Annotated in this window: 194 protein-coding genes, 2 pseudogenes and 1 riboswitch (2 of these 197 running past the window's edge); of the genes and pseudogenes, 108 read left to right on the top strand and 88 right to left on the bottom strand. The window is 71.8% G+C overall.

Translation table 11 applies throughout. From position 1 onward, the window contains the following. Nucleotides 1–1,086, top strand: partial view of an ATP-binding protein gene (locus tag AB0L89_RS08945; RefSeq protein ID WP_365136613.1) — the 3' portion only. Its footprint begins 375 nt before the window's first position; only the last 1,086 of its 1,461 coding nucleotides appear in the window; the start codon falls outside the window, past its left edge; the stop codon is at nt 1,084–1,086. A gap of 31 nt (nt 1,087–1,117) precedes the next feature. Here AB0L89_RS08945 and AB0L89_RS08940 read toward each other — a convergent pair whose 3' ends face one another. The 4 genes from AB0L89_RS08940 to AB0L89_RS08925 form a co-directional block, all read right to left on the bottom strand. Further along, complete coding sequence (locus AB0L89_RS08940; protein WP_365136610.1) at nt 1,118–1,594, bottom strand: MarR family transcriptional regulator; 477 nt, start codon at nt 1,592–1,594, stop codon at nt 1,118–1,120. Nucleotides 1,595–1,711: 117 nt separating this feature from the next. After that, nucleotides 1,712–2,467, bottom strand: coding sequence for an AIM24 family protein (locus AB0L89_RS08935; RefSeq protein ID WP_365137207.1), 756 nt, complete (start codon nt 2,465–2,467; stop codon nt 1,712–1,714). Between the two features lie 47 nt (nt 2,468–2,514). Beyond that, nucleotides 2,515–3,165, bottom strand: a complete 651-nt coding sequence (locus AB0L89_RS08930; RefSeq protein ID WP_365136607.1) for an AIM24 family protein — start codon at nt 3,163–3,165, stop codon at nt 2,515–2,517. A gap of 1 nt (nt 3,166) precedes the next feature. Further along, on the bottom strand, nt 3,167–3,805 hold the full coding sequence (locus AB0L89_RS08925) for an AIM24 family protein (RefSeq protein ID WP_365136604.1): 639 nt from the start codon (nt 3,803–3,805) through the stop codon (nt 3,167–3,169). Nucleotides 3,806–3,973: 168 nt separating this feature from the next. On the opposite strand from AB0L89_RS08925, the gene AB0L89_RS08920 reads away from it, so the two are divergent. The 7 genes from AB0L89_RS08920 to AB0L89_RS08890 all read left to right on the top strand — a co-directional run bounded on the left by AB0L89_RS08920 (nt 3,974) and on the right by AB0L89_RS08890 (nt 11,387). Then, nucleotides 3,974–4,318 (top strand): DUF3817 domain-containing protein, encoded by a 345-nt coding sequence (locus AB0L89_RS08920; protein WP_055701458.1) that lies wholly within the window; start codon nt 3,974–3,976, stop codon nt 4,316–4,318. Next, nucleotides 4,315–4,608 (top strand): MTH1187 family thiamine-binding protein, encoded by a 294-nt coding sequence (locus AB0L89_RS08915; RefSeq protein WP_365136601.1) that lies wholly within the window; start codon nt 4,315–4,317, stop codon nt 4,606–4,608. The genes AB0L89_RS08920 and AB0L89_RS08915 overlap by 4 nt, the downstream gene beginning before the upstream one ends. A gap of 148 nt (nt 4,609–4,756) precedes the next feature. Next, nucleotides 4,757–5,467: a hypothetical protein gene (locus tag AB0L89_RS08910; protein WP_365136598.1), complete on the top strand. Its 711-nt coding sequence runs from the start codon at nt 4,757–4,759 to the stop codon at nt 5,465–5,467. After that, a complete protein-coding gene (locus AB0L89_RS08905) occupies nt 5,464–6,147 on the top strand; it encodes a DUF4166 domain-containing protein (RefSeq protein ID WP_365136595.1) in 684 nt (227 codons plus the stop codon). The genes AB0L89_RS08910 and AB0L89_RS08905 overlap by 4 nt, the downstream gene beginning before the upstream one ends. Then, nucleotides 6,144–6,797 (top strand): TetR/AcrR family transcriptional regulator, encoded by a 654-nt coding sequence (locus AB0L89_RS08900; protein ID WP_365136592.1) that lies wholly within the window; start codon nt 6,144–6,146, stop codon nt 6,795–6,797. The genes AB0L89_RS08905 and AB0L89_RS08900 overlap by 4 nt, the downstream gene beginning before the upstream one ends. An 843-nt stretch (nt 6,798–7,640) precedes the next feature. Further along, nucleotides 7,641–9,416 carry a cellulose synthase catalytic subunit gene (locus tag AB0L89_RS08895; RefSeq protein ID WP_365136589.1) on the top strand — a complete coding sequence of 592 codons (1,776 nt, stop codon included), beginning with the start codon at nt 7,641–7,643 and terminating at the stop codon, nt 9,414–9,416. Nucleotides 9,417–9,419: 3 nt separating this feature from the next. Next, nucleotides 9,420–11,387, top strand: a complete 1,968-nt coding sequence (locus AB0L89_RS08890) for a kelch motif-containing protein (protein WP_365136586.1) — start codon at nt 9,420–9,422, stop codon at nt 11,385–11,387. Between the two features lie 12 nt (nt 11,388–11,399). Here AB0L89_RS08890 and AB0L89_RS08885 read toward each other — a convergent pair whose 3' ends face one another. Beyond that, on the bottom strand, nt 11,400–12,422 hold the full coding sequence (locus tag AB0L89_RS08885) for a glycoside hydrolase family 6 protein (RefSeq protein ID WP_365137204.1): 1,023 nt from the start codon (nt 12,420–12,422) through the stop codon (nt 11,400–11,402). A gap of 57 nt (nt 12,423–12,479) precedes the next feature. Next, nucleotides 12,480–13,482: pseudogene (locus tag AB0L89_RS08880) on the bottom strand (DUF5937 family protein). A gap of 82 nt (nt 13,483–13,564) precedes the next feature. On the opposite strand from AB0L89_RS08880, the gene AB0L89_RS08875 reads away from it, so the two are divergent. From AB0L89_RS08875 to AB0L89_RS08855, 5 genes are all read left to right on the top strand, one after another. Beyond that, complete coding sequence (locus AB0L89_RS08875; protein ID WP_365136583.1) at nt 13,565–14,836, top strand: MFS transporter; 1,272 nt, start codon at nt 13,565–13,567, stop codon at nt 14,834–14,836. Nucleotides 14,837–14,846: 10 nt separating this feature from the next. After that, nucleotides 14,847–15,359: a MarR family transcriptional regulator gene (locus AB0L89_RS08870; protein WP_365136581.1), complete on the top strand. Its 513-nt coding sequence runs from the start codon at nt 14,847–14,849 to the stop codon at nt 15,357–15,359. Nucleotides 15,360–15,501: 142 nt separating this feature from the next. Continuing rightward, nucleotides 15,502–15,834, top strand: coding sequence for a DUF3817 domain-containing protein (locus tag AB0L89_RS08865; protein WP_365136578.1), 333 nt, complete (start codon nt 15,502–15,504; stop codon nt 15,832–15,834). A 73-nt stretch (nt 15,835–15,907) separates the two neighbouring features. Further along, nucleotides 15,908–17,608, top strand: a complete 1,701-nt coding sequence (locus tag AB0L89_RS08860; protein WP_365136575.1) for a methylmalonyl-CoA mutase family protein — start codon at nt 15,908–15,910, stop codon at nt 17,606–17,608. A 187-nt stretch (nt 17,609–17,795) separates the two neighbouring features. Further along, the gene (locus AB0L89_RS08855; protein WP_365136572.1) at nt 17,796–18,905 is read left to right on the top strand and encodes an alpha/beta hydrolase; all 1,110 of its coding nucleotides are present in this window, start codon (nt 17,796–17,798) and stop codon (nt 18,903–18,905) included. A gap of 34 nt (nt 18,906–18,939) precedes the next feature. On the opposite strand, the gene AB0L89_RS08850 is transcribed toward AB0L89_RS08855, so the two are convergent. Both AB0L89_RS08850 and AB0L89_RS08845 read right to left on the bottom strand, forming a co-directional pair. Next, the gene (locus AB0L89_RS08850; RefSeq protein ID WP_365136569.1) at nt 18,940–20,340 is read right to left on the bottom strand and encodes a HAMP domain-containing sensor histidine kinase; all 1,401 of its coding nucleotides are present in this window, start codon (nt 20,338–20,340) and stop codon (nt 18,940–18,942) included. Beyond that, nucleotides 20,337–21,077 (bottom strand): response regulator transcription factor, encoded by a 741-nt coding sequence (locus AB0L89_RS08845; RefSeq protein WP_365136566.1) that lies wholly within the window; start codon nt 21,075–21,077, stop codon nt 20,337–20,339. The genes AB0L89_RS08850 and AB0L89_RS08845 overlap by 4 nt, the downstream gene beginning before the upstream one ends. A gap of 64 nt (nt 21,078–21,141) precedes the next feature. On the opposite strand from AB0L89_RS08845, the gene AB0L89_RS08840 reads away from it, so the two are divergent. After that, nucleotides 21,142–22,323, top strand: a complete 1,182-nt coding sequence (locus tag AB0L89_RS08840; RefSeq protein ID WP_365136563.1) for a UDP-N-acetylglucosamine--N-acetylmuramyl-(pentapeptide) pyrophosphoryl-undecaprenol N-acetylglucosamine transferase — start codon at nt 21,142–21,144, stop codon at nt 22,321–22,323. Continuing rightward, nucleotides 22,320–23,318, top strand: coding sequence for an SDR family NAD(P)-dependent oxidoreductase (locus AB0L89_RS08835; RefSeq protein ID WP_365136561.1), 999 nt, complete (start codon nt 22,320–22,322; stop codon nt 23,316–23,318). The genes AB0L89_RS08840 and AB0L89_RS08835 overlap by 4 nt, the downstream gene beginning before the upstream one ends. Before the next feature lie 25 nt (nt 23,319–23,343). Here AB0L89_RS08835 and AB0L89_RS08830 read toward each other — a convergent pair whose 3' ends face one another. Then, complete coding sequence (locus AB0L89_RS08830; protein ID WP_365136558.1) at nt 23,344–23,982, bottom strand: TetR/AcrR family transcriptional regulator; 639 nt, start codon at nt 23,980–23,982, stop codon at nt 23,344–23,346. Nucleotides 23,983–24,312: 330 nt separating this feature from the next. Here AB0L89_RS08830 and AB0L89_RS08825 point away from each other — a divergent pair, with 330 nt between their 5' ends. The 4 genes from AB0L89_RS08825 to AB0L89_RS08810 all read left to right on the top strand — a co-directional run bounded on the left by AB0L89_RS08825 (nt 24,313) and on the right by AB0L89_RS08810 (nt 28,693). After that, the gene (locus tag AB0L89_RS08825) at nt 24,313–25,293 is read left to right on the top strand and encodes a tetratricopeptide repeat protein (protein WP_365136555.1); all 981 of its coding nucleotides are present in this window, start codon (nt 24,313–24,315) and stop codon (nt 25,291–25,293) included. Between the two features lie 694 nt (nt 25,294–25,987). Next, nucleotides 25,988–26,605 carry a DUF6230 family protein gene (locus AB0L89_RS08820; protein WP_365136552.1) on the top strand — a complete coding sequence of 206 codons (618 nt, stop codon included), beginning with the start codon at nt 25,988–25,990 and terminating at the stop codon, nt 26,603–26,605. Nucleotides 26,606–26,766: 161 nt separating this feature from the next. Then, nucleotides 26,767–27,336: a DUF6114 domain-containing protein gene (locus AB0L89_RS08815; RefSeq protein WP_365136549.1), complete on the top strand. Its 570-nt coding sequence runs from the start codon at nt 26,767–26,769 to the stop codon at nt 27,334–27,336. Next, complete coding sequence (locus tag AB0L89_RS08810; protein WP_365136546.1) at nt 27,326–28,693, top strand: hypothetical protein; 1,368 nt, start codon at nt 27,326–27,328, stop codon at nt 28,691–28,693. Before AB0L89_RS08815 ends, AB0L89_RS08810 begins: the two co-directional genes overlap by 11 nt. An 87-nt stretch (nt 28,694–28,780) precedes the next feature. Here AB0L89_RS08810 and pyk read toward each other — a convergent pair whose 3' ends face one another. The 3 genes from pyk to pta all read right to left on the bottom strand — a co-directional run bounded on the left by pyk (nt 28,781) and on the right by pta (nt 33,618). Then, nucleotides 28,781–30,211, bottom strand: a complete 1,431-nt coding sequence (gene pyk / locus AB0L89_RS08805; RefSeq protein WP_365136543.1) for a pyruvate kinase — start codon at nt 30,209–30,211, stop codon at nt 28,781–28,783. A gap of 73 nt (nt 30,212–30,284) precedes the next feature. Further along, nucleotides 30,285–31,502 carry an acetate kinase gene (locus AB0L89_RS08800; protein WP_365136540.1) on the bottom strand — a complete coding sequence of 406 codons (1,218 nt, stop codon included), beginning with the start codon at nt 31,500–31,502 and terminating at the stop codon, nt 30,285–30,287. 25 nt (nt 31,503–31,527) lie between these two features. Further along, nucleotides 31,528–33,618, bottom strand: a complete 2,091-nt coding sequence (gene pta / locus AB0L89_RS08795; protein WP_365136537.1) for a phosphate acetyltransferase — start codon at nt 33,616–33,618, stop codon at nt 31,528–31,530. A gap of 317 nt (nt 33,619–33,935) precedes the next feature. Here pta and AB0L89_RS08790 point away from each other — a divergent pair, with 317 nt between their 5' ends. Next, nucleotides 33,936–34,961, top strand: coding sequence for an ATP-dependent 6-phosphofructokinase (locus tag AB0L89_RS08790; protein ID WP_365136534.1), 1,026 nt, complete (start codon nt 33,936–33,938; stop codon nt 34,959–34,961). 127 nt (nt 34,962–35,088) lie between these two features. Here the strand turns inward: AB0L89_RS08790 and AB0L89_RS08785 are convergent, their stop codons facing one another. The 12 genes and pseudogenes from AB0L89_RS08785 to AB0L89_RS08730 all read right to left on the bottom strand — a co-directional run. After that, on the bottom strand, nt 35,089–35,718 hold the full coding sequence (locus AB0L89_RS08785; RefSeq protein ID WP_365137201.1) for a helix-turn-helix transcriptional regulator: 630 nt from the start codon (nt 35,716–35,718) through the stop codon (nt 35,089–35,091). 505 nt (nt 35,719–36,223) lie between these two features. After that, entirely contained in the window at nt 36,224–36,619 is a 396-nt protein-coding gene (locus AB0L89_RS08780; protein WP_365136531.1) for a hypothetical protein, read from the bottom strand. After that, nucleotides 36,616–41,175: a DUF6531 domain-containing protein gene (locus AB0L89_RS08775; RefSeq protein ID WP_365136528.1), complete on the bottom strand. Its 4,560-nt coding sequence runs from the start codon at nt 41,173–41,175 to the stop codon at nt 36,616–36,618. Before AB0L89_RS08775 ends, AB0L89_RS08780 begins: the two co-directional genes overlap by 4 nt. 105 nt (nt 41,176–41,280) lie before the next feature. Then, nucleotides 41,281–41,937 (bottom strand): hypothetical protein, encoded by a 657-nt coding sequence (locus AB0L89_RS08770; RefSeq protein WP_365136525.1) that lies wholly within the window; start codon nt 41,935–41,937, stop codon nt 41,281–41,283. Nucleotides 41,938–41,962: 25 nt separating this feature from the next. After that, the gene (locus AB0L89_RS08765) at nt 41,963–44,152 is read right to left on the bottom strand and encodes a serine/threonine-protein kinase (protein ID WP_365136522.1); all 2,190 of its coding nucleotides are present in this window, start codon (nt 44,150–44,152) and stop codon (nt 41,963–41,965) included. A 63-nt stretch (nt 44,153–44,215) separates the two neighbouring features. Further along, complete coding sequence (locus AB0L89_RS08760) at nt 44,216–45,250, bottom strand: hypothetical protein (RefSeq protein ID WP_365136519.1); 1,035 nt, start codon at nt 45,248–45,250, stop codon at nt 44,216–44,218. Beyond that, nucleotides 45,238–45,894 carry a hypothetical protein gene (locus AB0L89_RS08755; protein WP_365136517.1) on the bottom strand — a complete coding sequence of 219 codons (657 nt, stop codon included), beginning with the start codon at nt 45,892–45,894 and terminating at the stop codon, nt 45,238–45,240. Before AB0L89_RS08755 ends, AB0L89_RS08760 begins: the two co-directional genes overlap by 13 nt. A gap of 212 nt (nt 45,895–46,106) precedes the next feature. Continuing rightward, nucleotides 46,107–46,934 carry a carbohydrate ABC transporter permease gene (locus tag AB0L89_RS08750; protein WP_365136514.1) on the bottom strand — a complete coding sequence of 276 codons (828 nt, stop codon included), beginning with the start codon at nt 46,932–46,934 and terminating at the stop codon, nt 46,107–46,109. Then, the gene (locus AB0L89_RS08745) at nt 46,935–47,822 is read right to left on the bottom strand and encodes a sugar ABC transporter permease (RefSeq protein ID WP_365137198.1); all 888 of its coding nucleotides are present in this window, start codon (nt 47,820–47,822) and stop codon (nt 46,935–46,937) included. Between the two features lie 170 nt (nt 47,823–47,992). Then, entirely contained in the window at nt 47,993–49,354 is a 1,362-nt protein-coding gene (locus AB0L89_RS08740; RefSeq protein ID WP_365136511.1) for an extracellular solute-binding protein, read from the bottom strand. 241 nt (nt 49,355–49,595) lie between these two features. Further along, entirely contained in the window at nt 49,596–50,279 is a 684-nt protein-coding gene (locus tag AB0L89_RS08735; RefSeq protein ID WP_365136508.1) for a response regulator, read from the bottom strand. A 500-nt stretch (nt 50,280–50,779) separates the two neighbouring features. After that, nucleotides 50,780–52,402 (bottom strand): annotated as a pseudogene (locus AB0L89_RS08730) (sensor histidine kinase); the annotation flags it as partial. Nucleotides 52,403–52,625: 223 nt separating this feature from the next. Here AB0L89_RS08730 and AB0L89_RS08725 point away from each other — a divergent pair. After that, nucleotides 52,626–54,038, top strand: coding sequence for a cation:dicarboxylase symporter family transporter (locus AB0L89_RS08725; protein WP_365136505.1), 1,413 nt, complete (start codon nt 52,626–52,628; stop codon nt 54,036–54,038). On the opposite strand, the gene AB0L89_RS08720 is transcribed toward AB0L89_RS08725, so the two are convergent. Beyond that, nucleotides 54,035–54,700 carry a TetR/AcrR family transcriptional regulator gene (locus tag AB0L89_RS08720; protein WP_365136502.1) on the bottom strand — a complete coding sequence of 222 codons (666 nt, stop codon included), beginning with the start codon at nt 54,698–54,700 and terminating at the stop codon, nt 54,035–54,037. The genes AB0L89_RS08725 and AB0L89_RS08720 overlap by 4 nt on opposite strands. A 166-nt stretch (nt 54,701–54,866) precedes the next feature. Here AB0L89_RS08720 and AB0L89_RS08715 point away from each other — a divergent pair, with 166 nt between their 5' ends. From AB0L89_RS08715 to AB0L89_RS08680, 8 genes are all read left to right on the top strand, one after another. Then, entirely contained in the window at nt 54,867–56,570 is a 1,704-nt protein-coding gene (locus AB0L89_RS08715) for an MFS transporter (protein WP_365136499.1), read from the top strand. Between the two features lie 227 nt (nt 56,571–56,797). Then, the gene (locus tag AB0L89_RS08710) at nt 56,798–57,025 is read left to right on the top strand and encodes a hypothetical protein (RefSeq protein ID WP_365136496.1); all 228 of its coding nucleotides are present in this window, start codon (nt 56,798–56,800) and stop codon (nt 57,023–57,025) included. Nucleotides 57,026–57,176: 151 nt separating this feature from the next. Continuing rightward, a complete protein-coding gene (locus AB0L89_RS08705) occupies nt 57,177–57,317 on the top strand; it encodes a hypothetical protein (RefSeq protein WP_365136493.1) in 141 nt (46 codons plus the stop codon). Between the two features lie 50 nt (nt 57,318–57,367). Continuing rightward, nucleotides 57,368–57,973, top strand: coding sequence for a dihydrofolate reductase family protein (locus tag AB0L89_RS08700; RefSeq protein WP_365136490.1), 606 nt, complete (start codon nt 57,368–57,370; stop codon nt 57,971–57,973). A gap of 72 nt (nt 57,974–58,045) precedes the next feature. Next, nucleotides 58,046–58,684, top strand: a complete 639-nt coding sequence (locus tag AB0L89_RS08695) for a DsbA family protein (protein ID WP_365136487.1) — start codon at nt 58,046–58,048, stop codon at nt 58,682–58,684. A gap of 68 nt (nt 58,685–58,752) precedes the next feature. Further along, a complete protein-coding gene (locus AB0L89_RS08690; protein ID WP_365136484.1) occupies nt 58,753–59,145 on the top strand; it encodes a MerR family transcriptional regulator in 393 nt (130 codons plus the stop codon). After that, nucleotides 59,142–59,492: a thioredoxin domain-containing protein gene (locus AB0L89_RS08685; RefSeq protein WP_365136482.1), complete on the top strand. Its 351-nt coding sequence runs from the start codon at nt 59,142–59,144 to the stop codon at nt 59,490–59,492. Before AB0L89_RS08690 ends, AB0L89_RS08685 begins: the two co-directional genes overlap by 4 nt. Before the next feature lie 167 nt (nt 59,493–59,659). After that, on the top strand, nt 59,660–61,906 hold the full coding sequence (locus AB0L89_RS08680; protein ID WP_365136479.1) for an AAA family ATPase: 2,247 nt from the start codon (nt 59,660–59,662) through the stop codon (nt 61,904–61,906). Here AB0L89_RS08680 and glgB read toward each other — a convergent pair. The 5 genes from glgB to AB0L89_RS08655 all read right to left on the bottom strand — a co-directional run bounded on the left by glgB (nt 61,881) and on the right by AB0L89_RS08655 (nt 71,116). Beyond that, entirely contained in the window at nt 61,881–64,301 is a 2,421-nt protein-coding gene (glgB, locus tag AB0L89_RS08675) for a 1,4-alpha-glucan branching enzyme (protein ID WP_365136476.1), read from the bottom strand. The genes AB0L89_RS08680 and glgB overlap by 26 nt on opposite strands. Before the next feature lie 26 nt (nt 64,302–64,327). Further along, nucleotides 64,328–65,776 carry a maltokinase gene (locus tag AB0L89_RS08670; protein WP_365136473.1) on the bottom strand — a complete coding sequence of 483 codons (1,449 nt, stop codon included), beginning with the start codon at nt 65,774–65,776 and terminating at the stop codon, nt 64,328–64,330. 140 nt (nt 65,777–65,916) lie between these two features. After that, on the bottom strand, nt 65,917–67,635 hold the full coding sequence (treS, locus tag AB0L89_RS08665) for a maltose alpha-D-glucosyltransferase (RefSeq protein ID WP_365136470.1): 1,719 nt from the start codon (nt 67,633–67,635) through the stop codon (nt 65,917–65,919). Then, a complete protein-coding gene (locus tag AB0L89_RS08660; RefSeq protein ID WP_365136467.1) occupies nt 67,632–69,653 on the bottom strand; it encodes an alpha-1,4-glucan--maltose-1-phosphate maltosyltransferase in 2,022 nt (673 codons plus the stop codon). Before AB0L89_RS08660 ends, treS begins: the two co-directional genes overlap by 4 nt. Nucleotides 69,654–69,886: 233 nt before the next feature. Next, complete coding sequence (locus tag AB0L89_RS08655) at nt 69,887–71,116, bottom strand: S8 family peptidase (RefSeq protein WP_365136464.1); 1,230 nt, start codon at nt 71,114–71,116, stop codon at nt 69,887–69,889. 488 nt (nt 71,117–71,604) lie between these two features. On the opposite strand from AB0L89_RS08655, the gene AB0L89_RS08650 reads away from it, so the two are divergent. Together AB0L89_RS08650 and glgP are read left to right on the top strand one after the other, a co-directional pair. After that, entirely contained in the window at nt 71,605–72,369 is a 765-nt protein-coding gene (locus AB0L89_RS08650; RefSeq protein WP_365136461.1) for a hypothetical protein, read from the top strand. A gap of 127 nt (nt 72,370–72,496) precedes the next feature. After that, entirely contained in the window at nt 72,497–75,124 is a 2,628-nt protein-coding gene (gene glgP, locus AB0L89_RS08645; protein ID WP_365136459.1) for an alpha-glucan family phosphorylase, read from the top strand. A gap of 53 nt (nt 75,125–75,177) precedes the next feature. Here the strand turns inward: glgP and AB0L89_RS08640 are convergent, their stop codons facing one another. From AB0L89_RS08640 to AB0L89_RS08620, 5 genes are all read right to left on the bottom strand, one after another. Next, a complete protein-coding gene (locus AB0L89_RS08640) occupies nt 75,178–76,809 on the bottom strand; it encodes a M4 family metallopeptidase (protein ID WP_365136457.1) in 1,632 nt (543 codons plus the stop codon). Nucleotides 76,810–77,139: 330 nt separating this feature from the next. Further along, the gene (locus AB0L89_RS08635; RefSeq protein ID WP_365136455.1) at nt 77,140–79,182 is read right to left on the bottom strand and encodes a M4 family metallopeptidase; all 2,043 of its coding nucleotides are present in this window, start codon (nt 79,180–79,182) and stop codon (nt 77,140–77,142) included. Nucleotides 79,183–79,658: 476 nt separating this feature from the next. After that, nucleotides 79,659–80,405 (bottom strand): hotdog fold domain-containing protein, encoded by a 747-nt coding sequence (locus AB0L89_RS08630; RefSeq protein WP_365136452.1) that lies wholly within the window; start codon nt 80,403–80,405, stop codon nt 79,659–79,661. Between the two features lie 67 nt (nt 80,406–80,472). Next, nucleotides 80,473–82,386 (bottom strand): ABC transporter ATP-binding protein, encoded by a 1,914-nt coding sequence (locus AB0L89_RS08625; RefSeq protein ID WP_365136449.1) that lies wholly within the window; start codon nt 82,384–82,386, stop codon nt 80,473–80,475. Continuing rightward, nucleotides 82,383–84,368, bottom strand: a complete 1,986-nt coding sequence (locus AB0L89_RS08620) for an ABC transporter ATP-binding protein (RefSeq protein ID WP_365136446.1) — start codon at nt 84,366–84,368, stop codon at nt 82,383–82,385. Before AB0L89_RS08620 ends, AB0L89_RS08625 begins: the two co-directional genes overlap by 4 nt. 198 nt (nt 84,369–84,566) lie before the next feature. Here AB0L89_RS08620 and AB0L89_RS08615 point away from each other — a divergent pair, with 198 nt between their 5' ends. The 4 genes from AB0L89_RS08615 to AB0L89_RS08600 are packed head-to-tail and all read left to right on the top strand — an operon-like array spanning nt 84,567 to nt 88,173. Beyond that, a complete protein-coding gene (locus tag AB0L89_RS08615) occupies nt 84,567–85,469 on the top strand; it encodes an ABC transporter ATP-binding protein (protein WP_365136444.1) in 903 nt (300 codons plus the stop codon). Next, nucleotides 85,466–86,245, top strand: coding sequence for an ABC transporter permease (locus tag AB0L89_RS08610; RefSeq protein ID WP_365136441.1), 780 nt, complete (start codon nt 85,466–85,468; stop codon nt 86,243–86,245). Before AB0L89_RS08615 ends, AB0L89_RS08610 begins: the two co-directional genes overlap by 4 nt. 43 nt (nt 86,246–86,288) lie before the next feature. Further along, a complete protein-coding gene (locus tag AB0L89_RS08605) occupies nt 86,289–87,551 on the top strand; it encodes a sensor histidine kinase (RefSeq protein ID WP_365136439.1) in 1,263 nt (420 codons plus the stop codon). Next, nucleotides 87,541–88,173, top strand: a complete 633-nt coding sequence (locus AB0L89_RS08600) for a response regulator transcription factor (protein WP_365136437.1) — start codon at nt 87,541–87,543, stop codon at nt 88,171–88,173. The genes AB0L89_RS08605 and AB0L89_RS08600 overlap by 11 nt, the downstream gene beginning before the upstream one ends. Nucleotides 88,174–88,177: 4 nt before the next feature. Here the strand turns inward: AB0L89_RS08600 and AB0L89_RS08595 are convergent, their stop codons facing one another. The 3 genes from AB0L89_RS08595 to glgX all read right to left on the bottom strand — a co-directional run bounded on the left by AB0L89_RS08595 (nt 88,178) and on the right by glgX (nt 93,072). Continuing rightward, on the bottom strand, nt 88,178–89,548 hold the full coding sequence (locus tag AB0L89_RS08595) for a carbohydrate-binding protein (protein ID WP_365136434.1): 1,371 nt from the start codon (nt 89,546–89,548) through the stop codon (nt 88,178–88,180). A gap of 149 nt (nt 89,549–89,697) precedes the next feature. Then, nucleotides 89,698–90,651, bottom strand: coding sequence for a LysR family transcriptional regulator (locus AB0L89_RS08590; protein WP_365136431.1), 954 nt, complete (start codon nt 90,649–90,651; stop codon nt 89,698–89,700). A gap of 123 nt (nt 90,652–90,774) precedes the next feature. After that, entirely contained in the window at nt 90,775–93,072 is a 2,298-nt protein-coding gene (glgX, locus tag AB0L89_RS08585) for a glycogen debranching protein GlgX (protein ID WP_365136428.1), read from the bottom strand. A gap of 227 nt (nt 93,073–93,299) precedes the next feature. On the opposite strand from glgX, the gene AB0L89_RS08580 reads away from it, so the two are divergent. From AB0L89_RS08580 to AB0L89_RS08550, 7 genes are all read left to right on the top strand, one after another. Further along, complete coding sequence (locus AB0L89_RS08580; RefSeq protein WP_365136425.1) at nt 93,300–94,439, top strand: Ig-like domain-containing protein; 1,140 nt, start codon at nt 93,300–93,302, stop codon at nt 94,437–94,439. 230 nt (nt 94,440–94,669) lie between these two features. Next, nucleotides 94,670–95,911 (top strand): Ig-like domain-containing protein, encoded by a 1,242-nt coding sequence (locus AB0L89_RS08575; RefSeq protein ID WP_365136422.1) that lies wholly within the window; start codon nt 94,670–94,672, stop codon nt 95,909–95,911. Nucleotides 95,912–96,012: 101 nt separating this feature from the next. After that, a complete protein-coding gene (locus AB0L89_RS08570) occupies nt 96,013–96,780 on the top strand; it encodes an enoyl-CoA hydratase-related protein (RefSeq protein WP_365136419.1) in 768 nt (255 codons plus the stop codon). A 286-nt stretch (nt 96,781–97,066) separates the two neighbouring features. After that, on the top strand, nt 97,067–97,570 hold the full coding sequence (locus AB0L89_RS08565) for an ATP-binding protein (RefSeq protein WP_365136416.1): 504 nt from the start codon (nt 97,067–97,069) through the stop codon (nt 97,568–97,570). 403 nt (nt 97,571–97,973) lie between these two features. After that, nucleotides 97,974–98,930 carry a polysaccharide deacetylase family protein gene (locus AB0L89_RS08560; RefSeq protein WP_365136413.1) on the top strand — a complete coding sequence of 319 codons (957 nt, stop codon included), beginning with the start codon at nt 97,974–97,976 and terminating at the stop codon, nt 98,928–98,930. Next, nucleotides 98,930–100,117 (top strand): PQQ-binding-like beta-propeller repeat protein, encoded by a 1,188-nt coding sequence (locus tag AB0L89_RS08555; protein ID WP_365136410.1) that lies wholly within the window; start codon nt 98,930–98,932, stop codon nt 100,115–100,117. The genes AB0L89_RS08560 and AB0L89_RS08555 overlap by 1 nt, the downstream gene beginning before the upstream one ends. Nucleotides 100,118–100,212: 95 nt before the next feature. Next, nucleotides 100,213–100,764 (top strand): glycoside hydrolase family 25 protein, encoded by a 552-nt coding sequence (locus AB0L89_RS08550; protein WP_365136407.1) that lies wholly within the window; start codon nt 100,213–100,215, stop codon nt 100,762–100,764. Nucleotides 100,765–100,776: 12 nt separating this feature from the next. Here AB0L89_RS08550 and AB0L89_RS08545 read toward each other — a convergent pair whose 3' ends face one another. The 3 genes from AB0L89_RS08545 to AB0L89_RS08535 all read right to left on the bottom strand — a co-directional run bounded on the left by AB0L89_RS08545 (nt 100,777) and on the right by AB0L89_RS08535 (nt 102,954). Further along, nucleotides 100,777–101,436, bottom strand: coding sequence for an NAD(P)-binding domain-containing protein (locus AB0L89_RS08545; RefSeq protein ID WP_365136404.1), 660 nt, complete (start codon nt 101,434–101,436; stop codon nt 100,777–100,779). Between the two features lie 79 nt (nt 101,437–101,515). Further along, nucleotides 101,516–101,992, bottom strand: coding sequence for an ABA4-like family protein (locus tag AB0L89_RS08540; protein WP_365136401.1), 477 nt, complete (start codon nt 101,990–101,992; stop codon nt 101,516–101,518). Further along, nucleotides 101,989–102,954, bottom strand: coding sequence for a hypothetical protein (locus tag AB0L89_RS08535; RefSeq protein WP_365136398.1), 966 nt, complete (start codon nt 102,952–102,954; stop codon nt 101,989–101,991). Before AB0L89_RS08535 ends, AB0L89_RS08540 begins: the two co-directional genes overlap by 4 nt. A gap of 163 nt (nt 102,955–103,117) precedes the next feature. On the opposite strand from AB0L89_RS08535, the gene AB0L89_RS08530 reads away from it, so the two are divergent. The 3 genes from AB0L89_RS08530 to bla (AB0L89_RS08520) all read left to right on the top strand — a co-directional run bounded on the left by AB0L89_RS08530 (nt 103,118) and on the right by bla (AB0L89_RS08520) (nt 105,306). Continuing rightward, the gene (locus AB0L89_RS08530; protein WP_365136395.1) at nt 103,118–103,810 is read left to right on the top strand and encodes a MerR family transcriptional regulator; all 693 of its coding nucleotides are present in this window, start codon (nt 103,118–103,120) and stop codon (nt 103,808–103,810) included. A gap of 126 nt (nt 103,811–103,936) precedes the next feature. Then, nucleotides 103,937–104,332, top strand: a complete 396-nt coding sequence (locus AB0L89_RS08525; RefSeq protein ID WP_365136392.1) for a nuclear transport factor 2 family protein — start codon at nt 103,937–103,939, stop codon at nt 104,330–104,332. Next, entirely contained in the window at nt 104,329–105,306 is a 978-nt protein-coding gene (gene bla / locus AB0L89_RS08520; RefSeq protein WP_365136389.1) for a class A beta-lactamase, read from the top strand. Before AB0L89_RS08525 ends, bla (AB0L89_RS08520) begins: the two co-directional genes overlap by 4 nt. A gap of 74 nt (nt 105,307–105,380) precedes the next feature. Here bla (AB0L89_RS08520) and AB0L89_RS08515 read toward each other — a convergent pair whose 3' ends face one another. Further along, the gene (locus tag AB0L89_RS08515; protein ID WP_365136386.1) at nt 105,381–106,073 is read right to left on the bottom strand and encodes an FCD domain-containing protein; all 693 of its coding nucleotides are present in this window, start codon (nt 106,071–106,073) and stop codon (nt 105,381–105,383) included. A gap of 325 nt (nt 106,074–106,398) precedes the next feature. On the opposite strand from AB0L89_RS08515, the gene leuA reads away from it, so the two are divergent. Together leuA and AB0L89_RS08505 are read left to right on the top strand one after the other, a co-directional pair. After that, nucleotides 106,399–108,252, top strand: coding sequence for a 2-isopropylmalate synthase (leuA, locus tag AB0L89_RS08510; protein WP_365136383.1), 1,854 nt, complete (start codon nt 106,399–106,401; stop codon nt 108,250–108,252). Continuing rightward, nucleotides 108,249–109,046 (top strand): ATP-binding cassette domain-containing protein, encoded by a 798-nt coding sequence (locus AB0L89_RS08505; RefSeq protein WP_365136380.1) that lies wholly within the window; start codon nt 108,249–108,251, stop codon nt 109,044–109,046. Before leuA ends, AB0L89_RS08505 begins: the two co-directional genes overlap by 4 nt. Nucleotides 109,047–109,112: 66 nt before the next feature. Here the strand turns inward: AB0L89_RS08505 and AB0L89_RS08500 are convergent, their stop codons facing one another. Next, nucleotides 109,113–109,325, bottom strand: a complete 213-nt coding sequence (locus AB0L89_RS08500; protein ID WP_055697866.1) for an EF-hand domain-containing protein — start codon at nt 109,323–109,325, stop codon at nt 109,113–109,115. 82 nt (nt 109,326–109,407) lie between these two features. On the opposite strand from AB0L89_RS08500, the gene AB0L89_RS08495 reads away from it, so the two are divergent. The 3 genes from AB0L89_RS08495 to AB0L89_RS08485 all read left to right on the top strand — a co-directional run bounded on the left by AB0L89_RS08495 (nt 109,408) and on the right by AB0L89_RS08485 (nt 113,187). After that, entirely contained in the window at nt 109,408–110,088 is a 681-nt protein-coding gene (locus AB0L89_RS08495) for a GNAT family N-acetyltransferase (protein ID WP_365136375.1), read from the top strand. A 143-nt stretch (nt 110,089–110,231) separates the two neighbouring features. Next, the gene (locus AB0L89_RS08490) at nt 110,232–111,464 is read left to right on the top strand and encodes a hypothetical protein (protein WP_365136372.1); all 1,233 of its coding nucleotides are present in this window, start codon (nt 110,232–110,234) and stop codon (nt 111,462–111,464) included. A gap of 163 nt (nt 111,465–111,627) precedes the next feature. Then, the gene (locus AB0L89_RS08485; RefSeq protein WP_365136369.1) at nt 111,628–113,187 is read left to right on the top strand and encodes an alpha/beta hydrolase; all 1,560 of its coding nucleotides are present in this window, start codon (nt 111,628–111,630) and stop codon (nt 113,185–113,187) included. Nucleotides 113,188–113,206: 19 nt separating this feature from the next. On the opposite strand, the gene AB0L89_RS08480 is transcribed toward AB0L89_RS08485, so the two are convergent. The 3 genes from AB0L89_RS08480 to AB0L89_RS08470 are packed head-to-tail and all read right to left on the bottom strand — an operon-like array spanning nt 113,207 to nt 116,095. Further along, complete coding sequence (locus AB0L89_RS08480; protein WP_365136366.1) at nt 113,207–114,529, bottom strand: FAD-dependent monooxygenase; 1,323 nt, start codon at nt 114,527–114,529, stop codon at nt 113,207–113,209. A 41-nt stretch (nt 114,530–114,570) separates the two neighbouring features. Further along, nucleotides 114,571–114,867 (bottom strand): putative quinol monooxygenase, encoded by a 297-nt coding sequence (locus tag AB0L89_RS08475; RefSeq protein ID WP_365136363.1) that lies wholly within the window; start codon nt 114,865–114,867, stop codon nt 114,571–114,573. 22 nt (nt 114,868–114,889) lie between these two features. Next, nucleotides 114,890–116,095, bottom strand: coding sequence for an acyl-CoA dehydrogenase family protein (locus tag AB0L89_RS08470; protein ID WP_365137195.1), 1,206 nt, complete (start codon nt 116,093–116,095; stop codon nt 114,890–114,892). Between the two features lie 155 nt (nt 116,096–116,250). Here AB0L89_RS08470 and AB0L89_RS08465 point away from each other — a divergent pair, with 155 nt between their 5' ends. Next, a complete protein-coding gene (locus AB0L89_RS08465) occupies nt 116,251–117,867 on the top strand; it encodes an FAD-dependent oxidoreductase (RefSeq protein ID WP_365136360.1) in 1,617 nt (538 codons plus the stop codon). A gap of 132 nt (nt 117,868–117,999) precedes the next feature. Continuing rightward, nucleotides 118,000–118,806, top strand: coding sequence for an alpha/beta hydrolase (locus AB0L89_RS08460; RefSeq protein WP_365136357.1), 807 nt, complete (start codon nt 118,000–118,002; stop codon nt 118,804–118,806). A gap of 61 nt (nt 118,807–118,867) precedes the next feature. Here the strand turns inward: AB0L89_RS08460 and AB0L89_RS08455 are convergent, their stop codons facing one another. Together AB0L89_RS08455 and AB0L89_RS08450 are read right to left on the bottom strand one after the other, a co-directional pair. Beyond that, a complete protein-coding gene (locus AB0L89_RS08455; protein ID WP_365136354.1) occupies nt 118,868–120,694 on the bottom strand; it encodes an ABC transporter ATP-binding protein in 1,827 nt (608 codons plus the stop codon). Further along, nucleotides 120,691–122,349, bottom strand: coding sequence for an ABC transporter ATP-binding protein (locus AB0L89_RS08450; RefSeq protein ID WP_365136351.1), 1,659 nt, complete (start codon nt 122,347–122,349; stop codon nt 120,691–120,693). The genes AB0L89_RS08455 and AB0L89_RS08450 overlap by 4 nt, the downstream gene beginning before the upstream one ends. Before the next feature lie 366 nt (nt 122,350–122,715). Between AB0L89_RS08450 and AB0L89_RS08445 the strand changes: the two genes are divergently transcribed. Further along, the gene (locus AB0L89_RS08445) at nt 122,716–124,446 is read left to right on the top strand and encodes a CocE/NonD family hydrolase (protein WP_365136348.1); all 1,731 of its coding nucleotides are present in this window, start codon (nt 122,716–122,718) and stop codon (nt 124,444–124,446) included. Between the two features lie 58 nt (nt 124,447–124,504). After that, nucleotides 124,505–125,884, top strand: a complete 1,380-nt coding sequence (locus AB0L89_RS08440) for a methyltransferase (RefSeq protein ID WP_365136345.1) — start codon at nt 124,505–124,507, stop codon at nt 125,882–125,884. A 67-nt stretch (nt 125,885–125,951) separates the two neighbouring features. Here AB0L89_RS08440 and AB0L89_RS08435 read toward each other — a convergent pair whose 3' ends face one another. Together AB0L89_RS08435 and AB0L89_RS08430 are read right to left on the bottom strand one after the other, a co-directional pair. After that, nucleotides 125,952–126,671: a nucleoside 2-deoxyribosyltransferase domain-containing protein gene (locus AB0L89_RS08435; protein WP_365136342.1), complete on the bottom strand. Its 720-nt coding sequence runs from the start codon at nt 126,669–126,671 to the stop codon at nt 125,952–125,954. Next, on the bottom strand, nt 126,661–127,461 hold the full coding sequence (locus AB0L89_RS08430) for a helix-turn-helix domain-containing protein (protein WP_365136339.1): 801 nt from the start codon (nt 127,459–127,461) through the stop codon (nt 126,661–126,663). The genes AB0L89_RS08435 and AB0L89_RS08430 overlap by 11 nt, the downstream gene beginning before the upstream one ends. Nucleotides 127,462–127,776: 315 nt before the next feature. On the opposite strand from AB0L89_RS08430, the gene AB0L89_RS08425 reads away from it, so the two are divergent. Beyond that, nucleotides 127,777–128,625, top strand: a complete 849-nt coding sequence (locus AB0L89_RS08425) for a helix-turn-helix transcriptional regulator (RefSeq protein WP_365137192.1) — start codon at nt 127,777–127,779, stop codon at nt 128,623–128,625. Between the two features lie 12 nt (nt 128,626–128,637). Here AB0L89_RS08425 and AB0L89_RS08420 read toward each other — a convergent pair whose 3' ends face one another. Further along, nucleotides 128,638–130,341 carry a carbamoyltransferase C-terminal domain-containing protein gene (locus AB0L89_RS08420; protein WP_365136336.1) on the bottom strand — a complete coding sequence of 568 codons (1,704 nt, stop codon included), beginning with the start codon at nt 130,339–130,341 and terminating at the stop codon, nt 128,638–128,640. A 258-nt stretch (nt 130,342–130,599) separates the two neighbouring features. On the opposite strand from AB0L89_RS08420, the gene AB0L89_RS08415 reads away from it, so the two are divergent. Then, nucleotides 130,600–131,481, top strand: coding sequence for a GNAT family N-acetyltransferase (locus AB0L89_RS08415; protein ID WP_365136333.1), 882 nt, complete (start codon nt 130,600–130,602; stop codon nt 131,479–131,481). Here AB0L89_RS08415 and AB0L89_RS08410 read toward each other — a convergent pair. The 10 genes from AB0L89_RS08410 to vioD all read right to left on the bottom strand — a co-directional run bounded on the left by AB0L89_RS08410 (nt 131,456) and on the right by vioD (nt 142,280). Then, nucleotides 131,456–132,526: a glycosyltransferase family A protein gene (locus tag AB0L89_RS08410; protein WP_365136330.1), complete on the bottom strand. Its 1,071-nt coding sequence runs from the start codon at nt 132,524–132,526 to the stop codon at nt 131,456–131,458. The genes AB0L89_RS08415 and AB0L89_RS08410 overlap by 26 nt on opposite strands. Before the next feature lie 47 nt (nt 132,527–132,573). Next, complete coding sequence (locus tag AB0L89_RS08405) at nt 132,574–133,293, bottom strand: class I SAM-dependent methyltransferase (RefSeq protein WP_365136327.1); 720 nt, start codon at nt 133,291–133,293, stop codon at nt 132,574–132,576. 67 nt (nt 133,294–133,360) lie between these two features. Further along, on the bottom strand, nt 133,361–134,602 hold the full coding sequence (locus AB0L89_RS08400) for an ATP-grasp domain-containing protein (protein WP_365136324.1): 1,242 nt from the start codon (nt 134,600–134,602) through the stop codon (nt 133,361–133,363). A 19-nt stretch (nt 134,603–134,621) separates the two neighbouring features. Further along, nucleotides 134,622–135,293, bottom strand: a complete 672-nt coding sequence (locus tag AB0L89_RS08395) for a PIG-L deacetylase family protein (protein ID WP_365136321.1) — start codon at nt 135,291–135,293, stop codon at nt 134,622–134,624. Next, nucleotides 135,290–136,288 carry an NAD-dependent epimerase/dehydratase family protein gene (locus AB0L89_RS08390; protein ID WP_365136318.1) on the bottom strand — a complete coding sequence of 333 codons (999 nt, stop codon included), beginning with the start codon at nt 136,286–136,288 and terminating at the stop codon, nt 135,290–135,292. Before AB0L89_RS08390 ends, AB0L89_RS08395 begins: the two co-directional genes overlap by 4 nt. A 5-nt stretch (nt 136,289–136,293) precedes the next feature. After that, complete coding sequence (locus AB0L89_RS08385; RefSeq protein ID WP_365136315.1) at nt 136,294–137,346, bottom strand: Gfo/Idh/MocA family oxidoreductase; 1,053 nt, start codon at nt 137,344–137,346, stop codon at nt 136,294–136,296. Nucleotides 137,347–137,454: 108 nt separating this feature from the next. Then, nucleotides 137,455–138,174, bottom strand: a complete 720-nt coding sequence (locus AB0L89_RS08380) for a hypothetical protein (protein ID WP_365136312.1) — start codon at nt 138,172–138,174, stop codon at nt 137,455–137,457. Between the two features lie 43 nt (nt 138,175–138,217). Then, the gene (gene vioC / locus AB0L89_RS08375; RefSeq protein ID WP_365136309.1) at nt 138,218–139,246 is read right to left on the bottom strand and encodes an arginine beta-hydroxylase, Fe(II)/alpha-ketoglutarate-dependent; all 1,029 of its coding nucleotides are present in this window, start codon (nt 139,244–139,246) and stop codon (nt 138,218–138,220) included. 56 nt (nt 139,247–139,302) lie between these two features. After that, nucleotides 139,303–141,150: a non-ribosomal peptide synthetase gene (locus tag AB0L89_RS08370; RefSeq protein WP_365136306.1), complete on the bottom strand. Its 1,848-nt coding sequence runs from the start codon at nt 141,148–141,150 to the stop codon at nt 139,303–139,305. Further along, entirely contained in the window at nt 141,147–142,280 is a 1,134-nt protein-coding gene (gene vioD / locus AB0L89_RS08365; RefSeq protein WP_365136303.1) for a capreomycidine synthase, read from the bottom strand. Before vioD ends, AB0L89_RS08370 begins: the two co-directional genes overlap by 4 nt. Nucleotides 142,281–142,473: 193 nt before the next feature. Here vioD and AB0L89_RS08360 point away from each other — a divergent pair, with 193 nt between their 5' ends. Further along, nucleotides 142,474–143,397, top strand: a complete 924-nt coding sequence (locus AB0L89_RS08360; RefSeq protein ID WP_365136300.1) for a macrolide 2'-phosphotransferase — start codon at nt 142,474–142,476, stop codon at nt 143,395–143,397. A 10-nt stretch (nt 143,398–143,407) separates the two neighbouring features. On the opposite strand, the gene AB0L89_RS08355 is transcribed toward AB0L89_RS08360, so the two are convergent. From AB0L89_RS08355 to gcvT, 4 genes are all read right to left on the bottom strand, one after another. Beyond that, entirely contained in the window at nt 143,408–144,778 is a 1,371-nt protein-coding gene (locus AB0L89_RS08355; protein WP_365136297.1) for an L-serine ammonia-lyase, read from the bottom strand. 196 nt (nt 144,779–144,974) lie between these two features. After that, the gene (glyA, locus tag AB0L89_RS08350) at nt 144,975–146,237 is read right to left on the bottom strand and encodes a serine hydroxymethyltransferase (RefSeq protein WP_365136294.1); all 1,263 of its coding nucleotides are present in this window, start codon (nt 146,235–146,237) and stop codon (nt 144,975–144,977) included. A gap of 23 nt (nt 146,238–146,260) precedes the next feature. After that, on the bottom strand, nt 146,261–146,638 hold the full coding sequence (gene gcvH, locus AB0L89_RS08345) for a glycine cleavage system protein GcvH (RefSeq protein WP_365136291.1): 378 nt from the start codon (nt 146,636–146,638) through the stop codon (nt 146,261–146,263). Nucleotides 146,639–146,741: 103 nt separating this feature from the next. After that, nucleotides 146,742–147,866, bottom strand: coding sequence for a glycine cleavage system aminomethyltransferase GcvT (gene gcvT / locus AB0L89_RS08340; protein WP_365136288.1), 1,125 nt, complete (start codon nt 147,864–147,866; stop codon nt 146,742–146,744). A 151-nt stretch (nt 147,867–148,017) separates the two neighbouring features. Further along, nucleotides 148,018–148,126: riboswitch (glycine riboswitch) on the bottom strand. Nucleotides 148,127–148,275: 149 nt separating this feature from the next. On the opposite strand from gcvT, the gene AB0L89_RS08335 reads away from it, so the two are divergent. The 9 genes from AB0L89_RS08335 (at nt 148,276) to AB0L89_RS08295 (ending at nt 159,110) form a co-directional block, all read left to right on the top strand. Continuing rightward, nucleotides 148,276–148,965: an AAA family ATPase gene (locus AB0L89_RS08335; RefSeq protein WP_365137189.1), complete on the top strand. Its 690-nt coding sequence runs from the start codon at nt 148,276–148,278 to the stop codon at nt 148,963–148,965. A 94-nt stretch (nt 148,966–149,059) separates the two neighbouring features. Then, nucleotides 149,060–149,839 carry an enhanced serine sensitivity protein SseB gene (locus AB0L89_RS08330; protein WP_365136285.1) on the top strand — a complete coding sequence of 260 codons (780 nt, stop codon included), beginning with the start codon at nt 149,060–149,062 and terminating at the stop codon, nt 149,837–149,839. A 195-nt stretch (nt 149,840–150,034) separates the two neighbouring features. Beyond that, the gene (locus AB0L89_RS08325; RefSeq protein ID WP_365136282.1) at nt 150,035–150,808 is read left to right on the top strand and encodes an enhanced serine sensitivity protein SseB C-terminal domain-containing protein; all 774 of its coding nucleotides are present in this window, start codon (nt 150,035–150,037) and stop codon (nt 150,806–150,808) included. A 390-nt stretch (nt 150,809–151,198) separates the two neighbouring features. Next, nucleotides 151,199–152,203 (top strand): ABC transporter permease, encoded by a 1,005-nt coding sequence (locus AB0L89_RS08320; RefSeq protein ID WP_365136279.1) that lies wholly within the window; start codon nt 151,199–151,201, stop codon nt 152,201–152,203. 99 nt (nt 152,204–152,302) lie between these two features. Then, entirely contained in the window at nt 152,303–154,057 is a 1,755-nt protein-coding gene (locus AB0L89_RS08315; protein ID WP_365136276.1) for an ABC transporter substrate-binding protein, read from the top strand. A gap of 132 nt (nt 154,058–154,189) precedes the next feature. Further along, the gene (locus AB0L89_RS08310; RefSeq protein WP_365136273.1) at nt 154,190–155,191 is read left to right on the top strand and encodes an ABC transporter permease; all 1,002 of its coding nucleotides are present in this window, start codon (nt 154,190–154,192) and stop codon (nt 155,189–155,191) included. Then, nucleotides 155,188–156,285: an ABC transporter ATP-binding protein gene (locus AB0L89_RS08305; protein ID WP_365136270.1), complete on the top strand. Its 1,098-nt coding sequence runs from the start codon at nt 155,188–155,190 to the stop codon at nt 156,283–156,285. Before AB0L89_RS08310 ends, AB0L89_RS08305 begins: the two co-directional genes overlap by 4 nt. Before the next feature lie 23 nt (nt 156,286–156,308). Beyond that, a complete protein-coding gene (locus AB0L89_RS08300; protein WP_365137186.1) occupies nt 156,309–157,595 on the top strand; it encodes a dipeptide ABC transporter ATP-binding protein in 1,287 nt (428 codons plus the stop codon). Nucleotides 157,596–157,718: 123 nt separating this feature from the next. Beyond that, entirely contained in the window at nt 157,719–159,110 is a 1,392-nt protein-coding gene (locus tag AB0L89_RS08295) for a M1 family metallopeptidase (protein ID WP_365136267.1), read from the top strand. Here the strand turns inward: AB0L89_RS08295 and AB0L89_RS08290 are convergent. After that, a complete protein-coding gene (locus AB0L89_RS08290) occupies nt 159,082–159,306 on the bottom strand; it encodes a hypothetical protein (RefSeq protein WP_365136263.1) in 225 nt (74 codons plus the stop codon). The genes AB0L89_RS08295 and AB0L89_RS08290 overlap by 29 nt on opposite strands. Before the next feature lie 173 nt (nt 159,307–159,479). Here AB0L89_RS08290 and AB0L89_RS08285 point away from each other — a divergent pair, with 173 nt between their 5' ends. The 3 genes from AB0L89_RS08285 to AB0L89_RS08275 all read left to right on the top strand — a co-directional run bounded on the left by AB0L89_RS08285 (nt 159,480) and on the right by AB0L89_RS08275 (nt 162,162). Next, nucleotides 159,480–160,154: a trimeric intracellular cation channel family protein gene (locus AB0L89_RS08285; protein WP_365136260.1), complete on the top strand. Its 675-nt coding sequence runs from the start codon at nt 159,480–159,482 to the stop codon at nt 160,152–160,154. Between the two features lie 67 nt (nt 160,155–160,221). Then, nucleotides 160,222–161,100, top strand: a complete 879-nt coding sequence (locus AB0L89_RS08280; RefSeq protein ID WP_365136257.1) for a thioesterase family protein — start codon at nt 160,222–160,224, stop codon at nt 161,098–161,100. A 69-nt stretch (nt 161,101–161,169) separates the two neighbouring features. Next, the gene (locus tag AB0L89_RS08275) at nt 161,170–162,162 is read left to right on the top strand and encodes a YafY family protein (RefSeq protein WP_365136254.1); all 993 of its coding nucleotides are present in this window, start codon (nt 161,170–161,172) and stop codon (nt 162,160–162,162) included. Here the strand turns inward: AB0L89_RS08275 and AB0L89_RS08270 are convergent. Then, nucleotides 162,119–162,979, bottom strand: a complete 861-nt coding sequence (locus AB0L89_RS08270) for an alpha/beta fold hydrolase (protein WP_365136251.1) — start codon at nt 162,977–162,979, stop codon at nt 162,119–162,121. The two genes, AB0L89_RS08275 and AB0L89_RS08270, sit on opposite strands and share 44 nt — an antisense overlap. 81 nt (nt 162,980–163,060) lie before the next feature. Continuing rightward, nucleotides 163,061–163,687: a TetR family transcriptional regulator gene (locus tag AB0L89_RS08265; protein ID WP_365136248.1), complete on the bottom strand. Its 627-nt coding sequence runs from the start codon at nt 163,685–163,687 to the stop codon at nt 163,061–163,063. 128 nt (nt 163,688–163,815) lie between these two features. Between AB0L89_RS08265 and AB0L89_RS08260 the strand changes: the two genes are divergently transcribed. The 3 genes from AB0L89_RS08260 to AB0L89_RS08250 all read left to right on the top strand — a co-directional run bounded on the left by AB0L89_RS08260 (nt 163,816) and on the right by AB0L89_RS08250 (nt 165,553). Further along, nucleotides 163,816–163,968, top strand: a complete 153-nt coding sequence (locus AB0L89_RS08260; protein WP_167357837.1) for a hypothetical protein — start codon at nt 163,816–163,818, stop codon at nt 163,966–163,968. A 70-nt stretch (nt 163,969–164,038) separates the two neighbouring features. Beyond that, nucleotides 164,039–164,305: a DUF4190 domain-containing protein gene (locus AB0L89_RS08255; RefSeq protein ID WP_365136245.1), complete on the top strand. Its 267-nt coding sequence runs from the start codon at nt 164,039–164,041 to the stop codon at nt 164,303–164,305. A 78-nt stretch (nt 164,306–164,383) separates the two neighbouring features. Beyond that, nucleotides 164,384–165,553, top strand: a complete 1,170-nt coding sequence (locus AB0L89_RS08250) for a cysteine desulfurase family protein (RefSeq protein WP_365136242.1) — start codon at nt 164,384–164,386, stop codon at nt 165,551–165,553. Between the two features lie 26 nt (nt 165,554–165,579). Here the strand turns inward: AB0L89_RS08250 and AB0L89_RS08245 are convergent, their stop codons facing one another. Further along, the gene (locus tag AB0L89_RS08245; RefSeq protein WP_365136239.1) at nt 165,580–166,311 is read right to left on the bottom strand and encodes an N-acetylmuramoyl-L-alanine amidase; all 732 of its coding nucleotides are present in this window, start codon (nt 166,309–166,311) and stop codon (nt 165,580–165,582) included. 67 nt (nt 166,312–166,378) lie between these two features. Here AB0L89_RS08245 and mnmA point away from each other — a divergent pair, with 67 nt between their 5' ends. Then, nucleotides 166,379–167,509, top strand: coding sequence for a tRNA 2-thiouridine(34) synthase MnmA (mnmA, locus tag AB0L89_RS08240; RefSeq protein ID WP_365137183.1), 1,131 nt, complete (start codon nt 166,379–166,381; stop codon nt 167,507–167,509). Between the two features lie 21 nt (nt 167,510–167,530). On the opposite strand, the gene AB0L89_RS08235 is transcribed toward mnmA, so the two are convergent. Further along, entirely contained in the window at nt 167,531–168,466 is a 936-nt protein-coding gene (locus AB0L89_RS08235; protein ID WP_365137180.1) for an NADP-dependent oxidoreductase, read from the bottom strand. 124 nt (nt 168,467–168,590) lie between these two features. Here AB0L89_RS08235 and AB0L89_RS08230 point away from each other — a divergent pair, with 124 nt between their 5' ends. Continuing rightward, nucleotides 168,591–169,571, top strand: coding sequence for a helix-turn-helix domain-containing protein (locus AB0L89_RS08230; RefSeq protein ID WP_365136236.1), 981 nt, complete (start codon nt 168,591–168,593; stop codon nt 169,569–169,571). Here the strand turns inward: AB0L89_RS08230 and AB0L89_RS08225 are convergent. Further along, a complete protein-coding gene (locus AB0L89_RS08225; RefSeq protein WP_365136233.1) occupies nt 169,555–169,887 on the bottom strand; it encodes a DUF427 domain-containing protein in 333 nt (110 codons plus the stop codon). The two genes, AB0L89_RS08230 and AB0L89_RS08225, sit on opposite strands and share 17 nt — an antisense overlap. Nucleotides 169,888–169,937: 50 nt before the next feature. Between AB0L89_RS08225 and AB0L89_RS08220 the strand changes: the two genes are divergently transcribed. The 9 genes from AB0L89_RS08220 to gatB all read left to right on the top strand — a co-directional run bounded on the left by AB0L89_RS08220 (nt 169,938) and on the right by gatB (nt 181,383). Beyond that, nucleotides 169,938–170,483, top strand: coding sequence for a TIGR00730 family Rossman fold protein (locus AB0L89_RS08220; RefSeq protein WP_365136230.1), 546 nt, complete (start codon nt 169,938–169,940; stop codon nt 170,481–170,483). A 7-nt stretch (nt 170,484–170,490) separates the two neighbouring features. Beyond that, nucleotides 170,491–171,189 carry an SDR family oxidoreductase gene (locus tag AB0L89_RS08215; RefSeq protein ID WP_365136227.1) on the top strand — a complete coding sequence of 233 codons (699 nt, stop codon included), beginning with the start codon at nt 170,491–170,493 and terminating at the stop codon, nt 171,187–171,189. After that, nucleotides 171,186–172,196: a methionine synthase gene (locus AB0L89_RS08210; RefSeq protein ID WP_365136224.1), complete on the top strand. Its 1,011-nt coding sequence runs from the start codon at nt 171,186–171,188 to the stop codon at nt 172,194–172,196. The genes AB0L89_RS08215 and AB0L89_RS08210 overlap by 4 nt, the downstream gene beginning before the upstream one ends. 30 nt (nt 172,197–172,226) lie before the next feature. Further along, the gene (gene ligA / locus AB0L89_RS08205; RefSeq protein WP_365136221.1) at nt 172,227–174,410 is read left to right on the top strand and encodes an NAD-dependent DNA ligase LigA; all 2,184 of its coding nucleotides are present in this window, start codon (nt 172,227–172,229) and stop codon (nt 174,408–174,410) included. Between the two features lie 315 nt (nt 174,411–174,725). After that, a complete protein-coding gene (locus tag AB0L89_RS08200; RefSeq protein ID WP_365136218.1) occupies nt 174,726–177,050 on the top strand; it encodes a bifunctional diguanylate cyclase/phosphodiesterase in 2,325 nt (774 codons plus the stop codon). A 764-nt stretch (nt 177,051–177,814) separates the two neighbouring features. Further along, nucleotides 177,815–178,111: an Asp-tRNA(Asn)/Glu-tRNA(Gln) amidotransferase subunit GatC gene (gene gatC / locus AB0L89_RS08195; RefSeq protein WP_010984178.1), complete on the top strand. Its 297-nt coding sequence runs from the start codon at nt 177,815–177,817 to the stop codon at nt 178,109–178,111. After that, nucleotides 178,111–179,616 carry an Asp-tRNA(Asn)/Glu-tRNA(Gln) amidotransferase subunit GatA gene (gatA, locus tag AB0L89_RS08190; RefSeq protein ID WP_365137178.1) on the top strand — a complete coding sequence of 502 codons (1,506 nt, stop codon included), beginning with the start codon at nt 178,111–178,113 and terminating at the stop codon, nt 179,614–179,616. The genes gatC and gatA overlap by 1 nt, the downstream gene beginning before the upstream one ends. Continuing rightward, a complete protein-coding gene (locus tag AB0L89_RS08185; RefSeq protein ID WP_362329100.1) occupies nt 179,613–179,852 on the top strand; it encodes a hypothetical protein in 240 nt (79 codons plus the stop codon). The genes gatA and AB0L89_RS08185 overlap by 4 nt, the downstream gene beginning before the upstream one ends. Before the next feature lie 16 nt (nt 179,853–179,868). After that, on the top strand, nt 179,869–181,383 hold the full coding sequence (gatB, locus tag AB0L89_RS08180) for an Asp-tRNA(Asn)/Glu-tRNA(Gln) amidotransferase subunit GatB (RefSeq protein ID WP_365136214.1): 1,515 nt from the start codon (nt 179,869–179,871) through the stop codon (nt 181,381–181,383). 71 nt (nt 181,384–181,454) lie between these two features. On the opposite strand, the gene AB0L89_RS08175 is transcribed toward gatB, so the two are convergent. Next, nucleotides 181,455–182,681 (bottom strand): SMI1/KNR4 family protein, encoded by a 1,227-nt coding sequence (locus AB0L89_RS08175; protein ID WP_365136211.1) that lies wholly within the window; start codon nt 182,679–182,681, stop codon nt 181,455–181,457. Nucleotides 182,682–182,877: 196 nt separating this feature from the next. Here AB0L89_RS08175 and AB0L89_RS08170 point away from each other — a divergent pair, with 196 nt between their 5' ends. From AB0L89_RS08170 to AB0L89_RS08140, 7 genes are all read left to right on the top strand, one after another. Next, nucleotides 182,878–185,013, top strand: a complete 2,136-nt coding sequence (locus AB0L89_RS08170) for a phosphocholine-specific phospholipase C (protein WP_365136208.1) — start codon at nt 182,878–182,880, stop codon at nt 185,011–185,013. A gap of 228 nt (nt 185,014–185,241) precedes the next feature. Beyond that, nucleotides 185,242–187,506, top strand: coding sequence for an MMPL family transporter (locus AB0L89_RS08165; RefSeq protein WP_365136205.1), 2,265 nt, complete (start codon nt 185,242–185,244; stop codon nt 187,504–187,506). Then, the gene (locus AB0L89_RS08160; protein ID WP_365136202.1) at nt 187,475–188,032 is read left to right on the top strand and encodes a GNAT family protein; all 558 of its coding nucleotides are present in this window, start codon (nt 187,475–187,477) and stop codon (nt 188,030–188,032) included. Before AB0L89_RS08165 ends, AB0L89_RS08160 begins: the two co-directional genes overlap by 32 nt. 36 nt (nt 188,033–188,068) lie before the next feature. Further along, nucleotides 188,069–188,692: a hypothetical protein gene (locus AB0L89_RS08155; protein ID WP_365136199.1), complete on the top strand. Its 624-nt coding sequence runs from the start codon at nt 188,069–188,071 to the stop codon at nt 188,690–188,692. 193 nt (nt 188,693–188,885) lie between these two features. Then, on the top strand, nt 188,886–189,074 hold the full coding sequence (locus AB0L89_RS08150) for a hypothetical protein (protein WP_365136196.1): 189 nt from the start codon (nt 188,886–188,888) through the stop codon (nt 189,072–189,074). Nucleotides 189,075–189,141: 67 nt separating this feature from the next. Next, the gene (locus tag AB0L89_RS08145; protein ID WP_365136193.1) at nt 189,142–192,231 is read left to right on the top strand and encodes an AAA family ATPase; all 3,090 of its coding nucleotides are present in this window, start codon (nt 189,142–189,144) and stop codon (nt 192,229–192,231) included. 80 nt (nt 192,232–192,311) lie between these two features. After that, nucleotides 192,312–192,557 (top strand): DUF6191 domain-containing protein, encoded by a 246-nt coding sequence (locus tag AB0L89_RS08140; protein WP_365137175.1) that lies wholly within the window; start codon nt 192,312–192,314, stop codon nt 192,555–192,557. Nucleotide 192,558: 1 nt separating this feature from the next. Here the strand turns inward: AB0L89_RS08140 and AB0L89_RS08135 are convergent, their stop codons facing one another. Together AB0L89_RS08135 and AB0L89_RS08130 are read right to left on the bottom strand one after the other, a co-directional pair. After that, nucleotides 192,559–193,698: a PQQ-dependent sugar dehydrogenase gene (locus AB0L89_RS08135; RefSeq protein ID WP_365137172.1), complete on the bottom strand. Its 1,140-nt coding sequence runs from the start codon at nt 193,696–193,698 to the stop codon at nt 192,559–192,561. A gap of 147 nt (nt 193,699–193,845) precedes the next feature. Next, nucleotides 193,846–194,871 carry an aldo/keto reductase gene (locus tag AB0L89_RS08130; RefSeq protein WP_365136190.1) on the bottom strand — a complete coding sequence of 342 codons (1,026 nt, stop codon included), beginning with the start codon at nt 194,869–194,871 and terminating at the stop codon, nt 193,846–193,848. A 119-nt stretch (nt 194,872–194,990) separates the two neighbouring features. On the opposite strand from AB0L89_RS08130, the gene AB0L89_RS08125 reads away from it, so the two are divergent. From AB0L89_RS08125 to serA, 6 genes are all read left to right on the top strand, one after another. After that, a complete protein-coding gene (locus AB0L89_RS08125; protein WP_365136187.1) occupies nt 194,991–195,944 on the top strand; it encodes a 2-hydroxyacid dehydrogenase in 954 nt (317 codons plus the stop codon). A gap of 377 nt (nt 195,945–196,321) precedes the next feature. Then, nucleotides 196,322–199,264: an EAL domain-containing protein gene (locus AB0L89_RS08120; protein WP_365136184.1), complete on the top strand. Its 2,943-nt coding sequence runs from the start codon at nt 196,322–196,324 to the stop codon at nt 199,262–199,264. Between the two features lie 234 nt (nt 199,265–199,498). Beyond that, nucleotides 199,499–201,346 (top strand): acetolactate synthase large subunit, encoded by a 1,848-nt coding sequence (locus AB0L89_RS08115; RefSeq protein WP_365136181.1) that lies wholly within the window; start codon nt 199,499–199,501, stop codon nt 201,344–201,346. Between the two features lie 29 nt (nt 201,347–201,375). Beyond that, nucleotides 201,376–201,903, top strand: coding sequence for an acetolactate synthase small subunit (ilvN, locus tag AB0L89_RS08110; RefSeq protein ID WP_055700890.1), 528 nt, complete (start codon nt 201,376–201,378; stop codon nt 201,901–201,903). Between the two features lie 100 nt (nt 201,904–202,003). Continuing rightward, a complete protein-coding gene (gene ilvC / locus AB0L89_RS08105; protein ID WP_365136178.1) occupies nt 202,004–203,002 on the top strand; it encodes a ketol-acid reductoisomerase in 999 nt (332 codons plus the stop codon). 320 nt (nt 203,003–203,322) lie between these two features. Continuing rightward, a complete protein-coding gene (serA, locus tag AB0L89_RS08100; RefSeq protein WP_365136175.1) occupies nt 203,323–204,927 on the top strand; it encodes a phosphoglycerate dehydrogenase in 1,605 nt (534 codons plus the stop codon). Between the two features lie 50 nt (nt 204,928–204,977). On the opposite strand, the gene AB0L89_RS08095 is transcribed toward serA, so the two are convergent. After that, nucleotides 204,978–206,537 (bottom strand): MFS transporter, encoded by a 1,560-nt coding sequence (locus AB0L89_RS08095; protein ID WP_365136172.1) that lies wholly within the window; start codon nt 206,535–206,537, stop codon nt 204,978–204,980. Nucleotides 206,538–206,645: 108 nt separating this feature from the next. Here AB0L89_RS08095 and AB0L89_RS08090 point away from each other — a divergent pair, with 108 nt between their 5' ends. After that, nucleotides 206,646–207,230 carry a TetR/AcrR family transcriptional regulator gene (locus AB0L89_RS08090; protein ID WP_365136170.1) on the top strand — a complete coding sequence of 195 codons (585 nt, stop codon included), beginning with the start codon at nt 206,646–206,648 and terminating at the stop codon, nt 207,228–207,230. A 42-nt stretch (nt 207,231–207,272) separates the two neighbouring features. Here the strand turns inward: AB0L89_RS08090 and AB0L89_RS08085 are convergent, their stop codons facing one another. Next, on the bottom strand, nt 207,273–208,247 hold the full coding sequence (locus AB0L89_RS08085) for an HTH domain-containing protein (RefSeq protein ID WP_365136167.1): 975 nt from the start codon (nt 208,245–208,247) through the stop codon (nt 207,273–207,275). 151 nt (nt 208,248–208,398) lie between these two features. On the opposite strand from AB0L89_RS08085, the gene AB0L89_RS08080 reads away from it, so the two are divergent. After that, the gene (locus tag AB0L89_RS08080; protein ID WP_365136164.1) at nt 208,399–209,637 is read left to right on the top strand and encodes an alpha/beta hydrolase; all 1,239 of its coding nucleotides are present in this window, start codon (nt 208,399–208,401) and stop codon (nt 209,635–209,637) included. Between the two features lie 137 nt (nt 209,638–209,774). Here the strand turns inward: AB0L89_RS08080 and AB0L89_RS08075 are convergent, their stop codons facing one another. After that, nucleotides 209,775–210,125 (bottom strand): hypothetical protein, encoded by a 351-nt coding sequence (locus AB0L89_RS08075; RefSeq protein ID WP_365136161.1) that lies wholly within the window; start codon nt 210,123–210,125, stop codon nt 209,775–209,777. Nucleotides 210,126–210,221: 96 nt separating this feature from the next. Next, entirely contained in the window at nt 210,222–211,427 is a 1,206-nt protein-coding gene (locus AB0L89_RS08070) for a helix-turn-helix domain-containing protein (RefSeq protein ID WP_365136158.1), read from the bottom strand. A gap of 162 nt (nt 211,428–211,589) precedes the next feature. Between AB0L89_RS08070 and AB0L89_RS08065 the strand changes: the two genes are divergently transcribed. Then, on the top strand, nt 211,590–212,516 hold the full coding sequence (locus AB0L89_RS08065; protein WP_365136155.1) for a proline dehydrogenase family protein: 927 nt from the start codon (nt 211,590–211,592) through the stop codon (nt 212,514–212,516). Between the two features lie 53 nt (nt 212,517–212,569). Next, nucleotides 212,570–214,201, top strand: a complete 1,632-nt coding sequence (pruA, locus tag AB0L89_RS08060) for an L-glutamate gamma-semialdehyde dehydrogenase (protein WP_365136153.1) — start codon at nt 212,570–212,572, stop codon at nt 214,199–214,201. Nucleotides 214,202–214,327: 126 nt separating this feature from the next. Here the strand turns inward: pruA and bla (AB0L89_RS08055) are convergent, their stop codons facing one another. Both bla (AB0L89_RS08055) and AB0L89_RS08050 read right to left on the bottom strand, forming a co-directional pair. Beyond that, a complete protein-coding gene (gene bla, locus AB0L89_RS08055; protein WP_365136150.1) occupies nt 214,328–215,227 on the bottom strand; it encodes a class A beta-lactamase in 900 nt (299 codons plus the stop codon). A 29-nt stretch (nt 215,228–215,256) separates the two neighbouring features. Next, nucleotides 215,257–215,631 carry a MerR family transcriptional regulator gene (locus AB0L89_RS08050; protein WP_365136147.1) on the bottom strand — a complete coding sequence of 125 codons (375 nt, stop codon included), beginning with the start codon at nt 215,629–215,631 and terminating at the stop codon, nt 215,257–215,259. A gap of 75 nt (nt 215,632–215,706) precedes the next feature. On the opposite strand from AB0L89_RS08050, the gene AB0L89_RS08045 reads away from it, so the two are divergent. Beyond that, a complete protein-coding gene (locus tag AB0L89_RS08045) occupies nt 215,707–216,825 on the top strand; it encodes an alkene reductase (RefSeq protein WP_365136144.1) in 1,119 nt (372 codons plus the stop codon). Here the strand turns inward: AB0L89_RS08045 and AB0L89_RS08040 are convergent. From AB0L89_RS08040 to AB0L89_RS08025, 4 genes are all read right to left on the bottom strand, one after another. Next, complete coding sequence (locus AB0L89_RS08040; protein WP_365136141.1) at nt 216,804–217,511, bottom strand: nitroreductase family protein; 708 nt, start codon at nt 217,509–217,511, stop codon at nt 216,804–216,806. The two genes, AB0L89_RS08045 and AB0L89_RS08040, sit on opposite strands and share 22 nt — an antisense overlap. Nucleotides 217,512–217,590: 79 nt before the next feature. Next, entirely contained in the window at nt 217,591–218,862 is a 1,272-nt protein-coding gene (locus AB0L89_RS08035; protein WP_365136138.1) for a lysophospholipid acyltransferase family protein, read from the bottom strand. Beyond that, on the bottom strand, nt 218,862–219,722 hold the full coding sequence (locus AB0L89_RS08030) for a phosphatidate cytidylyltransferase (protein ID WP_365136135.1): 861 nt from the start codon (nt 219,720–219,722) through the stop codon (nt 218,862–218,864). Before AB0L89_RS08030 ends, AB0L89_RS08035 begins: the two co-directional genes overlap by 1 nt. Further along, nucleotides 219,719–220,378, bottom strand: coding sequence for a CDP-alcohol phosphatidyltransferase family protein (locus AB0L89_RS08025; RefSeq protein ID WP_365136132.1), 660 nt, complete (start codon nt 220,376–220,378; stop codon nt 219,719–219,721). Before AB0L89_RS08025 ends, AB0L89_RS08030 begins: the two co-directional genes overlap by 4 nt. 76 nt (nt 220,379–220,454) lie before the next feature. Between AB0L89_RS08025 and AB0L89_RS08020 the strand changes: the two genes are divergently transcribed. Continuing rightward, entirely contained in the window at nt 220,455–220,982 is a 528-nt protein-coding gene (locus AB0L89_RS08020; protein WP_365136129.1) for a GNAT family N-acetyltransferase, read from the top strand. A 41-nt stretch (nt 220,983–221,023) separates the two neighbouring features. Here the strand turns inward: AB0L89_RS08020 and AB0L89_RS08015 are convergent, their stop codons facing one another. Beyond that, entirely contained in the window at nt 221,024–222,022 is a 999-nt protein-coding gene (locus AB0L89_RS08015; RefSeq protein WP_365136126.1) for an NADP-dependent oxidoreductase, read from the bottom strand. A gap of 440 nt (nt 222,023–222,462) precedes the next feature. On the opposite strand from AB0L89_RS08015, the gene AB0L89_RS08010 reads away from it, so the two are divergent. Together AB0L89_RS08010 and AB0L89_RS08005 are read left to right on the top strand one after the other, a co-directional pair. After that, nucleotides 222,463–223,335, top strand: a complete 873-nt coding sequence (locus AB0L89_RS08010; protein WP_365137169.1) for a LysR family transcriptional regulator — start codon at nt 222,463–222,465, stop codon at nt 223,333–223,335. Between the two features lie 205 nt (nt 223,336–223,540). Beyond that, on the top strand, nt 223,541–223,669 hold the full coding sequence (locus AB0L89_RS08005; RefSeq protein ID WP_365136123.1) for a hypothetical protein: 129 nt from the start codon (nt 223,541–223,543) through the stop codon (nt 223,667–223,669). On the opposite strand, the gene AB0L89_RS08000 is transcribed toward AB0L89_RS08005, so the two are convergent. Then, entirely contained in the window at nt 223,663–225,264 is a 1,602-nt protein-coding gene (locus tag AB0L89_RS08000) for a metallophosphoesterase family protein (protein ID WP_365136120.1), read from the bottom strand. The genes AB0L89_RS08005 and AB0L89_RS08000 overlap by 7 nt on opposite strands. Nucleotides 225,265–225,415: 151 nt before the next feature. Between AB0L89_RS08000 and AB0L89_RS07995 the strand changes: the two genes are divergently transcribed. From AB0L89_RS07995 to AB0L89_RS07985, 3 genes are all read left to right on the top strand, one after another. After that, complete coding sequence (locus tag AB0L89_RS07995) at nt 225,416–226,456, top strand: 3-isopropylmalate dehydrogenase (RefSeq protein ID WP_365136117.1); 1,041 nt, start codon at nt 225,416–225,418, stop codon at nt 226,454–226,456. Between the two features lie 247 nt (nt 226,457–226,703). Further along, nucleotides 226,704–227,795, top strand: coding sequence for a branched-chain amino acid aminotransferase (locus AB0L89_RS07990; RefSeq protein WP_365137166.1), 1,092 nt, complete (start codon nt 226,704–226,706; stop codon nt 227,793–227,795). Nucleotides 227,796–227,935: 140 nt separating this feature from the next. Further along, nucleotides 227,936–228,280, top strand: coding sequence for a hypothetical protein (locus AB0L89_RS07985; RefSeq protein WP_365136115.1), 345 nt, complete (start codon nt 227,936–227,938; stop codon nt 228,278–228,280). A gap of 7 nt (nt 228,281–228,287) precedes the next feature. Here AB0L89_RS07985 and AB0L89_RS07980 read toward each other — a convergent pair whose 3' ends face one another. Next, a complete protein-coding gene (locus tag AB0L89_RS07980; protein ID WP_365136112.1) occupies nt 228,288–228,458 on the bottom strand; it encodes a hypothetical protein in 171 nt (56 codons plus the stop codon). Nucleotides 228,459–228,509: 51 nt separating this feature from the next. Next, a complete protein-coding gene (locus AB0L89_RS07975) occupies nt 228,510–229,913 on the bottom strand; it encodes a cytosine permease (RefSeq protein ID WP_365136109.1) in 1,404 nt (467 codons plus the stop codon). 165 nt (nt 229,914–230,078) lie between these two features. Here AB0L89_RS07975 and ureA point away from each other — a divergent pair, with 165 nt between their 5' ends. Continuing rightward, nucleotides 230,079–230,686, top strand: the 5' portion of a protein-coding gene (gene ureA / locus AB0L89_RS07970; protein ID WP_365136106.1) for an urease subunit gamma. Its footprint extends 97 nt past the window's final position; only the first 608 of its 705 coding nucleotides appear in the window; the start codon lies at nt 230,079–230,081; its stop codon lies off the right edge, out of view.

Raw genomic sequence — 230,686 nt, 5'->3', positions numbered from 1 at the left:
GAGGGCGGGGACAAGGGCGACGACGAGTCCGAGGCCGGGGACATCTCCGACGACACCGACTACAGCAGCGGCTCGGCCACCGTCGACGGCGAGAGCGCCGACTACCGCTTCGCCGCCGTCGAGGTGGGCACGGAGTCCCGCGGCGACCTCACCGTCTACGCGGGCGGCTCGCTCTCCGCCGAACAGAGCGCGGTCTCCACGGCGCTGACGTCGATGCTGATCGGATTCCCGCTGCTCCTGGTGGTCGTCGGGGGTGTCACCTGGCTGGTCACGCGTCGGGCGCTGCGCCCGGTGGCGGCCATCACCGAGGAGATGGCCGCGATCACTGCGTCGGAGGACCTGGCGCGCCGGGTGCCCGAGCCGGACACGCACGACGAGATCGCCCGGCTCGCGCGCACCACCAACGAGACGCTCACCGCGCTCCAGACCTCGGTGGAGCGTCAGCGCCGCTTCGTGGCGGACGCCTCGCACGAGCTGCGCAGCCCCATCGCCTCGCTGCGCACCCAGCTCGAAGTGGGCGCCGCCCACCCCGAGTTGCTGGACGTCGACGGCGCCGTCGAGGACACCGTGCGACTTCAGGAACTCGCCGCCGATCTGCTGCTCCTGGCCCGCCTGGACGCGGGGGAGAAGCCGGGCGGCAAGCGGGTGGAGCTCGCGGCCTTCGTCCGCGAGGAGCTGTCGCAGCGCACCCGGGACCGCGTCGAGGTGCACGCGGACCTGAAGAGCGTCGAAGTGGCGGGCTCCCGGAGCCAGTTGGCTCGGGTGCTCGCCAACCTCCTGAACAACGCGCAACGGCACGCGCGCTCCCGCGTCACGGTCACCACCCGGAGCGACGGTGCCTGGGCGGTCCTTGAGGTGTCCGATGACGGAAGCGGCGTGCCGGAGGGCGAGCGGGAGAGGATCTTCGAGCGGTTCGTACGTCTCGACGATGCCCGCAGCCGCGACGAGGGCGGGGCCGGTCTGGGCCTTGCCATCGCGCGGGACGTGGCGGCGCGGCACGGCGGCACGCTCGTGGTCCGGGAGGCGCCGTCGGGCGGTGCGCTCTTCGTGCTCCGGCTGCCCAGCCCTCAGTCGTCGGCGGATTGAGGGACGGCACGGCCGGTCGCGCGGGAGCGGATCAGGGCTTGCCGCGCTGGGCCCGCAGGTGTTCCGCGATCGGGGTCAGGGCCTTGCGCAGATCGCCGAGCGCCTCGGGGGAGACGAGGTCGACGAAGTGCCGCCGCACGGAGGCGACGTGGTGCGGTGCCACCTTCTGCATGGTCTCCATGCCCTCCTCGGTGAGGACGGTGTAGAGGCCGCGCCGGTCGGACTCGCAGTTCTCGCGGCGCACCAGGCCCGCGTTCTCCATGCGGGTGATCTGGTGGGACAGGCGGCTCTTGGACTGCAGAGTGGCGGCGGCGAGATCACTCATGCGCATCCGCAGGTCTTCCGATTCTGAGAGATGCACGAGAATGTCGTAGTCGTTCATGGTCAGGTTGAACGGCTGAAGGTCCTTTTCGAGCTGATATGTCAGCATCCTGTTGACCTCCACGTGGGTGCGCCAAGCGCACTGTTCCTCGTCGGTCAGCCACTGCGGGGCCGTCTCGGTCTCCATGGAATCGATTCTACCTAAGAAGTTGAAAGGTGAACGAACGGTCGGGTGTGACGCGCCTCGCACCCCCTGGCTCGCGAGGGGCACAGACGTTCGCCGTCACACTCCGCAGACTACCGCTCACAGCCCGAAGCGACGCTGGAGGTCCCCCAGTTGTCCGGGAAGGCGCGGTGTCCCGGACTGCTGGCCCGGTTGCCCCGGAGTGCCCCGTCCGCCCGGCACGCCGGCCTGCTGCGGCACCTCTCCGGAGGCCTGCTCGGGCATCAGCGCCTCGGTCGACTGGAGCAGGACCGTGCCGGCGCCCACGAACTCGAACTGGTGCTCCTCGCCGGACGTGCCACCGATGCCGGTCAGTGCCCGCACGCCTCCGATCACGCCTGTGAGGTATCCGTGGTCGTAGTGGTGGCACGGTGAAGGGCAGTCCGCCCAGCCCACCAGGGCCTGTGGATCGACGCGGATCGGCGGCTCCATGAAGACCACCGGGCCGTTCGACGCGGCGACGAACTTTCCGGTTCCGATCAGGGTCAGGAAGCCCGGAACGATCGACTGCTTCAGCGCGAGAGTTGGCTGAAAAGCGAGGAGGTTGCCGGAGCGAATGGTCAGGTTGCCGTCTTCCAGGTCATACGAATTCACGTCGAAGGCCCGGTCGGCGAGGAGCATCTTGCCCTGGCCGTCCGCCACGACCCAGTCGCTTGCGTGCAGCGGCGAATGAAAGCTGGTCCGGACCAGCCGGTCGAGACGGCCGTGCCCGATGCCGTTGAACTCGATCCGTCCGTAGTAGGCGATCATCTTCCCCTTCTGCAGGAACCACTGGTTCCCCTTGAGCTCCACGCAGAAGGTGTACGCGTTGACGTTGTCGTCTGACGGCAGCGTCATGGGGTCGAACACGGCGGGCGCGCCCGCGGGCGTGGACACGTTCGGATTCACAGCTTCTCCTCCGAGGCCTGGACGTAGACCGCGCCGCTGCCCGACAGCTCCAGCTGGAAGGCCTCACCGGAGCCGCGGCCGACCATGTCGCGCCAGCCGAGCGCCGTGGACAGCTTGTTGCGCACGTCGCCGTGGTGGGCCACATAGGCCTGCGGGTCGACGTGGACCGGGCGCTGCGGGGTGATCGGGACCTCGATGACGCCGCCGTGCGCCATGACGGCGACCGCGCCGTGGCCCTTGAGGGTCGTGGTGAACAGGCCCTGGCCGCTGACCTGGCCGCGCACCATGCCCATGACGCCGCCCTGCGAGCCCATGAACATCGTGCCCTGCTGGAGGGTGCCGTCGAAGGCGAGGAGGCGGTCGGCCTCGACATAGAGGGTGTCCCCGGAGAGGCCGATCACCTGGATGTGGTGGCCGCCGTGCCCGAAGAGGACCGTGCCGCTGCCCTCGACGGTCATCAGGGCGGTGGCCTCGCCCGCGACCCGGCGCCCGAGCATGGACATCAGGCCGCCCTGCCCGCCCTGGATGTTCGGGGTGAAGGAGACGTCCCCCTTGTAGGCGAGCATGGCGCCGCGCTGACTGAAGATCTTGGCGCCCGGCTGCACCTGGGCCTCGATCATCTTCGAGTTGATCTCTCGGAAGGGCATGTCACACGTCCCCCGCGATCGTGGTGCGCTCACTGGGCTGGACGTAGACGAGGCCGTCGCCCTCGAAGCGGATCTGGAAGGCCTCGCCGCCGCCCTCGCCCAGGAAGGTGCGGAAGGTCACGCCGGACTGGAAGCTCTGGCGGATGTTCCCCTGGTGGGCGATGTAGGCGCCCGGGTCGACCGTCAGCGGATACTGCTGGGAGACGCGCAGCACCACCGCCGGGCCGTCGGAGACGATCGCCGCCTGGCCCGTGCCCTCGACGGTCGTGGTGAACAGGCCGTTGCCCTGGGTCGCGCCGCGCAGGCCCGTGAAGCTGGTGCCGGTGCGCAGGCCGGCGTCCGCGCACAGCAGGTTGCTCGCCTCGACGTACAGCTTGTCGCCCTGCAGCCGCACCAGGTTGATCTCGGTGGCGCGGTCGGCGAACCAGCAGGTGCCGTGCCCCTTCACCTCCATCACCGTCATCTGCTCGCCGGTGACGCGCCGGGTGACCATGCCCCGGATCCCCTCGCCGCCGCCGGTCATCTTCTTGAAGGCCATCTGGCCGTCGTACGCCACCATCGAGCCGTTCTTCGCCTTGACGGCGTCGCCCGTCATGTCGACGGCGAGCACTCTGCTCCCTTGGAGCCGGAACGTAGCCACGAACCGACGGTAGCCGCCGCGTACCCGCCCAGAACAGGGTGAAGGGCCCTGAGCGAACCCCGAGAACACCCCGATGTCACAATGGGGGTCGCTTGTGCGCGCGTTCACAAGATCAGCGCGCGCCGTGCGTACGCCCCCTCCCGCCGCCCACCCACCCGAAGGTGATCCGTGGACATCAAGACCGCTTCCGCACTCCGCCGCCTCCGCCTGGTCTCGGCCCCCGAGGCCGTCTCCTTCCTGCTGCTGCTCGTCTGCTCGGTGCTGAAGCGGACCACGGAGTTCAACGCCGTGCCGGCGATGGGCATGATCCACGGCGTGCTCTTCGTGCTCTACGTGGTGTTCTGGCTGGACGCCTGGAACCGCACGAAGTGGGACCTGAAGACCGGCGCCCTGTACTTCGTCCTCTCGGTCCTGCCGACCGGCGGCTTCTTCGCCGAGCGCAAGCTCAAGCGTGAGGCCGAGAACGCGGTGATCGCCTCCCGTGCCCGCCGCGAGGGGGTCGTGGGCGCATGATCGTCGCCTTCTCCGTGACCCCGCTCGGCGTCGGCGAGGACGTCGGCGAGTACGTCGCCGACGCGGTCCGCGTCGTCCGCGAGTCGGGCCTGCCCCACCGCACCGACGCGATGTTCACGTCCGTCGAGGGCGAGTGGGACGAGGTGATGGACGTCGTCAAGCGTGCCGTCGCCGCGGTGGAGGCGCGGGCGCCCCGCGTCTCGGTCGTCATGAAGGCGGACATCCGCCCCGGCGTGACGGACGGTCTGACCTCCAAGGTCGACACGGTGGAGCGCTACCTCTCCGCGTAACGCCTCGCACTCCTGAAAGCCCCCGCCCTTCGGGCGGGGGCTTTTCTTGTGCCTTCTTGTGCCCGAATGCCGACTTGAGCGACTGCTCAAACACCTGTACCTTCCGTTTGAGCAGTCGCTCAAAAGCATGCTGACGTGGGGGTTCACCGTGAGTCTGTACATCGAGGCGCGGATACGCGCCGATCTCGACGACCTCTGGGCGCGCACCCAGGAGCCCGGTCTCCACCAGCGCTGGGACCTGCGCTTCACCGAGATCGACTACCTCCCGTGCCGGGAGGGCGAGCCGCAGCACTTCCGGTACGCCACACGCGTGCTGCCGTTCCTGACGATCGCCGGCACCGGGATCTCCGCGGGGGAGAAGCGCAGGCCCGACGGCACCCGGACCTCCGCCCTGCGCTTCGCCTCCCCGCACCCCCTCTCCCTCCTGGAGGAGGGCAGCGGCTACTGGCGCTACGTACCGACCGACGACGGCGACGGCATCCGCTTCGTGACCGGCTACGACTACCGCCCGCGCTGGGGACGGTTCGGGAGGATCGCCGACCGCGCGGTCTGCCGCCCCCTCATGGGCTGGGCGACCGCCTGGTCCTTCGACCGCCTGCGCCTCTGGCTGGAGCGGGGCATCACCCCCGAGCGGGCCCTCCTGCACGGCGCCGCGGAGTGCGTCGCCCGCGTCCTGTGCGTGGTGGCCGCGGTCCTCTTCGCCCCCATGACGGCCCTGGCGACGGCGGCCCTGATGCTGATGCTGCCGCCCCTGCCGACGACCCCGGCGGCCCGCCGCTGCCTGCGCACCCCGCCGCAGCGCGCGCGTGCCCCGCGCATCCTGACCACCCTCGCCACCGCCAAGGAGCAGCAGTCATGACGTCGTCGATCTTCCGGGCCGTGCTGGGCGCCGACTTCGAACGGCTGCACCCGCAGATCCGGCGCCGCTTCTCCGTCGGCCTCGCGAGCGGCGAGGCCTGCACCGGGCGGGGCGTCATGGACCGCATCTGGCACGGCGGGGGCTTCGTGAAGCCGTTCCTCGCGGTCGGCGGCACCCGCAACATCCTCGTCCCGCGCCAGGGCAGGAACGTCCCCTTCGTCATCGAGAACGTGCCGTACACCGACACGTACGGCCGTGAGACCGTGAGCTTCGTGCGCACCTTCGATCTTCCCGGCGGCCCACGCCGCTTCGACGCCCAGATGGTCCTGAGCCCCAAGGGCGACCGCGTGCTCGACTACCTCGGCACGCATCAGCACCTCGCCACCGACCTGCACCTGCGGGCCGAGCCCGACGGCTCGCTCCTGATCCGCTCCGGGGACCACCGCTTCCGGGAGGGGCCGGTGGACTGCCGCGTCCCCGGACTGATCCGCGGTGACGCGGAGGTCCGCGAGTCCTACGACGACGCGGCGGAGTGCTTCCGCATCCAGGTCCGGGTCACGAACCCGCGCTTCGGGCCGCTCTTCGGGTACGAGGGGTCGTTCACGGCGACGTACGCCGACGTCCGGACCTGCGGGGTGCGGCCCGGTCTGCGGCCCGTCCGCGAGGAGGCGCGCGCGTGAGTGCGGCCAAGGATCCGGCCAAGAGCCAGGAGACCCGGACCAAGCTCCTCGAAGGCGCCCTGCGGACGCTCACGGAGCAGGGCATCGCCAAGACGTCCGCGCGCAGCATCGCGGCGTCCGCCGGGGTCAACCAGGCCCTCGTCTTCTACCACTTCGGTTCCGTCGACGAGCTGCTGGCGGCGGCGTGCCGGCATGGCACGGAGCAGCGGGTCGCCCGCTATCGCGAGCGGCTCTCCTCGATCGGTTCCCTCTCCGAACTGCTCGCGTTCGGGCGGGAGATGCACGAGGAGGAGCGGGAGGCGGGGCATGTGGCGGTGCTCGGGCAGTTGCTCGCGGGGGCGCAGACGCAGCCTCGGCTCGCGGGGGCGACGGCGGCGGGGCTCGCGCTCTGGATCGAGGAGATCGAGAAGGTGCTGACGCGGGTGCTTTCCGCCTCCCCTCTCGGGGAGTTCGCCGATCCCGTTGGGCTTGCTCGGGCGGTGGCGGCGTCGTTCGTGGGGATGGAGTTGTACGAAGGGGTGGACTCCGCGGGTACGGAGAGGGCGTTGGAATCGCTGGACCAGCTGGCCCAGTTGGTGACGGCGATCGAGGACCTCGGCCCCATCGCCCAGCGGGCAGTCCGCCACCACCTTCGCCGCCGTCGTCCCTGACCCCCGGCCGGGGCGCGGCCTCCTTCATCGCCGCCCGGCACCGTGGCTCGTGCCTCCCCGCGCCGGGTGGGCGTCGGCTTCCCCTTCCCCGGCACGGTCCGGCTGCGCCGGGGCTTGGGCCACGGTCATCGCCGCCCGGCACCGTCCGCTTCCCGGCGCTCCGCGCCGGGCCTTCCCCACCCACCCGCCCGTTTACCCCGCACCGCCTTGCGGGACCGGCCGCACCGGAGCTGGAGCCTCCTTGATCGCTGCCCGGCACCGGGGGCTGTGCCCACCCGTTCCGCCTTGCGGAACGCCTGCCCACAGCAGGGGCGGCTAGTTCGCCACCGCGCCGCCGCCCACAGCGGCGGGACCGGCAACAGGTTGCCCACCGGGCGCAGCGCGGGCGCACCGGCCCCCACCGGGCCGCGGTCGCACACGCTCCCGAGGGGACGTGGGGGTATGTGCGAACGGAGCACTGAGCGCACGTTGGCGTCTTTGGACTTGGGGCGGGGCGCAGGGATGGCGAGTACGCACATACCCCCGCGGCCCCGCCCCACCGACGGACCCAAGGCGCAGCACCGCCCAAGGCGCCCCGCCAGACGCCCGCAGCCCCGCCCCCCCCCAAGGCGGCAGACCGCGCGCCGTCAGTCGCACACGTTGCCCGCCCCCGCACCGGCAAAAGGCGCCGACGTCAGCCCCGGGTGGCCCCGCCCCGTAAGTGGGGCCGAATGCGTGAACCGTTCGAGGCGGCCCGCCATATCTCGCTCGCACGGGCGAATCCAGTTCGACACGCCCGGAAATCTCCACTTTTGTGTGGGTATCGGCTCGTTCGATCACCAGAACCAGAACCTGGAGGGCGCTGTGCGGCAGCCGGACGGCTACGACTACGAGACCCACAGCACGCTCGCCGGACCGCTCACAGAGCCGGACGGCGAAGACGGCTGCTACCGGGTCCAGTACCGCAAGCTCCTCTCCCGCGAGCCGCACCGAATACGCGCCGTCATCCTGATGACGCTCGCGCCGATACTCACCGGCATCCTGCTCGTCTACCTCGTCTGGCCCACGCACTGGACCGAACGCGAGGGCGGCGACCGCTGGCTGATCGGCCTGGACATCACGATGCTCGTCGCGATCGGTCTGATCGAGCTGTTCATGCTCGTCAACGTCATATCGATCGCCCACGCCACGATGGTGGCCAGGGACCCGGTCCCCGTCGTCCCCGAAGAAGGCACCCGCGTCGCCTTCCTCACCACGTACGTGCCCGGCAAGGAGCCCCTGTCCATGGTCCGGGCGACCCTCGAGGGCGCCGTACGGATCCACCACACGGGCCCCCTGGACGTCTGGCTCCTGGACGAGGGCGACAGCCCCGAGGCCAAGGCCCTGTGCGCGGAGCTCGGCGTACGCCACTTCACGCGCCACGGCGTACCGGAGTGGAACCGCAAGAAGGGCCCCCACAAGACCCGCACCAAGCACGGCAACTACAACGCCTGGCTCGCGATGCACCACGCGGAGTACGACTTCTTCGCCTCCGTCGACACCGACCACGTCCCGCTCCCCAACTTCCTGGAGCGGATGATGGGTTACTTCCGCGACCCGGACGTCGCGTTCGTCGTCGGGCCGCAGGTCTACGGCAACTACGAGACGCCGGTGACCAAGGCCGCCGAGTCCCAGCAGTTCCTCTTCCACGCGCTCATCCAGCGCGCCGGAAACCGCTACCGCGCCCCCATGTTCGTCGGCACGAACAACGTCGTGCGCATCAGCGCGCTGACCCAGATCGGCGGCCTGTACGACTCGATCACCGAGGACATGGCGACCGGCTTCGAGCTGCACCGCCGCCGCAACCCGGCCACCCGGCGCCACTGGCGCTCGGTCTACACCCCGGACGTGCTGGCGGTCGGCGAGGGCCCGGCGTCCTGGACGGACTTCTTCACCCAGCAGATGCGCTGGTCGCGCGGCACCTACGAGACGCTGTTCAAGCAGTACTGGAAGGCACCGTTCACGATGCCGCCCGGACGCCTGTTCTCGTACTCGCTGATGCTCGTCTACTACCCGATGACGGCCGTCAACTGGCTTCTCGGCGTGCTCAGTTGTGTGCTGTTCCTGTGGTTCGGCGCCAGCGGCACCCAGGTCGCCGCGTCCGTCTGGCTCATGCTCTACAGCGACGCCGCGGCCCTCCAGATCGGCCTGTACCTCTGGAACCGCCGCCACAACGTCTCCCCGCACGAACCGGAGGGCTCGGGAGGCCTCGCCGGCATGGCGATGTCGGCGCTCTCCGCGCCCATCTACGCCAAGTCGCTCGGCGCCGCCTTCCTGCGCCGCCCGAGCCGCTTCGTGGTCACGCCCAAGGGCGGCGACGCCAGCCCCGACCGGCTGCTCACCTTCCGCATCCACCTCTTCTGGGCGGCGGTGCTGGCCAGTTCGCTGGTCGCCTCCTTCGTGCTCGACCACACGCACGTGGCGATGCGCACCTGGGCCGTCCTCGCGCTGATCATCTCGCTGGCGCCCGTCACCATCTGGGCGTTCACCCTCGTCAGGGAGCGCAGGCAGGCCCGGCAGAAGCTGCGGACGAAGGTGCTGAGCGAGGACGGCGAGCCGGAGCCCGCGTTCGCCACCAGTACGACGACCGGAGGGAACTGAGCCATGGCCTACCGGCCCTCGAAGCGCACCAGGAAGACGCTCATCGGAGTCGGCGCGGGCGTTCTCCTCGTGGGGCTCAACGCTCCCGCCGCGCTCTCCTTCGCCGAGGAGAAGTACCACGCGTACAAGATCGCCCAGCCCGGCTACAAGGCCAAGTACGGCTCCTGGAAGCGGATCGACATCCCCGAGGAGTTCCGTACCAACGCCATCCACGCCGCGCTCCTGCACACCGGCAAGGTGCTGATCGTCGCGGGATCGGGCAACGAGCAGAAGAAGTTCGACGCCGGGTCGTTCGACACGATCCTGTGGGACCCCGAGAACGACTCCTTCAAGAAGATCGCCACTCCCGAGGACTTCTTCTGCTCCGGGCACGCCCAACTCCCCGACGGGCGGCTCCTGGTGGCGGGCGGCACCGCGCGCTACGAGCTGCTCGACGGCGAGGTCGACCGGGCCGGCGGCGGCATGCGCGTGAAGAACGAGAACCCGGACAAGCCGGTGACCCTCAAGAAGGGCACGACGTTCCGCTCGCCCTCCGGCATCGAGTACGTCAGCAAGTTCGACGTCAAGGTGCCCAAGGCCAAGCGGGAGTTCGACATCACCTACAACAAGGCCGGGGTGATGCAGCCCTGGAAGACGAAGGTCGAGGCCAGCGAGGCCCGGGTCTTCGTGGAGGCCGCGAAGACGGGCAGGCAGTCGGTCACCGAGAAGTCGGCGCAGTACGAGATCGAGGGCCTGACCGGCGAGGACGCCGACAACACGTACGGCATCGCCGAGAAGATCGACATGGAGAAGCAGGACTTCCAGGGGATCAAGGCGGCCTACGAGTTCGACCCGAAGGCCGAGAAGTACCTCCCCGTCGACCCGATGGCCAAGGCCCGCTGGTACCCGACCCTGGTCGGCCTGAAGGACGGCAAGGTCCTCGCGGTCTCCGGGCTCGACGACGTCGGTGTCATCGACCCGGGCGACAACGAGATCTACGACCCGAAGACGAAGACGTGGTCGGACGGGCCCAAGCGCTACTTCCCGACCTACCCCGCCCTCTTCCTCACCAAGGGCGGCAAGCTCTTCTACCCGGCGTCCAACGCGGGCTACGGCCCCGCCGACAAGGGCCGCGAGCCGGGCCTGTGGGACCTGGAGACCAACAAGTTCGAGAAGGTCCCCGGCCTGGAGGACCTCGACCAGACCGAGACGTCGGCGTCCGTGCTGCTGCCGCCCGCGCAGGACCAGAAGGTGATGATCCTGGGCGGCGGGGGAGTGGGCGAGTCGGAGAAGGCGACGCGGCGCACCGCCGTGATCGACCTCAAGGAGGACGACCCGTCCTTCAGGACGGGCCCGCAGCTCCCGCAGGGCACCCGCTATCTGAACAGCGTGCTCATGCCGGACGACTCGGTGTTCACGACCAACGGCTCCTCCGACTACCGCGGGCGCAGCGCCAGCAACATCCACAAGGCGCAGTTCTACGACCCCAAGACCAACGCCTTCCGCACGGCCGCCTCACCCGAGGTGGGCCGCAACTACCACTCCGAGGCGCTGCTGCTGCCCGACGGCCGCGTCGCCACCTTCGGCTCGGACCCGCTCTTCGACAACGAACAGAACACCAAGCTCGGCCACTTCGAGCAGCGCATGGAGATCTTCACGCCGCCGGCGCTGCACAAGGGCGGCAAGGACCGCCCGGTGCTCGGCGAGGGCCCGGAGCAACTGGCCGCCGACGGCCGCGCGACCTTCCGCACCGACCACCCCGAGAAGATCGCCTCGGCCCGCCTGATGCGCCCGAGCGCCGTGACGCACACGACGGACGTCGAGCAGCGCTCGATCGCGCTGGGGCTCGGCAAGGGCAAGGGCTCGGTGACGGTGGAGGTCCCGCGGGACGACACGGCCCTGGTGCCGCCGGGCTGGTACATGCTGTTCGTCACCGACCACGACGGCACGTCGTCCAAGGCGAAGTGGATCCACGTGGGCCAGGAGGACTGAACCGGGCGGACCTCACGCCGCCTTGGCGTTGCGCGCGAGGCCCAGCGCGTAGTCCGGCCACCACTGCCCCGCCGCCGGGCCGCCCCGGCAGGGACCGTCCGAGTCGCCCGGCCGCTTGATCCACAGGACGGCGTCGAGCAGCGGCTCGCCGGTGCGGTCGGTCGGCGGGGTGCCGAGGCCCCGGCCCGGCGGGTTGCACCAGGCGTCCTGGCGGTCGCCCCCGAGCGGCCCCCTGCCGTTGCGGCTGGTGTCCATCACGAAGTGCTTGCCGCCGACCGTGCCCGACAGCGTGCGGCCGTACGCCTTCGTCGTCCCGTCGCTCTGGAAGTTGGAGACGTTCAGCGAGAAGCCGTCGGCCCGCGCGATGCCCGCCTTCTGGAGCGGCTCGGTCAGCTTGCGCGCGTCCGAGATCCAGCCGGGGTTGCCCGCGTCGAGGTAGACCTTCACCCGCGGCTGCCGCTTCAGACGCTCGATCGCCTCGGAGATCAGCCGGTAGCGGTCCGCGTGGTACTCCGCCGGGGTGCAGCCGTCCACGATGTGCGGGACCGCGTCGGGCTCCAGGACGACCACGGCGGGGGCCGTACCGATCGCGTCGGCGAAGGCGTTCACCCAGGTCCGGTAGTAGTCGGCGCTGTTCGCGCCGCCCGCGGAGTGCTGGCCGCAGTCGCGGTGCGGGATGTTGTACGCGACGAGCACGGCGGTGCGCCCCTCCCGCGCCGCGCCGCGCGTCGCCTCCGCGATGTCGGGCGCCGGGTTGTCGCCGGCCGGCCACACGGCCACCGGGCGCTCCGAGATCCGCTTGAGCGCCTCGGCGTCCTGGGTGCGGCCCTCCCGCTCCCACTGCGCGACCTGCCGGGCGGCGGCGCTGTCCGGGTCGACCCAGAAGCTGCCCGACGAGGTCCGCGTCCCGTCGGTCGCGGGGCCGCGCACGGAGGAGTCCTTCGCGCCGGAGCCGGAGCCGGACGAGCAGCCCGCGGAGAGCCCGAGCGCGGTGAGTGCGGCGAGCGCCGTGAACGTGCGGAGCAGCCGGTGCATCCAGCCCCCTTGGGCGACGGTGACGGTCAGTCGGCCCGGCAATCGTTTCATAAAGGGCTAATCCATCCCTTGTACGACACCGCCCCCGGTGGCGAGCGCGATGCCGAGCGGCGTGCACTCGTAGAACACCTGGTGCCCGTACCGCCGCGACACCAGCAGCCCCGCACCCCGCAGCGCCCCCAGATGCGCCGACACCGTCGACGGCGCGAGCCCCGTGCGATGGGCGAGCCCCGACGTCGTGGCGGGCGCGTCCAGCGCCGCGAGCACCGTGGCCCGGCCGCGCCCCAGCAGCCGCACCAGCGCCGCGGACGTACGCTCCGACGGGTCCGCCCACAGCCCCGCGATGCCCCGCACCGGATACGCGAGCGTCGGCTGCCACGGAGGATCGAACCCGCTCACCACGTCCGGCCACGAGAAGACGCTCGGGATCAGGACCAGCCCCTGCCCCGACAGATGCCGCACGTGCTCGTCGCGCCACTCGACCGTCAGCGTCCCCGCGTCCCACGACAGCCTGCGGTCCAGCTCCGGCAGCAGCCCGCCGAGCCCCACCTCCGCGAGCCGCCGCGAATGAAAGGCCACATCGGCCTCCAGCAGCGCCCGCAGCCGCGGCCAGTCCGGCTCGATCAGCGCGTGCCACGCCGCCTCCAGGGCATCCGCGAGCTCCCGCACCGCACCCGCCGGATCCGCCAGCAGCGCCCGCCCCCGCGACGAATCGGCCGCCCCCCGGAGTACAGGCGAGCGCCCGCGCCATCTCCTCCCGCGCCGCCCCCGGATCGGCCGCGCGCACCCCCGCGATCTCCTCCTCGAAACGCGCCGCGGGACCGATCGGCGGCGGCCCGAGGAAGTCGGGCGAATGCCCCCGCCGCGGCATCAGCAGCCACAGCCCCGCCAGATCAAGACCCCGGCCCGCCGCCCGTATCCGCCGCAGCCACTGCGGGTGATAGCCCTGCCGCTCCGGACGCCTGAGCGTCCGCACCGCCTCCTGCGTCTCCCACAGCGGCGACACCGCGAACCGGCAGCGCAGCAGATCGTCCTGCCCGAAATGGATGTGGAACGGCACTTCGACCCCCTCGCCGCACACCGAAGATTCGCCCGAGCCCGAAACTCTAGGCCCGCCGCCGCCCCCGCGTGAGGCTGCCGCCATGCCAGAACAGCCCACCGGATACGCCCGGGTCTTCGCCGTGCGCGAGTTCCGCGCCGTCTTCGCCGCGCACGCGCTCTCCCTGCTCGGCGTCCTCGTGAGCGAGATCGCGCTGACCGTCCTCGTCTACGGACTCACCGGCTCGCCGCTGCTCGCCGCGCTCACCTTCGCGCTCGGCATGCTGCCCTACCTGGTGGGCGGCACCCTGCTGTCCGGGATCGCCGACCGGTACCCGCCGCGCCGCGTCCTCGTCGTCTGCGACCTCCTGTGCGCCGGCTGCGCCGCCCTCATGGCACTGCCCGCCACCCCCGTCGCCGCACTCCTCGCCCTGCGCTGCGCCATCGCCCTCGTCTCACCCGTCTTCAACGGCACCCGCATGGCGACCCTCACCGACATCCTCGGCGACGGCGACCTCTTCGTCCTCGGCCGCTCCCTGCTGCGCATCGTCTCCCAGAGCTCCCTCCTCGTCGGCTTCGGACTCGGCGGCGTCCTGCTCACCTTCGTCCCGCCGCGCGGCGCGCTCGTCATCACGGTGGCGACGTTCGCCGTCTCCGCGCTGCTGCTGCGGTACGGGACCCGGCGGCGCCCCGCGCGCGGGGCCGGCGGCGAGAAGCAGGCGCTGGTCCGCGACTCGCTCGGCGGCACCCGGCGCGTCCTCGCCGACCGCCGCGTACGCGCCCTGCTCCTGCTCTTCTGGGTGCCGCCCATGTTCCTCGTCGCCCCGGAAGTGCTCGCGGCTCCCTACGCGGACCAGCTCGGCATCGGCACCTGGGGCGTCGGCCTGCTGATGTGCGCGCTGCCGGTGGGCACCATCGCGGGGGAGCTGTACGCGGGCTCCGCGCTGTCCGCCGCCGCGCGGTCCCGCATCGTGCTGCCGCTCGCCGCGCTCACCCTGCTGCCGCTCGCCGTGTACGCCCTCACGCCCGGCCTCGCCCCGGCCCTTGCCGCGCTCGCGATCGCCGGGGCCGGTTCGGCGTACACCCTGGGTCTCGACCGCTGGTTCGTCGACGCGGTCCCCGACGAACTGCGGGGCCGGGCGATGACCCTGCTCACCGCGGGGCTCATGACGCTCCAGGGGGCCGGGATGTCCCTGGCGGGTCTGGCCGCCGAGTTCTGGGCGGTGAGCACGGTCGTCGCGGGCGCCGGGGCGCTCGGCACGGTCTGCTGCCTGCTCCTGGTCCTTGAGGTGCGGCGCACGGCGGGCCGAACGGCTCCCCGGGAACGTACGACCGAATTGCGAGACGGGGCTGACCAGCATATGACCGGCGGGTAAGGTCGATGCCGTGCCGAAGCCCCTCAGCCTCCCCTTCGATCCGATCGCCCGCGCCGACGAGCTCTGGAAGCAGCGCTGGGGATCGGTCCCGGCCATGGGCGCGATCACCTCGATCATGCGGGCGCACCAGATCCTGCTGGCCGAGGTCGACGCGGTCGTCAAGCCGTACGGACTCACGTTCGCGCGCTACGAGGCGCTGGTGCTGCTCACGTTCTCGCAGGCCGGCGAGTTGCCGATGTCGAAGATCGGCGAGCGGCTCATGGTGCACCCCACCTCGGTGACCAACACGGTCGACCGCCTGGTGAAGTCCGGCCTGGTCGACAAGCGCCCCAACCCCAACGACGGCCGCGGCACGCTCGCCTCCATCACGGAGAAGGGCCGCGCGGTCGTCGAGTCGGCCACGCGCGAGCTGATGGCGATGGACTTCGGGCTCGGCGTGTACGACGCGGAGGAGTGCGCGGAGATCTTCGCGATGCTGCGGCCCCTGCGGGTGGCGGCGGAGGATTTCGAGGACAGGGGCTGACGGTCCCGGGTCACGGTTCCTGCGGGTCGGCGCGCTGTCCCCGTGTGAGCGGGGGTGACCCGCGAAGCGTGCTCACCCGCTGCCGGACGATCGCGCACTCCCCGCGGAAGCGGGGGTTTCCCGGACGGTTACGCTCGTAGCCATGAAATCCAGCGTGCTGACCCGCTACCGGGTGATGGCCTACGTCACCGCCGTCATGTTGCTCATCCTGTGTGCCTGCATGGTGGCCAAGTACGGATTCGAGACCGGCGAGGGCCTGACGCTCGTCGTCTCGCAGGCCCACGGCGTGCTCTACATCATCTACCTGATCTTCGCCTTCGACCTGGGCTCCAAGGCCAAGTGGTCCTTCGGCAAGCTCCTGTGGGTGCTGATCTCGGGCACCATCCCGACGGCCGCCTTCTTCGTCGAGCGCAAGGTCGTCCGCGAGGTCGAGCCGCTGATCACCGACGGCTCCCCGGTCACCGCCAAGGCGTAACCCCGCCGCCACGGACAGGTCCGTGGCGGTCTGCCATCGACATTTACTAGGACGTCCTAGTAAATTCGAAGGTATGGACGCTGACGCCATCGAGGAAGGCCGCCGACGCTGGCAGGCCCGTTACGACAAGGCCCGCAAGCGCGACGCGGACTTCACCACGCTCTCCGGAGACCCGGTCGACCCGGTCTACGGACCCCGGCCGGGGGACGCGTACGAGGGGTTCGAGCGCATCGGCTGGCCCGGTGAGTACCCCTTCACGCGCGGGCTGCACCCGACCGGATACCGCGGCAGGACGTGGACCATCCGCCAGTTCGCCGGCTTCGGCAACGCCGAGCAGACGAACGAGCGCTACAAGATGATCCTGGCCAACGGCGGCGGCGGGCTCTCCGTCGCCTTCGACATGCCGACGCTCATGGGCCGCGACTCCGACGACCCCCGCTCGCTCGGCGAGGTCGGGCACTGCGGCGTCGCCATCGACTCCGCCGCCGACATGGAGGTCCTCTTCAAGGACATCCCGCTCGGCGACGTCACGACGTCGATGACGATCTCCGGGCCCGCCGTGCCCGTCTTCTGCATGTACCTCGTCGCGGCCGAGCGGCAGGGCGTCGACCCCGGCATCCTCAACGGCACGCTGCAGACCGACATCTTCAAGGAGTACATCGCGCAGAAGGAGTGGCTCTTCCAGCCCGAGCCGCACCTGCGCCTCATCGGCGACCTGATGGAGCACTGCGCGCGCGACATCCCCGCCTACAAGCCGCTCTCGGTCTCCGGCTACCACATCCGCGAGGCCGGGGCGACGGCCGCGCAGGAGCTCGCCTACACCCTGGCCGACGGCTTCGGTTACGTGGAGCTGGGCCTGAGCCGCGGGCTCGACGTGGACGTCTTCGCGCCCGGCCTCTCCTTCTTCTTCGACGCGCACCTCGACTTCTTCGAGGAGATCGCCAAGTTCCGGGCCGCGCGCCGGATCTGGGCGCGCTGGATGAAGGAGGTGTACGGGGCGAAGACCGACAAGGCCCAGTGGCTGCGCTTCCACACGCAGACCGCCGGTGTCTCGCTCACCGCGCAGCAGCCGTACAACAACGTCGTGCGCACGGCGGTGGAGGCGCTCGCGGCCGTGCTCGGCGGCACCAACTCGCTGCACACCAACGCCCTCGACGAGACCCTCGCGCTGCCCAGCGAGCAGGCCGCCGAGATCGCGCTGCGCACGCAGCAGGTGCTCATGGAGGAGACCGGCGTCGCCAACGTCGCGGACCCGCTGGGCGGCGCCTGGTACATCGAGCAGCTCACCGACCGCATCGAGGCCGACGCGGAGAAGATCTTCGACCAGATCAAGGAGCGCGGGCGCCGCGCCCATCCGGACGGGCAGCACCCGATCGGGCCGATCACCTCGGGCATTCTGCGGGGCATCGAGGACGGCTGGTTCACCGGCGAGATCGCCGAGTCGGCGTTCCAGTACCAGCAGTCCCTGGAGAAGGGCGACAAGCGGGTCGTGGGCGTGAACGGCCACCACGGCTCCGTCACCGGCGACCTGGAGATCCTGCGGGTCAGCCACGAGGTGGAGCGGGAGCAGGTCCGGGCGCTCGGGGACCGCAAGGGCGCGCGGGACGAGGCGCGCGTGCGGGCCTCCCTGGACGCGATGCTCGCCGCCGCCCGCGACGGCTCGAACATGATCGCGCCGATGCTCGACGCGGTGCGGGCCGAGGCGACCCTCGGGGAGATCTGCGGGGTGCTCCGGGACGAGTGGGGGATCTACGTGGAGCCGCCGGGGTTCTAGGCCTGCGGGCAGGTGGGGGGCTTTTCAGGGGCGCGGGGAACTGCGCGACGAGCCCCCACCGGGTCGCAGATGGGACAAAATCGGGCGAGCCGCCCACGATCCGGTCGGCGGCGCGAATTCGTAGGTTTAAGGCCCAGGGGCCAGGGCAGGCGCGGCCGGTCAGCCAGTCCTGCCCCTGGAGTCACCCTTGAGCTCGAACGGTCACGCCCGCACCGCCGCCGTCGCCATAGGCGCCGCCACCTGCACCGTCCTCGGCGCGCTGCTGATCGGTGGCTCCGGCGAGGTCAGTGCGAGCCCGCCGCCCGAGCCGAAGGTCCAGGACGCCTTCGACTCGCTCGGCCCGGACGTGCGGCCGGTGAAGCTCTCGGGCGGGCGGACCGCGCACTACTCCGACACCGGGAACAAGGACGGCAGGCCCGTCCTGTTCATCGGCGGCACCGGCACCAGTGCCCGCGCCTCGCACATGACGGACTTCTTCCGCACGACCCGCGAGGACCTGGGCCTGCGGTTCATCTCGGTGGAGCGCAACGGCTTCGGCGACACGGACTTCGACGCGAGCCTCGGCAAGGCCGACTACGCGAAGGACGTCATCGAGGTCCTCGACAGGATCGGCGTCGACGACGTGTCCGTCATCGCGATCTCCGGCGGCGGCCCCTACGCCGCCGAACTCGCCGAGCGGGCCCCCGGCCGGATCTCGCAGCTCCACCTCGCCGCCGCCCTGCCGCCCTACGGCCCCAAGGCCGCGTACTGCGGGCTCTCCGACGACGCGCTCGCCGACGCGGTGAAGGACCAGATCAAGGACCCGCGGACCTGGTGGGCCTTCCCCGACGACAGCCCCGTGAAGTCGATACCGGGCTTCGCCGACACCGCGTACGAGGAAGGCGCGCGCACCTACAACCAGCGCGGGCAGCAGGCCGACCCGGCGCCGCAGGTGCACGAGCAGAAGCTGTACTGCCAGCGTCCTGGCCCGGACCTGTCGAAGCTGGACGCCCCCGTCTACCTGTACGGCGGCAAGAAGGACACCACCGTCCCGCCGGCCACGCTCAAGACCTGGCAGGAGGCGCTGCCGGGCACGGCGAAGGTGCGGACGTACGCGGACTCCGGGCACGACGTGCAGTACCGGCACTGGGACCAGATCCTGGTCGACCTGGCCGGGCACGGGGAGCGCACCGTGGTGTGCAAGGGCGACAGGACCCGGGTGCTCGTCGCCCGCGAGGCCGACCGCCTGGTCGCCAAGGGCAAGGCCACGCTGGGCAGTTGTGCCTGGGCGAAGAAGACCGAGAAGACCGGGAAGTAGCCGACCGGCGGGCGGGCGCGGCCTCGGGGCGGCCTCAGGGCGTCGGCAGCGTGAGGCGGAACAGCGCGCCGCCGCCCGGTGCCCGCTGGGCCGTCAGTTCCGCGCCGTGCGCGTGCGCGATCTGGCGCGCCATCGCGAGACCCAGGCCCGAGCCCGGCAGGGCGCGGGCCCTCTCCGCGCGGTAGAACCGGTCGAAGACGTACGGCAGGTCCTCCTCGGCGATACCGGGGCCGTGGTCGCGCACCGTCAGGGCCGTGGGCGACAGCGTGACCTCGACCGGGGCGCCCGGCGGGCTGAACTTGGCCGCGTTGTCCAGGAGGTTGGTGAGCAGCCGCGAGAGGCGCGCCGGTACGCCGGGCAGGCTGAGCTCGGCCGCCTCGGGCGCCACCTGGAGCGAGAAGGGGACGGCGGGCCAGTGGCCGCGGGCCGCGTCGACCGCGTGGGCGGCCAGCGGGGCGAGCCGCACCTCTTCGAGCAGCGGCTGCGGCTCCGCCTCCCTGGCCAGCTCGATCAAGTCGTTGACCAGGCCGGTGACTTCGCGCAGCTGGCGGGCGAGCGCGCCCGAGGCCCGCTCGCGCTGCGCTTCGGTCAACCGGTCCGCCCTGGCGAGGAGTTCGGCGTTCGTGCGCAGCGCCGTCAGCGGGGTGCGCAGCTCGTGGGAGGCGTCGGCGACCAGCCGGCGGCGGGCGGTGACGGACTCCTCCAGCTCGGCGAGCATCGTGTTGAACGTGGCGGCCAGGCGGGTGACCTCGTCCTGATGGCCCTCGCGGCCCGGCGGGCCCGGCGGCAGCTCGATGCGGTGCCGGGCGTCACGGGTCGCGGCGATGCGTTCGGCGGTCGCGGTCAGCCGGGTGATCGGGGCGAGGCCGGTGCGCGAGACCCAGTAGCCGCCGACGGCGGACAGCAGCACGCCCGCGCCGCCCACCGCGGCGAGCAGCGAGGCGGCCTGGCGCACGCCGCGCTCGGCGATGTCGGCGCGCAGCGCCACCTGCACGGCCTCGCCGTCCTTGCCGAACGTGGTCGTGTACATCCGGCCCGGCTTGCCGCCGGGCAGGTCGAAGTTCGAGTAGTACGGGGCGTGCCGGCCCGCGGCGACCGCGCGCGTCTGGGTCGCGACGGGCAGCAGATACGGCTTCGCCGGGTCGTCCGCCGGGTCCTCGGGGACGATCTGCGAGCAGGCGGGCGCGCCCAGGTAGCGGCACTCGCCCGTCATGACGCCGGGGCCCTCGGTGCGGTGCTGCTGGGCGACGAGCGTGGCCGTCTGGGCGAGGTTCTGGTCGAGCTGCTGGTAGAGCTTGAAGCGGATCACGAAGAACGCGGCCGCGCACACCCCGATCGCCACCAGCGCCACGGCGGCCGCGGCGGCCACCGCGAGCCGCGTACGCAGCGGCCTGCGCCGCCGCCAGCGCGCGCCGAGCCTGCGCCGCGCGGTCACGGGGAGCCCAGCCGGTAGCCGACGCCGTGCACGGTGTGGACCAGGCGCGGCTCGCCGCCCGACTCCAGCTTGCGGCGCAGATAACCGACGTACACGGCGAGGGAGTTGGAGTCGGGGCCGAAGTCGCGGCCCCACACCGTCCGCTGGATCAGCTCGCGCGGCAGGACCTGTCCCGCGTTGCGCAGCAGGAGTTCGAGGAGGGCGGCCTCGGTGCGGCTGAACTCGACGGTGCGCGCGCCGCGGCGGCCGGTGCGGGTCGCGGGGTCCAGGACGAGATCGCCGTACGCGAGGTCGTCGCCGTCGTCCGCGGCCCGCTCCGGCGTCGTACGCCGCAGCAGTGCCCGGACGCGCGCCACCAGCTCGTCGAGCGCGAACGGCTTGACCAGGTAGTCGTCGGCGCCCGCGTCCAGGCCGTCGACGCGCTCGCTCACCGAGTCCAGGGCCGTCAGTACGAGGACCGGAGTGCGGTCGCCCGCGGCGCGCAGCCGGCGGCAGACGGCGAGGCCGTCCATGACCGGCATCAGCACGTCCAGGACGAGGAGGTCCGGCTCCCAGCGGGCCACCGCCGTGAGCGCGCGATGGCCGTCGGCGGCGCCCCGCACCTGGTGGCCCTCGACCGTCAGGGCGTCCTCGACGGCCGCGCGGACCTCGGGGTCGTCGTCGACGACGAGGATCCGGTGCGGCGCCCCGCCCGCGCCCGGCGGGCCGCCCTTGCCGCTCATGCTCGTGAAGCTCATGCACCAAAGGTGCCAAACGCGGCTCTTAAAACCCTCTTAGACCCTCGCGTGATGCTCCACTGCCATGCGAACCACTCACTCCGATCCCTCGGATCCCCCGGGCCGCTCCCGCCTCTCCGTCGTGATCGGTGCGGGCGGCACCGGTGGCCACATCTATCCGGGCCTCGCCCTCGCCGACGCGCTGCGCAGGGCCGTGCCGGACGCGGTGATCTCCTTCGTCGGCACCGAACGCGGCCTGGAGACCCGGCTCATCCCGGACGCCGGGTACCGCCTGCACACCGTCGACATGATCCCCTTCGACCCCTCGCTCGGCGCCCGCCGCTATCTGCTGCCCGCCGCGCTGGTGAAGTCCGGCGCCCAGTGCCGCGCCATCCTGCGCGAGCAGGGCGCGCAGGTCGCCGTCGGCATGGGCGGCTACCCCAGCGCCCCCGTCATCGTGGGCGCCCGCATGGCGGGGCTGCCGAGCCTCATCCACGAGTCCAACGCCGTACCGGGCCGCGCCAACCGGTTCGCCGCCCGGCTCACCCCGAACATCGCCGTCGCCTTCGACCGCAGCCGCGCGCACCTGCCGGGCGGCGAGCGGGCACACACCACGGGAATGCCCATCGCCGCGCCGCTCGCCGCGCTCGACCGGGCCGCGCTGCGTACCGAGGCCCGCCGCGCGCTCGGGGTGCCCGAAGGGGCCCGGCTCGTCCTCTTCAACGGCGGCAGCCTGGGCGCCGCGCGCCTGACGGAGGCCGCGCTCGGCCTCGCCGCCCGGTGGCACGAGCGGCCCGACGTGTACCTGCTGATCAAGACCGGGCCTGCGGCGCTCGACGACGCGCGGGACCGGCTCGCGTTCGAGGGCGGCAACGCGGTCGCCCGCGCCGTCCCCTACCTCGACCGCATGGACCTCTCCTACGCCGCCGCCGACCTCGTCGTGTGCCGCGCGGGCTCGGCGACCGTCGCGGAGCTGGCCACCACCGGGGTGCCCGCCGTCCTCGTGCCCTACCCGCACGCGCCCGGCGACCACCAGACCCACAACGCCCGGGTCCTGTCCGACGCGGGCGCCGGCCTCCTGCTGCCCGACGCCGAGACCACCGCGGAGCGCCTCGCGGAACTGCTCGGGCCGCTGCTGGCCGACCCCGCGCGGCTCGCCGCGATGAGCGGCGCCGCGGATCCAGGACCGCACGCCCGCGCCGCCGACCTGCTCGCCCGCCGGGTCCTCGAACTCGCCCACGTCACGCCTCACTTGGAGTACGCATGAACACCGACTTCTCCTGGCGGAACCGCACCGTCCTCGTCACCGGCGCCGAGGGTTTCATCGGCTCGACGCTGGTCGACCTGCTGCTCGAAGAGGGCGCGAAGGTCCGCGCCTTCGTGCACTACAAGCCGTACGCGGAGAAGGGGCACCTCGCACATCTGCTCGGCGACCCGCGGGTCGAGATGATCGCGGGCGACGTGCGGGACGCGGGGCGCGTGATGGACGCGGTCGACGGCTGCGACACGGTCTTCCACCTCGCCGCGCTGATCGGCATCCCGTACTCCTACGACTCCCCGGGCGCGTACGTCCAGACGAACGTCGTCGGCACCGAGAACGTCGCGGAGGCGTGCCGGCGGCACTCCGTGCGGCGGCTCGTCCACACCTCCACGAGCGAGGTGTACGGGACGGCGCTGACGGCGCCGATCAGCGAGTCCCACCCGCTGCAGCCGCAGTCGCCGTACTCCGCCTCGAAGATCGGCGCCGACATGATGGCGCTCTCGCACTGGCACGCCTTCGAGCTGCCGGTGACGGTCGTGCGGCCCTTCAACACCTACGGTCCGCGCCAGTCGGCCCGTGCCGTCATCCCCACGATCCTCGCCCAACTGCACGCGGGCGCACGGGAGATCAGGCTCGGTTCGCTGACGCCCACGCGCGACTTCACGTATGTGACGGACACGGCGCGCGGCTTCCTGGCGATGGCGGCGTGCGACCGGGCGCTCGGGCACGCGGTGAACCTCGGCGTGGGCCGGGAGATCTCCATCGGTGACCTGGCCGAGGCCCTGATCGCGGCCTCGGGGCGGGAGGCGTCGGTGGTCGTCGACCCGGCGCGGCTGCGGCCCTCGGGCAGTGAGGTGGAGCGGTTGCTGTCGGACAACTCCCGGGCGCGGGAGTGGGCCGGGTGGGTCCCGGAGGTCTCCCTCGCCGAGGGCCTGAAGCGGACGTCGGCGTGGGTCGCCGAGAACCTGGAGCTGTTCGCCCCCGGGCGGTATCAGGTCTGACCCCGGTCGCGCGCCTTCGCGTCGCTCAGGGGCGGGCCTGCCCGGTGGCCGCCGCCAGCCCGCCCAGGAGCAGCAGCGTGAAGCGCCGTGCCCACTCCTCGTCCACCGGTTCCGCGCTGACCAGGGCGCGGTGGACCACCGCGCCCGCCGTCACGTCGAAGATGAGGTCGGCGGTCTGCGCGGCCCGCTCGGGGTCGGGCTCGGGCGGGAGTTCGCCGCGCTCCTGGGCCCGCTTGCGGCCCGCGAGGACGAGACGTTTCTGCCGTTCGACGATGGACGTGCGGATGCGGTCGCGCAGCGGCTCGTCCGTCGTCGACTCCGCGACGACCGCCATCAGCGCCGTCTTCGTCTCGGGGCGGCCGAGCAGCACCGCGAACTGCAGCACCACGCCCTCGATGTCGGCGGCGAGGCTGCCCCGGTCGGGCAGTTCCAGTTCGTCGAAGAGCTCGGCCACCGCGTCCACGACCAGCTCGCTCTTGCCCGCCCAGCGCCGGTAGAGCGTCGTCTTGGCGACCCCCGCGCGGGTGGCGACGGCGCCGAGCGTCAGCTTGGACCAGCCCAGCTCGACGAGGCCCTGCCGGGTCGCCTCCAGGATCGCGGCGTCGGCGGCCGCGCTGCGCGGGCGGCCGCCGGTGCGGGCGGGAGGCGTGGTGCGGCTCTGCATGCCCGCGACCATACCGGCCAGTACGGAGCGGTTCGGGGAGCGGAGTGAGGCAGATCACCGAAGGCGCCGCCCCGCGCCCGGGGCGGTGCAGTTACGCTACGACCCGTAGCGAAAGCGGAATGGGCACGGCGGACGGCGCATCCCAAGAGTCCATGAGCGAACGCTGCGAGCGACAACCACGCAGTACGACCACGAGGCGCGGGGTGGGGACCCCGGGCCGACAGACCAACGGTCCTCCTCGGGACCTCGGACCACACCCTTCACGGTCCCGCAATCCGGCGGGAGAAGAAGGGTGGGCGGTTCCCGCACGGCTTGGGGGAGGATGTACTCATGCAGCCACGGAACATGTCCATGAGCGGAGTCGTCGACCTCGCCGCGGTGAAGGCGGCCCAGGAGGCCAAGGCGAAGGCGGAGCAGGCGCGCGCCGAAGCGGCCCGGCAGGGCGGGGGAGCGGCAGGGGCCGCGGTCTCCCCGTCGAGCCTGGTCATCGATGTCGACGAGGCGGGCTTCGAGCGCGAGGTCCTCCAGCGCTCCACCGAGGTTCCCGTCGTCATCGACTTCTGGGCCGAGTGGTGCGAGCCGTGCAAGCAGCTGAGCCCTCTTCTGGAGCGTCTCGCGCAGGAATACAACGGCCGTTTCCTCCTTGCCAAGATCGATGTCGACGCGAACCAGATGCTGATGCAGCAGTTCGGGGTCCAGGGGATCCCCGCTGTCTTCGCGGTGGTGGCGGGGCAGGCCCTGCCCCTCTTCCAGGGCGCGGCCCCCGAGGCGCAGATCCGGCAGACCCTGGACCAGCTCATCCAGGTCGGCGAGGAGCGCTTCGGCCTGACCGGTCTGACGGTCGACGCGGACGCGCAGGGCGAGCCTGCCGCCGAGGCCGAGGTGCCCGCCGGTCCTTATGACGCCCTGCTCGAAGCGGCCGTGCAGGCCCTTGACGCGGGTGATCTCGCGGGCGCCGTGCAGGCGTACCAGAACGTGCTGAGCGACGACCCGGCCAACACGGAGGCCAAGCTCGGTCTCGCACAGGCCGAACTGCTCCAGCGGGTGCAGGGCCTGGACGCGCAGACGGTCCGCAAAGACGCCGCCGACCGCCCCGCGGACGTCGCGGCGCAGATCGCCGCCGCCGACCTGGACCTGGTGGGCGGTCATGTCGAGGACGCCTTCGGGCGGCTGATCGACACGGTGCGCCGCACGGCGGGCGACGACCGGAACGCCGCGCGGGTGCGCCTGCTCGAACTCTTCGAAGTGGTGGGCGCGGAGGACCCGCGGGTGACGGCGGCGCGTACGGCGCTCGCCCGGGTGCTCTTCTGACGCCCGTCCCCGCTCTTCCCACGGACCGTCCACGAGGCTCCCCACGGACCGTCCACGAGCCCGTCGGCTGACCAGTCCCTAAACGCCGGGGCTTGTGTTGCCGGAGTGAAAAGTCTGTCCCCAGGGCGCCACAGAGGCCGCGCTTTACCAAAACTTGGTAAACGCGGCCTCTGTTACTTGGAGTAAGACGCGGGCATGCTTTTGATCGTCTTCACACCTTCATGTCCCGTTCTGCTCCAGCCAATTGAGCCACCGTCTGTCGTCGGCCGAGACCGCGCGGTCGCGGTTCGGTTATCCGGCCGTTACTAGCGAGTAACGAACCCCCTTGTGCGGGGGCCGAGAATGCACCACGATCGGCGACGCTCGGTCCAATGGCCTGCGGCCCCGACAGCCACTCGGGGAGCGGTGCTTCTGGGTCCCCACCGAGCAGGCCGGTGACGCCGTCGCCGGTCTTGGACAGGGGGGTCTCTGCCGGTTCCGGCAGGGCCTGTCCGTGAGGTTGTGCGTGATGCGTCAGGCGCGACCAGTGGTTGTCGCTCGGGGGTGATCGCCGGTGATGCGGGCGCATGTGCGCGCCTTGGATACGGGCGCTCTCCTTCCCGAGGACGTAGCACTTCTCCCATCCCTGCCCGGCTGAGCCGCCCGAAGGGGAGCAGTCAGGGCCGGAGATGTACGTCCGAGAAGGAGGAAAGTCATGGAGTCCGTGGCTCGTGGCGGAACCAGATGGAAGCGGTTCGCCGTGGTCATGGTGCCGAGCGTCGCGGCGACTGCCGCGATAGGCGTCGCCCTGTCCCAGGGTGCGCTCGCGGCATCGTTCAGTGTGTCAGGGCAGCAGTTCAAGGTGACTGCCAAGGAGCTCAACGGTACGGGATTCGTCCAGTACGGAGCCCTGGACAGCGGCAAGTCGGGTAACCACCCGGTCGCCGTCGTCGGTCTCGAAGAGGCCACGATCACCAACCTCTGCCAGTCCGTGGTCGTGCCGGTCCCGGTCTTCGGCGATGTGTCGATGGTCCTGAAGGCCGGTGCCGAGGGCGGTCCGAAGGTAGAGGCCAAGAAGCTCTACATCGACGCCGACGACCTGAAGGCCAACGCGACCTTCAACAAGGTCGACATCGGCGTCTCGGTCGACCAGACCACCAAGGGTCCGGGTCCGGCGAAGGGCGACAAGTACGCCCCGGACTCGTTCGCGCAGCAGGCGGAGTCGGTGAAGTTCACCGACGTCAAGCAGCGTGCGTGGGCGACCACCGCCGGCACCTTCAAGCTCTCTGGCCTCGGCATGTCGGTCAAGAAGGGCAAGCACGAGTGCTACTAGGGAAGTCGACGCTTTCCTAGGGGGCCGCTCGCGGCCCGGTGCGCACTCGATGCGATGAACACGGCCGGGCGCGGGGGCGCGACGGCACTTGACGGAGCCGTCCCCGTGCCCGAATCCGCACGACACACAGAACCAACGCCGTTCCCGAGGAGCTGTACGACATGAGCGCCGAAGCGCAAGTGGGACTGGGCGACAAGCTCGGCCGGATGCGCCGATCGTTCCGAGGGTGGCGCGGTCAGCGCCCGTTCTGGGGTGGTCTGCTGACGCTGCTCGGCGGCATCCCGATCATGTACTTCCCGTACGCGAACCTCACGCTCGGCACGATGACGATCCGGATGGCGACCACCGCCGGCGCCGGATCGCTGATCATCGGCGTGCTGTTGGTCGTGCTCGGCCTGACCATGTGGTTCCAGCCGCACTCCCGGGTCTTCGCGGGCGTCGCGGCGATTCTGCTCGCCCTGGTCTCCCTCGTGGTCTCCAACTTCGGCGGCTTCGTCATCGGCTTCCTGCTCGCCCTGATCGGCGGCGCCCTCGGCGTCTCCTGGGCACCGGCACGGCCCGCCGGCGACGGTGCGCAGGGGCGTACGGCCAAGGAGCCCGGCGACCCCGTGGACGGCGGGGCTCCCGAGCCCACCGCCGCAGCGGCCGCGGGCGGGGTGAGCGGCGAACAGGACGATCTGTCAGGAACGAGCCCGACGAACGGGACGAACGGGAGGCACCGTGCCGGCTGACGAGGTGCACCACGAGGGCTCCGCGGGGGAGCCCCGTGCGAGAACCGGGCCGCGCCACGCGGCACCCAGGAAGCCGCTGCTGACCCGGCTGCAGGTGCCCGCCGGCAAGGCGATCGCGATCGCGGCCATGCCCACCGCCGTACTGATGGGCATGGGGCTGACGCCGACGCTCGCGCAGGCGAAGCCGGGTGTCCCCGACAACCCCTTCCAGGACGGCCCGTGCGTGACGGCGCCGGACAAGGACGCCGAGCAGGACGCGGACAAGGCCGCCGAGGACAAGGCGGCGGAAGAGGCGGCCAAGAAGAAGGCCGCCGAGGACGCCGCCGACGCCGAGGACAAGGCCGACAAGGGCGACGACGCCAAGGGCTCCGACGAGCCCGGCGCGACGCCCTCGCCCTCCGCGGGGGACTCCGCGGGGGACAAGGACGGCGACGCGGACTCGGGCGACAAGGCCGAGCCCACCCCGAAGCCGACCGACGGCGCGGACGACAAGGAGTCCGAGCCGGACCCCGAGCCCTCCGAGACCAAGAACCCCTGGGACCCGCTGGGCGTCGGCGACGCCCTGAAGGACGTCTTCACGCCCGACGAGAAGAAGTCCGAGGAGCCGAAGCCGGATCCGTCCGCCTCGGACGACGCGAAGTCCTCCGAGACGCCAAAGTCCCCCGAGGACGAGGCCAAGGACGCCACGGACAAGGTCACCAAGCCCGTCGAGGACACCGTCGACAAGGTCGAGGACGGCGTCAAGGACGGCGTGGACAAGGCCGAGGACGAGGCCGGCAAGGTCAAGGACGAGGCCGACAAGGCGGCCGAGGACGCGGCGGACAAGGCCAAGGAGGACGAGGCCGAGGACCCGATGGCCCCGGACGCGGACGGCAAGAAGCCGTTCCCGTGCGTGGTCGAGAAGAAGGTCGACGGAAAGGCCGAGCAGACGCCCGCGCCGATCCCGAACCAGCCCTGGTTCCTGGAGGCCAGCTCGCTCACCCTCAAGGGCGCCGACTACCAGGGCGTCGTGAACCTCACGATGCCCAACGGCAAGTCCAAGCAGGCCCTGAAGTACGTCGTGCAGAAGACGGACATCGGCGACCTGCACCAGATCGTCGACGGACCGGCCGGCAAGAAGTACCACGTCGAGGCCGCCAAGGGCTCCACGTCCACCATCCGGGACGGGGAGACGACGATGTACACCGAGCGGATCTCGGGCAAGCTGTTCGGGCTCATCCCGATCACCTTCGACCCCGAGCACCCGCCGCCGCTGAACATCCCGCTGATCTACTTCACGGACGTGAAGGTGCAGCAGGCGGGCCAGTTCGGCGGGAACCTCACCATCCCCGGGCTGCACCAGTCGATCACGGACTGACCGCACACGGACTTCTCCGGGAGCCGCACAGACGCCGAGGGCGCCCCCTTCCACAGGGGGCGCCCTCGGTGTCGTACGAGGCGGGGATCAGTCGCGGTCGCCGCCGCCCAGGTGGTGCACCCGGACCATGTTGGTGGTGCCGGGGACACCGGGGGGCGAGCCCGCCGTGATGACGACCGTGTCGCCGTCGTTGAAGCGGTTGAGCTTGATCAGCTCGGCGTCGACGAGCTCGACCATCGCGTCGGTGTTGTCGACGTGCGGCACCACGTAGGTGTCCACGCCCCAGCTCAGCGTGAGCTGGTTGCGGGTCGCCTCGTCCGTGGTGAAGGCCAGGATCGGCTGGGCCGCGCGGTAGCGGGACAGCCGGCGGGCCGTGTCACCGGACTGCGTGAAGGCGATCAGCGCCTCGCCGCCCAGGAAGTCCGCGATCTCGCACGCGGCACGGGCCACCGAACCGCCCTGCGTACGCGGCTTCTTGCCGGGTACGAGCGGCTGAAGGCCCTTGGCGAGCAGCTCCTCCTCGGCCGCCTTGACGATCTTCGACATCGTCTTGACGGTCTCGATCGGGTACGCGCCGACGCTCGACTCGGCCGACAGCATGACCGCGTCCGCGCCGTCCAGGATCGCGTTGGCGACGTCGGACGCCTCGGCGCGCGTGGGGCGCGAGTTGGTGATCATCGACTCCATCATCTGGGTCGCGACGATCACCGGCTTGGCGTTGCGGCGGCACATCTCCACGAGGCGCTTCTGCACCATCGGGACCTTCTCGAGCGGGTACTCGACGGCGAGGTCGCCACGGGCCACCATCACCGCGTCGAACGCCGCGACGACGCCCTCCATGTTGGCGACGGCCTGCGGCTTCTCCACCTTGGCGATGACGGGGACCCGGCGGCCCTCCTCGTCCATCACCTTGTGGACGTCCTTGACGTCGTTGGCGTCGCGCACGAAGGACAGGGCGACCATGTCGCAGCCCATCTTCAGGGCGAAGCGCAGGTCCTCGACGTCCTTCTCGGACAGCGCGGGCACGTTCACGGCCGCGCCGGGCAGGTTGATGCCCTTGTGGTCGGAGATGACGCCGCCCTCGACGACGATCGTCTTCACGCGCGGGCCGTCGACCTCGACGACGCGCAGCTCGACGTTGCCGTCGTTGATCAGGACCTGGTCGCCCTTGGAGACGTCGCCCGGCAGGCCCTTGTAGGTGGTGCCGCAGATCGACTTGTCGCCCGGGACGTCCTCGGTGGTGATGGTGAACTCGTCACCGCGCACCAGCTCGACGGGCCCCTCGGCGAAGGTCTCCAGACGGATCTTCGGCCCCTGGAGGTCGGCGAGGACGCCGACGGCACGGCCGGTCTTCGCGGCGGCCGAGCGGACGCGGTCGTACCGCCCCTGGTGCTCGGCGTGCGTGCCGTGGCTGAAGTTGAAGCGGGCCACGTTCATGCCGGCTTCGATCAGCGAGACGAGCTGCTCTTCGGAGTCGACGGCGGGGCCCAGCGTGCAGACGATTTTGGAACGGCGCATGGGGCGATCCTATCGGTTTGTTTCGCTACGGAATATTCCGTCTGGTGGAATCTACAAATGGGCGGAAGCGCGCTCAGGCGTTGCGGCCACTGACCAAGGCGTACGTCTGTGTCGCGATTTCCAGTTCTTCGTCCGTCGGCACCACGGCGACCGCCACGCGGGCGTACTCCGGCGAAATGAGCCGGGCTTCGTCGGAACGTACGGAATTGAGCGCACCGTCCACCGCGAGCCCCAGCTCCTCCAGGCCCGCGACCGCCGCCTCGCGCACCGGAGCCGCGTTCTCCCCGACCCCCGCCGTGAACGCGATGGCGTCGACCCGGCCGAGCACCGCGTAATAGGCGCCGATGTATTTCTTCAGCCGGTGGATGTAGATGTCGAAGGCGAGCGCGGCCTCTTGGTCGCCCGCGTCGATACGACGGCGGATCTCCCGCATGTCGTTGTCGCCGCACAGGCCGATTAGACCGCTCTTCTTGTTGAGCAGAATGTCGATCTCGTCGACCGACATTCCGCCGACCCGGGCCAGATGGAAGATGACCGCGGGGTCCATGTCACCGGAACGGGTGCCCATCACGAGCCCCTCCAGTGGCGTGAGCCCCATCGAGGTGTCCACGCACTGCCCGCCCCGCACCGCGCTCGCGGACGCGCCGTTGCCCAGGTGCAGCACGATGACGTTGACGTCCTCGGGCGCCTTGCCGAGCAGCTTCGCGGTCTCGCGCGAGACGTACGCGTGGGACGTGCCGTGGAAGCCGTAGCGCCGCACGCGGTGCTCGTCGGCCGTCTTCACGTCCATCGCGTAGCGCGCCGCCGACTCCGGCATCGTCGTGTGGAACGCGGTGTCGAAGACGGCGATCTGCGGCAGGTCGGGACGGAGCGCCTGGGCGGTGCGGATGCCGGTGATGTTGGCGGGGTTGTGCAGCGGGGCCACCGGCACCAGGCGCTGGATCTCCTTGAGCACCACGTCGTCGATGACCGTCGGCGCGGTGAACTTCAGGCCGCCGTGCACCACCCGGTGGCCGATCGCGGCCAGCTCGGGGGAGTCCAGGCCCAGGCCGTCGGCGGCCAGCTCCTCGGCGACGGCCTTCAGGGCCGCCTCGTGGTCGGCGATCGGCTCCTCGCGCTCACGGGATTCGGCGCCGCCGCCGGTGAGCGGGGTGTGCTTGAGCCGCGAGGTCTCCTCGCCGATGCGCTCGACCAGGCCGACGGCGAGACGTGAGCTGTCGCGCATGTCGAGCAGCTGGTACTTCACCGACGAGGAGCCGGAGTTGAGGACGAGTACGCGAGTGGCGGTCACTGATGGGGACGCTTTCTGTGGGGGATCAGCTGGTGGCCGGGGCCGGCGTCTGGGCCTGGGCCTGGATCGCCGTGATGGCGACGGTGTTGACGATGTCCTGGACGAGCGCGCCCCGGGACAGGTCGTTGACCGGCTTGCGCAGACCCTGGAGGACCGGGCCGACGGCGATCGCGCCGGCCGAGCGCTGCACGGCCTTGTAGGTGTTGTTGCCGGTGTTCAGGTCGGGGAAGATCAGCACGCTGGCCTGGCCCGCCACGTCCGAGTCGGGCAGCTTGGTGGCTGCGACCGACGGCTCCACCGCGGCGTCGTACTGGATCGGCCCCTCGATCTTCAGGTCGGAGCGCTGGGTGCGCACCAGTTCGGTGGCCTCGCGCACCTTGTCGACGTCGGCGCCCGAGCCGGAGGTGCCCGTCGAGTACGACAGCATCGCGATCCGCGGCTCCACGCCGAACTGCTCGGCGGTGGTGGCCGACTGGACGGCGATGTCCGCGAGCTGCGGGGCGTTCGGGTCCGGGTTGACCGCGCAGTCGCCGTAGACGAGGACCTTGTCGGCGAGGCACATGAAGAAGACGGAGGAGACGATCGAGGCGTCCGGCTTCGTCTTGATGATCTCGAAGGCGGGCCGGATGGTGGCGGCCGTGGAGTGCACGGAGCCGGAGACCATGCCGTCGGCCAGGCCCTCCTGCACCATCAGCGTGCCGAAGTAGTTCACGTCGGCGACCACGTCGTACGCGAGCTCGACGGTGACGCCCTTGTGGGCGCGCAGCTCCGCGTACTCGGCGGCGAAACGATCCCGCAGCTCGGAGGTCTGCGGGTCGATGAGCTCCGAGTCCGCGAGGTCCACGCCGAGGTCCGCGGCCTTCTTGCGGATCTGCTCGACCGGGCCGAGCAGGGTCAGGTCGCAGACGCCGCGGCGCAGCAGCACGTCCGCGGCGCGCAGGACCCGCTCCTCGGTGCCCTCGGGCAGCACGACACGGCGCTTGTCGGCGCGCGCCCGCTCCAGGAGCTTGTGCTCGAACATCATCGGCGTGACGCGGTCGCTGCTCGGCGCCGAGACGCGCCCCAGGAGGTCCGCGGTGTCGACGTACCGCTCGAAGAGGCCGAGCGCGGTCTCCGCCTTGCGGGGCGTCGCGGCGTTCAGCTTGCCCTCCAGGGCGAACAGCTCGGCCGCCGTGGGGAAGGAGCCGCCGGAGACCGCGACCACCGGGGTGCCGGGCGCGAGGCGGTCGGCGAGGGTCAGGATCTCCTGGCCGGGCTGCTCGTTCAGGGTCAGCAGGACGCCCGCTATCGGCGGGGTGCCGGCGCTGTGCGCGGCGAGCGAGCCCACCACGAGGTCGGCGCGGTCGCCGGGGGTGACCACCAGGCAGCCCGGGGTCAGGGCGTTCAGGAAGTTCGGCAGCATGGCGCCGCCGAAGACGAAGTCCAGGGCGTCGCGCGCGAGGCCCGAGTCGTCGCCGAGGAGCACCCGGCCGCCCAGCGCGTGGGTGATCTGCGCGACCGTCGGCGCGGAGAGCGCGGGCTCGTCCGGCAGGACGTAGCAGGGCACGGGCAGCCGGGCCTCCAGGCGCTCGTGGATCTCGTCGCGGTCGGCCGGGGCCACCCGGTTGGTGACCATGGCGAGGACGTCGCAGCCGAGGCTGTCGTACGCGCGGTAGGCGTTGCGCGTCTCGGCGCGCACCGACTCGGCGGTCTGGTTCTTGCCGCCGACGACGGGGAGCACGGAGGCGCCGAACTCGTTGGCGAGCCGGGCGTTGAGCGCGAGCTCGTCGGGCAGCTGGGTGGCGGCGAAGTCGGTGCCGAGGACGAGGACGACCTCGTAGTCGCGCGCCACCTGGTGGAAGCGGTCCACGAGCCGCGAGACCAGTTCGTCGGTGCCCTGCTCCGCCTGGAGCGCGGACGCCTCGTGGTAGTCCATGCCGTACACGGACGCGGCGTCCTGCGACAGGCGGTAGCGGGCCCGCACGAGGTCGAAGAGCCGGTCGGGCCCGTCGTGGACGAGCGGGCGGAAGACGCCGACCCGGTCGACCTGGCGGGTCAGGAGCTCCATGACTCCCAGCTCGACGACCTGGCGGCCGTCGCCGCGGTCGATCCCGGTCACGTACACGCTGCGCGTCACGCGTCGTCTCCCCTTCTTCGCTGCCTGAGCTGCCGAGCTGCCTGAGCCGTCCGGGCTGTCTGAGCCGTTCGGGCTGTCCGTCTCGGCTCGTATGAGCTGGACAAAGTACCTGATATCGCGGCGGTGCCCCCTTGACAATACCTCTGCCGATGGCTAGGTCGCCCGCCGGACGAAAGGCCCGGTGAAGGGGGTCCCAAGGCCCCTTCCCGCTCCTCGCACGCGCATCCGTCGGACACACGTGAGCGGCGACCCCCTTGCGACCGTGGAACAATCGGACCGGCTCACAAGTACCAACAGCGAGCAGGAGACACAGCGCGATGCGTATCGGAATTCTCACCGCGGGCGGCGACTGCCCCGGCCTCAACGCAGTGATCCGGTCGGTCGTGCACCGTGCCGTGACGCACTACGGCGACGAGGTCATCGGCTTCGAGGACGGCTACGCGGGCCTGCTCGACGGGCGCTACCGCAGCCTCGACCTGAACGCGGTGAGCGGCATCCTGGCCCGCGGCGGCACGATCCTCGGCTCCTCGCGCCTGGAGCGCGCCCGCTTCCGCGCGGCCTGCGACAACGCCAAGGAACTGATCGAGAAGAGCGGCTTCGACGCGCTCATCCCGATCGGCGGCGAGGGCACCCTGACGGCGGCGCGCATGCTGTCCGACGCGGGCGTGCCGGTGGTCGGCGTCCCGAAGACCATCGACAACGACATCTCCTCCACGGACCGCACCTTCGGCTTCGACACCGCGGTGGGCGTGGCCACGGAGGCCATGGACCGCCTCAAGACCACCGCCGAGTCGCACCAGCGCGTGATGGTCGTCGAGGTCATGGGCCGCCACGCGGGCTGGATCGCCCTGGAGTCCGGCATGGCGGGCGGCGCGCACGGCATCTGCCTGCCCGAGCGGCCCTTCGACCCCTCCGACCTGGTCGCGATGGTCGAGGAGCGCTTCGCGCGCGGCAAGAAGTTCGCGGTGATCTGCGTGGCCGAGGGCGCGCACCCGCAGGACGGCACGATGGACTACGGCAAGGGCGCGATCGACCAGTTCGGCCACGAGCGCTTCCAGGGCATCGGCACGGCCCTCGCGTACGAGCTGGAGGCCCGCCTCGGCAAGGAGGCCAAGCCGGTCATCCTCGGCCACGTCCAGCGCGGCGGCACCCCCACGGCGTACGACCGCGTCCTCGCGACCCGCTTCGGCTGGCACGCGGTGGAGGCGGCGCACCGCGGCGAGTACGGCAGGATGACGGCCCTGCGCGGCACGGACATCACGATGGTCCCGCTCGCGGACGCGGTCACGGAACTGAAGACGGTGCCGAAGGACCGGATGGACGAGGCGGAGTCGGTCTTCTAGGGAAGTCGCCGGCGGGCGGTGCGCGGGCCGGGACGTCGGCCCCGCCCCGTCCGGGCCGTCCGCCACACCGGCCCCGGGCCCGACGACCCCCTGTCCCGGGACGATCGGCCCACCCCCTCCGGGACGATCAGCTCCGATTCTCCGGGACCAAGGGCCAGAAGTGCTCCAGTACGCGGTCCAGGAAGTCCCGCCCGGCCTCGCCCGAGGCGTCCGAACTGGCCCCGCCGCCCCAGCTGAGGGTGCGCGCCATCCGCGACTGATAGTCCTCGTGCATGCGCCGCAGCGCGCGCTCGACGTGCTTGCGGTCCAGGGGGAGCAGCTTGGCGACGGGCCGCACGTACCCCTGCCACCGGGTGGTCACGGCGCTGCGCAGCAGCTCGGCGAGGGGCTCGGCCCGCCCGGTCACGGTGACGAAGGCAGGCACGGAGAGTGCGAGCACCTCGGCGAGGGCGGTGGACTGGCGCTCGTTGCCGCGCCAGGCGTTGGTCTCCTCCATGCGCAGATACGCCTGGATCTCCACGCCGGCCCCCCGCGCCACGTCCTCCGGCGCGAGCCCCCGGGCGATCCGGTGCTCGCGCAAGGTACGGGCGGATCCCATGAGGTCACCGGGGGAGCACCACAACGTCGCGGCGAGCGCGCCGAGTTCGGCGGCCGAGGGCGACGAGAGCCCTCGCTCCCAGGAGGCGATGGTGTCGGCGGTGATGTACGTGAGCCCGTAACTGGCCCGCATTCCGTAGGCGACGTGCCCGGGCGCCATCCCGAGCGCCTCCCGCAGACGTCGGGCGGCGGGGAAGTCGAAGGGAGGCGTGGGCTGACTCGGCTGACTGGGGCGGCTCGGTTGCACGGGGCACACCGTAGGCGCCCCGGGGGGTGGCGACTACGGTGCGTTCCTACGAGGTTGCGGATTGGTGGGAAGGTACGGGGCCCTTCGGCAGGTCGCCGTCGCAGAACACGCAGACGAAGTAGGAGTCCTTCACGGAGTTCCATTCGTGACAGGTGGGGCAGTGGCGAAAGGTGATCGGATGCGTAAATCCGGTGCCGTCGTAGTGGATTCCCGTGTGCTCGAGGCACCGCTCGACCGCGTGCCATGACTCGAGCCCGAGGCCTCGTTCAACTCCTCCTGACCGCGAGAGGCCAGGAAGCGTTCGAGGTCCCCCGCGGACTGAATCCGCTCGCCTGCGCGGAGCGGAACTCCTGCCTTGATCTCGGGCGGTCCCACGTACCGGTACACAGGTCCCTGTGCCGTCACGTTCGGCTTGAGGCTATGCGCGTCGGCTCCACAGCACCTCGCTCCCTTCGATGCCGCCAAGGGCGTCCGGGCCACTACGCAGTGCGCTGACCTTTCGGCAGAGCACGAGGCCGGTGCCCGCCGTGCTGTGCAGGGCGATGGCGATGTGGCGGTCGCTGGCGCCGGACTCGGCAGCCAGGTCCATGAGGGCGGCACGCTCGCGGTCGTTGCCCAGGCGTACTTCAGGAGCGACGTACCGTGTGCCGATCTGGACGGCGGCCACGCCCTCGAAGTGCAGGTCGAGGCAGGTCTCGTCGTCGGCGTCCGGGGTGGCGCGCAGAAGGAGTTGGGAGTGACCCACTCCGTAGCGCCACATCCGGAAGATGCGGGACGACCGGAAGACCGCCTCGGTGATGTCGGGGCTGTTCACTGCTCTGGGCTCCTCGGTTCGAAGGGGTTGGGAACTGTGTCGCCATCTCGATACCACTTGATGCGGTCCCACGCGTGGGGAGATTCACGCGCTTGGTACAGCTCCCAATTGGTCAGACCCTCGAAGTCGTTCGCAGGATTCACGTTCTCTCCCGATCGAGCTGAGGCGACCGGGTCGCTGATCCCGTCGAGGTTGAAGTGAATGCGTGCGTTTGATCCGGGTGCGAGGTAATCCTGGTACTGCCGATGCCAGGAACTGTTGCCCGGCCAGTCGTGATAGGTGAGGGCGCCACGTTCCATGCCGAACTCGGCCAACGACATCGGATTGTCGGGCGTGCTCTCGAGGCCCAGCGCGACGTCCGTGCCGCAGTCGCCCTCCAGGCCGAGAGGGTCGGCCCAAGTATGAGGATTGTGAACGTAGGCACGATGGTTCGGGGCTGGGGTGAGGCCGAGGGGGTCCGGGCTGACATAGTGCCCGGTGTCCGGGTCGTAGTGCCGGTGGCGGTTGTAGTGGAAGCCCGTCTCGAGATCGTGGTACTGCCCTGGAAAGCGCAGGGGTGTGAAGGCTGTCGCGTCGGAGTTCCACGTGGTCCTGCCCCAAAGAGTCGATCGCGATCGCCAGGCCAGGGCGCCGTCCTCGCCCACCAGCTCGACAGGTGTCCCGATGAGATCGGTGACGACGGCGAAGAACCGGCTGTCGATCTCCTCCTGCGTCAAGGCGTCGAGGCGTCGCTCGGTCTGGGCGATCGGGTGGAGCCCCTGATGGTCCCAGGTCAGTGCGATAGGCGAGGGTAGGCCCGGAGCGGTGGTGGTCTGTTCTGCGAGCGTGTCGCCGTCCCAGGTGAAGCGGGTCTCCTCCAGCACAGTGCACTGGTCCGTGTCGAGCCGCTGCTTCGCCGTGCGCCGACCGAAGGGGTCGTAGAGGTACCGCCAGACAGTTCCGTCCGGCGTGATGACGGAGGTAAGCCGGTCTTCGGCGTCCCACTGATACCGCCAGACGTCCGGTTTGCGTGAAAGGCGTGCCCGGCGCTTGAGGACAATACGGCCCGCGGCGTCGTACGCGTACCGCACGCGTCCCGCCCGTACGAGGCTCGCGCCCTCGTACTCGCGACTGCCTTGCACGTCGGCGCCGCAATGTCGCTCGGGCCATGCGGCCTGCGTCTGGTTTCCTGCCGAGTCGTATGCGTATCCCTCCACCCAGTTGGTTGCGTGGACAGCCGTAACGCGTCCTACGGTGTCGACGTCGAATCGACTGGGACCGTTCACCAAATCCTCGACGCCGGTCAGGAATCCGTCGGCCCGGTAGCCGTAGATCCGCTGCTGGATGGGGACGTCGTCGGGCCCCATGAGCGACTGCTCGGTCAGCCTGCCGGACGTGTCCCAGACACGGGTCAAGGACAGCATCCCGCTGTTGAGCACACGCCGGGTCTCCCGGCCCACCGCGTCGTGGGTGATGTCGAAGGTACGTCCTGAGGCGACGACGGAAGTACGACGGCCAGCGGAGTCGTAGGCATAGGTGGTCCGGGCCCCGACAGGTGTCAGTCGGTCGATGCGGCGTCCGAGGGCGTCGTATGCGTACGACAGCACTCCTTGCCCACTGGATTCGGTGAGTACGCGGCCCATGGCATCCCGTGTGAAGGACACGGCGCTCTCGGGGCGCGAGGCCTTCAACAGGCGCCCCAACGGGTCGTGCTCGAAGACGGTGACGGACCCATGGGCATCCTTCGACGTGATCCGCCCCATTGCGTCGCGCTCGTATGTGATGCCCTGTCCCAACGCGTTGACCCGTGCGACGAGTTGCCCTGCGGCGTCGTGCTCGTATTGGACGCGATGGCCGTCGAAATCGGACTCAGTAGTGAGCCGTCCCGCCGCGTCGTACGCGTAATTCCACGTAAGTCCCTGCGGGTTGACGACCTTCGTCAGCCTCAGGCTCGCGTCGTGCTCGAACTCGTGGCGCGCGCCGTCCGGACCCGTCCGGGCGATCAGCAGGTCGAAGTGGGTGTACTCATAGCTGGTCCGTCCACCGGAAGGGCCGACGTGAGTGAGGCAGTTACCTTCATCGTCATACGTCCAGGCTTCTTCCGCCCCCGATGGCTCAACTCTGCGAAGGGGTTTGCCTTCCACGGTCCACCACATCCGGGTGGTGGCGTCCTCCGCATCGGTGACGCGGGTGAGCCGCCCGAAAGCGTCACGCCGTGACGTGACCGTTCCGCCGAGAGGATCACGCACCTCGATCGGGAGACCCGCCGCGTCGCAATGGAATCCGGTCACGTTGCCGTGCGGATCGGTGATCGACGTCAGCCTCCCTCCGCCGTCGTACGTGAAGGCTGTCGTGGAGCCCGAGGGGTCCGTCACATGCGTTCGGTTCCCGTGTTCGTCAAAGCATTGTCGAATCTCGGAACCGTCGGCCAGGCGCAGCAGAGTCAGGAGCCCCTGTTCGTTGTACTCTGCCTCGACCGTGCGGCCGTCCGGCCGAGTGATGCGGACGGGCCGGCCCCAGGCGTCATTGAGGAGCGCGCTGGTGCGGCCCAACGGATCCGTCTCGCCGATCAGATTGTGACGCTCGTCGTACTCATAGCGGTGGATGGACCCCAACGCGTCTATCTCGGCGACGATTTGGGATGCGTCGTTCACCATGTGGTGGGTCTCGTGGCCGTCTGCCGTGGTCACGGTGGTGACCCGTGTGCCCGGGTGGTGGGAATGCTCGCCGTCGTAAGCGATCGTCAGCTGGAAGTGGCCACCTGCCCCGCCTTCCGCGACACAGCGGTCCTTTTCGTCGTACACATATCGGTAGGAACTCTCGTTGCGGTCCACCCATGCGGTCACACGCGCGCGATCGTCGTACTCGAAGCGCAGCGGGCGGCCGGACGAGTTGAAAACTTCTGTGAGATGGCCATCTGCATAGGCGTAACGCCGGACTGTCAGATCCGAACCGCTCTCGCCCGCACCTGCCAAGGACAGGGCGGTGATCCGTCCGTCCTCGACTGTCAGGCGCAGCTGGTGGCCGGCTGAGTGACGGATCGCCACGGGGGTTCCGTATGTGTCGTACTCGAAGTCGATGGCGTGGGCATTGCGGTCCTGGACACGAGATATCACCGCAGTCCCCGCTACTGGCTTCGTGAAGCGACGCGTCAATCCGGTATGCGGGTTGAATACCTCGTAGCCACCATCATCGAGGCGATGCAAAGGCCAGGGGGAGCCAGCCTCCGGCAGCACCGAGCGCTGCGCGTCGGTGGGGTGAGGATACGAAAGGAGCTGACCATCCTCGGCGACGAAGACGATGCCTTCCCGGTCTATCTCCAGATGCTGATCGATGGTGGACGACCAGGACGGCCCGAACCACCATCCCGCCTTGTATCCCGATTCGAAGCGACGCCTGAAACCTAAGGGAAGGAGTCCTGGCAGCACGACATCTGTCTGCGGAAGGAACATCCTTCCGGTGGCGAGATCCACCGGGTCGGTGCCGCCTCTTCGTATCTTCTCCCTGAGACGGCCGTAGGCGTCCTTGGCTCCACCGGTGGCGTCGTCGAGCATGCTTCGGGCCTTGCTTCCCAGGCCGCGCAGGGAGTTGGCCATGCCTTTGAGTCCCATGGCCTTGAGACCCTTCAGCCCCTTGCCGAGTTTGGCGGCGGTGGTGAGGCCTTTCATGCCGGGGATGCAGTCGAGGGCTGCGAAGGCCACGTCCATGAGCGTGGCCTGGCCTTTCGCGTATTTGCTTAGTGTGTCAGCGAGGACGATGGCGCCCGCGACGATGACGATCGCGGCGAGGATCGGGCCGCCCACGATCATCGCGATGACGCCCACGACGGCGACGACGACCTTGCAGACGGCGACGATGGTGTCCCAGTTGTCGGAGACCCAGTCGCCGATCTCCTCCCACCACTTGCGGTTCTGGATACCGGCGTCCGACGCCTCGTCGATCTTCCGCTTGGCAGTGCCCGCCGCGTCCTGGCGGATCTTGCGGGCGTCCTCGGCCATCTTCTTCGCCGCTTCGAGGGCGCTCTGCGCGGAGTCGACGTCGCCCTGGGCGGACTTCTGGGCCTTCTCGGCGGAGGCGGCGTTGCGGGTGGCGGCCTTGACCTTGTCCGGGTCCGGCTTGGGCACATCCTTGCCGGGCTTGTCCTGATACTTGTCGGCTTCCTTGCCCGCCTTGTCCACCCAGGAGTCCGCCGAGGACAGCCGGGTCTTGGCACTGCTGAGATCGGCCTGGGCCTCGCGGCCCTTGACCAGGGCCTTGTCGGCCATGGTCTGGGCACGCTCCAGTTCCGGCCAGTACCCCGACAGCGCGTCGCCCGCCATCTCATAGCTCTTCTTGAGCTTCTTCAGCTTGCTCGGCGCGTCTTCGAACTTCTCCGTGAACGCCTCGGCCGTCTGCCCGGCCCACTGCAGGATGGCGTCCTCGCCCGCCATGCCCTTGATGTCCCGCAGGACTTTGCCCACGTCATCGGCGAAGTCATGCAGACTCCCGGCGAGCTTGCGCACCCGCTGCGGATCACCCGGCGTCGGATCCTTGTCCAGGTCCAGGACGTGCCAGTCCGACGGCCGATGGCCCCCCATGTCTCTACCCCCGTCACTTTTGCAACTTCGGTAACCGCACGCACAAGCGAAGCTATCGGATGGTGATGTCAGCCGAAAGGCGGCGCAGGCGGTTCCCGGTCTGTGTCACGTGGCCAGCAGTTCGTCCACTGCGTGTCCGTACGCGCGGAAGAGTGGGCGGGCCTCGGGGTGGGCCTGTGAGGTGGGGAGCAGGAGGCCGGCGAGGTGGGTGGTGCGCCAGATTCTGAAAGCGGTTCGTGTGGCGGCGGCAGGGGAGTTGTCGTCCGAGGCGTCGGCGAGGAGGTCCGTCGCCATGCGCAACGCCTCCGCGATCAGTTCCGCTCCCTGCGGCACGTCGGGGCCGCGGGTGATCGCTGCCTCGATCAGGGCCTGGAGGAACCGTGCGGGCTGCAGGTCCGCGGCCATGCGGCTCATCCGGCGTACGGCGTCCGGCTCTTCGAGCCGGGGCGATACCTCCTCGTACCCCGAGGACCAGAGAAGGAGGGAGGCCGCCTCCACGGGGTGCTCGCGCAGGTAGCCCAGTTCGTCGAGGATCCCCATCGCCGGTGCCCCGAAGTCACCGATCTCCTGGACCAGCTCAAGGATCCGGGCCACTTCGCCCCGCCGCGCGGCCACGAAGCCGGCCACGGAGGCGTCCGTCAGGGTCCATGTCCCCGTCGCGGCGACGGCGCCGATCTCGACGATTCCGCCCAGCGGTGCGAAGACCGAGCGGGCGAGCACACTTTCCGGGAGGGTCCACTCCGGATTTCGGTGGGGGGTCATGCGTGGTGGCTCCAGGCCGGTGCCGTCATGGGCGTGTCGGTTCGAAGGTCTTGGTCATTGTGCCGAATTCCTTCCAGCGGCCGTTCTCGCGGCGGTCGAACCACACCGGCCAGCCGCGTGCCGAGCGGCGCTTCTCGAACGAGATCTCGTGCAGGATGCCGTTCACCGAGACGTTCTGGATCTCGCGGTCCAGGGTGTGGCGCAGGGACGTCGGTGCCGTGTTCGGGGGGAGGTTCTCGAGGGCCGTCGCCAGGGCCGTCGCGCCGTCGTGGAGTTCCTGGTTGCCGCGGGCCGGGGGGTTGTCGTCCGGTTCGCCGTTGTAGTTGCGGGTGCGGATCACGTTGTCGGGGAGGCGTTTGTCATCCGCTTCCCGCGCCGACCGCTCCTCGGAGTCCGCGCAGGCTCCCTCCGGATCGGCCTGCGTGAGGATCGGGCCCTTGAAGCCGTCCGACCTGAGCTCGTTCGTCCAGACCTCCGGCGACGTGCCCGTCGGTACCACGACCGCGTCCGCCCGTGCCGCCGCGACCAGCGCGGGGATCCTCGCCGCCTTCACCTCCGACGGGTCCGCCTTCAGCGCCTCCACCGTCACCCCGCCCTTGCGCAGTGCCGTGCCGATGCCGTCCTCGCGGTTCACCCAGAGCGCGTCCTCGGCGACCAGCACCCGGCGCGCGTCCGTCTGCGAGCGGAGGTAGCCCGCCATCGCCTCGCCCTGGCGCGCGTCGTCGGCCGGGATCGCGAACGCCCCGTCGGGGTGCGCGTATTCGGTGCAGGTGCTGATCTCCGGCAGGAACGCCTCGTCCGTGTCGTGCACCCAGGAGAAGTCCGTCGTGTCGCCGATCACGGCCAGCATGTCCGGGTGTTTCGCGAGGAGTTCGCGTGAGCTGGTGTCCGGGTTCGCCGTCACCGGTACGACACGGAAGCGGCTGCCGCCCTTCGCGCCGAGCGCCTCCGTGAACGCCGACCTCACCGTGCGCAGTTGCTGTGTCGTGAACTGCCGGTGCTCCGAACGCTCGTACTCGTCGGCGCTCTTGTCGCCTCCCGCATGCCGGTAGCTGTGGGCCACGCCGATCTTGTAGACCTTGCCCCCGGCGGGCGCGCCGGGCCCGTGCGACCCGGCCTCGGCGTCGGACGCGGTCAGGGAACGTATGCCGAAACCTGCCGCCGGGATGCCCACCGCCAGGATCAGGGCCGTCGGGAGCAGAAGCCGTCTGCGGGAGGAGGCGGGGCGGCGGGGGGCGAGGAGCGCCGCCTGGGTGCTCGCCTTCGCCACGGAGCCGACCGTGTCGGCGGTGGCGGTGTTCCGCGGGTGGCTCGCGTCCCGCACTTCCTTGTCGGGCGCCGCCACCTCCGTCCGCGGCTTCGACAGGACCGGCCCTGCCTGCATCAGGCCCTCGATCCGCCCCCGCACCACCGCCGCGTCCGCCGGGCGGTCCGCCGGATCCTTGGCCAGGAGGTCGAGCACGAGCCGCTCCACCGGCTCCGTCACCTCGGCCCGCGCCCGGCTCGGGCGCAGCGGCGCGTCGTTGACGTGGTTGTACATCACGCCCGCCGCCGAGCCGGTGAACGGCGGTCGCCCGACGAGGAGTTCGTACAGGACGCAGCCCAGCGCGTAGAGGTCGGTGCGGCCGTCGCCCGGCTCCTGGCGGAACCGTTCCGGCGCCAGGTACGGCACACTCCCGAACGGCAGCTGCCCCGTCTGCGTCAGGCGCGGGTCGCCCGCCGCGCGCTCCATGAACGTCGCGATGCCGAAGTCCACGACCTTCGCGGTGCCGTCCCCCGTGATCATCACGTTGCCGGGCTTGATGTCGCGGTGCACGACGCCCGCCGCGTGCGCCACCTCCAGGGCGCGGCAGACGTCCGCCGCCCAGCGCAGCGCGTCCGCCACCGGCACGCGGACGCTCTCGCGCAGCACCTGGTCGAGCGAGCGGCCCTGCACCAGCGCCATCACCAGGTACGGGGTGCCGTCGTCCTCGCCGTGGTCGTGGACGGCGACGATGTACGGGCTGTCCAGCGCGGCCGCGGCACGCGCCTCCTGGTGGAACCGGGCGAGGAGCCGGTCCTGCTCCTCCTCGCCCGCCGACGCCGACGGCACGAACAGCTTGACCGCCACCTCGCGACCCAGGCTCGTGTCCCGCGCCCGCCAGACCTGGCCCATGCCGCCCGCGCCGATCGACGCGAGCAGCTCGTACCGGCCGTTCAGCAACCGCCCCTGCACGGTGTTCCCCCTTCGACGCCGCGACGCCGAAGATCCTGTTCGCGGCGCCGGGCCCACCCGCCGCTAGCGGTTGATCGCCTGGATCTCCTGCACCACCACGTCCTGCTCGGCCCCGAACTCGCCGTCCGGCAGCTTCTGTTCGCCGTTCACGCCGGTGCCCGTCCAGTGGATCTTCCAGGTGACCGTGGCCTTCAGCGGGAACGAACCGTCGCCCGACGAGCGCAGGTACTTCACGCCGCAGGGCGGCGTCTCCTTGGACTTGCCCTTGGCGTACGGCGCGCCGATCTTGCCGTCGACGATCTCGCAGACGCCGTCCGCGGGGTACGTCTCGGCGTCCGACGTACCCGGGTCGATCTTGAGCGAGACCGGTTCGGCGGTCGTCGTCGCCTCGATGTCCAGGACCGGGACGGAGGCCGTCACCGACACCGGCTTGAACTCCGCGCCGTCCAGCCAGGCCCAGGTGGGCAGGTTGACCTTGGTCTCCGCCTCGGGGGCCAGGGACACCTTCGTGCCGGGCACGCGGATCTCGGCGTACGCGAGCTTTGCCAGGATCTCCGGGTCGATGGCCTCGGGGACGTCGGCGGGCGGCGGGTCGCCCTGGTCGACCCAGAAGGTCTCCTTGGTGCACTTGTCCCAGCCGGGCGGGTAGGACTTGTTGGGGAACGAGGTCCACCAGTAGCCCTTGCCGGCCTTGTCCATGTTGAAGTCCTTGTACGGCTCGCCCTCGACGTAGCGCTTGCGCTGAGCCATGTCCCACTCGTGCCCGGTGGAGTCGACGGCCCAGACGGCCTCGCGCTCCTTCTTGAACTGGGCGGGCGTGTACGTCGGGCCGTACCAGCAGGGCGGCGGGCTGTAGTCGCCCGTGGGGGCGATGGCGCCGGCCTTGGCGCCGGAGCCGTTCTTGGAACGGTCGTAGACGATGCCACCGGCCTGGGCGAGCAGGGTGCCGTCCCCGCCGTCCTCGGTGGGGCCCTGGGCGTCGCCGTTGGTGGTGCCGCCGTGGCCGGTCCGCGCGGCCGCGGGCCCCGGCAGCAGCAGCGCCGCGGCCATCGCCAGGGCCCCGGCGGCGACTAGTGGTGTCCTTCTCATGGCTGGCATGTGGCATTCCCCCGGTCGGTTGTGGTCGTCTCGGTGACCCAGACGCCCTTCTCGTTCACGCGCAGTCGGCTGCTGTAGAGCACGAAGTCGTCCTTGGACGGCGCGGGGGCCTTCGCGGTCTTCCCCGTCTTGAGGTTCTTGTTGTGCGCCTTGCGCTGGTCCTCGCAGTAGACGAGGCCCGCCGTCCTGCCGCCCGTCACTTCCACCCGGGCGTTGAAGTACCGCTTCGTGCCGGTGATGCGGTCCTTGTAGTCGACGTACTCCTGGACGAACTTCTGGCTGGCCGCCGCCGCGTCGCCCTCGGAGTAGAAGCGGTACGCCTTGTGCAGCGGGTCCTGCTCCGCGATGGCCAGGTCGACGGCCTTCAGGTACTGCTCGGTATCGGCCAGGACGGCGTCCTTCTTCTTGTCGCCGGTCTTGGCCCACTCGAACGTGTACGTCAGATCCGACGGCACCTCGATCTTCGGCCGGTCCGCCACCGCCTCGGCCGGCTCGCTCGGCGGCGAGGACTTCTCCCCGCCCTGTTCCGCGCCGGCGATCTTGTCGTCGTCCTTGGACGTGTCGTCGCCGCTGCCGCAGGACGTCAGAAGCAGGGCTGCGGACGCGGTGAGCGCGGCAGTCGCGAGGCGGAGAGGGCGGTTCACTGTCGGCTCCCGGCGAAGAGGTGAGGGTCGGCGCGAGCTCAGCACGCTAGTGCGAGGCGACGCCCGATACCAGGGACACCGGACGGCACGAATGGGACGCGCGGGACGTATCTCCGCGAACTCATGTCACAGTTCTGTGTCCGAAAGACGACTACGCACATTTCGTACGGACTCTCCGTGCGCGTCACACCCGGGCCCCGCCCACGCGGCCCTCACCCCTTCACCGCCCCGCCCAGCGCGAACCCCCCGCCCAGCTTCCGTGAGACCAGGACGTACAGCAGGATCACCGGCGTCGAGTACAGCAGCGAGAACGCCGCCAGTTGGCCGTACACCACCGTGCCCTTGTTGCCGAAGAAGTCGTTGATGCTGACCGACGCGGGCAACTGCTCCGGGCTCAGGAGCAGCATGAAGGGGACGAAGAAGTTCCCCCACATCATGACGAACGCGAAGACCGTCACCACGGCGACGCCCGGCCCCATCAGCGGCAGCACGACGCGGATCAGCGACTGGAACGACGACGCGCCGTCCGTCCACGCCGCCTCCTCCAGCTCCTTGGGCACGCCGTCCATGAAGTTCTTCATCAGCCAGATGGCGAACGGCAGCTGGGACGCGGCGAAGAAGAAGATCGTGCCCTGCATCGTGTCGATCAGGTCGACCTGCACGAACAGCGCGTACACGGGGACCATGATCGCCGTGATCGGCAGGCTCGTCGCGAACAGGATGGTCAGGAGGAAGGGCCGGTTGAGGCGGGACTTGTAGCGGGAGAGCGGATACGCGGCCAGCGCGGCGCAGACCACCGTCAGGAGGGTCCCGCCCCCGCACAGCAGCAGGCTGTTCAGCATGGGCGTGAACGTGATCTCGTCGGTGAGGACCGCGTCGAAGTTGTCCAGGGTGACGCCGTCGGGCACCTTCACGCCGAGGTCCGCGTGGGGGTCGAGCGCGGAGAGCAGCACCCAGGCGAGCGGCAGCACGAAGGCGGCGGCCACCACCAGGAGGCCCAGGTCCGCGGCGAGCCTGCGTCGGTTCTCACGGGCTGACACTCAGACCTCCGTGCGCAGCAGGCGCATGTAGACGAGCGAGAAGAGCGAGCCGACCAGCAGGAGCAGCAGCGCCACGGCGGTGCCGTAGCCGATCATGCTCTTCTGGAAGGCCTGCTCGTACATGAACAGCGGCAGCGTCTGGCTGCGGTCTCCGGGGCCGCCGCGCGTCATCACCCAGATCAGACCGAAGACGGAGAGCGTCTGCAGGGTGTTCAGCATGAGGTTCGTGCCGATCGAGCGGCGGATCATCGGCAGCGTGATGTGCCACATGCGGCGCCAGCCGCTCGCGCCGTCCACTTCGGCGGCCTCGGTGATCTCCTTGGGGATCTCGTTGAGGGCGGCGGAGTAGACGAGCATCGAGAAGGCCGTTCCCCGCCAGACGTTCGCGAACGACACCGCGAGGATGGGGAGGGTGAACAGCCAGTTCTGGGACGGGAGATGGAGGAAGTCGAGGACGGCGTTGAGGGTGCCCTCGCGGCGGAAGAACGCGTAGAGGAGGAAGCCCGCGACGACCTCCGGCAGCACCCAGGCCGTCACCACGATCGCGCCCGTGAGGGTGCGGACCGGCTTGGAGGCGCGCTGCATGAGGGAGGCGAGCGCCAGGCCCAGCGTGTTCTGGCCGATGATCGAGGACAGGACCGTGAAGACGAGGGTGAGCCAGACGGCGTTGAGGAAGTCCTCGTCCCCGAAGGCCGTACGGAAGTTCTCCAGGCCCACGAAGCTCGACTCGGCCTGGCCGGTGAGCTGGAGGTCGGTGAAGGCGATGTACGCGCAGTAGCCGATCGGGCCCGCGAGGAACAGCACGAGCAGGACGACGGCGGGGGAGACGGGCAGGGCGCGCAGCAGGCTCCGGCGGGCCCTGGCCCGCGGGCCGGGCGGCCGGGACACCGGCCCCGGCGACGTCTTGGCGACGCCGGGGCCCACAGGGGGTGCGGTAGTCACGTGCGGCACTCGCTCTCTGTCGCCCAAGGGCTCTGCCGCCCAAGGGCTCTGTTGCCCCAGGGCTCTGTTTCCAGGAGCAGGCCACCAGGGGCCCGCGAACGGGCCCGCCGGGGGCGCTACTTATCGGTGACCGCGCCGTCCGTCGCCGCCGACACCTCTTCGTCGTAGCCGCTCGCCGCCTTCTCCACCGAGGCGTCGCCCGTGGTCACCGACTCCATCGCCTCCTGGATCGCCGTGGAGACCTTCGGATACGCGGGGTAGGCGGGCCGGTAGTGCGTCGTGGCGACCAGGTCCGTGAAGAACTTCAGGCCGGGCTGGGCCTTGATGTACGACGGGTCGGCCGCGACGTCCTTGCGGACCGCGATGCCCGAGTTGGCGATGTACCACTTCTTGGCGTTCGCCTTCGTCTGCATCGTCTTGATGAACTCGAAGGCCAGGTCGGGGTTGCCCGCCTTGGCGGGGACCGCCCAGGTCCAGCCGCCGGACATGCTCACCTTGCCGGGCGCCGCGCCGTGCTGCGTCGGCATGGGCGCGAGGCCCAGCTTGTCCGACCACTCGGGCCACTCGTGGCCCGCGCCCTTGCCCCAGTCCTGCGGCAGCCAGGAGCCGTCGAGGTTGATGCCGAGCTCGTCCTTCGGCAGCAGCTCACCGCGCACGCGGGTGGCGAAGTTGGGGTCGAGCGCGTCCGAGACGTCCGGGCCGAGCTTCTCCTTGTAGACCGTCTCCACGAACGACAGGGAGTCCTTGAAACCCTTGCTCCCTGTGACCCACTTCTTCGACTTCGGGTCGTAGAGGGGGTCCTTGCCCGTGCCGTACGCGAGCATCTGGAAGCCCTGCATGGAGGCCGCCTCACCGGCCGGCTTGCCCGTGTAGACGTTGAGCGGGGTGACGCCGGGGACCTTCTCCTTGATGGTGCGGGCGGCGTCGAGGACCTCGTTCCAGTCCTTGGGCCGCCAATTCGCGGGCAGGCCCGCCTTCTTGAAGATCGCCTTGCTGTACCAGAGGCCGCGGGTGTCCGTGCCGTCCGGCACGCCGTACGTCTTGCCGTCGTCGGCCTTCGCCGCCGTCTTGGCGGTGTCGATGAACTGGTCCCAGTCCTGCCACTTGTCCAGATACGGGTCCAGTGGCTTCAAGTACCCGCTGGTGATGTCCGAGTTGATGAGGAAGGTGTCCTCGTAGACGAGGTCGGGCGCGGTCTTCGGGGAGCGCAGCATCTGCTGGAGCTTGGTGTAGTACTCCGAGTCCGGCGCCTTGATCGGCACCAGTTTGACCTTCTTGCCGGGGTGTTCCTTCTCGAACTGCTTCTTGATGTCCGCCAGATAGGTGTCCATGACCCTGATCTGGTTGTCCGTGGACTGCTTGAAGGAGACCTTCACGGTGTCGGGGTCGTCGCCGGAGCCGCCGCCGCACGCGGTGAGGGTGCCGGCGGCGAGCAGGGTGGCGGCGGCGAGGAGCAGAGGGGTGGTGGTGGGGCGCACGGGCACGACCTCCTACGGGCCGACGCGGCGGGTCGCGACGCGGAGCTGCGAAGCGGGGCTGCGTAGCGGGCTGCCCGGTGAACGTAAGGGCGCGTTCCGAGCAAGGTCAATGCCCGTGCGGCGGCTGGGCGTTGATGCTTGTCATCAACGTGACAACGTTGTTATCGGGCGTACGTTGATGAGGCCCCCGGGGCGGGAAAGGGGGGTCCGCCCCGCCCGCGCGACGCGGGCCGGTCGGGGCTCAGTCGCCCGAGGCGAGCCAGCGGTAGACCAGTTCGGGGCGGCCGACGTGACCGTACTGCGGGCTGCGGGCCGCGCGGGCCGTGTCGACGAGGTGCTCCAGGTAGCGGCGCGCGGTGATCCGGGACAGGCCCGCCGACTGGGCGGCCGCGGCGGCGGTCAGGCCCTCGGGGGCGGCGCGCAGGGTGCGGATGACGCGCTCCAGGGTGGGGCCGCTGAGGCCCTTGGGGAGGGCGGCGGGGCCCGGGGCGCGCAGGGTGGCCAGCGCGCGGTCGACCTCGTCCTGGCCGGTGGCTTCGCCGTCGGCGGCGGCGGTGCGGAACTCCGCGTAGCGGGTGAGGCGGTCGCGGAGGGTGGCGAAGGTGAAGGGCTTCAGGACGTACTGGACGACGCCGAGGGAGACGCCCTCGCGGACGACCGCCAGGTCGCGGGCCGACGTCACCGCGATCACGTCCGTGGGGTTGCCCGCGGCGCGCAGGGAGCGGGCCAGCTGGAGTCCGTGGCCGTCGGGGAGGTGGAGGTCCAGGAGGATCAGGTCGACCGGGGTGCGGTCGAGGGCGCGGCGGGCCTCGGCGGCGGAGTGGGCGGGGCGGGGGAGGGCCTCGAAGCCGGGGACTCTGTTGACGTAGAGGACGTGGGCGTCGGCCGCGACGGGGTCGTCCTCGACTACGAGTACGCGGATCACTGGGGGCCTCCCGGGCCGGTGCGGTTCGCCCGGGGCGGGCGGGTGCCCGTGCCTTCGTCGGCGCCGTCGTCATCGGTACTCGGCGCCGGGGTGTCGCTCGTGCTTCGGCCGGTGCCTCCCGTGCCGGGGCCCGGCACCGGGGCTGCGCCCGTGCTTCGGCCGGCGCCGTCGTCATCGGTCCCCGGCACCGGGGTGTCGCCCATGCTTCGGTCGGCGCCGTCCTCACCGGTACCCGGCACCGGGGGCTGTGCCCACCCGTTCCGCCTTGCGGAACGCCTGCCCACAGCGGGAGCGGGCTGGTTGCCCTCAGCGGGAGCTGGCCGCCTGCCCTCAGCGGGAGTGGGCTGGTTGCCCTCAGTGGGAGTGGGCCCGCTGCCCTCAGCGGGAGCGGGCTGGTTGCCCTCAGCAGGAGCGGGCCGCCTGCCCACAGCGAGAGGGGAACGCTTGCCCACAGCAGGAGCGGGTCGGCTGCCCGTGCCGCGGGGCGTCTCTGTCGTCGTCAAGGTCACCTCGAATTCCGCGCCTCCCTCCGGGGATTCTCGTACCGTCAGGGCGCCGCCGTTGCGTGTCACCGTCTGGTGGACCAGGGAGAGGCCGAGGCCCCGGCCCGTCGGGGCCTTGGTGGACCAGCCCCGTTCGAAGACCGCGTCCCGGCGCGCGGGGTCGACCCCGGGACCCGTGTCCGAGACGCGCAGGAGGAGGCCCGCCTCGTCCGCCCGCGCCGTCACCGTGACGCGGGCCGACGGCGAGCCCTGGGCCGCGTCGACCGCGTTGTCGATGAGGTTGCCGAGGACCGTCACCAGGTCGCGGGCCGGCAGGGACGCCGGGAGCATGCCGTCGTCGATGCTGCTGTCGTCGGAGACGACCAGCTCCACACCGTGCTCGTTGGCCTGCGCCGCCTTGCCGAGGAGGAGCGCGGCGAGGACCGGTTCGCTGACCGCGGCGACCACCTGGTCGGTCAGGGCCTGCGCCAGTTCCAGTTCCGCCGTGGCGAAGTCGACGGCCTCGTCCGCGCGGCCGAGTTCGATGAGGGACACCACCGTGTGGAGCCGGTTCGCGGCCTCGTGGGCCTGCGAGCGCAGCGCCCGGGTGAAGCCCCGCTCGGAGTCCAGTTCGCCGGTCAGCGCCTGCAGTTCGGTGTGGTCGCGCAGGGTCACCACCGTGCCCCGGCGCTCGCCGCCCGACACGGGCGAGGTGTTGACGACCACCACGCGGTCGGCGGTCAGATGGAGTTCGTCGACCCGCTGCTCGGCCGCGAGCAGGGCGCCGGTCAGGGGCGCGGGAAGGCCGAGTTCGGCGACGTTGCGGCCGATGACCGGGCCCTCGGGGACGCCGAGCAGCTCGCGTCCCGCGTCGTTGATCAGCGCGATCCGCCGCTGGCCGTCCAGCATCAGCAGCCCCTCGCGCACCGCGTGCAGCGCCGCCTCGTGGTAGTCGTGCATCCGGCTCAGCTCGGCGGCGTTCATGCCGTGCGTGCTGCGGCGCAGGCGCGCGTTGATGACGTACGTACCGATGCCGCCGAGCACGAGCGCCGCCGCCGCGACCCCGAGCAGGGCGAGGAGCTGGCCGCGCGCCTTGGCGCTGATCTCCTCGACGGTGATGCCGGCGCTGACCAGGCCGATGACGCGGTCGTCCGGGTCGACGCGGTCGTCCGCGCCCCCGCCGTCGGCCCAGATCGGCGTGACCACCCGTACCGACGGGCCGAGCGTCCCCGTGTACGTCTCGGCGAACGTCCGGCCGCGCAGCGCCTCCGCCCGGTGGCCGAGGAAGCGCTCGCCGATGCGCCGCTCGTCGGGGTGGGTCCAGCGGATGCCGCGCGGGTCCATGATCGTGACGAAGTCGACGCCGGTGTGCTTCTGCACCCGGCTCGCGTAGGGCTGGAGCCGCTTCGAGGGGTCGGCGCCGCGAATGGCCTCCCGTACGGAAGGGGAGTCCGCGACCGCCCGCGCCGCCGCGGTCGCCTGTCGGCGCGCGCTCTCCTCGGCCTGGTGCTTGTCGCTGAGGTACGTGAAGAGCGCGCACCCGGCGACCACCACCGTGACCAGCACGATCTGCATCGCGAAGAGCTGGCCCGCCAGGCTGCGCGGCAGCCGGCGAGGGCGGGACGGAGGGGTGCGGGACATGGTGTCAGTCTGCCTCGTCGTATAAGTGCGAACTAAATGAACGCAAGGGTGACCGCCCTCACAGCGCGGGAGATAGTCGCCGGGATCGCCCGGGCACCGAGCCCGGGGATCGCCCAGGCACCGGGCCGGCCGACGCGCCGGGTCGCGAGCCGATCGCCCAGGACGTGAGCCGCACGCGCTACGGGCACCACAACGCCGACGTCGTCGTTCAAGGAGGTCCCCCGTGACCAGCACGGCCGACCCACAAGCCGCACCCGCAGCCAGGCGGGACCGGACGCACTACCTCTACATCGCCGTCATCGGCGCCGTGCTGCTCGGCATCGCCGTCGGCTTCATCTGGCCCGACTTCGCCAAGGAACTGAAGCCGATCGGCACCGGCTTCGTGAACCTGATCAAGATGATGATCTCGCCGATCATCTTCTGCACGATCGTCCTCGGCGTCGGCTCGGTGCGCAAGGCCGCCAAGGTCGGCAAGGTGGGCGGCCTCGCGCTCGCCTACTTCATGGCGATGTCCGTCGTCGCCCTCGCCATCGGCCTCGTCGTCGGCAACATCCTGCACCCGGGCTCGGGCATGGACATCACCGAGTCCGAGAAGGGCGTGGGCCACGACGCGGCCGACGAGGCGGACAAGGGCCTCGTCGACTTCGTGCTCGGCATCATCCCCAAGACCCTCGTCTCCGCCTTCACCCAGGGCGAGGTGCTGCAGACGCTGCTCGTCGCGCTGCTCGTGGGCTTCGCCCTGCAGGCCATGGGCCGCGCCGGGGAGCCGGTGCTGCGCGGCATCGAGCACATCCAGAAGCTGGTCTTCCGGGTCCTTTCGATGATCATGTGGGCCGCCCCGGTGGGCGCGTTCGGCGCGATGGCGGCCGTCATCGGCGAGACCGGCCTCGACGCGCTCAAGGCGCTCGCGACGATCATGATCGGCTTCTACGTCACCTGTGCGCTGTTCATCGTGATCGTGCTCGGCACGCTGGTGCGCCTGGTGGCCGGCGTGAACCTCTTCCAGCTGCTCAAGTACCTGGGCCGCGAGTTCCTGCTGATCCTCTCCACCTCCTCGTCCGAGTCCGCGCTGCCGCGGCTCATCGCGAAGATGGAGCACCTGGGGGTCAGCCGTCCGGTCGTCGGCATCACCGTCCCGACCGGGTACTCCTTCAACCTCGACGGCACGATGATCTACCTGACCATGGCCTCGCTCTTCATCGCGGACGCCATGGACCAGCCGCTCGGCGTCGGCGAGCAGATCTCGCTGCTGCTCTTCATGATGATCGCGTCCAAGGGCGCGGCGGGCGTGTCCGGTTCCGGCATCGCGGTCCTCGCCAGCGGCCTGCAGTCGCACAAGCCCGCGCTGGTCGACGGCGTCGGCCTGATCATCGGCGTCGACCGCTTCATGAGCGAGGCGCGCGCCCTCACCAACTTCGCGGGCAACGCCGTCGCCACACTGCTGATCGGTACGTGGACCAAGGAGGTCGACAAGGAGCGGGTGTCGGCGGTCCTCGCCGGTCGACTGCCCTTCGACGAGCGGACGCTGGTGGACGACGGGCACGGGCCGTCGTCGCGGGGCGAGGGCGAGGACGGCGAGGGTGCGGACGCCGTGCCGGAACAGGCCGGTGCGGACAAGAAGTCGCTGACGGCCTAGCGGCCCTCGGTACCGTCGCCGGGCGTTCCGCGCTCGGCGACCCTCGTCACCAGCTCGGTGGCTTCTGAGGCGGGCAGGCCCGTCGCGGTCAGAAACGTGATCGCGGTGGACCTGCCCGCCTCATCCGCTTCCAGGACGCCGTCGTTGACGGCCTCCATCACGGCGAACAGCACCCCTTCGAGGACGTAGCTCATCGCGCGCGGCGGCAGCGGGGACACGAACGTGCCGTCGTCCAGGCCGCGCTGGAAGATCTCCACGCCGGCGGCGTGGACGGCGCCGAGGCGCTCGCGGATGCCGCCCATCGTGACGCTGCGCTGGGCCAGGGAGAGCAGCAGGCGGTAGCGGTCGGCGACCTCCCAGACCGCGAGCAGCGAACCGGCGACCGCCTCGGCGGGGTCGTCGGCGCCCTCGCGCCCCTTGGCGTGCGCGGTCTCCACGGCCTCGATGGCCCGGTCCACGATGGCGCCCACCAGCGCGTCCCGGCTGGGGAAGTGGCCGTACACCGTGCGGCGCACGACCCCCGCGGCGCGCGCGATCTGGTCCATGGACGCGTCGGGGTCCCGCAGCAGCTCGGTGACGGCGACGTCGAGGATGCGGCGGCGGTTGGCGTCGGCTCTGCCGCTCGCGGGCGCGGAGGCGGGTGCGGGGCGCGGGGTGCTCATGCCTCTCATTCTGCTGATCATTCGGCTCACGTGGTCAATTTGCACAACGTTGTGCAAGGAAGTAATTTGCACATCATTGTGTAGTTGCACAGCGATGTGCAAGTGAATGGTGTACGTGGACGGGCGCGCCCCGGGCGCGGACCCGATGTGAGGAGTGAGGGCCTCGATGTCTCTGGTGATCAAGGAGCCGGTCGAGCGGATGGACCGGCCGTACGCACGCCGCTGGTGGGCGCTGGGCGTGCTCTGCCTGAGTCTGCTGATCATCGTGATGGCGAACACGGCGCTGACCGTGGCCGCCCCCGACATGACCAAGGACCTCGGCCTCTCCAGCTCCGACCTCCAGTGGGTCATCGACGGGTACACCGTCCCCTATGCCGCGCTGATGCTGCTGCTCGGCGCCATCGGCGACAAGTACAGCCGCCGCGGCGCGCTCGTCCTCGGCCTCGTCGTCTTCGGCGGCGGCGCGGTCGCGGGCTCGCTGGTCGACAGCTCGGGCGGGGTCATCGCGGCCCGCGCCGTGATGGGCTTCGGCGCGGCGATGATCATGCCGGCGACGCTGTCGCTGCTCGCCGCGACGTTCCCGAAGGCCGAGCGGGCCAAGGCCATCGTGCTGTGGACCGCCACCGCGGGGCTCGCGATCGCCGCGGGTCCGCTGGTCGCGGGCGCGCTCCTGGAGAACCACGGGTGGGCGTCGACCTTCCTGATCAACGTGCCGATCGCCGCGGTCGCCATCGTCGGCGCCCTCGTGCTCGTGCCGCCGTCCAAGGCCGGTCACGGCAACCGGATCGACTACGTCGGCGGCGCGCTCTCCGTCGTCTGGACCGGCGCGCTGGTCTACATGATCATCCAGGGGCCGCACTTCGGCTGGGACGCCAAGGCGGTCTCGGCGGCGGTCGTCGCGGGCGCGGGCCTGCTGGCCTTCATCGCCTGGGAACTGCGCCACCCGCACCCGATCCTGGACGTCCGCCGCTTCCTCGACCGCCGCTTCGCGGGCTCGAACCTCGCGGTGGCGCTGTTCTTCCTCGCGGTCTTCGGCGCGTTCTACTACCTCACGCAGCACCTCCAGTTCGTCCTCGGCTACAACCCGCTGGAGACGGGCGTGCGCATGCTGCCGCTCGCGGGCGCGGTCTTCGTCGGCTCGGCGCTGACCGGCTACCTCACGCCGCGCGTCGGCATGAAGATCACGGTGACGGCGGGCATGGTCGCGGGCACGGTGGCGCTCGCGCTGCTCACGCAGGTCGACGCGGGTTCCTCGTACGGGGACTTCGTCGCCCCGCTGATCGTCCTCGGCCTCGCCATCGGCCTCGCGCTCTCGCCCTGCACGGACGCGATCATGGGTGCGTTCCCGGAGTCGGAGCTGGGCGTCGGCGGCGCGGTCAACGACACGTCGCTGGAGCTGGGCGGCTCGCTCGGCATCGCCATCCTCGGCTCGGTGCTTGCGAGTTCGTACTCCTCGGAGCTGTCGGACGCGGCATCCGCCTCCGGTGCGAAGCTGCCGGCCGGCACGCTGGAGACCGCGCAGGACTCGGTCGGCGCGGGGTACGCGGTGGCCCAGGGCATCGGCGACCAGGCGCGCGAGGTCGCGGCGAAGGCCGCGCGGGCGGGCTCGCCCGAGCAGGCGGCCCAGCTCAAGACCCAGGCCGAGCAACTCGCCCAGGGCGCGGGCAGGATGGCCGACGCGGTCGGCTCCGCGTTCTCGGACGCGGTGGCCCACACGAGCCTGATCGGCGCCGGGATCCTGGGCGTGGGAACGGTGCTGGTGGCGGTGCTGCTGCCGCGGAAGAAGCGGGACGGGACTGCCGCGGAGTCCGGCGGAACCGAGCGGACCACGACCGAGGACCGCACGCGCGAGCCGCAGCCGCAGCACTGACCCGGCGCCACCACGCCTGGTGCTGAACACCTTCTGATCAGGCACGAATCCGACGGCCGGACCGCCCCGCGTACGGGGCGGTCCGGCCGTCGGTCGTGGTGCGGCGGTTGCGCGTGGTGCGGCTCGAACTCCGGGCACGGTCGGCCAGGAAGCCGTCGGCGCCGGTCGATTAGCCTCCTTCGTAGGCGTCTGACCGGCGCCGATGGCTGTGGGGGAAGGGGAGGGCCATGGCGCCCGGACCGGTGCGTGCCGCCATTGGGGGGACGTGGATCAACTGCCAGGTCTGCCAGGGGGACCTGTTCCGTGAGCGGGACGTGAAGCTGAACAGCTTCGGCATGGAGTTCATGAAGATGGCCTGGGCGGACGAGTCCGCCACCGGGCTGATCTGCTGGCGGTGCGGGTACGTGCACCTCTTCGTGAACCGGGAGATGTCCCTGTACTGGGCCGACACGTAAGGGGCGGGCGTCGGCCGGGCGGGCCCTGCGCGTCGCGGGGAAGCCGCGCTCGGGAAGTCCGAGGAAAAGCGTTGACACCACTCCAGGTGAAGTACTACGTTCTAACCACTCCAAGCAGAGTACAACGATCACCGTGATTCCAAGGAGCTCGATGCGAAACCCGAAGCAGTTCCGCGCCCCGTCCGCCCTCCAGGCCCGGACCGCGCAGCACCACCGGTCGTTCCCGCAGCCCGCCAAGCCCCGCTCGGTGCCGCGGCCGCGGCCGCTCCCCAAGCCGGGGAACCGCAGCTGACCGTCCGTCCCGCCGCCCTTCCGACCGACCGCCACCCTCAAGGAGCCCCCATGCGAAAGCTCGTCTACTTCATCGCCGTCAGCCTCGACGGGTTCATCGCCGGTCCCGACGGCTCCGACCCCACCGGCCCCGACGGCTTCTGGCCGGTCGGTCAGGACTACCTCCAGCAGCTGGTCGGGCAGTATCCGGAGACCCTGCCGGGGCCGGCCCGCGAGGCCCTCGGCATCACCGCCGAGGGGACCCACTTCGACACGATCCTCGAGGGCCGCAGGACGTACATGATCGGCGTCGACGCCGGAGTCCCCGACTGCTACCCGCACTTGAGGCACATCGTCTTCTCCCGCACCCTCACCGAGAGCCCCGCCCCCGCCGTCGAACTGGTCGCCACCGACCCGGTCGAGCGGGTGCGCGAGCTGAAGCGCGAGGAGGGCAAGGACATCTGGCTGTGCGGCGGCGGCGAACTCGCCGGGGCGCTGCGCGGTGAGATCGACCGGCTCATCGTCAAGCTCGGCCCGCTGACGCTCGGTTCGGGTACGCCGCTGTTCTCGGCCAAGACGGCCTTCGACCCGGTGACGTACGAGCGGACGGACGCCGTCCTCCTCGACAGCGGCACCGTCTTCCTCACCTATGACAAGCGCACCGAGGACGCCGAGTAGTCCTGTAGTGGTGGGCGCGCGTCGCGTCAACGGCTGTGGTGCGTCAACTTGCCGAAGGCGTACGGTGGTTGGGTGAACGCCTCCGCCGCATCCGCTGCCACGTCCGCCCCTCGCGGAGCGGGCGTCGACTTCTGGTTCGACCCGGTCTGTCCGTACACCTGGATCACCTCGCGCTGGCTCCGCGAGGTCGAGCGGGTGCGCGGCGTCGAGGTGCGCTGGCGCGTGATGAGCCTGGCCGTGCTCAACGAAGGCCTCGCCGTGGACCCGGAGGATCCCGAGGGGCTCTACGGGGAGTACATGAAGGCGCACGGCCGGGTCTGCGCCGCCGTGCGCGAGCGGCACGGCAACGAAGCGCTCGGCCGCTACTTCGACGCCCTCGGGCGGCACCTCCACGAGCGGCAGGACTGGTCGGGCATGACGGCCGCGCTCGCCGAGGCGGGGCTCCCGGCGCGGCTGCAGTCCGTGGCGATGACCTCGGAGTACGACCCCGTGGTCCGGGCCTCGCACGACGCGGGGATCGCGCTGGTCGGCACCGACGTCGGCACGCCGGTGCTCTCCGTCGACGGCGTCGGGGCGCTGTTCGGCCCCGTCGTGTCACCGGCGCCCCGGGGCGAGGCGGCGGGCCGCCTGTGGGACGGCGTGGTCCTGCTGGCCGGGACCCGGTCCTTCTGCGAGCTCCGGCGGCCGTACGGAGCGCCGGATCCCGGCTGACGCCCGCGCGCGACCGCCCCGGGAAATCCTCTGGCCTTGACGTGGGCGTCAAGGATTACCGTCGTGGCATGCGAATCGGCGAGCTCGCGGCGCGCGCGGGGACGACCACGCGGACGCTGCGCTACTACGAGTCCCGCGGGCTGCTCCCCGCGCGGCGCACCGGAAACGGCTACCGCACGTACGACGAGGACGACCTGCGGCTCCTGGAGCAGATCCGGGTGCTCCAGGACTTCGGGTTCGACCTGGAGGAGACGCGCCCCTTCGTGGAGTGTCTGCGCTCCGGTCACCCGGAGGGCGACTCGTGCCCCGCGTCGCTCGCCGTGTACCGCCGCAAGCTCACCGAACTGGACGCGCTGATCGGCCAGTTGAACGCGGTGCGCGAGCAGGTCGGCGCGCAGCTGGTGCGCGCCGAGGCGGCGCTCGAAGGCGGCCCGGAGCCGCGGTGCGAACTGACGGGATGAGGAGTGTGACGGCAGTGAAGGCAGCAGGCGTGGCCGAGGTGACGGACGCCGATTTCGAGGGGGAGGTGCTGCGGGAGGCCGGCCGTCCGGTGCTCGTGGAGTTCACGGCGGACTGGTGCGGCCCGTGCCGGCAGCTCGCCCCGGTGCTCAGCGAGCTGGCGCGCGAGGAGGCGGAGCGCGTCAAGATCGTGCAGCTGGACGTGGACCGCAGTCCGGGGACCGCGATCGCGTACGAGGTGCTCGCGGCGCCGACCATGATCGTGTTCCGCGACGGTGAGCCGGTGAAGCAGATGGTGGGCGCGCGGGCCAAGCGCAGGCTCCTGGAGGAACTGGCCGACGTGATCTGAGGGACCGCCCCCACCGAGCCGGAGAATCAAGAGAAAAGCCCCGGGCGAATTGACGCCCGGGGCTTTTCTCTGCGTATATTGGATTCTTTCGCGGAGCTCTGACCATTTGAACATGGGAGCATCGCGGAAAGATTCAACAAGAGCACTGTAACTGGCGAGGGGCTGAATTGTCAACCGAGGAATTGCGGGAAGAGCAGCAATTCGTCTCCGGGCTGTACGCGCGCCTTGACGCGCTGCGCGAGGAGGCCGAGGCCGCCGTGCAGGCATCGTTGTCCCAGGTGGGCAACGGTCTCCAGGCGCGCCTGGAGCGTGATGTGCTGGTGGCGGAGCGGTCCGGGCTGCTCGCCGCCTTCAACGCGGGGGAGAACGGCCTGTGCTTCGGGAGGCTGGAATTCCGCGACGGCCGTGACCACCACATCGGGCGCATCGGAATCCGCGCCTCCGACGTCGAACGCACCCCGCTCGTGATCGATTGGCGCGCCGATGTCGCGCGGCCCTTCTATCTCGCGACGGGCCACACGCCGATGGGTCTGCGGCGGCGCAGGCACATCACCACCGAGGGCCGCGAGGTCACCCAGCTGCACGACGAGATCCTCGACCTCGGCGACACCACCCGCACCGGCCACGAGGGTGCCGACGCCGACGAGGTGCTGCTCGCCGCGCTCGACTCGGCACGCACCGGCCGCATGCACGACATCGTGCAGACCATCCAGGCCGAGCAGGACCGCATCATCCGCGCCCCGCACCGCGGCGTCCTCGTCGTCGAGGGCGGCCCCGGCACCGGCAAGACCGTCGTGGCGCTGCACCGCGCCGCGTTCCTGCTGTACGCGCACCGGGAGCTGCTCGCCAAGCGGGCCGTGCTGATCGTCGGACCGAACCCCGCGTTCCTCGGGTACATCAGCGAGGTCCTGCCCGCGCTCGGCGAGACGGGCGTGCTGCTCTCCACGGTCGGCGAGCTGTTCCCCGGCGTGGCCGCGACCGGCACCGACACCCCCGCCGCGGCCGAGGTCAAGGGCCGCGCCGAGATGGCCGAGGTGCTCGCCGCGGCGGTGCGCGACCGGCAGCGCACCCCCGAGCCGGGCGAGCCGATCCTGATCGCGCACGACGACGGCGACCTGATCCTGGACTGGACGATCGCCCTCGCCGCCCGGGACGCGGCCCGCGCGGCGGATGTGCCGCACAACCTGGGACGCCCGCACTTCGCGTTCCGGATCATCGACGCGCTCACCGAGCAGCTCGCCGAGCGCATCGGCGCCGACCCGTACGGCGGGCCCAACTTCCTGGGCCCCGACGACATCGCCCAGCTCGGCAAGGCCATCGCCGCGAGCCCCGAAGTGCACGCGGCCATCGAGGAGTTGTGGCCCACGCTCACGCCGCAGCGCTTCCTCGCCGACTTCCTGGAGGAGCCGACGGGCCTGACCGGGACGGACGCGGCGGCGGTCCGCAGGCCGCCCGGCGCGGCCTGGACGCCCGGCGACATCCCGCTCCTCGACGAGGCGGCCGAGCTGCTCGGGCACGACGACAGCGCGGCGCGCGCGGCGGCCGAGGCCGAGCGCGCCCGGCAGATCGCCTACGCGCAGGGCGTCCTCGACGTCTCGCGCGCCTCCCGTACGTACGAGTTCGAGGACAAGGACGAGGAGGACGCCGAGGTCCTGCTCGCGCACAACATCATCGACGCCGAGCGGATGGCCGAGCGCCAGGAGGAGCTGGACCACCGCAGCGCCGCCGAGCGCGCGGCCGCCGACCGCACCTGGGCGTTCGGGCACATCATCGTCGACGAGGCGCAGGAGCTCTCGGCCATGGCCTGGCGGCTGCTGATGCGGCGCTGCCCGACCCGCTCCATGACGCTCGTCGGCGACCCGGCGCAGACCGCGGAGGCGGGCGGCTGCGGCTCGTGGGAGACGATCCTCTCGCCGTACGTCGAGGACCGCTGGGAGTACACCCGGCTCGGCGTCAACTACCGCACGCCCGTGGAGATCATGGACGTGGCGGCCGAGGTGCCGCGCGTCGAGCAGCCGGACTTCCGGCCGCCGAGCTCGGTGCGCTCCACGGGCGTACGGCCCTGGGCGCGCCGCGCCGACGACCTGCCCGCGGCCGTGGCCGACGCGGTCGCGGCCGAGGCGCGGGACGAGGGCCGCCTCGCGGTGATCGCCCCGCGCGAGCTCCACGCGGAGCTCGCCGCGCGGCTCCCCGGGGTGACGGCCGGGCAGGCCCCGGACCTGACGCGGCCGGTCGTCCTGATCGACCCGCGTCAGGCGAAGGGCCTGGAGTTCGACACGGTCCTCGTCGTCGAGCCGGCCCGCTACGGCACGAGCGACCTGTACGTGGCCCTGACCCGGGCCACGCAGCGGCTCGGCGTGCTGTACGCGGACGAGCTGCCGGTGGCGCTCAAGCGGGTCGAAGCCACACGGTAGCCAGCGGGGGCAGGGTCAGGCGCAGCGACGCGGGACGGCCGTGCGACGGCACCGGCTCCGGCTTGAGCGGGTCGGGGTTGGTGACGTCGCCGCCGCCGTAGCGGGCCTCGTCGGTGTTCAGGACCTCCTGCCAGGCGGCGAACTCGTCCGGGACGCCCAGGCGGTAGCCGTGCCGCACGACCGGGGAGAAGTGCGAGACGGCGAGCAGCACGGAGCCGTCCTTCGCGTACCGCAGGAAGGCGAAGACGTTGTCCTCGGCGGCGTCGCCCTCGACCCAGGCGAAGCCTGAGGGGTCGGTGTCGCGCTGCCACAGGGCGGCTTCGCCGCGGTAGACGGTGTTCAGCTCGCGGACCAGGTCGCGCACGCCCCGGTGGTCGGGCTCGGCGCCGTACGCCGGGTCGAGCAGCCACCAGTCGGGGCCGTGGCCCTCGGACCACTCGGCGCCCTGTGCGAACTCCTGCCCCATGAAGAGGAGTTGCTTGCCGGGGTGGGCCCACATGAAGCCCAGGTAGGCGCGGTGGTTGGCGCGCTGCTGCCACCAGTCGCCGGGCATCTTCGACACCAACGACCTTTTCCCGTGCACCACTTCGTCGTGCGAGATGGGCAGGACGTAGTTCTCGCTGTAGGCGTACACCATCGAGAACGTCATCTCGTTGTGGTGGTACTTGCGGTGCACCGGCTCCTTCTCCATGTAGCCGAGGGAGTCGTGCATCCAGCCCATGTTCCACTTCAGGCCGAAGCCGAGGCCGCCGAAGCCGCCGGGCCCGGTGTGGTGGGTGGCGCGGGTGACGCCGTCCCAGGCGGTGGACTCCTCGGCGATGGTGACGACGCCGGGGCTGCGGCGGTAGACGGTGGCGTTCATCTCCTGGAGGAAGGAGACGGCGTCGAGGTTCTCCCGGCCGCCGTGCGCGTTCGGGGTCCACTCGCCGTGCTCGCGCGAGTAGTCGAGGTAGAGCATGGAGGCCACCGCGTCGACGCGCAGGCCGTCTATGTGGAACTCCTCGCACCAGTAACTGGCGTTGGCGACGAGGAAGTTGCGCACCTCGCTGCGGCCGTAGTCGAACTCCAGGGTGCCCCAGTCGGGGTGCGCGGCCCGCGCCGGGTCCTCGTGCTCGTACAGGGGCCGCCCGTCGAACTCGGCGAGCGCCCAGTCGTCGCGCGGGAAGTGCGCGGGCACCCAGTCCATCAGGACGCCGATGCCCGCCCGGTGCAGGGCGTCGACCAGGTGCTTGAAGTCGTCGGGCGTGCCGAGGCGGGCCGTGGGCGCGTAGAAGCCGGTGACCTGGTAGCCCCAGGAGCCGCCGAAGGGGTGCTCGGCGACGGGCATCAGCTCGACGTGCGTGAAGCCCAGGTCGGCCACGTACGAAGGCAGCTGCTCGGCGAGTTGGCGATACGTCAGCCCAGGCCGCCAGGACGCGAGATGCACCTCGTACACGGAGAACGGCGCCTCGTGCACCGGAACGTCCGCGCGGCGGGCGAGCCACTCCTGGTCGTGCCACTCGTGGTGCGACTCGTGCACGACCGAGGAGTTCGCGGGCGGTGCCTCGGTGCGGCGCGCGAGCGGGTCGGCGCGCATCGTCGTCGTGCCGTCGGGCCGGGTGATCGCGAACTTGTACAGCTCGCCCTCGCCGACCGACGGCACGAACAGCTCCCAGACGCCGCTGGAGCCGAGCGAGCGCATCGGGAAGCCGGTGCCGTCCCAGAAGTTGAAGTTCCCGACGACCCGCACGCCCCGGGCGTTGGGCGCCCACACCGTGAAGCGGGTGCCGGTGGCGCCCTGGTGGTCCATCGGCCGGGCCCCGAGCGCCTCCCAGAGCCGCTCGTGCCGGCCCTCGCCGATCAGGTGCAGGTCGAGTTCGCCGAGCGCGGGCAGGAAGCGGTAGGCGTCGTGGATCTCCAGCTCCGTGCCCTCGTACGCGACACGCAGGCGGTAGTCGTCCGGCACGGAGCGCAGCGGCAGCACCGCGGAGAAGAACCCGTCGCCGTCGTCGCGCAGTTCGGCGCGGAAGTCCTCGGCGACCACGGTGACGGACTCGGCGTAGGGCCGCAGTACACGGAAGGCCGTCCCGCCGGGCACGGGGTGCGCGCCGAGCACGCCGTGCGGGTCGTGGTGCGTGCCGCTCAGGAGACGGGCGCGGTCGTCGGCGGGGACGGGGGACTCGGTGACGGGGTCGGGCTCCGCCGGAGCCCCGGGCTTCGCCGACGCCTTGACCGGTGCCTTCGCCGGGGTCTTGGCCGGTGCCTTCGCCGCCGCCTTCTTCGCGCTCTTGGTGTTCTTCGCGTTCTTCGCGGGCTGGGCCGTCTTCCTCGGGACCTTTCCGCTCGTCGCGTCCTTCCGGGGGCGTGCGGCTGGTGCGGTGGCTTCGTCGGACGGTTTGCGGGAGCGGGGGGTCACGGAAGGGTCCTCCTCCGGAGGAGTGGTCAGTGGGCGTCTTCGGCGGAGCCGTTCTGGGCGAGACGACGGGCCGCGGCCAGGGGGACCGGGAGCCAGTCGGGGCGGTGCCGTGCCTCGTAGAGGACTTCGTAGACGGCCTTGTCCGTCTCGTGGGCGCGCAGCAGCACCGGGTCGGTGCGCGGGTCGCGTCCTGCGACGTCCGCGTAGCCCGCGCAGTACGCGGCCCGGCAGTCCGCCGCCCACTGCGGTGACCAGGGCCCCTTCGAGCGCGCCGCGTAGTCGAAGGAGCGCAGCATGCCCGCGACGTCGCGGACCGTCGGCTGCGGCAGCCGGCGCTCGGCGAGCGGGCGCGCGGGCTCGCCCTCGAAGTCGATGAGCGACCAGTGGCCGTCGGGGGCGCGCAGGCACTGTCCCAGGTGCAGGTCGCCGTGGACGCGCTGGGCGGTCCACGACTGGCCCTCGCCGCCGAGGTCGGCCAGCGCCTCGAAGGCGGTGAGCAGCCCGGGGGCGAACGGCCGCAGCGCGGGGACCGCCTGCGCCGCCGTGGTGAGGCGGTCCGCCATGCCGTCGGCGATCAGCTCCACCTGGGCCCGGCCGAGCGTGACGGTCGGCAGCGCGGCGGCGAGCGACGCGTGCACCTCGGCGGTCGCGCGGCCGAGCGCCCGCGCCTCGCCGGTGAAGGGCTCGCCCTTGCCGAGCGTCCGCAGCGCGAGGTCCCAGCCGTCCTCGGACCCCGCCAGATAGGGCTGGAGGACGCCGAGCGCGCACGGCCCGTCCGCCGTGGCCTCGGCCCCGTCCCGGCCGAGGTCGGCGAGGAACCACGCGGCGGGTGCCGGGACCCGTGCGCAGCCCTGCCGGGCGAGGTGCAGCGGGAGTTCGAGGTCGGGATTGACGCCGGGCACCACACGGCGGAACAGCTTCAGGATGAACGTATCGCCGTAGACGAGCGAGGTGTTGGACTGCTCGGCGGCGAGCGGGCGCGGGGCGAGACCGGAGGGTATCTCGGTGTGCGGGGCGCGCTCGAAGCGGAGGGGGCCGTGGCGGCCCGGCGTCCGCAGCCGCTCCAGGAGCAGCGCGGCCAGCCGTGGGTCGCGCAGCGCCTCGTACACCGTGCCGCCGGCGAGCGGGCCCTCGGTCGGACGGCCGATCAGGGCGGGGGCCAGGTGCGGGGGCAGGGTGCGGCGTACGCCGATGAACAGCTGGTAGCAGTCGCCGGGCCGTTCCCCGGCGGCGGTCTCCAGCGCGGTGTCCTGCACGGGGACGAGCGGCCTGCGCACCCGCAGCAGCAGGTGCAGCAGACCGGACGGCGCGTCGGGCGGCAGGAGTTCGGTCACCGCGACCGGTTCGAGGGCGCCGATGGGGCGGCCCTTTCCGGCGAACCACCGCTGCCGCGGCAGCCACTCGCGCAACAGTGGATCCAGCGAGGCGAGGAGCGCGGTGGCGTGCGCACCGGGGCGCGTGGCGGCTTCCGACATGGCGTCGCGTCCTTTCCGCGGGGCGGACAAGGCAGAGTGCGGGGGTGCCGGTGGTGCGGGTGCGGGGGGTGCCGGTCGTGCGTAGGAGTGCCCAGGGCGGGGCGGCGGAAACCGCCCCGCGAGGGCGTCGCTTCGGGAGCCTACGCCGCATCCTTGCGCAGCCGGAACCAGTAGAACCCGTGTCCGGCCAGCGTGAGGAGGTAGGGCAGTTCGCCGATGGCCGGAAAGCGCACCCCGCCGATGAGTTCCACGGGGTGGCGGCCGTTGAAGGCCTGCAGATCGAGCTCGGTGGGCTGCGCGAAGCGCGAGAAGTTGTGCACGCACAGCACCAGGTCGTCTCCTTCCTCCCCCGTCGAGGGCGCCTCGCGCAGGAACGCGAGCACCGCCGGGTTGGACGAGGGGAGTTCGGTGTACGAGCCGAGGCCGAAGGCGGGATTCTGCTTGCGGATCTCGATCATCCGGCGCGTCCAGTGGAGCAGTGAGGACGGGGACGACATCGACGCCTCGACGTTCGTGACCTGGTACCCGTAGACCGGATCCATGATCGCCGGGAGGTAGAGGCGGCCCGGGTCGCAGGACGAGAAGCCCGCGTTGCGGTCGGGCGTCCACTGCATGGGCGTGCGCACGGCGTCGCGGTCGCCCAGCCAGATGTTGTCGCCCATCCCGATCTCGTCGCCGTAGTACAGGATCGGCGAGCCGGGCAGCGACAGGAGCAGCGCGGTGAACAGCTCGATCTGGTTGCGGTCGTTGTCCAGGAGCGTGGCGAGGCGCCGCCGGATGCCGATGTTGGCGCGCATCCGCGGGTCCTTGGCGTACTCCGCGTACATGTAGTCGCGCTCTTCGTCGGTGACCATCTCCAGCGTCAGCTCGTCGTGGTTGCGCAGGAAGATGCCCCACTGGCAGCCGGACGGGATGGCCGGGGTCTTGGCGAGGATCTCCGAGACCGGGTAGCGCGACTCGCGGCGCACCGCCATGAAGATGCGCGGCATCACGGGGAAGTGGAACGCCATGTGGCACTCGTCGCCGCCCTCGGCGAAGTCGCCGAAGTAGTCGACGACGTCCTCGGGCCACTGGTTGGCCTCGGCCAGCAGCACCGTGTCCGGATAGTGGGCGTCGATCTCGGCGCGGACGCGCCTGAGCAGGTCGTGGGTGCGGGGGAGGTTCTCGCAGTTGGTGCCCTCCTCCGCGTAGAGATAGGGCACCGCGTCCAGGCGGAAGCCGTCGATGCCGAGGTCGAGCCAGAACCGCAGGGCCGAGACGATCTCCTCCTGGACGGCCGGGTTCTCGAAGTTGAGGTCCGGCTGGTGGGAGAAGAAGCGGTGCCAGTAGTACTGCTTGCGGACCGGGTCGAAGGTCCAGTTCGAGGCCTCGGTGTCGACGAAGATGATCCGGGCGTCCTGGTACTGCTTGTCGTCGTCCGCCCAGACGTAGTAGTCGCCGTAGGGCCCCTCGGGGTCGCTGCGGGACTGCTGGAACCACGGGTGCTGATCGCTGGTGTGGTTCATCACGAAGTCGATGATCACGCGCATGCCGCGCTGGTGGGCGCTGTCGACGAACTCGACGAAGTCGGCGAGGTCGCCGAACTCGGGGAGCACGGCCGTGTAGTCCGAGACGTCGTAGCCGCCGTCGCGCAGCGGCGACTGGAAGAACGGCGGCAGCCACAGGCAGTCCACGCCGAGCCACTGCAGATAGTCCAGCTTGGCGGTCAGGCCCTTGAGGTCGCCGATGCCGTCGCCGTTGCTGTCCTGGAAGGAGCGGACGAGGACCTCGTAGAAGACGGCGCGCTTGAACCACTCGGGGTCGCGGTCCTTGGCCGGGGTGTCCTCGAAGGTGTCCTGGACGGGCTCATTGACGATCATGGTGTGGGTGACCCTCCGATCAACGGTGAGGACGCTCGCAGAACCGTGAGGACATGCGCGGGCGCACGGCCCGGCTCGAGGCGCACGTAGTTGGCTCTGCCCCAGTGGTAGGTCTCGCCGGTGAGCTCGTCGCGCACCGCCACTGTCTCGTGCCAGTCGAGGCCGAGCTGCGGCATGTCCAACGAGACCGTGGCCTCCTGGGTGTGGTGAGGGTCGAGGTTGGCGACCACCAGAACCGTGTTCGAACCGTGGGCGCCGGTCGCGGACTTCGAGTACGCGATCACCGACTCCCGGTCCGTGGTGTGGAAGTGCAGGTCGCGCAGTTGCTGGAGGGCGGGGCTGGCGCGCCGCACGCGGTTCAGGGCGGTGATCAGCGGCGCGATCGTGTCGCCCCGGCGCGTGGCCGACTCCCAGTCGCGGGGCCGCAGTTGGTACTTCTCCGAGTTCAGGTACTCCTCGCTGCCGCGCCGCGCGGGCGCGTTCTCGCACAGCTCGAACCCGCTGTAGACGCCCCACGTCGGGGACAGCGTCGCGGCGAGCACGGCCCGCACCTCGAAGGCGGCCCGGCCGCCCTCCTGGAGGTAGGCGTGCAGGATGTCGGGGGTGTTCACGAAGAGGTTCGGGCGCAGATAGTGCGCGGTCTCCCGCGACAACTCCGTGAGGTAGTCGGTGAGTTCGTCCTTTCCGTTGCGCCAGGTGAAGTACGTGTACGACTGCTGGAAGCCGATCGCCGCGAGGGTGCGCAGCATCGCGGGGCGCGTGAACGCCTCGGCGAGGAAGATGACGTCCGGGTCGGTGCCGTTGATGTCGGCGATCACCCGCTCCCAGAACACCACGGGCTTGGTGTGCGGGTTGTCGACGCGGAACACGCGCACGCCGTGCCCCATCCAGAAGCGCAGCAGCCGCACGGTCTCCGCGATCAGCCCCGGCAGGTCCCTGTCGAAGGCGAGCGGATAGATGTCCTGGTACTTCTTCGGCGGATTCTCGGCGTACGCGATGGTGCCGTCCGCCCGGTGGTGGAACCACTCGGGGTGCTTCTCCACCCACGGGTGGTCCGGCGAGCACTGCAACGCGAAGTCCAGCGCGACCTCCAGGCCCAGCTCGGTGGCGCGGGCGACGAAGTCGTCGAAGTCGTCGAGCGTACCGAGGTCCGGGTGGACGGCGTCGTGACCGCCCTCGGGCGAGCCGATCGCCCAGGGCACGCCGACGTCGTGCGGGCCGGGGGAGAGCGAGTTGTTGGGGCCCTTGCGGTAGGTGGTGCCGATGGGGTGGATCGGCGGCAGATAGACGACGTCGAAGCCCATCCCGGCGATGGCGGGCAGCCGGGCCGCCGCGGTCCTGAAGGTGCCGGAGACGGGCGGCGCCCCCTCCTTGACGACGGCGCCCTCCGAGCGCGGGAAGAACTCGTACCACGAGCCGAACAGGGCGCGGCGGCGCTCCACGGTCAGCGCGAACTCCTCGGAGGACGTGAGGAGTTCGCGCAGCGGGTGGCGGGCGAGCGCCGACTCCACCTCGGGGGTGAGGGCGGCCGCGAGACGGGCCGCCGGCGGGCGGCCCGTGTCGCGCAGTGCCCCGGCCGCGCCGAGGACGGCGGCCCGCTCGGCGAGCGGCACACCGGCGGCGGCGCGCTCGTGGAGCCGGGCGCCCTCCTCCAGGACCAGGTCGGTGTCGATGCCCGCGGGTATCTTGACGCGCGCGTGGTGCCGCCAGGTCGTGACGGGGTCGCCCCACGCCTCCACGGCGTACGTCCAGCGACCCTCCGCGTCCGGGGTGACGTCGGCGCCCCACCGGTCGGTGCCGGGCGCCAGCTCCCGCATAGGAGTCCAGGGGCCCGCACGCCCCTCCGGGTCGCGCAGGACCACGTTGGCCGCGACCGCCTCATGGCCTTCGCGGAAGACGGTGGCGGTGACCTGAAAGGTCTCTCCCGGTACGGCCTTCGCCGGTTTTCGTCCGCGGTGGACGGCGGGTCCGACGTCCAGGACGGGGATGGTGGGTTGCGAGGGTGTGCCTTCGGGCATGTGTGACCGCTCCTGTCCGCGTGCACGGATTCGAGGGGTGTGGAGAGGTTCCGCCGCGCGTGCCGGCGGTGTGCCGGAGTGCGTACCGGTGGAGCCTTCCCAAAGTCTGCGGGTGGGCAATCCGGCGCTTTGTTAACTACTAGTACGTAAGGGTGCATGCAAGACCGGCCCCGCCACGAATGGTGGGACCGGTCCGAAAGTGCACTAACTGGTACGGGTCACCTGCATATGCCCTAGGGGCGGTTGATCCCGGATGCGCCGACCTGGAGGAGTTTGTCGGGCGAGCCGAGACCGGCGCCCGTCACCTTGCCGCGTACGGCGTGGTCGACGAGGGCCTTGGCGACCGCCGCCGGGGTCGCCGCCGGATGGTCGGCGAGGTACAGGGCGGCCGCGCCCGCCGCGTGCGGCGAGGCCATCGACGTGCCGGAGAAGGTCTCCTTGGCGGTGTCGCTCGCGTTCGAGGCCGACGTGATGCGCACGCCGGGCGCGAACAGGTCCAGGGTGGAGCCCCAGTTGGAGAAGCTCGCGCGCGCGTCCTGCCCGTCGCTCGCGCCGACCGTGACCGCCTGGCGCACCCGCGCGGGCGAGTACAGGCTCGCCGGCAGTCCGTCGTTCCCGGCCGCGACGGTGTACGTCACCCCGGACGCGATGGAGTTGCGCACCGCCGCGTCCAGTTGGGCGTTGGCGTAGCCGCCGAGGCTGAGGTTGGCGACGGCGGGCTTGCGGGCGTTCTTCGTCACCCAGTCGATGCCCGCGATGACCTGCGCGGTCGTGCCGGAACCCGCGTCGTCGAGCACCCGCACGCCCACCACGTCCGCCTTCTTCGCGACGCCGTAGGTCTTTCCGGCGATGGTGCCCGCGACATGCGTGCCGTGGCCGTTGCCGTCCTGCGCGGTGGCGTCGTCGTCGACGAAGTCCCAGCCGCTGCGCGCACGGGTGCCGAACTCGCGGTGCGTGGTGCGGATGCCGGTGTCGATGACGTACGCGGTCACGCCCTCGCCCGCCGACTCCGGCCAGGTGTAGGACTTGTCGAGCGGCAGGTCGCGCTGGTCGATGCGGTCCAGGCCCCAGGAGGGCGGGTTCTGCTGCGTGTGCCGCAGGGACACCGTGCTGTCCTGGACGACCGAGGCGACTCTCGGGTCGGCCGCGAGACGCCCGGCCTCGGCCGAACCGGCTTTCACGGCATAGCCGTTGAGCACCTTGCTGTAGGTGTGGCGTATTTTCGCCCCGTACTTCTCGGCGACGCCCTTGCCCGCTTCGGACGGCGCCTTCGTTCCTCCCTTGAGTGTCACGATGTAACTGTTGCTGATGGATCCGGGCTTCCCGGCGCCGAGTACGTGCCCCGCGGGGGCCTGTGCGGGGCCGGCGTGCGCGAGCGGTGCGATGGCCGAAAGCGCCGCGGCCGTGGTGGCGGCGGCGAGGGCCCCCGTCCACCGCGGACGCCTGGTGCGCGACAGAGTCATGTGCTGGCTTCCCTCCCCAATCAGACGGGCGGGCCATGGAGTCGGACCGAGGTGTCGTCACTCTCCCCGTGTGCCGCACGGTCCTGTGGACGGTGCTCCGCTGTGCTGTGCTCCGCTGTGCCTGTCTCCACGGCCGCCACTGGGCAGCCTCTCGTGTGGTGTGAAGCGCTACAAGACCGTACGAGGGGGTGGAATCGGCCGTATCGCCCGTGACGGATGAGTGAGGATTGCGCCGTTTTCCTGGTTGAGGCGCAGGTGCGGGGGCGGATTCAGGACAGGGAGGGGTGCCGGGAACGGTCGGGCAGAAGTCCGATAACCGCCGGTGCGGGGGTGCTCCGCGCGGTCGGATGGGGCATGACGACACCTCGGCCCGGCCTTCCGGGCACCCCCGAGCCCGTGCCGGGGGTGACCGGAGGCCGCCGGGCGGAGGGGGTAGGGTCGGGATCTTCGGCGGGCGACAGCCCCCGGAGTACCCGAAGGCAGACGTCATGACGCACGTCGACTCCCGCACCATGGCGCGGACGCGGCTCGATGCCGCCCTCGACGGCCTCGCCGTCACCCTGCGCGGCGCGACCGGCCACCCCGACGAGGCGCAGTGCGACTGCCACTGGGGCAGCGACGAGGAGCTCGCCCTGCTGAAGGTGGCGGGGGTGGAGCTCGACCCCGACCTCCTGGCCCGCACCTGGCAGGCCCCCGACTGGCGTCACCAGGGCGCGATGGTGCGCCGCATCCTGCCCCAGTTCGCCGTAGAGCTCGTCCGTGGCGCGATACAACCGCTCTTCGGCATGGCGGAGGTCGGGCACTGCCTGGCGAAGGGGACGTGGCAGGAGTGGCCCGACGAGCAGGCCGCGGCGGTCCGGGAGTTCCTGCGCGCCTGGTGGGCGTGGACGCTCACGGAGCCGGAACCGCCGGTGCCCGCGCACGAACTCCTCGCCCTGTGCACCGAGGCGTCCGGCACGCCGAGCCCGTGGCTCGGCATGTGGCAGCAGCTCGCCGGCCCCGTCGCCGACCGCCATCTGACCCGGGCCGTGGCGGAGTGGGAGTACGAACTGCTCGGAGACGCGCTGCCCTGGCACGCGTGGGAGAACGAGGACGCCAACCGCCGCAAGCTCACGGCCTGGCTCGTCCGCCTCGCCCCGGACCGGCTGCGCGCCGACGGCGCCCCCGACGAACTCCTGCACCGGGTACGCCTGATGGGCCTGACCGGCGAGGCCCGCTGGACGGACCCGCACTGGCCGGGGCACCGCTACTGACCCGACGTCCGGCGCGCCCGGAACCCTTCGGCCCGCCGCCGTGCGCCGTGGTTGGCGGGGGCCCGCGCCGCTACCGTTCGACGCGTAGGTCGATACGTAACGCATTCCCCCCAGAGGTGGAGTCGCTGTGAAGGCCATCCGTCGATTCACCGTACGTCCCGTCCTTCCCGAACCCCTCGGCCGTCTCGCCGAGTTGGCCCGCAATCTGCGCTGGTCATGGCATCCGCGCACCCGTGAACTGTTCCGTTCCGTCGACCCCCGGCTCTGGGAGGAGTCCGGGTGCGACCCCGTGCGGCTGCTCGGCGGGGTGCCGCCCGCGCGGCTCGCCGAGCTCGCCGGGGACTCGGACTTCCTGCGCCGGCTCGACGAGGTCGCCGACGAGCTGCGCGAGTACGTCACCGGGGAGCGCTGGTACCAAGAGCGCGCCCGGCACGACGGCCAACTCCCGGCTGCCGTCGCCTACTTCTCGCCGGAGTTCGGCATCACCGCCGCCCTGCCGCAGTACTCCGGCGGCCTCGGCATCCTCGCCGGGGACCACCTGAAGGCGGCCAGCGACCTGGGCGTCCCCCTCATCGGCGTCGGACTGCTCTACCGCCACGGCTACTTCCGCCAGTCGCTGTCGCGCGACGCCTGGCAGCAGGAGCACTATCCGGTCCTCGACCCGAACGAACTCCCCCTCGCCCTGCTGCGCGAGGCCGACGGCACCCCCGCCAGGGTGGCCCTCGCCCTGCCCGGCGGACGGTGGCTGCGCGCCCACGTCTGGCAGGCGCAGGTCGGGCGCGTGCCGCTGCTCATGCTCGACTCCGACGTCGAGGAGAACGACCCGGGCGAACGCGACGTGACCGACCGGCTCTACGGCGGCGGCAGCGAGCACCGGCTCCTCCAGGAGATGCTCCTCGGCATCGGCGGCATACGCGCCATCCGGGCGTACTGCCGGCTGACCGGCCACCCCGCGCCCGAGGTCTTCCACACCAACGAGGGCCACGCGGGCTTCCTCGGACTCGAACGCATCCATGAACGGGCGACCGAGGGGGACGACTTCGACTCCGCGCTCGAAGCCGTCCGGGCCGGCACCGTCTTCACCACGCACACGCCCGTGCCCGCCGGCATCGACCGCTTCGACCGCGAACTGGTCGCCCACCACTTCGGCCCCGGCGCCGAACTGCCCCGCATCGACGCGGGCGACGTCCTGCGGCTCGGCATGGAGACCTATCCGGGCGGCGAGCCCAACCTCTTCAACATGGCCGTGATGGGCCTGCGCCTGGGCAGCCGCGCCAACGGCGTCTCCACGCTGCACGGCACGGTCAGCCGCGAGATGTTCGCGGGCCTGTGGCCGGGCTTCGACGCCGACGAGGTCCCCATCGCCTCCGTCACCAACGGCGTGCACGCCCCGACCTGGGTGGCCCCCGAGGTCTTCGCCCTCGGCGCCCGCCAGATCGGTGAACGGCGCACCGAGGACGCCCTCTCCGTCGGCGACTCCGACCGCTGGGACTCGGTCGCCGACATCCAGGACACCGACATCTGGGAGCTGCGCCGCTGTCTGCGCGGACAGCTCGTCGACGAGGTCCGGCGCCGCCTGTACGACTCCTGGCGCCAACGCGGCGCCGCGAGCGCGGAGCTGGGCTGGATCGACGAGGTCCTCGACCCGGACGTCCTGACCATCGGCTTCGCCCGCCGCGTCCCCTCGTACAAACGCCTCACGCTCATGCTGCGCGACCGCGACCGGCTGATGGAGCTGCTGCGCCACCCCGAGCGGCCCGTCCAGATCGTCGTCGCGGGCAAGGCGCACCCCGCGGACGACGGCGGCAAGCGGCTCATCCAGGAGCTGGTGCGCTTCACCGACGACCCGCGGGTGCGCCGGCACATCGTGTTCCTGCCCGACTACGGCATGGCGATGGCGCAGAAGCTCTACCCGGGCTGCGACGTGTGGCTGAACAATCCGCTGCGGCCCCTGGAGGCCTGCGGGACCAGCGGCATGAAGGCCGCGCTGAACGGCTGCCTCAACCTCTCGGTCCTGGACGGCTGGTGGGACGAGTGGTTCGAGCCGGACTTCGGCTGGGCCATCCCCACCGCGGACGGCTCGGCCACCGACGACGACCGCCGCGACGACCTGGAGGCGGCCGCCCTCTACGACCTCCTGGAGCGCCGTGTCGCGCCCCGCTTCTACGAACGGGGGCCGGGCGGCCTGCCCGACCGCTGGATCGAGATGGTCCGCGGCACCCTGACGCGGCTCGGCCCGAAGGTCCTCGCGGGGCGCATGGTGCGCGAGTACGTCGAGCGGCTCTACGTGCCCGCCGCGCGCGCCCACCGGGCGCTGGACCCCGCGGCCGCCGGGGAACTGGCCGCCTGGAAGGCCCGGGTCCGCGCCGCCTGGCCGCGCGTCGCCGTCGACCACGTCGAGGCCTCGGCGACCGGCGCCACCGCCGAGCTGGGCGCGACGCTGGCCCTGCGGGTGCGCGTGCACCTGGGCGAGCTGACGCCGGACGACGTGGAGGTCCAGGCGATCGCGGGCCGCGTCGATCCCGAGGACCACCTGGCCGATGCCTCTTCGGTGGCGTTGAAGCCGGCGGGCGGGCCCGATCAGGAGGGGCGGCTCGTGTACGAGGGGCCTCTCGCGCTGGACCGCACGGGGCCCTTCGGGTACACGGTCCGGATCCTTCCCTCGCACCGGCTGCTGGCCAGTGGCGCCGAACTGGGCCTGGTGGCGCTGCCGTCCGAGGCGACGGGGGAGGAGGCGGGGGTCCTGATGCGCTGAGCACGGCAACGGGGGCCCGCGACCGCGGGCCCCCGTCGATGCTGCTTACGGTGTTACTTGACGTTGACGCCGGTCCAGGCCGCCTCGACGCCCTTGTACTCCGCCGAGTCCGCACCGTACAGGTCGGACGCGGCCTTCAGGGTGCCCTCGCGGGCGTCCTTGTACTGGGTGGTCGACGTGAAGTACGTCGTCAGGGCCTTGAACCAGATCTTCTCGGCCTTGTCGCGCCCGATGCCCTCGACCTTGGAGCCGTCGGCGGTCGGGGAGTCGTACTTGACGCCGTTGATCTCCTTCGCGCCGCTGCCCTCGGACAGCAGGTAGAAGAAGTGGTTGGCGATGCCCGAGGAGTAGTGGACGTCGACGTTGCCCGCGTCCTCGCTCCAGCTGTCCAGGGACTGGCCGTCCTTGGAGGGCTTGTCCATGTAGCGCAGCGGGGTGCCGTCGCCGTTGATGTCGATCTTCTCGCCGACGAGGTAGTCGCCGACGTCCTCGGTGTTCTTCGCGTTGAACTCGACGGCCGCCGCGAAGATGTCGGAGGTGGCCTCGTTCAGGCCGCCGGACTCGCCGCTGTACTCCATGTTGCCGGTGGCGGAGGTGACGCCGTGCGTCATCTCGTGGGCCGCGACGTCGATCTCGGTGAGGGGCTTCTTGTCGCCCTCGCCGTCGCCGTACGTCATGCAGAAGCAGCTGTCGTCCCAGAAGGCGTTGACGTAGCCGTTGCCGTAGTGGACCCGGGAGGTCGCGCCCTTGCCGTCGCCGTTGATGCCGCTGCGGCCGTGCACGTCCTTGTAGTAGTCCCAGGTGAGCTGGGCGCCGTAGGCGGCGTCGACGGCCGCGGTCTGGGCGTCGTCCGGCTTGCCGGTGCCCCACGTGTCGTCGTCGTCCGTGACGAGCTTGCCGTCACCGCTCTGCGAGTGGTTCAGGTCGTACGTGCCGTGCCCGCCGCGGCCCTCGTCGGTCAGCTCGAAGCCGTTGGAGCCCTTCTTGGTGCCGAGCTCGACCTTGCCGCTGTACTGGCTGTTGCCGGTGGCGTTCTCGATCTCCTGCTGCTGGAAGAGCTTCTTGCCGGTGGCGGCGTCCGTGACGATGCGCAGCCGGCTCGGCGTGCCGTCCTTCTGCATGCCGGTGACGACGGTCTCGTACGCGAGGACGGGCTTGCCGGAGGCGGCCCAGATCACCTTGCGCGGGGACTGTGCGTCGGCCTTCGAGGTCTTCGCCTTGGCGGCGGTCGACTCGGCGGACTTGGCGACCGACGACTTGGCGACCTTGGCGTCGGTGGAGGCGACCTTCACGGTGGCCTCGGTCGCCTTGGTGACGCCCTTGAGCTTGCCGCTCTTGGCGGTGTGCACGACGAGGTCGCCGCCGAGGACGGGCAGGCCGTCGTAGGTGCGCTCGTAGCGGGTGTGGGTGGTGCCGTCGGCGTCCTTGACGACGTCACGGACGACGAGCTTCTCCTTGGCGCCCAGGCCGATCCGGTCCGCGGTGGCGGCCTTGTCGGCGTCGGCGTCCTGGAGGAGGTCCGCGCGGGCCGACTTCGAGAGGCTGACCGGAGCACCGGCCAGGGTCGCGTTCTTGTCGGTCTGCGCGGAGGCGCCGGTGGTCAGTCCGGCGGTGAGAAGCGCTCCGGCGGCAACAGCGGTGGCTATCGCCAGGGTCGAGCGCTTACGGGAAAAGTGGGGGGTCACGCAGGCTCCTTCTGTGGGGGGCCCAGGTGGCATGGGGGACTACCCGGGCATGAAAGACGCGGTGCGGGTGTGATTCCTGTGTGGTGCGAGGGAAGAGTGTCATTCGAGCCAGGTACATGTCAGCCCCTGAGGTGAGGTTGGCCGGAAATCGTCCGTTGAGCGATGGTCAACTTACGGAATGCGAACACGGTGTGAACGCCACGCACCTGGAACGAGCGCGCCGCCCCGGGGAGTTGATTCACCCGGGGCGGCGCCGTTTGTACTGCCCCGCCGAGGGGCTCAATCCCCCTCGGCCAGGGCTTCATGGGGCCGCTGAGGGCCCTGTGCGGTTTACGGGAAGGTGACCTTCCAGCTGTTGATGTAGCCGGTGTCCTGCGCGGCCACGTCCTGCACCCGCAGCTTCCACGTGCCGTTGGCCACCTCGGAGGAGGCGTTGACGGTGTACGTCTCGTTCACGTTGTCCGCCGAGTCCGAACCGCTGGCCGCCTTCAGGACGTAGACCGACCCGTCGGGGGCGAGCAGGTCGACCTTCAGGTCACCGCGCCAGGTGTGCACGATGTCGACGGAGACCTTCAGGTTGTTCGGCGCGTTGCCGGTGCGGCCCGTGACGTTGACCGACGAGGTCACCGCGGCGCCGTTGTCCGGGATCGCGACGTCCGTGGTGTTCTCGAAGGACGTGCCGGGCTGCTCGCCGCCGGGACGGCTGCCCACGTTCACCGCGGCCCAGGCGTTCGCCACGGCCGTGTACTCGGCGCTGGTGGTGCCGTACAGCTCACCGGCCACCGCGAGCGTGCCGGTGCGGGCCGCCGCGTAGTTGGTCGTCGTGGTGAACTTCGTGGTGAGCGCCTTGAACCAGATCAGCGAGGCCTTGTCGCGGCCGATGCCGGTCACCGGCAGGCCGTCGGAGGTCGGCGAGTCGTACTGGACGCCGTTGATCTCCTTCTTGCCGCTGCCCTCGCTCAGCAGGTAGTAGAAGTGGTTGGCGACACCGGACGAGTAGTGCACGTCGATGTTGCCGATGCCCGAGTACCACGCGTCCTTGGACGCGCCGTCCTTGCTCGGCTTGTCCATGTAGCGCAGCGGGGTGCCGTCGCCGTTGATGTCGATCTTCTCGCCGACGAGGTAGTCGCCCTTGTCCTGCGGGTTGTTGGCGTTGAACTCGACGGCCGCCGCGAAGATGTCGGAGGTCGCCTCGTTCAGGCCGCCGGACTCGCCGCTGTAGGTCATGTTGCCGGTCGCGGAGGTGACGCCGTGCGTCATCTCGTGGGCCGCCACGTCGATGCCGGTCAGCGGCTTGGCGTTGCCCGCGCCGTCGCCGTACGTCATGCAGAAGCAGGAGTCCTGCCAGAACGCGTTGACGTAGTTGTTGCCGTAGTGGACCCGCGAGGACGCGCCGACGCCGTCGCCGCGGATGCCGCTGCGGCCGTGCACGTTCTTGTAGTAGTCCCAGGTGAGCTGGGCGCCGTACGCGGCGTCCGCGCCGGCGGTCTCCAGGTTGGAGGCCTGGCCGTTGCCCCAGATGTCGTCGGGACCCGAGAAGAGGGTGCCGGTGCCCGAGGTGGCGTGGTTCAGGTTGTACGTCTTGTGGCTGCCGCGGCCGGTGTCGGTGAGGGTGTAGTTCGACCCCGACTGCGCCGAGCCCAGGGTGACCTGGCCGCTGTACTGCGTGTTGCCCGTGCCGTTCTCGACGCCCTGCCACTGGAAGAGCTTCTTGCCGGTGGCGGCGTCCGTGATGACGTGCAGCTCGTTCGGCGTGCCGTCGTGCTGGAGACCGCCGACCACCGTCTCGTACGCGAGCGTCGGCTCGCCCTTCGCCATCCACACGACCTTGCGCGGCGCCCTGTTGGCGTCGGTCTTCTTGGAGCCCTCGGCCTTCGCGGCGCCGAGCGCCTGCTTCTCGGCGGCCGACGCCTTGACGTCGGCGCTCAGGTCGATGCCCTTGAGCTGCGCCTTGGCCGCCTTGGTGACGCCCTCGGTCTTCCCGGACTTCGCGGTGTCGACGACCAGGTCGCCGCCGAGGACGGGCAGGCCGTCGTAGGTGCGCTCGTACCGGGTGTGGGTGGTGCCGTCGCGGTCCTGGGTGACGTCGCGGACGACGAGCTTCTCCTTGGCGCCCAGGCCCAGGTCCTTGGCGGTGTCCGCCTTGGTGGCGTTGGCGTCGCGCAGGAGCTCCGCGCGCTGGGCGGGGGTGAGCTTGGCGGCCAGGGCGCCGGGGTCGACCTTCCCGAGCTTCTGGGTCTTGGCGTCCTTCGGGGCGGTCGTCCACGGGTCGTCGGCCGAGGCGGGACCCGCCTGGACGGCGACGGCGAGGAGGGCGGCGACGGCGGAGAGGGCGCCGACGGCGGCGGTGCGTCTGTGGGAGGTGCTTCTCAACGCGGACTCCTTCTGCGCGGCCGCGGGGGTGCGCGGCCAGAACTACCGGACGACTGGGTCGCCGTCCGGGCAGAGCAAGGCGGAACGCAGAACTGGGCGGTGCACACAGGGCAATGCGTGAAGAAACCGTCACGTTGTTGAAGACCGTGCGACGGTCGAGGGAAGAGTGGCACCAGAGCCGTGTCTCTGTCAGGGGCGCGTCAACAGTTGGCCGGAAATAGTCCGTTGGTCGGTGGAGTGCGTTCGTTATGCGGTGCCTGGCCGGGGGCCTTGGGCGGCGCGGGCCGTGCCCCGGGCGGCGGGGCCCGGCGGGACTCTTCGCGTCGCCGCGCGTGGCCGTAATCCGCCGGTTGCTCGGCCGGTTGCTCCGCCGATCGCTTCGCGGGTGGCCCGGCGGGTGGGGTCCGCGGGTGTGCCCCGATCCGTGGCCGTCGTCGTGCGCCGACGCCTCGGGGCTCCGCCCCGGACCCCGCTCCTCAAACGCCGGAGGAGCTGTTCCGGCTCTCCTTCGGGTCGACCCACAGCGCCTCGCCCAGCGCGCAGATCTCGCCCTTCGCCGTGGCCACCGCCACCCCCATCGTGTGCTTGCGGCCCGACTCGTGGAGCAGCCAGGCGTACGTGATGTGGCCCTCGCCCGCCGTCACCGGCCGCAGCACCCGCCCCGTCAGCGCCGCCGTCACCGCCCCCATGCGCAGCCCGCCCAGGAGGATGCCGGCCGCGGCGCTCGGGCAGTCCAGGGCCGCCCAGACCAGGTCGGGGCGGAACACGCCGTCGGCGTCGGCGAAGGCGGCGTGCGGCACCCAGGCGGTGGCGACCATGTCCCGGCCCGGCACCGGCATGCAGTGCTGGAGCAGCCCGCTGCCCGGCGCCCGCTTCCCGCAGCCGAAGCAGTCCACGTCCTCCTCGGCGAGCAGCGGCGGCGCGGCGAGGTAGGCCTCGGCGGCGGCCGCCGCCTCGTCCCAGGTGGGGGCGGGCGGCGCGGTGAGGGACGCGTCGGGCGCGGGGGACGCGGTGGCCAGGTCCGTGCCCGCACGGTCGGTCAGCCGCGCGCCGCCGTCCGGACGGCCGGCGAGCCGAAGGCCCTCGCCCACCGGCGTTCTCGCCCGGAAGTCCACGCGTACGGTCCCGGCGGTGGCGCGCTCGGCCAGCATCCCGGCGACGTACCCGCCGAAGGCGACGCCCGGATATCCCTGATACAGCTCGGCAACGACGAAGTCGGTCATGGGGTCAGCTCACCACACCCGTGGATCACCCCACCACACCCGTGGATCACCCCGCGGCACCCGGCGATCAGCCCACCACACTGTCCCGCCAGGCGCGGTGCAGGTCGGCGAACGAGCCCTCGCCCGCGATCAGTTCGCCGGGGCTGCCGTCCTCCACGACCCGGCCGTGCTCCATGACGAGCACCCGGTCGGCGATCTCCACCGTGGAGAGCCGGTGGGCGATCACCACGGCGGTGCGGCCGCGCAGCACCGTGTCCATGGCGCGCTGCACGGCGCGCTCGCCGGGGATGTCCAGCGAGCTGGTCGCCTCGTCGAGGATCAGCACCGCCGGGTCGGCGAGCAGGGCCCGCGCGAAGGCCACCAACTGCCGCTGGCCCGCCGAGATCCGGCCACCGCGCTTGCGCACGTCGGTGTCGTACCCGTCGGGCAGCGAGACGATGAAGTCATGGGCGCCGATCGCCCTGGCGGCGCTCTCGATCTCCTCGCGGGTGGCGTCGGGCCGGCCGATCGCGATGTTCTCCGCGACGGTCCCGGAGAACAGGAACGCCTCCTGCGTCACCATCACGACACCGCGCCGCAGCTCGGTGCCCGACAGCTCGCGCAGGTCGACGCCGTCGAGGAGGACGCGGCCCTCGGTGGGGTCGTAGAAGCGGGCGAGCAGCTTGGCGAGCGTGGACTTGCCGGCGCCGGTGGAGCCGACCACGGCGACGGTCTGCCCGGCGGGCAGCGTCAGGTCGAAGCGGGGCAGCACCTCGCCGCCGGTGCGGTAGGCGAACCGCACGCCGTCGAAGCGGACCTCGCGGCCCGGGTGCTCGGACGCCCGTGCGGGCAGCGGGCGCGTGAGGGCGGGCGCGGGCTCGGGGACGGTCGGGGTCTGGGCGAGGAGACCCGCGATCTTCTCCAGGGAAGCGGCCGCCGACTGGTAGGAGTTGAGGAACATGCCGAGCCGGTCGATCGGGTCGTACAGGCGCCGCAGGTACAGCACGGCGGCGGCGAGCACGCCGAGCGCGAGCGAGCCCTCGGCGACGCGGTACGCGCCCCACAGCACGATGGCCGCGACCGCGGTGTTGGCGACGAGCCGGGAGCCGACCACATAGCGGGCCATCTCCAGCATCGCGTTGCCGTTGGTCCGCTCGTGCCGGCGGTTGAGCACGGCGAACTCCGCGTCGTTGGCCCGCTCCCTGCGGAAGGCCCGTACCGGCCGGATGCCGTTCATGGTCTCGGCGAACTTCACGATGACGGCGGCGATCGCGGTCGAGCGTTCGCGGAACATCGCGCCCGCGCGCCGCTGGTAGAGGCGTACGAGGAGGTACAGCGGCACGAACGACGCCACCGCGACCGCGCCGAGCCCGAGGTCCAGCCAGAGCAGCATCGCCGAGATGTAGACGAAGGACAGCAGGACCGTGATCAGCTCCTGGAGGCCCTCGCTGAGCAGTTCGCGCAGCGACTCCACGTCGGTGGTGGAGCGGGAGATGATCCGGCCCGAGGTGTACCGCTCGTGGAAGTCGACGCTGAGCGCCTGCGCGTGCCGGAAGATACGGCCGCGCAGATCGAGCAGCGCGTCCTGGTTGACGCGCGCAGAGGCGGCGATGAAGGCGTACTGGAGCGCGCCCGCGGCGGCCGCGCAGAGCAGATAGCCGACGGCGACGGCGATCAGCGGGCCGTAGTCGTCGGCGCGCACGGCGGGCACGCCGCGGTCGATGGCGTACGCGACGAGCAGCGGCCCCGCCTGGACGACGGCCTGCTGCACGAGGAGCAGCACGGTGGCCAGGACCACGCGGCGGCGCAGCGGCGAGAGCAGGGAGCGCAGCAGCGCGAGGGTCGCGCCGGGCGGCGCGGGCAACTCGTCCTTGTCGAAAGGGTCGTCGGGCGCGTCGGCGGCGGCGGTGCCGTCCGGCAGGTCGCCGGGGCCGTCGCCGTCCTGGTCCTCCTCGCGGCGGGGCTTCGCGGTCCACGGCGTGGACGTCGACGAGGTGGTCATCGGGCAGCCTCCTCGGCAGTGCGGGCGGCTCCGGCCGCCGGGCCGTCGGTCTCGCTGGTCGGGTGGTCGGTCCCGTCGGTCGGGCGGTCGGGCCCGGCGCCGGACATCAGCCAGGCGTACTCCGCGTTCTCCCGCAGGAGTTCGTGGTGGGTGCCGACGGCGGCGACGCGGCCGCCGGACAGCAGGGCCACACGGTCCGCGAGCAGGACGGTGGAGGGCCGGTGCGCCACGACCAGCGCCGTCGTGTCCGCGAGGACCCGCCGCAGCGCCGCCTCCACCAGCGCCTCCGTGTGCACGTCGAGCGCGGAGAGCGGATCGTCGAGGACCAGGAAGCGGGGGCGGCCCACCACCGCGCGGGCCAGGGCCAGGCGCTGGCGCTGGCCGCCGGACAGGCTCAGGCCCTGCTCGCCGACCTGGGTGGCGGTGCCCTGCGGCAGGGTGTGCGCGAAGCCGGCCTGCGCGACGTCGAGGGCGCGGCCCAGCGCGGCGTCGTCCGCGGTCTCCTCGGCGCCCATCAGGACGTTCTCGCCGACCGTGGCGGAGAAGAGGGTCGGCTCCTCGAAGGCGACGGCCACGAGGGTGCGCAGCCGCTCGCGGTCCATCGCCGTGACGTCCTCGCCGTCCAGGGTGATGCGGCCGCCGGTGATCTCGTGCAGCCGGGGGACGAGCGCGGTGAGCGTCGTCTTGCCGCTGCCCGTGGCGCCGACCAGGGCCATGGTCTCGCCGGAGCGGATGTGGAGGTCGACGTGGTCGAGGACGGGGGGCGTGTCCGGTGCCGCGTCGGGATATCTGAACTCCACGTCGTGGAAGCGGAGTCCGTGGTCCGCGGGGGTGTGCGCGGCGCCGGGCGCCGGGTCGCCTGCCGCAGGGGTGTCGTGCGTCGGGCCGTCCTCCGCTGCCGTCCCGGTCCCCTTCTCGGTCCCCGCCCCCTTCGCCGTAGCCGTAGCCGTAGCCGTAGCCGTAGCCGTAGCCGTGGCCACCGCCCGGTCCTCCGGCTCCGCGTCCATCACCTCGAAGTACCGCTCCGTGGCCGTCGCCGACTCCTGGCACATCGCCAGCAGGAAGCCGATCGACTCCACCGGCCAGCGCAGCGCGAGTGCCGTCGACAGGAAGGCGACCAGCGTGCCCGCCGACAGGTCGCCGTCGGCGACCCGCACCGTGCCGAGCACCAGCGCCGCCCCGATCGCGGCCTCCGGCAGCGCCATGATCACGGCGTTGATCGCGGCGAGGATCCGCGCCTTGGCCAGCTCGGTGCCGCGCAGCGTGTGCGCCAGCTCGCGAAAGGCCCGCGCCTGACTGCGGTGGCGGCCGAAGCCCTTGATGATGCGGATGCCGAGCACGCTCTCCTCGACGACCGTCGTCAGATCGCCCACCTGGTCCTGCGCCTGCCGCGCCACCGAGACGAACCGCCCCTCGTAATACGCGAGGGCGATCACCATCGGCGCCACGGGGGCGAGCAGCACCAGCCCCAGCGTGAACTCCTGGCCGAGCAGGATGATCACGCCGACGACGATGGTCGCGCCGTTCACCAGCAGGAACGTCATCGGGAAGGCGAGGAACATGCGCAGCAGCATCAGGTCCGTGGTGCCGCGCGAGAGCAACTGCCCCGAGGCCCAGCGGTCGTGGAAGGCCACGGGGAGCCGCTGGAGATGCCGGAAGAGGTGCGCCCGCATCGCCGCCTCGACGCTCGCCAGGGGCCGCGCGACCAGCCACCGCCGCAGCCCGAAGAGCAGCGCCTCCGCGATACCGAGCACAAGCAGCAGGAGCGCCCCCAGCCACACCCCCTTCGGGTCGCGGTCGGCCACCGGGCCGTCCACCATCCACTTCAGTACGAGGGGGAAGACCAGGCCCGTACAGGAGGCGATGATCGCGACGAATGCCGCGGTGAACAGGCGTGTTCGGACCGGGCGCACGTAGGGCCACAGCCTCAGCAGCGTCCGGACGGTGGAACGATCCTTGGCAGGTGCATCTGATTTCGGCATCAGGGGCGAGCCTACGGATTGCCACTGACAGAGCCCACCGAGTTTTCCGCTCCGCGAGAGCCCTCACCGGACAGGAGCCGGCCCCGTCCGTCCCCCTGCGCGCAGCCGGGTCGTACCCCGCCATCAACCGATCGGCTGATGCGCCTTCGAGCGCGACGGACGATGTCCGCACCCCCCTCCGCCGGGGATTCTCGACGCATGCCCCTGATCGAAGTGCACGACATCCAGAAGGCCTACGGCGGCCGCACCGTCGTCGACGGCGTCTCCTTCGCCGTGGAGGAGGGTGAGATCTTCGGCATCCTCGGACCCAACGGCGCCGGCAAGACCACCACCGTCGAATGCGTGGAGGGCCTGCGCGTCCCCGACGCCGGCCGCGTCCGCGTCGCCGGTCTCGACCCCGTCGCCGACCACGACCGCCTCACCCGCATCCTCGGCGCCCAGCTCCAGCAGAGCGAACTCCCGGCCAAGCTGACGGTCCGCGAGGCCCTGGAGATGTACGCCGCGTTCTACCCGGACCCCGCCGACTGGCGGGCGCTCGCCGAGCGGTTGCGCCTGACCGACAAGCTCGACAGCCGCTTCGGCAAGCTCTCCGGCGGCCAGAAGCAGCGCCTGTTCATCGCGCTCGGCCTGGTCGGCAACCCGAAGGTGGTCGTCCTCGACGAGCTGACCACCGGCCTCGACCCGCGCGCCCGCCGCGACACCTGGGAGCTCATCGAGGACGTCCGCGACAGCGGCGTCACCGTCCTGCTGGTCACCCACTTCATGGAGGAGGCCCAGCGGCTGTGCGACCGCATCGCGGTCATCGACAAGGGCCGCGTCGCCGCCCTCGACTCGCCCGCGGGCCTGATCAGCCGGGCCGCGAACTCCACCGTCATGTCCTTCACGCCGTCCGCCCCGCTGGACGAGGCCGCCCTCGCCGCGCTGCCCGCCGTCACCTCCGTGCAGCAGCGCGACGGCCGCTACACCCTCAACGGCACCGACGAGACCGTCGACGCCGCCATCACCCTGCTCGCCCGGCACCACATCACCGCCCACCAACTCCGGGTCGCCGACGCCACGTTGGACGACGCGTTCCTCGACCTGACGGGAGCATCGGCATGACCACCGCCGTCGCCGCACCGCACGCCCCTGGGCGGACCAAGGCCTCCTCCGCCGTACTGAAGGCGGAGTTCCGCCTCTTCCGCCGGGAACCCGGCGCCCTCTTCTGGATCATGGCGTTCCCCGCCCTGCTCCTGACGATCCTCGGCTCCATCCCCTCCTTCCGCGACAGCGACCCCTCGCTGGGCGGCCTGCGCCTGGTCGACGTGTACGTCCCCGTGACGGTGCTCCTCTCGCTGATCATGGCGGGCCTGCAGGCCATGCCGCCGCTCATCACCGGCTACCGCGAGCGCGGCATCCTGCGCCGCATGTCCACCACGCCGGTCCGCCCCTCCGCCGTCCTCGGCGCGCAGATGGGCCTGCACGGCGCGGGCGCCCTCGTCTCCGCCCTGCTCTCCCTGGCCGTGGGCCGCCTCGTCTTCGACGTCGCCCTGCCGCGCCAGGCCTTCGGCTACGCCCTCGCGCTGCTCCTCGCCGTCCTGTCCGGGCTCGCCCTCGGCGCCCTGGTCTCCGCGCTCGCCCGCACCACGAAGGCCGCGACCGCCATCGGCTCCGCCGTCTTCTTCCCCTCGATGTTCAGCGCGGGCGTCTGGCTGCCCGTGCAGGCCATGCCCGACGCGCTCGCCCGCGTCGTGGAGGTCACGCCGCTCGGTGCCGCCGCGCAGGCCCTGGGCGACGCGGCGGCCGGCGACTGGCCGGGCTGGACGCAGCTGGGCGTGCTCGTGGCGTGGACGGTGCTCCTGTCGGCCGGGGCCGCGCGCTGGTTCCGGTGGGAGTGACCGACGGACCCGGGGGACCATGGCCGACACTGGGACGGTGAACATGAGTACGACCGACGCCGTCACCGCCATCGAACGGCGCTGGACCGTCTTCCACCGCTGGGGCCCCTACGCCCTCCTGGCCTTCAGCGTCGTCATGGGGCTCGCCACCGGAGACGTCGTCGGCATGGACCGCGCCGACTGGCTCGTGTCCTGGACCCTGATCGCCGCGGCCGTGGCCCTCCAGCTGTGGTGGGGCGCCCTCGCCCCCGCCCGGCCCGACCCCTCGGCCGCGGGCATCCTCTACTACGTCCTGCGCTGGGCGATCGCCTTCGTCCTCACCTGGATCAACCCGTTCTTCGCGTTCTACGCCGTCGTCGGCTACTTCGGCGCCGAGCGGCTGGTGCCCCCGCGCCTGGTCAAGCCCTGCCTGTTCGCCACCGCGATCACCATGTCGGGCTCCCAGTCCGGCGGACTGCCGCCCGACGGCGAACTCGGCTGGAGCGTCTTCGGCGGGCTGATCGCGGTGAACACCGCGCTGCTCAGCGTCTTCGCCCACCTCGCCGCCCAGGAGGACGACCGCGCCCGCGCCCAGGCCGCCACCATCGCCGAGCTGGAGCGCACCAACACCGCGCTCCAGGAGGCCCTGGACGAGAACGCCGCGCTGCACTCCCAGCTCCTGGTCCAGGCGCGGGAGGCCGGCGTCGCCGACGAGCGCCGCCGCCTCGCCGCCGAAATCCACGACACCATCGCCCAGGGCCTGACCGGCATCATCGCCCAGCTCCAGGTCGTCGCGGGCACCGAGGACCGGGAGCTGGCCGGCGAACACCTCGGCCGCGCCGCCGCCCTGGCCCGGCACAGCCTGGGCGAGGCCCGCCGCTCCGTGCACAACCTCTCCCCGGCGGCCCTGGAGCACGACACGCTCCCCGGGGCGCTGAAGAAGACCGTCGCCGAATGGGGCGAACGCACCGGCGTCCGCGCCGACTTCACGCTCACCGGCACCGCCGAGCCCCTCCACGACGAGATCGCCGCGACGCTCCTGCGCATCGTCCAGGAAGCCCTGTCCAACACCGCCTGGCACGCCGCCGCCACGCGCCTCGGCGTCACCCTGTCCTTCATGGGCGACGAGGTCACCCTGGACGTGCGCGACGACGGCCGCGGCTTCGCACCGGGCTCCCTGCCCGCCCGCTCCGGCACCGGCGGCTTCGGCCTCGGCGGCATGCGGGCCCGCGCCGAGCGCATCGCGGGCTCCCTCACCGTGGAGTCGGAACCGGGCGGCGGGACCGCGGTGTCGGCTCGCGTACCGTTGGTGCGCCATGAGCCCTGAACCGATCACCCTCATCGTCGTGGACGACCACCCCGTCGTCCGCGACGGCCTGCGCGGCATGTTCCAGTCGGACCCCGGCTTCCGGGTGCTCGGCGAGGCGTCCGACGGCGTCGAGGCCGTGACCCTGGCCGCCGAACTCGACCCGGACGTCGTCCTGATGGACCTGCGCATGCCCGGCGGGGGCGGCGTCGACGCGATCGCCGAGCTCACCCGCCGCGGCGCCCGCGCCCGCGTCCTGGTCCTCACCACCTACGACACGGACTCCGACACGCTGCCCGCGATCGAGGCGGGCGCCACCGGCTATCTGCTCAAGGACGCCCCGCGCGACGAGCTGTTCACCGCGGTGCGCGCCGCCGCCGAGGGCCGCACCGTCCTCTCGCCCGCCGTCGCCTCCCGCCTCGTCTCACGCGTGCGCGCCCCCGGCAACGAACCGCTGAGCACCCGGGAAAGGGAAGTGCTCGCGCTCGTCGCCAAGGGCACGTCGAACCGCGCGATCGCCGCGGAACTCTTCATCAGCGAGGCCACGGTCAAGACCCATCTCACCCACATCTACGGCAAGCTGGGTGTCAACGACCGTGCCGCGGCCGTCGCGACGGCGTACAGCCGCGGCATCCTCGGCTGACCGGCTACGCCTGCTGCCAGAGCGCCGGCGTGTTCGGCGGCTCCCAGCCCGGCTGCGCCTGGTGCGGCTGGAGGCAGCGGTAGGTCGAGCCGCCATAGGTGACCGTGTCGCCCGCGGCGTACACCTTGCCCGCGGACCAGGTGCCGCCCGGCTCACCGGGGTCCGGGTCGCCGCCGCCCCCCGTCGTCTTCAGCGTCAGGCCGTACTGCTGGAGCAGCGGATTGATCGGCTGGTGGAAGGTCTCGCCGCCGCTGGAGCAGTTGCCCGAACCGCCCGAGGTGACCCCCTGCGCCTGGCTCCCGGAGATGTAGGAGCCGCCCGAGTCGCCCGGCTCGGCGCAGACCGTCGTCCTGGTCACGCCGCTGATGGTGCCCTCGGGATAGGTGACGCTGGTGTTGTGCTGCGAGATCGTCCCGCAGTGCCACCCCGTAGTGGAGCCGGACCGGCAGATCGACGCACCCACCGGGGACTGCGTGGAGCCCCCGACGCCGATCCGCTGGCCGCCCTGGCCCTTCACGTACGGGGTGGCGGTCCACTGCGAGTTGGTGGCGACCCAGGCCATGTCCCGGCCAGGGAAGATGGATGCCTGGAACGTGCCCTGGGCCACCTGGTTGTAGCCGCTCGTCGCGGTGCCCGCGCGCCCGCAGTGGCCCGCCGTCGCGAAGCCCTGCTGGGTGCCCTTGGTGATCGGGAAGCCGATCGAGCAGCGGCCGCCGCCCATGTAGTACGCCTCGCCGCCCACGAGGTCGTAGAAGGGGCGCGGCCGTTCCTTGGCCTTCGCCACGCGGACGAGCGAGGAGTCCACGCCCGCCGCCGCGACGAGACGGTCGGCGGCGGAGGCCTTGACGGCCCGCACCACGACCGCGTTGGAGCGCACGTCGACGTACCAGACGGGCGCGTCCCGCGTCGCCGTCCGCTCGGCCGCCCGGTCCAGCTTCGCCTTCGCGGCGTCCAGCTGGGCGGTGGTGTGGCGCACGACCTTCGCCCGGGCGCCCCGCGCCTCGATCGCGGGGACCTCGGCGGCGTCGGTGGTGGCCACGGTGAGCCGGTCGGAGGTGGTGCCGTGCACCCAGGCGCCGGCGAACGTGCCGCCGAGCGCCTGGTGCAGCGAGCCCGCGACGGCGCCGGCCTCGGCCTCGTTGACCAGACGGGCCTTGGCCTGCGCCGACGTGAGGCCGAGGTCGCGCTGCATGGCCTGCAAGACTCCGGGAGAGGTCTTGGAGACGGCGGCGCTCTCGGCGGGGGAGAGGGACGGGGAGGCGGAGGGGTCGGTCTGTGCCGACGCGGTGCCGGACAGACCGGCGAGGACCAGCGCACCGGCCGCGGCGAACGCGGCACACGCCGCGGTGACGCGTCTGTGGTGGGTGGGGAGCATGCGAGGTCTCCTCGGTGTACCAGGGACGAGCGGGGATCGCCCACACCGTAGAAGCCTCAACTGCCCCTCAGAAGCTGTCAGTCGACCCCGGTACACGGCGTTATGGAAGCCGGACCGGCGCATTCCGGTGTGCCCGCCGCCGACACGTGTCAGGACTGTGGCGGCGACGGTTCGGCGAGCCAGGCCGTGTAGCTCTCGCTGCGGGCCGCGGCCTCCGCGTGCGCGGCGCGCGCCTGGGCGAACACCGCCGCCGCCGTGTCGTGCGCCGGGGCCGCGGGATGCCAGCCCAGCAGATGCCGCCAGTACAGCGGCGCCCCCGCGAGCGGCCGCGTCACCAGGCCCGGCGTCGGCGGGAACGTCGCCCGGCACAGCCCCACCGCCCGCCCCACCTGCACCAGATGGACGCACGAGGCGACATCCGTCTCGTACACCCGCGTCGGCGTGAACCCGGCGCGGGCGCACGCCGCGCTGAAGCAGTCCGCGAAACAGCCGTCGCCCGGCACGTCCGTCCACGCCTCGCCCGCGAGCAGCGCCAGGTCGATCTCCTGGCAGTCGGCCAGTGGATGACCGGTGGGCAGCATGACGAAGACGGGGTCACGGGCCACCTCGCGCCACACCAGGAGCTCGTTCTCCGGCGGCCGGCTCGCCCCGCACGTGCCGACCAGCGCGAAGTCCAGGCGCCCGTCCGCCGTGCGCGCCGCGATCTCCCGCTCCGACCACGAGGTGTGCGTCGTCACCGGCACTCCCGGGTGCGCGGCGGCCAGCCGGTCCACCAGCGCGCCGAGCAGCGGCCCGTGGATGCCGCCGAGCCGGAACCCGGCCCCGCCCTCCCACGTCTGCGCGAACCGCCGCGCCTCCTCCTTGAGCCCGCTGACCGCCGGGAGCACGACACGGGCCCGCGCGAGCACGAACTCGCCGAGGGCGGTGGCCCGTACACCGTGCCGCCCCCGTTCGAAGAGCTCCCCTCCCAGAGCGCGCTCGATCCTCTTCAACTGCGCGCTCAGCGCGGGCTGGGCGAGCCCGAGCGCGGTGGCGGCCTTGGTCAGGCTGCCCGCTTCGGCGATCGCCCGGATCGTCTTCAGGTGCCGCAACTCCAGGTCCATAAGGTGAGCTTGGGGTGCCTCCAGGTCGGGGGCAAGAGTCAGGTCCGGACCAGAAACGGCCGCCCCGCCGGCCACCGGCGACCCGCGACAGCACCTCAGCCGTCGCCACCCCGTGACAGCACCTCAGCCGTCGGCGACCCGCAACAGCACCACCGAGCGCCCGCCCACCGTCACCGCGCCCCCGGCCGGATGCACGGTGGGCGGCGGCGCCGCCTGGTCCTCCAGGGCCGTGTCCACGACGACCTCGTACGCCTCGGCCCACGGCGGCCCCGGCAGCACGAAGCTCACCGGACCCTCCGCCGCGTGCAGCACCGCGAGGAAGCTGTCGTCGACGACCTGCGCGCCCCGCGCGTCACGGCCGGGAATGTCGCGCCCCGAGAGATACATCCCGAGCGTCGCCGTCGGCGCGTACCAGTCCGCCTCCGTCATCTCCGCGCCGCGCGGCGTGAACCACGCCAGGTCCCGCAGCCCGTCCGCCGAGTGCGCCCGCCCCGAGAAGAACGCCCGGCGCCGCAGCACCGGATGGCGGTGCCGCAGCTCGATCAGCCGTGCCGTGAGCGCGCACAGCTCCCGCCACCCCGGCTCGTCCTTGAGCCCCCAGTCGACCCAGCTGATCTCGTTGTCCTGGCAGTACGCGTTGTTGGACCCGCGCTGCGTACGCCCCATCTCGTCGCCCGCGACCAGCATCGGCACGCCCGTGGACAGCAGCAGCGTCGTCATCAGGTTGCGCAGCTGACGCCGGCGCAGCGCCCCGACCGCCTCGTCGTCGCTCTCGCCCTCGGCGCCGCAGTTCCAGGAGCGGTTGTCGTCGGAGCCGTCCCGGTTGCCCTCGCCGTTGGCCTCGTTGTGCTTGCGCTCGTAGCTCACGAGGTCCCGCAGCGTGAAACCGTCGTGCGCCGTCACGAAGTTCACCGACGCGTACGGCCTGCGCCCGCCCCACGCGTACAGATCGCTCGACCCCGAGAGCCGGTACCCCAGATCCCGTACGTCCGGCAGCGCGCCCCGCCAGAAGTCCCGCACAGCACCCCGGTAGCGGTCGTTCCACTCCGTCCACAGCGGCGGGAACGCCCCCACCTGATAGCCCCCCGACCCCACGTCCCACGGCTCGGCGATCAGCTTCACGCGCCGCAGGACCGGATCCTGCGCGATCACCGCGAGGAACGGCGAGAGCATGTCGACGTCGTGGAACGAGCGCGCGAGCGCCGCCGCCAGGTCGAAGCGGAAGCCGTCCACGCCCATCTCCGTGACCCAGTACCGCAGCGAGTCCGTGATCAGGCGCAGCACGTGCGGCTGGACGACCTGGAGGGTGTTCCCGCAGCCGGTGTAGTCCGCGTACCGCCGCGCGTCGTTCTCCCGCAGCCGGTAGTAGCCGCGGTTGTCGATGCCCTTGAAGGACAGCATCGGGCCCAGCTCGCCGGCCTCGGCCGTGTGGTTGTAGACCACGTCGAGGATGACCTCGATGCCCGCCTCGTGCAGCGCCCGCACCATCCGCCGGAACTCGCCCACCTGTTGGCCGGTGGTCCCCGACGCCGCGTACGCCGCGTGCGGGGCGAAGTAGCCGATCGAGTTGTAGCCCCAGTAGTTGCGCAGGCCCCGGCGCAGCAGATGGTCCTCGTGCGCGAACTGGTGCACCGGAAGCAGCTCGACGGCCGTCACCCCGAGCCGGACGAGATGGTCGAGCGCCGCCGGGTGCGCCAACCCGGCGTACGTGCCGCGCAGTTCCTCCGGGATCCCCGGATGCAGCCTGGTGAAGCCGCGCACGTGCAGTTCGTAGATGACCGAGTCCGCCCACGGCGTCTTGGGGCGCCGGTCGTCGCTCCACTCGTCGTCGGGCGCGTCGTCGTGCACGACCACGCCCTTGGGGACGTACGGCGCCGAGTCCCGGTCGTCGCGCACGGTGTCCGCCACCTGCTGCTGGGGCCAGTCGCGCACATGCCCGTACACCTCGGCGGGCAGCCTGCCGTAGTCGTTGCCCGGACCGCCGTCCACCGCGCGCGCGTACGGATCGAGGAGCAGCTTCGCCGGGTTCCAGCGGGCGCCCGTCCACGGGTCCCAGCGGCCGTGCACCCGGTATCCGTACCGCTGCCCGGGGCGCACGTCCGGCACGAATCCGTGCCAGATCTCATGCGTCAGCTCGGTCAGCCGACAGCGCGTCTCGACGCCCTCCGCGTCGAACAGGCACAGCTCGACCGCCTCCGCACCGCCCGCCCACAGCGCGAAGTTGGTCCCCGCCACACCGTCGGGACCGACCCTGAAGCGGGCCCCCAGCGGCGTCGGCGCACCCGGCCACACCGGCCGCGCCGGCGCCGCGCGGGGCGCGGCCCGCCTGCTTCCGTTCGCCGTGGGGACGACACGTCCGGACGCGCTCCGTCCCCGCGTCCGCGGCTGCTGCACTGCCCCTTGCTCGGGTGCGCTCGACACCTGTCGGCCTCCTGCGGCTCCGTCGGTCGACGCGCGAAGAAGGGCGTACGGCGTCCCGGCCGCGGCTCCCCAAACGTCGTCCTCACCCAGTGTTCTGCCCACCGGGTGCCTCGCACTCACGTTTCCCCAAGCGGGGGACGGTCGTTGGGACCCACGTGAGACAGGTTGCGAGGCGCGCACGGCGCGCAGGGGCCGCGCTGGCCGCCGTACTGACATGGGCAGGCCTCATGGCCGGGGCGGCGGGCTGCTCCGGCGGAGGACTCGACGGATTCCTCGGGAAGCCGCGGTCGCCCGCGGACGCGATCCGCGTGTCGCCCGACGACGACAGCAAGGGCGTCAGAGCCGACGAACGCCTGGAGGTGAAGGTCCCCGACGGCCGCCTGGAGTCGGTGAAGGTCGTCCGGACGCAGGACGCGCAGGAGTTCGAGGTGCCGGGCCGCATCGACGAGGACGGCATGTCCTGGCGGCCCCTGGACGAGGGCCCCCTCGCGCTCGCCGCCACGTACAAGGTCGACGCCGTCGCCCTGGACGGCCACGGCCGCCGCTCCGCCCGGCACACGACCTTCCGTACGTACGTCCCCGACGAGCGCTTCATCGGCTACGTGACGCCGGAGAACCGCGCCACGGTCGGCACCGGCATGATCGTCTCCCTGGAGTTCAACCGGGAGATCGAGAACCGCGCCGCCGTCCAGCGCGCCATCCACGTCACCGCGCACCCGGACGTCGAGATCCGTCCGCACTGGTTCGGCAAGTCCCGCGTCGACTTCCGCCCGGAGAAGTACTGGAAGCCCGGCACCGAGGTCACCGTCGGCCTGCGCCTGCGCGACGTCCAGGCCGCCCCCGGCGTCTACGGCCTCCAGGACAAGAGCTTCTCGTTCACCGTCGGCCGCCACCAGGAATCCCTGGTCGACGCCGCCGCGCACACCATGGAAGTGCGCCGCGACGGCGAGCTGATCTCCACCGTGCCGATCACCGCCGGCGCCCCGAAGACCACCACGTACAACGGAAAGATGGTGGTGACGGAGATGCTGGAGGTGACGCGCATGAACAGCCGCACCGTCGGCTTCGGCGGCGAGTACGACATCCCGGACGTGCCGCACGCGATGCGCCTGACGACCTCCGGCACCTTCCTGCACGGCAACTACTGGTCCCCGGACGCTCCTGGCAATACGAATGTCAGTCATGGCTGCGTGGGCCTGCGCGATGTGAAGGGCGGCAGCTCACAGACGCCCGCGGGCTGGTTCTTCGACCGGAGCCTCATCGGCGACGTCGTCGAGGTGGTCAACAGCGATGACAAGAAGGTCGCTCCTGACAACGGCCTCGGCGGCTGGAACATGGAATGGAAGGACTGGGTCAAGAACGGCTGATCCCACCGGAGATCGCCAGGTGATCGGCGGGTGATCCCCCGGTGGCCGGCCGACGACCACCAGGTGATCATGGTCTGCCCGCACCCCCGGGGCAGTTGGGACCGAACGGTGACATTGGCGGGGACTCACCCCCCGGCACCGTGTGGTTATCTATCGCTTGCGCGTGTCCGAAACGCGCAGGTGCACTGGGGTGCGGGCCTGGACCAGGCCGTGCGAGGGGAGACGACATCTTGAACGGGCGACCGATACCGGGGACGTCGGTTGGCGCGCGCGGGCGCGCGGGGCGCGGCGGGGCGCGGAATCTGGCGGCGGCGGTGGCGTCGGGGGCGGCGCTGCTGCTCGTCGCGGCATGCGGGGGAGGCGGCTCGGACTCGGGCGGCGACGGCAAGGGCAAGGCCGACGAGAACGCCCCCTCGGCGGCCGTGGTGACCATAGCCCCCAAGGACGGCGCGGACGCGGTGGCCACCAGCGGCGCCCTGAAGATATCCGCAGACAAGGGCAAGCTCTCCGAGGTCAAGGTCGAGGACAGCAAGGGCAACCCCGTCCCCGGCCGGATCACCTCCGGCGGCGCCAGCTGGACGCCCGCGCACCACCTCGCGGCCGCCACGAAGTACAAGGTCCACGCGGTGGCCAAGGACTCCGAGGGCCGCGCCTCCGCCAAGGACACCGCCTTCACGACGCTGACCCCGAAGAACACCTTCATCGGCCAGTTCAACCCGGAGGACGGTTCGAAGGTCGGCGTCGGGATGCCGTTCTCGGTCAACTTCACGCGCGGCATCACCGACCCGGAGGCCGTGGAGAAGGCCATCGAGATCAAGACCGAGCCGTCGGTGCCCGTCGAGGGCCACTGGTTCGGCAACGACCGCCTCGACTTCCGCCCGGAGAAGTACTGGAAGGCCGGCACGAAGGTCACCGTCAAGCTCAACCTCGACGGCGTCGAGGGCCGGCCGGGCGTCTACGGCAAGCAGAACAAGACCCTGGACTTCACCATCGGCCGCAGCCAGGTCTCCACCGTCGACGCCAAGACGCACCAGATGAAGGTCGTCCGCGACGGCAAGCAGATCAAGAAGATCCCGATCACGGCGGGTGCCCCCGGCACCACGACGTACAACGGCGAGATGGTCATCAGCGAGAAGCTCAAGGTGACCCGGATGAACGGCGACACGGTCGGCTTCGGCGGCGAGTACGACATCAAGGACGTCCCGCACGCGATGCGGCTGTCCACCTCCGGCACGTTCATCCACGGCAACTACTGGTCGGGCGGCGCCTTCGGCAACACCAACGCCAGCCACGGCTGCATAGGCCTGAGCGACGTACGCGGCGGCTACAGCAAGAAGACGCCCGCGGGCTGGTTCTTCGAGAACTCCATGATCGGCGACCTGGTCGTCGTGAAGAACTCCGCCGACAAGAAGATCCAGCCGGAGAACGGCTACAACGGCTGGAACATGCCGTGGGACGAGTGGAAGGCCTAGGCCCTGCCACGGCCCGACGGCCGTCCCTTTCCGAGAGGCCCGGCGCACTGTGACCAAGTGCACCGGGCCTCCCGGCGTTAACCCCCGCTAACGTGCCTGTCATGACTGCACACCTCGAAGTCGACGAAGGCGTCGGCACGATCCGACTCGACCGTCCCCCGATGAACGCCCTGGACATCGCCACCCAGGACCGCCTCAAGGAGCTGGCCGCCGAGGCCACCCGCCGCGACGACGTGCGGGCCGTGGTGATCCACGGCGGCGAGAAGGTGTTCGCGGCCGGCGCGGACATCAAGGAGATGCAGGTGATGGACCACGCGGCGATGATCGCGCGCTCCGGGGCCCTGCAGGACTCCTTCACCGCGGTCGCCCGCATCCCCAAGCCCGTCGTCGCCGCCGTCAACGGCTATGCCCTCGGCGGCGGTTGCGAGCTGGCGCTCTGCGCGGACTTCCGCATCGCCGCCGACAACGCCAAGCTCGGCCAGCCCGAGATCCTGCTCGGTCTGATCCCCGGCGCGGGCGGCACCCAGCGCCTGGCCCGTCTGGTCGGCCCGTCCAAGGCCAAGGACCTCATCTTCACCGGCCGCCAGGTCAAGGCCGACGAGGCGCTCGCCATCGGCCTGGTGGACCGCGTCGTGCCGGCCGCCGAGGTCTACGAGCAGGCGCACGCGTGGGCCGCGCGGCTCGCGCAGGGCCCGGCCATCGCGCTGCGTGCCGCCAAGGAGTCGATCGACACGGGGCTGCAGACCGACCTCGACACCGGGCTCGCCATCGAGCGCACCTGGTTCGCGGGTCTCTTCGCCACGGAGGACCGCGAGCGGGGCATGCGGAGCTTCGTCGAGGAGGGTCCGGGCAAGGCCAAGTTCCTCTGAACGGCCATCCGAACTACCTTCCCTGCAATTGCAGTTGAACGCGCGTCAGCTCCGCTGTCCCCCGAAGGAGCGGTTTGACGCCAACGTGAGAAAGGCTCAAGTCAGCCTGCTCCCGGGCCTTGGGTGATCCGCTCCAAGCGGACGGTCATCGCAGGTCAGAGGCGCTTTTCGCGCCCATTTCTGCCATTGGCATATGACAAACCGGCCCCCCGGAACGGATGGTTCCGGGGGGCTCATTCCTGGGGAACGCCCCCGGAGGACGCTCCGGGCGGCCATGATGGAGGGCATGGCGGGGCTGGAGGGTGACGAACGGTCGCGGCGGCACGGGAGTGCGACCGCGGCGCGCTGGTCGCCGGCGGTTGAGGACGAACACGCGCTCAAGGCACTCGAGTTGTTCGGGAATCCGACGGACGCGGAGGTGCCGCTGCCGTCGCGCCCGGAATCCGCCGCCATCGCGCGCCGGCTCGCGCAGGTCGTCGTCCTGCGTCACTGGGGGCTCTCCCCGAAGCTCACCGAGGACGTCGTCCTCCTCGTCTCCGAACTCGTCGGGAACGCCGTGCGGCACACCGGCGCCCGCGTCTTCGGGCTGCGCATGCAGCGGCGGCGCGGCTGGATCCGCGTCGAGGTGCGCGACCCCTCGCGCGGGCTGCCCTGTCTGATGCCCGTCCACGAGATGGACCTGAGCGGCCGGGGCCTCTTCCTCGTCGACAAGCTCTCCGACCGGTGGGGCGTGGATCTGCTGCCGCGCGGCAAGACGACGTGGTTCGAGATGCGGGTCTCCGACCGCTGACGGACGCAGGCGCGGCTGTCCGTACGTACACGAAAGCCCCCGGCGGGCCGAGGTGCGGCACGAGGGGGCTTTCGTGAAGCGCCGCAGACGTTTGGGGTGTATCCGCGGCGGCTGATGACGACCTGAGCCCGGGTCAATGGGGGTCGTGTCCCCGACTATGGCAGACGGGCGTCGGCGATCCAAAAGTCCTTATCAGGACATTGCCGGGCAAAGCGTCACAGTTTAGAGGTGAATCCTTGGTGAGATGGGACACCTGCCTGGTAAACGCTGGTTAAGCGGAGGCTGTGACAGGCGATAAGCAAGGCTTGGGGGGCTCGGGGGAGAGGTGTCACGCCTTGACGCGCGGAGGTCCTGAAGCGGGTCAATCACCCTGATTCGTCCTATTCACGGATTAAATGGCCGGGTGATCGAGCATGTGACGGAACACGCGACGGGACGCGCGACGGAGCACGCGTCGGGACGTGCGACGGGACGCGCGGCGGAGCGCGCGGCGGGACGCGTGGCGGGACGCGCCGGGGAAGGCGTGGCGGACGGCGCGCCGGAACGCACCGCCGAGACCCCGCCGCCCGGCCGCCGCCACGTCCTGCGCACCGGGGCGGCCACGCTCGCCGCCGCGGGCACCGGCACCGCCCTCCTCGGCACCCTCGCCACCGGCTGCTCCACCGACGCCCCCGCCACCCCGCGCGACCGGCCCGCCGCGCCCCACGCCCCCCGCCCGGCCCGCCCCGCCGCCGCCCCCGCGCCCCGCCGCATCCCCGGCCGGCCCGCGCAGATCAGCCACGGCCCCCGCACCCGCCCCCAGGTCGCCCTCACCTTCCACGGCCAGGGCGACCCCGCCACCGCGAAGGCCCTGCTCACCGAGGCGGAGAAGGCCGGAGCCCGGGTCACCGTGCTCGCCGTCGGCACCTGGCTCGACGAACACCCCGACCTCGCCCGCCGCATCCTCGACGGCGGCCACGACCTGGGCAACCACACCCACCACCACATCGACGTCAACGCCCTGCCCGAGGCCGACGCCTACGCCGAGATCACCGGCTGCGCGGACCGCCTGCGCCGCCTCACCGGCTCCATCGGCACCTGGTTCCGCCCCTCCCGCGCCCAGCGCGCCACCCCCCTCGTCGAACGCCTCGCCCACCGCGCGGGCTACCCGCACGTCCTCTCGTACGACGTCGACTCCCTCGACTTCACCTCGCCGGGCGCCCCGGCGATCACCCGCACCATCGCCGGCGAGATCCGCGAGGGATCCGTGGTGAGCCTGCACTTCGGGTACGCGGACACGGTCGCCGCGCTCCCCGCCGTCCTGCAAGAACTGGAACGCCGCGGCCTGCGCGCCGTCACGACCACGGAGCTGCTGACCTGATGCCCCTCACCCCCGGCCTCACCACACGCGCCGCGACCCTCCTCGCCGCCGGTGCCGTCCTCGCCGCCCTCGCCGGCTGCGGCGGCACCGGCGGGCGCGCCGACGAGGCGCTCGGCACCGAAGGCGTCCGCAAGCCCGCGGCGCCCAAGGCCGCGCCCGGACTGCCCGGCATGCCGCCCGTCCTCGACCCCAAGGACGCCTACGCCGCCGACCGGCCCAACGCGCTCACGCCCGAGGCCAAGAAGTTCCTGCCGCGCGTCTACGTCCCCAACACCGAGTCCGACACGGTGTCCGTCATCGACCCCAAGACGTTCGAGGTCGTCGAGACGATCCCGGTCGGCGACCAGCCCCAGCACGTCGTGCCCTCCTGGGACATGAAGACGCTCTGGGTCAACAACGACCTCGGGGACTCCCTCACCGCGCTCGACCCCGTCACCGGCAAGACCGGCCGGACCGTCGAGGTGTCCGACCCCTACAACCTCTACTTCACGCCGAACGGCAAGTACGCCGTGGTCATGGCCTCCATGGACCGCGAACTGGTCTTCCGGGACCCCAAGACCATGAACCGGGTCAAGACCGTCCCCGTCACCTGCGCCGGCGTCAACCACGCCGACTTCTCCATGGACGGCCGCTACTTCATCGTCTCCTGCGAGTTCTCCGGCGAACTCCTCAAGGTCGACACCGAGAAGATGGAGGTCGTCGGCCAGCAGAAGATCCCCTTCGAGGGAGCCATGCCGCAGGACGTGAAGATGTCCCCCGACGGCAAGACGTTCTACATCGCCGACATGATGGCCCACGGCATGTGGGTCCTGGACGGGGAGAAGTTCACGACCCCGAAGCTGCTGCCCACCGGCAAGGGCTGCCACGGCCTCTACGTCAGCCGTGACTCCAAGGAGATGTACATCTCCAACCGGGGCGAGGGCACCATCTCCGTCTTCGACTTCCCGAAGAACCGCCTCACCAAGAAGTGGAAGCTCCCGCAGGGCGGCAGCCCCGACATGGGCGGCGTCTCGGCGGACGGCAACACCCTCTGGCTTTCCGGGCGTTACGACTCCGAGGTGTACGCCATCGACACCCGCACCGGCGTCCAGCTGGCCCGCATCCCCGTCGGCAAGGGCCCGCACGGCCTCGCCGTCTACCCGCAGCCGGGCCGCTATTCGCTCGGGCACACGGGCATCTTCCGTTGAACCCTGGATGGTTGACGGTTGGCCACGGCTGACACCGGGCACCACAAAGGGGCAGCTCGGGAACGTGCTGTCCCCCCACCCCCCGGAGTCCGCCCATGATCCGTGGCATCGACGTCAGCTCGCATCAGTCGACCTTCAGCACGGACGGCCTCTCCTTCGTCATCATCAAGGCGACGGAAGGCCGTTCGTACATCAACCCGAAACTCACCGCCCAGACGAAGCGCGCCCGCGACGGCGGCTGCGTGGTCGGCTTCTACCACTTCCTGTGGCCGGGGAACATCACGGCCCAGGCGGAGTACTTCGTGGGCAAGGCGCCGGAGAAGGCGGGGGATCTGCTGGCGGTGGACTGGGAGCGGACGGGGGAGGGCACGCGCGCGAGCAACGCGGAGAAGGACCGCTTCATCCGGGAGGTCAAAAGGTTACGACCCGGACATAAGGTGCTTCTCTATTGTAATCGCGATTTCTGGTTGAACCACGATGTGACGTCCTATGCGGGCGACGGGCTGTGGATCGCCGACTACGTGACGGCGGGCAAGCCGCGCATCAAGGCGAAGTGGACGATCCATCAGCACACGTCGACGCCGCTGGACAAGAACGTGGCCGACTTCGCGAGCGAGGACGCGCTGCGGGAGTGGGCCACGCCCTGACGTGCCGAGGGTTCAGGCGCGCCAGTCCGCCGTGCGCTCCGGCGAGGCCGCGTCCAGGGCCTTGCGGATCTCCGCGACGTCACCGGCGTTGCCGTACACGGGAGTTCCGGGCTGCTGACGCCAGGAGTCGTCCTGCCCGCCGTTGTCGACGGTGTCGAAGCCGAGCTCGTCGATGAGGTCCCGTACGACCTTCTTGGCGGCCTCGTCGTCGCCGGACACCGGCAGGGCGACGCGGCCCGGGGCGCCCTTGGGCAGGGGCTTGTCGAGGATGTCCTGGGCGTAGGTGCCGTTGAAGGCCTTGATGACGGAGTGGCCGATCTGCCGCTCCGTCCAGCGGCTCTCGGTCAGGCCCTCCTCGATCTCGGCGATCCTCCCGTCCCGCTGCTGCGGGTAATAGTTGCCGGTGTCGATGACGGCGACGTTCTCCGCCGCGCCGTCGAGGAAGCCGGCGGGCAGGTCGGGGACGGCCTTGAGCGGGATCGTCACGACGACGACCTGCGCGCCGCGCGCGGCCTCCGCGACGGGGACGGGCGTCGCGCCGGTCTCCTCGGCGAGGGCGGTCAGGGTGTGCGGACCGCGCGAGTTCGCGACGGAGACGTCGTGGCCGAGAGAGGCGAGGCGGCGGGTGAGGTTGCCGCCGATGTTCCCCGCGCCGATGATGCCGATCTTCATGACTGCCCTTTCGGAGGTCCACTGTCGTAACGGAGGCAACCTCCGGAAAGGGTGGGGTATTCCCGTCGCGGCAGCGGAATCACGGCGTACCTGATGGCTGAGGGTGCGCGGCAGTACCGGCGAGCCGGCCGGCTGCGCGCCGCCGGCTGAGGATCGCCCGCAGCGGCAGGAACAGCAGCAGCGCGAACGGCGAGAGCAGGATGGTGAGGACGAGCAGCGGCCCCGTCACGAGCGGGTGTACGCCGAGTCGACGCGCCTCCCGGAACATCCACTGTCCGAGGAGGAGGTCCCAGGCGATGACCTGCGCCCAGATCGCGCCCGCGCCGTCGGCGAGGGCCGTCAGGTCGCGGAATCCGTCGAGGTCGGGGCTGCGCACCGTGGCCCACAGTTCCGGCAGGACGGGCAGGGCGAGGGCGAGGTAGACCAGGAGGGTGGGGACGACGGTCAGGGGGGAGGCGGCGATGCGGGCGGTCGGGCCCCAGGACGGGGCGAGGATCATGAGCAGCCAGACGGGTGCGGCCAGCCAGAAGGAGAGCTCGAAGAGGAATCCGGTCACGGGGTGAGCTCCTTCTCCGCGGGCGTCTCGGCGTCCTTGGCGCGGGCGGGAGCGGTGAGCGGGGAGCGGAGCGCGCCGTACGCTCCCGCCGCCGTGGCGGCGGCGATCAGGCCCGCGGCCGTCAGCGTCCCGGCGTCCGGGTGGATCAGCGGCTGTCCGCGCAGTGCCTGCCAGGTGAGCAGGGCGAAGACCGCCGCGTACGCGCCCGACGCCACCAGGACGAGCCGCAGGCGCACGCGGGCGTCGGCGAGGCGGGCGTAGCGGGGCGCGAGCGCCATCAGGGTCATCAGCAGCAGCGGGAGCAGTTGCAGCGCGTGCATGCCGAAGAAGTGCGGGATGCGCAGGTCGCCGCCGGTGGTGGACCAGCCGGTCAGGGGCATGGAGGGGCCGCCGTCGGGCACGCCGACGCTGTGCGCGCCGACCACCGAGGACGTGCCGCGCACCTGGCCGGGGGCCGGCTGCGTCATCAGGAAGCCGACGGCGGCACCGGCGAGGGCCAGCGCGATGCCGCAGCGCATCGCCCACGCGGAGGCGCGGTCGGCGATCCTGGCGCGCAGCAGCAGGACCGCGATGGCGAGCGTGGCGAGCCAGAGGACGACGACGGTGACGGCCATCGCGTTGAACAGGGCCTCGTCGAGCGGCGTCTGGTGGTTGAAGTGGCTGCGCTTCCCGCGCACCACCTGTCCGGTGATGATCAGCATCTCGACCGCGCTCGCCGCCGCGACCACGGTGCCCGCCCACCAGCCGACGCGGCGGCCGCGGTCGAGCAGGGACAGCATCCAGGCGAGCGAGAGTCCGTACGCGATGAACGAGACCGAGAACTTGAACGGTTTGAACCAGATCCGCGCGCCGACCAGGACCCGGTCGTCGACCACGAGTCCCACCGCGGACACGACGGCGAGCGCGGCCATCGAGGCGGAGAACAGCACCAGCGGGCGGTGCCATGAACGCCATAAGGACATGGGTGTCCCCTCATCTCATCTGCGGTCGGTTGCGTGCGTCAGGTGCACGGAGGGAGAACCAGAGCAGATAGTGGAACTATCTGCTATCCGATAGCGCCACTATCTATGATGGGTCGGGGGGTTGGCAAGGGATGACGACGAGGAACGGGAGCGTGGACAGACCGTGCGTATTGGCGAGTTGAGCCGCAGGACCGGTGTGCCGGTGCCGACGATCAAGTACTACGTACGAGAAGGGCTGCTGTCGCAGGGCGAGTTGAGCAGCCCCAACCAGGCGCACTACGACGAGACGCACGAACGCCGACTTCGGTTGATTCGGGCCCTTTTGGAGGTCGGCGGCCTCAAGGTCGCCGCGATCGCGGAGGTGCTCGGCGCCGTCGACGACCCCGGCCGCACCCTGCACAAGGTGCTCGGCGAGGCCGCGCAGCGCCTCGGCGTCCAGGGGCGCGCCGACGACGACGCGGAGGCGACCGCCGCGCGCGCCGCCGTCGCCGGGCTGATCGCGCGGCGCGGCTGGCGCGCGGACGAGTCGAACCCCGCCGCCGAGGAGCTGTCGCGGGCGCTGGCCGCCATGTCCCGCGTGGGGCACGGCGCGTTCGCGGAGCTCCTCGACGAGTACGCCGAAGCCGCCGAAGTCGTCGCCCGCGCCGACCTCGGATACGTCGACCGCCACGTCGCGGTCGAGGACCGCGTGGAGAGCGTGGTGATCGGCACCGTGCTCGGCGAGGCGGTGCTCAACGCGCTGCGCAGGCTCGCGCACGTGGACGCCTCGGCGCGGCTGTACGGCGACGGCGAGGGCAACGGCGTCTTCGCCGGAGGCGGGGGCGGGGGCGCCGGCGGGGGTGACGGGGCGGAGTGACGCGGCGGCGCCCCCGACACGCGAGGCATCTCGGCGTATGTCGGGCGATCTTGACGTACGTCGCGCTCGGCACGTTGCATGCAGTCTGTCCGAACTCCCCAGGACCCCTTGGACCGGAGGCCGCCGATGACCGCCCGCACCCGTGACCTGTTCGAGCGCTATCACTCCTGTTGGGAGGCGCGGGACCCGGACCGGATCGCCGAGCTCCACACGGCGGACTCGGTGTTCCACCTGCACGCGGGCCAGCGGCCGGTGCGCGGCAGGGACTGCGTGCGCGACGCGGCGGCCGGCATGTTCGCGCTCGTGCCCGACCTCGCCTTCACGCGCGTGTCGCTGCGCACGGGGGAGGACTTCTGGGTCGTCCAGTGGCAGCTGTCCGGGACGTCCGCGTCGGGCCCGCAGTTCTCCGTCGACCTCGTGGACTACGTCCTCGTCGAGGGTGGTCTGGTGAAGGAGAAGCACTCCTACGTCGACGGACCTGCGATGCAGGAGGCCCTCACGCCCGCCGGAGGCGCCTCGTGACGCGGCGCACCGGCCGGGCGGCCGTCCCCTCGCGCCGCGCCCTGCTCACGGCGGCGGTGCTCGGGCCGCTGGCCGCGTGCGGCGGGCAGGACCGCGCGGAGTCCGGGCGGCCCTCGGCGGAGGGTTCCTCGGCGGCGCCGGGCCGGGGCTCCGCCGACCCCGCGCCGTCCCCGGACAGTTCGCGTCTCAAAGGGAGGTTCGCGGCCCTGGAGCGCGAACACGGCGGGCGCCTCGGCGTCTTCGCCCTGGCCACCGGGACCGGCGCCACGCTCACGCACCGCGCGGACGAACGCTTCGCGTTCTGCTCCACCTTCAAGGCGCTCGCCGCGGCGGCCGTCCTGCACCACCACCCGCTCGCCCACCTCGACGAGCGCGTCACCTACACCGCGGCCGACGTCGACTCCATCTCGCCGGTCACCGAGAAGCACATCGACACCGGCATGACCGTCCGGCAGCTGTGCGACGCCGCGGTCCGGCACAGCGACGGCACCGCGGGCAACCTGCTGATGCGCGACATCGGCGGCCCCCGGCGCCTCACCACCTACCTGCGCGGACTCGGCGACACCGTCAGCCGCATGGACAGCTACGAACCCGAACTGAACGACGTACCGCCCAAGGACCCCCGCGACACCACCACGCCCCGCGCGATCGCCGCCGACTACCGCGCACTCGTCCTCGGCGACGCGCTGAGCGCCGAGAAGCGGGCCCTGCTCAAGGACTGGTTGCTGCACAACGCCGCGCCCGTCGGCGCCACCCGCATCCGCGCCGGGCTGCCCACGGGGTGGAGGGTGGCGGACAAGACCGGCACCGGCAACTGGGGCCGGGCCAACGACATCGCCGTCGTCTGGCCGTCCGGACGCGACGCCGACCCACTCGTCCTGGCCGTCATGACGGACCGCCCGGGGCGCGGCGCCCGCCCGAAGGACGCGCTGCTCGCGGGCGCGGCGAAGGTGGTCGCGGACGAGTTCGGATAGGGGGACGCCGGAGTGCGCGGGGCGGGACACGGCATGGCGTGGTGTGGCGTCGCCTGCAAGGGGCGAGGGGTGCGTCAGTCCTGGGTGAGCAGCATGCGGAGCGTCTCCTGGAGCTCGTTCTGCGCCACCCGCGCCGCCTCCTCCGCGTCCATCGCCTCGACGGCCCGTACGAGCGCGGTGTGGGCCGCGTCCCCGTGGTTCTCCTCCTCGGCGCGTACGTCGGTGAGTTCGAGCAGGTCGATCAGGCCCTGTCGCAGCGCGGGCATGAACTCCGCGAACAGGTCCGTCAGCACGGGGTTGCGCGCCGCCGCCACGACGGCCGCGTGCAGGGCGATGTCGGCGTCGACGAACTCCGCGTCGCCCCCGGCGGCCGCCGCCTTGCGGCCCGCCAGCGCGGCCCGCATCGCGACGACGTCCTCCTCGGTGCGGCGCAGCGCCGCGAGCCGCGCCGCCTGCACCTCCACCAGCATCCGCACCTCGTACACATCGGTGACCGCCGCCCGCCGCAGCCGCGTCGGCCAGTCGGCGACCGGTTCCGTGGCGACGACGAAGACGCCGGCGCCCTGCCGGGGCCGCACCAGACCGGCCCCGGTGAGCGCGCGCAGGGCCTCGCGGACCGTGGAGCGTCCCACGCCCAGCTCCTTGGCCAGTGTCGTCTCGCCGGGCAGCTTCGTGCCGACGGGCCAGTGACCGCCGGTGATCTGCTCGCGCAGGCGGGCGGCGGCCTGTTCGACCAGCGGGCTGGGGCGTACGGAGCCGAGGGGCATCGGGGGCCTTTCGGGGATTCGGGGATTCGGGGAACTGGGGAGGGGAGCGGGGGCGGTACTTGTCCGACAGGTACGTGTCCGACAACTGCCCGCAGTGTCTCAGAGTCACTTGTCAGAGGAGTGCTCCTCCGAGGAGTACTTGTCTGAGGAGTACTTGTCTGAGGACCTGAGGTGTGGCTACTGTGACCCCCATGATCTTCCGCGGTCTCCTTCTCCTCGGCTGCCGCGGCGGGGCCTGAAGCGACCGGCACCCCGCCGCGGGGTGCCGTGCTGCCGGTCTCCCGACCGAGCCCGCCGGACCGAGCCCGCCCAGGAGCAGAACCGCATGACCACCGCGACCTCACCCACGTACGACTGGAATCCCCAGCGCCCCGGCCCCATGCCGCACCACCGTTACCGTCCGTATCAGGATCGGGTGCACGTCCCCGCCCTGGAGCGGAGCTGGCCGGGCGCGCGGATCGAGCGCGCTCCGCTGTGGGTGCCCGTCGATCTGCGCGACGGCAACCAGGCGCTCGCCGAGCCCATGGACCCCGACCGCAAGCGGCGCTTCTTCGAGCTGCTGGTCTCGATGGGGTTCAAGGAGATCGAGGTCGGCTATCCGTCGGCCAGCCGGGCCGACTTCGACTTCGTGCGGCAGCTGGCCGAGCGCGGCGGGCCCGGCGGAGGCGGTGGCCGCGGCGGACGTGGCGGGCCCGGCGGCGACGCGCTGCCCGACGACGTGACCGTCGTCGTGTTCACCCCCGCCAAACCCGAACTCATCGACCGCACCTTCGCGTCGATCGAGGGGCTGCCGCGCGCCGTCGTGCACCTCTACATCCCCACCTCGCCCGTCTGGCGCGACGTCGTCCTCGGGCGGTCGCGCGCCGAGGTGCGCGAGGTCGCCAGGGAGGCCGCCGTCCACATGGCGCGCCTCGCCGAGGGGCGGCCGCGGGCCGACATCCGCTTCCAGTTCTCGCCCGAGACGTTCAACCTGACCGAGCCCGACTACGTGCTCGAACTCTGCGACGGGCTCACCGAGTTGTGGGACGCGAGCCCCGACCGCCCGGTCACCCACAACCTGCCGGCGACGGTCGAGATCGCCACGCCGAACGTGTACGCCGACCAGATCGAGTACCTGCACCGGCACCTCGCCCGCCGCGACTCCGTCCTCCTCTCCGTCCACCCCCACAACGACCGCGGCACCGGCGTCGCCTGCGCCGAGCTCGCCGTCCTCGCGGGCGCGCAACGCGTCGAGGGCTGTCTGTTCGGCAACGGCGAGCGCACCGGCAACGTCGACCTGGTCACCCTCGCCCTCAACCTCTACGCCCAAGGCGTCGACCCCATGGTCGACCTCTCCGACATCGACGCCGTCCGCGAGGTCGTCGAGCACTGCAACCGGCTGCCCGTGCACCCCCGCCACCCCTACGCGGGCGACCTCGTCCACACCGCGTTCTCCGGCACCCACCAGGACGCCATCAGCAAGGGACTCGCCCACCACACGCGCCGGGCGGCCGAGCTGGGGGTGCCCGAGCGCGAGGCCCCCTGGGACGTCCCGTACCTGCCCGTCGACCCCGCCGACATCGGGCGCACCTACGAAGCCGTCATCCGCGTCAACTCCCAGTCGGGCAAGGGCGGCACGGCGTATCTCCTGCGGACCCGGCACGGCCTCGACCTGCCGCGCGACCTGCGGCCCGACTTCTCGCGCGTGGTCCAGGAGACCACCGACGACAGCGGCCGGGAGGCGACGGCGCGGGAGCTGTACGAGCTGTTCCTGGCGACGTACGTGACGCCCGGACGGGACGGCGAGGTGGTGCTGGGCCCGTGGACCACCGACCGGGCCCCGGACGGCGCGCACCGTTTCGTCTGCACGCTCCAGGCGGGCGAGAAGGCGGGGGACTTCGAGGGCGTCGGCAACGGCCCCCTGTCCGCCTTCGTCGACGCCCTGGCCGCCGCCGGGGTCGCCGTCGACGTCCTCGACCACGCCGAGCACGCGGTCGCGGAGGGCGCGGGCAGCGAGGCCGCCGCGTACGCCCGGTGCCGGGTCGGCGACACGGTCCGCTGGGGCGCGGGCCTGGACACCTCGGTCCTGACGGCCTCGGTGCACGCCGTGCTCGCCGCCGTGAACCGGGCGAGTGCCGCGGACCGGGCGGCTGCCGCGACCCACGAGGGCGCCGCGGACCACGCTGGGGTCGCCCGATGACCCCGGAGCCCCCCGCCCCCGTGCTGCACGCGGACGACGTCACCGTCGTCCGCGACGGGCGCGCCATCCTCGACGAGGTCACTCTCACCGTCCGCCCCGGCGAGCACTGGGCGCTGCTCGGCGCGAACGGCGCGGGCAAGTCGACCCTGCTCGGCCTCTGCGGTGCCATCACCCACCCCACGCACGGCACGGTCGAGGTGCTCGGCCGCCGCCTGGGCACGGTCGACCTGCGCGAACTGCGGTCCTACGTCGGCCATGTGAACCCGCGCCACCCGCTGCGCTCGCCGCTGCCGGTCCGCGAGGTCGTCCTGACCGGGCTCACCAACAGCGTCGAACCGGTGCCGCGGTGGCGGCCGACCCCCGAGCAGGAGGCCCAGGCCGACCGTCTGATCGCCCTGCTCGGGCTCGCCCACCGCACGCAAGCGCGCTGGCCCACGCTCTCCCAGGGCGAGCGCGGCCGCACCCTGATCGCGCGTTCCCTGATGCCGAGGCCCCGCCTGGTCCTCCTCGACGAACCGGCCACCGGCCTCGACCTCGCCGGCCGCGAACGCCTCCTCGACAGCCTGGACATGCTGCGCGAGGCCCACCCCGAGCTGGCCACGGTCCTGGTCACGCACCACCTGGAGGAGCTGCCCGCCGGCACGACGCACGCGCTGCTCCTGCGCGACGGCCGCGCGCTGGCCTCCGGCGCCGTCGACGACGTCCTCACGGGCGACCAGGTCACCAAGTGCTTCGACCACCCCGTGCGGCTGGAGCGCAGGGACGGCCGGTGGAGCGTGCGGGCCCGCCGCTGAGGGGATGGGCGGGGCAGCCGAAAGGGCCCGGCGCACCGCGTGCGCCGGGCCCCTCACCCGCTTCGACTACTTGTTCAGGCTCGCCCAGAACTCGTCGAAGGAGAGACGCTTGTCGGCGTTGGTGTCCTTCGCGCTGATCACGGCCTCGGCCACCGCCTCGGTCTGGTAGAAGTCGCCCATCTTGGCCATGGCGCTCTTCCACTCGGCCGCCGTGATGAAGCCGTCGCCGTCCGCGTCGAACTGGTCGAACGTCTTGCGCGCTTCCTCGATGTCCGCCACCGGATCCACCCCTTCTTGGTGCAGTACTGACGGGGGTTAGGGTAACGGCCGTCCCGGGACCGGATTCACCAGGAGTACGCCCATGGCCAGCACCTCCGACGCGCTCGGCACCCTCTTGGCGGCGGCGGCCCGCGGCGACTTCCCTCCGCCGGACGGCAGGACGACCGTCGTGCCGCAGCCGAGCCACCGCGACGCGGGCGTGATCGCCTTCACGGCGCACTCCGTCGTCTTCACCGACGAGGACCCCGCGTGGGTGCGGGCCACGCTCGACTCCCTCGGCGGCGATCCGCTCGCGGCCACCATGAACCCGCGCTTCCTCACCGCGTTCCTGGACCGGACCGGGCGCACGACCGACACCATCGACCTGCTCACCGTGGCCGCCGCGCTGCCGGGCGACCCCGACCCGGACCTCGCCCTGCGCGCGCTCGACGATCCGGACCACCCGCGCGTCGCGCGGGCCCGCAAGCGGCGCGACGACGTGCGGGTGTGGTCGTCCGCGGGCGGCGGCGTGCTGGTGATCGGCCGGGGCGTCGCGGGTCGCTGGGAGGCGGCGATCGAGGTCGACGAGGGCGTACGCCACCGGGGGCTCGGGCGCGCGCTGGCGAGCGCGGCCCGGCATCTCGTACCGGACGGCGACGTGGTGTGGGCGCAGCAGTCGCCGGGCAACGCGCGCAGCGTGCGGGTGTTCCAGGCGGCGGGGTTCCGTCCGGTGGGCTCGGAGGCGCTGTTCCAGGAGTCCAATGCGCCGCTTATGGGGACATAAGCGGAAAGGGACTACTGAGGACCCGAGGTGCCGAAGAGGCTGGGTGCATTACCCGACCCAGTGGAAGAGTTGGCATTCCCTTGAAGCGTATGCGTACGGCGGTCCTGGCCGCCGTCTCGATGGCAACCCCGACGATCTTGGCCGTGGCGCCCGCGGCGGCGGACGAGGTGCGGCCGCCGGCTCGCTCCGTGTCGGAGCCCGATGCGGAGCCCGAGGAGTCGGAGAAACCGAAGTCGGCGCCCTCGCCGAGAGCTCCTGCGGCATCGTCGGAGGCCCCCGCGCCGACGCCCGATGCGCTGCAGAACGGGCACGCCGCCGCGTCGGCCGCCGCGCCTCAGGAGAGCCCCAGCATGGAGGTGGAACTGGGCGGAGTTCCCGCCCAGTTCGTGGCGGGCGGCGACTGGACGGAGTTCAGCCTGACCCTGGACAACCTCACGGAGCAGGCCTTGGACGGAAGGGACTTCAACGTGACGGTCGCGGTGAACACCCTGCTCCCCGATCATCCGCCCCTCGTGCCGTCGGACATGAGCATGCAGGTGTTCTTCGAGGGCTCGTGGCACGATGCGGTTCTGACCATGCCGGGGCGCGTGAGGGACGTCGACGCGATCCTGGTCTTCGACGGCATGACGCTGCCCCCGGGGAAGAGCACTCTCCCGATACGGGCGAAGTTCACCGCGGATGCCCCGCTGACCGAGTTCTATTTCCATGCGACGCCTGATTGGGATCACAACGACGACCCCGTTCCGTCCTGGGAGTGGTCGGAGATCGTGCGTCCCGCTGACCCTGACCCCGACCCGGAGCCGTCCCCCGATCCTGAGCCGAAGCCGGACCCTGAGCCGGATCCCGAGCCGAAGCCTGACCCTGAGCCGAAGCCGGACCCCGAGCCGAAGCCGGACCCTGAGCCGGATCCCGAGCCGAAGCCTGACCCTGAGCCGAAGCCCGACCCCGAGCCGAAGCCGGACCCTGAAGCGGATCCCGAGCCGAAGCCCGACCCCGAGCCGAAGCCGGACCCTGAAGCGGATCCCGAGCCGTCACTCGACCCCGAGCCGTCACTCGACCCCGAGCCGTCGCCCGACCCCGGGGCGACGTCGCAAGCGGGTGATGATGCGCACTCCGGCCCCGCGCAGGGGCTCGCGCAGGGGCCCGTGCAGGGGCCCACGCACGGCACCGCCTCCGTTGCCGGACGCGGTGCCGGCGCGGCCGGGTCCTCGGCGCGGACCGGGGCCGAAGGCTCCTCCGCGCACGGGCGGCTCGCCGAGACCGGGAACGATGCCGCGACGACCTGGTCCCTCGGCGCCGCCGGGGCCCTGCTGGCCCTGGGGACCACCGTCGTCGCCGTCAACCGTCGTACGCGCAGGGGCCGGACGGACACGTGACGCGCCGCGCCGGGCAGGGGCACCCCGGCCCTGCCCGGCGCCGACACGCCGATGCCCCGGGCCGGCGTACCGCGTCCGGTGGCCCGCCGCCTCCGCCCCCGTGCCACACCGCCAGGGCGCTTCGGGCAGGCTTGCCCGGACAGCCGATCCTGGGAGCACCCCGTTGAACCGCACCGTCCTGGCCCTCGCCTTGGCCGCCCTCTCCGTGGTCCCGCTGGCGGGCTGTACCGCCGCGGGCGACCCGGCGCCGAAGGCCGCGCCGGGCACGGCCGGGCACCGCCCCGAGCTGCGGCGGTTCTACGACCAGCGGCTGACGTGGAAGCCCTGCGGCGACCTGCGCTGCGCGCGCCTGACCGTCCCCCGCGACTACGCCCATCCGGACGACGGCAAGACCTTCGTCCTGCCGGTGGCGAAGGCGGCGACCGCCGAGCCGGACGACCGGATCGGCTCGCTCGTCTACAACCCGGGCGGCCCCGGCGCCTCCGGCGTGAGTGACCTGGCCGCGGACAGCGGCGAGGTCTTCGGCGCCGCGGTGCGCGCCCGCTTCGACATCGTCTCCTTCGACCCGCGCGGGGTGGGCGGCAGCAGGCCCGCGGTGCGGTGCGCGGAGCCCGACGACGCAGACGACGGAGACGACGCGGACGACGGGGACGACGTCCAGGAGCCGATCGCGCCGCGGACCGCGGGCGACCGCTCCCGCGCCTTCGCCGGCGCCCGTGCCGAGGCGGCCGCGTGCGCGAAGGGCAGCCCCGGCATCCTGCCCCACGTCGGCACCGACGACGCGGCCCGCGACCTGGACGTGCTGCGGGCGGCCCTCGGCGACCGGAAGCTGACCTATCTGGGCTGGTCGTACGGGACGAGCCTCGGCACGTCGTACGCCGAGCAGTTCCCGCGCCGCGTCCGCGCCCTGGTCCTGGACGGCGCCGTCGACCCGGCCCTGGACTGGTCGGAGCGGGCGCTGTCCCAGGGCACGGGCTTCCGCAGGGCCGTCGACGACTACGCCGAGCACTGCGCGGACCTCGTGGGCGAGGCCTGCCCCGGCGCGAGCCCGCGGGAGATCTCCGGCCTGCTCGACGGTCTCTACGAGGAGGCGGCGCGCGAGCCGTTGCCGGCCGCGGGCGACGCGTACGACGTGGACGCCAGGACGCTCCTCGACGTCGTCACGGACGCGATGTACAGCCCGGAGGACAGCTGGGCGGACCTGTCACAGGCGCTGGGCGAGGCGGCGGACGGCGACGCCACGAAGCTGGCCGCGCTGGCGGAGGAGGACGACGGCCCGGCCACCGGGTCGCACCGCAGGGCACGCGGCCCCGAGAACGACGACGAGGCCATCCTCGCCGTCAGCTGCCTCGACACCCCGCACCCGCGCGATGCCCGGCCCTACTGGGACGCCCTGGCCGCCGCCGACGAGGCGGCGGGCGTGTACGGCACGTCGAGCGTCGTCGACGAGCTGACCTGCGCGGACTGGCCCGCCGGTACCCGGCGCCCGCACGAGGTCCGGGCGAAGGGCGTCCCCCCGGTCCTGGTGGTCGGTACCACCGGCGACCCGGCCACCCCGTACGAGGAGGCCGAGAGCCTCGCCGGCCAGTTCCCCGGCGGCATGCTCCTGACGTACGAGGGCCGCGGCCACACGGCGTACGGCCGCGGCGGCACCTGCGTCACGAAGGCGGTCGACGCCTACCTCGTCGACCTGGAGCCGGTCCGCGCCGACGCCACCTGCTAGCGGCGGCGGACGGCATCGCTCACGGAACCTGCCTGACCAGATGCCGGTCCCGCAGCTCGCGGCCGCCGAACGCGCCCGAGCCGTCGGCCGCGGACCAGGCTGCCGCAAGACCGGCCTGGTCCAACGTCCGCCAGTCCGGGGTCTCCTGCACCAGGAGCCGCCCCAGCCCCCGTCCCAGCTCGACCATCGCCCGGCCGGTCCTGCCGCGCTCGGCGCCGTACGCGTCCAGCGCGTCCGGCCGCTCCGGCAGGGCGCGCAGCGCGGTCTCCAGGGCGGCGGCATCCTGAAGTGCCTTCACCGCGCCGCCTGCCATGTGCGGGCGCGCGACGGTGGCCGCGTCGCCCGCGAGCAGCAGCCGCCCGGCGGTGTAGCTCGGCGCGGTGAAGTCGTACATCGGCTGGATGAACTGCTCCTCGCGCGGCGTCAGCCGGATCAGCCCGCCCCAGTAGGGCGGCATCAACGCGTCGGTGACATGGGCGAGATGGGCGTGCAGCGAGTCGGTGAGGGTGCCGGGCGGCAGGCTGGTGGGGGTGTCCAGCGCCAGGTCGAGGCCGGCGGGCGGGGCGGTGTACACGACCCAGTTGGCGCGGTGGCCGCCCCGGCCGTCCGGGATGCGGTAGATGATGGCGTGACCGCCCGGGAAGACGACGTAGGCACAGTCCTCCACCGCCCAGGGAGTGGCCGGCAGGCCCGGGAGGTCGAGTTCCGTCAGCCGCTCGGCGGGGACGGCGCCGCGCCAGGCCAGATAGCCGGCGTAGCCGGGCCCCACCTCGGGAAACGCGGCGCCGCGGACCGTCGAGCGATAGCCGTCCGCGCCGATGACCAGATCGAAGCGCTCCGTACGGCACCCGGCGTGAGGCCGCGCGCTTCCGCTCTTGCTGCTGTTGCTGCTGCCGCCGTCGTCGAGTTGCAGCACGGCCCCGTCCGCGAGATCGCCGACCCCGGCCACTCTTTCGCCAGGACGGAAGACCGTGTCCTCCGGCAGCCGTCGCCGCAACTCCCGCCAGAGCGGTCCCCAGCAGTACGAGCGGAACGGGAACGGCAGGACGGCGAACGGGCGGCCGAGCGGTGCGGCGCCGTCGCGGTGGTACCAGCGGCGGGTGGTCAGTTGCACCCAGGGCATCGCCGCGTCCAGGTATCCGGCGGCCGCGAGTTCGGCGTACCGGGCGTCGTGCATCACCAGGCCGACGCCGCGGTCCGCGAGGCGGTCGCTGGTGCGTTCGAGGACGGTGATCCGGCCCGCGCCGGCGCGATGCGCGGCCAGCGCCGTGGCGCAGCCGGCGATGCTGCCGCCCACGACGGCGACATCGGCGCCTTCGATCCGGATGCGAGGTGAGTTCATACTGCGGGTCCTCCTGCACGATTCGGCCGCCGGTCGGTGCGTCATCCGGCGGGAGCGGGCACCAGCTTCCGAATGGTCAGCGGCTCGGCGAGCACCGTCTCCAGTGCCTGCTTCAAGTGGGCGAAATGAGGGGTGGCGAAGTGTTCGGCGAGCGCTTGGGGGTCCGTCCATTCCTCCACGAGCACCATGCGGGCGGGCTCGTCGCGGTCGGTGTAGGGGCGATAGGCGAGGCACCCGGGCTCCGCCAGGGACGGCTCGACCATCGCCTCCAGGACGGTGCGGAGACGGTCTTCCTGACCGGTCTTGGCCAGGGCCTCGGCGATGACGGTGAGGGACATGACGGGCGGGTCTCCTTTGCTGTCAGCGGCGGGTCTGCAGGCCGCCGCCGAGGAGGTATTGGCCGACCATCTCGAAGTTGGTCGAGGCCAGTTGAATGTGCTTGACCACGGTGTGGAGGTCGCGGAAGCAGCGCTCCAGCCGGTGTGCGCGATACGAAGAGGTGGCGCCCGACATTTCGCAGATCGCGTCGACGGCGACGGTGGCGTTCTCCGCGGCCGTGGCGCACGCGAGCCTGATCAGCGCGGAGAGCTCGTCGCCCCCGGTCTCACCGGACCGCTCGGCGTGCCGCACCGCGTCAGCGACGAGGCAGTGCGCCGAGCGCACTCCTGCGTGGGCCCGGGCAAGGCGATCCTGCACCGTGTGGCTGTTGCCGAGCGTGGCCTTCCCTTCGGAGGGGATCTTGGACAGGGCCAACTCGGTGAAGAGGTCCAGGGCTTGACCGGCGATGCCGAGCACCGTGGCGGCGGCGAGGAAGGGGCCGAAGTCGTAGTAGCCGATGCCGTAGGCCCTCGAAGCGCGCCTCGGCGGAGGTGCCACCAGCGCGGCGTTGTCGACGGTGTGCGCTTCGGGCACGAACACGTCGTCGATCTCGTAGTCGTGCGACGCGGTTGCGGCCAAGCCCGTCGTGTACCAGGTGTCGAGCGGTTTCACCTCGGTGACGGGGGTGAACAGCATGCGGACCTCGTCGGCGGTCCCGCCGTTCGTGATCCGGGCGGCGGAGACGAGCCACGCCGCGCCGGCGAAGCCGGAAGCGAAGCCCCAGCGCCCGGAAAGCCGGTAGCCCCCCGGGACCTTCTCCGCGGTTCCCGTGGGGTGCACCGAGCCGACGACGAGCTTGTCGTGCCGGGAGAAGACGGTGCGAGCGCTGTCTTCGGGCAGATAATCCGTGATGCGCCCGATCGCGCCCTGCACTCCGATCTGCCAGGCGACCGAGGCATCATGACGGGCAATCAGTTCGATGGCGCCCATTCCGGCGGGCAGGGGAGCCTGGCCACCGCCGAGTGCACGGGAAACGAACATGCGATGCAGGCCGAGTTCGGCCATTCTTTCGTAGACTTCCGGTGAAGACGCCCGGTTCGCCTCGGATTTGTCCCGATCGGCGTCGACCGCGGGGAGGATTTCCTCGGCGCGCGCGGTCCACTCGGTCGTGAATCCGGGAAAGGGCGGCCGGGAAAATATCCTCGGTTTCTCCGCGGCAGGCTGCATGTTCTCCGTGGCAGGCTGCATGGTCACGTTTCTCCATTCCCTGGTCGGCGTGAGCATGTACGTGCCCGGTTCCGGGCGCCCGGGAGACCCGCCGCTCACGCGCCACCGTACGGAACCCCACGCACGGACTCTGCAACGGAATTGGCCGCGCCGAAACGTAGGTGCTGCAACTTTCCATGCGGCGAAATGTCAATGCGGCTTCTTCCGGGCCTGCTTGCGGCCCTCCGAGGGCGTGCGGTTCGCTTACCGGCAGCGCAGAACCTCAGAACCTCAGGAACACGGCACAGCCATTGACGGTAACCACTGGTGGGGTGAAGATGTCGAAGACGGCCGACGCGGCAGGTCAGACGGATGTCATCGTTGTAGGCAACGGCGTACTCGGGTTATCGGTCGGGGTGGAAATCGCCCGCACCCGTCCCGACGTGCGAGTGACTCTCCTGGGAAAGCCCGCGCGCCAGTACGGCGCGACGCCCGCCGCAGGTGCCATGCTCGGCGCGTTCGGCGAGGTCACCGCGCATGCGCTCGCCTCGGAACACGGCCGGAAGAAGCACGCCCTTGCCGTACAGGCGCAGCGGCTGTGGCCGGAATGGATCGAAGGCCTTGAGGCCACCGGGACAGCCGCCGACGGCCGGATCAGGACGGCGGACGACACGGTTGTCCTGCTGAACACCGTGGGCCATTCCGCTCTGGACGACGCGAATTTCGCCGCCGTGCTGACGGCTCTGAAGGAAGCGAACGCACCGCATGAGGAAATAGCCGTCGAATCCGTCGACTGGATCGACCCGGACCCGAATTCCCGGCCGCTGCGCGCCCTGCACATCGAAGGCGAGGGGTCGGTGGACTCCGGCATCCTGCTGGCGGCGCTGGAACGCACCTTCCTCCAGGCGGGAGGGCGCCTCCACCCGGTCGACGCGACGGAGATCCGGGCCTCGCAGGGGCGCGTCGAGGGCGTGGTGACGGACGACGGGAACTTCCTGCCGGCGGGCCATGTGGTGGTCGCTGCCGGGGCCCGCAGCCAGCGCCTGGTGGCAGCGCTGCCGGGCCTGGAGCACCGCATCCCCCGGATCTACGACGGGGTGGGCGTCTCCGCGCTCGTCGACACCTGGGACGGCTCCGGTCCCGCCACGGTGCTGCGGACCTCCAACCGTGCCTTCGCCTGCGGACTGCACCTGGTGCCCCGCGCGGGCGGTTCGGTCTACATCGGCGCCACCAACGCGGTCTGCCTGGAACCGCGCGGCGCGGCCAGCATCGAGGAGACGGTCTTCCTCTTCAACTGCGCCACGCACCAGCTGCACCGCGGACTCAACGGCTCCGAGCTGCGCAAGGTGCAGGTGGGCAGTCGCCCGGCCCCGATCGACGGCTTCCCGCTCATCGGCGGTACCTCGGTCGAGGGGCTGTGGATGCTGTCGGGCACCTACCGCGACGGGCTCCACATGTCCCCGCTCCTTGCCCGGCACGTCGTGTCCCTGATGGACGGCGGCACCGGCGTCGACGGTCTGCGCGAGTTCCGGCCCGAACGCGACCTGATCTCCGCCTGGAGCCGGGAGGAGATCCTGCACGACGTGGTCCGGCACACCATGGCGACGGGGTACGAGTTCCCCTGGCGGCTGCCGCTGGAGTGGCCGCACATGATGGAGACCTTCCTCCAGGGCCCGTTCGCGGAGCTCGCGGACCGGCTGAGCGACACCTACACCCCGCCCGCGGACCTCATGACCGCGATCATGTTCTCGGAGCCCGAGCAGCAGGACGAACTGATCGCGTACTACGCGAACGTCCACCGGGAGTGGCACTGACCCCGGGACCCGCGCGCTGAGCCGCGCGGGTCCCTCCCGCGGTCCGCGATGCGGCAGCCGCGTACGGGCGCTCCGTCCGTACGCGGCTGCCGCATCGCATGTCCGGGAACCACCGAGACGAGGGAACAGGCGATGCCGACGCTCCACCTGCACGGCCAGGAGTGGCACTACCAGCGGGAGGGCGTGGGCGAGCCGGTGCTGCTCCTCCCGGGCGCCGGCGAGGCCGGATACGTCTGGCAGCTGCACCAGGTACCTGCTCTCGTCGCGGCCGGATACGAGGCCGTCACCCTCGACCTGCCCGCCCCGCAGGGGGTGCGGGAGGAGGACTCGTTCACCGCACTCGCGGACGCCACGGCCGCGTTGACGGCGGCGCTGGGTCTGGCGCCCTGCCGTCTCATCGGCTTCTCCTTCGGTGCGCAGCTCGCCCAGGAGCTGCTGGTGCGCCGTCCCGGAACGTTCAGCGGGGCGGTGCTGATGGCGACGCGGGGCCGGCCGGACCCGGCAGGCGAGGCCCTGCTCGCCGCGGAGCGCGCCTGCCACGCCGAGGGAGTCCGGTTGCCGCCTCCGTACGCGGCGTTCGTGCAGGCGGCTCTCCAGCTGTCACCGGCCACCTGGCACGACGAGCACGCCCTGCGGGACTGGCTCGACGTCTTCGAGTTCGCCGCGAGCTCCGGCGCCGCGGGGCAGCAGCTCCCCCCGGCGGCGGTCTCCGTCGACCAACTCGACGCGCTGGGGAGTGTGTCGGTGCCCGTGCTGGTGCTGGGCTTCGCCCATGACCTCATCGCCCGCCCGGCGCTCGGCCGCGAAGTGGCCGCGGCCTGCCCTTACGGCCGGTACGAGGAGCTGGCGGACTGCGGGCACCACGGCCACCTGGAGCGGCCGGACGCGGTGAACGAGGTCCTCGTACGCTTCCTCGGTTCTCTGCGGGCGCCGCGCTGACCACGACGAACGGAAGCTCCTGGCCGCCTCGGCCAGGAGCTTCCGTGTCGCCGAGGCGGTCTCAGCGGCGCACGGCCGCCGACCAGGACTGCCACAGCCGGGCGTAGGCACCGTCCAGGCGCAGCAGTTCCGCGTGGCTGCCGATCTCGACGATCCGCCCGCCGTCCATCACAGCGATCCGGTCGGCGCCCTGCACGGAATCGAGCCGGTGGACGATCGAGATCACCGAGCGGCCCACCAGCAGCGCGGCCATGGAACGCTCCACCTGGCGGGAGGCGGAGGGGTCCATGAGGGCGGTGGCCTCGTCGAGCACCAGCGTGTGAGGGTCCGCCAGGAGCAGCCGGGCCAGGGCGAGTTGCTGGGCGGCGGCGGACGGGACATCGGTCCCGCCCGTCGCGATCGGGGTGTCGAGGCCCTCCGGCAGGGAGCGCACCCACTCCTCCAGGCCCACGGTCCGCAGGGCGGACCACAGGTCGGCGTCGCTCCAGCCGGTGTCGTCGCCTGCCGTACGAGGTGCCCTCTCCGGCAGCGTCATGTTGCTGCGCACGGTCCCGGCGAAGACGTGGTTCTCCTGCGTGACCAGGGCGACTTCGCGCCGCAGCGTGTCGACCGACATCTGCTCCACCGGCGCCCCGCCGATCTCCAGCACGCCCTCGGTGGGGTGGTGCACCCCGGCCAGCAGCTTGCCCAGTGTGGACTTGCCCGCACCGGAGGTACCGACGACGGCGATGCGCTCGCCGGGCGCGACGTCCAGGTCGATGCCGTGCAGCACCTCGCGGCCCGTCTCGTACTCGAAGCGCACCCCGCGCAGCCGGATCTCCCGGCCGTCCGGGACGGCTCCCTGGTCGGAGCGCTCCACGGGCAGGCGCTCGACGCCCAGGATGCGGCGCAACGCGGCGTTGCCGATCTGGAGTTCATCGGTCCAGGAGAGCAGCTCCACCAGCGGCCCGTTGAGGCTCTGGACGTACAGCACCATGGCCGTGATCTCGGCCAGGCCGACCAGGTCCGCGCGGTAGGCGGCGCCGCCGGCCAGCAGGGTGACCGCCAGGGGGAGCATGGTGGACAGGTCGAGGGCCGGGTACCAGATCGTCTGGAGCCAGGTGATGCGCTGCCGGTGCCGCACGATCTGCGCCACGGCCTCGCCGTGGTGGGCCAGCCGGCGCGGTCGCAGGCCCAGCGACTCGACCGTGGCGGCGCCGCGGACCGTCTCGTGCGTGCTGGCCAGCACCTCGGCCTCGTCGCGGAGCAGGTGCTCGTAGCCCCGATTGGCCCGCGGCCGGTACCAGCGGGTCGAGAACACCGCGAGAGGCAGACCGATGAGCAGCGTCAGCGAGAGCAGCGGCGAGGTCAGCAGCATCGCGGCGACGGTCAGCACGAGCGTGACGGCCGCCATCAGGATGCGGGGCAGCGCGAGCCGGATGCCGTCGTTGAGCCGGTCCACGTCGGACGTGGCGCGGCTGAGCAGGTCGCCGGTGCCGACGGACTCGACGGTACCCAGCGGCAGCCGCGTCACGCGCCGGACGAAGCTCTCCCGGATCTCGGCGAGCACCTTCTCCCCGAGGAGGGTGGTCTGCACTTGCGCGAAGCGGGTGAGCACCGCTTGTGCGGCCAGCATGGCCACGAAGGCCAGCGCGATGACGTCGACGCGGAAGGTGCTGGTGCCCCGCTGGACGGACTCGACCAGGTGACCGAGAAGGCGGGGGCCGACGAGGCCCGCGATCAGCGCGAGGCAGAAGAGGGTCAGCATGGCCGTGATCCGGCCACGGTTGTGGCGTACGAAGGTCCAGAACCAGTGGGAGACTTCCGGCCGCCCGGCCAGGGGCAGCCGCGCCTGTCCGGGCGCGTCGCCGGACGCCGCAACCGGGGTGTCCGTGGTCTGCGTCGTCATGATGCCGTCTGCTCCGCTTCGGGGGCTGCTCGCCGGTCGGTCTCGGGTGGGAGGCGGACCACGGTGTCGGCCGTGTTCGTCCACAAGGGGCTGTCGGTGAGGACGAGCGTGGTCCGGCCCTCCCGGTATGCCGTCACGCGCTGGGCGATCAGGGCCTCGGTGGAGGCGTCCACCGCCGAGGTCGGGTCGTCGAGGACCAGCACGTCGGGATCGGCGAGCAGGACACGGGCGAGGACGAGACGCTGGCGCTGTCCGCCCGACAGGGAGCGGCCGCCTTCGACGAGCACTCCGTCGAGCCCGCCGGGCACGGCGTCCAGCACGTCCATGGCGGCCGCGGCGCGCAGAGCACTCATCAGTTCGCCGTCGGTGCGCGGGGTTTCGCCGGACAGCTCGGTCCTCAGCGGTCCGCTGAACAGGAGGTCGTGGTGTCCCGAGTACACCACTCGGGCACGCAGATCGGGCAGGTCGGCGCGCTCCAGGGGTACACCCCCCACGCGGGTGCCGGCCGGGGCTTCGTCGGGCGGGCCGTAGCGGGTGATCCGGGTGGCCAGCGCGGAAGCGCGTGCCCCGGAGCAGACGACGGCCGTCAGGTGTCCCGCGGGCGCCTGGATCCCGGTGGTGTCGTCGGTGAGCGACAGCGGGCCCGCAGGCAGGGGCAGCGGGTCGGCGGGGGGCCGGGGGTGCCCGGTGATGCTCAGGAACCGGCAGACGCGCCCGGCCGCGACGCGCGCCAGGCTCATCGACTCCGCCGCCTCGGTGGCGGTGCTCACCGGGATGACCAGGAAGACCGACGCGCCGTAGAACGCCACGAGTTCACCGGGGGTGATGGTCCCGGACAGGGCGAGCCGGGCGCCGAGCCAGGCGACGAGGATGGTCACCAGGCCGGGCAGGAACACCCCGGCCGCGCCGATCCAGGCCTCCATGCGGCCGGCCGCCTCACCGGCGCGGCGCACCTCTTGGCTGCTGTCCACGAAGCGCGCGGTGAACGCGCGCTCGCCGCCGATGCCGCGCAGGACGCGCAGCCCCGAGCAGATGTCGCCGGCCTGGGCCGTCGCGGCGCCGAGGCGGTCTCGCTGCATCTCGTTGCGGCGCTGCAGCGGACGCAGCAGCGGGCCGATGCCCAGCAGCGCCGCGGGCACACCGATCAGCACGACGATGCCCAGTACGGGGGAGGTGACGGTCAGGGCGACGGCGATGACCAGGAAGGACACGATGGCGCCGGAGGACCGGCCGACGACCTCGAAGGCGCTGCCGATGCCGGGCACGTCCCCCGCGACGATGGCCACCACGTCGCCGGACGCGGTGCGGTGCCGCAGTGAGCCGCCGAGCCGGACGGCCTGGCGGGCCAGCACCCGGTGCGTGGTGGACACCGCGTGCATCTGGCCGCCGACGGCGGTCTGGATCAGACCGGCTCCCGCACCGGCCTGGACCACGGCCAGCACCACGACGACGGCCACCCAGCCGAGGAGCGACCCGGAGGCGCCGGCCTGGATGCCGTCGTCGATGGCGTAGCCGACGACCAGCGGCAGGAGGGCGAGCGGGAGCATCCACAGCGCCCCCAGGAGAGCGCTCAGCACCAGCGGCCACGGTCGGATGCGGATCAGCCACCACAGATAGTGCCAAGCGCTGCGGTGGTCGGCTTCGGGAACGGTCACCGGGGACTCCGCGGGCCGGAATAAACCGATGAGCAAGAGGGATTCTCCAAGAGTGTGCGTGGGCCCGAACGCACCGAAGACCTGGGGTGCTCGGGCTGTGACGGCCGAAAAAGCGTGGGGAACCGAGGGCGATCATTCAGGCCGGTCGAATCCGGTGTCAAGAAGGATTCCCCCAGACGGAAAGCTTGCGGCCACGGCGTGTACAAGTCCTCCCTCAGCAGGGAACGTCTCGTACTCCGGGCCGGCCGGCGGCGCCGTTGACTCAGCCGGGAATCCGGGCGAAAGCTGCCCGCCGAGCCGGTCACCATCTGGTTTCTCCGTTCCTGAGCAGGGTGGCCCCATGGCCCCCGACGTAAGGATCTGGTTGTGCGCATCGTCGTGGAACAAAATGTCGACGTTCCCATGAGAGACGGCACCGTATTGCGGGCCGACGTTTATCGGCCGTATTCACCTGGCCGGTTTCCCGTGCTCGTCCGGCGCACTCCTTACGGTCGCGGCGGCCCGGCCGCGGGGGCCTCGCTGGACGCGCTGCGGATGGTGAACGCCGGGTATGCCCTGCTGGTTCAGGACGTCCGGGGGCGGGGCGGGTCGCAGGGCGGCTTCGAGCCCTTCCGGTACGAGGGGCAGGACGGTGCCGACACCGTGGCGTGGGCGGCGGCGCAGCCGTACTGCGACGGCGCGGTGGGCGTACTGGGCCGCTCCTACGAGGGGACCGCCGCGCTGCTGGCCGCGGCCGAGGCGCCGGACGCGCTGGGCGCGGTCACCCCGCACATGGCCGGATCCGATCTCCACGAGGGCTGGTGCTACCAGGGGGGCGCGTTCCAACTGGGATTCTGTCTGCACTGGACCCTGATCGACCTGGTCCTGCCGCAGTTGCCGCAACCGGGCGCGGACGGGGCGCATCCCGACACCGCTCGGGTGGTCGCGGCACTCGACGACATCGAGGAGCTGTACCGGACACCCTGGCGCGCGCCCGCGCTGCTGGACCGGCTGGCCCCCTACTACCGGCAGTGGCTGGAACACCCGGTGCCGGGAGAGTACTGGCAACGGGCCGCGCCCAACCGGGGATACGAAGCGATGCGGGCGCCCGGGCTGCACATCGGCGGCTGGTACGACATCTTCCTCGGCGGCACGCTGGAGAACTTCACGGGGATGCGGAAGCGGGCCGGCTCGTCGGCGGCCCGCGAGCTGTCCACGCTGGTGGTGGGGCCGTGGTCGCACCGCGTCGCCGGCGGGATCTTCCCGCAACGGCGCTACGGCACACGGGCGGACGAGCAGGTCCTGGACGTCACCGCGCTGCATCTCACCCACTTCGACCGCGCCCTCAAGGGCACCGCGAGCGGCGCGCACGAGCGCGTGCGGCTCTTCCTCACGGGAGCCGACCGCTGGGTGGCGTACGAGGACTGGCCGGTGCCCGGCACCCGAACCGTGGCCCTCCACCTGACCAGCGGCGCACGCCACGCCAACACCGCGTCCGGGGACGGGCGGCTGCTCGCCTCGCCGACCTCGGACGCCGCCGCCGACCGGTTCCGGCACGATCCCGCCGACCCGGTGCCCACCACCGGCGGCCCGACGCTGATGACGGGCCTGTTCGTCGGCTCCGACTGCGGACCGCAGGACCAGCGCGCGGTCGAGGCCCGGCCGGACGTCCTCTGCTACACGGGCGACGTGCTGACGGCGCCGCTGACGGTGGTCGGCGAGGTGGTCCTGCTCGCGTACGCCTCCACCTCCGGCCACGACACCGATCTGACGGCCAAGTTGGTGGACGTGGCCCCCGACGGCCGCGCCGAGAACCTGTGCGACGGCATCGTCCGGGCCCGTTACCACGCCGCGCCGGACGATCCCCGGCCGCTGACGCCGGGCCGGACCGTCGAGCTGACGGTGCGGCTGGGCGCGGTGGGCCATGTGTTCCGCGCCGGGCACCGGATTCGGCTGGAGGTGGCCGGCAGCAATTTCCCGCGCTTCGACGTCAACCCCGGCACCGGCGGCTGCTCGACGGCGCTGCGGGACCAGCCGTACGAGCCGCAGGTGGTGTCGGTGCACCACGGGAGCGCCCACCCGTCCCGGCTGCTCCTGCCGGTCCTCACGGACAGCTGAGGTGACCGCGCCCTTCGACCGCCCTGTCCCGTACCTTCCCGATCCCCGAGGAGTCACTGTGACCGTGCGACACGACCAGAACACGGCCGGGGGCGAAGCCCGGACCCCCGCTCCCGCAGCTTCCCCGCACCCCCGCGGTACCGGGGCCGCCGCCCACTGGGCCCGGCTCGGCGAGGTGATGCGCGACCTCGACTGGGCGTTGCGCACGGAGTCCTACCGGTACGCCGCGGGCGCCGCGCACCAGCCGTGGCTGCCCGCCGACGCCGCCGACGACCCGCTGTACCACCTGCTGCACCTGGGCGAGAGCCAGGCCGCCCCGCCCCCCGAACTGGCCGCGGGGCTGGCGGAGTTGGGCCTGTACGACGCCTCGGACCGCGGGCACCGGACCGCGGGCCACTACTTCACGGCGTTCCGCGGCATGGTCACGGTGGCCGACCACCACGGCCGCCCCGCGCGCAGCGGCGTCTACCTCGGCGAGGACGGACTGGCGTTCACCGACCGCCTGCTGAGCGCGCACGCGCACGGTAGGGCCCTGGACATCGGCTCCGGCTCCGGGCTGACCACCAGCGCCCTGGCCGCACGCGGGCTGCACACCACCGCCCTGGACATCAGCGCGGACTGTGTGGCCGCGACCGCGGCGACCGCCGCGCTGAACGGGCTGGCGCAGCGCGTCGAGGCGGCCCAGGCCGACGCCACCAGGACGCTGGGGGGCGGCGAGCGCTACGACTTCATCGCGTCCAACCCGCCCGGCGTCGTGGTGCCGGAGACCCTGGAGTACGGCCCGGGCGGGAACGGCGGCCCGGACGGGCTCGCGGTGGTGCGCGCGGTCACCGGTGGCGCGCCGCGCATGCTCCGCGACGGAGGCACGCTGCTGATGCGCTTCGAGTCCGCGGGAGACGCGCGGGGTCCCCGCATCCTTGAGGAGATCTTCGAACAGGCCGGTGACAGCTCGGTGTTCGTCACCGTGCAGTCCCGGCTGCCGATGCGCACCCGCAGCGGGCTCACCGCGCTGCGCGCCGCCGCGCACAACCCCGGACTGTCCCCGGCCGAGTTGCTGCGCCGCCTCGACGCGCACACCGACGCGCTGGGCGCGGGGTCCTTCTACACGTCCTTCATGCTGGTCCGCAAGGACGGGCGCGCCCGGCGCGAGGTGCACGACCTGACCGGGCGGCGGGGGGCCGCGGGCCCCGCGTCCGCCCGCCCGGAGCCGCCGGACGGCGACGTCTCGAAGCTGCCGCCGGGGGTCACCGGACTGGACTGGCAGCCGCATCTGCGGCTGGTGCGCGAGCGCTGGGACGACGCGGCGGCGGCCGCGCGCCGCCAAGGGGAACTGGACGCGGTGGTGGCCGAGGTGTTCGGCGACGCGGTCGAGCGGGACCCCGTGCACAGCCGTAGCCTGCACGCCCTGCTGAGCGGGCTGCCGGGGATCGCGCGGTGACTCCACGGACCGGCCGGGTGGCCCCCGGGCGTGCGGGCCCTGGGGGCCACCCGGCCGGCGGCGGGTGTCAGCCGTGGTGGTCGCAGGTCTCCCCGCGCACGACGAGCGTGGTGGCCGCCTCGCCGGGAGCGGCGGGGTCGGCCAGCCGGGCCCGCATCGCCCAGCGGTGTGCCGGGTGACCGTCGGCCCAGAGCACTGCCGCGGACCGCAACTCCCGTCCGGCGGCGCACTGTTCGGCGTACCACTGCCGGAACGTCGGGGTGGTCCACAGCTGGAGGGGGATCCAGCGGGCGCCGCCGGTGCGTTCGGCACCCGCCGCCAGCCGGTGCAGGGCCGCGCGCACGGTCGCGTCCAGCGATTCGCTCACCGGTACCCCGAGGGCGTGAGCGAAGTGCAGCAGGTACGCGTTGCGTTCGGCACTGGCGGGCGAGCCCAGCACGACCCGGCCGGAGCGGTGCCAGGCACCCCACTTGATGTTGGTCACCAGACCGGGCAGGGAGGGCATGGCGCGCGGGACGTAGAAGAGGATGACGTCGCTCATGGCCATCGCCTCCTCCTCCCAGGCGATCTGGTCGGCGTAGGAGAGCGGCTCGCCCTCCTCTGGCTCGGGCAGGAAGACCGCCAGAGTGCCGTCGCCGTCCCACTGCCGGGTGATCCATCGCACCGCCTCGTCGCGCCACGACGGCACGTCGGGGTCGAGAGAGGTGGGTCCGCACAGGTAGAGGGAGGCGGACCAGGTGTCGGGGAGGGGCTGCCCGGCGCGGACGACGGTGATCTCAGCGGGCATGGCGGGCTCCCAAGGCGTTCAGGGCGTCGCCGGGCGGGGTGGTCCCGCCCGGCGCGGGGGCGCGGTACGTGCGGCTCAGCCGGGCGGCCGTCTCCATGACGACCGCGGCTTCGAGCTTGTGGGACTGCTTCGTCTCCGAGCGCCGGATGAGCAGGCTGACCGAGGCCACGGTGGCCGGACCGCGCCGTACGGGGGCGGAGACCAGGTCCCAGCCGGGGAGGGGCGAGGGGGTGCGGGCGTGCCCGAGGGCGCGTATGCGCTCAAGGCCGGCCTGCTCGGGTGCGGCCCCGGGCAGGTTCGCGAGCAGGACGAGCCCTGCCGCGTCGGTGTGCAGCGGTGCGCGGAAGAGCAGGCCCAGGCGGTCTCCTTCGGCCGGCGTCGGCACGGGCTCCGTGCCGGGCGCATGGCTGCACCACAGGCTGACCCGCAACGGCGGCCGGAGCATGACGGGCACGTGCAGGAAGGCCGCCCGGCCCGCCCGGCGGCACAGCGCGCCGAGTTCCGCTCCGACGATCTCCAGCGATACGGGCAGGTGGGGAAGTTGGCCGGTTGGCGGGGCGGCATGCCGGGCGAGCCGGTATCGGCCGTAGCCGCACTGCAATACGGCGCCTTCCCGTACGGCGGACTGGAGGATGCGATGGGTGGTGGAGCGCGCCAGGCCGGTGAGCCGGGTCAGCGTGTCGAGGGCATGGGCGCCGGGGCCGAGTTCATGGAGTGCCCTGAGTAATCGAAACGCTCGGTCGGCGGCAGTCTGAGGGGATTGATCCGGTGACGGCTGTGCAATCTTCAACTCTTCTCCCGGCGGCCTCGTGATCAGCAGGAGGTGACATATGCGTCGAGGCCATTTTTCGCACTCCGCATGTAAAAAAACAATGAATGTTATTTTCCAGAACATTTACTTCCAGAAGTGATTGTTCCGGCTTAAATCGCCTGCGTCTGACGCCCTCTCGGGGGAGGGGGATCGAGGCGTACATGTCCGGCCTCTGGCGGGATCGCATCCTTGACACGGGTCTTTCCCTGCCAAGATCCTTTTGTACCAGGACATTCTTGTCCATCGCGCCCACTTGGGGGGACCTTGGCGGCAGAGCGCTCACGCACGCAGGAAGTGAAAAGGCACCTGCGGGACTTGTTGCGGGAATGTCGCGCACGGGTTGACGCGAAGGGAACGGCGCCCCACGGTCGCGACCGTCGCCGTCCGGGTATTTCTCAGGAGAACACCGCGGCCCTGCTCGGCTGTTCGACGCGGTGGTACGCGACGCTGGAATCGGGCCGCATGGAGAATCCCACCCGGGAATTTCTGGACAGTGTGGCGGACGTGCTGCGGATGACCGACCAGGAGCGTCAGGCGCTCTTCCTGTACGCGTCGGGACGGCTGCCGCCGGCCCTCAAGGAACCTCCCTCCATACCCCCGCACCCGGACTGGGACACCTTCGTGCACCAGCAGGTCCAGCCCGCGTGCATCTACACCCGCTCCTGGGACCTGGTGGTCGCCAACGCGGAGTATCTGGACCTGCTGTACGACGGTGTGCAGGGCGGTGTGGCCGGGCTCGCCGACCGCAACATCCTGCGCTTCGTGCTGCTGGACCCGACGAACCGCGGCGCCCTTGCCGACTGGCAGGACAACTGGGCCCTGCCCATGCTCGGCGAGTTGCGCGCCGCGCTCGCCGCCACGCCCGACGACCGGGAGCTCACGGCGCTGCTGCACAGCGTGCTCGTCGATCCGTTGGTCAGGAAACTGTGGGAACGCAGCTCCATCCCCCTGCGCATACACCCTGACGGGGTCACTCAGGCGGTCCGGCACCCCCGGCGCGGCCACGTCGAGTTCACCGTCCTCGCGGCGAACCCGATGCAGGCCAGGGACCTGCGCTTCGTCACGCTGATGATGGTCGAGGCGAGCCCGGTGCGCCAAGCCCCGGGCACGCGTGCCGAATCGGGCGGCGCACGGACATGGTGACGGTTGCCTGCCTCAGCGGTGGATGAGGAAGGGCCCCATCGCCAGGGCGTCGAGCGGCGACCTGGCGAAGGTGGCCAGCGCGTCCCGCGGTGAGCACACCACCGGCTCGGCGTTGCCGTTGAAGGAGGTGTTCAGCAGGACGGCGCTGCCCGTGTGCGTCTCCACCTCGCCCAGCAGCCGGTGGTACAGCGGATTGACGTCGGCCGACACGGTCTGCGGCCGGGTGGTGCCGTCCACGTGGGTGGCCGCGGCCAGCCGTGCGCGGCTGCGCTCGGGGACCGGCACCGTCACGATCATGTAGGGCAGCCTCGTGTGCAGGTCCAGCAGTTCGGCGGCGGCCTCCTCCCGCAGGCTCGGTGCGAACGGCCGCCATGCCTCGCGGTCCTTGATGGTCAGGTTGATCCGGTTCTGCTGCTCGGCCGGGGACGGCGCCGCCAGGATGCTGCGCTGGCCGAGGGCGCGGGGACCGCCCTCGCTGCGCCCCTGGTGCCAGCCCACGATCTCGCCCCGGGCCAGCAGCCGCGCCGTCTCGGCGGCGATGTCGCCGGGCTCGGTGTAGCGCGTACCGGTGGCGGCCAGGACGTGCCGGATCGCGTCCGGCCCCCACTGCGGGCCCCAGGCGACGGTGCCCGTCATCGGGCTGATCCGCTCCCCGGCCTGCGCGGCCACCCACCCGGCGGCCCCCAGGCTCACCCCTTGGTCACCGGCGAGCGGCTGCACGAACAGGTCCTCGACCTGGGGCATCCGCATCAACTTGCCGTTCAGGGTGGCGTTGAAGCCCACCCCGCCGGCGACCAGCAGCGTCGACTCACCGGTGTCGCGCAGCAGCCCGCGCACCATGGCCAGCACGCTGTGCTCCAGCGCGGCCTGCGCGGTGGCCGCCAGGTCCCGGTACGCGAAGGGGTCCCGGGCGGTACGGCGGGTGTGGCGGCCGAGCGCCGGGTCCCAGCCGCGCGTGACCGTGTTGGGCGGCACGTCGAGGGTCTTCTCCAGCCGGGCCAGCCACAGCCGGATGGTGTCGTCCTCCTCGTCGGTGCGCCCGCGCGAGAGCAGGTCCTCGGGCACGGCGTCCACGCGGTACCCGTCCCCCTCGACGAGCAGCGCGCCACCGAACGTGGTGTCGCCCACCGTGCCGTACGGCGCCAGGCCCATGAGCTTGCCCGCGGCGTCGGCACCCAGGCCGGCGTACTCGCACACCGCCGCGTAGAAGTAGCCCAGCGACCAGCCGGGCGACACGGTCCGCAGGACCTTGAGGTCGCCGCCGCTGCCCACCGCCAGGGTGGCGCTCTCGGTCTCGCCCTGCCCGTCGAGGATCAGCACCGCGCCACTGTCGTGGCCCGAGAAGTAGTAGGCGCTCGCGGCGTGCGCCATGTGGTGCTCGACGAAGAGCAGCCGCGGGTCCTTGCCGCGCGGGAACAGGCTGCGCGGGAGCAGGAAGTCCAGCGCCTCCGCGTCGGAGGGGAACCACTCCAGGCCGCGCTGGGCGAGCAGCGCGGGCATCTCCCAGCCGTGCGCCACGATGTCGATGTCCTCGATGCCCAGCCCTGCCTCGGCCAGGCAGTGGGCGACGGCGTGGTGGGGTGCCTGGCCGTACGCGTGCTTGTCGCGGGTGAACCGTTCCTCCTCCGCGAAGGCCACGACCTCGCCGTCGACCAGCAGGCACGCCGACGCATCGTGACTCGCCCCGGGCCAGCCATTCACACCGAGAATGCGCATGTATTTCCCCTCCAAATGGTGTCCGTGGATACGGCCATTGACATTCGCTAACCCTGGAGCTCACACTTGGGAAAGCGCCTCCCCTGCGGAATGTCATGCCGCGGAGGACTTCGCTTTGATTCCCTTCGGGGATTTGATTACTCACTCTGGGGTGAGCTCTGGCTCCCTGTCAAGAGGAGCTTCTTCGGCTCACCCGGATTTCCGTGCGGACCTTGCACGACATTCCATGTCGACATCGACTACCGGGAGGTTTCCCGAATGTTGCACGTACGCATGGGCCTGGAAGGGGCCGAAATTCGCGCCATGGGTGAGGAGGCGGATGCGGCCGAGGATTTCCACCAGACCCGGGAGAGGCTGTCCTTCCTCCAGCGGCAGGGGGTCGCCGTGCACTTCCCCGAGGTGTGGGACGAGACCGGGCCGCGCGCCGCGATGCTGCTGGAGGAGGGCGACGGCGCGTGGTTCATGTGGAAGGGGCCCACCGGGGCGCCCGATGCCGAAGTGCTGCGCCGGCTGCTTGCGCACTGTGCCGGGTTGCCGCAGGTCACGCTGGTAATGCGTCCTGAATGGGAGCTGCCCGACGTCCTGGCTGCCGCCGGGTTCGGCCCGGCCGGGTCCTTCCGTACGCTGCTGCTCGATGCGGCCGGGACGGACGAGGACGTGCTCGGCAGGATGCGCGCCAGCACCAGGAGCCGGGTGCGGCGGGCCCTGCGATTCGGGTTCTCCTTCACCGACGACCCCGGGCTGCTGCCTCGTTTCCACCCCTTCTACGCGGATGCGATGCGCCACGCGGATTCCCCTGACTTCGCCCAGGAGGCGTACCTGCGGGAACTGCTGGAACTCCCGCGGGTACACCTCTTCGGAGCCGTGCACGGAACAGAAATGGCCGCCGGTTCGGTGTGCCTGGTGAACGGCGACTCGGTCGAGGCGCGCTATGTCGCGACCAACCCCGAATATCGGGCGCAGGCAGCATTGAATTTCGTGCACTTCGAGACCATGAAATGGGCGGCCGCACAGGGGCTGCGCTATTTGGATCTCAGTGGGATCGACGGCGACGAGACAAGCGAGAAGACACGGTTGATAAACCGCTTCAAGCTCGGTTTCGGGGGCACGGAGTTCAGTTATCCGGTCTACTGCCGCTGACGAAGCGCTGCTCGGTCAGGGCGGGCGGCGCGGGGGTGCGGAAGACCGACAGGTCCTTGACCGGCTCGATCTTCCGCCCCCGCTTGCGATGCGCCCGGCGCAGCCGTTCACGCTGCGCCGGGGTGAGCTCGGGGCAGTGTTCCGGTACGGCCCGCAGCATGCGGGTGCGCCCCGCGTGCGCGGGCAGCCGGTCGCGCACCTCGAACGGGTCGCGCAGCAGGTGGTAGACGGTTCCGGTGTGGTAGGTGGCCTGCATCACCGCGTAGAAGGCCGCCGCCAGGGGGCCCTTGTCCCGGACACACCCGGTCAGCGTCCGCGCCGAGTCGTACAGCCGCCACAGCACGGGTATCGCGGGCGTGGTGAAGACGCCGAGCTGCTGGCCGATGCCCTCGCCGATGCCGTAGCGCCAGTAGCTGCGCAGGTTCTGGAAGCCGTGCTGGGCTCCGTGGTGGATCACCGCGTCGGGCAGGTGCACGACGGGGATCTCGGCGAGCTGGAGCCGGAAGTCGAACTCCCGGTCCTCGCACCAGTGGACGAGCGGGTCGTAGTGATAGCCGCCGATGTGGTCGGCGACCCGGCGGTCGTAGATGAGGGGCGGGGAGAGGGCGCTGATGTAGTCGCCCTCGTCGAACTCCCGCACCCGGGCGGTGAGCCGGCTCAGCAAACCGTCCGACTCCCCGTACACGACCTGGCCCTTGACCACGGGGTGGTCGAGCACGGCCTCGACCATCATGCGCACGACGCCGGGGGCGAACGTGCAGTCGGAATCCATGTAGAGCAGGTACTGTCCGCTCGCCGCCTCGGCACCGGCGTTGTAGGCCGCCCCGAGGTTGCCCGCGTCGGGGATCTCGGTGACGACCAGCGGCCGGGGGTGCTCGGCGATGATGCGGCGGATCTCGTCGGAGGCGCCGTTGAGCGCCAGGACGATCTCCACGTCCTCGTCGACGGACGCGATGCAGTCGACGATGCGCACGTCGTCCTTGAGCGCGATGACGATGCTGGTCCGCGCGAGACCGGCCGCGAGCGCCGCCTCGGTGTCGTTCATTTCTCCCTCTCTTCCCGCTCGGCCACCTGGCCCGGCCTGCTGCCCGGTCAGTCCTTGCACAGGACGTAGACGTGCGTGGTGTGAGCCGGGGAGTAGGCGTCTCCGTCGATGTCGCGTACCGAGACGGTCCGCAGCCCGTGCCCGCGTGCGGTCTCCTCCAAGGTGAACGGGTCCATCACGTACTGGAGGTGCGTCTCGTGCCACAGCGTCTCGGCACCCCGGCGCAGGGTCAGGACCGTGCGGCTCCGGTCGAAGGCCGACTCCCAGTGGTGCCTGCGGTGCAGCGTGTGGCCGTCCTTCTCGTTCTCGTACTCCAGCGCTCCCCAGTCGGACTTCAGGACCTTGCGCGACGAGTAGTCGAACACCATGTGACCGCCGGGCCGCAGGGCGTCGGCCGCGCAGGACAGGCAGCTCGCCAGGTCGGACGGCGGCAGGTAGTTCAGTGCGTCGAAGCCGGAGACGACGAAGTCGTAGCCCTCTCCCGCGCGGAAGCCGGCCATGTCGGCGACGACCTGGCGGTCCTTGGGCACCTTGCCCCGGTCGAGCATCTCCGCGGACCGGTCCAGCGAGGTCACGTCGAGCTGGGGCAGCAGCTCGCCCAGGACGCGGGCGCCGACGCCGGTGCCCGCGCCGAGGTCCAGCACCCGGGCCGGCCCCTCCACGAGTTTCGCCAGCTCGGCCCCGATGCCCAGCCGCCAGGTCTCGCGTGCGGTCTCGCCTTCGAACAGCTCGTAGGTGTCGGCCCATTGGGCGTACGCGATCGGCATACGGATTCCTCCAGGTGTGAGCGGGTGTACGGAGTCGGTCTGCGCGGCAGGCGCCGCGGCACGGGGGTCAGCGGGGCACGGCGGCGCGGTGGGACAGCTCCAGCGGGAGCCGCGCCAGGGCCTCGTCGGCCACGGCCTCGGCCGCCGCGACATCGGGCCCGGTGGCGATCACCCCGGCCAGCGGCTCGGTGCCGCCGCTGTACCGGGGCAGCCGCAGGCCCGGCCGCAGCTCCATGCCCCAGAACAGGTCGTAGACCTCCGGCGGCCGGGGCACCGCGTCGAGGTCCCCGGCCCGCACGACGGTGCCGCCGTCGGCGGGCAGATACCTCTGCACCACGGCCCGCCGGACTCGGGGCGTCAGCTCCCCGGGCACGACGGGCCTGCCCAGGGCCAGCCGCACGGCGTTGGGCAGCGGATCGACGCCGGTGCCCAGCGGCATCACCTCCGTGGCGATCCTGGCGCCGGTCAGCCGGCAGGTGATCTCCAGCAGGAAGACCCTGCCGTCAGGGGTACGCAGCACATCGGTGTTGACCACGGCGTCGTGCAGGCCGAGCGCGCGGGCGCCCGCCCGGACCACGGCCACCACGTCCCCGGCCGCCCGGTCGTCCAGCGCGGTCGGCAGGGTGTCGCCGCCCTCGAAGAAGTACGGGGCGAACTCCTCCTTGCGCCCGTACTCGCGGTCGGCGAACCCGGTGACGTGGAGGGTGCCGTCGACCACGAGCCCGGCGACGGTGTGCTCGGTGCCCGCCAGGAACTCCTCCACGACGACCCGGCCCGAGGCGCTGAGCCGGAGCGCCTCGCGGATCCGGTCCGGCGCGGTGTCCGGTGCGTCGAGCTTGGCGACCCCGGCGGAGCCGGACAGATCGCGCGGCTTGACGACCGCGGGCAGTCCGATCCGGGCCAGGGCCGCCAGCGCGCCCTGAAGATCGTCCGCGGCCTGGTGGCGCGGCACGCACAGGCCCGCGCGTTCGAGCACGGCAAGCCGCCGGTCCTTGAGCGTGCAGTCCAGCGCGACCTGTTCGTCGACGCCCGGACAGCCGAACCGGCGGGCCAGCCGCGCGACCACCGGGGGGTTGTCGCAGCCGAGCGACAGGACTCCGTGCACCTCCCGCAGCCCGGCCTCGGCGACGGCGCGCTCCACCGCGGGGGAGTGGCCGGGGTCGGCCACCAGCAGCCGGTCGGCACAGCGGCGTACGCGTGCGGTGGGACGGTCGGTGAGCACCACCAGGTCGAGGCCCATGTCCTTGAGTGCCGTCAGCGACCTGTCCATGCCGGAGCCGATACCGCACACCAGCAGTGTCTCGGTCATGGTCCTCCTCCAGTCATGGTCAGGGCGTCGGCGGTACGGCGCCCAGGCTGAGCACCTCGAACACCTCGGCGTGATCCGTGCCCGTGGCGACCGCGCCCCGGTAGCGCGCCAGGGCGAGGACCGCCTCGTCCCAGGCGGCGTGCCGGAGCTGGGAGGCGTAGGCGCGCATGGCCTCGACCTTGCGGTCGACGAATCCGGTGACGTCCTCGGCGTACTGGTACTCGGGCAGGGGAGCCCACACCTCGTAGCCGAGCACCAGCCGGGGCATGGGGGCGGGCTCCCCGGTCTCGCCGAAGAAGGCGGACGTCGCCATCCACAGCGATTCCATGGCCAGTTGGTGCACCATGCGGTGCTCGACGTCGCCGTCGTGACGGTGCGGTACGTAGACGAGGTCGGGCCGGGTCTCGCGGATGAGCCGGACCAGGTCCAGGTGCACCTTGCGGGTGAGCCGGAAGTCCCGCGACGGCTCGTCGAGCACGACGCACCGGTGCACTCCCAGCGCGGCGTTGGCCTTGCGCGTCTCGTCGGCGAAGTCCGCATCGGTGCGCTCGGTGTCGTACAGGCTGCGCTCGCGGCCGATGACGACGGCGACCGTCACCTCGGCACCCTCGCTGGCGTGCTTGGCCATCGAGGCACCGCAGCCGATGACGTCGTCGTCGGGATGGGGGGCGACGACCAGGACGTTGGTCACAGGGCGGCCCCGGCGTCCGGCACGGGAGACTCGGCGCCCAGCCCGAACCAGCGCGCCCACATGGAGACCAGGACCATGCCCTCGTCGAGCGTGGTGGCACAGGGCACGCCCAACTGCCGGGCCGCCCGGTCGGAGACGACGCGTGCGGTGGCGCGGTACAGCTCCGCCTCCCAGTCCGGGACGTCCGCCGCGGCCGCGTCGTACGAGCCGGGTGCGAGCCCCCGGATCGTACGGAAGTGGTCGAAGAACCGGCCCCAGGTGGTGGTCTCGTCGGCCGCCAGCAGGAACCGGCCGCCCGCCACACCGGGGCGTGCGCAGGCCCGGAGCACGGCGTCCGCCACATCGTCCACGTACACGGCGTTGCACACGCCGCCGCCGGCACCGCTGGGCAGCACGGCGAAGTCGGCGGCCGGGCGGCGCAGCTGGGCGCCGGTCCACTGGTCGCCCCAGGGGCCGTAGACGACGCCGGGCTGCAGGACGACGACCTCCAGGTCCGGGCCGTTCGCCCGCAGGGCCAGTTCCTCGGCGGCGAGCTTCTGCTGCTCGTACTCGCGGTCGGCCGGGTCGGCGGGCCGGTTGGGGGCCTGTTCGTCGAAGGCGCCTTCGGTGGCGGCGTACACGTCGACGGTGCTGAGGTGCACCACGCGGCGCACTCCGGCGGCGCGGGCGGCGGCGAGGAGGTTCGCCGTGCCGTCGACGGTGGCCGCCCACCGCTCCGTCACGTCGCCGCCGCTGCCGAACGCGCAGTGCACGACCACGTCGCAGCCCTCCAGCGCCTGGCGGAGCGCATCGGGGTCGGCCAGGTCGGCGGTGCGGAAGTCCAAGCGGTCCTGGGGCAGCGTGGACAGCCGCGCCGCCCGGCCGAAGCCGCGGACCACGGCCCGCGCCTCGGCCCCGGTGCCCAGGACGAGCCGCTCGACGACGCGTCCGCCGATGAATCCGCTCGCGCCGGTGACGGCGACGCGGGTTCCGGTCAGCTCCTCGGTATCGATCATGTCGCTCAGGCTCCGCTCGTCGTGCGGTGGGTGGTCCAGGGCTGCGGCATGGCACGACGCGCCGGGCCGTGGTAGCAGGCGTCGATCAGGTCGACCACTCGCTTGCCGTCCTCGGCGGGTGAGTGGGGCGCCACTCCCGGCGTCCGGCCGGCCGCCGCGAAGTTGGCGAGCTGCTCCACGAACAGGGCCTCCCATTCGTTCTGCGCCGGGGCGACCGCGTCGACGTCGCCGCGGTGCAGCTCCTCCCCGGCATGGGTGGTCAGGGTGCACTCGCCCGCCGGGAAGTCGGTGCCGATGCTCACCTCGGCCTCACTGCCGGTGATGACGCAGGCGGTGCCGAGCGGGCGCAGTCGGCTGAGTTCGACGATCACGTCGACGGAGCCGAACCGCAGCCACGTGCGGCTCTCGCTCTCCACGCCGCCCAGCGAGTCGTCCTGGTGGTCCAGCAGCTTCATGTCGTTGCCCAGCCACCAGAAGAGCGTGTCGAAGACATGCGAGCCGGTGTCGGTGAGCACCCCGCCATGGGCGAGCCGCCGGTCGAACATCGACCACGTGACCGGCTCCCAGCTGTAGGGATGGCCCTCGGTCCAGCGCACGCGCCGGACGGTGCCCAGCGCTCCGCTGCGGATCAGCCGGCGCACCCAGGCGTACGCGGGGAACAGCCGCCGGGGGTGTGCCATGGCGAGCAGGGATTCCGGGTGGTCGGCGGCCGTCTTGAGGAGGTGTTCGGCATCGGCGGGGGTGGTCGTCATGGGCTTTTCCAGGAGGACGTGCTTGCCGTCCGCCAGGAGGTCGGCGGTCAGCCGGGCGTGCGCGGTGTGGGGCACGGCGACGACGGCGGCGTCGAACGAGCCGCGCGCCTCGTGCCAGGTGGCGGCCAGCTGCGGGGATTCCGTTCCACCGTGTTCCCGGTACACCGTCAGCGCGTCCTCGGCGTGGCCGAGGTCGGGGTCCACCAGGGCGGTGAGCCGGGCCCCGGGTACGTGCGGCAGGGCGGGCAGATGGCAGGCCCGCGCCGCCGCGCCGCAGCCGATCACGGCCAGGCGCAGTGAAGTCATCAGCACTCCGTTCGAGGTTCGGAAAGGGGAGGAGGAGAGGGACGGGAGGAGGGGAGGAGGGGAGGGACGGGAAGGGGGTTTCGCCGCCCGGAGGGTCGCGCTCGGGGGTCACGTCCGGTGGACGACCCACACGTTGGGTTCGACGTACGTGGCCGTGCCGTCCGCGTCGGCGCGCACCGGGGCCAGGGCGCCGGGCACGACGTACGGACCGGGTCCCGGCATGGGGGAGCCGAGCACCTGCTCCCAGCGTTTGATGGGCTGACGCACCGTCAAAGAGCGCTCGGCGATGGACAGTTGCTCGGCTCCGAGGCGCAGATGGGTGCGCAGCCAGGGGTCGAAGGGCGCACCGTCGGGGGTGCGCCAGCGGGTGTACTCGGCCAGCGGGACGAGCGGGTAGCGCGCCTTGTCCGTGGGCCGCACGGGGATGATGACGCCACGCCAGCCCGCGTCGGCCGCGGCTTGCCGCGCCCGGTCGAGCAGCAGCCGGGGTAGCCCCGCGCCGCGCTGCTCGCGGGCCACGGACACGGAGAGCAGACACAGCGCGGTGGGCCGCGCGGCGAGGTCGTCGTCGACGGCCCGCACCAGGACGTCGTCGGAGCCGCCGGGCAGGTCCGCCACGGTGCCGTTCCAGCGCACCGGCAGGCCGTTCGCCGCCGCGACGAGGGCACCGTCGGTGTCGGTGACGCACAGCTGGTGCGCCGCGAACCGCTCGTACAGGTGGTGCCAGCGCCAGTTCCCTGGCGACTCCCACGCCATGAAGGGCGGCATGTTCTCGGCGATCAGCCGGTCGACCGCGTCACGGAGTCCGGGCCTTTCGGAGAGCGGCACGACGGTCGGCCCTGGAGGGTGCGGAGGTGTGCCCACGGTGCCCCTAGCCGATCAGCCGGGAGTCGGCCGAGGCCCGCATCTCGCGGGACTTGCGCAAGTCGCTGGTGACGTTGATGCGCTTGAGCCAGCGGTCGCTGCCGTCGTAGCGCGCCCGGAAGGGCACGCGGCCGTGCACGGCCAGGTGGTTGTTGACGCACAGCACGTCTCCTTGGTCCAGGACGACGTTGCCGAGCGCCCCGTCCACCACCTCCGTGACGGCCTGGAGCGCGTCCCGGGCCTGCGGGTCGTCGTCCGGGACCTCCATGAAGTACGGGTCGAGCCGGAGGTACGGGGCACGGCGCGAGCCGTACAGCACGGCGACGCGCTCCCGGTTGCTGATCAGTCGCTCGATGCTGGCGAACCGCTCGGCGGCCTCGGCGTCGCCGGACGTCGAGTTGTTCTTGGGGAGGTGGGACTCGTCGGGAGCGATGTAGAAGCGCTTGGCGAAGAGCGTGTCGACGTGCTCGGGCGGGAGGGCGGACAGGTCCAGCTCGCCGACGGTCGTCGCGACGTCGTCCGGGTTGCGCAGGGCGGACAGCAGCAGGTAGTCGCCGCGGTACGGATGGAAGGCGTCCTCGATGTGCCAGGTGAGCAACTCGGAGCTGCCCGTGCCGAGTTGCTCGTGGTCGTGGCCCTTGATGGGGAAGACGTCGTGGACGAGCCGCCCGTCCTGCTGGGTGGCCCAGCCGAACGGCTCGCCGACGACGGCCCCGTACAACAGGAGCAGGATCTCCTCGGGGAACTCCGGCCCGGGGCGTTCGCGGTCGCGCCAGTGCCGGGGAGTGGTGCCGATCCGCTCGCTGTCGATGCGGTGACCGCTGAGCACGCAGTAGCCGCCGGCCTCCTCCAGCACGAAGCTGCGCAGGAACCTGCGGGTCCGCTCGGGTAACCCGGCGGCCAGGAAGGGCAGGTCGAATATCAGCTGCGGATCCTCCGGCGAGGCGTACTTCCGGGACAGCTCGATCGCCAGCTCAGCGGAGATCTCTGCTTCCCCCGCCGTCAGCTTCAGGACGTTTCGGGTTGCGGTCTGCACGGCTCTGGGTCCTTTCGCGGGGGTCCCGGGGGTGTCCGCCGGGACGGGTCGGTGCGTCAGCGGTGGCCGGCGAGGTGCTCGGCGAGCTGTCGGGGGGTGGGGCGGTCGAAGAGGGCGCTGACGCGCAGTGCGGCGGCCGCGGGCAGATCCGTGCGCAGCTCGCTCACCAGGCGCATCGCCAGGATCGACTGCCCGCCGTGGGCGAAGAAGTCGTCGTCGGGGCCCAGCGCGGGGGCCTGGAGCACGGTGCGGAACCGGTCCAGCACGGTGGTCAGCGGGCCGTCGGTGTCCTGCGCGGCCGGGGCGGACACGGCCGCGGGCGCCGCCCGTTCGCCGGCGGTGGCGCAGAGCGCGGCGAGCGCCGCCGTGTCGATCTTCCCGTGCGGGTTCTTGGGAAGCGCGGCGACCCAGTACATCCGGGTGGGGACGGCCCACTCCGGCAGGGCCGCGGCGACCGGGCGCGCGGCACGCCGCCGCCGCTCGCCGGTCAGCGGGCGGACGGTACCGGGCGCGGGGCGCCGCGCGGGGTCGGCCGGGACCAGGCAGGCCGTCAGGGAGCTGCCGTCCACGGGGTCGAGCAGGACCACCGCCTGGGCGACGTCCGCGTCGTCGGCCAGGGCGCGTTCCACGGCCGGGGCCTCCAGCCGGTGCCCGCGCACCTTGAGTTGGGCGTCGTCGCGGCCCAGGAACACGAGGTTGCCGTCGGGCAGGAAGCGCCCGAGGTCCCCGGTCGCGTACGTACGGGCGCCGGGCACGCGGTCGTGCGGGTCGGTGCGGAAGCGCCGGGCGGTCTGCTCGTCGTCGTCCAGGTAGCCCCGCGCCAGCGAGGGGCCGGAGACGTGGATCTCACCGGTCTCGCCCGCGGGCAGCACCCGGCTGTCGCGGCGCACGGTGACCGTGGCGTTGGCCAGGGGGATGCCGATGGGCACCTCGTCGGCGTCCTCGGGCAGTCGGCCGGTGTAGAGAGTGGAGGTCACGGTGCACTCGGTCAGTCCGTACACATGGACCAGTGCGGCCGACCGGCGCCGTTGCCACGCACGGTAGGCGACGGGGTCCATGCGCTCGCCGCCGACGAGCACCGCGCGCAGCGCGGGGGGCGTCGTGCGGCCGGTCGCGTCGAGCCAGCGGGCGTACTCGCGCCAGTACTGGGTGGACAGCTCCACCACGGTGGCCGCGCCGTCGTGCAGGGCCCGGTGCAGGTCCTCCGGTTCCAGGGGCCGGGTGTGCGGGCGGCACACGACGGCGCCGCCGGCGGCGAGCACCGGGAAGACCTCCTCGATCACCACGTCGAAGCCGAGGGAGGCGACCTGGAACCAGCGGTCGGACGGGGTGAGGGCCAGGCGCTCGCACAGCGCGTCGGCGAAGCCCGCCAGGGCGCCGCGCTCGATCAGGGTGCCCTTGGGGCGGCCGGTGGAGCCGGAGGTGAACAGGATGTACGCGAGCCGTCCTGCGTCGCGCTCGACCGCGCGGGGCCGGGCGGCGGGCGGCGCCGGGTCAGGGCCCGCCACCTCCAGCCGGGGGGTGCCGTGCGGCAGCGGTGCCCCGGCACCGTCGGCCCGGTGCAGCCAGACCGTCGCGTCGGCGCGACGGACGAGGTCCTCGCGCAGTCCGGGCGGCAGCCCGTCCTCCAGGACGGTGAACGCCGCCCCGGCCTTGAGCGCGGCCAGCATGCCCAGCACGGCGTCGCGGGGCCGGTCGAGGGCCAGGCCCACGACGGCTCCGGGCCCCGCCCCGGCTGCCGCGAGGCGCGCGGCGAGGGCCTCGGCGCGGGCGTCGGCGGTGCGATACGTCCACGTGTCCTCGCCCTCCAGCAGGGCGGGGGCGCCGGGGCTGAGCCGGACGTGGTGGTCCCAGCGGTCCAGGAAGTCCGCGGCGGGCGGGAGGTCCGCGCGTGCGCGGTTCATCGTCCGCCCCCTCGGCCCCCGGTGCCCAGGAACCGGGAGAGCCGGTCCAGGCCCTGGCGGAACTCGTCCTCGGCACCGCCGAAGCCCAGCCGCACGCCGTCGGGGCGGTCGAAGGCGGTGCCGGGCACCAGCAGCGTCCCGTACTGGTCGAGGAGGTCGAGGCAGAAGCGCTCGGTGTCGTCGACGCCGGGCAGGCCCAGCAGTCCGCACACGCCGCCCTGCGGGCGCTGCCAGGTCACCGCGTCGGCGTGCCGGGCGGCCCACGCGTCGAGCAGCGCGAGGTTACGGGCCGCCTGCCGGGCCCGGGGGCCGATCAGACGGGGGGCGGCGCGCATCGCGTGCAGGGCGATGCGCTCGACGAGGGGCGACAGGAACAGGGTCGTGCGGTCGCGCAGCGGGAACGTGCGCGCGATCAGACCGGGGTCGGCGATGCACCAGCCGAAGCGGAGTCCGGGCAGTCCGAACGTCTTGGAGAACGTGCCGTAGGAGAGGGAGTGCGGATAACTCAGCGTGGGATCGGGCAGCACTTCCGTGCCGTGCGTGATTTCCGCGAAGGCCGCGTCCCACACCAGTAACGCGCCGGTCTCGGCCACCCGGTCCACGAATTGTGCGTACCCGGCAGGGGAAAGCGTGCAGCCCGTGGGGTTGTGCGGAAAATTCACCACGACGGCCTTGGTGCCAGGGGTGATGACCGAGCGCAGCACGTCGTCGGGAAAGGCGCCTTCGGACAGCCTGGCCAGGGGCAGCTTCCGTATCTCGCAGCCCTTTTCCCGGGCGAAATGCCCCAGCGAATGGTAGATGGAGTCGGGCAGCACCACGCGGTCGCCGGGGGCCAGCAGGCTGCCCAGGGTGAGCGCGATGGCCTCGCTCGACCCGTGGGTCACCATCACGTGGTCGGCGCGCCCGGCCGCGTACCGGTCGGCGATCGCCTGCCGCAGCTCAGGGGAGCCCTGCGAGGTGCTGTCGTCCATGACGACGGCGTCCAGCTCCGCCTGCTCGATCCCGGCGATGCGACGTAATTCGGCAAATGAATAGGGCTGGACACCGCTGGAGCTGATGTCGAATTCGGCTTTGTCGAGGTTCCGCCGGTACCACTCCTCCAGTATGGGTGGGCCCGTCGGACTGATCACTGCGCCGTCGTTGATTACGCGCGACAAATTCAGCTCCATGATGGGTGGCGGCAAAGCGGGCAGTGGTTGCGCTACTGGGAAGCGAACCCCAGCGGCGTGGCGGTCCGCAAGCATGCCCGGGCGAAAGCGAGTCGACATTTCACCGGATGGAAACTTGGTTCGGACACGTTTCCGTGTGGGCACTTTCGCAGCCATGGACGGGATACCACTGAGCGTTCCGCGGATGCTGGACCGCGCCGCCGCGCACGGCATCGCGATACGCGGCGACACGGCGGCCGTGGACGAGACGGGCTGGGACTTCCGGGTCGTGCACGGCACGGACACCCGGGGCCGGCGGTGGATCCTGCGCAGTCCGCGCCGCGCCGAGGTGGTCGGCCCCGCGGCGGTGGAAGCCCGGCTGCTGCGCCTGCTGCGCACGCGGCTGCCGACCCGGCTGCCGCACTGGCACGTCCACGAGCCGGAGTTCATCGCCTACCCGAGGCTGCCGGGTTCCCCCGCCGGGACCGAGGACGCGCGGACGCTGCGCTACACGTGGGCGATCGACCCGTGCGCCCGCGGGGCCGACTACCCCGACGCCGTCGCCCGCGTGCTGGCCGCCCTGCACGCGGTGCCCCCGCGGGTGGCGACGGCGGCAGGCGTGCGGCACGTCCCGGCGGCCCGCTCGCGGGAGCACGCGGCCCGCCAGCTGGACGACGCGCGGGCCGCGTTCGGCCTTCCGGCGGCACGCTGCCGGGACTGGCGGCGGTGGCTGGCGGACGACGACGCGTGGCACGCCGACCCGGTGCTCGTGCATGGGGACGTGCACCCCGGGCACACCCTGGTGGCCCGGTCAGCGGACGGCGGCGGACGCCTCACCGGGCTGCTCGACTGGACCAATGCCCGGGTCGACGACCCCGCCCTCGACTTCGTCGATCAGTACTACGCCGGGGGACCGGCCGTGCTGGACGCGGTCCTGGACGCCTACCGACGGCACGGCGGCCGGGTGCGCCCCCGGATGCGCGAGCACATCGTGGCGCGGGCCGGTTTCCTCTGGGTCCACGTGTCCCTGCTGGGCCTGCGCACCGGTCGCCCGCACCTCGTGGACACGGCTGTCGGCCACCTGCGGAGCACCGGCTGAGCCTGATCCCTCAGCACTCGATGATGTTCACCGCGAGCCCGCCCCGGGCCGTCTCCTTGTACTTGACGCTCATGTCCGCGCCCGTGTCCTTCATCGTCTTGATGACCTTGTCCAGGGACACCTTGTGGGAGCCGTCGCCGCGCAGCGCCATCTTCGCGGCGGTGACGGCCTTGACCGCCGCCATGCCGTTGCGCTCGATGCACGGGATCTGGACGAGGCCGCCGACCGGGTCGCAGGTCAGGCCGAGGTTGTGCTCCATGCCGATCTCGGCGGCGTTCTCCACCTGGGAGGGGGAGCCGCCCATGACCTCGGCCAGGGCGCCCGCCGCCATCGAGCAGGCGGAGCCGACCTCGCCCTGGCAGCCGACCTCGGCGCCGGAGATCGAGGCGTTCTCCTTGAAGAGCATGCCGATCGCGCCGGCCGCGAGCAGGAAGCGGACCACGCCCTCCTCGTCGGCGCCGGGCACGAAGTTCATGTAGTAGTGCAGGACGGCCGGGATGATGCCCGCGGCGCCGTTGGTGGGGGCGGTGACCACGCGGCCGCCCGCCGCGTTCTCCTCGTTCACCGCCATCGCGTAGAGGGTGATCCACTCCATGGCGCGGGACTGCGGGTCGCCCTCGGCGCGCAGCTGGCGGGCCGAGTTGGCGGCGCGGCGGCGGACCTTCAGACCGCCCGGCAGGATGCCCTCGCGGGACATGCCGCGCGACACGCAGGACTGCATGACGCCCCAGATGTCGAGGAGGCCCGCGCGGATCTCGTCCTCCGTGCGCCAGGCCTTCTCGTTCTCCAGCATCAGCGCGGAGATGGACAGGCCGGTCTCGTCGGCGAGGCGCAGCAGCTCGTCGCCGGTGCGGAAGGGGTGCTTGAGGACGGTGTCGTCGGGGACGATCGGGTTCTCGCCCGCCACCGCGTCCTCGTCCACCACGAAGCCGCCGCCCACCGAGTAGTACGTCTTCTCCAGGACGAGGGCGCCCTCGTGGTCGTAGGCGAAGATCGTCATGCCGTTGGCGTGGTACGGCAGGGCCTTGCGGCGGTGCAGGACCAGGTCCTCGTCGAAGTCGAAGGCGATCTCGTGCATGCCGAGGAGGTTGATCCGCCCGGTCGATTTGATCTCCTCGACGCGGTCGTCGGCGCTCTCCACGTTCACCGTGCGCGGCGACTCGCCCTCCAGGCCGAGCAGGACGGCCTTCGGGGTGCCGTGGCCGTGGCCGGTGGCGCCGAGCGAGCCGTACAGCTCGGCCCGTATCGCCGTGGTGTGGGCCATCAGGCCCTCGTTCTTGAGGCGGCTCGCGAACATGCGGGCCGCGCGCATCGGACCGACCGTGTGGGAGCTGGACGGGCCGATGCCGATCGAGAACAGGTCGAAGACCGAGATGGCCACGGGAACTCCAAAGGTGGTTGGTAGACGCCGTTGTCTGCCGGGGTGGTGCAGAAGAACAAGGCGGTGCAGGAACGACGAACGCGCGAACGCGTGCGGCGGTACGGACACGTGGTGCGGGGCACCCCGCACACTGTGTTCACTGTCCAGTGTGCGGGGTGCCCCGACGTTTCGTACGTACGAACAAAAGCGTACGAAACTACTTCAGGCCGGGGTACAGCGGGTGCTTGTCGGCCAGAGCGGTCACGCGGGCCTTCAGGGCCGGGGCGTCGAAGCCAGGCTTGAGGGCCTCGGCGATGATGTCGGCGACCTCGCGGAAGTCCTCCGCCTGGAAGCCGCGGGTCGCGAGCGCCGGGGTGCCGATCCGCAGGCCCGAGGTGACCATCGGGGGGCGCGGGTCGTTCGGGACCGCGTTGCGGTTGACCGTGATGCCGACCTCGTGGAGGCGGTCCTCGGCCTGCTGGCCGTCGAGCTCGCTGTTGCGCAGGTCGACCAGGACCAGGTGCACGTCGGTGCCGCCCGACAGGACGTCGACGCCGACGGCCTTCGCGTCGTCCCGCACCAGGCGCTCGGCCAGGATGCGGGCGCCGTCCAGGGTGCGCTGCTGGCGCTCCTTGAACTCCTCCGAGGCCGCGACCTTGAAGGAGACGGCCTTGGCCGCGATCACGTGCTCCAGCGGGCCGCCCTGGAAGCCGGGGAAGACCGCGGAGTTCAGCTTCTTCGCGAAGTCCTTGTTGCGGGCCAGGATGACGCCGCCGCGCGGGCCGCCCAGGGTCTTGTGCGTGGTGGAGGTGACCACGTCCGCGAACGGCACCGGGTTGGGGTGCAGACCGGCGGCGACCAGACCGGCGAAGTGCGCCATGTCGACCCACAGGTACGCGCCGACCTCGTCGGCGATCCGGCGGAACTCGGCGAAGTCCAGCTGACGCGGGTAGGCGGACCAGCCCGCGATGATGACCTTGGGGCTGTTCTCCTTGGCCAGGCGCTCGACCTCGGCCATGTCGACCAGACCGGCCTCGTCCACGTGGTACGGGACCACGTTGAACTGCTTGCCGGAGAAGTTCAGGCGCATGCCGTGGGTGAGGTGGCCGCCGTGCGCCAGGTCGAGGCCGAGGATCGTGTCGCCGGGCTGGGCGATCGCGAAGAGGGCGGCCTGGTTGGCGGAGGCGCCGGAGTGGGGCTGGACGTTGGCGTACTCGGCGCCGAACAGCTCCTTGATCCGGTCGATCGCGATCTGCTCGGCGACGTCGACGTGCTCGCAGCCGCCGTAGTAGCGGCGGCCGGGGTAGCCCTCGGCGTACTTGTTGGTGAGGACCGTTCCCTGGGCCTCCATGACGGCGACCGGAGCGAAGTTCTCCGAGGCGATCATTTCCAGGGTGGACTGCTGGCGGTGGAGCTCGGCGTCGACGGCGGCGGCGACGTCCGGGTCCAGCTCGTGGAGAGGGGTGTTCAGAAGCGACATCACACGATCCCTATCGGTATGGGTCAGCCGGCGGTGAAGGCGGTGTACTCATCGGCGGAGAGCAGCTCGTCCGGCTCGTCCGTGATGCGCACCTTGAACAGCCAACCGCCCGTGAACGGCTCGGAGTTGACCAGCGACGGGTCGTCGACGACGTCCTGGTTGGCGGCGACGATCTCGCCGGTCACCGGGGCGTAGAGGTCGCTGACCGACTTGGTCGACTCCAGCTCGCCGCAGGACTCGCCCGCGGTGACCGTGTCGCCGACCGCGGGGAGCTGGGCGAAGACGACGTCACCGAGCGCGTTGGCCGCGTGCTCGGTGATCCCGACCGTCGCCACGCCGTCCTCGGTGGCCGACAGCCACTCGTGCTCCTTGCTGTAACGCAGCTGCTGGGGGTTGCTCATGACCTGAATTCTCCTGTACGCGGGTGAGTGCTGCGGAACGAGAAAGATGTGCGTGGGGTCACTTCCGGGACGCCCGGGACGGACCGCCTCGGAAGCGACGCCGTCACTTCTGGCGCTTGTAGAACGGCAGCGCCACGACCTCGTACGGCTCGTGGGTGCCGCGGATGTCCACGCCGACGCCCTCGGTGCCGGGGGCCGCGTGCGCCGCGTCGACGTACGCGATCGCGATCGGCTTGCCGAGGGTCGGCGAGGGGGCGCCGGAGGTGACCTCGCCGATCACCTTGCCGTCCGCGACCACCGGGAAGCCCGCGCGCGGGACGCGGCGGCCTGAAGCGATCAGGCCGACCAGCTTGCGCGGGGGAGCGGTCTCGGCGCGCTCGGCGGCGGCCGCGAGCGCCTCGCGCCCCACGAAGTCCTCCGAGTGCGACGTCTTCTCGAACTTCACGACCCGCCCGAGACCGGCGTCGAACGGCGTCAGCTCGGCGGTCAGCTCGTGCCCGTACAGCGGCATGCCCGCCTCCAGGCGCAGCGTGTCGCGGCAGGAGAGCCCGGCGGGCACCAGGCCGACCGGCGCACCGGCCGCCAGGAGCGCGTTCCACAGCTTCTCCGCGTCACCGGGGGAGACGAACAGCTCGAAGCCGTCCTCGCCGGTGTAGCCCGTGCGGGCGATGAGGGCGGGCACGCCCGCGACGGTGCCGGGCAGGCCCGCGTAGTACTTCAGGCCGTCCAGGTCGGCGTCGGTCAGCGACTTCAGGATGCCGGGGGACTCCGGACCCTGCACGGCCAGCAGCGCGTACGCGTCGCGGTCGTCGCGGACCTCGGCGTCGAAGCCCTCGACGCGGGCGCTCAGCTCGTCCAGGACGGTCTGCGCGTTGGAGGCGTTGGCGACGACCATGTACTCGGTCTCGCCCAGGCGGTAGACGATCAGGTCGTCCAGGATGCCGCCGTCCGCGGCGACGATCATGGTGTAGCGGGCGCGGCCGAGGCCGACGGAGCCGATGTTGCCGACCAGCGCGTGGTTCAGGAAGTCCGCGGCCGCCGGGCCGGTGACGGCGATCTCGCCCATGTGGGACAGGTCGAAGAGACCGGCCTTGGTGCGCACGGCGTTGTGCTCGTCGCGCTCGCTGGCGTAGCGCAGCGGCATGTCCCAGCCCGCGAAGTCGGTCATGGTCGCGCCGAGCGATCGATGCACGGCATCGAGGGCGGTCAGTCGGGGGGCAGTGCTCATGAAGGGAACTCCCAGGGCATGACGGGCGAGGTCGATCCTCCCCATCTGTCATCGGAACCTGAGAGGTTCGCCGGCGGCGACCCGAAGCGTCGGGGCATCCGGCTTGCACCTTGGGTGGGACCGCCGGGGGCGGTCCGCTTTTCAGATGTGCCTCGCCCGCGCGGTACGGGGCCTGAGAGATTCAAGGGAGGAACTTGCTCCTTCGGCGCCCCGGGCTGACGGCACATGTGCCGGCTCGGGGACTCTCCCGCGCGGATTCAAACGGCCGGTATGGAGTTGGCGCGCACATCATTGCACGCGACTCTGTCCAGGGGGACCCGCGCCCGGTCACGGATCCGACGACCCCGGAATGCTCTTGTGCCGCATTACCTTCTCTTTACACTTGCTGGGGAGGCAGTACGTGACCGCTATGGGGAGGCCGATCACGGTGCACACCAGGACCAGTGTCCATGCCACGACCACGGGGGTGGCGCTGCCGGGACAGGCCGCCGTCCCCGCCGAGGAGAGCTGTGGCCCGCTTCCCGCGGCCGTCGTCCGGGACCTGCGCGGGCGGGGCGGCCACAGCCCGCACCGCCTGACCTTCGCCCCGGGCGACCTCGTGGTCGTCTCCGGGCTGCCCGGCGGCGGGAAGTCGACGCTGATGCGCCAGGCCGTCACGGGCCCGCGCGTCGACTCCCAGGACACCCGCGACCGCTGGACCGACCGCATGCCCCGCCGGCTGCCCTACGCGGTCTACCGCCCCCTGGTCCGCCTCGCGCACTACGCAGGGCTGCGCAGCCTCCTGCGCTCCGGCGAGAGCGTCGTGGTGCACGACTGCGGCACCCAGGCGTGGGTGCGCCGCTGGCTCGCCCGCGAGGCCGCGCGGCGCGGCGCGACCCTGCACCTGCTGCTGCTCGACGTCCCGCCGGACACGGCGTTGCGGGGCCAGCGCGAGCGCGGCCGCGGCGTCTCCCGGTACGCCTTCGCCCGCCACCGCAGAACGGTCGGGCGGCTGGTCGCCGCCACCGAGCGCGGCGACCTGCCGCGCGGCTGCGGCTCGGTGCTGCTCCTGGACCGTACGGCGGCGCGGGTGCTGCGGGGCATCGGCTTCGACCGGTAGCGCGGCCCCGGCAGGCCTTCGGTGCGCGGTCCCGCGCCGCCCGGCGTTAGGGTTCGAGCCGCAGGCAGAGCGGTCGCGATCAGGGGTTGGACAGATGGACTTTCCGGCGCAGGCACACGCCCATCCGTACGGCGGTTGGCCGGGCAACGAACTAGAGGAGGTCCTCGCGGCCTCCCTCGGCGGCCCCGAGTCGGCGGGCGCCCGGATCGTGGAGGTCCTCGGCCGCAGCCAGCTGTGGATCCCGCTGCCGAACGGCGGCGGCCCCGACAGCGGGACCCTCGACCTGCCGACCCTGGAGATCGAGGGGCAGGCCTACGTGCCCGTCTTCAGCTCCGAGCAGCAGTTCCGCCAGGCGCTCGGCGAGGCGGCGGACCGCATGGGGTGCACCGTGGCGCCCGCCGTCGAGTTCGCCCGCGGCCTGCCCCCGCAGCTGGGCATCGCGCTGAACCCGGACGGCACCGTCGGCGTCCCGCTGCCGCCCGCCGCCGTCGCCGAGCTCTGCCGGTCCGGCCGCTCCGAACTCGACGGGCCCGCCACCGGCGGGCGCGTACGCCTGTTCGAGCCGGACTGGCAGGAGGACCCGGTCGACCTGCTGGCCGCCGCCGGGCGCGAGTTCGAGGCCACGGGCGTCGTGCTCACCGCGCGCCGGTGCCTGGCGAGCGTCGAGACCGACGACCCGACCCTCTTCATCGGCGTCGAGCTGTCCACCTGGGACGGCAACGCCCGCGACCTGCCCATGGAGGCCCTCGGCCGCGCCCTCGGCCAGGTCCCCGCCCCGTGGCCGGTGAACCTCGTGCTGCTCGACGTGGCGCAGGACCCGGTGGGCGACTGGCTGCGCGCGCGGGTGCGGCCGTTCTACCTGCGCGGGGCCTGAGGGGCGCCTGTCGCGCGGCCGGGGGAGGCTTCCGGCGGGACCCCGGGGGGACACGGCCCGTGGGGCCTGAGGCGCCGTACGTCAAGTCCGTGCCAGGATCGCCGCTTAAGCTGGTTCCATGACCGGGCCGGGCGCATGCCGTGCCGGGCGGCCGGGTTCTCGGGTTCTGGGGTCGAAGCGAAGGGGCGGTTACGGGTGAGTGCGTCGGGCACGGCCGCGGCCGGGCGGATCGAGCAGCTGCTGCGCCAGGTGACGCCGGGGCGTTACGACGCGTACGAGGCACTGCTGCGCGCGCTCGCCGCCGACCAGGTGTGGATGCTGCTCTGGCACGGCCGGGCCGGATCCCCCGACGCCCAGTACGGGAACATGGAGATCGACGGCCTCGGTTACGCCCCCTGCGTGACCTCCGCGCAGGAGCTCTCCGCCAGCGGCTGGAACCGCAGCCACGAGGTCGTGCGCGGCGTCGACGTCGCCCGCACCCTCTACCCCGACCACTACGGCCTCTGGCTCAACCCGCACGCGCCGGGCGGCGGCGTCGGCATCCCCTGGCTGGACCTGCGGCGCATCGCCATGGGCCTGGACATGCTGCCCGCGGGACCGCTCAGGCTCTCCGAGCCGAGCATCGAAATCCCCCAGTTCTATGCCATGTTGGCGCAGAACGCGCACCGCACGCCCGCGGTCCGCTCGCTGCGCAGGGCCTGGGTGCAGCCCGCGCTCGGGGCGCCCTACCTGGCCATCGGCCTCGATGTGTACGACACCTCGCCGCCGTCGGTGGACGCGGTGCGCGCGATGATGCAGCAGTCCATCGCAGCCGTCCCGGACGGGCTGCCCGTCTCGACCGTCGCCATGTCCGACGACTACGACCCGGTAGCGATGTGGCTGCGCGCCAACGCCCGGCCGTTCTACGACCGCGAGGCCCAGGCGGCCCCCGCCCCCGCCGGCGGCTACGGCTACCCCGCGCAGTACTGACCACATACTGGCCGTGACCGACGGATCGGTTACGGCCACCTTGCGCCGCGCTGGCCGGAAGTGACCGACACCGTCGCTCCGCACGGTGCTGAGCAGCGCCGACGGACGTGATGTCCGTTGTGATGCGGGTGGGGCCCTATGGGCGCCCGTGACTCCTTGCGCCCCAACTGCCCCGTGTTCGCCCCTCGTTCACACGCGTCCGGATAACGGAACACCCCGATCAGCATCACGGTTGCGCATCCTTTCCCCGTCAAGGCTGGTAACAGATCGCGACGTGGATGAAGACTCCCGCTCCAAGGGGCCTTCGCCCCTGTGTACGACGGACTGATCACGTCGCTACAGCGGCAAGTGCGGGCCGGTCACCACCGGTTGAGAGGGGTCCCTGCCACGATGACGGCACCATTGCATGACACACCTGCGGATGTGGACCCGACCGAGGACGTCGCTCCCGCAGTTGATGCAGGGGTGAAGAAGGTCGAGGGTCGGTCCCTCAAGCAGATCGCCTGGAACCGCCTGAAGCGCGACAAGGTCGCCCTCTTCGGCGGCTTCACGGTGCTGTTCCTGGTCCTTGTCGCGATCTTCGCCCCCCTGATCGTGAGCCTGCTGGGCCATCCGCCCAACGACTTCCACCAGGACGAGCTGGACGAGCTGACCAACCTGCCCAAGGGCGCGTTCGGCGGCATGAGCAGCGACTTCCTCTTCGGGGTCGAGCCCAACAAGGGCCGCGACGTCTTCAGCCGCATCGTCTACGGCGCGCGGATCTCGCTCCTCGTGGCCTTCCTCGCGGCCATCGTCGCCGTCGCGCTCGGCACCCTCTTCGGGATCATCGCCGGCTACTTCGGCGGCTGGGTCGACGCCCTGATCAGCCGCGTGATGGACGTGCTGCTCTCCTTCCCGCAGCTGCTCTTCATCATCTCCCTGGTCTCCGTGCTCCCCGACGACCTGCTGGGCCTGACCGGCAGCAGCGTGCGCGTCGCGATCCTGGTGATGGTCATCGGCTTCTTCGGCTGGCCCTACGTCGGCCGCATCGTCAGAGGCCAGACGCTCTCGCTGCGCGAGCGGGAGTACGTGGAGGCGGCCCGCAGCCTCGGCGGCGGCCGGCGCCACATCCTCTTCCGTGAACTGCTGCCCAACCTGGTCGCCCCGATCACCGTCTACGCGACGCTGATGATCCCGACCAACATCCTCACGGAAGCGGCCCTGAGCTTCCTCGGCGCCGGTGTGAAGCCGCCGACGGCGTCCTGGGGCGGCATGCTGCGCGACGCGCTCGAGACGTACGAGCACGACCCGATGTTCATGGTCTTCCCGGGCGTGACGATCTTCATCACCGTCCTGGCCTTCAACCTGTTCGGCGACGGGCTGCGTGACGCGCTCGACCCGAAGGGGACGCGCTAGTCCCCAACCGGCTTGCCCCTGCCGCATGTCAGGTGGCTCTACCCATGGTTCTCCGGCAGCTCAAGGCCAGGGACCGCGAATCTCGGAGGTTACGAGAAAATGCCCACAGTTTCCTCGAAACGACGGCTCACCGCGGGTGCGGCCCTCGTCGTCGCGGCGCTGGTGACCACCACGGCGTGCGGCGGCGGTGACGGTGATGGCGGCGACTCGAAGGGTGCCGGCTACAACGCGGCGCTCGACAAGGTCGCCAACCCGTCCAAGAAGAAGGGGGGGACGCTCAAGATGGTCGGCAAGCAGGACCTCGACTCGGCCGACCCCCAGCGTGCCTACTACGGCATGTCGTGGGACTTCATGCGCTTCTACACGCGCCAGCTGATCTCCTACAGCCCCGAGCCCGGCAAGAAGGGCACCAAGCTGGTGCCCGACCTCGCCACCTCCACGGCGAAGATCTCGGACGACGGCAAGACCTACACGTACCAGCTGCGCGACGGTCTCACCTGGGAGGACGGCTCCAAGCTGACCTCCAAGGACGTCAAGTACGGCATCGAGCGCTCCTGGGCGACGGACACCATCACCGGTGGCCCGGGCTACATCCGCCAGGCCCTGGACCCCGACAAGAAGTACAAGGGTCCCTACAAGGACAAGGGCGGCCTGGACGCCATCGAGACGCCCGACGACCAGACCATCGTCTTCAAACTGCCCAAGCGCAACGGTGACTTCGAGCAGTTCCTCGCCATGCCGTCCGGCTCCCCGGTGAAGGAGTCCAAGGACACCAAGGCGAAGTACACCGCGCGGCCGTTCTCCGCGGGCCCGTACAAGTTCGAGACGTACAAGTCCGGCAAGAAGATCGTGCTGGTCCGCAACACCGCCTGGAAGAAGTCCTCGGACCCGATCCGCGCGGCGCTGCCCGACAAGATCGACGTGACGATCTCCGCCAACCTGGAGGAGAACGACAAGAAGCTGATGGAGGGCGACTACGACGTCGACCTCAACGGCACGGGCATGACCCAGTCCGGTCGCGTCACCGCCGTCTCGGACCACAAGGCCAACGTCGACAACATGCACACGTCCTTCGTGCGCTACGTCGCGCTGATCCACACGGCCAAGCCGTTCGACAACGTGCACTGCCGCAAGGCCGTCTTCTACGCCACGGACTTCGCGAGCCTCCAGCAGACCCGCGGTGGCGCGGTCGCGGCCGGTGACATCGCCAACTCCACCTTCCCGGTGGCGATCCCGGGTCACAGCGACTACGACCCGTACGGCGTCCTGAAGCGCAAGGGCAAGCCGGACGTGGCCAAGGCCAAGGACGAGCTCAAGCAGTGCGACAAGCCGAGCGGCTTCAAGGCCAAGCTGACCGCCCGCAACAACAACCCGGGTGAGGTCGACGCCGCCGAGGCGCTCCAGGCCCAGCTCGGCAAGGTCGGCATCGACGTCAGCGTCGAGTCCCTCGACGGCGCCGACTCCGCCAGCATCACCGGTTCGCCGTCCGTCGTGAAGAAGCGCGGCTACAGCATGCAGATGAGCGGCTGGGGCCCGGACTTCCCGTCCGGCCAGGGCTACGCGCAGCCGCTGTTCGACAGCCGCTTCCTGATCGAGAACGGCAACTACAACGAGTCGCAGATCAAGGACAAGAAGATCGACGGTCTCTTCGACAAGGCGATCTCCGAGACCGACGCGACCAAGGCCGGCGAGATCTACAAGGAGCTCGACAAGCGGATCCTCGACCAGGCCGACTGGATGCCCTTCCTGTACGAGAAGAACATCACCTGGCGCGGATCGCGGCTGACCAACGCCTACATGTCCGACGCCTACAACGGCCGGTACGACTACGTCTCGCTCGGCGTCGTCAAGTAACCGACCCCGCCCGACCCGTAGTTGACCGTCCCACCGCCGCCGAATCCCGCCAGTCCGAAGGGCAGGTGATGGCCCCGGGCGGTGGCCGGGACCCCTCACAAGGGGGTGCCGGCCACCGCCGGGCCGCGCACAGTGCTTGCTTATCTCATCCGGCGCCTGATCGCCGTCATCATCATGGTGCTGGTCGTACTGCTCGCGACCTTCACCATCTTCTTCATGCTGCCCAAGTGGGCGGGACAGGACATCGCCGTCCTCTTCGCCGGCAAGGCATCGGGTGCAGAGCAGCTCGAGGGCATCCGCGTCAAGCTGGGACTGGACGACCCGCTGCTCGTCCAGTTCTGGGACTTCATCAAGGGCATCCCGATGGGCCGTGACTACGTCAACGGCTCCGACGTCACCCACTGCCCGGCCCCCTGCTTCGGCTACTCCTTCCGTACCGAGGCGCCGGTCTGGGAGACCCTCAAGGACGCCCTGCCCGTCACCGCCGCGCTCGCCGCTGGCGCCTGTGTGCTGTGGCTCGCCGGCGGTGTCATCACCGGCGTGATCTCCGCCCTGCGCCGGGGCACCATCTGGGACCGCGCCGCGATGACCACCGCGCTCGCCGGTGTCTCGCTGCCCGTCTTCTTCACCGGCATGATCGCGATGGGCATCTTCGTCCACAGCCTCGGCTGGGTGAAGATCGCCGACAGTCTCAGTACCGAGGATCCGATCAACGTCTGGTTCGAGACGCTGATCCTGCCGTGGATCGTCCTGGCGTTCCTCAACGCCGCCATGTACGCCCGGCTCACCCGCGCCACGATGCTGGAGGTCCTCGGCGAGGACTACATCCGCACCGCGCGCGCCAAGGGCCTCGGCGAGTCCGTCGTCATCCGCAGGCACGCGCTGCGCTCCGCGATGACGCCGATCCTCACCGTCTTCGGACTCGACCTCGGCGTCCTGATGGGCGGCGCGGTGCTCACCGAGTCCACGTTCAACCTTCCGGGGCTCGGCCTCGAGGCGGTCAAGGCCATCAGCAGCAAGGACCTGCCCGTCATTCTCGGCGTCACCCTGTGTGCGGCGCTCGCGATCGCCGTCGCCAACCTCGTCGTCGACCTTCTGTACGCCGTCATCGACCCGCGAGTGAGGCTGGGATGACCGAACTGTCCAAGAGCGGGGCCGCGGTGGGCGAGCCCGTCGCCGGGTCCGCCGCTCCCTCCGCCTTCCTCGAGGTGCGCGACCTCAAGGTGCACTTCCCGACCGACGACGGCCTGGTCAAGTCCGTCGACGGCCTCAGCTTCCAGCTGGAGAAGGGCAAGACCCTCGGCATCGTGGGCGAGTCCGGCTCCGGCAAGTCCGTCACCTCGCTGGGCATCCTCGGCCTGCACACCGCGGGGCAGTACGGCGCGCGGCGGGCGAAGATCTCCGGCGAGATCTGGCTCGACGGCAAGGAGCTGCTCGGCGGCGACCCCGACGAGGTCCGCAAGCTGCGCGGCCGCGAGATGGCGATGATCTTCCAGGATCCGCTCTCCGCGCTGCACCCGTACTACTCGATCGGCAAGCAGATCGTCGAGGCGTACCGGGTCCACAACGACGTCGACAAGAAGACCGCCCGCAAGCGCGCGATCGAGATGCTCGACCGGGTCGGGATCCCCCAGCCGGACAAGCGCGTCGACAGCTACCCGCACGAGTTCTCCGGCGGCATGCGCCAGCGCGCGATGATCGCCATGGCGCTGGTCAACAACCCCGAGCTGCTCATCGCGGACGAGCCGACCACCGCCCTCGACGTGACCGTCCAGGCGCAGATCCTCGACCTCATCCGGGACCTGCAGAAGGAGTTCGGCTCCGCCGTCATCATGATCACGCACGACCTGGGCGTGGTCGCCGAGATGGCGGACGAGCTCCTGGTCATGTACGGCGGCCGGTGCGTCGAGCGCGGCACGGCCGAGAAGGTCTTCTACGAGCCCCAGCACCCCTACACCTGGGGCCTGCTGGGCTCGATGCCGCGCATCGACCGCGAGGAGACCGACCGGCTCATCCCGGTCAAGGGCTCCCCGCCCAGCCTGATCAACCTGCCGAGCGGCTGCGCCTTCAACCCGCGCTGCCCCTACGCGGACGTCCCCAAGGACCAGATCACCCGCCGTGAGCGCCCCGAGCTGCGCGAGGTGGCCGCCGGTCACTACTCCGCCTGCCACATGTCGCAGGAGCAGCGCACCCGGATCTGGACCGAAGAGATTGCGCCGAAGCTGTGAACGATGACGTGAAGGGCCAGGAGATGACGATCCCGGCGCAGACGAAGGGCTCACCGGAGCCGCTGCTCAAGGTCGACGGCCTGGTGAAGCACTTCCCCATCAAGAAGGGGCTGCTCCAGCGCCAGGTCGCCGCGGTGCAGGCGGTCGACGGGCTGAGCTTCGACGTGCGCCCCGGGGAGACGCTCGGCGTGGTCGGCGAGTCCGGCTGCGGCAAGTCGACGATGGGCCGGCTGATCACGCGCCTGCTCGAACCGACCGGTGGCCGGGTCGAGTTCGAGGGCACGGACATCACGCACCTGAACACGGCCGGCATGCGTCCGCTGCGCCGCGACGTGCAGATGATCTTCCAGGACCCGTACTCCTCGCTGAACCCGCGCCACACCATCGGCGCGATCGTCAGCGCGCCCTTCAAGCTGCAGGGCGTCAAGCCCGAGGGCGGCCTCAAGAAGACCGTGCAGGAGATGCTGGAGCGCGTCGGGCTCAACCCCGAGCACTACAACCGCTATCCGCACGAGTTCTCCGGCGGTCAGCGCCAGCGCATCGGCATCGCGCGGGCGCTCGCGCTGCGGCCCAAGCTGGTCGTCGCGGACGAGCCGGTCTCGGCCCTCGACGTCTCCATCCAGGCCCAGGTGGTCAACCTCCTGGACGACCTCCAGGAAGAGCTCGGTCTCACGTACGTGATCATCGCGCACGACCTGTCGGTCATCCGGCACGTCTCGGACCGCATCGCGGTGATGTACCTGGGCAAGATCGTGGAGCTGGCTGACCGCAAGGACCTCTACGCCACGCCGATGCACCCGTACACCAAGGCGCTGCTCTCCGCGGTGCCGGTGCCCGACCCCAAGCGGCGCGGCGTCAAGAGCGAGCGCATCCTGCTGCGCGGCGACGTGCCCTCGCCGATCGACCCGCCCACCGGCTGCCGCTTCCACACGCGGTGCTGGAAGGCGACGGAGATCTGCAAGACGAAGGAGCCGCCGCTCATCCCGCTCGCCACCGGGCACCAGGTGGCGTGCCACCACCCGGAGAACGCCGAGGACCAGGCGCCCGAGGACACCAAGCTGCTGTCGGTGGCCAAGGAGGCCATCGAGGTGGTGTCGGTGGCGACCAAGGCGGACGAGACGGCCGCGGCGGAGGAGGCGGAGGCCGCGGAGTCGGAGTCGGTCGAGGTGCCGGAGTCCGCCGAGCCCGCCGAGTCCGCCGAGTCCGCCGACGCGGCCACGGACGCCGAGCCCGCGGTCTCCAAGGACGCCAAGGACTCCAAGGTCTCCAAGGTCTCCAAGGAAAAGGGTCAGAAGTCGACTGAGGCATAAGGCAAGTTGACCCGGACGAAGTACGCGCTCCGGGTCATGTACATGCCCTAGCGGGAGAGTGCAGAGTCTGCGTGTCCGCCCCGGCGGACCCACCCCATCGGAACGCGTTCGAAGGGAAGACTCATGGCACTCTCCCGTTCGGCACGTCTGGCGGCCCTCACCCTCGCGGCCGCCTCGTTCTGTCTGATCGCCGCAGCCCCCGCCCCGGCCCCTGGCTCCGACGGCGTCGGCGACCCCTACTTCCCGAAGCTCGGCAACGGCGGCTTCGACGTACGCCACTACGCCCTCGACCTCGCCTACGACCCGGACACCGACCGGCTCGACGGCCGCACCACGATCACCGCGCGCGCCACCCAGAACCTGTCGTCCTTCGACCTGGACCTGCAGAAGCTGACGGTCACCCGCGTCGAGGTGAACGGCAGACGCGCCGCCTTCACGCGCGACGGCGACGAGCTGCGCATCACCCCGCGCCAGGCCCTGGGCAGGAACAAGACCTTCGAGGTGGGCGTCGAGTACGGCGGCGTGCCCGAACCCCTCGGCGGGCCCATCGTCTTCGGCTCCGAGTACGGCTGGATGAAGACCGAGGACGGCGTCTTCGTCGCCTGTGAGCCCAACGCCGCCTCCACCTGGTTCCCCGCCAGCGACCACCCCTCCGACAAGGCGGCCTTCGACATCCGCGTCACGGCGCCCAAGGGCCTGACCTCGGTCTCCAACGGCCGGCTCGTGGGGACGTACGACAAGGGCGGGCGGACCGAAGCCCACTGGCGCGTGACCAAGCCGATGGCGACGTACCTGGCGACCGCCACGATCGGGAAGTTCGACGTGCGGACCGGGAAGACCCCGGGCGGCACGCCCCTCTACGTCGCGATCGACCCCAAGGTGCCGCGGGGCGACGTCGACGTGTACGCCGTGACGGCCGAGGTCACCGACCACTGGTCGAAGGTCTTCGGCCCCTACCCCTTCGAGGAGACCGGAGCGATCGTCGACGACTTCCCGCAGGCCGGCTACTCCCTGGAGACCCAGACCAAGCCGATCTACTCGGCCGTGCGCTCGGAGAACACGATCGTCCACGAGCTGGCCCACCAGTGGTTCGGCGACTCCGTCACGGTCGACAAGTGGAGCGACATCTGGCTCAACGAGGGCTTCGCGACCTACGCGCCCTGGCTCTGGAACGAGCAGAAGGGCCGCGCCACCGCCCACGACTCCTTCCGCGCCGCGTACGACGCGCGGCCCGCCGACTCCGCGTTCTGGCAGATCGTCGTCGGTGACCCGCAGCGCGACACCATGTTCTCCTCCGCCGTCTACCAGCGCGGCGCGATGACGCTCCAGGTGCTGCGCGAACGGATCGGCGACAAGGACTTCTTCCGGCTCCTGAGGGCCTGGGTCAAGGAGAACCGCTACGGCAACGTGAGCACCGCCGACTTCGTGCGGCTCGCCGAGAAGGTCTCCGGCGAGCAGCTCGACGCGCTCTTCGACACCTGGCTGTTCACGAAGGGGAAGCCGGCGCTTCCGTAGCGCCCTGGGGCGCGGCGGTGATCCGCCAGCCGCCGACCTCGCGGAAGCCGGAGTCGTACACCGCCTCGCCGTCGCCCGGCGCCAGCGCGTAGTGCCGCAGGTTGCCGCCCCAGTAGCGCAGGATCCGGCCCAGCTCGTCGGCCGCGTTCCCCGCGAACGCGTCCTCGCCCATGTCGACCTCCAGCACGAACTTCACGTGGTGCACCCCTTCCGGTGTCGGTGAGAACCCTTCCTTCGACTTTCTCATTGAAGTCCTTCTTGGGGCTTTTCCATGTCCGTCCCCTGCTGTTCGGGGGTTCGGCGCGCGAAAGTCCCAAGTCGGAGTGGGAGCAGCGCCGGGCCGGGGGCGCGCGCGGGTAAGAATGGCGCGTGCTCCAGGATCTGTTCACGCCCTCCGTCCAGCACGCGCTCGACATCGTGGGCATCTTCGTCTTCGCGATCTCCGGCGCGCTGCTCGCCGTGCGCAAGAACTTCGACGTCTTCGGCATCGCGGTCCTCGCCGAGGTGACCGCGCTGGGCGGGGGACTCTTCCGCGACCTGGTCATCGGGGCGGTCCCGCCGGCCGCATTCACGGACCTCGGCTACTTCATCACCCCGCTGTTCGCGGCCCTCCTGGTCTTCTTCCTGCACCCGGAGGTGGAGCGCACCCAGCTCGCGGTCAACGTCTTCGACGCGGCGGGCCTCGGCCTGTTCTGCGTCACGGGCACGACCAAGGCGTACGACTACGGCCTCGGCCTCACCCAGTCGGTGGCCCTCGGCCTCGCCACGGCGGTCGGCGGCGGTGTGCTGCGCGACATCGTCGCCAACGAAGTGCCCTCGCTGGTCCGCTGGGACCGCGACCTGTACGCGGTGCCCGCCATCGTGGGCGCCACGATGGTTGCCCTGTGCATCCACTACAAGCAGCTGACGGGCTTCACGATCGGCCTGGCCATCGTGACGGCGTTCGTCCTGCGGCTGCTCGCGCTGCGCTACCACTGGCGCGCGCCGCGGGCCTGGAACCGGCGGTCGACGGCGGTGGAGGCCGAGGCGGAGGAGACGCCGTAGAGGCCGTGGAGGGCCGGGGCGACAGGAAAAGCTACCGCTCAGTAGTTTCCTGTTGTACGTTGCTGGCATGGCAACGGCAGCATCGCAAGCATCGATAACCACATCGATACCCGCCCGCATCGGCGACAGCGAGTTCGACCGCGACACCGCGGTCGTCCGGCGCGAGCCCGGCGTCTACGACACCGAGCTCTCCGCCGGGTGGACGATCATCAGTGCCGTCAACGGCGGCTATCTCCTCGCCGTCCTCGGCCGCGCGCTGGCCGACGCCCTGCCGCACGACGACCCGTTCACCGTCTCCGCGTACTACCTCACCGCGTCGGCCCCCGGCCCCGCCGTGATCCGTACCGACCTCGTGCGCGCCGGGCGGTCCCTGTCCACCGGGCAGGCCTCGCTCTTCCAGTACGACGAGGAGGGCCGCGAGGTCGAGCGGATCCGCGTGCTCGCCTCGTACGGAGACCTCGACGAGCTCCCCGACGACGTGCGCACCACGGCCGTCCCGCCCGCCATCCCGCCGCTCGACCAGTGCTTCGGCGCGCAGGACGCCCCCGACCACCGGCCCGTGCCCGGCAGTTCGGCCATCGCCGACCGCCTCTTCCTCAAGCTCGACCCCGCCACCCTCGGCTGGGCGCTCGGGCAGCCGTCCGGCAAGGGCGAGATGCGGGCCTGGTTCGGCCTCGCGGACGGCCGCGACGCGGACCCGCTTTCGCTGCTCCTCGCCGTCGACGCGCTGCCGCCGACCGCCTTCGAGCTGGGCCTGAGCGGCTGGGTCCCGACCGTGGAGCTGACGGTCCACGTCCGGCACCGCCCGGCCCCCGGCCCGCTGCGCGTCTCGATCACCACGCGCAACCTCGCGGGCGGCTTCCTGGAGGAGGACGCGGAGGTCTGGGACAGCGAGGACCGGCTGGTCGCGCAGTCGCGGCAGCTGGCGCGGGCGCGGCTGAGCTGACGCCCGAGGGCGCGCGGGCCCGGTGGGGCCCGCGCCGTGCGGGGCCGTGCGGTGGGGGATCCTGGGCGGGTGAAATCCGACCGGCTGCTCTCGATCCTGCTGCTGCTCCAGACCCGCGGGCGGGTCCCCGCGCACGAGCTCGCCGAGCGCCTGGAGGTCTCCGTCCGCACGATCTACCGGGACGTCGAGGCCCTGTCCTCCTCCGGCGTCCCCGTCTACGCCGAGCGCGGCCGGCGCGGCGGCATCGAACTGCTCGCCGGATTCCGCACCGACGTGACGGGCCTGACCGCGGACGAGTCGCGGGCGCTGTTCATCCTCGCCGCGCAGGGCGCGCACGCCGCGCTGGGCCTGGACGACGCGCTCGGCTCCGCGCTGCGCAAGGTCATGGCCGCGCTGCCCGCACCGCACCGCCCCGCCGCCGAGTTGATGAGCCGCCGCGTCCTCGTCGACTCGGCGCGCTGGCTGCCCGGGGTCCGCGATCCCGCCCCGGCCGTCGTCGACTTCGACGTCCTGCGGGACGCCGTCTTCGCCGACCGGCGGCTGCGGCTGCGCTACCGGCACAGCGGCGACGCCGAGCCGAGCACCTACACCGTCGACCCCTACGGCCTCGTCTCCAAGGCGGGCGTCTGGTACCTGGTCGCGGACCGGCGCGGTGCCCCGCGGCTCTTCCGTGCCGACCGGGTGCGCGCGGCGACCGTCACGGACGCGCCCGTCGAGCGCCGGGCCGGCGTCGAACTGGCCGACGTGTGGGGCGTGTTGAAGCGCCGGGTCGAGGACCGGCCGGTCGGCCTCGACGTGACGGCGCGGGTGGCCCGCCGCCGCTACCAGCTGTTCCTGCGGCTCCAGGGGCACCGGCTCGCCGGGCCGCCCGAGGACGACGGCGCGAGCGAGTGGATCGGCGTCCGCCTCGGCTTCGGCGTCGTCGGCGAGACCCGCACGCTGCTTCCCTTCGGCGCCGACGTGGAGGTGCTCTCGCCGCCCGAGGTGCGCGCGGAGCTGGCGGGCGCCGCGGCGGCGGTCACGGAGCTGTACGGAGCGGGGCCCGGCGCAGGAAACGGCTGAGCTCACCGGTGAGTTCGGCGGGCGCGTCCTCCTGGACGAGATGTCCCGCGCCCTCGATCAGGCGCAGCTCGGCGCCGGGGATCGCCTTGGCCAGCTCCTCGCCGCGCGCCGGGGGGATCCAGGTGTCGTCGGTGCCCCAGCAGACCAGGACGGGCAGGTCCACCTCCCCGTACCGGCCCTGGATCTCGTCGGTGAAGCGCTGGTCGTTCTGCTCGATCTGCCGGTAGAAGGCGGGCCTGCCCTCGTCGGTGCACCACGGCTCCACGAGCCGGTCGAGGACGGCGGGACGCAGCCCCTGGTGGCTGGCCGAGGAGACGTACTCGCGCACGAGGGCCCGGTGCAGCTCGGGCGGCAGCTGTCCGAAGACGTCGGCGTGCGCGCCGAGCAGCCGGTAGGTGGGGGAGCCCCAGGGGGCGAGGGCCACCGGGTCGACGAGCGCGAGGCGTTCGTAGCGGGCGCCGTGCAGCAGGTGCGCGCGCAGCGCGACACAGCCGCCGAAGTCATGGGCGACGACGGCGGGCCGGTCCAGGCCCCAGTGGCCGAGCAGTTCGGTGAGCACCCGGCCCTGCGCGGCGAGCGAGACGTCCTGCCCCGCCCGCATCTCGGATGCGCCGTAACCGGCCAAGTCCCAGACGTACACGCGGTGTTCGCGCGCGAGGGCGCGGGCGACGCCCCGCCACACGTACGACGAGAAGGGCGTGCCGTGGACCAGGACGACGGGCGGGGCGTCGGCGGGGCCGAGCGCGGCCCAGCGGATCGCCCCCGCCGAACTGGCGAAGGTCTGGTCGAGGGTCCAGGCGTCAGGGGCGTTCGTCATGACCGTAGAGCGTAGTTGCCCCTTACGGGAGAGTCGAGGGCATTCGGTGGTCGCGACCCGCGCACCCTCGGGGGCCCGCCGCTACCGCCCGTCGAGCCAGTGGCGGCGGCCCAGGCTCACCAGGCGCAGCTGCCGGCGCGCGGCGTCGGCCACGGCCCGCTCGGCCTCGGGTGTCGCCGCCTCCAGGAACGACGAGGCCGTCATCACCATGTGGTCGACGTACATCCCGGCGAGCATCAGCAGGTCGTCGTCGCTCCAGCCCCTGGCCTCCGGCTCCTTGGCGAACTGGTCCCGCACCTCCTCGGCGAACAGGGCGAGCTGATCGCCGATCGCGGCGCGCACCGCCTTGACGCCGCCGTGCCGCTCGCGGGCGATGAAGCGGACGTGCGCGGGGTGTTCGCGGACGTAGGCGGCGATCAGCCCGACGGCGCCCGCGATGCGCTCCTCGCCGTCGCCGACCGCCGTGAGCAGGGCGGCGAGCGTCGTGTGCAGGCTGCCGAGCGCCTCCTCGACCAGGGTCACGCCCAGGTCGGCGGTGCAGCGGAAGTGCCGGTAGAAGGCGGTGGGGGCGACGCCCACGGCGCGGGTGACCTCGCGCAGGCCCAGGCTGCTGAGGCTCTGCTCCTCCAGCAGCCCGAGGGCCGCGTCGAGGAGGGCCTGCCGGGTCTTCTGCTTCTGGGCCTGCCGGACGCCGAGGGTGTGACTCATGCCATGCAGTTAACAACTGTTCTCTGGGATTGGGAAGCGGGAAGCGGGAGTAGACTCTCCAGTCAGTGAACAGTTGTTACCACAACCGTTCACCGAATCGAGAGGTCACCGCAACCGAGAGGGATCTCATGCTTTTCCTCGTCGCCGCCCTCCTCCTGCTCGGCGTCGCGATGGGCACCGTGGCCCACGCCCCGCTGCCCGTCACCGCCGTCGCCGCCGCCGTCATCGGCGTCTGGCTCGTGGTCTTCGCCGTCCGCGAGCGCCGCGCGCACCAGCGCTGACCCGCCGCGCCGACCCGGCGCCGCCCCGCCTCCGCCCCGTACGACACCTCCACCTGCCAGGAGTCGCACCATGGAACTCACCGCCACCAGGCCCGCGACGCGGCGGGACGCCGACGGCATGGCCGTCGCCTCGTTCGTCCTCGGCCTGCTCGGACTGCTCGTCCTCAACCTCTTCCTCGGGCCCGTCGCGATCGTCCTCGCCGGCCTCGCGCTGTGGCGCGGCACCGCCCGCAGGGGCCGCGCGCTGCTCGGCCTCGGGCTCGGCGTGGCCGACCTCGTCGTGCTCGCCGTGCTCGTCGCGGCCGACAACACGGTGTCCTGGGGGCTCGCGGGCTGATCCCCGTGCCGCCGGGGTCCCGCAGGCTGATACCGCCGGGGCGTCCGGCACCGCACGGCTCGTAGAATCGTGCCCACCATGGCCTACCTCGACCACGCAGCGACCACTCCGATGCTCCCGGAGGCGATCGCGGCGATGACCGCGCAGATCGCCGTCACCGGCAACGCCTCCTCGCTGCACGCGGCGGGGCGCCGGGCGCGACGCACCGTCGAGGAGGCCCGCGAGATCCTCGCCGAGTCGCTCGGCGCGCGCCCCAGCGAGACCGTCTTCACCTCCGGCGGCACCGAGGCGGACAACCTCGCCGTCAAGGGCCTGTACTGGGCGCGGCGCGACGCCGAACCGGCCCGCACCCGGGTCCTCGCCAGCCCCGTCGAGCACCACGCCGTCCTCGACGCCGTCGACTGGCTCGGCGAGCACGAGGACGCCACCGTCGAGTACCTCCCGGTCGACGCGTACGGCCGGGTGCACCCCGACGCGCTGCGCGAGGCCATCGCGCGCGACCCCGACTCCGTCGCCCTGGCCACCGTCATGTGGGCCAACAACGAGATCGGCACGATCCAGCCGGTCCGCGAACTCGCCGACGTCGCCCAGGAGTTCGGCGTCCCGCTGCACGCCGACGCGGTGCAGGCCTACGGCCAGGTCCCCATCGACTTCGGCGCCTCCGGGCTCGCCGCGATGACCGTCTCCGGCCACAAGATCGGCGGGCCCTACGGCATCGGCGCGCTGCTGCTCGGCCGTGAGTACAGCCCCGTGCCCGTGCTGCACGGCGGCGGCCAGGAGCGGCACGTGCGCTCCGGGACGCTGGACGTGCCCGCCATCGCCGCGTTCGCCGTCGCGGGCGAGCACGCCGCCGCGCACCGGGAGCGGTTCGCCGCCGGGATCGGCGCGCTCCGCGACGAGCTGGTCGCCGCCGTCCGCGCCGCGGTCCCCGAGGCGATCCTCGGCGGCGACCCGGACCCGGCGGGCCGGCTGCCCGCCAACGCGCACTTCACCTTCCCCGGCTGCGAGGGCGACTCCCTCCTGCTGCTGCTCGACGCCCAGGGCATCGAGTGCTCCACCGGCTCGGCCTGCACCGCCGGTGTCGCCCAGCCCAGCCACGTCCTGCTCGCCACCGGCACCGACCCCGACCTGGCCCGCGGCACCCTGCGCTTCTCCCTCGGCCACACCTCGACGCAGGCGGACGTCGACGCGGTGGCCGCGGCGATCGGCCCCGCGGTGGAGCGGGCGCGGTCGGCGGGCCTGAGCTAGGCGGGCCCTCGGGCCCCGGGGCCCGGCTAGGCGGACTTCTTGGGCTCCGAAGACTTCTTGGGCTTCTCCGGTGCGTCCCTGGCGGCCCGCACCAGGCGTATGTAGCGGTCCCAGTCCCAGTGGGGGCCCGGGTCCGTGTGGTCCGTGCCGGGCACCTCCACGTGCCCGACGATGTGCTCGCGGTCCACCGGGATGTCGTACCTCCGGCAGATCCCGGCGGTGAGCCGCGCCGACGCCGCGTACATCGCGTCGGTGAACGAGGACTTCTTGTCCACGAAACCCTCGTGCTCGATGCCGATGCTGCGTTCGTTGTAGCTCTTGTTGCCCGCGTGGAACGCCACGTCCAGCTCGCGGATCATCTGCGCGATGTGCCCGTCCTTGCGCACCACGTAGTGCGCGGCGGCGCCGTGCGCGGGGTCCTTGAAGACCCGCAGCGCCGTCTGGTACCCGCCCTGGACGACATGGATGACGACGCGGTCGATGGCGTAGTCGTCGGGGCGGTCCGCGCGCCGCCAGTTGTAGTCGGAGGCGGCGATCCACTGCGCGCCCGGGGTGTCGACCTCGCCCTCCTTGCGCTTCTTCACCACCCCCGGCAGCCGCCACCACAGCCGGCCGAGCTCGTCCCTGGCGAGCACGGCCGTGCCGACGGCCGCCGCGGCGCCGCCGATCAGCAGCGTGCGCCGGTCGATGCCACGGCGGCGCCTCGGCTCCGCGTCCTGCTCGCCCGTACCGCCGGGCCCGGTGGTCTCTTCCCCCATGTGATCGTCAACGCTTACTCACGGGCGTACGGTTCCCGTCGCCCCGTACCCTGTGAGGGCTATGACTTTGACCGAGACCCCGCAGCGACCCCAGCGCCCCCTCCGTGTCCTCGCCGCCATGTCCGGCGGCGTGGACTCCGCCGTCGCCGCCGCCCGCGCCGCCGAGGCCGGGCACGACGTGACGGGAGTGCACCTCGCGCTCTCCGCGAACCCGCAGTCGTTCCGCACGGGCGCGCGGGGCTGTTGCACCATCGAGGACTCGCGCGACGCCCGCCGCGCCGCGGACGTCATCGGCATCCCGTTCTACGTGTGGGACCTCGCCGAGCGGTTCCGCGAGGACGTCGTCGAGGACTTCGTCGCCGAGTACGAGGCGGGCCGCACGCCCAACCCGTGCCTGCGCTGCAACGAGAAGATCAAGTTCGCCGCGCTCCTCGACAAGGCCCTCGCCCTCGGCTTCGACGCGGTCGTCACCGGGCACTACGCCCAGGTGATCGTCCACGAGGACGGCTCGCGCGAACTGCACCGCGCCTCCGACATGGCCAAGGACCAGAGCTACGTCCTCGGGGTCCTGGACGAGCGCCAGCTCGCCCACGCGATGTTCCCGCTGGGCGACACGGTCACCACCAAGGAGGAGATCCGCGCCGAGGCCGAGCGCCGCGGGCTCGCCGTCGCCAAGAAGCCCGACAGCCACGACATCTGCTTCATCGCCGACGGCGACACCCAGGGCTTCCTGGCGGCCCGCCTCGGCAAGGCGGAGGGCGACATCGTGGACGCCGAGGGCAACAAGCTCGGCACGCACGAGGGGGCGTACGGCTACACCATCGGCCAGCGCAAGGGCCTGCGGATCGGCACCCCGGCCCCCGACGGCAAGCCGCGGTACGTCCTGGACATCTCCCCGGTGAACAACACCGTGACGGTCGGCCCGGCCGACGCCCTGGACGTGACGGGCCTGACCGCGATCAAGCCCCGCTGGTGCGGCGCCGCCCCCACCGGGCCCGGCACGTACACCGCGCAGCTGCGGGCCCACGGCGGTGAGACGGAGGTGACCGCCGAGCTGGTCGACGGCACCCTGACCGTCTCCTTCACCGAGCCGGTGCGCGGCGTCGCGCCTGGCCAGGCGATCGTGCTCTACGACGGCACGCGCGTGGTCGGCTCGGCGACGATCGCGACGACGGAGCGGGCGACGGCGGCGGCCTAGGCCGCCCGCGGTCCTCCCGGGTCAGGCGACCCGGAGGACGATCTTGCCCTGCGTGCGGCCCTGTTCGCCGTACGCGTGGGCCTTCGCCGCGTCCGCCAGGGGCAGCACCGTGTCGACCTCGACGCGGAGCCTGCCCTCGTCGACCAGGCGCGCGATCTCCAGCAGACCGAGGCGGTCCGGCTCGACGACGGTCCACCCCGCGTGCACGCCGAGCTCCGCGGCCCGCGCGGGGTCCGGCAGGCCGCCCGGGTCCGGGAGCGTCACCAGGTGGCCGCCGCGGCGCAGGACGGGCAGCGAGCGGTCGCCGTACTCGCCGCCGACCCCGTCGAGGACCACGTCCACGTCGCGCACCGCCTCGGCGAAGTCCACGCGCGCGTAGTCGACGACTTCGTCGGCGCCGAGCCCGCGCAGGAAATCGTGCTTCTCCTGGCGTGCGGTTCCGATGACGTACGCGCCCCGTGCCTTGGCGATCTGCACGGCGAGGTGGCCCACACCGCCGGCCGCCGCGTGGATCAGCACCCGCTGACCGGCGCGCAGCCCGCCCGTCTCGATCAGCCCCTGCCAGGCGGTGAGCGCCGCCAGCGGCAGCGCGGCGGCCTGCACGTGGTCGATCCCGGCGGGCTTGTGGACGAAGCGCCGGGCAGGCGCCGCGACGAACTCGGCGTAGCCGCCCGCCTGCTCGGGGAAGCGGGGCATGCCGAACACCTCGTCGCCGGGCTGGAACAGGGTCACCCCGGGACCCACCTCCTCGACGACGCCCGACACGTCGTAGCCCAGGATCGGGGTGTCCCCCCAGGTGCCGAAGGCGCCCTCGGCGCGGGTCTTCCAGTCGACCGGGTTGACGCCCGCCGCGTGCACCCGGACCAGGATCTCGGTGAGGCCCGGCTCGGGGCGGTCCACCTCCACGGGGACGAGGACTTCGGGGGCGCCCCAGGTGCGGGGGCTGACGGCACGCATCTTCATGGTCTTCCTCTTTCGGGACGGCCCGGCCGCCGTTCGCCGGCGGCCGGTCGCTCCAGCGTGCGCCGGGACGATCGATCACAGTGCCGGCAGTTTGGCCATGATGTGACAGGATTCGGCCATGGCATCCTCGGGCGGTCGGCATCGTGTGGCGGTCCTCGCGCTGGACGGCGCCTACGTCTTCGAGACGGGCATCGCGCCGCGGATCTTCGGCGCGGCCGAGGACGCCGAGGGGCGCCCGCTCTACGACGTCGTCGTCTGCACGGTGGACGGGCGGCCGGTGCGGACCGACGCCGGGTTCGAGATGGCGGTGGACCACGGCCCCGAGGCGCTCGCGCGGGCGGACACCGTGGTGATCCCGCCCACGAGCCGCCTCTGCGGCGGCACGCTGGACGGCGTCCTGCCCGACGAGCTCGCCGCCGCCCTCGCCCGGGTGCGGCCGGGCACGCGCTGGGTGTCGCTCTGCACCGGCTCGTACGTCCTGGCCGCCGCGGGGCTGCTGGACGGGCGCCCCGCGACCACGCACTGGAAGGAGGCCGACCACTTCCGGCGGACCTTCCCGCGGATCGTGGTCGACGAGGACGTCCTCTTCGTGGACGACGGCGACATCCTGACCGCCGCCGGCGTCGGCGCGGGCGTCGACCTCTGTCTGCACCTGCTGCGCCGCGACCACGGCAGCGCGGTCGCCCACCACGTCGCCCGCTTCTGCGTGGTGCCGCCCTGGCGCGAGGGCGGGCAGGCCCAGTACATCGAACGGCCCGTGCCGGAGCCCACGCTCGCCACGACGGCCGCCACGCGCGCGTGGGCCCTGGAGAGGCTCCAGGAGCCGCTGCCGCTGGGGGAGCTGGCCGCCCACGCGCGCATGAGCCTGCGGACCTTCACGCGCCGCTTCCAGGAGGAGGTCGGCATGCCTCCCGGGCGCTGGCTGACCGCTCAGCGCATCGAACTGGCGCGCGGGCTCCTGGAGTCGAGCGACCTGCCGGTGGACCTGGTGGCCCACCGGGCGGGGTTCGGCACCGGCAACTCCCTGCGCCAGCACATGCGCGCCGTCCTCGGCGTCTCGCCCGCCGCCTACCGCAGGACGTTCACGGCGACCCGATGACCTCCACGTCGTAGAAGCAGAAGTGGTCCTTGATCGCGGCCACGTCCGGCTTCGGCTCCGGGTACGCCCACACCACGTCGTCCGCGCCCGGCAGCGACCAGTAGGCGGCCGTTCCCTTGAACGGGCAGTACGTCGTGGTGGCCGACGGCGTCAGCAGATCGGTGCGCACGTCCTCCGGAGGGAGGTAGTGCCGGACGGGGTAGCCCGTCTCGCGCAGCAGCAGGGGGCGGCGGCTCTCCGCCACGACCTGTCCGTCGTGCACCACGCGTACGTGGTCCGTGCCTTCCTCGATGGTGATCAGATGTCCCTGGGTCACGGCTGCCCTCCTCGATGAGTGCTGTCAGAGGCGGAACGTACCGTGGGCGCATGAACATCTGCGTCTTCCTCTCCGCCGCCGACCTCGACGACCGCTACACCCGGCCCGCCCGCGAGTTCGCCGAGCTGCTCGGCAAGGGCGGGCACACGCTGGTGTGGGGCGGCTCCGAGAGCGGTCTGATGAAGGTCGTGGCGGACGGCGTGCAGGAGGCGGGCGGTCGGCTCGTCGGCGTCTCCGTCGACTTCCTCGCGGCCAGGGCCAGGCAGGTCACCGCCCCCGACGAGATGGTGATCGCCCGCGACCTCGCCGAGCGCAAGGCGCTGCTCCTGGAGAAGTCCGACGCCGTCGTCGTCATGGTGGGCGGCACCGGCACGCTCGACGAGGCCACCGAGATCCTGGAGCTGAAGAAGCACGGCAAGCACACCAAGCCCGTGGTCCTGCTGAACTCCGAGGGGTTCTACGACGGCCTCAAGGAACAGTTCCGCCGCATGGAGGACGAGGGCTTCCTGCCCGTCCCGCTGACCGACCTCGTCTTCTTCGCCGAGGAGCCGGTGGGCGCGCTGGCGTACCTGGAGGAATCCTCCGGCACCCAGTGATGCGAGCATGGCGGGTATGGCAACACATGTGATCACCGGGGCGGGCTCCGGCATCGGCGCGGCCGTCGCCCGCCGCCTCCACGCACGCGGCGACGAGCTCGTCCTGCACGCGCGCGACGCGGGCCGCGCCAAGGAGCTCGCCGCCGAGTTCCCCGGCGCGAGCACCCTCGTCGGCGACCTCTCCGACCCCGACAAGCTGTCCTGGGCCTTCGGGCACCAGTCGCTGCCCCCGCGCGTGGACTCCCTCCTGCACATCGCGGGCGTCGTCGACCTCGGCCCGGTCGGCGAGCTCACCCCCAAGGCCTGGCGTCACCAGCTCAACGTCAACCTGATCGCCCCCGCCGAGCTCACCCGCCACTTCCTGCCCCAACTGCGGCTCGCCCAGGGGCACGTGGTCTTCGTCAACTCCGGCGCCGGCCTCAGGGCGAGCCCCGAATGGTCCGCGTACGCCGCCTCCAAGCACGGCCTGAAGGCGCTGGCGGACTCGCTGCGCCACGAGGAGCACGGCAACGGCGTCCGCGTCACCTCCGTCTACCCGGGCCGCACGGCCAGCGCCATGCAGGTCAAGGTCCACCAGCAGGAGGGCAAGGAGTACGACGCGTCCCGCTGGATCGACCCCGAGTCGGTCGCCACGACGATCGTCATGGCCCTGGACCTGCCGCGCGACGCGGAGGTCAACGACCTGACGGTGCGGCCGGGGCGATGAGCGACTTCCGTTGGGGCCCGGCGACCGGCGTCGGGTCCATGCCCGGCGGCGACGCCCGCGAGGCCGCCAAGACCGTCACGGGCAGTTTCGAGGGGCCCGAGCAGGGCATCCCGTACCTCCCCGAGCTGCCCGCGCGCGGCCCCGGCGCCGACATGATCGGCCGCACCGCGGGGCTCCTCGTCGACCTGTACGCGCGCGTGGAGCCCAGCGGCTGGCGCGTCGGCGACCGCCCCGGCCGGGACACCCGGCGCGCGAGGGCCTGGCTCGGCGAGGACCTCGACGCCCTGGAGGAGTTCACCCAGGGGTACGAGGGCCCGCTCAAGGTCCAGGCCGTCGGCCCCTGGACGCTCGCCGCCGCCCTGGAGCTGAGGAACGGCGAGGCGGCGCTCTCCGACCCCGGCGCCTGCCGTGACCTGGCGGGATCCCTCGCCGAAGGGCTGCGCGCACACCTCGCGGACGTGCGCCGCAGGGTGCCCGGCGCCCGTGTCGTCCTGCAGCTCGACGAGCCCTCCCTCATCGCCGTGCTGCGCGGGCAGATCAAGACGGCCAGCGAGTACCGCACGCACCGCGCCGTGGACCGCCAGCTCGTGGAGAGCACGCTGCGGGACGTCCTGGCCGTCCAGGACGACGGGCCGACCGTCGTCCACTCCTGCGCGCCCGACGTGCCGTTCGCGCTGCTGCGCCGCGCCGGCGCCGACGCGGTCTCGTTCGACTTCGCACTGCTCACCGAGCGTGACGGCGAGGTGATCGGCGAGGCGGTCGAGGGCGGCACGAAGCTCTTCGCCGGTGTCGTGCCCGGCGTGGGCGGCCGATTGTCAGACCCTGCCGGTAGCGTCATGGGTGTCAGGTCGCTGTGGCGCAGGCTGGGGCTGAATCCGGGATCACTCGCGGAGTCGGTCGTGGTCACTCCGTCGTGCGGACTCGCGGGAGCGTCTCCCGCGTATGCGCGCGAGGTGCTCGCCCACTGCGTCCGGGCGGCGAGATCGCTCGCAGACAACCCTGAGTAATTGGGTATGACGTAACGGGAGGACGTAACGGTGGCTGTCGAACAGCAAGGCTCTGTGCCCGCCGAGGCACGGGATCAGCACGCCCAGCTGGCCGAGCAGATCGAGGAGCACCGCTTCCGGTACTACGTGAAGGACCAACCGGTCGTCAGCGACGCCGAGTTCGACAAGCTCCTGCGTTCCCTGGAGGCCCTGGAGGAGCAGTACTCCGAGCTCAGGACGCCCGACTCGCCGACCCAGAAGGTCGCGGGGTCGTACGAGACGGAGTTCACGGCCGTCGAGCACCGCGAGCGCATGCTCTCCCTGGACAACGCCTTCGACGACGAGGAGCTGGCCGCCTGGGCCGACCGCGTCGCCAAGGACGTCGGCTCCCCGGACTTCCACTTCCTGTGCGAGCTGAAGGTCGACGGCCTCGCGGTCAACCTCACGTACGAGGACGGCAAGCTCACCCGCGCGGCCACCCGCGGCGACGGCCGCACCGGCGAGGACATCACGCCGAACGTCCGCACGATCGCCGACATCCCCGAGCGCCTCACGGGCGACCGCGTCCCCGCCCTCGTCGAGGTCCGCGGCGAGGTCTTCTTCCCGATGGAGAAGTTCGAGGAGCTGAACGCCCGCCTGGTGGAGGCGGGCGACAAGCCCTTCGCCAACCCGCGCAACGCGGCGGCGGGTTCGCTGCGCCAGAAGGACCCGCGCGTCACCGCGACCCGCCCGCTGCACATGGTCGTGCACGGCATCGGCGCCCGCGAGGGCTTCGACATCGACTGCCTCAGCCACGCCTATGAGCTGCTGCACGAATGGGGCCTGCCCACCGCGCAGCACAACAAGGTGGTCGACGACCTCCAGGGAGTGCGGGACTTCATCGCGTACTTCGGGGAGAACCGTCACTCCGTGGAGCACGAGATCGACGGCGTCGTCGTCAAGCTCGACGAGATCCCGCTGCAGGGCCGCCTCGGCTCCACGGCGCGCGCGCCGCGCTGGGCCATCGCGTGGAAGTTCCCGCCCGAAGAGGTCAACACCAAGCTGGTCAACATCCGCGTGGGCGTGGGCCGCACGGGCCGCGTCACTCCGTACGCCCAGGTGGAGCCCGTCACGGTGGCCGGTTCCGAGGTCGAGTTCGCGACGCTGCACAACCAGGACATCGTGAAGAAGAAGGGGGTCTTCATCGGCGACACCGTCGTCATCCGCAAGGCGGGCGACGTGATCCCGGAGATCCTCGGCCCCGTCGTGGACCTGCGGGACGGCAGCGAGCGGGAGTTCGTGATGCCCGCCGAGTGCCCCGAGTGCGGCACGGAGCTGCGCGCCATGAAGGAGGGCGACATCGACCTCCGCTGCCCCAACGCCCAGACGTGCCCGGCCCAGTTGCGCGAGCGCCTGTTCTACCTCGGCGGGCGCCAGTGCCTGGACATCGAGAACTTCGGCGAGGTCGCCGCCGCCGCCCTGGTCAAGCCGCTGGAACCGGCCAAGCCCGTGCTGACCGACGAGGGCGACTTCTTCGACCTCGACATCGAGCGGCTCCTGCCCATCAAGGCGTACGTCCTCGACCAGGACAGCGGACTGCCCAAGCGCGACCCCAAGACCGGTGAGGACAAGGTCGTCACGGTCTTCGCCAACCAGAAGGGCGAACCGAAGAAGAACGCCCTCGCCATGCTGGAGAACATCGCGGCAGCCAAGGACCGCCCCCTGGCCCGCGTCATCAACGGCCTCTCCATCCGCCATGTCGGCCCGGTCGCCGCCGAGGCCCTGGCCCGCGAGTTCCGCTCCATCGACCGCATCGAACAGGCCACGGAGGAGGAGCTGGCCGTGGTGGAGGGCGTCGGCCCGACCATCGCGGCCTCCCTCAAACAGTGGTTCGCCGAGGAGTGGCACCGGGAGATCCTGCGCAAGTGGCGGGCTGCCGGGGTACGCATGGAGGAAGAGGCGAGCGGCGAGGACGAGGGTCCCCGTCCGCTCGAAGGCCTCACGGTCGTCGTCACCGGAACGCTGGAGCACCACACCCGGGATGGCGCGAAAGAGGCACTGCAGAGCCGGGGCGCGAAGGTGACCGGTTCCGTTTCGAAGAAGACCGCGTTCGTGGTTGTGGGGGACAACCCCGGATCCAAGTACGACAAGGCCATGCAGTTGAAGGTTCCGGTTCTCAACGAGGAAGGCTTCGCTGTCCTGCTCGAACAAGGACCGGACGCGGCGAAGGAAGTCGCGCTTCCGACCGAGGAGTAGCGGTTGAAGGCCACCCGTTCAGCGCATACCAGATGCATACGGGTGGCCGGGTCGCATTCGGGCAACCGTGGGCGACCGCTGCCCGTGGAAGCCTTCTGCGGCCTACTGTTGAGGTGTGCGCCTGCCGTGCCCCGCTGCGAACGGGGTATCTCCTGCTCACCAAGAGCGTGGAAAGGGGGCATCCCCTACTCGGCACGAGTTCGGGAGTACGACGTCCCCTCGCTCGTGGAGAGTGCGGGGACGGACTTACGGACGCGGCCGACTTCGGGCCGAGTCCGCATGGCGTGGGCACCGCCGGCTGTGAGAGGGACGGGAATGGAACCGACCGAGAGCGCCGCCCCGGACTCACGGCTGCGTGGCCGCCTGTGGCGCGCGCCGAGCGCCTGGCTGCGCGGCCGCCGAACAGCGACGACCACCGACGCGGGCACCTGCCCGATCGCGCCCGCCCCCGGCGCCGGAGCGCTGAGCACCGCCGTCGAACCGCGTGAGCGTGCCTGGAGCGCCCCGGGACCGGACGGCGCCGCGTCCCTGCCGGGCACGGGCGGCCCCGACCCCCAGGACGGCCGCACGCCCTGGCAACTGCTGCCGTTCGTGGTCGTCGCCGCGGCCGCCGTCCTGCTGGGCACGGGCTTCTACCAGGCCTTCACGGGCAGACACGCCCTGTTTCCCGCCGGCACGGCCGGCTGGTCCCTCGCCGTCCTCACCGGCCTCATCGTCGGCCATCTGGTAGCCCTCGGCCGCGACCGCTGGTGGGGCGGCACCGGCTCCGGCGGCGCGCTCACCGTCGCCGTCCTCCTGCTCTACGGCTGGGTGCCCGCGGGGATGGTCAGCCTCACCACCGTCGTCCTGGTGGGCGTCGCGCGCCGGCACCGCTGGCGCCAGGGCGTGCTGCACGGCGCGGTCGACATCCTCGGCATCGGCGCGGGCGCGCTCACCCTCGCGGCCTTCGGCACGGCGCCCAGCGCCGAATCGCCCTGGCTGCCCGAGACCTGGGACCTGTACACCGCGCCAGAGGTCGCCCTGGTCTCCGTCGCCTACCTCGCGGTCACCCGCGTCCTGCTCTGGTACGTCCACTCGCCGCGCACCGGCGCCCTGCCGACGGTCACCCGCACCGCCCTGGTCAGACAGGGCCTCCTCGGCATCGCGCTGCTCGGCATCGCCCCGCTGATCTGCGTCGTGGCGATCTCCCTGCCGATCCTGCTGCCGCTGTTCGCGATTCCGCTGGTCGCGCTCGACTCGACCCTCTGGATCGCCCGCGCCCGCGCGGAGGAGCAGCTGCGGGACCCGCTCACCGGACTGCCCAACCGGCAGTGGCTGCTGGAGCGGACGTGGACGGCCCTCGACGACGCCGAGCGGATCGGGGCGCGGTCCGCCCTGATGCTGATCGACATGGACCGCTTCCGGTCGGTGAACGACACTCTCGGCCACCTCGCCGGTGACCGGCTGCTGCTCCAGATAGCGGACCGGCTGCGGATCGCGCTGCCGCGCGGCGCGGAGGCGGCCCGGCTCGGCGGCGACGAGTTCGCCGTGCTGCTGCCCGTCGCCGACTCCACGACCTCGGCCACGCGCGTGGCCCGCCAGTTGGTCGCCGCGCTCGGCTCCCCGCTCGACCTGGACGGCCTGACGCTCGTCCTTGAGGCCAGCGCGGGCCTGGCCGTCTTCCCCGATCACGCGCTCGACGCGGAGGGTCTGCTGCGGCGGGCGGACGTCGCGATGTACCAGGCCAAGCGGGACCGCACGGGCGTCGAGGTGTACGAGTCCAAGCGCGACTCCAACACCCCTGACCGCCTGGGCCTGTTGGGCGATCTGCGCCGGGCCCTGGACGCCGGTGACGTCGAGCTCCACTACCAGCCCAAGGTCCGCTTCGACGGCAAGGTGGCGGGCCTGGAGGCGCTGGTGCGGTGGGTGCACCCCGAGCGCGGGAAGGTGCCGCCCGACGAGTTCATCGCCATCGCCGAGTCGTCGGGCCTCATGCCGCATCTGACGGAGTACGTCCTGGAGACCGCCCTCGGCCAGGTCGCCAAGTGGCAGGCGCAGGGCCTGAAGGTCCCCGTCGCGGTCAACGTCTCGCCGCGTGACGTCCACACCCCCGGCTTCGCCGGTGCCGTCGCGGCGCGCCTCGCGCGGCACGGAGTCCCCGCCGGGGCGCTGCAGTTGGAGATAACCGAGCACGTCCTCCTGGAGGATCCGCAGCGCGCCGCGGACACGCTGGCCGGGCTCACCGGCCACGGCGTCAAGATGTCGCTCGACGACTTCGGCACGGGGTACTCCTCGCTGGTCCACCTGCGTCGGCTGCCGGTCAGCGAGCTGAAGATCGACCGCTCCTTCGTGGCACGGCTCGCCGTCGACAACGAGGACGCGGAGATCGTCCGCTGCACCGTGGACCTCGCGCACTCGCTCGGTCTGCTGGTCGTCGCGGAGGGCGTCGAGGACGACGAGACCTGGGAGCGGCTGCGGGACCTCGGCTGCGACGCGGTGCAGGGCTGGCTGGTCGCCGCGGCGATGCCGGCCGAGGAGACGACGGCGTGGCTGCGGGCCCGCGGCTCCCGCGGCTGGCGCCGCCCGGCCGACGTGGCGGCCGAGGCGAAGGCCGCCGAGGGCTCGGACGTGGGGCAGTCGTCGGGGCACGTGGTGCAGTAGCGCGGGCCCGGCGGCGCGGGTGCCGGACGCGCGGGCCGACCTGCGCGGAGCGCGAAGACCGCCCGGCGGAGCGGTGAGGACCGCCCGCGGGGGTGGCGAGGGCCGCCCCTCGCAGCCGTGGGGCTCGTCCCGCGGAGCGGCGAAGACCGTCCGGCGTGGCACGGGGCTCGTCCCGGTGGCCGCGAAGAAACTCCCGCCGAACCGCGATGCTCGTCCCGAGGCCCGGCCAAGCCCGTCCGGCGAAGCCGCGCGGAACCCCTCCCGCGCGGCGGCGAAGAGTGCCCGCGAGCCGGTGGAGAACCCGGCGCGCGGTCCCCGGGGGCCCGGCGGAGACCGGGGGAGAGCTCGGCGCGGAGTGGCGGTGAGTCCCGTGCGGAGGGGTGGGGAGTCCCGTGCGGAGGGGTGGGGAGTCCCGTGCGGAGGGGTGGGAAGTCCCGTGCGGAGTGGCGGGAAGGCTCGTGCGGAGTGGCGGGGAGTCCCGTACGGAGCGGTGGGAAGGCTCGTGCGGAGCGGCGGGGAGTCCCGTGTGGAGTGGCGGTGAGTCCCGTGCGGAGCGGCGGGGAGTCCCGTGCGGAGTGGCGGTGAGTCCCGTGCGGAGCGGCGGGAAGGCTCGTGCGGAGTGGCGAGAAGCCCCGTGCGGAGCGGTGGGAAGGCCCCTGTGGCGTGCCGCAGGAGTGCTCGGGAGGAAACCGTTTAACGGGCACGGCGGCCCGACCCATAGGATTGGGGTCACAACCCACACACTCACCCCTGAGGATCGCCGCATGCCTGGCATCACGCGCGAGGAGGTCGCCCACCTCGCCCGCCTTGCACGTCTGGAGCTGAAGGCCGAGGAGCTCGACCACTTCGCCGGACAGCTCGACGACATCATCGGCGCGGTCGCCCGCGTCTCGGAGGTCGCCGACCAAGACGTACCGCCGACCTCGCACCCGCTGCCGCTGACGAACGTCATGCGCGCGGACGAGGTCCGTCCGTCGCTCACCCCCGAGCAGGCGCTCTCCGGCGCCCCGGCCCAGGAGCAGCAGCGTTTCAAGGTGCCGCAGATCCTGGGGGAGGACTAATCACCATGACGGACAGCAACATCATCAAGCTCACCGCCGCCGAGATCGCGTCGAAGATCGCGTCCGGCGAGCTCACGGCCGTCGAGGTCACCGAGGCCCACCTCGCCCGCATCGACGCCGTCGACGAGAAGGTGCACGCCTTCCTGCACGTCGACCGCGAGGGCGCCCTCGCGCAGGCCCGCGCCGTCGACGAGAAGCGCGCCCGGGGCGAGAAGCTCGGCCCGCTGGCCGGCGTACCGCTCGCGCTGAAGGACATCTTCACCACCGAGGGCGTACCGACCACGGTCGGCTCGAAGATCCTCGAGGGCTGGATCCCGCCGTACGACGCCACGGTCACCAAGCGCCTCAAGGCCGCCGACGTCGTCATCCTCGGCAAGACCAACATGGACGAGTTCGCCATGGGGTCCTCCACCGAGAACAGCGCGTACGGCCCCACCGGCAACCCCTGGGACCTCACCCGCATCCCCGGCGGCTCCGGCGGTGGCTCCAGCGCCGCCCTCGCCTCCTACGAGGCCCCCCTCGCCATCGGCACCGACACCGGCGGCTCCATCCGCCAGCCCGCGGCCGTCACCGGCACGGTCGGCGTCAAGCCGACCTACGGCGGCGTCTCCCGCTACGGCATGGTGGCGTTCTCCAGCTCCCTGGACCAGGGCGGCCCCTGCGCCCGCACCGTCCTCGACGCGGCCCTGCTGCACGAGGTCATCGCCGGGCACGACGAGCTGGACTCGACGTCCATCGACGCCCCGGTCCCGCCGGTCGTCGAGGCCGCGCGCAACGGCAACGTGGACGGCCTGCGCGTCGGCGTCGTGAAGCAGTTCGCCGGCGAGGGCTACCAGGCCGGAGTCGTCCAGCGCTTCAACGAGTCCGTCGAGCTGCTGAAGTCCCTCGGCGCCACGGTCGTCGAGCTGGACTGCCCGTCCTTCGACCTGGGCCTGTCGGCGTACTACCTGATCGCGCCGTCCGAGTGCTCCTCGAACCTCGCCCGCTTCGACGCCATGCGCTACGGCCTGCGCGTCGGCGACGACGGCACCAAGTCCGCCGAGGACGTCACCGCGCTCACCCGCGAGGCCGGCTTCGGCGACGAGGTCAAGCGCCGCGTCATGCTCGGCACGTACGCGCTCAGCTCCGGCTACTACGACGCGTACTACGGCAGCGCCCAGAAGGTCCGCACGCTCATCAAGCAGGACTTCGAGAAGGCCTTCGAGCAGGTCGACGTCATCGTGTCGCCGACCACGCCGACCACCGCCTTCCCGATCGGCGAGCGCGCCGACGACCCGATGGCGATGTACCTCGCCGACCTGTGCACCATCCCGACCAACCTGGCGGGCAACGCCGCCATGTCGCTGCCCTGCGGCCTCGCGCCGGAGGACGGCCTGCCCGTCGGACTGCAGATCATCGCCCCCGCCATGAAGGACGAGCGCCTGTACCAGGTGGGCGCAGCGGTCGAGGCCGCCTTCGTGGAAAGGTGGGGTCACCCGCTGCTGGAGGAGGCACCGTCGCTGTGAGCGCACTGAACAAGGCCAAGGGCTTCAAGAAGTCCAAGACCGGTACGTATCTGTCGATCGGCACCACCGCGTTCGGCGCGATCTCCGTGCTCAAGCAGGCCAAGAAGGCCCGCCACGAGCACGACACGCTCCGCCTCGTGGATGCCGTCGTCTCCGCTGCCGCCATCGCCACCGGCGTCGCGCTGCTCTTCCGTGAGCTCAAGCGCCTCGGCGACGACGACGTCCTGCTGGGCTGAGAGGGAAAGTTTCACCGTGACTGCCACTACTGACCTGGTGTCGTACGAGGAAGCCCTCGCGACGTACGACCCCGTCATGGGCCTCGAGGTCCATGTCGAGCTCGGCACCAGGACCAAGATGTTCTGCGGCTGCTCGACCGCGCTCAAGCAGGACGCGAACAGCCAGACCTGCCCGACCTGTCTCGGCCTGCCCGGCGCGCTGCCGGTCGTGAACGAGATCGGCGTCGAGTCGGCCATCAAGATCGGCCTCGCGCTCAACTGCGAGATCGCCGAGTGGTGCCGCTTCGCCCGGAAGAACTACTTCTATCCGGACATGCCGAAGAACTTCCAGACCTCCCAGTACGACGAGCCGATCGCCTTCAACGGCTATCTGGACGTCCAGCTGGAGGACGGCGAGGTCTTCCGCGTGGAGATCGAGCGCGCCCACATGGAGGAGGACACCGGCAAGTCGACGCACGTCGGCGGTGCCACGGGCCGTATCCACGGCGCGTCCCACTCCCTGCTCGACTACAACCGCGCGGGCATCCCGCTCATCGAGATCGTCACCAAGCCGATCGAGGGCGCGGGCGAGCGGGCCCCCGAGGTCGCCAAGGCGTACGTCGCCGAGCTGCGCGAGCTCATCAAGGCGCTCGACGTCTCCGAGGCCCGCATGGAGCAGGGCCAGATGCGCTGTGACGTGAACCTCTCGCTGCGCCCCAAGGGCCAGGAGAAGTTCGGCACGCGCTCCGAGACGAAGAACGTGAACTCGCTGCGTTCCGTGGAGCGCGCCGCGCGCTACGAGATCCAGCGCCACGCGGCCGTGCTCTCCTCGGGCGGCACGATCATCCAGGAGACCCGGCACTTCCACGAGGACGACGGCTCCACGACGTCGGGCCGTGTGAAGGAGGAGGCGGAGGACTACCGCTACTTCCCGGAGCCCGACCTGGTGCCGGTCGCCCCGTCCCGCGAGTGGGTCGAGGAGCTGCGCGCCGGTCTGCCGGAGCTGCCGCGGGTGCGCCGCAACCGCCTCCGCGAGGAGTGGGGCATCTCCGAGCACGACATGCAGTCGATCCTCAACGCCGACGCCATCGGCCCGATCGTCGCCACCATCAACGCGGGCGCGGACGCCGCGTCGGCCCGCAAGTGGTGGATGGGCGAGCTGGCGAGGAACGCCAACGAGCAGGGTGTGGAGCTCGGTTCGCTCCCGATCACCCCGGAGCACGTCGCCCGGGTGACCGAGCTCGTCTCCGCCGGTGACCTGAACGACAAGCTGGCCCGTCAGGTCATCGAGGGCGTCCTCAAGGGCGAGGGCACGCCGGACGAGGTCGTCGAGAAGCGCGGCCTGAAGGTCGTCTCGGACGAGGGCGCGCTGACCGCCGCCGTCGACGAGGCCATCGCCGGCAACCCCGGCGTCGCGGACAAGATCCGCGGCGGCAAGGTCGCGGCCGCCGGCGCGCTGGTCGGCGCGGTCATGAAGGCCACCCGCGGCCAGGCCGACGCGGCCCGCGTCAAGGAGCTGATCCTGGAGAAGCTGGGCGTCAGCGAGGGCTGAGGCCACTTCGCCCGTGCGAGGGGGCGGCGCACCCGGAAGGGGGCGCCGCCCCTTCGGCGTGCACGAAGGGCTCAGGCCTCCTCCCGCGGTGCGCCGAACGGCTCGAAGAACATGTGCTCCAGCGGGTCCTGGTCCCGGCGCAGCCAGGGAATGCCGTCCATGGCGGGGCGGCCGCCGCGCAGCCAGTGCAGCAGCGCCCCGGTGAAGTTCGTCTCCAGGGGCGGACCCTGGTCGTCGTGCCGGGGATGGACGGCGACGCGCCACTGGTCGGGGTCGTCCCCGTCGACGCACCAGCCGATCTGGTCGCCGTCGATGCTGGAGGCGACGGGCAGGAAGCCGCCGGGCGCGGGCCAGGCGGGCATCGGGTAGTACTGCGGGTGGCCCTCGCGCAGGCTGCGGTAGCCCTCCAGCATCTCCTCGACGCCCGCCGCGAGCCCCAGCCTGTGGTCCAGGTCGAGCGGGGCGGGCAGGTCGAGCCACCAGCCCCAGTTCCCCGCGCCGTACGTCCGCGAGAGCGCCACGAAGTCCGCGGGCAGCCGGGTGCCGAGCCGCTCGAAGAGCTCCTCCCAACTGCCTTGGCCCAGATGCGGGGTGAGCGGCGGGGGTATCAGCGCGGTGATCGCCGCGAGGCCCTCGCCCCGGGTGAGGGCTGCGTGCTGCGCGGCGTCGACGTACGTCCCGCGGGGCGGCGGGGTCCAGGGGGTGGCGCCCGCCAGCGGGGCCCAGGTGCGCACGGCGGGGTGCAGCGGCCCCAGCCGGCCGCCGGGCTCGCCGGGGTTCGGCACGCCCTCCAGGACGGCCGCCGACAGCCAGGCCAGGAAAGGGACTTCGTACGGGACCCAGGGCTCCGCCACGCCGACCGCCACGGAGGTGGTCATCAGCACCACCGGCCACTCGTCCGGGTCCTTCGACGCCGAGGTGTCCCAGAAGAGGTGGTCGCCGCCCGAGGTCGTGGCGAAGGCGAGCAGGCCGCCCTCGTCGGGCAGGAAGCGGCGCTCCTCGCGGTCGTGCCACATGAACATCCGGGGGCGGATGGCGGAGTGACGGTGCGTCTCCAGGATCCAGGCCGCGTACTCGAACCGTCCGTCGGCGCTCGCGCACGGCGTGTGCAGGCGGACGGAGCCGGAGTCCGGGAGGCCTATCTCGACCGGGCCGTACGCCGACACGAGCGCCTTGTAGTCCTCGGGCAGGGGGACTTCGAGCCAGGCCTCGACCGCCGCCCAGTCGACGGCGGGCGCGGCGTCGGGCGGGGGTCCGACCAGGTCCGTGAAGGCGGCGACACGTGCGGTGAGTTCCATGGTTTCGAGGATGGCACCCGCCACTGACAGCGCGGTCGTCGCGGTGCGCCCTACGCCTTGCGTCCAAGACCATTTGGACGTTCACCCCGACTTCGGTCCCCGGCCTTCACAAGGAAACCGGACGTCACTAGCGTCCCGGCGGAACGAGCCCAATGGATCAACAGGCAACCATTGGGCGTTGATGGGGAGGTCGTACGTGACGTCGGAGATTTCGCGCAGGCGCTTGATGGCGATCGGCGGCGGTGCGCTCGGCACCGCCGCCGTCGGGTCGTTCCTGCCGCCCTCGCTGCAACAGGCGCTGGCGCAGGGCCCGCCCAGGCACGGCGGCGGCCTCGACTCGATCGAGCACGTCGTGATCCTGATGCAGGAGAACCGTTCCTTCGACCACTACTTCGGCTCCCTGCGCGGCGTCCGCGGCTTCGGCGACCGCAACGCCATCCGGCTGCCGAGCGGCAAGCCGGTCTTCGAGCAGCCCGCCGCCCTGCGCACCGTCCTGCCCTTCCCGGTCCGGCAGGCCGCCGAGACGCAGAAGAAGGACCTCCAGTACGTCGGCGCCCTCGACCACTCCTGGAGCGGCGGCGCCAAGGCCTGGCACGACGGCTGGATGGACGGCTGGATCACCGCCAAGACGGCGGCCACCATGGCGTACTACACGCGCGAGGACATCCCGCTGCACTACGAACTCGCCGACACCTTCACCGTCTGCGACGCCTACCACTCCTCCATCCACACCTCCACCAGCCCCAACCGTAATCACCTGTGGAGCGGCAAGACCGGCTACGAGCCCAGCGGCAAGCGGGCCGTCGGCAACGACGCCTACGACGAGGGCACGCACCCCGGCTACGACTGGGGCACGTACGCCGAGCGCCTGGAGAAGGCGGGCGTGAGCTGGCGGACGTACACGGAGTGGGAGAACTTCACCGACAACCAGATCGAGTTCTTCGCGACCTTCAAGGCCGTCGCGCGCAAGGCCCTCACCGCGGCGGGCACCGGCCTGACCTACATGGAGGCCTTCTACGCCAAGGTCCGCGACGCCAAGGACGAGGCCGAGCGCACGAAGCTGCTCGACGCCCTCGACAAGGGCGTCGCCACGCTGACCAAGGGCGAGCGCTCGCTGTTCGAGCGCGGGCTGCGGCGCGTGCCGACCGGGAAGCTCGCCGAGACGTTCGCCCGGGACGTCGCCAAGGGCAGGCTCGCGAAGGTCTCCTACCTGGTGCCCTCCGCCCTGGACTCCGAGCACCCGAGCGTCTCCTCGCCCATCCACAGCGCGACCATCGTCTACAAAATCCTCGACGCGCTCGCCTCCCACCCCGAGGTGTGGCGCCGCACCGCCGTCTTCATCAACTACGACGAGAACGACGGCTTCTTCGACCACGTCCCGCCGCCCGTGCCCGGCGGCGACAGCCCCGAGGAGCGGGAGGAGCGCTGGGAGGGGAAGCCGACCGGGCTCGGCGCGCGCGTGCCGATGCTCGTCGTCTCGCCGTGGACCGTCGGCGGGTACGTCTGCTCCGAGGTCTTCGACCACACCTCCGTGGTGCGCTTCCTGGAGAAGTGGACGGGCGTCAGGGAGCCCAACATCAGCGCCTGGCGCCGCAAGGTCACCGGTGACCTCACCGGGGCCTTCGACTTCCGGCGCGGCCACCGGCAGCCCGAGGTCGAGCAGCCTGCCGCCATCCCCGGGTTCAGCGGACGCTGGGCCCCGCAGCCGCCCGCACAGCAGTCCATGCCCGAGCAGGAGCCCGGCACCCGCCGCGCCCGCCCGCTGCCGTACCAGCCCGACGCGGACGTGCGGCCGGGCGAGGACGGCACGCTCACCGTGCGGCTGCGCAACGGCGGCCGCTCCAGCGCGCACTTCGCGCTCTACCCGTACGCCGGGGAGTTCGCCGTCCCGCAGCACCAGGACGTCGCGCGCACGGGCGCGTGGACCGTGCCTGCGCCCAAGGGGACGTACGACTTCACGGTCACCGGGCCCAACGGCTTCCGGCGCGAGTTCGCCGGCGCGGTGGCGGGCGCGGACGGCAAGGGCGGCAAGGGCGGCGGCGCGCGCCTCGCCTCCGCGATCACCCGCCGCGAGATCCACCTCACACTGGCCAACCGCGGGAACGAGTCGCTCGTCTTCACGGTCAAGCCGCTCGGATATGTGGATGAAGCGGACATCAGGCGGCGCACGCGGACCGTGCGCGTCAAGGCGGGCAGCAGCCGCACCGTCGCCTGGCACACCGCCGACGAGCACGGCTGGTACGACGTCGAGGTCACCGCCGACCGTGACGCCGCCTTCCGTCGCCGGCTCATGGGTCACATCGAGAACGGGCGCGCGAGCGTCTCGGGCTGACGCCCGGCGTGCGCGGGTGCGCGGAGGGGCCCGAAGGCGTTGTCCGAGGGGTCTCCGCGCACCTCTTGTGCTCTTGTGAGTAAGGCCACGAAAGGGACCAAGGATCTCCAAGGGCTGTCAAGGTGTGTGCGGCGCTCATGTCGCCGCTCATGCGTTCTTTGCGGGCTGTTCGGTTGAATCACGGCTGTTCCCGATAAAGATCCACGAACCACCCAGGGAGCCCCGTCCGTGGCCGCACTCGCACGGTGGTGCGTCAGGCACCGCCTCCTCGCCGTCCTGCTCTGGCTCATCGCACTCGGCGGCGCCACGACGGCCGCCGCCGTCGCCGGTTCCGCGTACTCGAACGACTACGAGGTCCCCGGCACCGAGTCCGGTCGCGCGACCCAGCTCCTGAACGAGGGCTTCCACGGCCTCGGTGGCGACAGCGACACCGTCGTCTGGCACACCGGACCCGGCACCTCCGTCCGCGCGGCCGACGTCGAGCAGACGATGACCGACGCCCTCGGCACGATCGCGAAGATGCCGGCCGTCGCCTCCGTGACCGGCCCCTACGACGGCAAGGGCGCGGGCCAGGTCAGCGCGGACGGCCGCACGGCGTACGCCACCGTCACCTTCCACGAGCAGGCCGACGACATCGCCGAGGCCGACGCGCAGGCCGTCGTCGACACCGCCAGGGCCGCCGCGTCCGACGACCTCCAGGTCGAGCTCGGCGGCACCGCCATCGGGCTCACCGAGTCCAAGAGCGCCAAGACCGCCGAGATCGTCGGCGTGGCCGTCGCCGCCGTCGTCCTCTTCCTGGCCTTCGGCTCGCTCGCCGCGTCCCTCCTGCCCATCGCCACCGCGCTGGTCTCCGTCGGCACCGCGTACGCGGGCATCGTGCTGCTCGGCCATGTGATGACCGTCGCCGACTTCGCGCCGATGCTCGGCACCCTGATCGGCCTCGGCGTCGGCATCGACTACGCCCTGTTCATCGTGACCCGGCACCGCAAGGGCCTCAAACGAGGCCTGCCCGTGGCCGTCGCCGCCGAGCGGGCCGTCGCCACCACCGGCCGCGCCGTGGTCTTCGCGGGCGCCACCGTCTGCATCGCGCTGCTCGGCATGCTCATCCTGCGGCTCAGCTTCCTCAACGGCGTCGCCATCGCCGCCTCGCTGACCGTCGTCCTCACCGTCGCCGCGTCCGTGACCCTGCTGCCCGCGCTGCTCTCCTGGATCGGGCCGCGCGCGCTCGGCCGCCGCGAGCGGCGCAGGCTCGCCGAGCACGGCCCCGAGCCGGAGGTCCCCACCGGGCTCGCCGCCCGCTGGGCCGCCTTCGTGGAGCGCCACCCCAAGCTGCTCGGCGGCCTCGCCGTCGTCGTCATGGCCGCGCTCGCGCTGCCCACCTTCGCGCTCCACCTGGGCACCTCCGACCAGGGCAACAACCCGGCCTCCAGCACCACGCGGCAGGCCTACGACCTGCTCGGCGACGGCTTCGGACCCGGGGTGAACGGCCCCCTCACCCTGGTCAGCGAGGTCTACGGCGCCGGCGACCGCAACGCCCTGGACGACCTCACCACCACCCTCAGGTCCACCGAGGGCGTCGCCTCCGTGAGCCCGGTGACGTACGACGAGAGCGGGCGCACCGCCTTCCTCACCGTCGTCCCCGACTCGGCGCCGCAGTCCGAGGCGACCAGCGAACTCGTCGACCGGCTCCGCGGCGACGTGCTGCCGAAGGCCGAGGCGGACAGCTCCCTGGACGTCCAGGTGGGCGGTGTCACCGCGAGCTACGACGACTTCGCGGAGATCATCGTCGGGAAGCTGCCGCTCTTCGTGGGCGTGGTCATCGGGCTCGGCTGCGTACTGCTGCTCCTCGCCTTCCGCTCGATCGGCATCCCGCTGAAGGCCGCCGCGATGAACGTGGCCGCCGTCGCCTCCGCCTTCGGGATCGTCGTCGCGATCTTCCAGTGGGGCTGGGGGAGCGAGCTGCTCGGGCTCGGCAGGGCGGGGCCGATCGAGCCCTTCCTACCGGTGATCATGGTCTCGGTGCTCTTCGGGCTCTCCATGGACTACCAGGTCTTCCTGGTCAGCCGGATGTACGAGGAGTGGCTGGAGACCGGCGACAACCGGCGGGCCGTCCGCGTCGGCCTCGCCGAGACCAGCCGCGTCATCAACTCCGCGGCCGTCATCATGATCTCCGTCTTCCTCGCCTTCGTCCTCAGCGGCGACCGGGTCATCGCGATGTTCGGCATCGCGCTCGCGGCGGCCGTCGCGCTCGACGCGTTCGTGCTGCGCACGCTGCTCGTGCCCGCGCTCATGCACATGCTCGGCGGCGCCAACTGGTGGCTGCCGCGCCGCCTCGACCGGCTGCTGCCGCGCATCAGCATCGAGCCGCCGGAATGTCGTTCGAACGCGCGCGGCGACCGTGCGAGGATCCCGGGACAGCGGGACGTACCCGACGAAGACGCACGTGCGCCGAAGGAGCAGGATGTTCGCGATATCGCTGGGCGAGGGCGCTGAGCTGCGGCCGCTCGAACCGTGGCAGGCAGAGGAGTTCCTGGAGCACGTCGAGCGGGCGCGGGAGTACACGGGGCCGTGGGTGCCCTTCACCGTGACCGTCAAGGACCTGGAGACCGCGCGCGAGCTCCTGCAGAAGTACGCCGACAAGCAGGCCGCCGACATCGGCCGCTTCTACGGCATCTGGCTGGACGGCACTCTCGTCGGCGGCGTCGCCTTCCGGATCTTCGACACCGGCGTCGACGGCTGCGAGCTCGCCGTCTGGCTGGAGCCGACGGCCGCCGGGCGCGGCCTGGTCAACAAGGCCTCGACGGTCCTCATCGACTGGGCCGTCGACCAGCGCGGCATGCACCGCGTGGAGTGGCTCGTCTCCTCCCTCAACGACCGCAGCAAGGCCGCCGCCAAGCGCCTCGGGTTCACCAAGGACGGCGTGCTGAGGGAGAGCTTCCCCTGGCAGGGAACGCGGCACGACATGGAGGTCTGGTCGGTTCTCGCCCCGGAGTGGCGGGCCGCGCGCGACGCGCGTTAAGAGAGCTCTCAGACTCCGTCCGTACGGTGCGGTGGCATGGGTACCAAGACAGATGACGCGGCCGTGGCCAAGGGCGCGACCGAGACCGGGGACGTGACCGAGGAGTCCAAGGAGTCCAAGGATTCCAAGGAGTCGAAGGGCACCGAGGAGTCCGCGGAGCCCGCGGAGGCGAAGGGCACCGAGGCCGACGCGCCGGACGAGGCCGGGGACATCGATGACGCCGACGCCGACGCCGACGCCGAGCCCGTCGCGCCCGCCAGGTCCACCGGGGTGGGCCAGGGCGCCGCGGCCGTCGTCTCGGCCGCGCTCGGCGTGGTCGGCCTCTCCGGCGGCTGGCTCGGCACGATCGCGTCGGCCCGCGAGAATCTCTACGGACAGCTGGAGACCCAGCAGGGCGCGAGCGTCGCCACGACGGTCCAGGCCATGTACGGCGACTCCTGGAAGGCCACCGCGCTGGTCGCCGGGATCTTCGCGCTGGTGGCGCTGGTCGTCGGCTTCGTGGTGCTGGTCAGGCCCGCGTTCGGCGCCCCCGGCAAGGAACAGGCGCCGTGGATCAAGTCCGTGGCCTGGGCGGGCGTCGCACTCGGTGTGATCGGCCTGGTCCTCGCCATGGCCAAGTACTCCGACCTGCTGCTCGGGCTGCCGTCGACACCGTCCTGAGCCGTCCCGTACGCCACCTAAGGCAAGGGCGGGGCAGGGGCTAAGGCCCCTGCCCCGCCCTTCGTCGTACCTAAGGACCCCCACCCCCCGGAGATGCGGCAGTCGCCCGATGTGGGCCACCCCCCTGGGAGACGAGAGTGGAGTCATCGCACAGAGCGGTGAACGAGAACCACGACGACCCGAGGGGTACGAGATGTTCGAGTACGAGATGCACCGGATGCGCGCCGCCGAGCTGGCCCGTGAGGCCGACCGCGGCCGGCTGCTCGGCGAGGCCCGCAAGGCCCGCGCGGACCGCGCCGCCGCCCGCCGCACCGCCCGCGACGAAGCCGAGGGGCGGGTGAGCACGCCGCTTCGGAAGACCCGCTTCACGCGGGCCGCCTGAGATGCCGGGGCCCGTGCCGGTGACCACGGTGCGGACATCGGGTGCCGCGGGGTCCGCACACTGTGCGATGCTCGCGGCTGTGGAGACCAGGTCCGTCAGCCCGGTGTTCGTCGGCCGAGCCGACGAACTGGGCGTACTGAACGAAGCGCTCGCCCGTGCCACGGGAACCCCCCGCCAAGGAGCCGGGGGTCCCGGGGCGGGCGAGCCGCAGGCGTTGCTGCTGGGCGGCGAGGCGGGCGTCGGCAAGACGCGCCTCGTCGAGGAGTTCACCGCGGCCGCCGAGCGGCAGGGCGCCGTCGTCGCGCTCGGCGGCTGTGTCGAGATCGGTGCCGACGGCCTGCCCTTCGCGCCCTTCTCCACCGCCCTGCGGGCCCTGCGCCGCCGGCTGCCCGAGGAACTGGCCGCCGCGGCCGAGGGCCAGGAGGAGGAACTGGCCCGGCTGCTGCCCGAACTGGCCGCGCCCGGCCCGCACAGCCGCGCCGCCGCCGGCTCCGACGAACAGGGCATGGCCCGCCTCTTCGAACTCACCGCACGCCTCCTGGAGCGCCTCTCCCGCGACCGCACCGTCGTCGTCGCCCTGGAGGACCTGCACTGGGCCGACGCCTCGACCCGCCACCTCCTCGCCTATCTCTTCCGGACCCTGCGCGGCGGCCGTCTCGTCCTCCTCGCCACCTACCGCGCCGACGACATCCACCGCCGCCACCCGCTGCGCCCCCTGCTCGCCGAGCTGGACCGGCTCCGCACGGTCCGGCGCATCGAACTCGGCCGCTTCAGCAAGGCCGAGGTCGCCCGTCAGATGACCGGGATCCTCGCCGCCGAGCCCGAACAGACCCTGGTCGACGACATATTCGACCGCTCCGACGGCAACGCCTTCTTCGTCGAGGAACTCGCCGTCGCCTCCCACGGCGGCAGCTGCGCGAGCCTGACCGACTCCCTGCGCGACCTCCTCCTCGTCCGCGTCGAGGAACTGCCCGAGGACACCCAGCGGGTGGCGCGGATCGTCGCCGAGGGCGGCTCCACCGTCGAGTACGACCTGCTCGCCGAGGTCGTCGGGCTCGGCGAGGACGACCTGATCGAGGCGCTGCGGGCCGCCGTCGGCGCCAACATCCTGCTCGCCTCCCCGGACGGCGACGGCTACCGCTTCCGGCACTCCCTGGTCCGCGAGGCGGTCAGCGACGACCTGCTGCCCGGCGAACGCTCCCGCATCAACCGCCGCTTCGCCGAGGCCCTGGAGCTGGACCCCTCCCTCGTCGCCCCCGACCAGCGCGCCCCGCGCCTCGCCACCTACTGGTACTACGCGCACGACGCGGCCAAGGCCCTGCCCGCCGTCCTCGAAGCCTCCGTCCAGGCCCGTCACCGCCACGCCTACGCCGAGCAGCTCCGCCTCCTGGAGCGCGCGATGGAGCTGTGGGACGACGCCCCCGAGGCCGTCCGCGAAGAACTCCGCCCCGCCGCCTACGTGGAGGGCTATCCGCCCTGCGGCTGCGACCCCGCCACCACCCCGCTGCGCTATCTGGACCTGATGGCCGAGGCCACCGTCGCCGGCCGCCTCTGCGGTGAACGCGAACGCGCCCTCAAGATCATCAAGCGTGCCCTGCGCCTCCTGGCCGACGAGAGCGACCCCCTGCGCGCCGCCTGGTTCTGGGTCCAGCGCTCCCGCCTCGTCTCCACCCTCGGCCGCGGCGACGGCTGGGCGGAGATCGCCACGGCACAGGAGCTGATGCGCGGCCTGCCGCCCTCCGAGGTGCACGCCGACGTCCTCGTCCACCGCGCTTCCTGGGGCATGCTCCACGACCCGGGACCCGAGACCATGGCCGCCGCCGAACGCGCCGTCGAGTACGCCCGCATGGTCAAGGCCGACACCATCGAGCTCAACGCCCGCCTCACCCGCGGCAACCTCCTCATCGAGGCCGGCGACCCCGAGGCGGGCCTCGCCGAGATGTACGAGGTCAGGGACCGCGTCGTCAGCGAGGGCCTGGCCACGGACCTGAGCCGCGCCCACATCAACCTCCCCTCCGCCCTCGAAGGCGTCGGCCGCTCCGCCGAGGCCGTAAAGGTCGGGATGGAGGGCATCGAGTTCTGCCGGAAGTACGGCCTGGTGGACACCGAGGGCTGGGTCTGGGCCAACGTCGCCGAATCGCTCATCTCGCTGGGCCGCTGGGACGAGGCCGCCGAGGCCGTCGCCCAGACCCAGCGCTGCGCGCAGAGCTCCAAGCCGCGCGGCTCCGCCGCCGAACGCACCGCGCGCGTCTCCCTCTTCCGCGGCGACTACGGCGCCGCCGCACGGCATGTGCACAGCGCCCACCAGCACTTCGGCCACCACGACCCCCAACCCCAGTACCTCCTCCTCCTGGTCCGCATCGCCCTCGGCGTCGCCGCGGGCGAGGGCCGCATCCTGGACGGCCGCGCCGAACTGGCGAACGGCATCGCCTCCGGCCTCCCCGTCGGCACCTACAAGTACGGCTGGCCGCTGCTGCTCGCCGCCGCCGCGATGGAGGCCGACGCCCGCGGCCTGCCCGCCGCCGAGGCCGGCCGCCCCGCCGCCGTCGAACGCATCCGCGAGGCCGCCAAGGACCTCGCCACTCCCATCCCGCTCTGGCGCGCCTACGACGAGTGGACCCGCGCCGAACTCCTGCGCTCCGAGGGCGGCGACGGCCCCGACGACTGGGCCGCCGTCGTCACCGCCCTCGAACCCCTCGACCGCCCCTACGACCTCGCCCAGGCCCGCCTGCGCCTGGCCGAGTCCCTCCTCGCCGCGGACATCGCCGACCGCGACGGCGCCGCCCGCCTGCTGCGCCAGGCCGCGGAGGTGGCCGACCGGCTCGGCGCCCGGCCGCTCGCCGACTCCATCACCGGACTCGCCCAGCGGGCCCGTCTGCCCCTGACCAGCACCGAGGCCGCGTGCGCCCCCGCCGCCCCGGCCGACCCCGCCGAGGCGCTCGGCCTGACCAGCCGGGAGCGCGACGTCCTGCGCCTGGTCGCGGTGGGCCGCAGCAACCGCCAGATCGCCGAGGAACTCTTCATCTCCCCGAAGACGGCGAGCGTCCACGTCTCCAACATCCTCGCCAAGCTGTCCGTGAGCGGACGCGGCGAGGCCGCGGCCCTCGCCCACCGGCTTCGGCTCTTTCCCCAGGGGGAGGCCCAGGCGGCGGGCTGACCTGCGCCTTCGCGGCCCCGGCCGGTTCCGCACCGGCTCGCTTACGCTTGAGGGCAGGATCTCGGCTCTTGGGAGGCGCAGTGTTCAACGCGATCGAGGCCCTGTTCGCGCCGGGGCGCAAGCACACCGACGACGAGCAGAAGCGCCTGGAGATGACCCGCGTCGACCTCAACGACGGCGACCCCGGGCGCGGGCCGATCGATCTGACCTCGGGCAAGGTGGTCGTACGCCCACCCGTCCCCTCCCCGCGTGCCGACGAGATACCGGGCACCCGCGAGATACCGAGCACCGACGAGACACCGGGCACCGGTCAGGCCGGCGACTGAGCTACTTCACCTCCACCTCCAGGATCTTGTCGTCCCCCTTCTCCGGCGTCCCCCGCGAGTCCGTCTCGCTCGTGACCAGCCACAGCTTGTCGCCGCCCGCCGCGAGCACCGTGCGCAGCCGGCCGTACTCCTCGGACAGGAAGGACTGCGGCTTCGGGTCGTCCACGCCCCGCACCGGGACGCGCCACAGCCGCTGGCCCCGCAGGCCCGCCATCCAGACCGACCCCTCGGCACAGGCCACCCCGCTCGGTGACGCCTCGGACGTCTTCCACTGGGCGATCGGGGCGTGGAAGCCCTCGCCCTCGTCGCCGTCGCCCTTGCCCTCGACCTCCGGCCAGCCGTAGTTGTCGCCGGCCTTGATCTCGTTCAGCTCGTCCCAGGTGTCCTGGCCGAACTCCGAGGCCCACAGCCGCTTGTCCTCGTCCCAGGCCAGGCCCTGCACATTGCGGTGGCCGTACGAATACACGGGGGAGTCGTCGAAGGGGTTGTCGGGGGCCGGCTCGCCGTCCGGGGTGAGGCGCAGGATCTTGCCGCCCAGGGACTCCTTGTCCTGCGCGAGGCCGGTGTCGCCGGTCTCGCCCGTGCCCGCGTACAGCATCTTGTCCGGGCCGAAGGCGATCCGGCCGCCGTTGTGGATCATGCCCTTGGGGATGCCCTTGAAGACCGTGTCGGGCGCGCCCAGCTGCTCGCCCGCGGGCTTCTTCTCGTCGTACAGCATCCGGGCGATGCGGTTGTCGGACTCCGTCGTGAAGTACGCGTACACCATGTGGTCCGAGGCGTACGAAGGTGAGAGCGCGAGGCCCATCAGGCCGCCCTCGCCGCCGGGGGAGACGCCGGGGACCGCGCCGAGCTCCGTCTTCTTGCCCGACGTCCCGTCGATCCGGGTGATCGTCCCCTCGTCGCGCGAGGACACCAGGAGGTCGCCGCCGGGCAGCGCGGCGAGGCCCCAGGGCGTCTTCAGGCCCGTGGTGAGGGTGCGCGTGACCTTCGCGGAACCCTTCTCCGGCGGGGCCTCGGCGCCCGGCTTCCCGGTGGCCGACCTGCTCGACTTCTCCGGCTTCGGCGAGGGAAAGCCCGGGTCCGGGCCGCCGTCGTCCCCGGACGAACATCCGGCCGCGAACACGAGGGCGGCAGCGGCCAACACGGCCGTAACAGCGGGTCGTTGCACGATCAGGGTCCCTTCGACGCAGCGCTTCTACTGTTCATACACCGCTCGCGCCCCGCAGGTTCCCCATCCGCCGCCACGAGATCGCCGGCCCCGGCCGGGGCCGGCCGGGCGGAGCGGCCCTCAGTCCCACGACCCCAGCGCAGGCGGCAGCGCAGCGATCTCCGCCAGGTCCGCCGCCGTCAGCCGCAGCCGCGCCGCCCCCGCGTTCTCCACCGCCCAGCGCTCCCGCTTCGCCCCCGGAATCGGCACCACGTGCCGCCCCTGCGCCAGCACCCACGCCAGCGCGACCTGCGCCGGCGTTGCCCCGTGCCGCTCCGCCACCCGGCGCAGCCCCACCACCAGCGGCTGGTTGGCCGCCATCATCTCGGCGGTGAAGCGCGGATGCCGGGCGCGCAGGTCGTCCGGCTCGAAGCCCTGGCCGGGCGTCAGCGTGCCGGTGAGGAAACCATTCCCCAGCGGCATCGCCGCGAGGAGGCCGACCCCGCGCGCCGCGCACCAGGGCAGCAGGGCGTCCAGCGCCTCCGGCGACCACACCGACAGCTCCGCCTCCACCGCGCTGACCGGGAAGACCTGCTGCACCCGGTCCAGCTGACGGATCGTCGCGTCGTGCAGGCCCGCACGCGGACGCCCCGGCGCGCCGCGCCGCCGGGCGCGCGCCCCCACCGCGCACAGCCCCAGCGCCCGCACCTTCCCCGCGGCCACGAGCTCGGCCATCGCGCCCCAGGTCTCCTCGATGGGCACCTCGGGATCGGCGCGGTGCAGCTGGTACAGGTCGATGGTCTCCGTCTGCAGCCGCCGCAGCGACGCGTCGCAGGCCCGCTTCACATAGCCGGGGCGGCCGTTGGCGACGATGTGCTGCTCGCCCACGAGCAGCCCGCACTTCGTCGACACGAACGCCTCGCCGCGCCGCTCCTTCAACACCCTGCCGATCAGCAGCTCGTTGGTGAACGGCCCGTACATGTCGGCCGTGTCCAGCAGCGTCACCCCCGGGCCGTCGGCGCCGACGGCGTCCAGTGCGGCGTGCACGGTGCGCATCGACGCGTCACCCCGCTGCCGTGAGCCGGTGTACGCCCAGCTCATCGGCATGCAGCCGAGTCCGACGGCGCCCACTTCGAGCGCCCCCGCGCCGATCGTCCTGCACTCCACCTGGCCGTACCCTCCCCGCTCCTCGTCCAGCGATCACCCAAACTAACCGCTGCCGCCGCCGCCCCGAGCGCTGCCTCCCCGACGACGCCGTGCCGCCGCCGCGCACTAGCCTCCTGGCCATGACGACAGACGTATGGCTTCCGTTCGCAGCGCACGAGATCCCGGGCCTTCCCGACGCGTCCCGGTCGGGCCTCACCTACCGCTTCTGGGACGGCGGCCCGGACTTCCCCGCGGACCCGGCCGACTGCGTCTTCTACGTGGTGCCCTACATGAAGACCACGGAGACCGCCGTACGCCCCTTGTCCGCGATGACCTCCGTACGCGTCGTACAGACCCTGACCGCGGGGATCGACCACGTGGAACCGGGGCTGCCGTTCCTCGCGCCGGGGGTGCGGCTGTGCAACGCGCGCGGGGTGCACGAGACCAGCACCGCCGAGCTGGCCCTCACCCTGGTCCTCGCCTCCCTGCGGGGCGTTCCGCGCTTCGTCGAGGGGCAGCGGCAGGAGGAGTGGCGGTCGGGGTTCTATCCGGCGCTCGCCGACAGGTCCGTCCTCATCGTGGGGTACGGAGCGATCGGTTCCGCCATCGAGGACAGGCTCGCCCCCTTCGAATGCGCGCGGGTGGCGCGCGTCGCGCGCTCCGCCCGTGCCACGGAGCGCGGTCCTGTGCACCCGCTCGCGGAACTGCCGTCGCTGCTGCCCGAGGCGGACGTCGTCATCCTCTCCACGCCGCTCACCGAGACCACGCGCGGACTCGTGGGAGCCGACTTCCTGGCCCGCATGAAGGACGGCGCGCTGCTCGTGAACGTCGCCCGCGGACCCGTGGTCGACACCAAGGCGCTCCTCGCCGAACTGGAGTCGGGGCGCATCACCGCCGCCCTCGACGTGACCGACCCGGAACCGCTGCCCGCAGGTCACCCCCTGTGGCACGCTCCCGGAGTGCTCGTCAGCCCGCACGTGGGAGGCTCCTCGTCCGCCTTCCTGCCCCGGGCCAAGCGCCTGCTCGCCGGGCAGCTGACCGAGTACGCCGCCGGGCGGCAGTTGGACAACATCGTGCTGACAACGGGCAGTTGACCGTCCGACGCCGTTTTGTGCACGCTCCGCACCCGCACGCGTGCGCCCCGTGTCCGCTTCCGTCTGGACAGTCACGGAGCGTAGAGGAACTATGTCCCTGAGTGACGAGACTGGTGTATCGTCCCGACAGGGGATGCGCCGTGGACCGTTCGGCGCCGGGGACGAGACATCTGACTGCGAGGGGGGCGACGGGCGATGCACGGCCTATGGGCGAACGATCCGACGCGGCGGGACCGCCGCCGGCGACTCTCACGCGCACCGGCCCGCAGACGCAGGCGCGGCGGGCACCGCACGAGCGGCCGTCGTCGCACGCATCAGCGCCACTGTCGGCGCGGACGACGGACGGACACGGGGGCGGCGCGGACCGGGGCGGACCGATGAGCGCCCCGCCGTCCACGGCCACGGTCTTCGAAGGGGGCCTCGCGGCAGCCCCGCTGCCCCCGTTGCCCCCGCGGTCCCCGCTGATCCGCAGCCCCCTGCCGGGTGGCCGCGGCCTGATCTCGCAGCTGGCGCTCCTGCTGGTCTGCGGGGCGTACGCCACCGGGTCGGCACTCGGCTGGGGATCGCACCGACTCGCCCTGTTCATGGGCGACTTCGGGCTGAGCATCGCCGCCGCGACCGCCGCCGTCTCCTGCTTCCGCTACTCCCGCACCCGCCGCAGCCGTTTTCGACCCGCCTGGCTGCTGTTCGCACTCTCCTCCGCGATGGCAGCGATCGGCAACGCGGTATGGGGCTGGTACGAGGTCGTGCTGGAGCGGCCCGTGCCGAGCCCCGGCCTCGCCGACCTCTTCTTCCTGTGCTTCGCCCCGCCCGCCATCATCGGCCTGCTCGTGCTCGCCAAGCGACCGGTGACGAAGGCGGGTTGGGTCTGCCTGGCCCTCGACTCCTGGCTGATCGGGGGGTCGCTCCTCACGCTCTCCTGGAGTCTGGCCCTCGCGCACACCGCGCAGTTCGAGGGCCAGAGCGTCGCGCACGCCGCGCTCTCGCTGGCCTACCCGCTGCTCGACATCGCGCTGGTCAGCATGGTCCTCGCGCTGCACTTCAGGCGGTCCTCCGCCAACCGCACAGCGGTGAACACCGCGATCGGCGCGCTGGCCCTGACCGTGATGTGCGACGCGCTCTTCACCTCACCGCTGCTGCACGCCAGTTACCGCTCGGGCCAGATGCTCGACGCCGGCTGGTTCGCGGGCTCGCTCCTGCTCGCGTACGCCCCGTGGGCCGCTCCCTGGCACGCGAGCGAGGCGCTCGGACCGGGCCACGCGCGCGTGACGTACGACAGCGGGCCCGAGGAGCCGCGGGCCGCCGCGACCCGTCCCATCGCCGGATCGCTGGCCGCCCTCACGCCGTACCTGGCAGCCGCCGTCTGCACGCTGGGGATCCTCTACAACGTGCTGAGCGGCCGCAGCGTCGACCGCGTCGTGCTCTTCACGGCGGGCACCGTCGTGCTCGCGCTCGTGGTGCGCCAGGGCATCATGCTCCTGGACAACATCACCCTCACCCAGGAGCTGGCCCAGAAGGAGAACCACTTCCGGTCCCTGGTGCAGGGCTCCAGCGACGTCATCATGATCGCCGCGCCGAACGGCATCCTCCGGTACGTCAGCCCGGCCGCCGCCGGGGTCTACGGCCGCGACGCCGAAGAGCTCGTCGGCTCCGAGCTGGCCTCGCTCATGCACCCCGAGGACCTCGGCCGGGTCGTCCACGAGGTCCGCAGATTCCTCGCCGCCAACCCCGTCGAGGAACCCACCACCCGCATCGAGTGCCGCTTCAAGTCCGGCGACGGCGACTGGCTGAACGTGGAGTCCACCGTCAACCGCCACCAGGGCGGCCTCATCTTCAACAGCAGGGACGTCACCGAACGGGTCCGCCTCCAGGCGCAGTTGCAGCACAACGCCGAGCACGACCCGCTCACCGACCTGCCCAACCGCGCCCTGTTCACCCGGCGCGTGGGCCAGGCGCTGACCGGCCGCAGAGTGACCGACCGCGGCACGGCCGTGCTCTTCATCGACCTCGACGGTTTCAAGGCGGTCAACGACACCATCGGCCACCAGGCCGGTGACGAACTGCTCATCCAGGCCGCGCGCAGACTTCAGGAGGCGGTGCGTTCGGGCGACACCGCCTCCCGTCTCGGCGGCGATGAGTTCGCGGCCCTCATCGTCGGCGACGGGACCAGGGACCAAGCCGCGAGAGAACAGCACATCTTCGAGCTCGCCGACCGGCTGAGAATCACCCTTTCCCAGCCCTACGCCATCGACGGCAACGACGTGCGCGTCGCGGCGTCCATCGGCGTGTCCTTCGCCGAACCGGGCATCGGCGCGGGGGAGTTGCTGCGCAACGCCGACCTCGCGATGTACCGGGCCAAGGCCGCGGGGAAGGGCCGCGTCGAGCTGTACGCGCCCCAGATGCAGGCCGACGTCGTCCGCAAGGCGGAGCTCGCCACGCGGCTGCGCGCCGCGCTGCACGACGGCGAGTTCGCGCTGCTGCACCAGCCCGTCGTCAGCCTCGACGACGGCCGGATCACGGCGGTCGCCGCGCAGGCGCGCTGGCGCTCGGCGCAGGGCATCCTCTTCACGCCGGCCGAATTCCTGCGGGTCTCCGAGTCCGGCGGCGGGCAGGACGGCGACCGTGCCGCCGAGCTCGGCCGCTGGATGCTGGAGGAGGCCGTCGAGCAGGCCGCGGAGCGCGGCCTGACCGGTCACGCGGTGCCCGTCGCCGTCCGCATGAGCGCCCGCCGCCTCCTGGACCGGTCCATGCCGCTCGGCTCCATCGAGGCGCTCCTGACCCGGCACGGCCTGCCCTCCGGCGCGCTCATCATCGAGCTGGCCGACAGCGACCCACGGGTCCCCCTGGACGAGCTGGAGCGGCGCCTGACGGCCCTGCGCAGACTCGGCGTACGCATCGCGCTCGACGGCTTCGGCAGCGGGTACGCGGCGATCACGGCCCTGCGCCGGCTCCCCGTCGACGTACTGAAGCTCGACCGCAGCCTGATCGAGGGCGTCGTCGAGTCCGCGCGGCTCTACAAGATCACCTCGGGGCTGCTGCGGATCGCGGGCGACCTGGGGCTGCTCTCCGTGGCCGACGGCGTCGATCTGCCCGAGCAGGTGGTCGCCCTGCGCGCGATGGGGTGCACGCACGGGCAGGGCATGGCGTTCTCCGGGCCCCTGGACGAGTACCGGCTGCGCCGGGCGCTGGCGATGGGCGAGTATCCGGTGCCGCGCTGTCCGGCGGAGCCGGTGTTCGCGGGCGGCCCCGCGGGGACGTACGCGGGTGGTCCCTCGTCCTACGCCCGCTCACATAATGAGACCCCCGTCCCACCTACTTGACAGGTGCCGCGTGCCGGGGGGAGGGTCAATGCCATGCGCACCCGAATTCTCGTACTTGGAAAGCGCGTCGGCTGAAGCTGGGACTGACCGGTCCGGACACCGGAATCCCAGCGACCGCACCCGGCGCGCTCCCCTCGCTTGCCTCACGGCACGAGGGGTTTTTTGTTGCACTGGCACCCGCCAAACCCCTGCAAAACCCCCGCAAAAACCCTCAGCTTCGAGAAGAGAATGCCGATGACCGAGCAGGCCTCCGGGGCCCACCATCCGCAGCCGCGGCCCCGAACCTCAGGACACCAGTCCGCCCCCGTCGAGCACGTCACGGGTGCGCAGTCCCTCATTCGTTCTCTCGAGGAAGTCGGGGCCGACACGGTGTTCGGCATTCCCGGCGGCGCCATCCTTCCCGCGTACGACCCGATGATGGACTCCACCCGGGTCCGCCACGTCCTGGTCCGCCACGAGCAGGGCGCGGGCCACGCCGCCACCGGGTACGCGCAGGCCACCGGCAAGGTCGGCGTCTGCATGGCGACGAGCGGCCCCGGCGCCACCAACCTGGTCACGCCGATCGCCGACGCCCACATGGACTCCGTCCCGATGGTCGCCATCACCGGTCAGGTGGCCTCCAAGGCGATCGGCACGGACGCCTTCCAGGAGGCGGACATCGTCGGCATCACGATGCCGATCACCAAGCACAACTTCCTGGTCACCAAGGCCGAGGACATCCCGCGCACCATCGCCGAGGCCTTCCACATCGCCTCGACCGGCCGCCCGGGCCCCGTCCTCGTGGACATCGCGAAGGACGCGCTCCAGGCGCAGACGACCTTCTCCTGGCCGCCGCAGCAGGACCTGCCCGGCTACCGCCCGGTGACCAAGCCGCACGCCAAGCAGATCCGCGAGGCCGCCAAGCTCATCGCCGCGGCCAAGCGCCCGGTCCTCTACGTCGGCGGTGGTGTCCTGAAGGCCCGGGCCACCGCCGAGCTGAAGGTCCTGGCCGAGCTCACCGGAGCGCCCGTCACCACCACACTGATGGCGCTCGGCGCATTCCCCGACAGCCACCCGCTGCACGTGGGAATGCCGGGCATGCACGGTGCGGTCACCGCCGTCACCGCGCTGCAGAAGGCCGACCTGATCGTCGCCCTCGGCGCCCGTTTCGACGACCGCGTCACCGGCAAGCTGGACAGCTTCGCCCCCTACGCGAAGATCGTCCACGCCGACATCGACCCGGCCGAGATCGGCAAGAACCGCGCCGCCGACGTGCCGATCGTCGGTGACGCCCGCGAGGTCATCGCCGACCTCGTCCAGGCCGTCCAGGCCGAGCACACGGAGGGCCACAAGGGCGACTACACCGCCTGGTGGAACGACCTCAACCGCTGGCGCGACACCTACCCGCTCGGCTACACGCAGCCCGACGACGGTTCGCTCTCCCCGCAGCAGGTCATCGAGCGCGTGGGCCAACTGGCCCCCGAGGGCACGATCTTCGCGGCGGGCGTCGGCCAGCACCAGATGTGGGCCGCGCACTTCATCGAGTACGAGCAGCCGGCGACCTGGCTCAACTCCGGCGGCGCCGGGACGATGGGCTACGCGGTCCCGGCCGCGATGGGCGCCAAGGCCGGACAGCCCGACCGCACGGTCTGGGCGATCGACGGCGACGGCTGCTTCCAGATGACCAACCAGGAGCTCACCACCTGCGCCCTGAACAACATCCCGATCAAGGTCGCCATCATCAACAACGGCGCCCTCGGGATGGTCCGCCAGTGGCAGACGCTGTTCTACAACCAGCGTTACTCCAACACGGTCCTGCACAGCGGTCCCGAGGACATCGGCCCGAACAAGGGCACGCGCGTCCCGGACTTCGTGAAGCTGTCGGAGGCGATGGGCTGCGTGGCGCTGCGCTGCGAGCGCCCCGAGGACCTCGACAAGGTCATCGCCGAGGCCAACTCCATCAACGACCGTCCCGTCGTCGTCGACTTCATCGTCCACGAGGACGCCCAGGTCTGGCCGATGGTCGCCGCGGGCACCTCGAACGACGAGGTCATGGCCGCCCGGGGCGTCCGCCCCGACTTCGGCGACAACGAAGACGACTGAGACCGAGAGCGAAAGAGAGACCCAAGGCCATGTCCACCAAGCACACGCTCTCCGTCCTCGTCGAGAACACCCCCGGCATCCTCGCCCGGATCGCCGCCCTGTTCTCGCGCCGCGGCTTCAACATCGACTCGCTCGCCGTGGGCGTCACCGAGCACCCCGACATCTCCCGCATCACCATCGTCGTGAATGTCGAGGACCTGCCGCTCGAACAGGTCACCAAGCAGCTCAACAAGCTGGTCAACGTCCTGAAGATCGTCGAACTGGAGCCGGGCGCCGCGGTGGCCCGCGAACTCGTCCTGGCGAAGGTCCGCGCCGACAACGAGACCCGCTCCCAGATCGTCGAGATCGTCCAGCTGTTCCGCGCCAAGACCGTGGACGTCTCCCCGGAGGCCGTCACCATCGAGGCGACCGGCAGCAGCGACAAGCTGGAGGCCATGCTCAAGATGCTGGAGCCCTTCGGCATCAAGGAGCTCGTCCAGTCCGGCACGATCGCCATCGGCCGGGGCTCCCGCTCCATCACGGACCGCAGCCTGCGGGCGCTCGACCGCACGGCCTGAACCCACCCCCGGGCCCGCCCGCATGGCGAGACCCGTGAACTTCCCTCCCGGAACCCGCCGTACGGTGGGACGCAACACCAGCACACATAGGAGATTCCCAGTGGCCGAGCTGTTCTACGACGACGACGCCGACCTGTCCATCATCCAGGGCCGCAAGGTCGCGGTCATCGGCTACGGCAGCCAGGGCCACGCCCACGCGCTGTCGCTGCGTGACTCGGGTGTCGACGTCCGTGTCGGTCTGCACGAGGGCTCCAAGTCCAAGGCCAAGGCCGAGGAGCAGGGCCTGCGGGTCGTCACCCCCTCCGAGGCGGCGGCCGAGGCCGACGTCATCATGATCCTGGTGCCGGACCCGATCCAGGCCCAGGTCTACGAGGAGTCCATCAAGGACAACCTCAAGGACGGCGACGCCCTCTTCTTCGGCCACGGCCTGAACATCCGCTACGGCTTCATCAAGCCCCCGGCCGGCGTCGACGTCGCCATGGTCGCCCCCAAGGGCCCGGGCCACCTGGTCCGCCGTCAGTACGAGGAGGGCCGCGGCGTCCCGTGCATCGCGGCCGTCGAGCAGGACGCGACCGGCAACGGCTTCCCGCTGGCGCTCTCGTACGCCAAGGGCATCGGCGGCACGCGTGCGGGCGTCATCAAGACGACCTTCACCGAGGAGACCGAGACCGACCTGTTCGGCGAGCAGGCCGTGCTCTGCGGCGGCACCGCCGCGCTGGTCAAGGCGGGCTTCGAGACGCTGACCGAGGCCGGCTACCAGCCGGAGATCGCGTACTTCGAGTGCCTCCACGAGCTGAAGCTGATCGTGGACCTCATGTACGAGGGCGGCCTGGAGAAGATGCGCTGGTCCGTCTCCGAGACCGCCGAGTGGGGCGACTACATCACCGGCCCCCGCATCATCACGGACGCCACCAAGGCCGAGATGAAGAAGGTCCTCGCGGAGATCCAGGACGGCACGTTCGCCAAGAACTGGATGGACGAGTACCACGGCGGTCTGAAGAAGTACAACGAGTACAAGTCCCAGGACGAGAACCACCTCCTGGAGACCACGGGCAAGGAGCTGCGCAAGCTCATGTCTTGGGTCAACGACGAGGACTGACGTCGCCCCCGGGTCCGGGGCTCTGCCTCGGGGCTCCGCCCCGGACCCCGCTCCTCAAACGCCGGAGGGGCTGAATTTCGAGCTCCGCTCGCGTACTGCCGGAGGGTGGTGGTCCCTCCGGCATCCGGCGTTGTCCACCGCGTCCATCCACGGACGGGTGATCCTTCCACGGAGGCGCATGTGGAGCCCCGCCACGCCACTACACTGCTGTTCAACATTCGCGTCGGGCCCACAGCGTCGTGCGTCTTCCACGCGGCTAGCACCCTCCACCGCCTGCGGCCGTCGGGACGGCCGTCCGCAATGGACTTGTGAGGACTCACGTGAGCACTGCTGCCAACGGCAAACCCGTCGTACTCATCGCTGAAGAGCTGTCGCCCGCCACCGTCGACGCCCTGGGCCCGGACTTCGAGATCCGCCAGTGCAACGGCGCCGACCGCGCCGAGCTGCTGCCCGCCATCGCCGACGTCGACGCGATCCTGGTCCGCTCCGCGACCAAGGTCGACGCCGAGGCGATCGCCGCCGCCAAGAAGCTGAAGGTCGTCGCCCGCGCCGGCGTCGGCCTGGACAACGTGGACGTCTCCGCCGCCACCAAGGCCGGCGTCATGGTCGTGAACGCCCCGACCTCGAACATCGTCACCGCCGCCGAGCTGGCCTGCGGCCTGCTCCTGGCCACCGCGCGCAACATCCCCCAGGCCAACACCGCCCTGAAGAACGGCGAGTGGAAGCGCTCCAAGTACACGGGCGTCGAGCTGGCCGAGAAGACCCTCGGCGTCGTCGGCCTCGGCCGCATCGGCGCCCTCGTCGCGCAGCGCATGAGCGCCTTCGGCATGAAGGTCGTCGCCTACGACCCGTACGTGCAGCCCGCGCGCGCCGCGCAGATGGGCGTGAAGGTCCTGTCGCTGGACGAGCTGCTCGAGGTCGCCGACTTCATCACCGTCCACCTGCCCAAGACCCCCGAGACCCTCGGCCTCATCGGTGACGAGGCGCTGCACAAGGTCAAGCCGTCCGTCCGCATCGTGAACGCCGCGCGCGGCGGGATCGTCGACGAGGAGGCGCTGCACTCCGCACTCAAGGAGGGCCGCGTCGCGGGCGCCGGTCTCGACGTGTACGCGAAGGAGCCCTGCACGGACTCCCCGCTCTTCCAGTTCGACCAGGTCGTCTGCACCCCGCACCTCGGCGCCTCCACGGACGAGGCGCAGGAGAAGGCGGGCATCGCCGTCGCCAAGTCGGTGCGCCTGGCGCTCGCCGGCGAGCTCGTGCCGGACGCGGTGAACGTGCAGGGCGGTGTCATCGCCGAGGACGTGCGCCCCGGTCTGCCGCTCGCCGAGAAGCTCGGCCGCATCTTCACCGCGCTCGCCCAGGAGGTCGCGGCCCGTCTCGACGTCGAGGTGTACGGCGAGATCACCCAGCACGACGTGAAGGTGCTCGAACTCTCCGCGCTCAAGGGCGTGTTCGAGGACGTCGTCGACGAGACCGTCTCGTACGTGAACGCGCCGCTGTTCGCCCAGGAGCGCGGCGTCGAGGTCCGCCTCACCACCAGCTCCGAGTCGCCCGACCACCGCAACGTGGTCACCGTGCGCGGCACGCTCTCCGGCGGCGAGGAGATCGCGGTCTCCGGCACGCTGGCCGGTCCCAAGCACCTCCAGAAGATCGTCGCCATCGGCGAGTACGACGTGGACCTGGCGCTCGCCGACCACATGGTCGTCCTGCGGTACGCCGACCGTCCCGGTGTCGTCGGCACGGTCGGCCGCGTCCTCGGCGAGGCGGGCATCAACATCGCGGGCATGCAGGTCGCGCGTGCCGACGTGGGCGGGGAGGCGCTGGCCGTCCTGACCGTGGACGACACGGTGCCGCAGGCCGTTCTCAACGAGCTCGCGGCGGAGATCGGTGCGGAGTCCGCTCGCGCGGTGGACCTCACCGACTAGTACGCCGCGGCTTCGGCCGCCGAGGTTCACCGGCTTCGCCGAGTTCGTCCTCAAGCGCCGGACAGGCTGGATTCTTCCGCCTGTCCGGCGTTTTCGTGCTCCCGCTCACCGCGGTCCCCGGATGCCCGCACACCCCGCAGCGCCATCGACGCCAGCACCGCGGCCGCGAGCAGCAGTCCCGCGCCCGCCATCGCGGCGACGTGCATGCCGTCGGTGAACGCGCCCCGTGCGGCGGCCAGAAGGGCGTCCGCCGCGCGGTCCGGCAGGTGCTGCGCCGCCGCCACCGCGCCGCCCAGCGTCTCGCGGGCCTCGGCCGGGGCGGAGCCGGGGACCTGGCTCCGGTACACCGCGTTGCCGATCGAGCCGAGCAGGGCCATGCCCATCGCGCCGCCGAACTCCTGGCCCGTCTCCAGGAGCGAGGACGCGGTGCCCGCCTTCTCGGCAGGGGCCGCGCCGAGGGCCAGGTCGGTGAGCTGGGAGCCGATGATGACCGCGCCGCAGGCCAGCACGCCCGCCCCGGCGAGGACGAGCCAGAGGGAGTCGGTGCCGGTCAGGGCGAGCAGGCCGTAACCGCTCGCGGAGACGGCGAAGCCGGTGGCGACGACGTGGGCGCGGTCCATGCCGCGCTGCACGAGCACCGTGGCGACCGGCGCGGCGGCGCCGATGAGGACCGAGGGGAGCAGCGCCCACAGCGCCGCCTCCATCGCGCTCTTGCCCAGTACGGACTGCAGATACTGGGTGGTGAAGTACGCCGAACCCATCATCGCCAGCGAGGAGACGAGGTTCAGCGAGACGGCGGCGCCGAAGGCACGGCCCCGGCCGCGGAACAGGTCCGGCGAGATCATCGGTGACGCGGCGGTGCGCTGGCGGTGCACGAAGAGCGCGGCGAAGACGAGGCCGACGGCGACCGACGCGACGTAGGAGGGCCTGACGCCCTCGCTCGGCATCTCCTTGAGGCCCCAGACCAGCGGCAGCACGGCCGCCATGGACAGCGGCACGCTCAGCAGGTCGAAGCGGCCGGGCCGCGGGTCCTTGGACTCCGGGATGAGGAGCGGCGCGAGGACCAGGAGCAGCGCCATCGCGGGCAGGTTGACCAGGAACACCGAGCCCCACCAGAAGTGTTCGACGAGGACGCCGCTGAGCACCGAGCCCAGGGCCACGCCGGCCACGAGAACGGCCTGCCAGATGCCGATGGCCCGCGCGCGCTGCCCGTCGTCGCGGAACATGGTGCGCACGAGGGCCAGCGTGGACGGCATCAGGGTCGCGCCGCCGATGCCGAGGACCGCGCGGGCCGCGATCAGCATCTGGGGACTCGTGGCGTACGCGGCGGCCAGCGAGGCGGCGCCGAAGGCCGCGGCGCCGCACAGGAGGAGCCTGCGGCGGCCGATGCGGTCGCCGACGGCCCCCATCGTCATCAGCAGTCCGGCGAGCACGAACGCGTAGATGTCGAAGATCCACAGCTGTTGGGTACCGCTCGGCCGCAGGTCGGCGCTGATCTCCGGGACGGCGAAGTAGAGGACGGACACGTCCATCGAGACCAGGAGCAGCGGCAGCATCAGGACGGCGAAGGCGGTCCATTCCTTGCGGGTGGCGCGTGGGTTCGTCTGCATGGCCAGGACTGTACGCACGTCTTATACGGCTGTCTAGTACGGTCGTATAGATCGTGTGCGCAAGACACCGGTATGGGACGGCCGTATGGACCGGCGTAAGGTGCGCACATGGGACACCGTGAAGATCTGCTCGAAGGCGCCAAGCGCTGTCTGCTGGAGAAGGGCTTCGTCCGCACGACGGCCCGCGAGATCGTCAAGGAGTCGGGGACGAACCTCGCCTCGATCGGCTACCACTACGGGTCGAAGGACGCGCTGCTGGTGGAGGCGTTCGTCGGGCTCATCGAGGACATGACGGGCGCCTTCGAGCCGACGCCCGGCGAGGGGTTCGCCGCCGAGGGCGGATCGCTCGAACGGTTCCAGGAGCGGTGGGCGAACATCATCCGGTCGTTCCCCGAGACCCGTCCCATCTGGATGCTGACCCTGGAGGTCATCACCCAGGGGGAGCGGCTCACCCAGGTCCGCGAACTGCTCGCGAAGGCGCAGGGGGAGGGGCGCAGCGGGCTCGTCGCGCTGTTCACCGGCATCGAGGAGAGCGCGATCCCGGACGACGTCGTCGAGACCGAGGGCCGCTTCTACACCACGCTGCTCAACGGCCTGATGGTCCAGTGGCTCTTCGACCCGGACTCGGCGACGAGCGCCGAGCAGCTCACCGAGGGGCTGCGGCGTGTGATGGAGCGGGCCGACCCCCGGTAGGGGCGGCGGGGGCGACGTGCCGGCTCGTCGTCCGTGCCGGTCCTAGGGCCGATGGCGGCCGCGCAGCAACAGCGTCCCCAGCGGCGTCCGCCGGTGCAGGACCGCCCGTCCCGCGCGGACCGTCGTGATCAGGCCCGCGGCCCGCAGCGCGGCGGCGTGGGCGGAGACCGTGGCGTTGCTGACGCCGAGGCGCAGGGCGAGGCGGCTGGTGGTGTGCTCCTCGGTCAGCCGGAGCAGCATGTCGGCGCGGGTCCGCCCGAGCACCGCGGCGAGCGCGTCCTCCGTGTCGCCGCCCGGTCCCTCCGGAGAGAGCGGCAGGCCAGGGCCCGCGGGGCAGGTCAGGTGCGGGTCCTGGCCGGGCACGTCGGCGACGATCGGACGGCCGCTCCAGTGGAAGGTCGGCACGAGCACCAGGCCGCGGCCGCGCAGCTCGACGTCCCGCTCCCACGGCGCGTCGATCTCCCAGACGCCCTCGCGCAGCCGGGAGCCCGGGACGAACGTGGTGAGCGCGGCGCCGACACCGTGTTCGGCCGCGGTGAGCGCGTGCCGGGTGAACTCCGCCCGGTGCAGGTCCTGCACCAGCGGCCAGACGGGGCCGAGGAGCGCGTCGAAGGCCGTGTGCTGGGCGCGGCGCAGCAGGCGCCAGGCGTCGGCGTCGCCCCGGTGCAGACCGCGGATCCAGAGCGGGGCCCGGGACACGGAGGGGGCGTTCACCCGCTCGATCTCCGCGCGCACCAGCTCCGGGGGAGCGGCCCGGACGGTGTCCAGGCCCTCTTCGAGGCTGTCGCTGAAGACGTCGAGGAACACGGGCGCCCTTCCCCGGGGCACCAGGTCCGCCAGGGGTTCGACGGCGGCGGGCAGGGACCGCAGGGCCCGGCGTCGCCAGCGGCCGTAGAACACGTCGTCGCCGCCGGAGGACATCCTCATCAGGGCCGCGTTCAACTCCTGGAGGGGCGCGGGGCGGGGCGCGAAGCGGACGCGGGTGAAGTCGGCGGCCGTGCCATGGATCCGGATCACTGCGCTCCTCGGCGTCGTCGCGCCATCGTTTCGGACAGGGCCTCAACGATCGCCCGCCCCTGCCCCGGGACGCCAGCATGCGAGACGTACCTGACACCGGGACCGGCACCCGTGGGTCAGCGCATGGAGATCGGACGAGGGGAGAAGAGCCGTGCACACGAGCTTGCACACGAGGCGGGCCGTCACCGCGTCGGCCCTGCTGGGGGCCGCCGCGCTGTGGGCGGGCGGCGGCGGGACGGAGGCGTTCGCGCGGACCGGGGGCGCCCGCGCCGCGGACGGCCTGGTGCTGAGGCTGCCTGCGCCGACCGGCCCGTACCGGACCGGGGTCACCACGCTGTATCTGGTCGACCGCTCGCGGCGCGACCCGTGGACGCCCGCGATCCCCGTACGGGAGGTGATGGTCACGGTGCACTACCCGGCCCGCGCCGTCCAGGGCCGTCCCCTCGCCCGGCAGATGACCCGGGGAGCGGCCCGGCTGTTCGGGCAGATCGACGCGGCGGTGCACCGGCTGCCCCCGGCCGGCGTGGACTGGGCGGCGACCACGACCCACTCCCACCGGAACGCGCCCGTGCGGGCCGGCCGGTGGCCGGTGCTGCTGTACAGCCCCGGCGGCGGGGACCCGCGCACCCTCGGCACCGGGCTCGCCGAGGAACTGGCGGCCCACGGCCATGTCGTGGTGACCGTCGACCACCCCGGGGACACGAGCGAGGTGGAGTTCCCCGTCGCCATGCGAGGCAGGGAACGGGTCCGCGAGACCGTCTTCCGTGCGGATCCCCGGCTGGACGCACGGCAGTTCCGCACCGTGATCGACACCCGGGTCGCGGACGTCCGGTTCGTCCTGGACCGGTTGGAGGAGTGGGCGGCCGGAGGCAGCCCCGACGCGGCCGGGCGGGCGGTGCCCGAGGGGCTCGGCCGGGCGCTGGACCTGCGGCGCGTGGGTCTCTACGGGCATTCGGCGGGCGGCACCACCGCGGCCCTCGCGATGGACGAGGACCGACGCGTCGCCGTCGCGGTGAACCTGGAGGGCTTCCTCGACGAGGCACCCCCGGCGCCCGGTCGGGAGGGGCGGCTGTTCCCCGTGGCGCGGCACGGCACCGACCGGCCGCTGCTGCTCGTGGGCACCGACGGCTTTCCCGGCCGCACGGACCTGGAGCGTGCCTGGTCGGCCGTGCTCGCCCGGTCGCGGGGGCGCGCCCGCCGGGTGGGCGTCGACGACGCCGCGCACTGGGTGTTCACGGACTACGCGGCCATGGCGCCCCAGCTCCAGGCGGCCGGGCTGATGCCCGCCGCGGACCGTCTCGCGCTGGTCGGCGGGATCGGGCCGGACGTCGCGGTGCCGACCGTGCGCCACCACGTACGCGCGTTCTTCGCGCGGCACCTGCCCGCGTGAACCCTGCCGGCACCTGCCTCGCGTGAACCCTGCGGGCACCTGCCCGCAGGACACCGGCCGGCGGCGAGGGGTGCTCGCCGCCGGCCGGTGGACGGGGTGCTACTTGTTCCTCCCCCGCATCAACAAGTGAGGATTCACTACCACTTGATGCAGGTGGCGGGGACGTAGCCCTTCTTGTTGGTGCCGTACGGCGCGGCGTACAGCCACTTGTTGCTCTTCTTGCCGCACAGGTTGTACGAGCCGCCCTTGAAGGACGCGCCGTCGTGGCAGAGGAAGCCCTTCTTGCCCTTGTTCCACTGGCCGACCGCGGTGGCGCTCGTCTTGGGGTGGGTGCGCAGCTTCACCGTCTCCTTGGCGGGGACGTTGGTCATGCCCCGGGAGCAGTCGGGCTTCGTCGCGGCGACGGCGGTGCCGCCCGTGGCGAGGGTGGTGCCGACGAGGGCGACGGCGGAGAAGGCGACCGCGGGGGCCAACAGCCTGAACTTCATGAGGTGTTCGATCTCCCAGAGTGGGGGGATGAATGTTCGGACGCGGAGAACCGTACCGCCCCACGATCATGGCCGTAATCGTTCGTTGCCCGGTCCTTACAGTCGTGACGACTTCAGGACCATGTGCAGGAGCAGCCGGTCCTCGCCCTCGTCCAGGTCGAGTCCGGTGAGCTGCTCCACGCGCGAGAGGCGGTAGTAGAGCGTCTGGCGGTGGATGCCCAGCTCCGCGGCCGTGCGGCCCGCCTGCCCCGCGCAGTCCAGGAACACCTCGGCGGTGCGGGCCAGTTCGCGGTGGGCGTGGCTCAGGAGCTGGGTGCCCACCGGGTCGTGCGCGGCCTCCGGGGGCAGCGCGGTCAGGAGACGGTAGGGGCCCACGTCCGACCACTGGGCCACCGGCCCGAAGCGCCGCTCGGCGAGTGCCGCGCGGGCCGCCCCCGACGCCTCCCACCAGGCCGTGCCCAGGTCCTCCAGGCCGTGCCGGGACCCCGCGATGCCGGCCGCGGCCCCCGGCGCCGCGTCCAGGAGACGGGCGGCGGCCGTGTGCGCGGGCGACAGCGCGTCGGCCGAGCGCAGCCGCACCAGCGCCGCGAGGGACTGCGCGGTCGTGCCCCAGGGCACCGTGCACACCGCCGCCGCGCCCGGCACCGTACGGGCGGCGGGGGCGTCGTCCGGGTCCGCCGAGCGCCAGGGGGCCACGCAGACCACCGCGTGCAGGCCCTCGCCCCGGGGGCCGAGCGCGGTGCGCAGGGCGGCCACCGCCATGTCGCGCTGCCACCCCCGTTCGGCGGTCAGGACCGCGCGGAACTCCCGGGTCAGGTCGGCGCCCGCCTGCGCCTCGTCGGCGAGCAGCGCGCCGATCCTGGCGGCCACCTCCATGGCGGCGCTCAGCTGCTGCTCGGTGGGCCCCGGCTCACCGCCCAGGAGCCAGACGTAGCCCAGGGCGAAACCCCGATGGCGTACCGGCAGGCAGATGCGTCCGCGCAGGACGCCCGCCTCCGGGGTGGGCGGGATGCGGACCGGGGCGGTGGCCCGGGTGATGCCGAAGCTCTCGAACCAGGCGCGCACCTCGGCCGTGGAGCGGCGGGTCAGGATCGAGCGGGTCCTGACCGGGTCGAGGACGGTCGCGTCGAAGCCGCTGTCGCCGTCGCCCCCGCCGTCGTGCGCGCCGAAGGCGATCAGCTCGAAATCGCGGTTCTCCAGGGTCGCCGGGGCGCCCAGCAGCGCCGAGATCTCGTCGACCAGTTCTTGGTAATCGCCCTTCACCCCACCATTCTCGCGCAGCCCGTCCGTTCCTTCAGACATCTGTCTGAGATCCAGGGCACGGATGCGTGACAGCTGTCGATGGCCCACGATCGGAGGGATCCTTAAATTTCACGGTGGTTCTCCGTGCCGTACCGCCGCATTCCCCTTATGTAGGGCTATGCCGGTAGGGCACCCGCTTTCGTACACCCGTGGAGGTGCCCCGTGCTGGGTCCCGTGATCCTCGCCGCGTCGCGCAGCGACAAGATGCGCCGTTTCGTCTCGGCGGCCCCCGGCACCAAGCAGGTCGTCGCCCGTTTCATCGCCGGCGAGGGCGTCGACCAGGTGGTCCCGATCATCGTCGACGCCGCCGACAAGGGCCTTGAGGTCACCCTCGACGTGGTGGGCGAGGACATCACCACCGTCGAGCAGTCCCACGCCGCCCGCGACGCCTATCTGGAGCTCATCGAGCGCCTGAAGGACCTGGGCCTCGGCACCAGGGCCGAGATGTCCGTGAAGCTGTCGATGTTCGGCCAGGCGCTGGAGGACGGCCACGAGCTGGCCCTCGCCAACGTCCGCCCGGTCGTCGAGGCCGCCGCCGCCATCGGCACCACGGTCACCCTGGACGCCGAGGACCACACCACCCTCGACTCGATGTTCGCCATCCACGAGGAGCTGCGGAAGGACTTCCCGCAGACCGGCTGCGTCATCCAGGCCTACCTCTTCCGCACCGAGGCCGACGCCCGGCGCCTGGCCGAGAACGGCAGCCGCGTGCGCATCGTGAAGGGCGCCTACAAGGAGCCCGCCGAGGTCGCCTTCCAGGACAAGGCCGAGATCGACAAGGCGTACGTCCGGATCCTGCGCATCCTCATGGAGGGCGAGGGGTACCCGATGATCGGGTCCCACGACCCGCGCCTGATCTCCATCGCGCAGGAGCTCGCGCGGCGCGCCGGGCGCAAACTGGACGAGTACGAATTCCAGATGCTGTACGGCATCCGCAGCGACGAGCACCTGCGGCTCGCCGCCGAGGGCCACCGCATGCGCGTCTACACCGCCTACGGCACCGACTGGTACGGCTACTTCATGCGCCGCCTCGCCGAGAAGCCCGCCAACCTGCTCTTCTTCGCCCGCTCCATCCTCACCAAGGACTGAACCAAGGGCTGAGCTCCCAACCCCCTCGACCCTCTTAAGGAGATACGGAACTCATGGACGCTGTGACCCAGGTCCCCGCCCCGGTCAACGAGCCGGTACACGGTTACGCCCCCGGCTCCCCGGAGCGCGCCCGCCTCGAGGCCAAGCTCAAGGAGCTCGCCGAGAACCCCATCGAGCTGCCGATGACCATCGGCGGCGTCAAGCGCCTCGGTGGCGGCGAGCCCTTCCAGGTCGTGCAGCCGCACAACCACAAGGCCGTCATCGGCACCGGCCGCGGCGCCACGCAGCAGGACGCCCAGGACGCGATCGACGCCGCCCTGGCCGCCGCCCCGGCGTGGCGCGCGATGTCCTTCGACGACCGCGCCGCGATCATCCTGCGCGCCGCCGAGCTGCTCTCCACGACGTGGCGCGAGACCATGGCCGCCTCCACGATGCTCGGCCAGTCCAAGACCGCACAGCAGGCCGAGATCGACACGCCCTGCGAGCTCGTCGACTTCTGGCGCTTCAACGTGAAGTACGCCCGTGACATGCTCGCCGAGCAGCCCCCGGCGAACTCCACCGGCGTCTGGAACCGCCTGGACCACCGCCCGCTGGAGGGCTTCGTCTACGCGATCACGCCGTTCAACTTCACGGCCATCGCGGGCAACCTCCCCACCGCCCCGGCCCTGATGGGCAACGTCGTGGTGTGGAAGCCGTCCCCGACGCAGACGCACGCCGCCGTGCTGCTCATGCAGCTCCTGGAGGAGGCCGGTCTGCCCAAGGGCGTCATCAACCTCGTCACGGGCGACGGCATCGCCGTCTCCGAGGTCGCCCTCAACCACCGCGACCTGGCCGGCATCCACTTCACCGGCTCGACCCCGACCTTCCAGCACCTGTGGAAGACGGTCGGCGAGAACATCGCCAAGTACCGCACGTACCCCCGTCTGGTCGGCGAGACCGGCGGCAAGGACTTCGTCGTCGCCCACCCGAGCGCCGACCGCGCCGTCCTGAAGACCGCGCTGACCCGCGGCTCCTTCGAGTACCAGGGCCAGAAGTGCTCCGCGACCTCGCGCGCCTACGTCCCGGCCTCCATCTGGAACTCCGGCTTCAAGGAGGAGTTCGCGGCCGAGGTCGACGGCATCACGATGGGTGACGTCACCGACCTGTCGAACTTCATCGGCGCCGTCATCGACGACCGCTCGTTCGCCAAGAACAAGGCGGCCATCGACCGCGCCAAGGCCGACGACTCCTGCACGATCATCGCGGGCGGCACCTACGACGACTCGGTGGGCTACTTCGTGCGCCCGACCGTCGTCGAGTGCGCGGACCCGGAGAACGAGGTCTTCAAGACCGAGTACTTCGGCCCGTTCCTCGCCGTGCACGTCTACGAGGACGACCAGTACGACGCCATGCTGGAGCAGATGGAGTCGGCGTCTGACTACGCGCTCACCGGTTCGGTCATCTCCAACGACCGCGCCGCCGCCGCGTACACGATGGAGAAGCTCCGCTACGCCGCGGGCAACTTCTACATCAACGACAAGTCGACCGGCGCCGTCGTCGGCCAGCAGCCCTTCGGCGGCGGCCGCGCCTCCGGCACCAACGACAAGGCCGGTGCCCCGCAGAACCTCCAGCGGTGGACGCTGACCCGCGCCATCAAGGAGACGCTGGTCCCGCCGACCGAGTACGGCTACCCGCACATGGGCTGACGCCCCCCAGGGCCGCACGGCCCTCCCTGAACCCCGCCTCCGACCCGGGCCCCACCCCGGTCGGAGGCGGTGTCTTTTCCCACGCCCTCTTTTCCGGTTTCTCTTTTCTCTTTTCCGGGTCCGCGCTCAGGTCAGGGCGTCGACCACGATCCGGGTGATGTCCTCGGCGATCCTGTCCTCGCCCGGCGTGTCCGGGTCGAGGCGCGTCGTGTAGACCGAGACGACCAGCGGGGCCCGCCTGGGCGGCCAGGCCACGGCGACGTCGTTGACCCCTCCGTAGGCGGGGGAGCCCGTCTTGTCGCCGACCCGCCAGCCCTCGGGGAGCCCGGCGCGGATCCGCTTGTCGCCGGTGGTGTTCTCCAGAAGCCACCGGATCAACTGGTCGCGGTCGCGCGGGTGGAGGGCGTCGCCGAGGACGAGCCCGCGCAGGTTCCCGGTCATCGCCGCGGGCGTGGTCGTGTCGCGCCGGTCGCCGGGGATGTTGGTGTTGAGGTCGGTCTCCCACCGGTCCAGGCGGGTGTGCGAGTCGCCGATCGAGCGCGCGAACTCGGTGATGCCCGAGGGCCCGCCGATGCGCCGCATCAGCAGATTGGCGGCGGCGTTGTCGCTGTAGGTGATCGTCGCGTCGCACAACTCCCGTACCGTCATGCCGGTTTCGAGGTGCATCTCGGTGCGCGGCGAGTGCGCGACGAGGTCGTCGCGGCCGTACCTGATCAGTACGTCGAGCAGTCCGGGTTCCTGCTCGCGCGCCCGGCGCAGGATCGCCGCGGCGGCCAGGACCTTGAACGTCGAGGCGATCGCGAAGCGTTCGTCGGCGCGGTAGCCGACGGTGGCGCCGGTGCCGGTGTGCAGCGCGTGCACGCCGATCCGGCCGGGGTAGCTCTTCTCCAGCTCGCGCAGCCGCCGCCGGGTGTCGGTGGCGGCCGCCTCGTGCGCGGCGGCCGTGCCGGCGTCGGACAGCGTGAGGAGAACGGGCGCGGCGGCCGCGGTGCCGAGGAGCGTTCTGCGGGAGGAGGTTAATTTCATGATCCCGACCGTACCGGGCTCGGCCGCGGCTACGCCGTGGCCCGGGGGCCCGGGGCCGCGGCCGAGATCACCTCGTCCAGGACGTCGCGCGCCCGCAGCAGATCCGCCACCTGCCGGTCGATCCGCTCCCGCTCCCTGACCAGCTCGGCCGCGAGCCACGGCGTCGCCCGCTCGGAGGGGCCGCCGTCCTGGTCCCGCATGCACGGCAGCAGATGGTAGATCTTCGAGCTGCACAGGCCCGCCGCGAACAGTTCCTGGATGTGGACGACGCGGTCCACCGCGGCCTCCGGGTAGTCGCGGTGGCCGCCCGGGGTGCGCTCCGCGTACAGCAGGCCCTGCTTCTCGTAGTAGCGCAGGGACCGCTCGCTCACAGCGGTACGCTTCGCCAGCTCGCCGATCCTCATGTCCCGGGCTCCCTCGTCCTCGTACGCGAACGCGCACTTGAATCTGACACTGGTGTCAGCTTCTACCGTTCCGGCATGACGAACACCACGCTTCTCGCCCCGTATTCCGCAGGCCCCCTCGGCCTCCTCGCCAACCGCATCGTCATGGCCCCCATGACCCGCGCCCGCGCCGCCGACGACGGCACCCCGCTGCCGGTCGTCGCCGACTACTACGCCCAGCGCGCGAGCGCCGGACTCATCGTCACCGAGGGCATCTGGCCCAGCAGCCGCGGCCAGAGCGGCTGGCGCTACCCCGGCCTGGAGACCGCCGCGCACATCGAGGGCTGGCGGCGGGTGACCGACGCCGTGCACGCCGCCGGCGGCCGGATCTACGCACAGCTGATGCACGGCGGCCGCAACGGCCACCCGCTGGCCCGCATCGACGGCGACCTGCCGCCCGCGCCCTCGGCCGTCACCCCGCCCGGACACGCGCACGGCCCCGACGGCAGCAAGCCCGACTACGTCGCCCCGCGCGAGATGACCCTCGACGACATCCGCACCGCGGTCCAGGACTTCGCGGACGCCGCCCGCAACGCCATCGAGGCCGGCTTCGACGGCGTCGAACTGCACGGCGCCAACAGCTACTTGATCCACCAGTTCCTCGCCGACAACACCAACCTGCGCGACGACGCGTACGGCAGAGGCTCCGTCGCCGACACCATCCGCTTCGCCGTCGAGGTCGTGCGCGCCGTCGCCGACGCGATCGGCGCCGAGCGGCTCGGGCTGCGCCTCTCGCCCGGCAACCCGCAGTTCGGCATGGCCGAGGCCGACCCCGGACCGGTCTACCGCGCGCTGCTCGACGAGATCGACGGACTCGGCCTCGCCTACCTCCACCTCACCGACAACGACACCTACCCCGCCCTGGCCGACCTGCGCCCCCACTGGCACGGCATCCTCATCGGCAACGTCGGCGAGAACGGCGACCCGACGACGAAGCGGGCGGGCGAAGCCCTGCTCGCCGCCGGGACCGCCGATCTCGTCTCGTACGGCAGGTCGTTCATCTCCAACCCCGACCTGCCGGAACGGTTCGCGGCCGACGCGCCCCTCCAGGAGATCGACGCGGCGCACCTCTACACCAACGGCGCGGAGGGCTACACCGACTACCCGTCCCTGGCGGACCTGCTGGTGTCCGCTCAGACCTCCACGAGGACCTGATCGAGCGATTTCCGTACGAGGTCGGGGACCTGGCAGTCCGCCGCCGGATAGCCCACCGGGATCACCGCGAACGCCTTCTCGTTCTCGGGGCGGCCCAGCACCTGCGACAGGAAACGCATCGGGCTCGGCGTGTGGATCAGCGCGGCCAGACCCGACAGGTGCAGCGCGGACAGCAGCATCCCCACCGCGATGCCGACCGACTCGTCCACGTAGTAGTGCTTGTGCTTGGTGCCGTCCTCGCCCAGCCAGTACCGCTGCTGGAAGACGACGATCAGCGCGGGCGCGTCCGTCAGGTGCGGCTTGACCTCGTCCGTGCCGAGCGGGCGCAGGGCGGCGAGCCACTCCTCGCCGAGCCGCCCGTCGTAGGAGATCTGCTCCTCGTGCTCGGCGGCCTCGCGGATGCGGCGGCGTATCTCCGGGTCCTGCACGAGGACGAACGTCCAGGGCTGCTGGTGCGCCCCGGACGGCGCGGTCGCCGCGCACGCGATGGCGTCGCGCACGACCTGGGCGGGCACGGGGTCCGGCGCGAACTGCCGCACCGTCCGGCGCTCCCGCATCCGGTCCTTCAACTGCGCCGAGTGCGCCAGGGATTCGGCCTCGGGCATGCGCTCCGGACGGTAGGGAACGGAGCGGTAGGGCTCGCCGTGGATGGGTGTCCACTCTCGCTGCTGCTGGTTCTCAGGCATGGGTCAGATTCTGCGGCGGGCGGAGGTGTTCGCGCCATGGTGCAGACCAACTCCGGGAGCGGAGAGGCGCGGTGCCGGGTCAGCTCCACCCGGCCACGATCAGCGAGAGGCCGACCGTGAACCCGGCGCCCAGCAGCACCAGATAGACGCCGTAGAGCCGCCGCAGCCGGTGCGCGAGGAAGCCGAGGGTGCCGAACAGCAGGCCGACGGTGAGGGTGCGGGAGCCGCGCGAGAGCGCCGAGCGGGCCAGCCAGTCGGACGGCGCGACGTCGGCGCGGCCCGCCTCCCGCGCGTACACCTTGAACGGGATGCCGTTCCACGGCTGGTGGCGCACGGCCGCCGCCGACTCCACGGACAGCTCGTGGCGCACCTCGGCGCGCATGCGGTCCGTGGTCAGGGGCTGGGGCAACGACACGCCGGACGCGGCGAGTTGCAGGGCCAGCAGGCCGCCGGCGAGGCTGCCCGCGAGCGCCGCCAGCGACAGCTTCAGGGCCCGCCGTGGCACCGCCACGCAGGCGATCGCGAGGAACAGCTCCGGCATCAGCGGCCAGCTCAGCGCCTCCGCGCCCGCCCACGCGAAGCCGAGTGCCGACCCGAGGCGCGAGCCCGCGACGGCGGCGGTCTTCCTGCGCGCGCGGGAGTCGGCGAGCGGCTCCTCGGTCGTACGCCGGTGCAGCGCCGCCACCGCGTCGCGCGCCTCGTCCGGCGTGGCCGAGGCGGGCAGCGGCGCGCCGACGGCGACCCGCACCAGGGCCGGGCGGAGCCTGCCGTGCTTGGGCAGCAGCCGGTCCGTGCCCGCGATGGCGACCGGTACGACCGGGACGCCCGCATGGGTGGCGAGGACCAGCGCGCCGCGGTGGAACGAGCCCAGCTCGCCGTCCCGCGCGCGGGTCCCCTCCGGGAAGAGGACCACGGCACGGCCCGCGCGCAGGTCGTCCGCCCTGGCCAGCAGGTCGTCCAGGCCGCCGCCGGTACGGCGCACCGGGAAGCCGGCGGCCAGGCGGCTGCAGATCCGCCTGCGCCACGGCGAGGCGAACCAGTAGTCGGCGGCGGCGCCGATCGCCGGGGCGTGCCGGGCGTCCAGCGCGGCGAGCAGGGCGGCGGTGTCGGCGTGGGAGGAGTGGTTGGCGACGACGACGCAGCCGCCGCGGGGGAGGCGTCCGCGCCGCGTGATCCCTCCGGTCAGGGTGAGCAGGGTCCACCACAGTGCCCGGCGGAGCAGTGCCGCGAGGGGGCTGCGTGGGGCGGGCGCGTGACGCGGCCGGTCACCGGCTGCGCCGAGTTCGTCCGTGAGCGTCGGTCGGGCCGAACGACCCGCCGTACCGCACGGCATCCGGGGTCCCCCGCCCATCACGTCACCACCATCGTCAGCAACAGCGCCACGAGCAGCGAGTCGATGCGGTCCAGGAGGCCGCCGAACCCCGGGAGCCAGCTGCCCGCGTCCTTCACGCCCGACTCGCGCTTGACCATCGACTCCAGGAGGTCGCCGAGGACGCAGCCGACGAGGACCGCCGCCCACAGGGCGAGGGAGAACGCGCCGACCGCGGCCAGCGCGGCGGCCGTCGCGGCGGCAGCGCCCACGACACCCGCCCGGGTCTTGTTCGGCGACAGCGGGGAGAGGGGACGGGACAGCGGACCCCGGCGGCCGAGCGCCGTGCCGCCGCACCAGGCGCCCACGTCCCCGAAGGCCACCGCGACGCCGACCGCGACCGCCGTGTCGCCGAGCAGCACGAGGCCGGTCAGCGGGACCGGGATCCACAGCAGACCGAACACCGTGCGGCACGCGCGCGTGAAGCCCGTGGCGGTGTCTCCGGAGAGGAGCGCCACCGACGCGGCGGCGATCAGGAGTACGCCCGCCGTGCGCAGATCGAGGGCCCCGGGCGCCGCCCACGCGAGGCCGGGCAGCGCCACGGCCGCCGCCCCCAGGACGATCCGCTCGCCCCGGGGCAGGCCCGCCATCCGCGCGTACTCGCCGACCGCGACCACCCCGAGCCCGGCCGCGAGCGCGAACGCCCCGGCCCGCCCCAGGAAGAACGCCCCCAGGAACAGCGGCGCGGCCAGCGCCCAGGTCCGCCACCGCCTGCGCAGCTCGGCCCGCATCCCCACCCGCGAGGGCAGCGCCGCGACCGCGACCCCGCCCGCGCCGAGCACCCCGGCGACCACGGGCACCGCCCGCCCCGCGACCTCCCCGGCCACGAACACCGCGCTCATCGCGCACCCCGAGCGCCCACCAGGGCGTCCGTGCCCGCCGTCTCCGCCGTCTCCGCCGTGTCCGCCGTGTCCGCTGGGGTCGCCGTGCCCAGCTCCCGCCACAGCCGCCCGCACCGCAGTGCCGCCGTCAGGAACGAACCCGCCGCGATCACCGCGAGCACCGGCACCGCCCACCCGGACGCCGCCGCCACCACGACCAGCGCGCAGCGCTCCGTCTTGCCGACCGGGCCGCTGTTCAGCCGCCCCGCGCCGGCCGCCGCGCCCGCGAGCGACACCCACGACGGCAGCGTCGCCGCGAGGCCCGCCGTCGCCACCAGCCACAGCGGAGCGAGCGGCAGGAACCCGGCGAGGACGATCAAGTCGGCCGCACGGTCGCCCAGTTCGTTGAGCAGCGAGCCCCGGCGCGTCGTACGCCCGGTGTCACGGGCGAGCGCGCCGTCGAGGTTCGCGAAGGCCAGGCGCGCGGCGAGCAGCACCGCCACCAGCGGTGCCGAGACCCCGAAGGGCAGCAGGCCGAGGGCCACGGCCGCGCCCGCCGCGCAGACCACGCCCGCCGCCGTGAGGGTGTCGGGCGACACCTCGCGGCGGACGAGCGCGGCACGCACGCCGGACAGCTTGTCCGCGTACCAGGGCTTGAGAGCGTAGAGGCCGTTCATGGCACCGACTCTGCCGCCGGGCGGGCGCGCGCGGATCTGTGTGCGTACTCAGATCGGGGCTGAGTACGGTGGGTGCGTGAACACCCTGCGTACGGCCCACACCAGCGATCTGACGGCGGCCGAACTGCGCGCCGCCCGCGCCCTCATGGACGAGGCGTTCGACGGCGACTTCACCGACGAGGACTGGGACCACGGCCTCGGCGGCGTCCACGCGGTGGTGCACGACGCCGGGGGCGCGCTGCTCGCGCACGGCTCCGTGGTCCAGCGCCGGATCCTCCACAACGGCCGTTCCCTGCGGGTCGGTTACGTCGAGGCGGTCGCGGTGCGGCCCGACCGGCACCGGCAGGGACTCGGCGGGCAGGTGATGAGCGTCCTGGAGCGCGTCATCGACGGCGCGTACGCGCTGGGCGCGCTGTCGGCGTCGTCCGAGGGCGAGCGGCTCTACCTCGGGCGCGGCTGGGTCGCGTGGCAGGGCGCGGTCGGCACGCTGGGGCCCGCGGGCGTGCTCCACCTGCCGGACGAGGACCCGCCCCTCCTGTGGCACGCGGACCTCGACCCGGCGCACGAGCTGCTCATCGACTGGCGGGACGGGGACGTGTTCTAGGCGGTGTGTTCTGGGCGGTGTGTTCTGGGTGGTGCTGTGTTCTAGGCGGCGCGGACGATCATCTTTCCGCGGTTCTCGCCCCGCAGCATCCCGAGGAACGCGTCCACGATGTGTTCGAACCCCTGGACCACCGTCTCGTCGAGGCCGACCCGCCCGCTCCGCAGATGCGGCACGACGAACTCGTGCAACTCCTCTTGTACGTCACGGTGGTTGGCGACGAGGAAGCCCTCCATGCGCAGGCTCTTCTCGACGATGTCGGGGAGGTTGCGCAGCGCGTACGGTGCGCCCGTGGCGTTGTACTGGGCGATGGTGCCGATCCGCACGATCCGGCCGTACTCGCGCAGCGAGGAGATCGCGGCCTCCAGGTGCTCGCCGCCGACGTTGTCCATGTAGACGTCGATCCCGTCGGGCGCCGCCTTCGCGAGGAGGTCGGCCGTCGGGCCCGCGTGGTAGTCGAAGACCTCGTCGTATCCGACGTGTTCGGTGAGGTACGCGGCCTTCGCCGCCGTGCCCGCGCTGCCGACGAGCCGTCCGGCGCCCATCAGGCGCGCGAGACGCCCGGTCGCGGTGCCGACGCCGCCGCCCGCCGCGGAGACGAACAGGTCCTGTCCCGCGCGGAGTTCGGCGACGCGGGTCAGGCCGACGTACGCGGTCAGGCCGGTGCCGCCGAGGATGCCCAGGTGCGCGGAGAGCGGCACGCCGTCGAAGCGGGGGACCGGGCGGGCCTCTTCGGCGGTGACGACCGCGTGCGTGCGCCAGCCCTTGCGGTGGAAGACGATCTCGCCCTCGGGCAGCGCGGGGGTGCGGGAGGCGACGACGCGGCCGAGCGTGCGGCCCTCCAGGGGGGCGTGCAGCGCGAAGTCGCCGTCCATCATCTCGCGGTGGTAGGGGTCGACGGACCAGTAGAGGTTCTCGACGAGGGCGGTGCCGGGCGCGGCCTCGGGAACCGCCGACTCGACGAAGGCGAAGTGGTCGGGGGTGGGGAAGCCGTGGGGGCGGGCGGTCTGGTGGACGGTGAGCGCGGTGGCGTCGGTGTTCATGGCGCAGACGGTAGGAAGGAATGCGGGGCCGGGGGAGAGGGTTGCGCTCATGGAACGGCCCGAACCATGAGGGCCCCTCATAGGACGAGGTGAGCGCCTTGCCGACGGCCTCCGAAGCGAAGGAGTACCGGACGGAGCCCGTCTTGACGGAGCCCGTTCCGACGAGGTCCGTCCTGACGGAGCCCGTCCTGACGGAGCCCGTCTCGATGGAGCCGGTCCCGACGAAGTCCGGCCCTACGGAGCCCGATCGGGCGAGCGCTTCCCCGGCGAAGGCGTCCCGGGCCGGACGCGCCCCGGCGCGGTCCGATCAGGCCGGTGCCTCCCCGGCGAAGGCCTCCCGGGCGAAGGTCTCCCGGGCGAAGGCCTCCCCGGCAAAGGCCTCCCCGGCAAAGGCCTCCCGGCCCGAGCCCGCCCCGAAGCCCCCCGTCGCCACCGCCTCCCTGCCCACCGACCTCGCCCCGCACGAGCTCCGCATTCTCGTCGCCGTCGAGGCCGAGCGCGGGTTCTCCGCGGCGGCGCAGGTGCTCGGGCTCACGCAGTCCGCGGTGTCCCACTCGATCCGCGGCAGCGAACGCAAGATCGGTGCGGTCCTCTTCGAGCGCGGGCGCAAGGGGGCGACGCCGACGGCCGCGGGTGCCGCCGCGGCCGCCCACGCCCGCCGCGTCCTGCGGCTCCTCGACACACTCGTGACCGAGGCCCGCGGCGCCGGGCGCGGCGAGGTCACCGGCCCTTTGCGCATCGCCGCCTTCCGCAGCGCGGCCCTGCACCTGCTCCCCGCCGCCCTCGCCCGGCTGACCGCCCGCCACCCCGGCGTCGAGCCCGAGGTCCGCGTGGTGCGCGAGCTCGGCGCGGGCACCGCGGGCGAGGTCGCCGCGGGCCGCGCCGACGTGGGCATCGCGACGATCGGCCCGTCCTCGCCCGTGCCCGCCGGGCTCATCGGCGACGTACTCCTGGAGGAGCCCTACGCGCTCGTGCACCCGGCGGGACACCCCGACCCGCGCTCGCTGCCGCTGGTGGACTGGCACGAGAACTGCGGCTCCTACACCCGGGAGTGGTGGCGCAGGCAGGACTGGATCCCCAGGGCGACCGTCCTGACCGAGGACGACGGAGCGGTGCTCTCGATGGTGAGCAACGGTCACGGCATGGCGATCATGCCCGCCCTCTCCCTGACCGGAGCACCGGACACGATCGAGATCAGTGATCTCGGAACGGAGCGCCCGACCCGCTCCGTGGGCTATGTCACCACCCCTGAGCTGGCCTCTTCCCTCGCCGTGCGGGCCCTGATCCGTGAGCTCAGGGCGGTGCGCGGATGATGCCCGTCTCAGATAGTAGGAAGTCCGAGTAATTGTGGAGACAGACGCTCCGTCCTCCCTTAGCTTTGTAGGAGCCGAACGTCTCGCTCGATCAAGCGACTGGCGGTCGTGAGCCGGAGCCCCACGCAGGCGAACCCTGCCGCTCCGCCGCTCCCCGCCCTTCCGGCGTCTCGAAAGCACCCTTCCCTCAAGGAGTGGATCCCCCATGGCCGAGACGACCGCCCGCCGAGTCCGTCACAGCTCCCGTACGACCGACACCGAGCGCAAGAACGCCGCCGCCGCCCTCCAGCGGGCCCTCGACCGCAGGGACAACGGCGGCGAGACGGGTCACTGAGTCCCGCGTACGACCTCGAAGTGGTCGATGCGCTCGCCGCTCTCGGCGAGCGCGGAGACCGCCAGCTTCGGGTGCGCGCCGGCCGTCACCTCCACCGCGAGGAACGAGAAGCCGGTGTAGCGCACCCGTGACCACGCGACGGTGTCCGGGTCGGGCTGCCGCTGCTTCGTCCAGTGGAAGGTCGCGACGGAGTCGTGGTCGCGGACGTGGCCCTCGTAGCTGTCCTCGACCCCGGCACCGAAGCCGTACAGGTCCTTGCCCGCGCCGCCCGCGGTGACATACACGATGCCGTCGCGCGTCGGATCGGTCGACGCGCCGACCGGCACGGGCCTGCCGACCTCGCCGCCCCTGATGGCGTCCGTGCGTTCGTACACGTGGTTGTGGCCGTTGACCACCAGGTCCACCTGGTGCTCGGTGAACAGCGCCAGCCACGCGTCGCGCACCCCGCCGTCGGAGGCGTGCGTCGACGTCGAGTACGCGCAGTGGTGGAAGAAGACGACGACGAAGTCGATGGCGTCGTCGGCGCGCAGCTCGCCGAGCCGCTGGTCGAGCCAGGCGGTCTGCTTCCCGTCCGAGTAGCCCCTGTTGGCGGGGATCTCGTACGAGACGTCGTTCGCGTCCAGCGCGACGACGCCCACGTTGCCGTACCGGAACGAGTAGACGCCCGGCGCGTTCCTCGGGTCGAAGCCGCTCTCGGGCAGCGACCAGCGGGCCGACTGGCCGCCGTAGCCGTTGGGCGAGTACCACGCCTCCATGTCGTGGTTGCCGGTCGTCACCATCCACGGCACCGACTTCGCGACGGTCTCCGTCTGCGCGAGGAAGGTGTCCCACACGCGCGCGTCGTAGGTGTCCGACTCCTTGCCGTGCCCGGTGGTGTCCGCGTAGCAGATGTCGCCGGCGTGCAGATGGAAGGCCGGGTTCTGGCCCAGGATCACCTGGTCGTTGGCGAGTGCGTGATAGCTGACGCCCTGGTCGCCGAAGGCCGTGAAGACGAACGTCTCCGGCCGTGCGGGCGCGGTCGTGAACGTGCCGAGCGTCGCCATCCGTTCGGGGGACGCCGGGTCGAAGCCGTCGTGGCCGACGCCGTAGTAGTACGTCGTGCCGGGGCTGAGGCCGTCGAGCGCCGCGTGCAGGTAGTACTGCTCCACCGCGGGCAGCTTCTTCGACAGCGACGGGGTGTGCAGGTCGCGCACCTCCGCCTCGATCTTCCGGCTCAGCTCCCAGGGCTTCGATCCGACGCGTACGTAGGGGGACTTGACCGCGAGCGGCACCTGCCAGGAGATCCGCATCTGCGTCCTCGGGTCCGCCCCGAAGGCGAGGTGCCGTCCGAAGGGTGCGACCAGGCGGCCGTCGACCGTCACCGGTCTCACCGGCGCGGCCGGGGCGGCGGCGGTCCGCGCGGAGGGGGTGCCCGCGCCGCGCGCGCCGCTCGAACCGCCCGCGAGCAGGCCGATGCCGCCGACCGTCCCGGCCGTGGTGAACGCGCTCGCGAGCACCCGGCGCCGCGAGAGCCGCCCGCGCAGGTACGCGTGCTGCTCGGGCATGCTCATGCGGGCCGCGAGCCGCTCCGGGATGCCGACCTCGGGAGTGTCCATGCCGGAAGGATTTCCCGGCCGACCCCAACTCCGGGCGGGCGCCGAGGTGAAGAGCGGGTGTCCATGTGGTGGCGGGCGGACCGGGTGACCAGGGGTGTCCGCATGCCGGACGCCGAGTGTCATCCCCTGGGACGGAGAGTAGGGTGCCGTCATGTCTCGCAGCATCAATCTCGCAGTCATCCCCGGAGACGGCATCGGCCAAGAGGTCGTGGCCCAGGGGCTCAAGGTCCTCAACGCCGTGCTCCCGCAGGACGTGAAGCTGGAGACGAAGGAGTTCGACTTCGGCGCCAAGCGGTACCACGCCACCGGTGAGACCCTCACCGACGCCGACGTGGAGGCCCTCAAGCAGCACGACGCGATCCTCCTCGGCGCGATCGGCGACCCCTCGGTGCCGTCCGGCGTCCTGGAGCGCGGCTTCCTGCTGAAGCTCCGCTTCCTCTTCGACCACCACGTCAACCTGCGGCCCTCGAAGCTGCTCCCGGGCGTCGCGACCCCGCTCGCCGGGCAGCCCGAGATCGACTTCGTCGTGGTCCGCGAGGGCACCGAGGGTCCCTACACGGGCAACGGCGGCTCGATCCGCACCGGCACCCCGCACGAGGTCGCCACCGAGGTCTCCGTCAACACCGCCTTCGGTGTGGAGCGCGTGGTCCGCGACGCCTTCGCCCGCGCCCAGGCCCGCCCGCGCAAGAAGCTGACGCTGGTCCACAAGAACAACGTCCTCGCCTACGCCGGTCACCTCTGGACGAACGTCTTCAACGCGGTGGCCAAGGAGTTCCCCGAGGTCACCACCGACTACATCCACGTCGACGCGGCGACGATCTACCTCGTCACCGACCCGGGCCGCTTCGACGTGATCGTCACCGACAACCTCTTCGGCGACATCATCACCGACCTCGCCGCGGCCGTCTCCGGCGGCATCGGCGTCGCGGCCTCGGGCAACATCAACCCGAGCCGCGAGTTCCCGTCCATGTTCGAGCCGGTGCACGGCTCCGCGCCGGACATCGCGGGCCAGGGCAAGGCCGACCCGTCGGCCACCGTCCTGTCCGTCGCCCTCCTGCTGCGCCACCTCGGCTACGAGACCGAGGCCGCCCGCATCGAGGAGGCCGTCTCCGTCGACCTCGCCGAGCGCGGCGACACGGTCCGCAGCACCGAGCAGATCGGCGACGCGCTCGCCGTACGAGTAGCGGGCTGACCCGGCTGCTCCCCACCGCAGGAAAGAAGCCGCCGGGTCCGACAAGGCACCCGGCGGCTTCTCGTATCTGGGCCCCGGGTGTCACCATCGACCCCCGGGCCGCATTCATGCCGTTTCTTCCTCAGGACTCCGCGAGCGATAATCGAACGTGGGGCCGTGAAAGACAGGGAAGCTCGGACGTCCTAGTACCGGAAGTACGGACGTGAGCGCGGTCCGTCACCATCACACCGTGAAGGACGTAGCACTCATGACGACGACGCCGACCATCGAGCTCAAGCCCTCCTCGACCCCCCTGGCCACCGCCGAGCGCGAGGCGATCCTGGCCAGTCCCGGGTTCGGCCGCCACTTCACCGACCACATGGTGACGATCAAGTGGACGGAGGGCCGCGGCTGGCACGACGGTCAGCTCGTGCCGTACGGCCCGCTCGCCCTCGACCCGGCGACGAACGTCCTGCACTACGCCCAGGAGATCTTCGAGGGCCTGAAGGCCTACCGCCAGCCCGACGGCACGGTGGCCACCTTCCGCCCCGACGCCAACGCCCGCCGTTTCCAGGCCTCCGCGCGCCGCCTCGCCATGCCGGAGCTGCCCGTCGAGACGTTCATCGAGGCGTGCGACCTGCTGGTCCGCCAGGACAAGGACTGGGTCCCGGCGCACGGCGGCGAGGAGTCCCTCTACCTGCGCCCGTTCATGATCGCGACCGAGGTCGGCCTGGGCGTGAAGCCCGCCAACGAATACCTCTTCGTCGTCATCGCCTCGCCCGCCGGCGCGTACTTCCCCGGCGGTGTGAAGCCCGTCTCGATCTGGCTCTCCGAGGACCGCGTGCGCGCCGTGCCCGGCGGCATGGGCGACGCCAAGACCGGCGGCAACTACGCCGCGTCGCTGCTCGCGCAGGCCGAGGCCGCCGAGAAGGGCTGCGACCAGGTCGCCTACCTCGACGCCGTCGAGCACAAGTGGGTCGAGGAACTGGGCGGCATGAACCTGTACTTCGTGTACGGCGACAAGATCGTCACCCCCACCCTCACCGGCTCCATCCTGGAGGGCGTCACCCGCGACTCGCTCCTGGCCGTCGCGCGTGACCTCGGCTACGCCTCGGAGGAGGGCCGCGTCTCCATCGACCAGTGGCAGCGCGACTCCGAGAACGGCACCCTGACCGAGGTCTTCGCCTGCGGCACCGCCGCGGTCATCACGCCCGTCGGCACGGTGAAGTGCAACGCGGGCGAGTGGCAGCAGAGCGGCGGCGAGCCCGGCGAGGTCACGATGAAGCTCCGTGAGGCGCTGCTGGACATCCAGCGGGGCACGGCCAAGGACCAGCACGGCTGGATGCACGACCTCGGCTGAGGGCCGGGCGGTACGTTCAGGGCCCTGCCCCGGGGGTGTGACGCCCCTGGGGCAGGGCCCTGTCGCTTCCGTGCGGGCGGTCGGTGGCTTGTCGCGCAGTTCCCCGCGCCCCTTACGGGGCTCGTCACCGCGCGGTCAGCGTGAGACTCGCGGGTACGGCCTCGCACGCCCCACAGAACGCCTTCGACCGGTTGGCGCCGAACGGCACCCTGGTCTCCGTCGGCCACACCGGTGGCGACGACGAGCACTTCCCGCACGGCGCGCTGTTCGGCGACGGTGGCCGCCACAATCGCACCCTCGCCACGTTCTACCTGCTGGACTGCCCGGACCTCGGCCCGGACCTGACGTGGCTGGCGGCGGGGATCGCGGCCGGTGACCTCGACGCGGGCCAGGCGTGGCGGGGTGCCTGGGAGAAGGCGCCGGAGGCGGTCGACGTACTGCTCGACCGCCGCCTGCACGGCAAGGCGATCCTGGACATCGCCTGAGGGAGGGCTACTCCGCGGACTCGCCCTCGTTCTTCCCCTCGTCGTTCTTCTCGTCCTTCTTCTCGCCTCCGCCTGCCGACTCCCCGCCCGGCGAGTGGCTGAAGACGTCGACCAGGCCGAGGACCGCCGAACCGGCGCCCTTCGCCGCGCGTACGCCGAGTTCGATCAGCTCTTCCATGAGTCCCGCTCCCCGTATTCGTGTTTGTTTCCGCTGGTCAAGGCGGTCTGCTCAGGCTACGAGATCGGGGACGCGGGTCGTACGCGGGGTGAGCGCCAGATAGGCCGCGCCGCCCACCACCCCCGACAGCAGGAAGCTGCAGTCGACGCCGCCCGTCAGGGAGAGCAGCGGGCCCTCGTACGAGGGGAGCGACACCGCGAGCAGGCCGACCGCCGCGCCCAGCGCCCAGGAGGCCGTGGCCCGCGGGTTCCAGCCGCCCCGGTACCAGTAGACGCCGCCCCGGGAGCGGCGGTTGAAGACCTGGAGGGCGTCCGCGTCGTACTCCCCGCGACAGCGCGCGAAGCCGATCAGCGTGATGACCGCCCAGGGCGTGCCGATGGCGGTCAGGAGCAGCACGAACGAGGTCATCGCGTCCTGCGCCTCCCACGCGTAGTGGCCGACGAAGACGCAGGCCGTGGCGGTGACGGCGACGGTGTACGTGGCGCGGGCGCGTGAGGCGCGGGGCAGGATCGCGTCCAGGTCGAGGCCCATCGAGTAGAGCATCAGGCCCGCGTTGCCCACCGAGCCCGCGGAGGCGGCGAGCAGCAGCGGGAGCAGATACCAGGAGGGCGACGCCTCGACGAGCCCGCCCGCGTAGTCGAGGGCGGCGCGCGCCGCGTACGCCGTGAACGTACCGAAGAGCTGCGGGATCAGCAGGCCTGCGAGCAGCCCGAGCCAGGCCGCGCCGAGCACCGCGCGGGAGCCGTGCCGCACCGGGGAGATGTAGCGGGTGTAGTCGCCGAGCAGCGTGATGAAGGCGACCGGCCCCGACAGGCCCGCCGCGACCAGGGCGAGCAGCCACGTCGGCCAGAACGAGCCGAGCGCGTAGCCGCCCGCGCCCGGCAGCGCGGACGTCGTGAAGTCCGGCGCGTACGCGACGAGTCCGAGGACCAGGAGCGCGGTCATGCCGACGGCGAGGACGCGGGACAGGCGCAGCAGCACGCGGTAGCCGAAGACCGCGCCGACCACGGTGGCGGCGGCGAGCAGGGCGTAGACGACGCCGTACGAGAGTCCGCCGGCGGGCAGGCCGAGCAGGCGGTGCAGGGTGCCCACCATCACGTCGCCGCCGATCCAGATGGTCAGCGCGGTGTAGCCGAGGGAGAGCAGCAGCCCGACGACCGAGCCGACCAGCCGCCCGCGCACCCCGAACTGCGCGCCGGAGGAGGTCGAGAGGTTCGTGCCGGTGCGCAGCGAGACGAGGGCGAGCGGTGCGGTCAGCGCGGTGCCGAGCACCGTGCCCGCGACCACCGCGCTCACCGACTGCCACCAGTTCAGGCCGAACGACACCGGCAGCCAGCCGAAGATGATCACCCCCAGGCAGAGGTTCGAGCCGATCAGGATCGACACGAGATCGCGAGGGCCGCTGGTGCGCTCCTCGTCCGGGATGGTGTCGACTCCGCGCTGTTCTATCGGCATGAGGGTGCCCCTGACGCTCGCTGGTCCCGATGGTTGCCCTACTTTTGAGCAGCGCTCAATGTGGCGCGAATGCACCTCCTGCGTCAATGCTTCCCGCGTGCGGATTTCGTGGTTAGAGTGTTGCTCTAAACGTGGAACATGATCGGGAACAGGAAGGAACGGCGCGTGCGACTCACGCCCACCGAACGCGACCGGCTGCTGCTCTTCGGCGCGGCCGAGCTCGCCAGGTCCCGCAGGGCCCGCGGCCTCAGACTCAACGTCCCCGAGGCCACCGCGCTGATCGCCGACACCGTGTGCGAGGCCGCCCGTGACGGCGCCCGGCTCGCCGAGGCGGTCGAGCGCGCCCGCTCCGTCCTCGGGCCCGACGACGTCCTGCCGGGCGTCGCGGACGTGGTGACCGAGGTGCACGTGGAGGCCGTCTTCGACGACGGCTCGCGCCTCGCGGTGGTCTCGGACCCGATCGGCGACGGGCTCGGCGCGCAGGCGCCCGGCGCGCTCCTGCCCGGCCCGGCGCACGAGGACCCCGAGCCGGTCGTGACGCTGACCGTGCACAACACGGCGACCGTGCCCGTCTCGGTGACCTCGCACTTCCATTTCTTCGAGGCCAACCCGCGGCTCGACTTCGACCGGGCCGCCGCCTACGGTCTGCGGCTCGCCGTGCCCGCCGGGTCGTCCGTCCGCTTCGGGCCCGGCGAGAGCGCCGACGTGGGGCTGCTGCCGATCGGCGGCGCCCGGATCGCGATCGGCTTCGCGGGCCTGGTGGACGGGCCCCT

Origin of the sequence: Streptomyces sp. NPDC052114 (assembly GCF_040680155.1) — a bacterium.
Classification (GTDB): Bacteria; Actinomycetota; Actinomycetes; order Streptomycetales; family Streptomycetaceae; genus Streptomyces.
Note: the sequence above shows the minus strand (reverse complement) of the source record. Positions and strands in the feature narration are given on the sequence as shown.

Coding starts and splice junctions, on each gene's coding strand:
- AB0L89_RS08940 (WP_365136610.1), bottom strand. CDS start 1,594: ATGGAGACCGAGACGGCCCCGCAGTGGCTGACCGACGAGGAACAGTGC.
- AB0L89_RS08935 (WP_365137207.1), bottom strand. CDS start 2,467: ATGACGCTGCCGTCAGACGACAACGTCAACGCGTACACCTTCTGCGTG.
- AB0L89_RS08930 (WP_365136607.1), bottom strand. CDS start 3,165: ATGCCCTTCCGAGAGATCAACTCGAAGATGATCGAGGCCCAGGTGCAG.
- AB0L89_RS08915 (WP_365136601.1), top strand. CDS start 4,315: ATGATCGTCGCCTTCTCCGTGACCCCGCTCGGCGTCGGCGAGGACGTC.
- AB0L89_RS08905 (WP_365136595.1), top strand. CDS start 5,464: ATGACGTCGTCGATCTTCCGGGCCGTGCTGGGCGCCGACTTCGAACGG.
- AB0L89_RS08890 (WP_365136586.1), top strand. CDS start 9,420: ATGGCCTACCGGCCCTCGAAGCGCACCAGGAAGACGCTCATCGGAGTC.
- AB0L89_RS08885 (WP_365137204.1), bottom strand. CDS start 12,422: ATGCACCGGCTGCTCCGCACGTTCACGGCGCTCGCCGCACTCACCGCG.
- AB0L89_RS08875 (WP_365136583.1), top strand. CDS start 13,565: ATGCCAGAACAGCCCACCGGATACGCCCGGGTCTTCGCCGTGCGCGAG.
- AB0L89_RS08865 (WP_365136578.1), top strand. CDS start 15,502: ATGAAATCCAGCGTGCTGACCCGCTACCGGGTGATGGCCTACGTCACC.
- AB0L89_RS08860 (WP_365136575.1), top strand. CDS start 15,908: ATGGACGCTGACGCCATCGAGGAAGGCCGCCGACGCTGGCAGGCCCGT.
- AB0L89_RS08845 (WP_365136566.1), bottom strand. CDS start 21,077: ATGAGCTTCACGAGCATGAGCGGCAAGGGCGGCCCGCCGGGCGCGGGC.
- AB0L89_RS08840 (WP_365136563.1), top strand. CDS start 21,142: ATGCGAACCACTCACTCCGATCCCTCGGATCCCCCGGGCCGCTCCCGC.
- AB0L89_RS08835 (WP_365136561.1), top strand. CDS start 22,320: ATGAACACCGACTTCTCCTGGCGGAACCGCACCGTCCTCGTCACCGGC.
- AB0L89_RS08830 (WP_365136558.1), bottom strand. CDS start 23,982: ATGCAGAGCCGCACCACGCCTCCCGCCCGCACCGGCGGCCGCCCGCGC.
- AB0L89_RS08825 (WP_365136555.1), top strand. CDS start 24,313: ATGCAGCCACGGAACATGTCCATGAGCGGAGTCGTCGACCTCGCCGCG.
- AB0L89_RS08820 (WP_365136552.1), top strand. CDS start 25,988: ATGGAGTCCGTGGCTCGTGGCGGAACCAGATGGAAGCGGTTCGCCGTG.
- AB0L89_RS08815 (WP_365136549.1), top strand. CDS start 26,767: ATGAGCGCCGAAGCGCAAGTGGGACTGGGCGACAAGCTCGGCCGGATG.
- pyk (WP_365136543.1), bottom strand. CDS start 30,211: ATGCGCCGTTCCAAAATCGTCTGCACGCTGGGCCCCGCCGTCGACTCC.
- AB0L89_RS08790 (WP_365136534.1), top strand. CDS start 33,936: ATGCGTATCGGAATTCTCACCGCGGGCGGCGACTGCCCCGGCCTCAAC.
- AB0L89_RS08785 (WP_365137201.1), bottom strand. CDS start 35,718: ATGGCGCCCGGGCACGTCGCCTACGGAATGCGGGCCAGTTACGGGCTC.
- AB0L89_RS08775 (WP_365136528.1), bottom strand. CDS start 41,175: ATGGGGGGCCATCGGCCGTCGGACTGGCACGTCCTGGACCTGGACAAG.
- AB0L89_RS08770 (WP_365136525.1), bottom strand. CDS start 41,937: ATGACCCCCCACCGAAATCCGGAGTGGACCCTCCCGGAAAGTGTGCTC.
- AB0L89_RS08760 (WP_365136519.1), bottom strand. CDS start 45,250: ATGCCAGCCATGAGAAGGACACCACTAGTCGCCGCCGGGGCCCTGGCG.
- AB0L89_RS08720 (WP_365136502.1), bottom strand. CDS start 54,700: ATGAGCACCCCGCGCCCCGCACCCGCCTCCGCGCCCGCGAGCGGCAGA.
- AB0L89_RS08715 (WP_365136499.1), top strand. CDS start 54,867: ATGTCTCTGGTGATCAAGGAGCCGGTCGAGCGGATGGACCGGCCGTAC.
- AB0L89_RS08710 (WP_365136496.1), top strand. CDS start 56,798: ATGGCGCCCGGACCGGTGCGTGCCGCCATTGGGGGGACGTGGATCAAC.
- AB0L89_RS08705 (WP_365136493.1), top strand. CDS start 57,177: ATGCGAAACCCGAAGCAGTTCCGCGCCCCGTCCGCCCTCCAGGCCCGG.
- AB0L89_RS08700 (WP_365136490.1), top strand. CDS start 57,368: ATGCGAAAGCTCGTCTACTTCATCGCCGTCAGCCTCGACGGGTTCATC.
- AB0L89_RS08690 (WP_365136484.1), top strand. CDS start 58,753: ATGCGAATCGGCGAGCTCGCGGCGCGCGCGGGGACGACCACGCGGACG.
- AB0L89_RS08685 (WP_365136482.1), top strand. CDS start 59,142: ATGAGGAGTGTGACGGCAGTGAAGGCAGCAGGCGTGGCCGAGGTGACG.
- AB0L89_RS08670 (WP_365136473.1), bottom strand. CDS start 65,776: ATGTCGGAAGCCGCCACGCGCCCCGGTGCGCACGCCACCGCGCTCCTC.
- treS (WP_365136470.1), bottom strand. CDS start 67,635: ATGATCGTCAATGAGCCCGTCCAGGACACCTTCGAGGACACCCCGGCC.
- AB0L89_RS08660 (WP_365136467.1), bottom strand. CDS start 69,653: ATGCCCGAAGGCACACCCTCGCAACCCACCATCCCCGTCCTGGACGTC.
- AB0L89_RS08655 (WP_365136464.1), bottom strand. CDS start 71,116: ATGACTCTGTCGCGCACCAGGCGTCCGCGGTGGACGGGGGCCCTCGCC.
- AB0L89_RS08650 (WP_365136461.1), top strand. CDS start 71,605: ATGACGCACGTCGACTCCCGCACCATGGCGCGGACGCGGCTCGATGCC.
- AB0L89_RS08630 (WP_365136452.1), bottom strand. CDS start 80,405: ATGACCGACTTCGTCGTTGCCGAGCTGTATCAGGGATATCCGGGCGTC.
- AB0L89_RS08625 (WP_365136449.1), bottom strand. CDS start 82,386: ATGACCACCTCGTCGACGTCCACGCCGTGGACCGCGAAGCCCCGCCGC.
- AB0L89_RS08620 (WP_365136446.1), bottom strand. CDS start 84,368: ATGCCGAAATCAGATGCACCTGCCAAGGATCGTTCCACCGTCCGGACG.
- AB0L89_RS08615 (WP_365136444.1), top strand. CDS start 84,567: ATGCCCCTGATCGAAGTGCACGACATCCAGAAGGCCTACGGCGGCCGC.
- AB0L89_RS08610 (WP_365136441.1), top strand. CDS start 85,466: ATGACCACCGCCGTCGCCGCACCGCACGCCCCTGGGCGGACCAAGGCC.
- AB0L89_RS08605 (WP_365136439.1), top strand. CDS start 86,289: ATGAGTACGACCGACGCCGTCACCGCCATCGAACGGCGCTGGACCGTC.
- AB0L89_RS08600 (WP_365136437.1), top strand. CDS start 87,541: ATGAGCCCTGAACCGATCACCCTCATCGTCGTGGACGACCACCCCGTC.
- AB0L89_RS08595 (WP_365136434.1), bottom strand. CDS start 89,548: ATGCTCCCCACCCACCACAGACGCGTCACCGCGGCGTGTGCCGCGTTC.
- AB0L89_RS08590 (WP_365136431.1), bottom strand. CDS start 90,651: ATGGACCTGGAGTTGCGGCACCTGAAGACGATCCGGGCGATCGCCGAA.
- AB0L89_RS08580 (WP_365136425.1), top strand. CDS start 93,300: ATGGCCGGGGCGGCGGGCTGCTCCGGCGGAGGACTCGACGGATTCCTC.
- AB0L89_RS08570 (WP_365136419.1), top strand. CDS start 96,013: ATGACTGCACACCTCGAAGTCGACGAAGGCGTCGGCACGATCCGACTC.
- AB0L89_RS08565 (WP_365136416.1), top strand. CDS start 97,067: ATGGCGGGGCTGGAGGGTGACGAACGGTCGCGGCGGCACGGGAGTGCG.
- AB0L89_RS08555 (WP_365136410.1), top strand. CDS start 98,930: ATGCCCCTCACCCCCGGCCTCACCACACGCGCCGCGACCCTCCTCGCC.
- AB0L89_RS08550 (WP_365136407.1), top strand. CDS start 100,213: ATGATCCGTGGCATCGACGTCAGCTCGCATCAGTCGACCTTCAGCACG.
- AB0L89_RS08545 (WP_365136404.1), bottom strand. CDS start 101,436: ATGAAGATCGGCATCATCGGCGCGGGGAACATCGGCGGCAACCTCACC.
- AB0L89_RS08535 (WP_365136398.1), bottom strand. CDS start 102,954: ATGTCCTTATGGCGTTCATGGCACCGCCCGCTGGTGCTGTTCTCCGCC.
- AB0L89_RS08525 (WP_365136392.1), top strand. CDS start 103,937: ATGACCGCCCGCACCCGTGACCTGTTCGAGCGCTATCACTCCTGTTGG.
- AB0L89_RS08515 (WP_365136386.1), bottom strand. CDS start 106,073: ATGCCCCTCGGCTCCGTACGCCCCAGCCCGCTGGTCGAACAGGCCGCC.
- leuA (WP_365136383.1), top strand. CDS start 106,399: ATGACCACCGCGACCTCACCCACGTACGACTGGAATCCCCAGCGCCCC.
- AB0L89_RS08505 (WP_365136380.1), top strand. CDS start 108,249: ATGACCCCGGAGCCCCCCGCCCCCGTGCTGCACGCGGACGACGTCACC.
- AB0L89_RS08495 (WP_365136375.1), top strand. CDS start 109,408: ATGGCCAGCACCTCCGACGCGCTCGGCACCCTCTTGGCGGCGGCGGCC.
- AB0L89_RS08480 (WP_365136366.1), bottom strand. CDS start 114,529: ATGAACTCACCTCGCATCCGGATCGAAGGCGCCGATGTCGCCGTCGTG.
- AB0L89_RS08475 (WP_365136363.1), bottom strand. CDS start 114,867: ATGTCCCTCACCGTCATCGCCGAGGCCCTGGCCAAGACCGGTCAGGAA.
- AB0L89_RS08470 (WP_365137195.1), bottom strand. CDS start 116,095: ATGCAGCCTGCCACGGAGAACATGCAGCCTGCCGCGGAGAAACCGAGG.
- AB0L89_RS08465 (WP_365136360.1), top strand. CDS start 116,251: ATGCGGCGAAATGTCAATGCGGCTTCTTCCGGGCCTGCTTGCGGCCCT.
- AB0L89_RS08460 (WP_365136357.1), top strand. CDS start 118,000: ATGCCGACGCTCCACCTGCACGGCCAGGAGTGGCACTACCAGCGGGAG.
- AB0L89_RS08455 (WP_365136354.1), bottom strand. CDS start 120,694: ATGACGACGCAGACCACGGACACCCCGGTTGCGGCGTCCGGCGACGCG.
- AB0L89_RS08435 (WP_365136342.1), bottom strand. CDS start 126,671: ATGCCCGCTGAGATCACCGTCGTCCGCGCCGGGCAGCCCCTCCCCGAC.
- AB0L89_RS08420 (WP_365136336.1), bottom strand. CDS start 130,341: ATGCGCATTCTCGGTGTGAATGGCTGGCCCGGGGCGAGTCACGATGCG.
- AB0L89_RS08415 (WP_365136333.1), top strand. CDS start 130,600: ATGTTGCACGTACGCATGGGCCTGGAAGGGGCCGAAATTCGCGCCATG.
- AB0L89_RS08410 (WP_365136330.1), bottom strand. CDS start 132,526: ATGAACGACACCGAGGCGGCGCTCGCGGCCGGTCTCGCGCGGACCAGC.
- AB0L89_RS08405 (WP_365136327.1), bottom strand. CDS start 133,293: ATGCCGATCGCGTACGCCCAATGGGCCGACACCTACGAGCTGTTCGAA.
- AB0L89_RS08400 (WP_365136324.1), bottom strand. CDS start 134,602: ATGACCGAGACACTGCTGGTGTGCGGTATCGGCTCCGGCATGGACAGG.
- AB0L89_RS08390 (WP_365136318.1), bottom strand. CDS start 136,288: ATGATCGATACCGAGGAGCTGACCGGAACCCGCGTCGCCGTCACCGGC.
- AB0L89_RS08385 (WP_365136315.1), bottom strand. CDS start 137,346: ATGACTTCACTGCGCCTGGCCGTGATCGGCTGCGGCGCGGCGGCGCGG.
- AB0L89_RS08370 (WP_365136306.1), bottom strand. CDS start 141,150: ATGAACCGCGCACGCGCGGACCTCCCGCCCGCCGCGGACTTCCTGGAC.
- AB0L89_RS08360 (WP_365136300.1), top strand. CDS start 142,474: ATGGACGGGATACCACTGAGCGTTCCGCGGATGCTGGACCGCGCCGCC.
- glyA (WP_365136294.1), bottom strand. CDS start 146,237: ATGTCGCTTCTGAACACCCCTCTCCACGAGCTGGACCCGGACGTCGCC.
- gcvH (WP_365136291.1), bottom strand. CDS start 146,638: ATGAGCAACCCCCAGCAGCTGCGTTACAGCAAGGAGCACGAGTGGCTG.
- gcvT (WP_365136288.1), bottom strand. CDS start 147,866: ATGAGCACTGCCCCCCGACTGACCGCCCTCGATGCCGTGCATCGATCG.
- AB0L89_RS08335 (WP_365137189.1), top strand. CDS start 148,276: ATGGGGAGGCCGATCACGGTGCACACCAGGACCAGTGTCCATGCCACG.
- AB0L89_RS08330 (WP_365136285.1), top strand. CDS start 149,060: ATGGACTTTCCGGCGCAGGCACACGCCCATCCGTACGGCGGTTGGCCG.
- AB0L89_RS08320 (WP_365136279.1), top strand. CDS start 151,199: ATGACGGCACCATTGCATGACACACCTGCGGATGTGGACCCGACCGAG.
- AB0L89_RS08315 (WP_365136276.1), top strand. CDS start 152,303: ATGCCCACAGTTTCCTCGAAACGACGGCTCACCGCGGGTGCGGCCCTC.
- AB0L89_RS08305 (WP_365136270.1), top strand. CDS start 155,188: ATGACCGAACTGTCCAAGAGCGGGGCCGCGGTGGGCGAGCCCGTCGCC.
- AB0L89_RS08300 (WP_365137186.1), top strand. CDS start 156,309: ATGACGATCCCGGCGCAGACGAAGGGCTCACCGGAGCCGCTGCTCAAG.
- AB0L89_RS08295 (WP_365136267.1), top strand. CDS start 157,719: ATGGCACTCTCCCGTTCGGCACGTCTGGCGGCCCTCACCCTCGCGGCC.
- AB0L89_RS08280 (WP_365136257.1), top strand. CDS start 160,222: ATGGCAACGGCAGCATCGCAAGCATCGATAACCACATCGATACCCGCC.
- AB0L89_RS08270 (WP_365136251.1), bottom strand. CDS start 162,979: ATGACGAACGCCCCTGACGCCTGGACCCTCGACCAGACCTTCGCCAGT.
- AB0L89_RS08265 (WP_365136248.1), bottom strand. CDS start 163,687: ATGAGTCACACCCTCGGCGTCCGGCAGGCCCAGAAGCAGAAGACCCGG.
- AB0L89_RS08260 (WP_167357837.1), top strand. CDS start 163,816: ATGCTTTTCCTCGTCGCCGCCCTCCTCCTGCTCGGCGTCGCGATGGGC.
- AB0L89_RS08255 (WP_365136245.1), top strand. CDS start 164,039: ATGGAACTCACCGCCACCAGGCCCGCGACGCGGCGGGACGCCGACGGC.
- AB0L89_RS08250 (WP_365136242.1), top strand. CDS start 164,384: ATGGCCTACCTCGACCACGCAGCGACCACTCCGATGCTCCCGGAGGCG.
- AB0L89_RS08245 (WP_365136239.1), bottom strand. CDS start 166,311: ATGGGGGAAGAGACCACCGGGCCCGGCGGTACGGGCGAGCAGGACGCG.
- AB0L89_RS08235 (WP_365137180.1), bottom strand. CDS start 168,466: ATGCGTGCCGTCAGCCCCCGCACCTGGGGCGCCCCCGAAGTCCTCGTC.
- AB0L89_RS08230 (WP_365136236.1), top strand. CDS start 168,591: ATGGCATCCTCGGGCGGTCGGCATCGTGTGGCGGTCCTCGCGCTGGAC.
- AB0L89_RS08220 (WP_365136230.1), top strand. CDS start 169,938: ATGAACATCTGCGTCTTCCTCTCCGCCGCCGACCTCGACGACCGCTAC.
- AB0L89_RS08215 (WP_365136227.1), top strand. CDS start 170,491: ATGGCGGGTATGGCAACACATGTGATCACCGGGGCGGGCTCCGGCATC.
- AB0L89_RS08210 (WP_365136224.1), top strand. CDS start 171,186: ATGAGCGACTTCCGTTGGGGCCCGGCGACCGGCGTCGGGTCCATGCCC.
- AB0L89_RS08200 (WP_365136218.1), top strand. CDS start 174,726: ATGGAACCGACCGAGAGCGCCGCCCCGGACTCACGGCTGCGTGGCCGC.
- gatC (WP_010984178.1), top strand. CDS start 177,815: ATGCCTGGCATCACGCGCGAGGAGGTCGCCCACCTCGCCCGCCTTGCA.
- AB0L89_RS08175 (WP_365136211.1), bottom strand. CDS start 182,681: ATGGAACTCACCGCACGTGTCGCCGCCTTCACGGACCTGGTCGGACCC.
- AB0L89_RS08160 (WP_365136202.1), top strand. CDS start 187,475: ATGTTCGCGATATCGCTGGGCGAGGGCGCTGAGCTGCGGCCGCTCGAA.
- AB0L89_RS08155 (WP_365136199.1), top strand. CDS start 188,069: ATGGGTACCAAGACAGATGACGCGGCCGTGGCCAAGGGCGCGACCGAG.
- AB0L89_RS08150 (WP_365136196.1), top strand. CDS start 188,886: ATGTTCGAGTACGAGATGCACCGGATGCGCGCCGCCGAGCTGGCCCGT.
- AB0L89_RS08145 (WP_365136193.1), top strand. CDS start 189,142: ATGCTCGCGGCTGTGGAGACCAGGTCCGTCAGCCCGGTGTTCGTCGGC.
- AB0L89_RS08125 (WP_365136187.1), top strand. CDS start 194,991: ATGACGACAGACGTATGGCTTCCGTTCGCAGCGCACGAGATCCCGGGC.
- AB0L89_RS08120 (WP_365136184.1), top strand. CDS start 196,322: ATGAGCGCCCCGCCGTCCACGGCCACGGTCTTCGAAGGGGGCCTCGCG.
- AB0L89_RS08115 (WP_365136181.1), top strand. CDS start 199,499: ATGACCGAGCAGGCCTCCGGGGCCCACCATCCGCAGCCGCGGCCCCGA.
- ilvN (WP_055700890.1), top strand. CDS start 201,376: ATGTCCACCAAGCACACGCTCTCCGTCCTCGTCGAGAACACCCCCGGC.
- AB0L89_RS08095 (WP_365136172.1), bottom strand. CDS start 206,537: ATGCAGACGAACCCACGCGCCACCCGCAAGGAATGGACCGCCTTCGCC.
- AB0L89_RS08090 (WP_365136170.1), top strand. CDS start 206,646: ATGGGACACCGTGAAGATCTGCTCGAAGGCGCCAAGCGCTGTCTGCTG.
- AB0L89_RS08075 (WP_365136161.1), bottom strand. CDS start 210,125: ATGAAGTTCAGGCTGTTGGCCCCCGCGGTCGCCTTCTCCGCCGTCGCC.
- AB0L89_RS08070 (WP_365136158.1), bottom strand. CDS start 211,427: ATGTCTGAAGGAACGGACGGGCTGCGCGAGAATGGTGGGGTGAAGGGC.
- pruA (WP_365136153.1), top strand. CDS start 212,570: ATGGACGCTGTGACCCAGGTCCCCGCCCCGGTCAACGAGCCGGTACAC.
- bla (WP_365136150.1), bottom strand. CDS start 215,227: ATGAAATTAACCTCCTCCCGCAGAACGCTCCTCGGCACCGCGGCCGCC.
- AB0L89_RS08050 (WP_365136147.1), bottom strand. CDS start 215,631: ATGAGGATCGGCGAGCTGGCGAAGCGTACCGCTGTGAGCGAGCGGTCC.
- AB0L89_RS08045 (WP_365136144.1), top strand. CDS start 215,707: ATGACGAACACCACGCTTCTCGCCCCGTATTCCGCAGGCCCCCTCGGC.
- AB0L89_RS08040 (WP_365136141.1), bottom strand. CDS start 217,511: ATGCCTGAGAACCAGCAGCAGCGAGAGTGGACACCCATCCACGGCGAG.
- AB0L89_RS08035 (WP_365136138.1), bottom strand. CDS start 218,862: ATGGGCGGGGGACCCCGGATGCCGTGCGGTACGGCGGGTCGTTCGGCC.
- AB0L89_RS08030 (WP_365136135.1), bottom strand. CDS start 219,722: ATGAGCGCGGTGTTCGTGGCCGGGGAGGTCGCGGGGCGGGCGGTGCCC.
- AB0L89_RS08025 (WP_365136132.1), bottom strand. CDS start 220,378: ATGAACGGCCTCTACGCTCTCAAGCCCTGGTACGCGGACAAGCTGTCC.
- AB0L89_RS08015 (WP_365136126.1), bottom strand. CDS start 222,022: ATGAACACCGACGCCACCGCGCTCACCGTCCACCAGACCGCCCGCCCC.
- AB0L89_RS08005 (WP_365136123.1), top strand. CDS start 223,541: ATGGCCGAGACGACCGCCCGCCGAGTCCGTCACAGCTCCCGTACGACC.
- AB0L89_RS08000 (WP_365136120.1), bottom strand. CDS start 225,264: ATGGACACTCCCGAGGTCGGCATCCCGGAGCGGCTCGCGGCCCGCATG.
- AB0L89_RS07995 (WP_365136117.1), top strand. CDS start 225,416: ATGTCTCGCAGCATCAATCTCGCAGTCATCCCCGGAGACGGCATCGGC.
- AB0L89_RS07990 (WP_365137166.1), top strand. CDS start 226,704: ATGACGACGACGCCGACCATCGAGCTCAAGCCCTCCTCGACCCCCCTG.
- AB0L89_RS07980 (WP_365136112.1), bottom strand. CDS start 228,458: ATGGAAGAGCTGATCGAACTCGGCGTACGCGCGGCGAAGGGCGCCGGT.
- AB0L89_RS07975 (WP_365136109.1), bottom strand. CDS start 229,913: ATGCCGATAGAACAGCGCGGAGTCGACACCATCCCGGACGAGGAGCGC.